Genomic DNA, 228291 nt, shown 5'->3' with positions numbered 1-228291 from the left:
CCCTGCTGGCCGTGCTGCCCTACGACGGGGCGGTCGACCCGGACGTGGTGCTGCGCTGGCTCATCCGGGCCGGCGCGGTGGTGCTCGCCTCCGCGGTGGCCGGGGTGCTGCTGACCCGGGCGGGGCAACTCGGCCCGGATGACGGTTTCCAGCTCGCCACAGTGGTGGGACTGCTGGTGGCGGTGGGTCTGAGCGGGTTGCTGGGCTGGCTGCTGCGCCGTCGGTGAGGCGACGTCGCGCAGGTCACAGGTGTTGTGCTCCGTCACAGATGGGGGTCTCGAAGGGTATTTCCGCAGCCGCCCGGGGAAAGATGGATGGCGTGAATCCGAAGCGGATCCTTGTCGTGGGTGCCGGGCACGTGGGCCTGTACGCCGCTCTGCGCCTGTCCAAGAAGCTGAGCTCCCGTGAGGCCGAGGTCGTCGTGGTCGACCCGCAGCCGCACATGACGTACCAGCCGTTCCTGCCCGAGGCGGCGGCCGGCAACATCTCCCCCCGGCACTCCGTGGTGCCGCTGCGACGCGAGCTGCGCAAGTGCAAGGTCGTCGCGGGTGCGGTGACCCGGATCGACCACAGCCGCAAGACCGCCGTGGTGCAGCCGATCTCCGGCCCGACCCGGGAGATCGCCTACGACCATGTGATCGTGGCCCCCGGCTCGGTGTCCCGCACCCTGCCGATCCCCGGCCTGCACGAGCACGGGATCGGGTTCAAGACCATCGGTGAGGCCATCTACCTACGCAACCACGTGCTGGACCGGCTCGACGTGGCCGCCGCCACGCCGGACCCCGACGTCCGCCGCTCCGCGTTGACGTTCACCTTCGTCGGCGGCGGCTACGCCGGCATCGAGGCGTTGGCCGAGATGGAGGACATGGCCCGGGACGCGCTGCGCTACTACCCGGAGCTGAAGCCTGACGACATGCGCTGGGTGCTGGTCGAGGCGACCCAGCGGGTGCTGCCCGAGGTCGACCGGGACATGGGCGCGTACACGGTGCAGCAGTTGCTCAAGCGGAACATGGACATCCGGTTGGACACCCGGCTGGAGTCCTGCGTCGACGGTGTGGTGAAGCTCTCCGACGGCGACAGCTTCCGCTCCGACACCATCGTCTGGACGGCCGGCGTGAAGCCGTCGCCGATGCTGGACCGCACCGACTTCCCCCGCGACGAGCGGCGGCGGGTCACCTGCCTGCCCACCCTCCAGGTCGTCGACGGCGACCGGGTGGTCGAGGGGGCGTGGAGCGCCGGTGACTGTGCCGCCGTCCCGGACCTCACCAAGGAACCGGGCAACTACTGCTCGCCGAGCGCCCAGCACGCGGTGCGGCAGGCCGCCCGGATGGCCGACAACATCGCGCTGGTGGTGCGGGGCCGGCCGCCTGTCGACTACAAGCACAAGCACGCCGGCAGCGTGGCCAGCCTCGGCCTGCACAAGGGCGTGGCCCAGGTGTACGGCATCAAGATGAAGGGCTGGCCGGCCTGGTTCATGCACCGGACGTACCACATGAGCCGGATCCCGTCGTTCAACCGCAAGGTCCGGGTCGTGGTGGACTGGTCGCTGGCCTTCTTCCTCAAGCGTGAGGTGGTCGCGCTCGGTCAGCTGCACGACCCGCGTGAGGAGTTCGCGGAGGCGTCGCAGCCGATCCCGATCACCAGCAGGGCGGCCTGACCGTCCGGTCCGACGTCGAACGCCCCTTTCCGCCTCGCGGGAAGGGGCGTTCGACGTCGGCGGGGTACGTCGGGGCGACGCGGACCGGTTACCGTGTGACTGCACCGCAGCGCATCGACGTGACGCGCTCCCGCCCGGGTGGTGGAACGGCAGACACGGCCGCCTTAAAAGCGGCTGCCGCAAGGCGTGCGGGTTCGAGACCCGCCCCGGGCACCACACTCTCAGCTTTCCCACAGCCTCCCGACCGGCGGCGGTAGGGCCCCGCCGTCTACCCTGGGAGTGCACGTTTGCGTGCGACTGACCCCCTGAGGGAGGCCTGAGACAGTGAAGACCTCGAACCCGGTGCTCGCCCGGCTCGGCCAGGCGGCCGAGCGGGAGCGTTCCGCCGGGTACGCCCAGCCCGGGCCGTACGGTTACGGACAGCCCGGCATTCCGCAGCAGTACCCGGGCCAGCCGGGCTCCCCGGTCGCCCCGACGGTGTCCGGCACGATGACCGTCGACGACGTCGTCGTCAAGACCGTCGCGCTCCTGGCCATCCTCGGCGTCTCCGCCGCCGCCGCCTGGATCCTGGTGCCGGATTCGGTGCTCGGCGTCGCGTGGATCGGCGCGGCGATGGTCGGCCTGGTCCTCGGCCTGATCATCTCGTTCTCCCGGGTCGCCAACCCGGCCCTGGTCGTCGTGTACGCGATCGTCGAGGGCGCGTTCGTCGGCCTGGTCAGCAAGGTCTACGAGACGGCCTACCAGGGCATCGTGCTCCAGGCCGTGGTCGCCACCTTCGGCGTCTTCTTCGTGATGACCATGCTCTACAAGGCGCGCGTCATCCGGGCCACCCCCAAGTTCGTCAAGGGCATGATCGCTGTGATGGCGGGCCTGTTCGCCGTCATGCTGATCAACCTGGTGCTCGCGCTGTTCGGCGTGAACACCGGCCTGCGCGACAGCAGCCCGCTGGCCATCGGGTTCAGCCTGGTCTGCATCGTGGTCGCCTCGCTGAGCTTCGTGCTCAGCTTCAAGGAGGTCGAGGACGGCGTCCGGATGGGGCTGCCGGCCCGCTACTCCTGGACGGCCGCGTTCGGCATCGTGGTCAGCCTGGTCTGGCTCTACCTGGAGATGCTCCGCCTGATCAGCTACTTCCAGGGCGACGACTGACGGTTTCGCACCCGACGCCCGCCACCGCGCACCCTGCGGCGGCGGGCGTCGTCGTCTGCGCACCTCCGGCCGGTGGTGCGTAGACTCGCCGACGATGAGCGCAGCGGAGTTGGGTCGGGCGGTGGACCTGCTGGTCCGTCAGGTGGGCCACTGGCAGCAGCCGCGCTGGGCGGCGGTCGCCGCGGGCGGCAACGTGTCCCGGGCCGACCTGGTGCACAAGCTGGTGCAGGAGGTCGCCGACCTGGCGGCCGACGCCGAGGGCGAACCCCGGCGGGACGTGCCCCGGTTGGCGCACCCGATGGCGCTGCCCGACCAGCTCCGGGTGGTCGCGGCGGACCTGGTGGCCGCCGGCCCGCCGGAGGCGGTGCTGGCCGGGGCCGCCGCCCTGGTGACGGCGACCCGCGGCGCGCTGTAGGGCTCAGCTGAGCCGTTCGAGCACCATCGCCATGCCCTGACCGCCACCGACGCACATGGTCTCCAGGCCGATGGTCGCGTCGTGCCACTGCAGGGCGTTGAGCAGGGTGCCGGTGATCCGGGCACCGGTCATCCCGAACGGGTGGCCGACGGCGATCGCCCCGCCCATCACGTTGACCTTCTCCTCCGGGACGCCGAGCTGCCGGTACGACGGGATCACCTGGGCGGCGAACGCCTCGTTGATCTCGACCAGGTCGACGTCGTCCACGGTCATCCCGGCCCGGCGCAGCGCCTGCCGGGACGCCTCGACCGGGCCGAGGCCCATGATCTCCGGCGACAGGGCGGTGACGCCGGTGGAGACGATCCGGGCCAGCGGGGTCAGCCCCAGCTCGTCGGCCCGCTGGGCGCTCATCACCACCACGGCGGCGGCACCGTCGTTGAGCGGGCAGCAGTTGCCGGCGGTGATCCGGCCGTCCGGGCGGAACACCGGCTTCAGCCCGGCCACCGCCTCCGGCGTGACCCCGGCGCGCGGCCCGTCGTCGGTGTCGACCACGCTGCCGTCGGGGGTGGTGACCGGGGTGATCTCGCGGGCCCAGAAGCCGTCGGCGATGGCCTTCTCGGCGAGGTTCTGGCTGCGTACGCCGAACGCGTCCATCTCCTCGCGGGTGATGTCGTACACCTGGGCCAGGTTCTCCGCGGTCTGACCCATGGCCAGGTAGATGTCGGGGAGCTGACCGGCCTCACGTGGGTCGGTCCACACCTCGGCGTCGCCCTGCGCGCGGGCCGCCGACCGCTGCCGGGCCGCGTCGAACCGTGGATTCTCCCAGCCGCCGCCGACCAGCGTCTGCGCCTCGGGCGGGAGCGTGTCGGAGTTGCCCCGGGCGTACCGGGAGACCATCTCGACCCCGGCGGAGACGAAGACGTCGCCCTCGCCGGCCCGGATCGCGTGCATCGCCATCCGGGTGGTCTGCAACGACGACGCGCAGTAGCGGGTCAGGGTGGCCCCGGGCAGCCCGTCCAGGCCCATCAGGGTGGCGACCACCCGGGCCAGGTTGAAGCCCTGCTCGCCGCCGGGCAGCCCGCAGCCGACGTAGAGGTCGTCGATGGTGGTGGGGTCGAGGCCGGGGACCTTGTCCAGCGCGGCCTGGACGATGGTGGCGGCGAGGTCGTCCGGGCGGACCTCGCGCAGGGAACCCTTGAACGCGCGGCCGATGGGGGACCGGGCGGTGGCGACGATGACGGCGTCGCGGGACGACTCAATCGGCATGAACCAACGTTAACTTGACGGTAACTTGGCGCGGAAGGACGCCGGCCAGCGGGAAATGTCACCCGTGCCGGCCCGGCCGGTCCGCCCGCCGGCCGCGACTCCTCGCAGCCGGCGGAACGGATCGAGACCGCTCAGTGCCGGGAGGCGACGTTCGCGGCGGCGACGACCGCCGGCAGCAGGGCGTGCGCCCAGACCCGGTAACCGTCGGCGGACGGGTGGAAACCGTCGTGGCAGAGCGTCCCGGCGTCGGCCCGGAACACCGGCCCGGTCTCCGTGCCCAGGTCGACGACCGTGCCACCGGCCTCCAGCACGGCGGCGGTCTGTGCCCGCGCGACCCGCCGGCCCGACCAGCCGATCACCTGCCGCAGCGGCGGGGCCACCGCGCGTACCGCCCCCAGGTCCGGGCAGGTGCCGACGACGACCTCGACCCGGGCCTCCCGCAGCCGACGCACCGCCGAGGCGAGGTACGCCGCCGCCTCCGCCGGCCGCCGCATGGCCGTGGCGTCGTTCGCTCCGATCAGCACCACCGCGACGTCCGGCCGGTCACCCAGCAGCGCCCGCGCCACCTGGGTCGCCAGGTCGGTGGAGCGGGAACCGGACACCCCCACGCTGGACAGGTGCACCCGCCGGCCGGTCGGCCCCTCGGTCAGCAGGTGGGCGAGCTGACCGCCGACCGTCTCGTCGAAGCGGGCCACCCCGACGCCGAGCGCCGAGGAGTCACCGAGCAGCACCAGCCGCAGCAGCGGGGCACCGGCCCGGCCGACCGTGGCCCGCAGCGCCAGCCCCAGCTCCGGCTGGGCGTAGTCGCGGTTGCGGGCCGCCACCGCCTGACCGGCGAGCACCGCCGCGCCACCGATCGTCCCGGCGACCAGGGAGACCGCTGCGGCCTTGCCGAGCCGTACGGCCAGCTCGCCGCCGAGTGAGCGGCCCGTCACGGGGTCACCGCCCGAAGGTCCACGGCGGCGGGGACCGGCCCGGCGGGGCGTCTGCGGCACCAGGTGGTTCGCTCGCTGTGCTCGCTCATGCCAGTCCCTCCAGTTGGGGTGAGTCGGCGCCGGTGCCGGGTTGCGGCACCGGGGCGACGCCGAAGAAGGCCCGCCGCCGCAGCTGCGCCCAGCGGCCGGCCGGGCCGTGGTCCCGGCCCCTGACCTGGGTGCCGCTGACCTCCGTGCCGGCGTTGCGGGCCGCCTCGTGGGCGGCCCGGGGCAGCGACCGTACGCCCTCGCCCGGGGCCAGCGTCGGCCGGCGCTCCCCGCTGCCGAGCGCCGACAGCACCGTCGGCAGGAGCGCGGCGGCGGCCATCGCGTAGCCCTCGGCGGAGGGGTGGAACCGGTCCCAGGCGAACATCCGGGTCGGCTCGGCGGAGAACCGGGGGCCGAGCAGGTCACCGAGGGAGACCGTCCAGCCGCCCGCCTCGACCACCGCGACCGTCTGGGCGGCGGCGAGCTGCCGGCTCCACCGCCTGGCCAACCAGCGCAGCGGGGGCTGGATCGGCCGGATCGCCCCCAGGTCGGGGCAGGTCCCGACGACCACCTCGCAGCCGGCGGCGCGTAGCGTGCGGACCGCGTCGACCAGGTGCCGGACCGCCACGGAGTAGGGCGACCGGTTGGTGATGTCGTTGCCGCCGATCAGGATCACCGCGACGTCAGGCGCGCACTCCAGGGCGGCCTCGACCTGCGGGCGCAGCCCGGCGGAGAGCGCACCGACGACGGCGAAGCGGTGCACCCGTACGGCCCGGTGCAGCCGCCGGGACAGCCCGGTGGCCAGCAGCGCGCCGAGGGTCTCGCGGCGTCGCGCCACCCCGTAGCTGGCGGCGGAGGAGTCACCGAGGATCACCATGGTCAGCGGCGAGCCGGGGATCTTGGCACCGTAGACGCCGTCGCAGCGCGGGGGCGGGGCCTGCGCCATCGGAATGGTGCGCCGGGCCTGCCGGGCCTGCCCGAGCAGCACGCCGCCGGTCGCGGCGACGGCCGCCGCGGTGGCACCCGTGCCGATCGCCGCCAGCCGGGCCACCTGCCGGGCGCGGTGCCAGCGCGGACCGAGCGGTACGACGGAACCTGCCACCCCCATACAGCGACATTATCGCGCCGCAGCGTCACCCCGCCTCCGTCGGGACGGCCGGTTTTCGGGCTGGGCGGCGACGGTTCTGGGTACCTGGTCGGGTGGCGGGATCACCGGTGGGTGTCCCGCCGCAGGTGGCGACGGCTTGCACGGGCCAGTCACGCTGGTCGGTGGAGAGGGGCTGGATGAGATGGGTAGGACATTGAAGCGCACCGCGGCGTTCACGGCGTTGGCCCGGTCGCTGGCGGCCGGCGCCCGGGGTGGTCCGTCGCTGGGCGCCCGGCTGGCGGCGCTGCCCCGGATGATCCGGGCCACCGCCCGGGGCGAGTACGACGGCGGGCTCCGGCTGGCGATGATGACGGCCGCGACGGTCTACGTGGTGTCGCCGGTCGACCTGGTCCCGGAGCTGTTCCTGACCGTGCTCGGTCTGGTGGACGACGCGGTCATGGTCACCTGGTTGGCCGGCAGCGTGCTGTCGGAGACCGAGCGCTTCCTGGAGTGGGAGGCCCGTCGGGCCTCCGTCATCCCCGGTCATGTGATGCCCTGAGGGCACGTACGCTGGGCGGCGAAGGACCGTCTGCCAGGCCGCCGTCGTCGGCGCCGCAACGAAGGGCACAACGAGGTGCAGTACTACGACAACGTCGTCGACCTGATCGGTAACACCCCGCTGGTGCGGCTGCGCAACGTCACCGCGGGCATCCGGGCGACCGTGCTGGCCAAGGTGGAGTACCTCAACCCGGGCGGCTCGGTGAAGGACCGGATCGCGCTGCGGATGGTGGAGGACGCCGAGGCCGCCGGGATCCTCCGCCCCGGTGGCACCATCGTCGAGCCGACCAGCGGCAACACCGGTGTCGGGCTGGCCCTGGTGGCGCAGCTCAAGGGCTACCACTGCGTCTTCGTCTGCCCCGACAAGGTCAGCCAGGACAAGCAGGACGTGCTGCGGGCGTACGGGGCCGAGGTGGTGGTCTGCCCGACCGCCGTCGCCCCGGAGGACCCGCGCTCCTACTACAACGTCTCCGACCGGCTGGCCCGGGAGATCCCCGGCGCGTGGAAGCCCGACCAGTACAGCAACCCGGCGAACCCGCGTTCGCACTACGAGACCACCGGCCCGGAGCTGTGGAAGCAGACCGGGGGCGGGCTCACCCACTTCGTGGCCGGGGTCGGCACCGGCGGCACCATCTCCGGCATCGGGCGCTACCTCAAGGAGGCGTCCGAGGGGCGGGTCCGGGTGATCGGGGCGGACCCGGAGGGTTCGGTCTACTCCGGCGGCACCGGCCGGCCGTACCTGGTCGAGGGGGTCGGTGAGGACTTCTGGCCCGAGACGTACGACCGGGGCATCGCCGACGAGATCGTCGAGGTCTCCGACAAGGCGTCCTTCGAGATGACCCGGCGGCTGGCCCGCGAGGAGGGCCTGCTGGTCGGCGGCTCCTGCGGGATGGCCGTGGTGGCGGCGCTGGAGGTGGCCCGCGCCGCCGACCCGGACGACGTGGTCGTGGTGCTGCTGCCGGACAGCGGCAAGGGCTACCTGTCCAAGATCTTCAACGACCGGTGGATGGCCCGGTACGGCTTCCTCGACCACTCGGGCACCGAGCCGACGGTCGCCGACGCGCTGGCGAGCAAGCCGGGTGGCCTGCCCGAACTGGTGCACGTGCACCCCACCGAGACGGTCCGCGACGCCATCGACTACATGCGCGAGTACGGCGTCTCCCAGCTCCCGGTGCTCAAGGCCGAGCCGCCGGTGGTGACCGGCGAGGTGGCCGGCTCGATCGCCGAGCGGGATCTGCTGGACGCCCTGTTCACCGGCCAGGCGCACCTGCACGACACCATCGAACGGCACATGGCCGACCCGCTGCCGATGATCGGCGGCGGTCAGCCGGTGAGCGAGGCGGTGGGCATGCTGGAGAAGTCCGACGCGGCGCTGGTGTTGGTCGACGGCAAGCCCAAGGGCGTGCTGACCCGGCAGGACCTGCTCGCCCACCTCGGCGCGCACTGATCCGACCTGCTGGCGGGGCCCCTTCCGACGGGAGGGGCCCCGCACCGTGTCCGGGGTCGTGTCGGGGGCGGCCATTCACAGCGATGGCACAGGAGCAGCACAGAGGGCGTCCGTGCAGCCTGCCTACCGTCGGGACCAGCCGCGAGGCACCGACCCACGGGAGGAACGACATGCGCCACGACCTCGACCACCACGAGGGGCAGCGGGTCAGCCGCCGCCGGTTGATCGCCGGAGTCGGCTCGATCGGCCTGGCCGGTCTGCTCGCCGCCTGCGGCCGGGACGGCGGCACGGTCACCACGTCGACCGGCGAGACCGTGTCCCCGCAGGCGACCGCCAGCACGTCGACGGACCTGGCCGCGCTGTTCGGCACGGCGAACACCTGCACGTTGACCGCGAGCACCACGCAGGGCCCGTACTACTTCGACGCCGACAAGATCCGCCGCGACATCCGGGAGGACCGGGCGGGCACCCGGCTGCGGGTGGCGATCCGGGTGCAGGACAGCGAGCAGTGCGGGCCGCTGGCCAACGCGGTCGTGGAGATCTGGCACTGTGACGCGGCCGGCCTCTACTCGGGGGCGGAGGCCCAGTCGTCCGGCGCGTCCGGCGGCGGCACGTCGTCCGGCGGCACCCCGCCCAGCGGCGCGCCCGGTGGCAACCCGCCCACCGGCAACCCGCCCACCGGCAACCCGCCCGGCGGTGGGGCGGCCCCGGGTGGCGGTGCCGAGGGATCGGCGGCGGACCTGACGCCGACCGACGACAAGCGCTACCTGCGCGGCGCGCAGGTCACCAACGCCGACGGGATCGTCGAGTTCACCACCATCTGGCCGGGCTGGTACCGGGGCCGCACCACGCACATCCACGCGATGGTGCACGTGGGCGACAACCGGGTGCTCACCACCCAGATGATGTTCGACGAGGCCCTCAACAGCAAGGTGTACGCCGCCGCGCCGTACGCCGCGCACACCGGGCGGGACACCTTCAACGACAACGACAACATCTTTGCCGAGACGATGCTGATGAAGGTCGTCGAGGACGGCGACGGCTACCTCTCGGTGATCAACTTTTCGGTCGACGCGGACCGGGACGGCACCTGAGGTCAGCAGCCCGGTAGCTGCCGGGCGTAGCGGAGCTGTGTGGTGGGGGCGCGCCCGATCCGCTCCTCCCGGCGTTCGCCGGTGGCCTGCCAGCCGCCGCGCTCATAGAAGTGCCGGGCGGCGAGGTTGCGTTCCAGCACCCACAGCACCCCGCGACGCCAGCCCCGGGTGCGCATGGTGTCCAACGCGTCGACCATCAGCGCCCGGCCGGTGCCCCGGCCCCGTTCGGTCGGGTCGAGGTGGATGGCGTTGAGCAGCCCGGTCGCCGGGTCGCCCGCGTCGTCCGGGCCGAGATAGCTGAACCCGACCAGCCGGCCGTCCCGCTCGGCCACGGTCATCAGGTGCTCGTCGCGTTCCCACGTCCACCGCTCGACCCAGTACGCCCCCATCGCCTCGGGCGTCGGTTCGGCCAACGCCGCAGGCGGCAGGAACGACGAGTACGCCGCGACCCGGGACCGCTGGTGCAGGGCACCCACCGGCACCAGGTCGTCGGCGACGGCGGGACGGAGCGTGACGGTCACCCGGCCGAGGCTACCCGCCGGGGCGGGACCGGCACGGTGGTCAGGTCCTCGGCGATCACCAGTTCCCCGGCGAAGTGTTCGCGGGCCTCGTCGTGGAAGCGGCGCGGGTCGGCGTACCGCTGGGAGAAGTGGGTGAGCACCAGCGTGCGTACCCCCGACTCGGTGGCGACCCGGGCGGCCTGGCCGGCGGTCAGGTGGCCGACCTCGGCGGCGAGCGCGGCCTCCGAGGCGAGGAACGTCGACTCGATGACCAGCAGGTCGGCGTGTTCGGCGAGGGCGTACACCCCGTCGCAGAGGCCGGTGTCCATCACGAAGGCGAACCGCTGCCCCGGCCGGACGACGCTCACCTCGTCCCGGGTGACGCGGCGTCCGCCGGCGTCCAGGTGCCCGACGCGCAGCAGCTCGCCGACGGCCGGCCCACCGATGCCGTACGCGGACAGCCGCTCCGGCAGCATCCGGCAGCCGTCCGGCTCGACCAGCCGGTAGCCGTACGTCTCGATCGGGTGCCGCAGCCGGCGGGCCTCCAGCGTGCCGACGCCCAGGGTGATCCGCTGCCCGTCGGCGGTGACCGGCTCGACGGCCAGTTCGGCGGTCTCATGGAAGCTGCTGGCGTGCCGCAGCCTGGCGAAGTATTCCGCGCCGCCGGCGGGGAAGTGCACCGCCACCGGGTGCGGCACCCGGTCCAGGGAGAGCCGTTGGATGGTCCCGGGCAGGCCGAGGCAGTGGTCGCCGTGGAAGTGGGTGACGCAGATCCGGGTGAGGTCGGTGGCGGTGATCCCGGTGTGCAGGAGTTGGCGCTGGCTGCCCTCGCCCGGGTCGAAGAGGATCACCTCGTCGTCCCAGCGCAGCACGTAACCGTTGTGGTTGCGCAGCCGGGTGGGGGTCTGGCTGGCCGTGCCGAGCACGGTCAGCTCCCGCATGGACACCGCCGGCCTCCCCCGGAGACGAAGCGACCCCCGGGGCTTCCGTGCTCGCGCACGGGCCGACTGGACTGGGTCGGCACCCCGGGGGTCGGGTGGCTGTCGTGGATTCGCCGCACCGCTGCCACACGGTCTCGACGATCATGCTGGTCGTTCACTGTCGAGGACAGCGGCTAGCGGACAGCCACCTCACGAGTCCGATTGCTATACAAGTCTGGACCACCTCCTTTCCCGTGTACCGCCACGCTACCCACTGCACCCCGGGTGCCGGTAGTGATTTTTCGCGCGGTCCTGCGGCCGGGGGCCCGCCTGCCGACCCGACGGACTTTTGTCGAGCCGCGCGAAAGTTCGTGCCCATCTGGCCTATCTTTCGCCTGAAGTGAGCATTACTGTCTGCTCCACAGCGGCCACCTCCCGCCGCTGCCCGGCCGAGTCGTCCCCTCGGTCGCTCCCCCGTGAGGTGAACCGTGCCCGTTTCGTCCACCACCCGCAGGAACACCCGACGATCCCTGACCCTCGGCCTGGTCGGCGCGCTGGCCGTCGCCGCCGGCCCGGTCCCCCCGGCAGGTGCCGCCGCGCCGGCCACCACCCGGCCGTCCACCGCCACCGGCGCGACCGTGGCGAACCCGGTGGTCGCCGGGCCGATCGCCCGGACCACCCCGGTCGGCGACCCCGGTCACGGCTACCCGTTCCTCGCCACCGACGTCAACCTGGCCGCCGCCGGCTACGTCGAGGAGGAGTTCTTCCTCTTCGGCACCGCCACCCGGTACGCCGTACAGGGCACCCAGAACGCGACCACCATCGCCACCGACCAGCCGTACGGCACCCGGCTGGTGGTCCGTCGGCCCGCCAACACCAAGAAGTTCAACGGCGTCGTCATCGCCGAGTGGAACAACGTCAGCAACCAGTGGGACCAGGAGGTCGACTGGTTCCAGTCACACGAGCACCTGATCCGCTCGGGCTACGCCTGGGTCGGGGTTTCCGCCCAGCGGGCCGGGCTGCACTCCGCCACCGGGCTCAAGGCGTGGAGCCCCACCCGGTACGGCCCGCTGGACGTCACCGTCGGCGGCACCGTCACCGACGACAGCCTCTCGTACGACATCTTCAGCCAGGCGGTGAAGGCGGTCCGCAACCCGACCGGCGTCGACCCGCTGGGCAAGCTGCCCGCCCCGCAGTACGTGATCGCCACCGGCCACTCGCAGTCGGCCGGCCGGCTCGCGAACTACTACAACGGCGTCCAGCAGTCGGCGAACGTGCTCGACGCGGTCGTCCTGCACGGCGGTGGCGGGGTGCTGCGCACCGACCTGGCGACGCCGGTGTTCCGAATCAACTCCGAGGGGGACGTGGCCAGCGGCATCCTGCCGGCGGCGGCCCGCGCTCAGGCCGACTCGGCCGTCCTGCGGTCCTGGGAGGTCGCCGGCGCCTCGCACGGCGACTGGAAGCTGATCACCGACTACGGGCCGCTGCGCAAGCGGGACATCGGCAGCTACCCGGGTGGCTACCCGGGCGAGCCGCAGACCTGCACGCTGCCCTCGCTGTCGCGGATCCCGCAGCACATGGTGCAGAACGCCGGCTACGACCACACCGTCGCCTGGGTCGCCCAGGGGGTCGCCCCGCCGAGCGCCCCGCCGATCCGGACGACCACCACGACCCCGCCGGCCGTCGACCGCGACGACCTGGGGCTCGCCCTCGGCGGCATCCGGCTCGCCCAGCACCAGGTGCCGCTGCGGGTCAACAGCGGCAGCAACACCGGGCCCGGCTTCTGCTTCCTCGACGGCAGTTCGGTGCCGTTGACCGACGCGCAGCTCGCCGCCCGCTACCCGACCGTCGGGGCGTACGTGGACGCCAGCGTCGCGGCCACCCTCGCCGCCGCCGACGCCGGCTACCTGCCCGCGTCGTTCACCCGCGACCCCGCCTGGTACTCCGACCTGCGTGACCTGATCACCGAGTACGTCGCCGCCGGCCGGATCACCGAGTACGTGGCGGCCCGGCTGACCGACCGGCTCCAGCGCGCCGAGCAGGCCGGCACCGCCGGCAACGCGGCCCGCGCCGCGGAACTGCTGGCACAGCTGGCCGACCGGGCGCGGCAGCGGATCACCGGCGACCCGGCCGCCCGGGACGCGGTGCTGCGGGTGACCGAGGCGCTGATCACCCTGCTCGACGCGGCGGACCGCCGCAACCGGTGACCCGACGGTGAGGACCGATGCCACGGTGAGGGGCCGGGGCGTCGGATGGGCGGCGGGCACGACGGAGGACGTCGGGCCCGCCGCCCACCGGTGACACCGGCACGACGGCTGTGCTCCCGGCCGGTGAGACCGCGCCAGCCGGTGGGCGGCGACGGCGGTCAGTCGATGCCGATCGGGCCCTCCCGGGGGCCGTCTTCGTTGGCCGGCTGCACCGCCAGCGACGGGAAGTCGGCCAGGTCGCCCTCCGGCTCGGCGTCCCACTCGGGGAAGACCAGGTCGCTCTGGAGATAGAGGCAGAGCAGCTGGGTCAGGTGGCGCAGCCCGTCCAGGTGGGTGCGCTCGTGACCGTGGGTGGCGTCCACCCCGAAACCGAGCAGCGCCACCCGGGCGTGCGCGCCCGCCTCGACCGCCGCCGCCACGTCCGAACGGTAGTAGTCGAAGACGTCGCGGACCAGGTCCACCCCGTGTTCCCGGGCGATCGTGGCCAGGTTGCGGGTCAGGTGGTAGTCGAACGGGCCGACCCCGTCGCCCATCGCCAGGGTCGCCGCGTTCTCCCGGGACTGCTGGCCCGGCGCGACCACCGCCGCGTCCACCGAGACGATCTCGGCGACGTCCGGGTCGAGGCCGTGGCTCGCCCCGTGGCCGATCTCCTCGGTGACGGTGACCAGCAGGTGGGCGGTGACGGTGGGGGTGATACCGGCGTCCACCACCGCCTTGAACGCGGTCAGCACCGCCGCCACCCCGGCCTTGTCGTCCAGGTGCCGGGACTTGACATACCCGGACGGGGTGACCATCGGGTTCGGCAGGAACGCCACGAAGTCGCCCGCGTCGATGCCGAGCGCCCGTAGGCCGGCGATGTCCTCGACCGGCTCGTCGACCCGGACCTCGACGTGTTCCCAGCCGACGCCCTGCAGGTCGACGTCGTCGTTGTAGCGGTGCCCGCTGGCCTTCAACGGCAGCACCTGCCCGGTGACCACCCGGTCCAGGTCGTCGGTGAAGATCCGCACGTGCGCGCCCTCGGCGAACCGGGCCGAGTGGGTGCCGATGGTCTTCAGCTCCAGCCGGCCGTTCTCCTTGAGCCGCTTGACCATCCCGCCGATGGTGTCGGTGTGCACCACGATCGCCCGGTCGGCGCCGGTCTGCCGGGGGCCGGGCAGGCAGGCGCTGAGTGCCCCCCGCCGGGTCAGCGTGGACGGGATGCCCAGCGCGGACAGGCGTTCCCCCACGTACTGCTGCACGTGGTCGGTACGCCCCGACGGGCTGGGGATGTCCAGCAGTTCCACCAGCACCTGACGGAGGTAGTCCAGATCGATCTCCAGGGGCTTGAGGCTCACGCTACCCCTCCGGGCCCGGCCGGGCTCCAGAGGCGCTGCGGTGCCCGGGTGCCCGGGAAGAGCAGGTCCACGAAGCGTTCGGCGGTCGGCTGGGGCTCGTGGTTGGCCAGCCCCGGCCGCTCGTTCGCCTCGATGAACACGTGCTCGGGCTGGTCGGGGGCGGGGACCAGCAGGTCCAGCCCAGTCACCGGAATGTCCAGGGCCCGGCTCGCCGCCACGCAGGCAGTGGCGATCGCCGGGTGCAGTTCGGCCGTCACGTCGTGGATTGTGCCACCGGTGTGGAGGTTCGCCGTCCGACGCACCGCCAACACCCGCCCCTCGGGCAGCACGTCGTGCATCCGGTGCCCCGCCTCGGCCACCACCTCGCGGGTCATGTCGTCGATCGGGATGCGGGACTCCCCGCCGGTGGCGGCGGCCCGCCGTCGGCTCTGCCGTTCGATCAGCTCGGTGACGTCATGCACCCCGTCGCCGGTGATCTGCGCCGGTCGGCGGACGGCGGCGGCCACCACCTCGTGGTCGATCACGATCACCCGGAGGTCCTCGCCCGCGCGCAGCTCCTCGATCAGCACGTCCGGGCAGAACCGGCGGGCCAGCTCGACGGCGGTGGCCAGCGCCTCGGCGGTGCGTACCCCGACGGTGATGCCGTTGCCCTGCTCACCCCGGGCCGGCTTGACCACCACCGGGCCGACGTCGGTGAGGAAGGCCAGGTCGTCGGCGTCGCCGGTGGCGGTCCGGCCACGCGGCACCGACAGTCCCGCCTCGGTGAGGATGCGCCGGGTGACCCGCTTGTCGTCGCAGCGGCTCATCGCCACCGCCGAGGTCAGCTCGGACAGCGACTCGCGGGTGACGATCGTCCGGCCGCCGTTGGTCAGCCGCAGCTCACCCCAGTGCGCGTCGGTGACCTCCACCCGGATGCCGCGCCGCATCGCCTCGTCGGCGACGATCTTCGCGTACGGGTTCAGCTCGTCGTAGCCCGCCGGGGCGGACGGCAGGAACAGCCGCTCGTTGATCGGGTTCTTCCGCTTGACGCAGAGCGTGCCGGTGCGGTGGAAGCCCAACCGCTCGTAGAGCCGGATCGCGCCGGAGTTCTCGGCCAGCACCGACAGGTCGACGAACGCGCGACCCCGCTCGTCGAGCCGGTCGGCCAGCTCGGTGAGTAGGGCCTGACCGGTGCCGGGCGGGGCGGTGTTGAAGTCCACCGTCAGGCACCACAGGCTCGCGCCGTTCTCCCGGTCGCCGAAGACCGCCACGTGGTCGACGCCGGTGATGGTGCCGACGACCTCCCCGGTGCTCGCCTCGGCCACCAGGTGCAGGAACCGGTCGGTGCCGGCGTTGTCGACGAGCACGTCCACCGGCGCGGTGACCATGCCGTTGCGGGCGTAGATCCGGTTCACCGCGTCGGCGTCGTCGGCGTCGCGCAGCGGCCGGACGACCAGCCCCGGGATCTCCATCCGCTCGGTGGCCTCCGGGCGGCGCTCACCCAGCGGCAGCCGGTAGGTCAGCGACGGGTCGATGAACAGCTCGTCGGGCAGCCGGGACACCAGCACGTGCGGGTCGCGCAGGTAGATGCAGATGTCCCGGGAGCCGGCCGCCTCGGAGCGCAGCACGTGGGCCACCGCGACCTGCTCGTGGAAGGTCTGGCCGAACACCAGCCGCCCCCAGCCGCAGTCCAGGACCACGTCGGACGGCCCGACCTGTTCCCGGCGCGGCTCCGGGGCGACGCCCGGCGCGACCGGGTCGCCGCCGGGACCGGTCCGTTCCCGGCGGCGGCCGAGCACCCGCTCCCGGTCGGTACGGGCCGTGCCGGTCGCGAGGGTCTCGTTCACGGTCAGTCGATTCCGTGGCTCTGGAGCCACATTTCCAGAAGTCCCAGTTGCCACAGTTTGTTTCCGTTCAACGGGGTCAGTTCGGCGTTCGGGTCGGCGAGCAGCGCATTGACGTAGTCGGCACGGAACAGGTCGCGGCGGCGGGCCTGCGGCGCGGTGAGCGCGTCGCGGACCCGGTCGAGGAGCTTGCCCTCCAGGTGGGTCAGGCCGGGCACCGGGAAGTAGCCCTTGGGGCGGTCGATCACCTCGTGCGGCAGGACCCGGCGGCCGATCTCCTTGAGCACGCCCTTGCCGCCCTGGGCCAGTTTCAGCTCGGGCGGGCAGCTCGCCGCCAGCTCCACGAACTCGTGGTCGAGGAACGGCACCCGGGCCTCCAGGCCGTGCGCCATGGTCATGTTGTCGACCCGCTTCACCGGGTCGTCGGTGAGCATGATCTGGGTGTCGATCCGTAGGCCGGCGTCGACGGCGGTCTGCGCCCCGGCCCGGCCCAGGTGGGCGGCGACGAACTCGCGCGCCGGGTCGCCGTCGGCCAGCCAGGCCGGGTTGAGCACCCGGGCCAGCCCGGCCGCGTCCCGGTCGAAGAACGCCTTCGCGTACGAGTCGAGGGCCTGCTCCCGGTCGATGCCGGCCAGTGGTGGGTACCAGTGGTAGCCGCCGAGGATCTCGTCCGCGCCCTGCCCGGACTGGACCACCTTGACGTGCTTGGAGACCTCCTGGCTGAGCAGGTAGAACGCGACGCAGTCGTGGCTGACCATCGGCTCGCTCATCGCGGCCACCGCCGCCTCCAACGGCGGCACCAGGTCACCGGCGGCGACCTTGAGCTGGTGGTGGTCGGTGCCGAACGTCTTGGCCACCAGGTCGGAGTAGACGAACTCGTCGCCCTCCCGCCCGCCGACCGCGTCGAAGCCGATGGAGAAGGTGGACAGCCCGGAGCGGGTCTGCCCCTCGCCGGCCAGCAGCGCCACCACCAGGCTGGAGTCCAGTCCGCCGGAGAGCAGCACACCCACCGGCACGTCGGCGACCATCCGCCGGCGTACCGCGGTGGTCAGCGACTCCAGCAGGGCGTCCTCCCAGTCGCGGGCCGACCAGTCGGCGTGCGACGCGTCCCGGGTGAACGACGGGTCCCAGTAGACCCGCTCGTGGGTGCGGCCGTCAGGCTCGTAGACCCGGACGGTGGCCGGGGGAAGCTTGGCGACCCCGCGCAGGATGGTGCGCGGCGGCGGCACGATGCTGTGGAAGCTGAGGTAGTGCGACAGCGCCACCGGGTCGATGGTGGTGTCGATCCCGCCGCCGGCCAGCAGGGCGGGCAGGGTGCTGGCGAACCGCACCACGCCCGGCGTCTCGGCCAGGTAGAGCGGCTTGATGCCGAGCCGGTCCCGGGCCAGCACCAGCCGGCCGGTGTCCCGCTCGGTGATCGCGACGGCGAACATGCCGATCAGGTGGTCGACGAAGTCGAGCCCCCACTGCGCGTACGCCTTGACCACCACCTCGCTGTCCCCGGAGGAGAAGAAGCGGTGCCCCAGGGCCTGCAACTCCTCGCGCAGCTCGCGGTAGTTGTAGATGCAGCCGTTGAAGACACCGGTGAGGCCGGCGGCCGGGTCGACGATCGGTTGCCCGCTGGCGGCGGAGAGGTCGATGATCTTGAGGCGGCGGTGCCCCAGGGCGGTGGGCCCCTGCGACCACACTCCGCTGTCGTCGGGCCCCCGGTCACTCATCGTGGCCGCCATGCGTTCCACCGCCGACACGTCGGCCCGGGAACCGTCACGACGGAACTCTCCCGCAAGTCCGCACATGCCAGCCAATGCTGCCAGAGGTTGTTGCGCTTCGCCTGTTGAGCTGATGTCGGCCGTGTTACGGGATTGCTAGCATGTGCGCCACTCACCGTGACGGCCCCGCGTGGGCCGACGTTCCTGCCCGGTGCCCGGCCGGTGCCCGATTCGCCCCGGGCCCACGATGTGACAAACACCGCAGATCCAGCCGTGGGCTCCAGCGTTGGTCGGTGTTACTGGCCACCCCGACCGGCCTAATGCTAGGGGGCAATAGGGCGGAGCCGCTTGGTCTGTTTTATGCAATATTGTCTCGATGAAGATGATATGAAACTTTGTAAGTATTCCATCATCATATAGCAGCATTCTTCGGCCTGTTCGGCTACGACGGCACCCGAGCGGATGATCGCTGGCTGGACTGTGGAAGACGCCGACGACGTCGGTGCGGCGGCGGATCTCTTTGTTCAGTCAATCCCGTGGGTTTGTTCGAACAGGTCCGGCGCCGGCCTAGTCCAGGAGACGTCGAAACCGAGGACTTCGTGCTTACCGTCGGCGCTGACCCGGCGACGATCAGCGCGCGAACGATCACCGTCCGGACGCTTATCGTAAACGCGTCCATCCACACGAATGTGAAGTGCCTTAATTCCGGGGGCGATTGTGAAACGCCTTGATTTGGAAATCCAGGTAAGAGGCAATCTCCGAGACCTGCGACTTCGACAACTGCCGGATACCGAGTTGCTCGACCAACTCATCTCCCCTCGCCAGGTCGAGACTCTGAGCAGCTGCGACGTCGCGGCCGCCGACACAAGCGCCTGCTCGGCCCGTGGACGGTGCGTCGGCAGCAGTCCGGGGCCGATGCTTCAGAATCGCCCGATCGATCGTCGCACCCCGGGTGTCCCACTCCAGGGCCCGGTCGCCGTTGCGGGAGTCGATCCGCTCGTCTCCACGCTGCCTGTTGGCGCATCCGCAGATCGCCCCACGTCGGTGGACAGCACGCCTACGCTAACGTCTTGACCATCGCCTGCGACGCGTCCGACGACGTGGCTGCGGTCTGCTCGCACAGCAGTTCAACACGATCCGCACTCCCATGTGCGGCCATCGCCCATTACTCTCCTTGGTTGGACTTGGTCGCCTTCGTAGGATCGCATAGTGGCCATCTTAAATCTGCACGAAACACCCATCAAGGACATCTCTCATACCACTTCCTGTGGGCGCCACCCCTGGCCGGGCAACTCGCCCCTGCGGGAAGGCGTCAACCTGATGCGCTAAGTCCCTCCCGTGACCGATCCTCGCCCTTGAGCTCTGGCGGGCTGCGCTGAAGCATCCACCAGGCGCGGAGGCTTCCTCCTGGCCACCAAAGCATGACACTCTTTCAAGCCCGAGCCGACTTCAGCTGTCGAGGATCCGGGCTGACGGTATCGATCATGTACTAGAGTAGGAATCGTCGATGGGTGAAAGGCGTGACCGGACAGGGCAGCGGGTCGTGCATCGGTCCTTGATGTTCGTGGCGCTCCCAGCAGCTCTCCTGTTTATTTTGGCGCTGAACTTTGTATGGGAGGTGGTCCGCGCTAACGTGAGCCTGCCCGAAAGGGAGGCGTGGCCATTCAGGTTCGTTCTTCTCGATCGGTCTGCAACTGCCGCCCTGCTCGGAGTCTTCGCGAGCCTATTCATTGCTCGTTCTCAATGGGCAAAAGCGCATCGACCCTCTATAGGCTATGCGATTGTCGACCCGGATGGTGGATTTGATGCCAGGAAGGATCGATGGTGTGTTTGGATCTCTAACGGTGGACCCGGAATGGCTATTGTCGATAGTTTTAAGTATATCGTCAAGTTCACCAACCAGCCAAGGTCGGTGCCAGTTTCCCTGGCGGAGTTGGACCAGTATCTGGAGCACCTCGGGCTTAGCTCCGGAAAGCACTACTTTATTCGAGAGTTGGGAGCTGGGGCCCTGCTTCCGGCTGTGGTAAAACACGCCGACGGTTCGCTTGTTTGTTGGTTCACCACGGAGGCGCTGGCGGCCCTTGACGAGTTCGACATCGATGTGCGCCTGAGTGATGCCTTGGGTGATGTGCACGAAAGAACACTCACAATTATGGATAAGCTGCCCAGGCCGGCTCTGATCGCGAAACGCGATTTCATCGCGAAGACCCAACCCGGACCTCCGGCGGGCGCCCCGTAAATCAGATGCTGGTGAGTCTTAATGGATCGGCCGCGAGGCTTCTCGATTACGGAAAGTGTCTTATGTCTGACTTTGAGGTGAAACTCAGCCCCCCGGTGATGCAAGACTTCTGGATTTTCGAAAGGCAGGCCACTGACCCGGACGCGGCCGGGACATTCAATTGGTCTGGCTATCGCGACATCGCTAAGTTGAAGCGACGCCTCGAGGATAATGGTCTGATTGATGCAAATGGGGGGTGCCTATTTGTTGCGGTTGGTGAAGAGTTGGCGGGGACCGTTGTTTGGACGAAGGTAACCTACGGTAAGCCGGATTGGTGGTGTTGGAATATCGGAATATCGCTTCTGCCGGAGTTTCGCGGGAGAGGTTTCGGAACCACGGCGCAATGGCTTCTCGTCTCCTATCTGTTCGACACTTTGCCTGTTGAGCGAATTGAGGCGTATACGGACGTCGACAATGTGGCGGAACAGCGTTCGCTCGCAAAAGTGGGATTTGTCAGGGAGGGGGAAATTCGTGCAGCGCAGTTCCGCGAGGGGCGATGGAGGGCGATGGCCCTGTACAGTATGCTGCGAGACGAATATTGTAATCTACTGGAAGTGAGGCGACGTTAGCTGCGTGCCGATTTCTTCTTTTTGGTCTGATGTGGTTGCCATATTTGAATCGAGCTCCTCTGTGTGACTCTCGAGGGAATCAGGTCTGCGGAACTCAGTTTACCTGGGCTAGCCTTTGGCATGCGATCGGCGCATGCTGCACCTCGCTGTCGGGTCAGCCGGGAGTTCGGGTGGCTGGTCAGGGCAATCTGCTGCCCCGACCGTACGGTCGGGGCAGCAGATTGCCCTGACGCGTTCGATCGGGGTATGTGGTAAGCCCGTTAGGTCCATGGCTGCAAGCCATTGCTCCATGGTGCCAGTAGCAGAAGTCCCACCCGGCGTCCGGCCCCATGCAGGATATCCCCAGCCTTGCCAAGCGCGACATCACCGCCTGCGGCCGCGGCCGTACACAAGACTGCCGCGAACGGTGTAGTGCTTTCGCTAGCTCACTCGGTGAACTTCGGGTCCGCATAGCCCACCTGGCGCATCCTCACGGTCCTGAAGACGACCACGATCTCGTCGCCGGGGATGAACACGTTCTCAGTGCTCAGGAACTGCGGCATGCCGGCCACGAACCACACCGGGCGGCCGTCGAAGTCCAGTCGTAGGGCCGTAGGGACATCGAGGTCATGGGGCCGATTACCTAACCGTCAGGCCGCATGCTTGGTCCGATCGCGAAACGATCCTACGACACCCGAGCATCACGCGCCGGTTGCCCCAGCATCGCCGTCCAGCGCGAATCGGCACTCGGCCCGACCCGCTGAGTCCCGGCCTAGTCGGCATGACGGGCAATCGGCTCCAGGGACACTTCGACGCCGTATGGGTAGAAGGTCGCTGTCCAGGTGACCGTCACCGGACCTGCATCGGTGGTCAACTGCACAGCCATCACGGCGTGGTGCCAGTCGCCGAAGTCCCACCCAAACTCCGGCCCCATGCTGCGCAGGTCCCAACATCCGACGGAGAGCACGCGACGGCCCCGTAATGAGCCGACCCGACGGTCGAAATCGGCGTGCACCTCGGCATCTTGGATGGTCATCGCCCACAGGGATCCCCCGGTTGTGCCGAGAGCGACAACACCTTTCTGGCAAGCAGCCGGCCGTACCGCCGCCGACGACACGAGGGCGCCGGCGGGGAAGCCGGCGCCCTGCGATGGGTGGGATGGAAGGGATCAGGCGGTCTTGGCCACGCCAACCGGGCAGGTCATGCCGTTGGGGCCGTGGTTGCAGTAGCCGTTCGGGTTCTTCGTCGGGGCCAGGTACTGCTGGTGATAGTCCTCGGCGAAGAAGTAGTCGCCCAGCGGGGCGATCTCGGTGGTGATCTCACCCTTGCCGGCCCGCGCCACGATCGGGGCGAACGCGTCCCGGGACGCCTGCGCGGTGGCCAACTGCTCGTCGGTGGTGGTGTAGATCGTCGAGCGGTACTGGCTGCCGACGTCGTTGCCCTGGCGCATGCCCTGGGTCGGGTCGTGGTTCTCCCAGAACACCTTGAGCAGGTCCTCGTAGCCGATCACGGCGGGGTCGTAGACCACCTGGACCACCTCGGCGTGCCCGGTCATCCCCGAACACACCTCCTCGTACGTGGGGTTGGCGGTGTAGCCGCCCGCGTAACCGGCCGAGGTGGTCAGCACCCCCGGTAGGGTCCAGAACAGCCGCTCGGCGCCCCAGAAGCACCCCATGCCGAACACGGCGACCCGGGCGCCCTGCGGGAACGGGCCCTTCAGCGACGACGGCAGCACCTCGTGCCGGTCCCCGATCGGCATCGCGATCGGGCGGCCGGGCAGGGCCTGGTCGGGGCTGATCATCTCGGCCTTCATGCGGCGAAGGAACACGGTGGAACTCCTCTCGTACCTCTCCCCGCATGCAACACCGGCGGGCCCGCCTTCCTTACCCGCTGCGTCCCGGCTCTCGCTCCCGGGCCTCGCCGAATGTCGGCGGGCCTCAGGCCAGGGCGGCGGCGACCCGCCCGGCGTAGGAGGCGGCCTCGGTGTCGTCGTTGTAGCGGGTACGCGGCCAGAAGAAGCCGCGCAGGCCGTCGCCCTTGGTCCTCGGCACCACGTGGGTATGCAGGTGCGGCACCGACTGGGACACCCGGTTGTTCATCGCCACGAACGTCCCACCGGCCCCCAGACCGGATTCCACGGCCGCCGCCAGGCGCTGGACCAGGCCGAAGTAGCCGGGCAGGTCGGCCGCCGGCAGGTCGGTCAGGGTGACCAGGTGGGTGCGGGGCACCACCAGGACGTGCCCCTTGAACACCGGCCGGGTGTCCAGGAACGCCACGCCCCCCGGCTCGTCGGCCACCCGGAACGCCGGCACCTCACCGGCCACGATTCCGCAGAACACACACCCGCTCACCCGCGCAGCCTAGAGCCCCACGCGCCCACCCACCACGCGCCGGGGCGCAGGCGCGGGTGAGCCGGGACGGGTTCCGGCCGACCGGCGGGCGCGGCGGACTAACGTCTGCGGGATGAGTCACGGCTTCGAGACGCTCGCCATCCACGCCGGCCAGGACCCGGAGGCCCGCACCGGCGCGGTGATCCCCCCGATCTACCAGACCAGCACGTACGCCCAGGACGCCGTCGGCGCGCCCCGGCAGGGCTACGAGTACAGCCGCTCCGGCAACCCCACCCGCGACGCCCTCCAGGAGTGCCTGGCCGCGCTGGAGGGGGGTCGGGTCGGGCTTGCCTTCGCCAGCGGCCTGGCGGCCGAGGACACCCTGCTGCGGACGGTCTGCTTGCCCGGCGACCACGTGGTGATCCCCGACGACGCGTACGGCGGCACGTACCGGCTGTTCGCCAGGGTCGCCGAACGGTGGGGGCTGACGTACACCCCGGCGAAGGTCTCCGACGTCGACGCGGTCCGGGCGGCGATCCGCCCCGAGACGAAGATCGTCTGGGTGGAGACGCCGACCAACCCGTTGCTCGGCATCGCCGACATCGCCACCCTGGCCGGGGTGGCGCGCGAGGCCGGGGCGCTGCTGGTGGTCGACAACACCTTCGCCTCGCCGTACCTGCAACAGCCGCTCGCGTACGGCGCGGACGTGGTGGTGCACTCCACCACCAAGTACGTCGGCGGGCACTCCGACGTGGTCGGTGGCGCGTTGGTCGTCGCCGACCCGACCCTCGGCGACGAGCTGCGCTACCACCAGAACGCGATGGGCGCGATCAACGGCCCGTTCGACGCCTGGCTCACCCTGCGCGGCATCAAGACCCTCGGGGTACGGATGGACCGGCACTGCGACAACGCCGAACGGATCGCCGCCTTCCTCGACGGGCACGCCAAGGTCGCCCAGGTCATCTACCCCGGCCTGCCGTCGCACCCCGGGCACGAGGTGGCCGCCAAGCAGATGCGCCGGTTCGGCGGAATGATCTCCTTCCGGGCCGCCGGCGGCGAGGAACACGCCGTGCAGATCTGCAACCGGGCCCGGCTGTTCGTCCTCGCCGAGTCGCTCGGCGGGGTGGAATCCCTGATCGAGCACCCGGGCCGGATGACACACGCAAGTGCTGCCGGCTCGCCGCTTGAAGTTCCCGGCGATCTCGTGCGACTGTCTGTCGGCATCGAGACGGTCGACGACCTGCTCGCCGATCTGGAGCAGGCGCTGGGCTGACCGCGGGCTGGGAAGAGGTGGCCGTGCAGGACATCATGCCGACCTGGGTGGGGGCGACCGCCAAGCAGATCGCCCGGGGTGTACGCCGGGGTGACGTCTCCGCCACCCAGGTCGTCGCCGACCACCTGGACCACGTCGGCCGGGTCGACGGCGCCCTCTCCGCGTTCCGGGTGGTCCGTGGCGGCGAGGCGATCACCGAGGCGGAGAAGGTCGACGAGCAGGAGGAGTTGGCGAACCTCCCGCTCGCCGGGGTGCCGGTGGCGGTCAAGGAGAACACCCCGGTCGCCGGGCTGCCCACCTGGAACGGGTCGGCCGCCGCGCGTACCGCGGTGGCGGAGGCCGACCACGAGGTGGTCCGCCGGCTGCGCGGCGCGGGCGCGGTGATCCTCGGGGTGACCCGGATGCCGGAGCTGGGGCTCTGGGCGATCACCGACGACGCGTCCGCCGTCACCCGCAACCCGTGGGACGTGCGGCGTACGCCCGGCGGGTCCTCGGGTGGGGCCGCCGCCGCGGTGGCGGCCGGCCTGGTGCCGATCGCCCACGGCAACGACGGGCTCGGGTCGATCCGCATCCCGGCCGCCTGCTGCGGCCTGGTCGGGCTCAAGCCCGGCCGGGGCGTGGTCCCGTGCCAGCTCGGCGCGGAGGACTGGTTCGGGCTGACCGAGCACGGCATGCTCACCACCACGGTCGCCGACGCCGTAGTCGGCTTCCAGGTGCTCGCCGGGCGTCGCCCAGACAAGCTGGTCCCGCCGTCCCGGCTGCGGGTCGGTGTATCGCTGCGCTCGCCGGTGCGTGGCGTCGCACCTGACGCCCCCAACCGGGACGCGGTGGCCGCCGCCGGCCGCCTGCTCGCCGCGGCCGGCCACGACACCGTGCCCGCCGACCCGGTCTACCCGACCTCGCTCGGCCTCCAGGGCATCGCCACCTGGCTCGCCGCCGCCGCGGCCGACGTGCGGGCCGCCGGCATCGACCGGCGCAGCCTGCAACGGCGCAGCCGCCGGCACGTCGCGCTGGGGGAGTGGGCGCAACGCCGGGGGTACGTGCGGGAGGCCGACCGGGCCGCCTGGCGGGACCGTTCGGTCGGCTTCTTCACCGACCACGGGGTCGACCTGCTGCTCACCCCGGCGCTGGCCGGACCGCCGCCGGAGGCCACCACCTGGTCCGGCCGCTCCTGGCTGGCGAACATGCGGACCAACATCCGGTACGCCCCGTTCGCCGCCCCGTGGAACGTCGCCGGCCTGCCGTCGATCGTGGTGCCGGTGGGTCGTCGGCCGGACGGCCTGCCCGTCGCCGCGCAGCTGGTCGGCCCGCCCGGCTCGGAGCTGCTGCTGCTCGGCGTCGCCGGGCAGTTCGAGATGCAGGCCCCGTGGACCCGGCACGCCCCCGGCTACCCCCGGGTCGACACGGGCTCCCCTGCCGTCACCTGACCACCCGGTGAGCGCCTCGTCGCCGCTGGTGGTGGGCGGTGTCGCCGCCGGTCGTTGCCGGGGCGGGTGGCACGATCGGGGCATGACGGAACTGGTCGACCTCGCCGACGTACGGGCCGCCCGGGAGCTGCTCGCCGGGGTCACCCGGACCACTCCGCTGGAGCCGTCCCGACCGTTGAGCGCGGCGCTGGCCGGGCCGGTGTGGCTCAAGTGCGAGAACCTGCAACGTGCCGGCTCGTACAAGGTGCGCGGCGCGTACGTGCGGATCTCCCGGTTGTCGGCACGGGAACGGCAGCTGGGCGTGGTCGCGGCCAGCGCGGGCAACCACGCCCAGGGGGTGGCGCTCGCCGCCGGCCTGGTCGGCACCCACGCCACCGTCTTCATGCCGGTCAACGCGCCGCTGCCGAAGGTGGCCGCCACCAAGGGGTACGGCGCGCGGATCGAGCTGATCGGCAACACCGTCGACGAGTCGCTGGTGGCCGCGCAGACCTTCGCGGAGCGTACCGGCGCGGTGTTCATCCACCCGTTCGACCATCCGGACGTGATCGCCGGGCAGGGCACCGTCGCACTGGAGATCCTCGAACAGTGCCCCGAGGTCGAGACGATCATCACGGGGGTCGGTGGTGGTGGCCTGATCTCCGGGATGGCGGTGGCCGCGAAGGCGTTGCGGCCCGACGTGCGGATCATCGGCGTCCAGGCGGAGAGCGCCGCCGCGTTCCCACCCTCCCTGGCCGCCGGGGAACCGGTCCGGCTGCCGGCGTTCGCCACGATCGCCGACGGCATCGCGGTGGGCCGGCCCGGGGAGATCACCTTCAACCACGTCCGCAAGCTGGTCGACGAGATGGTCACCGTCGCCGAGGAGGACATCTCCCGGGCGTTGCTGATGCTGTTGGAACGGGGCAAGCAGGTGGTCGAGCCGGCCGGTGCGGTCGGGGTGGCCGCGCTGCTCGCCGGTGCGGTGCAGGTACGGACCCCGACGGTGGCGGTGCTCTCCGGCGGCAACATCGACCCGCTGCTGATGATGCGGGTGATCGAGCACGGTCTCGCCGCCGCCGGCCGCTACCTGCGGGTCACCGTCCGCTGCTCGGACCGGCCCGGTCAGCTCGCCTCGCTGCTCACCGAGATCGCCGAGCACCGCGCCAACGTGGTCGACGTGGAGCACCAGCGGGCCAACCCGCACCTGCGGCTCGGCGAGGTGGAGGTGGCCCTGTCGGTGGAGACCCGGGGCGTCGAACACTCCGACACGCTGATCAGCGCCCTGCGGGCCAGCGGCTACGAGGTGGTGCTCAGCGCCGAGGCGTGAGCCCCACGCCGCCGGGCCCGGTGGACCCGGCGGCGGTGCGGCTCAGCCGGAGAACGGCTCGAAGCTGACGATGGTCACCTTGATGTCCGCCCCGCTGGGCGCGGTGTAGGTGCACGCCTGGCCGGGACGACCGCCCAGGATGGCCTTGCCGAGCGCCGACTCGGGGCTGTAGACCGTCAGCTCGGTGGTGGCGGCGATCTCCCGCGATCCGAGCAGGAACGTCTCGGTGTCACCCTCGTCGTCGTCGAAGTAGATCGTCACGACCATGCCGGGCGACACCACGTCGGCCGTCGGGGCCTCGCCGACCTGGGCGGTGCGCAGCAGCTCCTTGAGGTAGAGGATCCGGCCCTCGGCCTTGCCCTGCTCCTCGCGGGCGGCGTGGTAGCCACCGTTCTCCCGCAGGTCGCCCTCTTCCCGCCGGGCGTTGATCTCGGCGGCGATGACCGGCCGGTTGGCGATCAGCTCGTCGAGCTCGGCCTGGAGGCGGTCGTGCGCGTCCTGGGACAGCCAGGTGGCGGGCGCCTTGTGGTCATTGGTGGACACAGGCGTACTCCTCGGATGTGCGTGCTGGCTGACAGGTGACTTACCAACCTACCAGTGGCCCGCACTGCCGGGCGTCGTCGATCACTCGGTCGGGGGACGGCCGTTGGCCCGCCGCGACGCCGGGTCGGTCCCGTCGTCGCTCAGCCGGCGGGACGGCAGCGGACTACCTCGCCGATGAACGGGCGTTCGGTGGTGGCGACCCGGTGCCGGGTGGTGACGTGCCGCTGGCCGGGGGCCGCGGTCACGGTGACCTCCTCGTGGCCCACCTCGGCCCCGGCGTGCGAGCGGGCCCGGACCAGGCATACCGCCGAGCCGCCCGCGGGCACGGTCACCCGGAAGTCGACCTGGACGCCGGTGTCGCTGATGTCGGTGTAGGTGATCACCTCGGGCTGGTATTCCGGGTCACCGTAGCGCTGGTAGAGCTGCGTCGCGGCCAGGACCAACCCGGCGATCAGCACGGCCACCAGTGCCCAGCTCAGCGCCGGGTGTCGACGCCTGGGCTCCCGCCTGCGGCCGTACCGGCCGGGCGGGAACACCGGCGCGGCCGAGGGAACTGTGGCGTGCGTCTCGGTCACCGGCGGGTATCTCCTGGCGTTGTTGTCGGGGGTATCGGCAAGAATGACAGGGTCCATCTTCCCAGCCCGGGGCCGCGCCCGGACCGGCAGGTCGGCAACCGCGCCGGCAGGTCACCGCGGCAGGTCGGGCGAGCGACCCGGAGCGGGCCGCCGCCGGGCACAGACGAGGAGCGCCCACGTTGGCAGAGAAGCTGCGTCTCATGGCCGTGCACGCACACCCGGACGACGAGTCCAGCAAGGGTGCCGCCACCATGGCGAAGTACGTCGCCGAGGGGGTGGACGTGCTGGTCGTGACCTGCACCGGGGGTGAGCGGGGCAGCGTGCTCAACCCCAAGCTGGACCGCCCCGAGGTGTGGGCCAACATCGGCGAGATCCGGCGGGCCGAGATGGACGCCGCGCGGGCCATCCTCGGCGTCGAGCAGGCCTGGCTGGGTTTCGTCGACTCGGGCCTGCCCGAGGGCGACCCGCTGCCGCCGTTGCCCGAGGGGTGCTTCGCCCTCCAGGACGTCGAGGTGGCGGCCGGGCCGCTGGTGAAGCTGATGCGGGAGTTCCGCCCGCACGTCGTCACCACGTACGACGAGGAGGGCGGCTACCCGCACCCCGACCACATCATGTGCCACAAGATCAGCGTGGCCGCGTTCGAGGCGGCCGGCGACCCGACCCGTTACCCGGAGCTGGGCACCCCCTGGCAACCGTCGAAGCTCTACTACGACATCGGCTTCTCCAAGGGCAAGCTCCTGGCCCTGCACGAGGGCACGCTGGCCGCGGGCCTCCCCTCGCCGTACGAGGACTGGCTCAAGCGCTGGGACGAGCGGCCGGACAAGGGTTCGCGGATCACCACCCGGGTGGAGTGCGCGGAGTACTTCCCGGTCCGCGACGACGCGCTGCGCGCCCACGCCACCCAGGTCGACCCGGACGGCTTCTGGTTCCACGTGCCGATGGAGATCCAGCAGCACGCCTGGCCGACTGAGGACTTCCAACTCGCCCGCTCGACGGTCGAGTCCCCACTGCCCGAGTCCGACCTGTTCGCGGGGGTTCGGGAAGCGGCCCATGCCGGGTGACCGGCGGCCGGGGCTACGCTGACACTCCACCGCACATCGGAGAAACACCATGCTGAACGCTGTCCAGGTGCTCGCGGAGAACAACTTCGGTGACACCCGCACGGGCGGCCTGGCCGGGCCGATGGGCCTCTTCCTCATCGTGCTGCTCGGCACCGCCACCGTCCTGCTCATCCGCAACATGAACTCCCGGCTGCGCCGGCTGCCCGACCGGTTCCCCCACCAGGGTGGTCCGGTCGGGACCGATTCGTCTGCCACCGGCCCGTCGGACGCCACGACGGGGCAGGAATCACGTACGAACCCGCCCAGCGGCCACCAGCAGCCCTGAGTGGGGTGACCGCAGCATGAATCACGTCGATCCGGGTCGTCGCCCCCTGTTGCGGCCACCCGGATTGGCTTAGCCTTCCGCCGGGGGACGAAAGTCCCTGAGCCGTGCGCGGGAGGGGGTGCCATGACCGTCGTAGCCGCGTTCGTCCGTCGCGCCGTCGACGGCCCCGCGGACGGAGCCGGGCGGTGACCTCCGGCAGGGCCGGCGCGTCCGACGACGGGTCGACGCCGATGGAGACTCCGCTGCGGGTGCGCGTCCTCACCCTCGCGGTGACGGTGACCGCCCTGGTGGCGGTGCTGGTCGGCCTGCGCCTGCCCACCGCCCTGCCGGCCGACGATCCGCTCCCGGCCGTCGCCCGGTTCGGCATCGTCGCCGCCGTGTTCGCCCTGGCCCAGCTCGCCCGGCTGCGCTTCCGCACCGCCACCGGCATGGTGAGCATCACCTGGGGCGAGGCCGCCCTGATCGGCTGCCTCTACCTGGCGCCGGCCGGCTGGCTGCCGGCTGCCGCGCTGCTCGGCACCGGCGCGGCCTGGACGGCGATGTCGCTGGCCGCCGACCGTCGTCCTCCGGTGGAGTTGGTCCGGATCGCCGCCTCGTTGACCGCGGCCACCGCGCTCGCCGTCACCGTCGCCACCGCGTTGGGTGAGCCGTTCCTGGCCGGCCCCACCCCGACGCTCGTGCCCGCCCTCGTCGCCGGTGCGGTCACCTACCTGTTCACCACCGCCGGGCTGGGCGCGGCCACCCTGGCGCTGCGGCACGGCGTCGCGGTCGGCCCGGCGCTGCTCGTCGCGCTGCGCGGCAAGGTGCTGATGTTCGTCGGCAACGTGATGGTCGGGTTGGTCGTGGTGGCGTTGCTTGAGGTCGACCCGCGTTGGTTGCTGCTGCTCCCGCCGCTGCTCTGGCTGCTCCAGCAGACCTACCGGCACCGGCTGCGCGCCGACCAGGAACAGCGCACCTGGCGCGCGTTCGCCGAGGCCACCGCCGCCCTCAACCAGCTCGACGAGCGGGGGGTGGCCACCGCCGCGGTGACCGGGGCGCTGGCCCTGTTCGGGGCGGAACTGGTCGACGTCGACGTGGCCCGGGCCGACGGCCGGTGGCGGCGTTACCGGGGGGATTCCTCCGGCCGCCTCCGCGACCGGGAGGCCGGGCCGCCGGCCGGCGCGGCCCCGGACGCCCACGAACTCGTCCGACCGCTGGCCGTCGGGGACGTCCGGGTCGGGCAGATCCGGGTCCGGTTCCCCGTCTCCGGGCCGCCCGACGACCGGGAACGGGACGCGTTGGCGGCCTACTCCGACGCCCTGGCCGCCGCCCTGCACGACGCGGCCACCCACCGGGAGCTGCGCCTGGTCAGCGCCCGCTCGTCGTACGACGCGGTGCACGACGCGTTGACCGGGCTGGCCAACCGCACGGCCATGTTGAGCAAGGGCGACCAGGCGCTGCGGCAGCTCGCCCACGATCACCCGGTGGCCCTGCTGCTGCTTGACATCAACCAGTTCAAAGAGGTCAACGACACCCTCGGGCATGCCGCCGGTGACCAGTTGCTGCGGCTCACCGGCAACCGGCTGGGCACCCTGGCCCGCCCCGGTGACCTGCTCGCCCGGCTCGGCGGCGACGAGTTCGCGCTGCTGCTGACGTCGGTCCCGGTGATCGGCGACCGGGCCGCCCCGATGGCGTACGCGCTGCGGCAGGCCCGGGAGATCGCCGAGCGGCTGGCCGCGCCGACCGAGGTGGCCGGGGTGCGGATGTCGGTGGAGGTCGCGGTGGGGGTGGTGGTGGCCGGGGCGGGCACCGCCGACCTGACCGAGCTGCTGCGCCGGGCCGACATCGCCATGTACCAGGCGAAGGAGGGCGGCGGCAGCGTCGCCGCGTACGACAGCACCCGGGACGCGGCCAGCACCGACCAGTTGGCCCTGCTGGCCGAGCTGCGGGAGGCGTTGCAGGCTGACGACCAGCTGGTGTTGGCCCTGCAACCGGCGGTCGACCTGGCCACCGGAGCGCCGACCGGGGTGGAGGCACTGATCCGCTGGCAGCACCCCCGGCGAGGCTGGCTCGGCCCGTCCGACTTCATCCGCCCGGTGGAGAACAGCGAGCAGCTCGGCACGTTCACCCGGTACGTGCTGGACAAGGCGCTCTCGGTGGCCGCCGACTGGGCCCGGGACGGGCTGGACGTACCGATCTCGGTGAACCTCTCGGCGCGCAGCCTGCTCGACCCGCGGCTGCCCTCGGAGATCGCCGACGCGTTGCGCCGGCACCAGGTGCCGGCGCACAAGCTGGTCCTGGAGATCACCGAGACGGTGGTGATGAGCGAGCTGGAAGTTATCGACGAGGTGCTGGCGAACCTGCGCAGGATGGGCGTCCAGCTTGCCGTCGACGACTTCGGCACCGGCTTCTCGTCGCTGTCGTTCGTGACCCGGATCGCGGTGGACGAGCTGAAGGTGGACCGGTCCTTCGTGATCCGGATGGCCGACTCGCCCGAGGCGGCGGCGATCGTCCGGGCCACCGTCGGACTCGCCCACGAGCTGGGGTTGCGGGTGGTCGCCGAGGGGGTGGAGACCGCCGAGCAGCGGGCCGCGCTGGTGGCGCTGGGCTGCACCGCCGCCCAGGGCTACCACTTCTTCAAGCCGATGCCCGCCGACAAGATCGGCGCGGTGCTCGGCTCGCTGCGCGACTCCGCCGAGTCGAACGTCTTCCCCCTACGCGCCGACGGCGCCTCCTAACCCACCCCACCCCCCCACCCCCCACCCCCCACCCCGTCGATCATGGAGTTGTGGTGCCCTGGAAGCGCCCAAATCTACACAGAGCGACCACCGAAACTCCATGATCGACGGGGTGGGGGAGTGGGTGGGGGTGGGTCAGCCTCGGGAGACCACCTCGGCGACCACCGTCGGCAGCGCGGCCCAGTCGGCGGAGGCGACGCTGGCGTGGGCGGCGGCGAGTTGGGCGAGACGGGCACGGGCGGCCGTCGGGTCGGTGTTGCCGACCGCCGGGGGGACGTTCTGCGCGTCGGTCATCACCAGCAGGTAGTGGTTGGTGTCGTACCAGGAGGTGTCGATGCCGCCGGTGACGTACGCGCTGGCGTCGCCGTCGAACAGCACGAACCACGGGCGCAGGGCGGTATCGGCGTACCTGGTGCGCGGGTCGCCGGACTGGGCCCGGTGCACCGCCGGGAACGCCTGGGCCTGGCCGAGGGTGCCGGCCGCCGCCAGGCCGACGAGGTGCTGGGCGTACTCGATGTCGGTCCACAGGGTGTCGGTCGGGTTGCCCTCCTCGACGGTGCCGGGGATCAGCTCCACGATCACCTTCCCGGCGAGCTGCGCCCGGGTGGGCCAGGCGTTCGCGCGGGCGGCGGCGTCCAGGGTGGCATACCCGCCGCGCAGGTCGGCGGGGCGGAACACCCGGCTGCCGAGCCGGGCGGCGAGCACCGCGTCGAGCTGGACCGGTCCCTGCCCGGTACGGCTGCTGAAGCCGGTCTTCAACTCCAGCTTGAGCTGGAGCGGCCCGGCGTCGGGGTGGGCGTCGAACCAGAGTCGGATGTCGTCCAGGCAGTTCTCCAGGTTCTTGTTGCGGGTGCCGGTGTAGAGCTGCGCGGGGGTGGTGGCGGCGACACAGTTGTTGTCGTTGCCCAGCGGGTTGGAGTGGCTGACCCGCCACTGCTTGGTGATGATGTCCGGCCAGACGTCCAGCTCGATCAGGCCGGGGCGGGCGTCGAGCGCCTGCGCCAGATAGGTGTACGTGCCGCGTTCGTACGCGTTGTGCGTACCGACCACGGTGGTCGCCGAGACCCGGGTGCCGGGGTCCACGGCGGCCGAGGCGGGCGCGGCGGTGGTGAACACCGCCGCGACGACCGCGACCGAGGTGAGCGCCGACAGGAGACGGGAACCGCGCATGGGGACCTCCTCGCGGCCCGGTGCCGATCACCGGACCCGAACAGATCAAAGTCGATGAATGTGAACGGGGGAAGACCCGATATCGGCGCAACGGTTGCCCCGGCGGGTGCGCCCGGGGGTGGATAGGGTCGTCGGGTGAACCGACTCGCCCAGGCCACCTCGCCGTACCTGCTCCAGCACGCCGACAACCCGGTCGACTGGTGGCCGTGGTGCGACGAGGCGAAACGGCGGGACGTCCCCGTGCTCATCTCGGTTGGCTAAGCCGCGTGCCACGGGGGCCAGTGAGCCCGGCAAACCGGTGGTGCGTCAGCCGGCACGACAGCGAAGTGCGTCGCACGTCAAGGCCGCCGCCCGTCCTTGACGCCCCGTTGGTCAATCCGTCATGCCGCGTGAGTCATCTGGGTCGATGGCCATCGGTGGCCGGGCGGTGAGAACGGTGGTCACCCGGCTGCCCTCATCGACCCAGCGCCGACTCGTGGGAGAAATCCAGCCGGCAACCTGCAGCGCACTCTGGTAAAGGCCGACCAGGGGTCGATTGAACATCGGTTCGTGGTGGGCCATCCGGTTTCGTGCCTCGTGTAGCGAGCCGACCGCATCGAAGACCGTTGCGCGCCGCTGGCGAGGGAAAGCCCTGTGCAGGCAGGGATGCCACAGGCCGCGATCGTACCGACGAGCTAGAAGAAACCGCCAGAAACCAAGGTTCAGTTCTGCGATGACGCGTCCAGGGGTTTCGGGACGCCCGTTACGTACGGCACGAGCCCTCGCCTTGGCGATGTCTCCGACGGCCTCGGGGGCCAGGAAGCCATTCGGCAGCGCCGAAGATCGGGGATTGAGGTACCAGCATGGCTCCCCGAAGGCGCGGGTAGACCAGGCTTCGAGTTCGCGGTGTAGGGCGTTTCGCAACAGCACTTCGACGTGGCCCAAGGTTGCCGAGAGTGCTGCCGTGACCTCGACGTTCCACTGATACAGCGAGAGCGCTGCCCGCAGGTCGCCGCCGCACGCCAACTTGTACGGACCAAGGCGCTCAGGTGAAAGGCGCTGTTCGAGCTCCATCAGCTCTTCCACCTGCATGTCCGTCTCCCGCTCCTGGTCAAAGTGCGCTACAATTCAGCACGAAGACCCCGGTCCGCCTCTGCCCGTAAGGGCATGCCGCCGGGGTTTTGTATGCGCAGGTTCTGATCAGATGGCCCTACGGCTGCTCCTGAGAGCGACTGTCGGGCTAACTCTCTAAATCGTAGAGATTGGCGATTGGGAGCGCAAGTCTAGTTGTGCTCTACCTGGCTGCGAAGTACATGAAGCGGCTTACCGCTTGGCACGTGGACATAGATCCAGCCGTTGATCGTTGTGCCGGTCTGCTCCGCGAGCGCCCGTGACGGAGTTGAGAACGACCTTCCGTTCGCAAGCTTGAGCCAGCCTCGCGGCGTGACGGTCGCCTCGTGAACCATGCGCCGTCGCGGCTGCTCGTGCCGTAGAACGTCCCCGGGCGCGAGAACGCCGGCTTTGATCAATGGCAACAGGGCTCCTGGTCGTCGAGGCAGGTGCCGTATGGTTGGTGCGGATTTCTCCTGCGGCTCCTTGGGGTCTCCGCTGAGGAGCAGGCGGCGCAGCACATCGTTCGGTGTGTCGACCAGTGGCTCGCAGTGCTGCTGCAGGAAGGCGAACACGTCTTCGTCGACCTCGATGGTGCGTCTGGCCATTGCGGTCTCCAGCCTTCCGATCGTCACTGCTTTGACAGCGTACCCGACGATTTGGAGATTCGCCTGGTTCACCGACTACTCAGGTCGAGGGGAAGCCATGCAGCAGCGTGAAGCCTTGGCGTGAAAGGGTGGGGTCGTGAACCGACTCGCCCAGGCCACCTCGCCGTACCTGCTCCAGCACGCCGACAACCCGGTCGACTGGTGGCCGTGGTGCGACGAGGCTTTCGCCGAGGCGAAACGGCGCGACGTCCCGGTGCTCATCTCGGTCGGCTACGCCGCCTGCCACTGGTGCCACGTGATGGCCCACGAGTCGTTCGAGGACGAGACGGTCGGCGCGCTGGTCAACGCCGGTTTCGTGGCGGTCAAGGTGGACCGTGAGGAACGGCCCGACGTCGACGCCGTCTACATGACCGCCACCCAGGCGATGACCGGCCAGGGCGGCTGGCCGATGACGGTCTTCGCCACCCCCGACGGCACTCCGTTCTTCTGCGGCACCTACTTCCCGAAGCCCAACTTCGTCCGGCTGCTGGAGTCGGTGGGCACCGCCTGGCGGGAGCAGCGGGAGGCCGTACTGCGGCAGGGCGCCGCGGTGGTCGAGGCGATCGGCGGCGCCCAGGCCGTCGGCGGCCCCACCGCCCCGCTCACCGCCGGACTGCTCGACGCCGCGGCCGACCAGCTCGCCACCGAGTACGACGAGACCAACGGCGGCTTCGGCGGCGCACCGAAGTTCCCCCCGCACATGAACCTGCTGTTCCTGCTCCGGCACCACCAACGGACCCGTTCGGCGCGCAGCCTGGAGATCGTCAGGCACACCGCCGAGGCGATGGCCCGGGGTGGCCTGCACGACCAGCTCGCCGGCGGGTTCGCCCGCTACTCGGTGGACGCCCACTGGACGGTGCCGCACTTCGAGAAGATGCTCTACGACAACGCCCTGCTGCTGCGGGTCTACACCCAGCTGTGGCGGCTCACCGGCGACCCGCTGGCCCGCCGGGTGGCCCGGGACACCGCCCGGTTCCTCGCCGACGAACTGCACCGCCCCGGCGGGGGTTTCGCCTCCGCGCTCGACGCCGACACCGACGGGGTGGAGGGCCTCACCTACGTCTGGACCCCGGCGCAGCTCGTCGAGGCGCTCGGCGAGGGCGACGGCCGCTTCGCCGCCGACCTGTTCGACGTCACCGAGGTCGGCACCTTCGAACCCCGCCCGGCCGCCGGGTCGGACACCGCTACGGACGCGGCCGGGCACGGCACCGCCGGCACCAGCGTGCTGCGGCTGGCCCGGGACGTCGACGACGCCGACCCGGAGATCCGGGACCGCTGGCGCAGCGTGGTGGGCCGGCTGCTGGCCGCCCGGGACACCCGCCCCCAACCGGCCCGCGACGACAAGGTGGTGGCCGCCTGGAACGGCCTGGCGATCACCGCGCTCGTCGAGTTCCTCCAGGTCGTCGCGATCCGGGTGACCTCCGACGACGAGGACGCCAACCTGATGGACGGGATCGCCATCGTCGCCGACGGGGCGCTGCGGGAGACCGCTGAGCATCTGGCCCGCGTGCACCTGGTCGACGGCCGGCTGCGGCGGGCCTCCCGCGACGGCGTCGTCGGCGAACCGGCCGGCGTGCTGGAGGACTACGGCTGCGTCGCCGAGGCGTTCTGCGCGCTGCACCAGCTCACCGGCGAGGGACGCTGGCTGGAACTGGCCGGCGGCCTGCTCGACGTGGCGCTGGCCCGGTTCGCCGCTTCCGACGGCGGCTTCTACGACACCGCCGACGACGCCGAACGGCTGGTCGCCCGGCCGGCCGACCCGACCGACAACGCCACCCCGTCGGGCCGGTCGGCGATCGCGGCGGCGTTGACCGCGTACGCGGCGTTGAGCGGGGAGACCCGCTACCGGGAGGCAGCGGAGGCGGCCCTGTCCACGGTCGCGCCGATCGTCGGCCGGCACGCCCGGTTCACCGGGTACGCGGCCACCACCGGTGAGGCGCTGCTGTCCGGGCCGTACGAGATCGCGGTGGTCACCGACGACCCGGCCGGGGACCCGCTGGTCGCCGCCGCGCACCGGCACGCCCCACCCGGTGCGGTGGTGGTCGCCGGCCGGACCGACCAGCCCGGCGTGCCGCTGCTCGCCGACCGGCCGCTGCTCGACGGGCGGCCCACCGCGTACGTCTGCCGGGGGTTCGTCTGCCAGCGGCCGGTGACCTCGGTCGACGACCTGGTCGCCCAGCTCACCTGAGCCGGCCCGGCGGCCCCGGCTTCCGGCGGGCTCCGGCGTCGGCGGTCCTCGGCTTCCGGCGGTCCTCGGCCGGCTGGGCGGGTCCCCGGCTGGCGGGGGTCGCGTGGGCCGGTCCGACCGCCGGGGGTGGCCCTCGGGTCGGCCGGCGGCCCGGCCCGGTTAGGCTGGCGGCGCTATGGACTCCCGTACCGGTCTGCCCGTCGTCGGCATGGTGGGTGGCGGCCAACTGGCCCGGATGACCCACCAGGCCGCCATCGCCCTCGGCCAGTCACTGCGCGTGCTGGCGCTCACCCCCGACGACGGTGCCGCGCTCGTCGCCGCCGACGTGCAGTACGGCGACCATACCGACCTCGCCGCGCTGCGTACCTTCGCCAAGGGCTGCGACGTGGTCACGTTCGACCACGAGCACGTCCCGACCGGGCACATCCGCACCCTCGCCGCCGAGGGGGTGAAGCTGTTCCCGCCCGCCGACGCGTTGCTGCACGCCCAGGACAAGCGGGTGATGCGGGAACGGCTCGGCGCGCTCGGTGCCCCCAACCCGGCGTGGCGGCCGGTGGAGGACCCGGCGGACCTGCTCGCCTTCGGCGCGGAGCACGGCTGGCCGGTGGTGCTCAAGGCGGCCCGGGGCGGCTACGACGGGCGCGGCGTGTGGCTGGTCGCCGACGCCGAACAGGCGGCCGAACTGGCCGCGACCCTGCTCGCCGGCGGCACCTCGCTGCTCGTCGAAGAACGGGTGCCGCTGCGCCGGGAACTGGCCGTGCAGGTGGCCCGCTCGCCGTTCGGGCAGGTCGCCGTCTATCCGGTGGTGGAGACCGTGCAGCGGGACGGGATCTGCGTCGAGGTGCTCGCCCCCGCGCCCGGCCTGGCGGAGGAACTGGCCGTCGCCGCCCAGCAGCTCGCCATCGACCTGGCCACCGCGCTGGGCGTGGTCGGCCTGCTGGCGGTGGAGCTGTTCCAGACCGACGCCGGCCTGGTCGTCAACGAGCTGGCGATGCGCCCGCACAACTCCGGGCACTGGACCATCGAGGGGGCCCGGACCTCCCAGTTCGAGCAGCACCTACGGGCGGTGCTCGACTACCCGATGGGGGACACCTCGCTGGCCGCCCCGGTGGTGGTGATGGCGAACGTGCTCGGCGGTGAGCCGGGCGGGATCTCCCTCGACGAGCGGCTGCACCACCTCTTCGCTGCCGAACCGGGCGCCCGGGTCCACCTGTACGGCAAGCAGGTCCGGCCCGGCCGCAAGATCGGGCACGTCACGGTGCTCGGCGACGATCTGGACGACGTACGGGCGCGGGCGGCGCGGGCCGCCCGCTGGCTGCGGGAGGGGCACGGGTGAGCACCGTCGGGCTGATCATGGGCAGCGACTCGGACTGGCCGGTGATGAAGGCCGCCGCCGCCACCCTGGACGAGTTCGACGTCCCGTACGAGGTGGCGGTGATCTCCGCGCACCGCACCCCGGTCAAGATGATCGAGTACGGCCGGGACGCCGCCGACCGGGGCCTCAAGGTGATCATCGCCGGGGCGGGCGGGGCCGCCGCGCTGCCCGGCATGGTCGCCTCGGTCACCCCGCTGCCGGTGATCGGGGTGCCGGTGCCGCTGAAGCACCTGGACGGGATGGACTCGCTGCTGTCCATCGTGCAGATGCCGGCGGGGATTCCGGTGGCCACCGTGTCGATCGGCAACGCCCGCAACGCCGGCCTGCTCGCGGTCCGCATCCTGGCCGCGACCGACCCGGCCCTGCGCGCCCGGATGACCGCCTTCCAGGCCGACCTGGAGGACCTGGTGGCCGAGAAGGACGCCGCCCTCCGCGCCTCCCTGACCTGACCTTGCGGCGGGGCCGCCCGTCGGGCGGGCTGCCCGCGCAATGGGGTCGATGTTGCGGTATCCGACCACGTCCGACCCCGCCGTGACCCTCCGATTCACCTCATGGAGCGCAGGGCGGTCTGCAGCCTGTCCTGGGCGCGGCGACGACGTTCGTTGCTCGCCCCGAGCACCAGCAGGACCAGGCCGACCGGGATGAGCACCAGCCACGGGCCGAGGCTGAACAGGGCGTGCACCGCCGCGATCGCGGTCACCGCCGCGCCGACGATGACCGGGGCCTGCTGCCGGCTGGTCGAGCCGTACACCAGCACCGCCACCGCGCCGAGCAGCAGCAGCACCTGGCGCATCATGCTGGAGTCGGTGGCGAGCACGATCGCCAGCGTCGGCACGAACGCCGCGATCAACGCCGGGCCGTACGCCACCCAGCTCGACAGGTCGGGGCGGTCGCGTAGTTCGAGGATGCCGACCAGCAGGGCGAGCGCCGCGAACGGCAACGTGTACGCCTCGGGCAGCGCCACGTCGGCGACCCGCATCATGATCCACCAGGCGACGATCTCGCAGGCGACCACCGCCCAGAACAGGATCCGCCGCTCCACCGGTCGCCGCCCCGGTCGGACGGCGGCCACGCCCAGCACGGCTCCCCAGGCGGCGAGCAGGGCGGCGATGTGCCGGGGCGAGTCGAACGCCAACGCCAGGGCGATGAGTGCGGCGGCGTACCCGCTCCACTCGACCGTGGCGGCCTCCCGTTGTGCCTCGGGTCGCCGCAGCCGGGGCAGCGTGGCGGCGAAGACCTGCAACGCCGCGCCCACCGCGAGCACCCCGAACGCCGACCAGACGGCGGGGAAGCCGGCCACCAGACCGGCGGTGAGCACGAACAGCTGCGCCATCAACGAGGCGAACAGCCAGCCGAGGATGCGGGCCCGCCCGGTGGTGCCGAAGAGCGCGGCGACCACCCCGACGCCGACCGCGCCACCCAGCGTGAACAGGGTCATTCCCCGGCTGGCCAGGCTGCCGGCGAGCCCCGCGCCGCCACCGGCCAGCCCGATGACGAAGACCAGTACCCGGGCCAGCCGCAGCGACCGGGCCCGCTCCGCCAGCGGAGGCGGCGGGGTCAACGCGAGCCCCAGCATCGAGATGGTGAACACGGCGAGCGCGGCCAGGGCGTTCTGTGGCCAGGCCAGGCCCAACGCGATCGGGGTGATCAGCAGTGTCACCGCGAGACCGGGCAGCACCACCGGCACCGCCCGGGACCGGCGGCCACCGGCCAGACCGGTGGCGGCCAGCGCGGCGGTGCCGGTGAGCAGCAGAGCGGTGAGCACGTGCGTCGGGTCCACCAGTTCCGGTGGCGGGGTCCGCAACTGCGGCGGTGGCCCCTGCCAGACGTGGGCGAGCATCCGGTGCGGCTCGACCAGCGCCACGACCAGCAGCGGCGCGAGGGACACCAGGGCCAGCACGGTGGGCACGGCCGCGGCGGCCAGCGCCCCGGCGGCGGGGTCGATCCGCCAGCGTCGCTGCGTACCGTCGTCGGGCAGCCGGCGCAGCGCACCGTCCAGCAGGACCGCCCAGCGCCGCACCGGCTGGGCGGACCCGACCGGTGGCACGGTCGACGCCCGCACCAGTTCGGCGAGGACCCCGAGCAACGCCGCCGCGGCGGCGAACACCCCGGACGGCAGGTCGACGAAGATGGCGGCGACGGCACTGACGGTCGCCCCGCCGGCGACCGCCGCGCTCGCGTACGGCAGATACTGCGGGACCTGCCGGCGGACGGCGGCCACCGCGGCGAGCCCGAAGCTGGACGCGGCCAGCGCGGCGGTCAGCACCACCTGCGCACCGTGGCCGAACTCGGCGGCCAGCGCGGCGACCGCGCCGGGGAGCGCGAGCAGCGCGGCGGCGGTCGCCAGGCCGCCGATCTGCACCAGGTGCGGCGGCATCCCCTCGGTCTCGACGTCCTCGACCAGCGAGGGGGCCAGGGAACGGGCCATCGCCGCCACGGTCAGGCCGATCAGCGCGATGCCGCCCAAGGCGAGCGCGGTGGTCCACGGGCGCACCAGCCCGGCCCCGGCGGCGTGCAGCGCGACCACCCCGGCCACGGTGGCCCGGGACAACCCGGCGCGCGGGTCGGCGGAGGCCACCGCGGCGGTGCCGAAGACGGTGGCGACGGCCAGCCCCACCAGTACGGGGGACCACCAGGGCAGGTCGAAGGCGGCCGGGACACCGACGGTGGCCAGTACCACGCCGACCCCGGCCACGTCGTACTTCCAGGGGGTGGGGAGCAGGATCGCGGCGGCCAGCGCGAGCAGCGCCAGCGCGACGGGGGCCTGCCAGGTCGAACCGCCGGTCGGCGCGGCCGGCCAGCCGGTGAGGTCACCGGCCCAGATCGGACCCGGGGTGGCCAGCACGCCCACCCCGCCGCGCAGCGCCGACCAGCCGGCCAGCACCCCGATCAGGGCAGCGCCGACGGCGATGCCGAGCACCGGCCCGCGCCGCCACTCCTCGGGCATCGCCCGCGCGGCGACGGCGACCACCAGCACCAGCACGGCGGCGACCGCGAGCTGCCCGCCCGGCGAGATGACCGCCGTGATCCGGGCCAGGGTGGCGATCAGCGCCGTGGTGACGGCGGCGGCGGCCAGGTCGGCGCCGTCGAACGCCAGGTCCGAAGGGCGGCGTGCGTCGATCCGGCCGGCGAAGAGCAGTAGCAGGGTGGCGATCAGGACCAGCCCGCCGAGCCAGGCGTCGGCGGCCGTGCGGCCCGGGGCGAAGAAGGCGGCCCCGATCACCGCCAGCGCGCCCAGTCCGGTGCCGACGGCGTGCGGCAGGCTCAGGTGCCGCTGCGACACCTGCATCACCGCCGCGTAGCCGAGGGTGACGCAGACGGCGAGGAATCCCGCCGCCAGGATCGGCACCGTCAACTCCCGCAGCACCGCCGGGGTGAGCACCGGCCCGGACGGCTCGGTGGCCGCGACGAACGCGGCGACCGCGCCGGGCAGCGCGAACGCCGCGCCGCCGGCCGCCCAGCCGGAGAGGACGTCGGCGGCGGCCGGGGCGATCCGTACCCTCGGCGCGAGCGCCACCAGTACGCCCGCCAGCATCAGCACCGCCAGGGCGGCGGCGGTCAGCGCCGGCCGGCTCAGCGCGGCACCGGCCCCGAGGAACCCGACCACGGTGGCGGCCCCGGCGTGCACCACGGCCGCCCGGGTGGTGGCCGCCCAGAGCCCGGCGACGCCGATCGCGACCGCCGCCAGCACCATCGGCCAGGGTGCCGCCGCCCAGCCCAGGCTCAGCGAGGCGGGCACCGCCAGCGCGGTCAACCCCGCGCCGACCACCGCGAACTCGCGGCGGATCTCCGGCGGCAGGGCGAGCACCGCCGCGATGGTGAGCAGCAGGGCGCTGGCGGCGAGCTGCCCGGCGGCCGGGCCGGCCGCCGCGGCCACCTCGCCGGGGAACGCGGCCAGGTCGGCCCGCCAGGCGGGCAGCGCCGCCTCGACCGGTGCCAGCCCGGCCCGCAGCGCGCCGCCGGCCACCACCAGGCCGCTGACGGTCAGCGCCGCGGCGGAGGCGAGCTGCGGCCCCCGCCGGGCGGCTTCCGGTACGGCCCGTACGGCCAGCCCGGTCAGCGTGATCACCGCGGCGATCAGCAGCAGCGCCCGGCCCGGGAAGGCCACCGAGGCGATCCGGCCCAGCGCGCCGATCACCGCCAGGGTGAGGATGCCGGCACCCAGGTCGGGCAACGGCGGTCGGCGCAGCAGCAGGGTGCCGGCCAGACCCACCGCCGCGGCCAGCAGCAGCGCCGCGCCGGCAGCGGTGGCCGCCGGTACGGTCTGCGCCCGCAGCAGCGCGGTGACCGCGTACGCCAGGGCGAGGGCCACCGCCACCCCGTGCAGCAGCCAGGTCATCTGGGGCAGCCACGGCACCGGCCGGGGGGCACCGCCCGGGGTGGCCGCCGTGCCGTCGAGCACCTCGCCCGACTCCTCGGGTGCCCCCTCCGGCCGTCCGTCCGGGGCGACCCGCTGCCGGGGCGGCCCCGAGGGCCGGTCGGCGGTGGACTCCGGCGGAGCCTGCCGTTCCCGCATGATGCCGGAGCGGACCAGCGCGAGGTCGAGCACGGCCACCACGGTGAGCACCACCGCCCAGCCGGTCGGGCCGCTGATCCACCCGTAGACGAGCAACGGCACCACGGGTTGGGCGGCCAGCACCGCCGCGAACCGGGGTGCCCGCAGGCCGGTGCCCACCGCGTAGGCGAGGGCGACGCCCGTGGTCAGCGCGAAGATCACGCCGGAGAAGACGGCCCCGGACGCGCCGATCCGGTCCACCGCCCACAGCGCGTACCCGGCCAGCGGCACCAGCAGCAGGCCGACCGTCGAGATCGTCTCGGCGGTGGAGGTCAGCCCCCGGCGGGCCAGCACCGGCGGGGCGAGCAGCAGCAGGACGGTGGCGACCAGCAGGATGCCGAGCCGGGCGAGGGCGTCCATCGAGCTGGTCGCGACGGCGGCGAAGACCACCGCGGCGACGGCCAGCACCAGCGCACCCAGCCCGAGCGGGATGTTCTGCACCTCCCGGGAGGACGCCTCGGCCGGGTGTTCCGGGTTGTCCGCGCCCAGCCAGGTGGCGGTCCGGTACGGCGGTGGGAGCGGTGGCTCGTCGGGGCCGTCCGGCCCGGCGGGGGCACCCTGCCGGGGCACCCGGGGCGGCGCACCGGTGGCGGCGGTGGGTGGCCGCCGGTCCGCCTTGCGGCGTAGCACCCGGCGCGGCCGGGTGGCCTGCTTGATGCGTTCCTCACCGGCGTGGGCGAGGATGTCCCGCTGGAAGAGGGCGGCCTGCATCTTGGCGGCGATCTGCCGCTGCTCCCGGGCGATCTCGGCGTCGCGGGCCTTCATCTCGGCGATGGAACGTTCGATCTCGGCGAGGTGTTCGCGCCACTGCGGTTGCTCGGCCCCGCAGTTGGGGCAGCGGGCCGCCGGCTTGATCTGCCGCCCGCACGAGGAGCACTGGAAGCTCTCCACGACATCCCTCCACCCGGCCGGACGCACTGTGGACGCCGCCCCCACGCAGCATGCCCTGAGCGGGCGTGGATTTCGACACCTGCCGCTCCGTTAGGGGTACAAAAAAGCGCCGGCGCGGGGAGGATCACCTCCCGCGCCGGCGCGTCGCGGTGTCGTCAGGGGCGGCCCATACCCCGGTACTCCCAGCCGGCCTGTGTCCACAGTGCCGCGTCGAGGCAGTTGCGGCCGTCGACGACCTTGCGCCCGGCGGCCAGCTCGCCGAGGGCGACCGGGTCGGCGTTGCGGAAGTCGGCCCACTCGGTGAGTACGCAGACCAGGTCGGCCCCGGAGACGGCGTCGTTCATGCTGGACTCGTAGACCAGCTCGGGGGTGACCCGGCGGGCGTTCCCGGTGCCCTGGGGGTCGTACACGTGCACGTCGGCGCCGGCCTTGGCGAGCAGCGCGGCGACGGCGAGGGCCGGGGCGTCGCGGACGTCGTCGGTGTTGGGTTTGAAGGTCGCGCCGAGCACCGCGATCCGGGTGCCGGAGAAGTCCGGGCCGGCCGGACCGGAGCGGCGGCCGAGCAGGTCGGCGGCGAGCTGGAGCACCCGGGTACGGCGACGCAGGTTGATCAGGTCGACCTCGTGCAGGAAGCGCAGCGCCTCACCCGCGCCCAGCTCCTGGGCGCGGGCCTGGAAAGCGCGGATGTCCTTGGGCAGGCACGCGCCGCCGAAGCCGAGTCCGGCCTGGAGGAACCGGTTGCCGATCCGGGGGTCGTAGCCGATGGCGCGGGCGAGCTGGGTGACGTCGCCGCCGCTGGCCTCGCAGACCTCGGCCATCGCGTTGATGAAGGAGATCTTGGTGGCCAGGAAGGCGTTCGCGGCGACCTTGACCAGTTCGGCGGTGGCGAAGTCGGTGACCACCAGCGGGACCTCCCGGTCCTCGGTGGCGGCCAGGTCGAAGACGCCCTTGTGGGCGGCGTAGAGCATGGCGTTGGCCCACTCGGTCTTGACGCCGACCACGATCCGGTTGGGGCGCAGCACGTCGTCGACGGCGAAGCCCTCCTGGAGGAACTCGGGGCTCCAGGCCACCTCGACGCCCAGGTCGTCCGGGGTGTGCTTGCCGACGAGCTGCTCCACCCACTCGGCGGTGCCGACCGGCACGGTGGACTTGCCGACGATCAGCGCCTTGCGGGTCAGCCGCTGGGCCAGGGCGGTCACCGAGGCTTCGACGTACGACAGGTCGGCGCCCATGCCGTCGGCCCGCTGCGGGGTGCCCACGCAGATGAAGTGCACGTCGCCGAACTCGGCGGTCTCGGCGATGTCGGTCGAGAACCGCAGCCGACCGGCGGCCAGGTTGCGCCGCAGCAGCTCGTCGAGGCCCGGCTCGTGGATCGGCACCTCGCCCGCGTTCAGCTTGGCGATCTTGTCGGTGTCGACGTCGAAGCCGAGCACCTCGTAGCCCAACTCGGCGTAGCAGATGGCGTACGTCGCGCCGAGGTAGCCGGTGCCCAGGAAGGTCACCCGGGGACGCGGCGCACCCGAGGGGGGCGTCACCGGGGAGATGGTCGGCGCCGGCTGGATGTTCGGGTACGGGATCGTCACGCCTGTCTTCTCCGCTCGCACTGGCGGCGCTTCACTGCGTCGCAATCGGCTGCGGCGCCTGGCCGGGCACCGATGGAAAACCTGTCGTTCGGTCAGCGTAGTTGTGCGCTGTCGACGCCTGCCCGGCACGATCCTACCGGCCGGTAACGTGGTGGGGAACCACGATGGCTATCCTTCAGTCTGCGGCAGTCGGCGGCCTGGAGACGGCACACAGACTGCGCATGATAGCGGTGAAAGGGGAGGGCCGACATGGCCGCAGAACAGACGTTCGACGTCTACCGGTTGCCCGAGGAGCACGAGGCGGTCCGCGAGGCGGTCCGCGAGGTCTGTGCCGCCAAGGTGGCCCCGTACGCCGCCGAGGCCGACGAGACGGGGGAGTTCCCCACGTCGTCGTACGACGCGCTGCGCGCCGCCGACTTCCACGCCCCGCACATCCCCGTCGAGTACGGCGGGGCCGGTGCGGACGCCCTGGCCACCGCGATCGTCATCGAGGAGGTGGCCCGTGCCTGCGCCTCGTCGTCGTTGATCCCGGCGGTGAACAAGCTGGGCACGATGCCGCTGCTGCTGGCGGGGTCGGAGGAGTTGAAGCGGCGTTATCTGACGCCGGTGGCGGCGGGTGAGGCGATGTTCTCGTACTGCCTGTCGGAGCCCGAGGCCGGCAGCGACGCGGCATCGATGACCACCAAAGCGGTCCGCGACGGCGACCACTGGATCCTCAACGGCGTCAAACGATGGATCACCAACGCCGGCGTCTCCGAGTTCTACACCGTGTTCGCCGTCACCGACCCGGCGGCCCGCTCCCGCGGCATCTCCGCGTTCGTCGTCGAGAAGTCCGACCCCGGCGTCAGCTTCGGCGCACCCGAGAAGAAACTCGGCATCAAAGGCTCCCCCACCCGCGAGGTCTACCTCGACAACGTCCGCATCCCCGCCGACCGCATCATCGGCGACCCCGGCACCGGCTTCACCACCGCCATGCGCACCCTCGACCACACCCGGGTCACCATCGCCGCCCAAGCCGTCGGCATCGCCCAGGGCGCCCTGGACTACGCCAAGGGCTACATCCGCGAACGCAAACAGTTCGGCAAACCGGTCGCCGAGTTCCAAGGCATCCAGTTCATGCTCGCCGACATGGGCATGAAGCTGGAGGCGGCACGGCAGCTGACCTACACGGCGGCCGGGAAGTCCGAGCGTGGCGACGCGGACCTGACCTATTTCGGGGCGGCCGCGAAGTGTTTCGCCTCGGACGCGGCGATGGAGATCACCACCGACGCGGTGCAGTTGCTCGGTGGGTACGGCTACACCCGCGACTACCCGGTCGAGCGGATGATGCGCGACGCCAAGATCACCCAGATCTACGAGGGCACCAACCAGGTGCAGCGGATCGTCATGGCCCGCCAACTCCTCAAGGACTGACCGCCCTGACGGTCAGCGGGTGAGGCCGACGGTGGTGGCGAGGCGGGCTACGTCGGCGGCCGGCGGGCCGCTGCGGGCGATCTCGGCGACGAGGGTACGCGCGGCGGGGCGGTAGCGGACCTCGGCGGGCGCGACGGTGTCGGCCTCGACCAGCGTACGACCGGCGGCGGCGAGGTCACCGGCGTCGAGGTAGGCGCGGGCGGCGTCGACGAGGTGCGCCGCCCGATACTCGACGGGGAGCCGACGCCAGTCCTCGCGCCCGAGCGCCTTCTCGTGGTGGTAGACCGCCTCGGCCGGGTCGCCGAGGCGCAGGGCGGTCAGGAACCGGGCCAGCAGCACGGCGACGGGGCCGAACGCGGTGTGGTGCGGATCGTCGTCGCTCGTACACCTGTCGGCGAGGACGCTGGCGTGGCCGATCAGGTCGTCGGCGCGGCGGCCGTCACCGCAGCCGGCGGCGGCCAGCGCGGCCTGGAGGAAGAGCGTCCCCCGTACCGCGTCGTCGGCGGCGGTGCCGATGGCGGCGACGGCGGCGGTGAGGGCGAGCCGGTCGCGGCCGAGCGCGCGCAGCGCCTGGGCGACCGCGATGGTGGCGGTGCCGGCACGGACCGGGTCGCCCACGGCGGCGGCGACGGCCCGGTCGGCGGCGAGCCAACCGAGGTCGGCCTCGCCGAGCTTGACCAGCACCGAGGCGGTGATCCGGTACGCGGACACCAGCGGTCCCGGGCTGGCATGGGCGGCGTCGAGCAGGCTGGGCAGGGCCCGGAGCAGTTGCGTGTAGTGGGCGTGCTGGTAGCTGAGCCAGGCGTGCGCGATGTGCCGTTGCACCTCGGCGGGCGACACCGTTCGGGCCGGCCGCTGGTGGTAGCGGGCCAGGGCGGCGCGGACCGCGTCGACACCGTCGAGGTCGGCGGTCACGGCCGGTAGCGGCCGGCGGGGGTCGAGCAGGACGGCCGGGTCGAGGCGCAGCACCTCGGCGATCTCCTGGACGGTCGAGTACCGGTCCAGGCTGCGTACGCCGCGTTCGACCTTGTCCACCCAGCTCTTCGACTTGCCGAGCCGGTCGGCGAGCATCTGTTGGGTCATCCGGCGGCGTACCCGCCAGCGGGCCACCCGCCGGCCGATCGGCAGCTCGTCGACGTCGGGCCGGGTCGGCCGGGTCACCGGTCCCGCTCCACCGGCGGGGATACGGCCGTGGTGGTGGACTCGCCGCAGCGCGGACACCACCTCGACTTGACCCGGAACGCCAGCAACCCGACCAGGAAACCCGGCACCAGGCCACCGAACACTATCGATACCACTTCAGATTTCATGATCACTCTTACCTTCGGGCAAGTGGGGCTGCGAGCTGCGCAGATAGCCCTGAGTGAGCGTTTCCGCACAGAACCGAAGTTAGCGCACTAACTTTGAGTCAGTAAAGGATCTAATTGTTCTAACTTTCGGATCATGAACCTTCGACATTGTTTGCTGCGCCTGCGGAGACGTGGTCGACTTGACCGTGAGCAGGTGCGTCCACGTGGAGGGGTCATCCATGACCGGCAGGGAGCCGCCCAACTATCAGCGCGTCGTTGATGACCTGCGACAGCGGATCCTTGGCGGTGAACTGTCCTCTGGGGACAAGCTGCCCACCGAGAGGGAACTCCAGCAGCGCTGGGGCTTCTCCAGCACCGTCATCAAGCACGCCCTCACCATGCTCCGCAGCGAAGGGCTCATCGAAGGCCGACGGGGATCGGGCAACTACGTCCGCAACCGCACACCGCTCGTGCGTCGCGCCCACTCCCGGGACCTGCGCAACCGTATCGGCAGCACGTCACCGTTCGCCCGGGACAGCGAAGCCGCAGGCAAGCAACCGAGCTGGGATTCCGAGAGCGGGAAGATTCCCGCGACGCCCCGCATCGCCGAACGGCTCGGCATTCAGCCCGGCGACACCGTCATGCACACCAGGTACCGCTACCTGGCCGACGGAGTCCCGATACAACTTGCCGACTCGTACGAGCCGCTGGCCCTCACCGGCGGTACGCCGATCGAGTACCCCGAGCGAGGTCCGATCATCGGCGTGGTCGCCCGGATGGATTCCATCGGCGTGACGATCGACCGGTTCGTGGAAGAGGTGGCGACCAGGCAGGCGATGCCCGAGGAAGCTGCCGCCCTCGAACTCGACCGGCGCGGCGGCAGGTGGGTGATCGAAGTCGAGCGCACCTACTTCGCCGGGCAGGCCGCAGTGGAAACCGCCGACATCGTGTTTCCTGGTGACCGCTACCGACTCGTCTACGAGTTGCCCGTCGATCCCTGGTCGCCGTCCGACTGAGCCAGAACCGGCCTGACCGTGGCCCGGTTGTGGAAGGGCCGGGTGCGGGTGGGCCGGTCGTGCCGGCCCACCCGGCGGCGTCAACGGTTGTCGGTGCTGTTCTCCGGCTTCGCGCCGTAGCGCGGCGGCGCGGACCACGGCGACTCGCTGCTGGTCCGTCGGGGCAGCGGCTCGGTGGGGGTGTCCAGATCGGGGTAGCCCAGGGTCAGCGGGGCGGTGTCCGGCTCGCTGCGGGCCGGTGGGGGTGGCGGCCAGTCGCTCGTGGCGAAGCTGGGCGGTGGCGGAGTGTCGTCGTCCGCCGGGGCCGGTTCCAGACCGGTCGCCGGCTGCGGCCAGCGCCGCCACCGCTGGGCGCTGAACACGGCCACCAGCAGCAGCAGACCGACCAGGAACAGAGTGCCGTCCTGCACCGGCTGGCGCAGCGGCAGCGGATCGCCGAGCACCTTCCAGTCGTCGGGAATCCGGTCGAGCACGGTGAACGGAGCGATGAACATCCCGACGTACGGGGTGACCAGCAGCAGCCCGGCGACGAGCGGGCCGACCGGCGAGGTGCGCAGCGTGCCGACCAGGCCCAGCAGGATGCCGGCGACGCCGAGGTAGACGGCCGGCTCGATCAGGTTGGCCGTGTTGTACGTGCCGATCTCCACCCAGCGGTCCACGGTCCGGCCCGACCCGTCCTGCCCGAGAGTGATCAACACCCACGTGACGGGCGCCACCACCAACCCGGCGAGGAAGCTCCAGAGATGTCGCATTGGCGCACCGTACCGTTTCTGCCATGACCGAGCACCCCACCACCCCTGCCGGCAAGCCGACGTCGTACTCCCGGGTCACGCTGAGTCGCATCATGACCGCTGTCGATGTCAATCTGTACGGAACCGTGCACGGTGGGGTGTTGATGAAGTTCGTTGACGACGTGGCCGGCGCGGCGGCGGCCCGGCACAGCGGCGGTACGGCGGTGACCGCCTCCATCGACGAGATCGTCTTCTCCGAGCCCGTCCGGGTAGGTGACCTGGTGCACGCCCACGCCCAGGTCAACTGGACCGGCAACACCTCGATGGAGGTGGGCGTGAAGGTGATCGCCGAGCGGTGGGACTCGGCCGAGGACGAACCGGTCCGGGTGGCCACCGCGTACCTCGTGTTCGTCGGCGTGGACGTGGGCGGCGCGCCCCGGATGGTCCGCCCGGTGCTCCCGGAGACCGCCGAGGACGAGCGCCGTTACAAGGAGGCCGAAATCCGCCGCGCCCACCGCCTCGCCAAACGCCGCGCCATCCAAGCCCACCGCGCCTCCTGACCCCCCCGCTCCCGTCCAGTCACCGGCCCTCTCGCTCTGCCCCGCTCTCCTCCCCGCCCCCCGCCCTGCTTCCCCCCGCCTCGCCGCCCGCCCGCCCCTGCCCCCGCCCGGTGATCAAGAGGTTTGCGTCAATCTCAGCCCGGAGACTGACGCAAACCTCTTGATCGCCGGGGCGGGGGCTGTTGATCAAGAGGTTTGCGTCAACTTTGGGCTGAAGGCTGACTCGAATCTCTTGATCACCGAGCCCAGCCCCGGCCCCAGCCGAGTCCGGGCCGAGTCCGGCCCGAGTCCGGCCCGAGTCCGGCCCGAGTCCGGCCCGAGTCCGGGAGGGGGCTGTGTGTGCAGGTGGGGACGGATTGTGTGCGCGGGGCACGTTTCCGTGTCGGGCCCCGGTGTGGATGATGGTGCTGCGAGGTAGGCAAGATGGCGGCATGGCCGGGCACAGTGCCGTGTGGGGCCTCAGGGAGGGTGGAGCGGTGGGTGACGTGCTGTGGACGCCGCCGGCGGACGTACGCGAACGGTCCCGGATCGGTGGCTACCTGCGGTGGCTACGGGAGCACCGGGGGCTGGACTTCGCCGACTACGACGCGCTGTGGCAGTGGTCGGTCACCGACCTGGATGCCTTCTGGCGCTCGATCTGGGACCACTTCGAGGTGGTGTCGCACACCCCGCCGACGGCGACACTGGGCGACGCGACCATGCCCGGTGCCAGATGGTTCCCCGGCGCGACGCTCAACTACGCCGAGAACGTGCTGCGGATGCCCGGCCGCGCCGATGACGACCCGGTGGTGGTCGCCCACTCCCAGACCCGTCCGCCGGTCACCCTGACCGTTGCCGAACTGCGCGAGCAGGTCCGTCGGGTGGCGGCCGGGCTGCGTCGGCTCGGCGTCGTGGCCGGGGACCGGGTGGCGGCGTACGCGCCGAACGTCCCCGAGACGTACGTGCTTCTGCTGGCGACCAGCAGCCTGGGGGCGATCTTCTCGTCCTGCGCCCCGGAGTTCGGCACCCGCAGTGTCGTCGACCGCTGGCAGCAGATCGCCCCGAAGGTCCTGGTGGCCGTGGACGGCTACCGGTACGGCGACAAGCCGGTCGACCGGCGGGCCGAGGTGGCCGCCATCCGGGCTGCCCTGCCGTCGCTGACCCACACCGTCACCATTGCCTACCTGCACCCGACCGCCTCCGGCGGTTCCGCCCCGACCGCCTCCGGCGGTTCCGCCCCGGTCGGCCCCGGCGGCTCGGCCCCGGTCGGCCCCGACGGTTCCGCCCCGGTAGGTTCCGCCGGCCCTGCTCCCACCGCCCCCGACGGTGCTGCCCCGGCAGCCGTGCTGCCCGGCGGACCAGCCGACGGGCAGCCGGTCGCCCCGGGCGGCGTACCGCAGAGCAGCCTGAGCTGGGCCGAGCTGGCGGCGGAGACGACCGAGGGGTTGACCTTCACTCCGGTCCCGTTCGACCACCCGCTCTACGTGCTCTACTCCTCGGGCACCACCGGCCTGCCGAAGCCGATCGTGCACGGCCACGGCGGCATCCTGTTGGAACACCTCAAGATGCTGGCCCTGCACCATGATCTCGGCCCGGCCGACCGGTTCTTCTGGTTCACCACCACCGGCTGGATGATGTGGAACTTCCTGGTCTCCGGGCCGGCCGTCGGGGCGACGATCGTGCTGTTCGACGGCAACCCCGGCCACCCCGACCTGGGTGCGCTGTGGCGGCTGGCCGAGGAGACCGGCACCACGTACTTCGGGACGTCCGCGCCGTTCCTGCTGGCCTGCCGCAAGTCCGGCCTGGTGCCGAAGGACGTCGCCGACCTGTCCGCGCTGCGCGGGGTCGGCTCCACCGGCGCGCCGCTGCCCGCCGAGGGCTTCACCTGGGTGTACGACACGGTCGGCACCGACCTCCAGCTCCAGTCGCTGTCCGGTGGGACGGACGTCTGCACGGGCTTCGTCGGCGGGGTGCCGCTGCTGCCGGTGTACGCCGGTGAGATCACCTGCCGGGCGCTCGGTGCGAAGGTGGAGGCCCGCTCGTCCGACGGCACCCCGGTCCTCGGCGAACTGGGCGAGTTGGTGATCACCGCGCCGATGCCGAGCATGCCTGTGGGGTTCTGGAACGACCCGGACGGCAGCCGTTACGCCGAGGCGTACTTCGACGTCTATCCCGGGGTGTGGCGGCACGGTGACTGGATCACCATCAACGAGCGGGGCGGCTGCGTGATCACCGGCCGCTCCGACGCCACCCTCAACCGGGGCGGCGTACGGCTCGGCACGGCCGAGTTCTACTCGGTGGTGGAGGGCCTCGACGAGGTGGTCGACTCGGTCGTGGTGCACCTGGAGGACGACGAGGGCGGTGCGGGGGAGCTGCTGCTGTTCGTGGTGCTCGCCGAGGGCCTGGAACTCGACGACACGCTCCGCCGCAAGATCGCCCGCGAGCTGCGTACGGCCCTGTCGCCCCGGCACATTCCCGACGAGATCCACCAGGTCAGGGCGGTACCGCGCACCCTGTCGTCCAAGAAGCTGGAGGTGCCGGTCAAGAAGATCCTCACCGGCACCCCGGTGGAGTCGGCCGCCGCGAAGGGTGCCCTGGCCAACCCGGAGTCGCTGACCGCCTTCGCCGCCTTCGCCCAGACCCGCCCCACCCCGTAACCCCACCCTGTCTCCCGTCCCCACCGGCCCCGCCCGACCCCCGGCCGCCTCGGTGATCAAGAGCTTCGCGTCACCCCACTGCCAATTCCTGACGCAAACCTCTTGATCACCGCACCGCAGCCTGCCCCCACCCCGTGATCAAGAGCTTCGCGTCACCCCACCCGCCATCCTTGACGCATACCTCTTGATCAACCCTCCCCAGCGCTGTCAAAGCCTGGCGATCAAGAGGTTTGCGTCAACCGACCGCGAACAGATGACGCAAACCTCTTGATCACCGGGGCTGTGCCGGTCGGGGCAGGGCAGGGCCGGCGGGGGCGACAGGGCGGGGGCGCGCGACTGGGGTCAGGTCAGGGTTTGGGTGGTGCGTTCGGTGTCGGCGCGGGTGGCGAGGCGGGACCGGTCGGCGTTGCCGGTCAGCACGATCGTGGCCCGGCGGAGCAGGGGAGCGAGCAGCCAGTCGCGCGGGTCGGGGTGGACCGCCGCGTCGACGAGCAGCCGGGCACCGGGGGAGATGCCGAGGGCCGTGGCGCGGGCGTCCGCCTCGGCCAGCAGGTCCGCGTCGGCCGGACCACCCTGGGCGGACGGCGTGAAGTGGTCACCCTGGGTGCGTACCTCGACCACGTAGTCGGCGAACCCGGCGGGGACCTCCCGCAGCGGGGCGGCGAACGGGGCGAGCGCCAGCGCGTAGCGGTCGCCGGCCGGCCAGGCGTCCACCTCGGCCACCCGGTCGGCGGCGGCGAAGAGCACGTCCACCGCACCCGGTTCGTCACGCACCGTCAACCCGGCGGACCAGCAGCCGAGCAGCACCGCGGCGGTCTGCCAGTGCGGCGGCAGCAGCACCCCGGCCGGATCGCCGGGGCTGCGGGCCAGCTCGTCGACGAGCAGGTTGGCGGTCTTGGCCACCCAGTTCGCCAGGGTCGCGCCGGAGAGTTCGGTGCGTTCCCCGGTGGCGTCGTCGTACCAGGTCAGCAGGGGGCGGGCGGGGTCGGCCGCGATCGCGGCGGCGAACACCCGGGCAATGTTGTCGGCCATCGGCGCGAACGATACGCCCCTGCCGTCCGTATCCGATGGCGATGACAAGTCGGCGTACGGTCGGGTCGGAGTCAGCGTCCGCGCCGGGCTCCGGCGTAGGCTTGCCCGGAGTGTTGTTCCCCACAGACCCGCCACTGCAAGGAGTCGCCCCGTGACCGCCGGTCGCCCGCCCCGCGTGCTCATCGACGCCACGAGTGTCCCCGCCGACCGAGGCGGCGTCGGTAGATACGTCGATGGTCTGCTCGGCGCCCTCGGCACAGTGTGCGGGGAGACGGTCGACCTGGTCGTGGTGAGCCTGCGCACCGACCTGGAGCGTTACACCCGGATGCTGCCCGGGGCCGAGGTGATCCCCGCTCCGGCCGCGGTTGCCCACCGTCCGGCCCGGCTCGCCTGGGAGCAGACCGGCCTGCCGCTGCTCGCCCAGCAGGTCGGCGCCGAGGTGCTGCACTCGCCGTTCTACACCTGCCCGCTGCGGGCCGGCTGCCCGGTCACGGTGACCGTGCACGATGCGACGTTCTTCACCGAGCCGGAGCACTACGACAAGTCTCGCCGGACGTTCTTCCGCAGCGCGATCAAGACGTCGCTGCGCCGGGCCAGCCGGGTGATCGTGCCGAGCAAGGCCACCCGCGACGAGTTGATCCGGCTGCTCGACGCCGACCCGACCCGGATCGACGTGGCCTACCACGGGGTCGACCAGCAGGCCTTCCACGCCCCGGGCGAGGAGGAGAAGGCCCGGGTGCGGGCCCGGCTCGGGCTCGGCGGCAGCAGCTACGTCGCCTTCCTCGGCGCCAAGGAGCCGCGCAAGAACGTACCCAATCTGATCCGGGGCTGGGCGCGGGCGGTGACCGACCGGGAGGACCCGCCGGCCCTGGTGGTCGCCGGCGGCCAGGGGCACGACGACGACATCGACCGCGCGGTGGCCGAGGTCCCTTCGCACCTGCGGCTGCTGCGACCCGGCTACCTGCGCTACGCCGACCTGCCCGGTTTCCTCGGCGGTGCGTTGGTCGCCGCCTACCCGTCGTACGGTGAGGGGTTCGGCCTGCCGATCCTGGAGGCGATGGCCTGCGCCGCGCCGGTGCTCACCACGCCCCGGCTGTCGCTGCCCGAGGTGGGCGGTGACGCGGTCGCCTACACCAGCGAGGACCCGGACCAGATCGCCACCGACCTGGCCGCCCTGCTCGACGACGAGCAGCGCCGGTTGTCCCTGGCCAAGGCCGGTTTCGACCGGGCCAAGGAGTTCACCTGGGCGTCCAGCGCCGAGGTGCACATCGCCGCGTGGAGCCGGGCCCGTTCCTGAGTGGTCGCTGACGGTACGGCCGAGCCGCCATCCGACCTGGGACGGTTCGGGCATGATGTGCTGATGCTCTACGCCGTCATCCCGGCGGGTGGCAGCGGCACGAGGTTGTGGCCGCTGTCCCGCGCGGGGCACCCCAAGTTCCTCCACCCGCTCACCGGCACCGACGCGTCGCTGCTCCAGGCGACCGTCGACCGGCTGACGCCGCTGACCACACCGGAGCGTGTCCTGGTGGTCACCGGCGTCGCCCACGCGGCGGCGGTGGCCCGGCAACTGCGCGGGGTGCCCGAGGAGAACATCCTGGTGGAGCCGTCCCCCCGGGACTCCTGCGCGGCGATCGCGCTGGCGGCGGCGGTGATCGCCAGGCGCGACGGGTCGGCGGTGATGGGTTCGTTCGCCGCCGACCACCTGATCCGGGACCCGGCCGCCTGGGTGCGGACCGTCCGGGCGGCGGTGCAGGGGGCCGAGCAGGGTCTGCTGATGACGGTGGGGATCACCCCGACCCGGGCCGAGACCGGCTACGGCTACCTGGAGACCGGGGAGCCGACCGGGGACGGCCCGCTACGCCCGGTGACCGAGTTCAAGGAGAAGCCGGCCGCGCCGGTCGCCGAGGCGTACCTGCGTTCGGGCCGGCACCTCTGGAACGCCAGCATGTTCGTCTGGCGGGTGGACGTCTTCCTCGCCGAGCTGGCCCGCCAGCAGCCGGACCTGCACGCCGGGGTGACCGCGATCGCCGCGGCCTGGGGCGGCCCCGAGCAGGACGACGTCCTCGGCACGGTCTGGCCGACCCTGCCGAAGATCTCCGTCGACTACGCGGTGATGGAGGGCGCGGCCACCGCCGGCCGGGTCGCCACCGTGCCTGGCGACTTCGGCTGGAACGACGTCGGTGACTTCCACACCCTCGGCGAGGTGCTGCCGGCCGACCCGGACGGCAACGTGGTGCTGGGGGCCGACGCCAAGCCGGGGGTGCTGCTGCACGACGCCCACGACCTGGTGGTGGTGCCGCAGTCGGGTCGGCTGGTGGCCGCCGTCGGGGTCCGTGACCTGATCGTGGTGGACACCCCCGACGCGGTGCTGGTGTGCCCGCGTGACCGGGCGCAGGACGTCAAGGCCCTGGTCGACGAGCTGAAGGCCCGGGGCGAGGACGGGCTGGTCTGAACCACCGCATGTCCTGACCCCGCCCGGCGGCACCCGCCGACCGCCGGGCGGGTTGGCCCCGGGCGGGGGCGGAGCGCGGTCAGCGGCGCGACCCCTGAACGCTGCCACGGGGCCGGTGGACGCGGTCAGCGGAGCCGGGCGGCGGCGCGGTCACCGGCTCCGGCGGGCGTGGGCGGCCAGGGCCGGCGCAACCAGCTGGGCGGTCCCTCCGGCCAGCGGCTCCGGCAGCCGACCGGTCGGGAACCAGCCGAGCGCCTCCGACTCGTCGCTGACCTGCCCGACCGCACCCGGTGGGGCGAAGACCGCGAACCGGACGTCGTGGTGCAGCGAGCCGCCCTGGCAGCGCACCGGGTGGATGTCCACGTCGATCGGTACCGGGTCGATGACCAGCCCGGGGATGCCCGACTCCTCGGTGGCCTCGCGTAACGCCGCCCCGGCCAGCGTCTCGTCGCCCGGTTCGCAGTGCCCGCCCAACTGCACCCAGCGGTGCAGCTTCCCGTGCAGGCAGAGCAGCACCCGCTCACCGGCGGCGTCGAGGATCAGCGCGCTCGCGGTGAGGTGACCCGGCAGGTGGTGGCGGGTCAGCGCGGCCGGACCGTCGGCGAGCAGGTCGAGGGTGCGGTCGCGGGCCCCGGCGGCGGCCGGCCCGGTCGGCGTCCACCCGGTCAGCACCGCCACCGCGTCGGCGTGCAGCGCCCCGTTCCCGCCGGCACCGTCCGGCCCGCCGGGGTGGGGCGGGGTGGTCGTGGCGGCCGGGGGACGGGCGGGGAAGGCGTCGGGCATTCCGACACTCTACGAGCGCGCGATCCGTACCCTGGCGCGGTGAACCTGAGACTTCTGGAGTTCGTGGTCGCCGGTAACGAGGCCAGCGACCTGTTGCCGGTCCGCTCCCGGTCCCTGCTGCGGGCGCACGACGCGGTACGTGGCTTCTGGACGGTGCTCGACGAGGGACCTGTGGAACACTGCCTGGCCCTGCTGCTGGAACGTACCGACGGCGAGTGGGTCGCCCACCACGTGCCGGCCGACGCCGGGGTCGAGAACGGCCGCACCGAGGACGGCGAGGCGCTCGCCGCACACGACGGCTGGGTGTACGTCTTCGGGTCGCACTTCGGTTCCAAGGCCGGCCCGCTGCGCCCCCGCCGGGCGTTCGTGGCCCGCTTCCGCGAGGACGACGCGGCGACCGGGACGCTGCCGGTGCAGGTGGTCCGGAACCGGTTCCGGGTGCACCGGGCGGTCAACGACGCGCTGGTGAAGGCGGCGTTCACCCCGTTGCCGCCGGGTGACCGGGTGCGCCAGCGGTTCATCGGGGAGACCGTCGCCCGGGGCACCGCGCGGGCCAAGTCCTGGGTACGCCGGCTGGCCGACGACGACCTGCCGCTGAACGTGGAGGCGGCGGCGTTCACCGCGCAGGGAACGGTGCTGCTCGGGCTGCGTTTCCCGGTGACCGCGGACGGGGAACCGGTCCTGGTCGAGCTGGCCGGGGTGCCGGAGATGTTCACCCCGGGCGGCGGCTGGCCGCGCGCCGGCCGGGCGTACGTGCTGACCGGGGTGACGCCGCCCGGCGCGCTGGTCGGTTTCCGCGCGGTCACCCCGACGGCCGACGGCGGGTACGCGGCGGTGGTCGGCTCGATCGATGCGCTGGGCAAGGGATCGGTGCTGCTGGACGACCACCCCACGGGCGGTGAGGTCACCTCGCGGCACGTCCGGTTCCGGTGGGAGCCGACCGACGACGGCCGGATCGCCGGCGAGGTGGCGGCCGAGCTGACGCCGTTCCGGAACGTCGAGGGGGTGGCCGAGATGGACGGACGCAGCTTCTACGTCACCGACGAGGACCACCGGGTGGCGCTCTGGATCGGCTGACCCCGCCCACCGGAGGGGGACGGTGGGGCCCGGGTGACACCTCTGCGGAACCAGGGCCGCAGACCCTCGTGGTGCCTCCCGGGCACCACCGTGGTGGGCCCCGGCCCGCCCGACCGGCAGCGGGAAGAACCCCGCGTGTGGTACCGGGCAGTAGGAGCATGCCAACCGGCGGGACGGGCGTCGAGGTCTTTCAGTCCACGCTTAAAAGTGGAGATAAGTGCCGCCCGGTACAGTTCAGTGGGTCGGCGGGCCTCCCCCTGCCCCGCCCCAGGAGTGCCCCATGCTGACCATCCACTTCTCCCGGGAGGACATCCTCCGGACCCGGGTGGCCCCCGCCGCCGACCCGGTCTGGGAGTTGGTCCTCAGCCTGCACCTGCTCCAGGGGCGGACCCGCGACCCGCTGATGGCGCACTGGCGTCGGGGGGTCGCCGCCGGGCTGCGCCGGGACACCGCCGCCGACCAGTTCCGGCTGCTGTTCGCGCTGAACCCGCCCCGGGGCTACTTTCCCGACTTCCTCACCCCCTACCAGAGCCTCGACGGTTTCGAGGCGGGCCTGGACGCCGTCCGGTCCACCCCGACCGAGCTGTTGCGTCGCGATCTGAACCTGCTGGCCGAGGCGAACCTGCTGCCGTCCTCGGCCGCCGCGCTCGCCCGGGGTGAGCCGGAGGTGCTACGCCACCTGACCGAGTCGATGACGCAGTACCGGTCGGTGGCGATCGACCCGTACTGGCAGCGGATCCGGGCCGCCGTGGAGGCCGACCGCGCGGTCCGGGCCCGGGCGTTGCTCGACGGTGGCGCGGAGGGGCTGCTGGCCAGCCTGCGGCCGGGCATGCGCTGGGACTCCGGTGTGCTCCAGGTGGTGGACTATCCGAGCCGGCGGGAGTTGCACCTGGACGGTCGGGGGCTGCTGCTGGTGCCGTCGTTCTTCTGCGCCCGTACCCCGGTCGCGCTGCTCGACCCGGCGCTGCCGCCGGTGCTGGTCTACCCGGCCGACCGGCTCGGCGGACTGGACCCGGCACCGGGGGAGGGCGGCCGGCCCGCCGGGGGCGGCGGCCGGGAGGCGCTGGCGGCGTTACTCGGCCGCACCCGGGCGGCGGTGCTCGAAGCCAGCGACGACGGCGCGACCACCGGCGAGGTGGCCCGCCGGCTGCACATCTCGGCCGCCGCGGCCAGTCAGCACACCGCCGTGCTGCGCAACGCCGGGCTGCTGGTCAGCCGCCGGGACCGCAACACGGTCCTGCACACCCTGACCCCCCTCGGCCGGGCCATGCTCGACGCCTGACCGGCCCGTCGGGCGGCGCAACGGGGCGGAAGTTGCGGCATCCCGTGCGGGGGATACCGCAACGTCGACGACCACGTGTCGATCGCCCCCGGCCCGGCCGGCGACGACGGCGGGAGCCGGCCGGTCAGAGGGCCAGGCAGGCGCTGGCGATGCTGCCCGTCGGCGGGGGCAGCAGGGTGGACGGGACCCCCTCGGCGGCCAGCGCGATCCGCAGCCGGTGCAGGTCGGCGCCGAAGCGCACCAGGTCGGGCTGGTCGACCGGGGTGGGTGCCGCGCCGAGCACCAGTCCGGTGGCCCCGGCCGGCCATCCGTCGACGCTCGCGGCGAGGCCGGAACGTACCTCGTCGTCGGTGACGTGGGTGAACGTGGTGCCGGGGGCGACCACCTCGGCCACCGCGGCGATCGCCCGGTCGATGGCCGCCGGGTCGGCCGGTGCCTCGCCGCGACCGTCGGCCAGCGTCGCGGCGGCGTGCAACCCGGCCGCCGTCGCCTCGGCGGTGCCGAGGGAGAACAGGTCCAGCGCGCTCTCCCGCACCAGGGCGGCGGCCCCGACCCCGTCGTCGACCAGCCGGACCGCCGGCCGGTCGTCCCGACCGCCGCCGTCGGCCGGCGACGACGACGGCAGGTAGCCACGGACCACCGCCACCGGCACCTGGTCGCACTTGCCCTTGATCAACTCGCCCGCGCCGGCCAGTTCGTCGACCACCGCCATCTGGGTCAGTTGCAGCTCGTTGCCGTACGGGTCGACCTCACCCCGGTGGTCCCGGATCGCGGGCATCCCGGCGACCCCGAGCGCGACGTCGGTCAGCCCGTTGCGCCACGGCCGTCCCATCGTGTCGCTGATGATCACCGCTACGTCGATCCGGTAGCGGTCCCGCAGGGCGGCGCGCAGCGCCCGCGCCGAGGCGTCCGGGTCGACCGGGAGGAGCACCAGCCGGGTCTTGTCGACGTTCGACGCGTCGATCCCGGCGGAGGCCATCACGAAACCGTGGTGGGTCTGCACGATCCGGGTCGCCCCCCGGGTCGCCACCACCCGGGCGGTCTCGGCGGCCAGCACCTCGTCCCGGGCGGCGAGCCGTTCCGGCCCGTCGGCCGGCACGTCCACCAGCCGCCCCTCGGCCTTCGACACGATCTTGCTGGTGACCACCAGCACGTCGCCGTCGCGCAGCCACGGCGCGGCCGTGCCGATCAACACCGCCAGATCGTCACCCTCGGTCACGTCGCCGATGCCGGGCACCGGCAGGATCTCCAGTCTCACACCAGCTCCATCGCGGCCCGGACCATCGCCGTGGTCGCCGCCTCGTCGGTCATCCGCAGCGGGACCGCGCGGACGGTCACCCCGGGCACCGCCACCCCGTCGTCCTCCGGCGCGACCAGCCAGCCGTCGAGCAGGCCACCCTCGCTGCGCCCACCGTAGAGCCGGCCCACCCCTGCCGCGCTGCACTCGACGTCGAGCACCTCCAGGCAGCGGTCGGCCATCCCGCGTACCGGTGCGCCGCCGATGATCGGGGACACCCCGACGACCGGGGCGGGGCCGCTGGCGACCGCGTCGCGCAGCCCGGGGACCGCCAGCACCGGCGCGATGCTCACCACCGGGTTGCTCGGCGCGACCAGCACCACGTCGGCGGCGGCCAGCGCCTCGGTCACCCCGGGGGCCGGCTTGGCGCTGTCCGCGCCGACGAAGACGAACCGGTCGGTGGGCACGCCCGCCCGGTACCGGACCCACCACTCCTGGAAGTGGATGGCCCGCCGCTCGCCGTCCAGGTCGACCACCGCGTGCGTCTCCAGCCGGTCGTCGGTGGCCGGCAGCAGCCGTACGCCGGGCTGCCAGCGCGCGGTCAGCGCCTCGGTGACCTGCGACAGCGGATAACCTGCATTGATCATGGTGGTGCGCACCAGATGGGTGGCGACGTCCTTGTCACCGAGGGAGAACCAGCCCGGCTCGGCCCCGTACGCCGCCAGCTCCTGCTTGATCGTCCAGCTCTCGCCGACCCGCCCCCACCCGCGTTCCGGGTCGGCGCCCCCGCCGAGGGTGTAGAGGACGCTGTCCAGGTCGGGGCAGACCTTGAGGCCGTGCAGGTAGAGGTCGTCGCCGACGTTGACCACGGCGGTCACCTCGGCGCCCACCTCGCGGGCGTACGCCCGGACGCCGAGCAGGAATCGGGCACCCCCGATCCCGCCGGTCAGAACCACGATGCGCATGCCGTCCATCCTCCCGTACGGGACGTGTCCCGCCGTCGGGCGGCCCGGGAGACTAGGCTCACGTCGGCCTCTGTCCGTTTCGCCCCGAGGGAGAGTTCGTGACCAGCCCCGCCGAGCCCGCGTCGCACGACGCGTCGCGGGCCCGCCAGATCACCGCACCCCTGCGCGAACTCGCCGCGCTCGTCCTGCTCGGCGCGAACGCCGTGCTGCTCTTCGTCGGGTTCGTCCGGCTGCTCGTACCGACATCGGACTACAGCACCTTCTCGGGGCGGGCGGGCAGCGAGTTCTTCGCCTTCGTCGGCGTCGAGTCGACGGTGCTGCCGCTGCTGGCCGTGCTGCTGGTCACCCACCTCGCGCCGGTGTCCGGCCGGGCCCGGCAGTTCACCCAGGTCGCCATCGGCGAGTACGCCTTCGCCGCCCTGTTCGGCGTGTTGACCTTCCTGATCTGGCTGGTCGGCCGGCTGGCCGAGGCGGAGGTGCTGGACGCCCTGCTCGGCATGCTGACCCGGGCCGCCTGGTTCGCGCTGTTCGGGGTGGCCGCCTTCGTGGTCTACCGGATCTGGCGCACCCTCTACCACGTGCCGAAGCCGAAGCCGCAGCCCGGCGTCTACGGGCAGCCCCAGCCCGGCTGGGGACAGCCGCAGGGCGGTTACCCGGCCGCCGGCTACCCGGGTCAGCCCGGCACCGGGCAGTACGGCCACCCCGGCTTCGCCCCGCCCCCGCAGTCGGCTCCGCCGTTCGGCACCCCCCAGTCGGCCCCGCCGTTCGGTGCGCCCCAGTCGGCCCCGCCAGCCGGTGCCGCGCCGCAGTCGGCTCCGCCGTTCGGCACGCCGCAGTCCGCCCCGCCGTTCGGTGCCCCGCAGTCCGGCCAGCCGGTGGCCCCGCCGTTCGGGCAGCCCCCGTCGGCCGACCCGACTCAGGCGATCCCGCGGCAGCCGGGCGAGCCGACCACCGGTCCGGCGGACACCGACGGCGACCGTACCCGGACCTTCCGCCCCGACGACCCGAACGCCCCGCACTGAGCCGTCCCGGCCGGGTCTGCCGGTGCGCTGCGGCGCGCGGTGCCGACCCGGCCGGTGTACCACCCGACGGGGAGATGTCACACCCGGCTCGCGTGCCTGCCGGATAACCGCCGCGAGCGCCTAGGCTGGTCGGATGGTTGACCGCACCGATTCCGGCCCGACCCCGGCGGCTGTGCGTCGGGCGCTGCGCCGGGCCGCCACCGGGCGGGCGCTCGACGTCGACGAGGCCACCGCGCTGCTGACCGCCCGGGGTCCTGAGCTGGACGAGCTGCTCCGGATCGCCGGGGAGGTCCGGGACGCCGGGTTGCGCGACGCCGGCCGGCCGGGCGTGGTGACGTACTCGAAGAAGGTCTTCATTCCGTTGACCCGGCTGTGCCGGGACCGGTGCCACTACTGCACCTTCGCGACCGTGCCGCACCGGCTGCCGGCGGCCTTCCTGGAGACCGACGAGGTGCTGGAGATCGCCCGGCAGGGCGCGGCGCTGGGCTGCAAGGAAGCCCTGTTCACCCTCGGTGACCGGCCGGAGGAACGGTGGCCGGCGGCCCGCGCCTGGCTGGACGAGCGGGGCTACGACTCCACCCTGGACTACCTGCGCGCCTGCGCGGTCGCGGTGCTGGAGGAGACCGGCCTGCTGCCGCACCTCAACCCGGGGGTGCTCTCCTGGTCGGAGCTGCAACGGCTCAAGCCGGTCGCGCCGAGCATGGGGATGATGCTGGAGACCACCGCCACCCGGCTCTGGTCCGAGCCGGGCGGCCCGCACTTCGGCTCCCCGGACAAGGAGCCGGCGGTCCGGCTGCGGGTGCTCGACGACGCCGGCCGGGTCGGGGTGCCGTTCACCACCGGCATCCTGATCGGCATCGGCGAGACCCCGGCCGAACGGGTCGACGCGATCTTCGCGATCCGCCGGTCGCACCGGGAGTACGGCCACCTCCAGGAGGTGATCGTGCAGAACTTCCGGGCCAAGCCGGACACGGCGATGGGCGGCCTGCCCGACGCCGAGCTGCACGACCTGGCGGCCACCGTGGCGGTGGCCCGGCTGCTGCTCGGCCCCAAGGCCCGGATCCAGGCCCCGCCCAACCTGATCGAGGACGAGTACGACCTGCTGCTGCGGGCCGGCATCGACGACTGGGGCGGGGTCTCTCCGCTCACCCCGGACCACGTCAACCCGGAACGGCCGTGGCCGCAGCTCGACGAGCTGGCCCGGCAGACCGAGAAGTCCGGCTTCACCCTGCGCGAGCGGCTGACCATCTACCCGGAGTACGTCCGGGCGGGCGACCCGTGGCTCGATCCGCGGCTGCTGCCGCACGTCAGCGCGCTCGCCGACCCGGCGACCGGGCTGGCCGTCGAGGCGGCCCGGCCGGTGGGCCGCCCCTGGCAGGAGCCGGAGGAGGTCTTCGGCGGCCGGACCGACCTGCACGCCACCATCGACACCACCGGCCGTACCGACGACCGGCGGGGCGACTTCGACAGCGTCTACGGTGACTGGGCGGAGGTCGCCGGCAAGGTGAGCCCCGCCGCGTCCGGCGGACCGGCGTCGGGCACCGACGGTGACCTGCGGGCGGGGCTGCGGCTGGCCGCCGACGACCCGGCGGCGCTGCTGGAGCCCCGGCACGAGGCGTCGGCGCTGGCGCTGTTCGGCGCGGACGGCCCGGTCCTGGACGCGCTGTGCCGACTCGCCGACGACGTGCGGCGGGACACCGTCGGCGACGACGTCACCTACGTGGTCAACCGCAACATCAACTTCAGCAACGTCTGCTACGTGGGCTGCCGGTTCTGCGCGTTCGCCCAGCGGGAGCGGGACGCCGACGCGTTCCGGCTGTCGGTGGAGCAGGTGGCCGACCGGGCCGAGGAGGCGTGGGCGGCCGGTGCCGGCGAGGTCTGCCTCCAGGGCGGCATCGACCCGAAGCTGCCGGTGACCGGCTACGCCGACATCGTCCGGGCGATCAAGGCCCGGGTGCCCGGCATGCACGTGCACGCGTTCTCCCCGATGGAGATCGTCACCGCCGCCGCCAAGGCCGGCGTGCCGGTGCGGGACTGGCTGTCGATGCTGCGCGAGGCCGGCCTGGACACCATCCCCGGCACCGCCGCCGAGATCCTCGACGACGACGTGCGCTGGGTGCTCACCAAGGGCAAACTGCCGGCCGCCGCCTGGGTCGAGGTGGTCTCCACCGCCCACGAGCTGGGCATCCGCTCCAGTTCCACGATGATGTACGGCCACGTCGACCACCCCGGGCAGTGGCTGGCCCACTTCCGGGTCCTCGCCGGGGTGCAGGACCGTACCGGCGGGTTCACCGAGTTCGTGGCCCTGCCGTTCGTGCACACCAACGCGCCGATCTACCTGGCGGGCATCGCCCGGCCCGGCCCGACCTGGCGGGAGAACCGGGTGGTGCACGCGATGTCCCGGCTGCTGCTGCACGGGCGGATCGACAACATTCAGTGCTCCTGGGTGAAGCTCGGCGACGAGGGCACCGTGGCGATGTTGCGGGGCGGCTGCAACGACCTGGGCGGCACCCTGATGGAGGAGACCATCTCCCGGATGGCCGGTTCGGGCAACGGGTCGGCGCGTACCGAGGAGCAGTTGCGGGCGATCGCCGCCGCCGCCGGACGCCCGGCGCGCAAACGGACGACCGCCTACGGTCATCCGTCGCGATGACATCGAACCTTTCGCGCGTGCGGGCCGTACCAGTGTTCGCCGGCGGCGGTTGAGGCGAGGGCCGCCGCCGGCGACCTCGCGCTCCACACCGCGCGCGCTCACGCGCCGCCGGAGGAAAGGTTCCCCATGACGAGCGAAGTGCGGAAGCGTTCCTGGCCGCGACTGACCCGCCGGCAGACACTGACCGCCGCGGCGAGCGCCACCCTGGGTGCGGCGGCGCTGACGGTGACCGGCGTGTCGGCCGCGCAGAACTCCCCGTCGGCGAGCAGCGCGGACGGCCCGATCGTGGTCCACCTGCGCGACGCCAGGTCCGGGACGATGGACGTGTTCGTCGGTTCGTCCCGGATCGAGGTACGTGACCGGGGGCTGGCCGACCGGTTGCGTCGCGCCGCCGGGCGCGGCTGACCTGTCCGTCGGGCCGGACTGACCTGTCCGTCGTCCGGGCGGGCCGCCCGGAGAACCGTCAGCGGGCGGTCTGACCCGTCCGCCCCTGCCGTGCGGCGCTGACCTGCCGCGTTCCTTCCCCTTCACCGCCAGGCGCAGGCTCCCGCGCCCGGTTCGTCATGCCCTGATTCCTCATGATCCCGCAAAGGTTGGTCCGCCATGTCGTCCCACCGCGAAGCACCGGAAATAAGCAAGGACCCGGTCGCCGACAGTTCCGACCTCTACGCCTTCGTCAGCCCCGACCGGCCCGACTCGGTGACGTTGATCGCCAACTACGTGCCGTTGCAGCTCCCCTCGGGCGGCCCGAACTTCTTCGAGTTCGGCGACGACGTGCGGTACGAGATCCATATCGACAACGACGGTGACGGCCATCCCGACGTGACCTACCGGTTCGAATTCCGTACCGAGATCACGAACCAGAACAGTTTTCTCTACAACACCGGCCCGATCGACTCGCTGGACAGCAAGAACTGGAACCGGCGGCAGTTCTACAAGCTGACCCGGGTGACCGACGGCAAGGAGCACGTGCTCGCGCACAAGCTGCCCTGCCCGCCGTGCAACGTCGGGCCGCTGTCCATCCCCAAGTACAACGACCTGGTCCGGCAGGCGACGTTCAAGCTGTCGACGGGGGAGAAGGTGTTCGCCGGGCAGCGCGCGGACGGCTTCTTCGTCGACCTGGGCGCGATCTTCGACCTGGGTACGCTGCGCCCGTTCCAGCAGTTGCACGTGGCCGGCAAGAAGCTGTTCAAGACCGAGGGCGAGCCGGTCAACGCGGTGGACCGGATGAACGTGCACAGCATCGCGGTGCAGGTGCCGCTGAGCAAGGTGCGCCGCCGGGCCAACCGGTACGGCGTGGACGACCGGGCCTCGACGATCGGGGTGTGGACGACCGCCTCCCGGCAGCAGGTGCGGGTGCTCGGCGACCGGGTCGCGGCGGACGCGGCGGTCGGCCCGTGGACCCAGGTGTCCCGGCTGGGCAACCCGCTGTTCAACGAGGTCATTGTGCCGATGTCCAAGAAGGACCTGTGGAACACCCTGCCGCCGACCGAGGACAAACGGTTCGCCCGGTTCGTCGAGCAGCCGGAGCTGGCGGCGCTGCTGCCGGTGCTCTACCCGGGGGTGTTCCCCAACCTGGACGCGTTGAACAAGTCCAAGAAGCCCCGGGCCGACCTGCTCGCCATCCTGCTGACCGGCATCCCGTCCGGGCTGATCGACGGCTTCACCAACCTCACCGGTGACGTGCAGGCCGACATGCTGCGGTTGAACACGGCGATCAAGCCGAGCAGCAAGCCGAACCAGTTCGGTCTGCTCGGTGGGGACCTGGCCGGGTTCCCCAACGGCCGCCGGGTCGTCGACGACGTGGTGAGCATCGCGTTGCGGGCGGTGGCCGGGGTGACCGTGCCGCTGGTGGACAAGAAGTTCAAGCCGGACGCGGCGGCCGGCGCGGTGACCCCCGGGTTGAGCGCCGCCGACGTGACCGCGCCGTTCCTGCGGGACTTCCCCTTCCTCGGTACGCCGTACGACGGGTTCAACAACCCGCCCGCGGTGAACTCCTGACCGGACGGAGCGCGGTGTGAACGGACACCACCACCACCACCATCATCACCAGTACGGGCCGACGGAGAGCGGCACGGTGATGCTCGACGTCGGCGGGGAGATGGGTGCCCTGATCATCTACACCGGACGTGACCTGCACGGTCGGGAGATCGAGATCAGCCGGGTCGACCAGGACGGTACGGTGCGGACGCACTCGGCCGTCCGGGAGCGGATCGTCCGGGACGGGGTGTTCCACAGTGCCGTCTACCCGGATCTGACCGCGGGTCTCTATACCGTCTGGTGGGACGAGGAGACACCCGCCGGAACGATCTCCGTGAACGGTGGGGCGATCGCCGAATTCGTCTGGCCGAGCAGCCCAACCCGGTCGGCCTGAGGGCCGCGACAGCCGTACCGACCCGAGCGCCCCGTCCACATCGTGGACGGGGCGCTGTCGGCATTTCCGGCCGGACGGGCGGTCCGGGGCCATCCGCGTTAACCTGTCCCCCACCATGCTCATGATCTTGGCGAGACGGTCGGACGGGGCGTCCGTCGGCGTTCCCGGGTGTCGTCCGTCGGCGGCGACGCCACGGCAGAAATCTGGGGCAACTCGCCGGAGAGGGCGTTACTCGCCCGGGGTCTGAATCGATAGGGCAGGTTGCGAGGGCCGGGTGGTCCGGGTGACCGTCCGGTGGCGTGTCGGGAGGGCGACTCCATTATCAAGTTCGGCTTGACGGCGCACGCATTACACGCGTGTAATTTCGATGGGGTTGTTCGCGCGGAACGCACAAATAGGACCGGACGGACAAGCACGCCTTTCGCGTGGGGGGTTGCAGCGGCGGTGACGTCGGTGCGCGACAAGGAGGCATCTGATGGACGGCCAGCTTGAGGTGGCCGACCTGCTCGGAAACGCACCGGAGTGGCAGGAGCGGGCACTGTGCTCGCAGACCGACCCGGAAGCGTTCTTCCCCGAGAAGGGCGGCTCGACCCGCGAGGCGAAGCGGATCTGTTCGCGGTGCGAGGTCAAGACGGAATGCCTCGAATACGCTCTCGGGCACGACGAGCGGTTCGGGATCTGGGGTGGGCTCTCCGAGCGGGAGCGGCGCAAGCTCAAGCGGCGGGCCGCCTGAGTCGACGGGTCGAGCCGGGGCGGTGGGGGCCGCCCGGCTCACGCCCGACGGGGGTCGCGGGGGTGACCGACGTCGGGCCGGTGGTCGGCCACCGGGGAGTGGCCGGCCACGTCCACGGACGGGAGACAGGCCGGCGAGCAGGGCATCTGCCCCCACCGCGCCGGTCGGCCGGTGCGATGGGGGCGGGGTCGGTGCGGCCGGGTCGGTGCGGCCGGGTCGGTCCGGGTCGCCGCCGTCAGGCCAGTTCGTCCGGGTCGACCCCGAGCAGGTTCGCCACCTGCTCGATGATCACGTCGTGGACGAGGTCGGCCAGGTCCTCGCGGTCCATCGCGCGGAACTCCAGCGGCCGGCGGTAGAGCACGATCCGGGGCGGCACCTCCTGCCGACCGGGTCGGCCGGGCAGCAGCCGGGCCAGCGGCACCTCGCCGTCCTCCAGCACGTCGGAGTCGTAGACGTTGAGGTCAGGGGGGACGTCCTCGACGGCGAACTCGACGCCTGCCAACTCCGTGGCGAACCGGCGCTCCAGCGTCTCCACCGTGTCCAGCACCAGGTCGTCGAAGATCTCGGCCTTGGTCCGGGCCAGCGGCACGGTCGCCGGCACCAGCCGCCCGCGCAGGCCACGTCCGTGGCGGTCGCGGTGGTTGCGCCGGCCGGAGCCGGGGCGGCGGTGTTCCGGGCTCGTCATGAGCAAAAGGGTAGCCCTCGGCCCGCCCCGGCCGGTGGTGGCGCGCGTCGACGGGCGCGGCGGGAGCACCAGGTGCGAATTGTGATCACGGTGACGGGCGTGTCGCAAAGCGAACCGGTGCGCCGGACCCGGTAATGGGGATACCCTGCCGCACGTGAGGTCACCACGGCGCTGCTCCCGTAACGGCTGCCCCCGGCAAGCGGTCGCCACATTGACCTATGTCTACAACGAGTCGACGGCGGTGGTGGGCCCGCTGGCGGCATTCGCCGAGCCGCACACGTACGACCTGTGTGAGCAGCACGCGCGGAGCCTGACCGCCCCCCGGGGTTGGGACGTCGTCCGGCACGAGGGCGAGTTCGAGCCGCCGCCGCCCACCACCGACGACCTGGTCGCCCTGGCCGAAGCCGTCCGTGAGGCGGCCCGCCCGGTCGCCCCCCGCCCGCCCCAGGACGACCACGACCCCCACCACCCCAACCCCCAGACGCCTCCCACCGGCCGCCGAGGCCACCTCCGCGTAATCCCCCCCAACCACTGACCGCTCCCGCCTCCCCGCCTCGCCGCCTCCCCGCCAGGATCTCCCCGGTGATCAAGAGGTTTGCGTCATGGTCGATCTTCAGACTGACGCAAACCTCTTGATCACCGGGGCGTCGGCGGGGCGTCACCGGGGCGTCGGCGGGGCGTCGGCGGCGGGTGAGCGGGCGGGTGGGTGGGGAAAGGTGCGGGGGGTCAGTGGCCCAGGAGGGGGGAGAGGGCGGTGGCGCGGCGGGCGGGGCGGCCGGTGCGGCGTTCGACCTCGTCGGCCGAGGACATCACGCGCAGACCGGCGTTGATCGCCAGCCAGCGCAGTGGTTCCGGCTCCCAGCGGGGGGAGCGGTGGCCCACCCACGGCAGCGCCGTCAGCTCCGACTCCACGCCCCGGACCAGGTCGGCGAGGGTACGACCGGCCAGGTTGCTCGTCCCCACCCCGTCGCCGACGTAGCCGCCGGCCCAGGCCAGCCCGGTCGACCGGTCCAGCCCGACCGAGGCGGACCAGTCCCGGGCCACCCCGAGCGGGCCGCCCCAGGCGTCGTCGACCGGCACGTCCGGCCCGAGCACCGGGAAGAGTTCCCCCAGCGTCCGGCGCAGCGCGGCGAAGACCCGGGGCTCCCGGTCGTAGCCGGGGGAGACCCGGGAGCCGAAATGGTACGGGGCACCCCGCCCGCCGAAGGCGAGCCGCCCGTCGGCCGTGCGCTGGCCGTACACGATCAGGTGCCGGTAGTCGGAGAAGGTCTCCCGGCCGGTGAGTCCGATCCGCTCCCACGTGCGCCCGGGTAGCGGCGCGGTCACCACCATCAGCGAGTACACCGGGGCGACGGTACGGCGGTGGCCGGGCAGCGCCGGGGTGTACGCCTCGGTGGCCCGCACCACCACCTCCGCCCGTACCGTGCCGTGCGGGGTGACCACCGCGCCGGGCCGGATCGCGGTCACCGGGGAGCGCTCGTGCAGCCGCACCCCGAGCCGGCACACCACGCGGGCCAGCCCCCGGACCAGCTTCGCCGGGTGCACGGCCGCGCAGTGCGGGGTGTACGTGCCGCCGCGTACCCCCTCGGCGGCGCACCTGGCGGCGGCCCCGGCGGCGTCGAGCAGCACCAGGTCGTCGGGGTCGAGGCCGTGCTCCCGGGCCTCGGCGACGGCGGCACGGGCCCGACCGAGCTGCACGTCGGTGCGGGCCAGCAGCACCGTCCCGCCGTGCCGCCAGTCGCAGTCGATCCCCTCGGCGGCGACCACCCGACCGACCTCGGCGACGGTGTCCCGCATGGCCCGCTGCATCGCCAGCGCCGCCGCCGTGCCGTGCCGACGGGCCAACGCCGGCAGCGCGGTGGGGAACAGCGCCGAGCACCAGCCGCCGTTACGCCCAGACGCGCCGTACCCGGCGATCTCCGCCTCCAGCACGACGATCCGGAGCGTCGGATCGGCGCGGGCGAGGTAGTACGCCGTCCACAGTCCGGTGTAGCCGGCGCCGACGACCACCACGTCGGCGTCGGTGTCGGCGGGCAACGCCGGCCGTGGGGTCAACGGTTCGTCCACCGTGGACATCCAGTGGGACAGCTGCTGGTAGCGCATGTGCGGCTCCGGGGGAGAGCGCCGGTGGTCTACAGGCGGGCCCACGCCTCGGTGAGGACGGCGCGCAGGATCTGCTCCATCTCGTCGAACTGCTCCTGCCCGACGATCAGCGGCGGGGCGAGCTGGACCACCGGGTCACCCCGGTCGTCGGCCCGGCAGTAGAGCCCGGCGGAGAACAGCGCCGAGGACAGGAACCCGCGCAGCAGCCGCTCCGACTCGGCCTCGTCGAAGGTGGCCTTCGTCGTCTTGTCCTTGACCAACTCGATGCCGTAGAAGTAGCCGTCGCCCCGGACGTCGCCGACGATCGGCAGGTCGGTGAGCTTCTCCAGGGTGGCCCGGAAGGCACCCTCGTTGGCCCGGACGTGGCCGATCAGGTCCTCCCGGGCGAACACCTCCAGGTTGGCCAGGGCCACCGCGCAGGACACCGGATGCCCACCGAAGGTCACCCCGTGGGCGAACATGCCGGTCTCGGTGAGGAACGGCTCCATCAGCCGGTCGCTGGCGATCATCGCGCCGAGCGGGGCGTAGCCGGAGGTGATGCCCTTGGCGGTGGTGATGATGTCGGGCTGGTAGCCGTACCGGACGGCACCGAAGTACTCGCCGAGCCGGCCCCACGAGCAGATCACCTCGTCGGAGACGAGCAGCACGTCGTACGCGTCGCAGATCTCGCGTACCCGCTGGAAGTAGCCGGGCGGCGGCGGGAAGCAGCCGCCGGAGTTCTGCAACGGCTCCAGGAACACCGCCGCCACGGTGTCCGGCCCCTCCCGTTCGATGGCCCGGCGGATCTCGTCGGCGGCCCAGACGCCGAACGCCTCGGGCGAGTCGCCGTGCTCGGGCGCCCGGTAGAAGTTGGTGTTCGGCACCTTGATCCCGCCGGGCACCAACGGCTCGAAGTCGCTCTTGATGCCGGGCAGGCCGGTGATCGACAGCGCACCCATCGAGGTGCCGTGGTAGGCGAGGTACCGGCTGACCACCTTGTGCTTGGTGGGCCGGCCGGTGCGCTTGAAGTAGGCGCGGGCCAGCTTCCACGCCGACTCGACGGCCTCCGATCCGCCGGTGGTGAAGAAGACCCGGTTGAGGTCGCCGGGCGTCAGCGAGGCGATCTTCTCGGCCAGTTCGACGGCCTTCGGGTGGGCGTAGGACCACAGCGGGAAGTACGCCAGCTCGCCGGCCTGCTTAGCGGCGGCCTCGGCCAGCTCGGTGCGCCCGTGTCCGGCGTTGACGACGAACAGCCCGGCGAGCCCGTCCAGGTAGCGACGGCCCTGCGCGTCCCAGACGTACGCGCCGTCGCCGCGCACGATGGTGGGCACCTCCCCGGCGGCGTAGCTGGCCATCCGGGTGAAGTGCATCCAGAGGTGGTCGGTGGCGTCGGCAGCCATTGTCAGCCCCATCGGGTCTCGGGCCGGTCAGGAGGGGAAACCGGCCGCTCTGCCCTCGGTTATCCCACAGCCCGACCGCGAAATGCAAGCCCACTTCGCCTTCGAGGCGACGGATTCAGCGTGACTCCGGGTAGTTGGCAACGGAATCCGCACACCCTCTGCGACGGTGCGCCCGACTCGACCTCCGCCGGCTCCATGATCGACTCAACATCGGCCAAGGTGCGGTATCCGGGTCACCGCAACCTCGGCCCACAGGAGTGGATCAAGCGATCCTGCGGGCCGCGCATGGGGCGTCCGGGGCGCGGGATGCCGCTACTCCGGCCCGCGGGGGTGGATGAAGCGAGCCTGCGGGGTGGACGGTGGCGTCCGGGCGTGGGGCAGCGCTACTCCGGCATCCCGAAGTGATTGAGGTGGGAGGGGTGGACCGGGGTGGGGCATTTCCGGTGCACTTCCGGTGCACCTCGGGGGCTTTCGGAGAGGTCCCGGGCCAACACGCCGATGCCGGGCGGACATCGACACGCACTGTCGCTAGGGTGCGCCGGAGCGTGTCGATCGGGCGGGAGGAACTGCCGGTGAACGAGGTGCTTCGGGTGGCGATGGCGGAACGCGGGGAGACGGTGGAATCCCTCGCGCACCAGGTCGGTGTCGATCCGAAGACGGCCGGCCGGTGGCTCAGCGCCGGGCGGGTGCCGCATCCCCGAACCCGGGTCGCGGTGGCCGGCATCCTCGGTCGGGAACCCGCCGAACTCTGGCCCGAGCCCTACCGTCGCCGCGACCTGCCCTGGTTCCGCCCGTGGGCGGAACTGGAACAGGACGCCGTCTCGATTCGCTCGTACCAGTCATTGCTCGTGCCGGGCCTGCTCCAGACCGAGGAGTACGCCCGAGCGGTGTTGGGGACCGGCGGCCTGCTCCCGCCCGACGAGGTTGCGCAACTGGTGAGCGGACGGTTAAAGCGACAGGTTCTGCTCGATCGTGACCCGCCGGCCCAGGTGGTGTTCATGATCGACGAGCTGGTGCTTCATCGAATGGTGGGCAGCCGCGTGATCATGGCCCGACAAGTGGCTCATCTGGTGGCCGTCGCCGGGCGGGAGCACGTGCAGCTACGAGTGATCCCGCTCGACGGACCCTGGCACACCGGTCTGGCCGGGCCGTTCATGCTGGCGCGGCTGCCCGACGGAGCCGAGGTGGCCTATCTGGACAATCAGCTCCGTGGCGAGGTGGTGACTGAGAGCGCCGAAATTGCTAGCCTGGGCAGGAGATGGGAGAGCGTGGCTGGCGAGGCGCTGCCCGCTCGCCGATCGATTGAGCTGACCCGGGAAGCGGTGCAGAGATGGACCTGATCGAGCCCCGTTGGCGCACGGCCACTCGGAGCAGCAGTAACGGCGGTGACTGTGTCGAGGTGGCGGACAATCTGCCGGGTCGGGTGCTGGTGCGGGACAGCAAGGACCGGGCTGGCGGCACGTTGAGCTTCACCCCTGAGGTCTGGCGTACCTTCGTTGCCGCCCAGAAGTAAGCGGTGGAGGGCATGGACGTGATCGGGCCCCGCTGGCGGACCGCGAGCCGCAGCAGCAACAACGGCGGTGACTGTGTCGAGGTGGCGGACAATCTGCCGGGTCGGGTGCTGGTGCGGGACAGCAAGGACCGGGCCGGCGGCACGTTGACCTTCACCCTCGACGCCTGGCGTGCCTTCGTCGCCTCCCGCTGAGTCCGGGGGAGTGGACCATGGTGGGCGGGCTCAGGCCGTACCCCAGGTGTAGGTCTGTTTGCGGAGCTTGAGGTAGACGAACGCCTCGGTGGCGAGCACCCCGGGCACCGACCGCAGCCGTTGCAGGATCTCCAGCAGGTGGGCGTCGTTGCGGCAGACCACCTCGGCGAGCAGGTCGAACGAGCCGGCGGTGATCACCACGTAGTCGATCTCGTCGAACTCGGCCAGCCGGTCGGCGACGGCCTCCAGGTCGCCGTCGGTACGCAGGCCGATCATGGCCTGGCGGGGGAAGCCGAGCTGGAGCGGGTCGGTCACCGCGACGATCTGCATCACCCCGGCGTCGAGTAGCCGTTGCACCCGCTGGCGGACCGCCGCCTCGGAGAGCCCGACCGCCTTGCCGATCGTCGCGTACGGCCGGCGGCCGTCCTCCTGCAACTGTTCGATGATCTGTTTCGCCACGTCGTCCAACAGCGCGTGGCTGGCACCCTCACGCACCGCGACGCGTCGCCCGCCGGTGCCATGCTCCTGCTGCCGGATCGTCATTGTTCGCTCCCCATGTCCGTTTCCCCGGCCGAGCTTAGTCCCACCCGCACAGGCTGGCGTAATTCGTCGTCACAGCCTATTCCAGCAACGGAATCCCTTGTGGGGGCGGTGACCTCATGCCAGGATCATTCGTCTCAGGCCCCCGACCTTCCCGCCGGCGCCGCACCCCCGTCCCCGCCGCCGTCGGACGACCCTTAGGAGTCGTCACATGCGTACTCCCCTCCGGCCCCTCACCCGGCGTGGACTGCTCACCGGCACCCTCGGATCGGCCGCCCTGCTCGCCACGGGCGGCAGCCTCACCGGCTGCGGCACCAAGGCGGCCACCCAGACCGAGGTGGGCTGCACGAGCGACGACCTGTCCGCCACGGAGAAGACCCTCGCCTTCTCCAACTGGCCGCAGTACATGGACGTGGACGACAAGGACGCCGCCAAGCGGCCCAGCCTCGACGCGTTCGTCGCCGCCAGCGGCATCAAGGTGACCTACACCGAGGACATCAACGACAACAACGAGTTCTTCGGCAAGGTGCAGAACCAGTTGGCCGGCTGTCAGAGCACCGGGCGGGACATCATCGTCCTGACCGACTGGATGGCCGCCCGGATGATCCGGCTCGGCTGGATCCAGAAACTCGACCCGGCCAAGCTGCCGAACGTGGCGGCCAACCTGTTGCCATCGCTGCGTGGACGCTCCTTCGACCAGGAGAACCGGGTCGCCATCCCGTGGCAGTCCGGCCTCGCCGGGTTGGCCTACAACGGCAGCGTCACCGGGGAGATCCGCACCGTCGACGAGCTGCTCACCCGCTCCGACCTCAAGGGCAAGGTGACCGCCCTGTCGGAGATGCGGGACACCATGGGCCTGCTGCTCCAGTCCAACGGGCACGACCCGTCGAACTTCACCGCCGCCCAGTTCGACGACGCCCTCGCCAAGCTGCGTAGGGCCGTCGAGTCGAAGCACATCCGCCGGTTCACCGGCAACGACTACGCCCCCGACCTGGCCAAGGGTGACATCGCCGCGTGTGTCGGCTGGTCCGGTGACGTGATCCAGTTGGCCGGCGACAACCCCAAGATCAAGTTCGTCGCGCCGGACTCGGGGGTGATGCTGTTCAGCGACAATATGCTGGTGCCCAACAAGGCCACCCACCGGGCCAACGCCGAAGCGCTGATCGACTACTACTACCAGCCGGCGGTGGCGGCGAAGCTCGCCGCTTACGTCAACTACATCTGCCCGGTCAAGGGCGCCCAGGCCGAGATGGAGAAGATCGACCCGGAGTTGGCCGCCAACCCGCTGATCTTCCCGGACGACGCCCTGCTGGCGAAGTCCAAGGTCTTCATGGCGCTGGACGAGAAACAGGAAAAGGAATACGAGTCGAAGTTCCAGCAGGTCATCGGGGCGTGAGCGGGATGGCGAACGAGGCACCCACCGGTGACCTGCGGCTGGTCCAGCTGACCAAACGGTTCGGCATCTTCACCGCCGTCGACGAGCTCAACCTGACCGTCCCGCAGGGGTCCTTCTTCGCGCTGCTCGGGGCGTCCGGCTGCGGCAAGACGACCACCCTGCGGATGATCGCCGGGCTGGAGGAGCCCACCGCCGGCCAGGTGCTGCTGGGCGACCGGGACATCGCCCGGCTGCGGCCGTACAAGCGGCCGGTCAACACGGTCTTCCAGAGCTACGCGCTCTTCCCGCACCTGGACATCGCCGAGAACGTCGCCTTCGGGCTGCGGCGGCGGGGCATCCGCAAGGTCGGCGACCAGGTCCGGCAGATGCTGTCGCTGGTCCAGCTCGACGGCTACGAACGGCGTCGCCCCGCGCAGCTCTCCGGCGGCCAGCAGCAACGCGTCGCGCTGGCCCGCGCCCTGATCAACCACCCGCAGGTGCTGCTGCTCGACGAGCCGCTCGGCGCGCTCGACCTGAAGCTGCGCCGGCAGATGCAGATCGAGCTGAAACGCATCCAGACCGAGGTCGGCATCACCTTCGTGCACGTCACCCACGACCAGGAGGAGGCCATGACGATGGCCGACACGGTCGCGGTGATGAACGCCGGGCGGATCGAGCAGCTCGGTGCGCCCGCCGAACTCTACGAGTACCCGGCGACCGCGTTCGTGGCGAACTTCCTCGGCCAGTCCAACCTGCTCGCCGCCGACGCCACCGGCCCGGCCGGGTCCGAGGTGCCGGTCACCGCGCACGGCACGCGCTTCTCGGTGCCCGTCGACCGCGCCCGCGTCGACCGGGGCGCGGTCTACCTGGGGGTACGCCCCGAGAAGCTGCACCTGGCCGAGACCGCCGACGAGGTGCCCGCCGGCCACCAGCAGGTCGAGGGGGTGATCACCGACGCGTCGTACGTGGGGGTGAGCACGCAGTACCTGGTGCGCACCGGGTGGGGCAGTGAACTGTCCGCGTTCGCGGCGAACAGCGGCGTCGGCCGGCAACACCTGGTCGGCGCGTCGGTGGTGGCGCACTGGGACCCCCGGCACGCCTTCCTGCTGCCCCGCGAGCCGGGCCAGGACGACCGCACCACCCCGCTGCTCGACGAGCCGGTCAAGGTGCCGTCGTGACCGCCCTGGCACAGCTCGGCGGCGGGGTGCCCGCCTCGGGGGCGGCACCACCGGCCCGGCCGGGCCGGCACCGGCTGCTGCCGTACCTGCTGCTGTTGCCGGGGGCGGCCTGGCTGGTGCTGTTCTTCGTCGTACCGCTGGTGCAGCTCGCCGCCGCCAGCCTCTACGACCCGACCGGCTCGCTGTCCGCCGGGTACGTGCTGACCTGGGCGTTCGGCAACTATCCGGAGGCGTTGCAGGCGTACGCGCCGCAGTTCGCCAGGTCGTTCGGCTACGCCGGGGCGGCGCTGGTGCTGGCCCTGCTGCTGGGCTACCCGCTGGCGTACGCGATCGCGCAGAAGGCCGGCCGGTGGAAGAACCTGCTGCTGGTCTGCGTGGTCGCCCCGATGTTCACCAGTTTCCTGGTGCGTACCCTGGCCTGGAAGACCATCCTGTCGGACAACGGGGCGCTGGTCGGGCTGCTGCGCGACGTACACCTGCTCGGCCCGGACGGGCGGCTGCTCGCCACCCCGGTCGCGGTGGTGCTCGGGTTGACGTACAACTTCCTGCCGTTCCTGGTCCTGCCGTTGTACGCGAGCCTGGAGCGGCTCGACCACCGGCTGCTGGAGGCGGCCGGTGACCTGTACGCGGGCCCGCTGCACGCCTTCCGCACGGTCACCCTGCCGCTGTCGATGCCCGGCCTGATCGCCGGCACCCTGCTCTTCTTCATCCCGGCCACCGGCGACTACATCAACGCCGAGCTGCTCGGCACCCCCAACGAGTACATGATCGGCAACGTCATCGACTCGGCGTTCCTGGTCCGGCTGGACTACCCGCAGGGCGCCGCCCTGTCGTTCCTGCTGATGGCGGCGATCCTCGCGGTCGTCTTCGTCTACCTGCGCAAGGCCGGCACGGAGGAAGTTCTATGAGGGTGTCGCGGTGGTTGGCCGACCGGTGGGTGATGATCGTCGCCCTGCTGGTGCTCGGCTACCTGTTCCTGCCGATCGCCGTGGTCGCCGGCCTCTCCCTCAACCGCCCGTCCAGCCGGCTGTCGTACGACTTCAACGAGTTCACCCTGGACAACTGGCGGCAGCCCTGCGCCACCCCCGAGATGTGCGACGCGGTGGTGCGCAGCGTACAGATCGGGTTCCTCGCCACCGTCGGATCCACGGTGATCGGCACGCTGATGGCGTTCGCCCTGGTCCGGCACCGCTTCCGGGGGCGCGGCGGAATCAACCTGCTGATCTTCCTGCCGATGGCGACGCCGGAGCTGGTGCTGGGTACCTCGCTGCTCGCCCTGTTCGTCTCCGCCGGGGTGCCGCAGGGCTTCTGGACCGTCGTCATCGCGCACGTGATGTTCTGCGTGTCGTTCGTGGTGGTGACGGTCAAGGCTCGGCTCGCCGGGATGGACCGGCGGCTGGAGGAGGCCGCGATGGACCTCTACGCCAGCGAGTGGCAGACGTTCCGGCGGATCACCCTGCCGCTGGTGCTGCCCGGTATCGTCGCCGCCGCCCTGCTCGCCTTCTCGCTCAGCTTCGACGACTTCATCGTGACGAACTTCAACGCCGGCACCACCGTCACCTTCCCCATGTACGTCTGGGGTGCCGCCCAGCGGGGCATCCCACCGCAGGTCAACGTGATCGGCACGGCGATGTTCGGCATCGCCGTGCTGCTCGTCGGGCTGAGCACGCTGCGCGGTCGACGGGCCCGGCGGGCCGCGCTCCCGGTCGCCGACCCGACCGGCCGACGGGCGACAGGCCCGGCGCTCCCGGTCGCCGACGTGGCCGGCCGACGGGCGACAGGCCCGTCATGACCCTCCCGCATACCGGCCGGGCGCTCGCCGAGGCGACGTCCGGCCGGTATGCGCACCACCGCCCCGACCTGCCCCGTCCGGCCGCCGACATCCACCTCACCCGCTGGTCGCCGGACCGCGCCGATGCGTACGCGCACGACGACCGGCGTCAGCACTGGTTCCGTACGCTCGATCGTCTTGGTTTGGGGTTCGATTCCTGATGCGTATCCTGCTCGTCGGTGCCGGCGGGGTCGGCTCCGCCGCCGTCGCCATCGCCGCCCGCCGTTCCTTCTTCGACACCATGGTCGTCGCCGACTACGACCCGATCCGGGCCGAGCGGGCCGTCGCCGGGCACGGCGACCGGTTCGTCGCCGCCCGGGTCGACGCCTCCTCGGCGGACGCGGTCGCCGCGCTCTGCCGGGAACACCGGATCACCCACGTACTCAACGCCGTCGACCCGCGTTTCGTCATGCCGATCTTCGACGGGGCGTTCGCCGCCGGGGCGGACTACCTGGACATGGCCATGTCGCTGTCCCACCCGCACCCGGCCCGGCCCTACACCCAGACCGGGGTGAAGCTCGGTGACGAGCAGTTCGCCGCCGCCGCCACCTGGGCCGACGCCGGCCGGCTGGCGCTGTGCGGGATCGGCATCGAACCGGGCCTGTCCGACGTGTTCGCCAGGTACGCCGCCGACGAACTGTTCAGCGAGATCGACGAGATCGGCATCCGCGACGGCGCGAACCTCACCGTCGACGGCTACGACTTCGCCCCGTCGTTCTCCATCTGGACCACCATCGAGGAGTGCCTCAACCCGCCGGTGATCTGGGAGCGGGACCGGGGCTGGTTCACCACCGAACCGTTCAGCGAACCGGAGGTCTTCGACTTCCCGGCCGGCATCGGCCCGGTCGAGTGCGTCAACGTCGAACACGAGGAGGTGCTGCTGATCCCGCGCTGGGTCCGGGCCCGGCGGGTCACCTTCAAGTACGGCCTCGGCGACGAGTTCATCGAGGTGCTGAGGGCCCTGCACAAGGTCGGCCTCGACTCGACCACCCCGGTGTCGGTGCGCGGCGTGCAGGTCTCACCCCGCGACGTGGTCGCCGCCAGCCTGCCCGACCCGGCCACCCTCGGCGACCGGATGCGCGGCAAGACCTGCGCCGGCACGTACGTCACCGGCACCGGCGTCGACGGCCGGCCCCGGAAGGTCTACCTGTACCACGTCGTCGACAACGAGTGGTCCATGCGCGAGTACGGCCACCAGGCGGTGGTCTGGCAGACCGCGGTCAACCCGGTGGTGGCGTTGGAACTGCTCGCCACCGGTAGCTGGTCCGGAATCGGCGTGCTCGGCCCGGAGGCGCTGCCCCCGCGCCCCTTCCTCGACCTGCTCACCACCTACGGCTCCCCCTGGGCACTCGAAGAACGCTGACCCCCCAACCCCCTCCCCCTCCCCTCCCCGCCCCGGCCCCTCCCCTCCTCCCGCCCCTGCCTTCCCTCCTCCCGCCCTCCGTCCCGCCCCCGCCCTCCTCCCGTCGATCATGGAGTTGTGGCACCTCGCAAAAGTCGTGAAAGCCAACCAATCACCCGCCACAACTCCATGATCGACGGGGAGGAGGGGCGGCGGGGAGGGTGGACGGGAGGGGTGGACGGGAGGGGGTTGTCCACAGGGGGTGGCGTGGGGCGGGTGGGGGGGTTGTCCACAGGGGGTGGTGGAGGGGTGGGGTGGTGGGCAGGGTGGTGACTGTGGCGGGGCGGCTGTTTCGGTACTCGGAGTTGTTGTCTGCGGGATGGAGTCGGGAGGGGGTTCGGCGGGCGGTCGTCAAGGGGGAACTGCGCCGGTGGTCGCGGGGTGTCTACGGGCTGGGGGAGGTCGGTGAGCCGGGGAGAGCCCGGTCGCCGGGGAGTAGTCGGCCGGCCGGGAGCAGCCGGCCGCTGGGGAATGTGCGGCCGCTGGGGAGTGTGCGGTCGTCTTGGAGTGGCCGGCGGCCGGGGGATGTCGGTGGGGGTGTGGAGAGTGGTCGATGGCAGGCGCTCCTGCATCGGCTTCCGGAGGGCGCGGTCGTCGGCTTCCATTCCGGTGCTCAACTGCACGGATTCGGTGCCGTAGCCAGCAAGGATCTCCACGTGATCGTGCCGGCCGGTGGAAGGGTGCCGCAGATCCGGGGTGTCGTGGTCCATCAGGCGGTCCTTGCCGTACCCGAGCCGGTGCTGCTGGCCGGCCTGCCATGCGCACCTGCGGAGCGGTGCGCGGTGGACCTGGCCCGGACGGTCACCCGGCTGGACGCACTGCCACTTCTCGACCTGTGCCTGCGGGTGGGAGCCTGTCTCCCCGGGGATCTGGCTGCCGAGCTCGCCCTGCACGCGCGGTTGCGGGGTGTCGACCAGGCGCGGCAACTGGTGCGGCTCGCCGATCCCAGGTCGGAGTGCCGGCAGGAGAGCCAACTCCGGCTCGTCCTGATCGACGGTGGGCTGCCGGCCCCGGAACCGCAGGTCTGGGTGTCGGATGACGAGGGCTTCCGGCGCTACCGACTGGACCTCGGATACCGACGGTCACGGGTCGGCATCGAGTACGACGGGCTGTCCCATCTCGACCCCGACCGTCTGCACCACGACCGTGCCCGGATGAACTGGCTGGCGGCGCACGGCTGGCGCATGCGCCACTTCACCGCCCGGGACCTCTACCAACGCCCCTCCCTCATCACCACCCAGATAGCCGACCTCCTCCGAACCTGACTAGTCGATCATGGAGTTGAGGGGAGGGGAAAGGGTCATTAAAGGGCTGAAAGGTGCACCGCAACTCCTTGATCGACAGCGGGACCACGGCATGCCGGCAGGCTGGTTTGAACGGGAGGGGCTCCTGGGCCGTACCAGGCGGTGCAGGCAACGGCGACGACGGGAGACGTGGTGAAGGTGCAGCGCAAGCACGTACTGGCGGCGGGGGTGGCGGTGGTCGCCACGGCGGTGGTCGCGGTGGGGACCGGGTTCGGGTTCGCCGACACCACGTCCGCCCGGCCGAGCCTCTGCTCCGGCTCGGTCACCTTCTCCGCCGAGGGCGGCGAGCCTGCCGCGACAAGTGACCGGTTCCCGGTGGGGACACGGTTGCGGGTGACGAACCTGGACAACGGGAAGGTGGCGACGGTGTCGGTGAGCGGTCCGTCGGGCAGTTGCGTGCTGCTCAACGCCGCCGCGATGGAGCTGGTCCGGGAACCCGGCAAGAACGTGATCCGGCGCAACGTGGTCGAGCGGGTCGGTGCCGACGTACCTGCCGCCCCGGATCCCGGGGAGACCAGGCCCGGTGCCGCCCAGCCCCCGGCAGCCCAGCCCTCGGCGACCGGCTTGACGGCCCTGCCCGCCGCGTGCACCGGCTCGGTCACCTTCTCCGCCGAGACCGGCGCACCCGCAGCGACGAGCGACCGGTTCCCGGTGGGGACACGGTTGCGGGTGACGAACCTGGACAACGGGAAGGTGGCGACGGTGTCGGTGAGCGGTCCGTCGGGCAGTTGCGTGCTGCTCAACGCCGCCGCGATGGAGCTGCTGCGCGAGCCCGGCAAGAACGTGATCCGGCGCAACCTCGTCGAGCTGGTGCGCTGACCGCACCGGGCAGGCCGGCACCCTGGGCAGCTCCGCACGGCCGGCACCCTGGGCAGCTCCGCACGGCCGGCACCCTGGGCAGCTCCGCACGGCCGGCACCCTGGGCAGCTCCGCACGGCCGGCACCCTGGGCAGCTCCGCACCGGCCGTCACCCCCGGCAGCCCCGCATCGGCCGTCACCCCGGGCAGGCCCGCACCGGCCGGGGCCCCAGGGCAGGCCCCGGCCCTGGCAGCCCTGGCCGCAGGCCCCGGCCGACGGTGCCCAGGGGTCGTGCCACGGTCGGGGGGTGGGCGGTCAGCCGAAGGCAGCGTCCAGGATGTCCAGCCCACGGGCCAGTTCGTCGTCGGAGATCACCAGCGGCGGCAGGAACCGCAGCACGTTGCCGTAGGTGCCGCAGGTCAGGGTGAGCAGGCCGGCGGCGTGGCAGGCCGCCGAGACGGCGCTGGCGGCGGCCGGGTCCGGAACCAGGCCGCCCGGCCGGACCAGTTCCACCGCCAGCATCGCGCCCCGGCCGCGTACCTCGGCGATCCGGAGGTCGCGGGCGGCGACGGCGCGCAACCGGTCGGCGAGCACCGACCCGATCCGTCGCGCGGCGGCGGCCAGGTCCAGCTCCCGCATGGTGGCGACGCTGGCCAGGGCCGCCGCGCAGGCGATCGGATTGCCACCGTAGGTGCCGCCGAGACCACCGACGTGCACCGCGTCCATCAGCTCCGCCCGGCCGGTCACCGCCGCCAACGGCAACCCGCCGGCGATGCCCTTGGCCAGGGTGACCAGATCCGGCACCACGCCCTCGTGGTCACAGGCGAACCAGTCGCCGGTACGGCAGAAACCGGTCTGGATCTCGTCGGCGACGAACACCGCCCCGGCCGCCGTCGCCCACTCCCGCAGCGCCGGCAGGAAACCCTGGGCCGGTACGACGAAACCGCCCTCGCCCTGGATCGGCTCGATCAGCAGCGCGGCCACGTTCTCCGCCCCGACCTGCTTGTCCACCAGCTCCAGCGCCCGCGCCGCCGCCTGTGCCCCGGACAACCCGCCGTCGCGCAGCGGGTACGACATCGGCACCCGGTGGATCTCCCCGGCGAACGGCCCGAACCGGTGCTTGTATGGCATGTTCTTCGCGGTCAACGCCATGGTCAGGTTGGTCCGGCCGTGGTAGGCGTGCTCGAAGACCACCACCGCCTGTCGTCCGGTGGCGTGCCTGGCGATCTTCACCGCGTTCTCCACCGCCTCGGCACCCGAGTTGAACAGCGCCGACCGCTTCTCGAAGGTGCCCGGGGTCAGCCCGTTGAGCTGCTCGCAGACCGCCACGTACGACTCGTACGGCGCAACCATGAAGCAGGTGTGGGTGAACCGTTCGACCTGGGCGCGTACCGCCTCGACGACGCGCGGGGCGGCGTTGCCGACGCTGGTGACCGCGATGCCGGCGGCGAAGTCGATCCACTCCCGCCCCTCGACGTCGGTGATCGTGCCGCCGCTGGCGGTGTCGACGTAGGAGTCGATGACGCTGCCGACACCCCGGGCCACGGCGGCACCCCGCCGCCGGTGCAGCTCCGCGCTGGAGGCCGGTGGGCCGTCTTCTGTTCGCGACTGCGGGGCTCGCAACCCCGGCTCGCTCCTCGCGCTCACGGGGTCAGCCCTCGATGTGGTGCATGACGTGCTTGATCCGGGTGTAGTCCTCCAGGCTGTAGACCGACAGGTCCTTGCCGTGGCCGGAGTGCTTGAAACCGCCGTGCGGCATCTCCGAGACGAACGGGATGTGCGTGTTCACCCAGACGCAGCCGAAGTCGAGCCGCCTGGTCATCCGCATCGCCCGTCCGTGGTCACGGGTCCACACCGAGGCGGAAAGGCCGTAGTCGACGCCGTTGGCCCAGCGCACCGCCTCGTCCTCGTCGGTGAACCGCTGCACGGTGATCACCGGGCCGAACACCTCCTGCTGAATGATCTCGTCGGCCTGGCGTACCCCGGAGACCACGGTGGGGGCGTAGAAGTAGCCGCGCCCGCCCACCCGCGCGCCACCGGTGTGCAGGTCGGCGTGGTCGGGCAGCCGGTCGACGAAGCCGCTGACCCGGGCGAGCTGGTTGGCGTTGTTCAGCGGGCCGTAGAGCACGTCGGCGTCGTCCGGGCCGCCGGTCTTCGTGTTGCGGGCCTGCTCAGCCAGCGCTGCCACGAAGTCGTCGTGCACGCCGGGGCCGGCCAGCACCCGGGTCGCGGCGGTGCAGTCCTGGCCGGCGTTGAAGTAGCCACCCGTCGCGATCGCCTCGGCCGCCGCCGCCACATCGGCGTCGTCGAAGACCACCACCGGGGCCTTGCCGCCCAGTTCCAGGTGCGTCCGCTTGAGGTCCGGCGCGGCGGCCGAGGCGACCTCCATGCCCGCCCGGGTCGAGCCGGTGATCGACACCAGCTGCGGGGTCGGGTGCGCCACCAGGGTACGACCGGTGTCCCGGTCACCGCAGACCACGTTGAACACCCCCGGCGGGAAGAACTCGGCGGCGATCTCGGCCAGCAGCAACGTCGACACCGGTGTGGTGTCCGACGGTTTCAACACCACCGTGTTGCCGGCCGCCAGCGCCGGGGCGATCTTCCACACCGCCATCATCAGCGGGTAGTTCCAGGGGGTGACCTGCGCGCAGACGCCGATCGGCTCCCGCCGCACGTAGGAGGTGTGCCCCGCGAGGTACTCCCCGGCCGAGCGGCCCTCCAGCAGCCGGGCCGCCCCGGCGAAGAACCGGAACTGGTCCACCGCCGGGGGCAGCTCCTCCTCGGCGGTGAGCTGCCGGGGCTTGCCGGTGTTGCGTACCTCCGCGTCGACCAGTTCGGCGGCCCGCGACTCCACCGCGTCGGCGAGCTTCAGCATCGCCCGCTGCCGTTCGGCCGGGGTGGTGTCCCGCCAGGTCTCGAAGGCGGTCGCGGCGGCCCGCATCGCGGCGTCCACGTCGGCCGGGCCGGAGACGGGCGCCCGGGCGAAGACGTCACCGGTGCAGGGGTCGATCAGGTCGGCGTGACCGCCGTCCACCGGGTCGACGTACGCGCCGTCGACGAAGTTGCGGAGCTGCTGCTGGTCGCTCATGGTGAGGTCTCTCCAGGGGTGGCTGGGAGTGAAGTCAGCGGACGTAATCGCAGTCTGACTGCCATCTTCGCTACTGAATTCGCGGCAGACAAGGGTTTGAGCGACTGTTTCCGTGTGGCTGCCTGTCGTCTACGCTGCCGAGGTGGAGCCGAGAGCGTTCTGGGTCGCCGGTCGGGCCGTGCACGGCGACGACGAGGTGACCGTCACCCACCCGTACGACGGTCGGGCGGTGGGGCGTACCAGTTGGGCCACGCCCGACCAGGTCGAGGAGGCCGTCGCCGCGGCGGCCCGGGTGGCGGCGGAGGCCGCGGCCCTGCCCGCGCACGTCCGGGCGGCGGCCCTGGACCACGTGTCCCGGGAACTCGCCGCCCGGACTGTCGAGGTGGCCGACCTGATCACCGCCGAGAACGGCAAACCGATCACCTGGGCGCGGGCCGAGGTGGGCCGGGCGGTGTCCACGTTCCGCTGGGCGGCCGAGGAGGCCCGACGGTTCTCCGGCGAGTTGCAGCGGCTCGACACCGACCCCGCCGCCACCGGTCGGATCGCCCTGGTCCGGCGGGTCCCCCGGGGGCCGGTGCTGGGCATCACCCCGTTCAACTTCCCGCTCAACCTGGTGGCCCACAAGCTCGCCCCGGCCCTCGCGGTCGGTGCGCCGATCATCGTGAAACCGGCCCCGGCGACGCCGCTGTCCGCGCTGCTGCTCGGTGAGATCCTCGCCGGCACGGACCTGCCGGACGGCATGGTGTCGGTGCTGCCGCTGCCCAACGACCGCACCGCCGCCCTGGTCGACGACCCCCGGCTGCCGGTGGTGTCGTTCACCGGCTCCGGGCCGGTCGGCGCGCAGATCCGCAGCCGGGTGCCGGCCAAGCACGTCACCCTGGAACTCGGCGGCAACGCGGCGGCGGTGATCTGCGCCGACTGGGCGTCCGACGAGGACCTGGAATTCGCCGCCCGACGGATCGCGACCTTCGGCAACTACCAGGCCGGGCAGTCCTGTATCGCGGTGCAGCGGGTCCTCGTGCACGAGCGACGCTACGCCGACTTCCTGCCCCGGCTGGTCGCCGCCGTGCGGGCGCTGCGCACCGGCGACCCGACCGCCGAGTCGACCGACGTCGGGCCGCTGGTCTCCGTCGAGGCGGCCCGCCGGGTCGAGACGTGGGTCGACGAGGCCGTCGCCGCCGGGGCCACCGTCGAGGTCGGGGGCCGCCGCGACGGTGCCGGCTACCCGCCCACCGTGCTGACCGGGGTGCCACCCTCGGCGAAGGTCAGCGCCGAGGAGGTCTTCGGGCCGGTGCTGGTGGTGGCCCCGGTGGAGAGCGACGACGCCGCGTTCGCCGCCGTCAACGACTCGGCGTACGGGTTGCAGGCCGGCGTGTTCACCCACCGGCTCGACGTGGCGTTCACCGCCGCCCGGGTGCTGGAGGTGGGCGGAGTGATCATCGGTGACGTGCCGTCGTACCGGGCCGATCAGATGCCGTACGGGGGCGTCAAGGGCAGCGGGGTCGGCCGGGAGGGCGTGCGGTCGGCAATGGACGACTACACCGAGCCCAGGGTGCTGGTGCTGACCGGGATGCCGCTGTAACCCCGGCACCTCCCTCGTCACCAGGTGCCGTCGTCCCGGACCCGGGGCGGGGCGAGGCCGAGCAGCAGGGTGGTCAGCGCGGCGTCGACGTCGCCGCCGAGGAACCACTCGCCCGCCTGGTCGAGCGCGAAGACCCGGCCGTGGTCGTCCACGGCCAGGATCGCGTCCGGATGATCCGCGCCGATCGGGAAGAGCCGTACGCCGAGCACGGCACCGAAGTCCGCCAGGGTGTCGGCGGTGTACGCGGCGTGCACCGGGTCGACGGAGAACCGGGAGATCCACACCTCCTGTCCCGGCCCACGCCGCCCGGAAACGAGACCCGGGAAGCTGGTGAGAGCCTCCAGCGCGGAGACGAGGGCGGGATGGTGGGGGGAAATCTCCCTCGCTTCCGCGATCGCCTCCTCGGCAAGCCCCTGATCGCCGATCCCGGGACGCCAGCCGGCGCTGACCAGGGAGTCGGCGACCTCCGGCGGGAATCGCCCTGGTTCCGGCGCAGATTGCCGCTCCGGCCGCCACTGCCTGGTGAACGCCAGTTCCGACCAGCCGACGACTGCGAAGTGCACCAGGAAGTTCAGGCAGGAGTCGCAGGGACGTTCCGCCGGGCCGGCGTCCGGATCGCCCGGCTCGCGGACCAGGAACACGTCGATTCCGGTCGCCGTCAACAGCGACTCCGCCTCGCGCATGGTCAACGCGGGTAGGCCGGCGGCGGCGCGTCGATGGTCGTACTCGTGCAGGACGTCGGAGACGACGACCAGTTCGGCGTGCCGGTCGCCCCCACGGACCAGGTGCCCCACGGGTAGTTCGTCCAGGTAGGCCCGGACCAGGGGGTGGTGCCGCAGCGGCACGTCCCCCTTGACGCCGTGCCCGACGTAGGTGCGACCCTCGACGGTCAGGTGGGCCACGACGGCAGGCGTCGGCAGCCGCCGGATCTCGCGCAGCAGCAGGCTGGCCGGGTCGACGGTGCGCGGCGCGGGGGTGCCGGTGGGGCGGCTGCGCCGGTACATCTGCTGCACCACGGCCGCCGGCACCCGGGGCCAGGTGGTGACCTCGCCGGTCTGCTTGTCGACGACGGTGGTCGGCAGGTCGCCGGGGTTCGTGTCGACGGCGCGGTCGACGCTCGACCGGATCACGTAGCCCAGGTCGAACTCGTCGAGCGTTGGCTGGCACTCGTAGCCGAGGCGCTGCGAGTCCCGCCGCGCCCACACGTCGGCGAGCTGCTCGGCCTGTTGACGATCGATCACGGCCCGAAACTACCGGACCCCACGGGATCGTGGCGCCCGGTATGGTTCGCCTGACTGACGGTGACGGGGGAGGGTGGCGTTGGCCGAAAGGGTGGACCGGGACGCGAACCAGGCGCTCCGGGCGCGGTTCGACGAGGTGTACGGCCAGTACCAGCGGTTGCGGTCCGGTGTGGACGACCTGCGCGCCGAACTGGCGGAGTTGCGGGTCACGGAACGCTCGGACGACGGCCAGGTCACCGCGACGGTGGGGGCGCGCGGCGAGCTGATCTCGGTGGAGCTGACCCCGGCCGTCTACCACGACCGCGATCATCACGCGCTGAGTCGGAAGATCACCACAACCGTGCACCGGGCCTGCACCCGCGCTGCCACGGCGACCCAGGAACTGGTCACCGCGTACCTGCCGGCCGGCTCGGGGTCGGTGGAGTTCCTGCGTACCGGCGATTTCGGCGCGCTGCTCGGCCGCGCCGACGCGGTGCTCCGCCGGGAGGCGGAACGGCATGAGTGAGGGAAACCTGTGGCTGGACCCCGACCGGGCCCGACGGGGTGGGGCAGACCTGCGCCTGGCCGGCACTTCGGTGTCGGCACGTCGTGCCACCCTCGGTGGGGAGATCGCGGCGGCCAGCGCCACCCGTCCGTGGGGCCGGGACGACATCGGCGCGGCCTTCGAGAAGAGCTACCGGGCCTACGAGGAGACCCTGTTGCGTGCCTGGTCGGGGCTGGGTCGCACCATCGAAGGGCTCGGGTCCGACGTGGTGACCTCGGTGGACGCCAACGTCCGGACGGATGCGGCGAGCGGTCGGCGGCTCGACGGGGTGGTCGACCGGCGCGACCACCGGCGCTGACCCGGGAGAAGCCTTGAGCGTGCTGCCGAGCCCGATCCCGCATCCCCTCGACTACAGCCCCTGGGACCTGCCGGGTTGGGCCTACGAGGCGCTCGACTGGGTGGTCGGGGTGCAGTGGCCGGAGGGAAACGAACGCACCGTCTGGGATCTCGCCGACCAGTGGTACGCGGTCGCGGGGGCCCTGGCCGGGCCACGGGCCGATGCGGTCGCCGCCGCCGCTGAGGTCCGCAGCGGCTACGGCGGGACCGGGGCGGTGCCGGAGGCGTTCGAGGCGGCGTGGCGGCGGCTGGCCGAGGGCGACGAGGCCCCGTTGCCGGTGCTGCTGGCGGTCAGCACCGACCTGGGGCGGCTGGTCGAGGAGTGCGGCAGCGACATCGAGGCCGCCAAGCTCGAAGTGTGGATCGAACTCGGCATCCTGGTCGCGGAACTGCTCGCGCTCGCCGTCGCCGCCGCGCTCACCGCTGGTGCCGCCTCACCGGCGGCCGGCGCGGCGATCACCGCCAGCCGGCTGGTCATCCAGCAGATCTTCCGTCGGTTACTTGCCCAACTGGCCAAGAAGGCGCTCCGGCAGGGCCTCAAGGAGGCAGGCGAGCGGGCCGCCAAGGAAGTGGCCAGGCAGGGCGTGCGCGGGCTCGGCAGGCGGGCGGTCAAGGGGGGCCTGTTCGAGGCCGGGCAGGAAGCCGGGGTGAGCCTGGCGACGCAGGCGTACCAGAACTCCACAGGTCGCCGGCACGGCCTGGATCTTGCCGATCTCGGTGCGTCGGCGCTCGGCGGGCTGGCCGGTGGGGCGGTCGCGCCGCTCGCGGGCCTGGGGCGGCAGGCTACCGGGCGTGCAGCCCGGGTCGGTGAGCACGTCGGCCGCGAGATGACAGGCGAGGTGCTGGCGGAGGGCGCGGCCGGTCTGGCCACCGGCCAGGGGATGCCGTCGCTGGAGGACGCCAGCCGGGCCGCCGTGTCCGGGGTCGCCGGCTCGGCGACCGGGCAGGCGGACACCGCGCTACGGGCCCGGCTCGACGCGCGGTTGCATTCGCTGGCCGACGTCTCCCAGCCGCCCGGGGCTTTCCCGATCCCGCCACCCGTGCCCGCCGGTGACCAGGTGCCGCCGGCCGTCGATGCCCTCATGCGGTCGCCCGGGGACGCTCCGGCACCGAAGCCGACGATGCCTGTCGACCCGGCCGTCATGACCGGCAGCGGCGCGGGCGTGGGTGTCGAGACGTCGCCACCCCGGGACCCGCAGGCACCGGTCGACTCGGGGCGGACGGCTGTCACAGGTCAGGTCGACCGGCCGGCCGAGCCGAACCCGACCGCACCGCTTCGGTCCGGACCTGAGGCACAGCACCACGTCGGTGCTGCGGCACCCCCGGTCGCCGCCGGTCCGGTGCCCGACAGCCCCACCCTGTCATCGATCGCGGTGGACCGGGAGAGTTCCCTGGCGATGGCGGGCCGCACCGCCGACCCGGTGACGACGGCCCCGGTCGCGGCACCCCAGGGTGCCGACGCCGGGCAGGTCAACCCGACCGCGAGCGTGACGACAGCGGGACCGCCCGCAGGAACGGCCGCGACGCCCACGCCCGTGATGGGTACGGCCCTGACCGGCGTTCCGTCCGGGCCGCCTATGGGCCCTCCGGTAGGCGCGGCGCCGGCGGCGGGGCCACCGAACAGCAGCGCCCCGGTCACGGCGCCGCCCCCGGCCGACCGGGACCGATCGCCGGGCGGCGGCGACCCGGGGCGGCAGCGGGGTGGGCGGTTGCCACTCCTGACAACACTGGCACCTGCGCCCGTGGCCTCCCCCGCCACCGGGAGATCCGTCTCCGGGCCGTCGGCGAACGACCAGCCACCTTCCCCCAGGACCCCCGGGTGGTACGCGGTCAGGTGGGCGGCGGAGCGGGAGGCGCTGGAACGGCGTCGCTATCAGGGCTACTTCGAGTCGCAGCGGCACTGGTTCGAGGACCGGCGACGAAGCGACGATGCCGATCTCCGACGGCAGGTCGCCCGCGAGCACGCGGCAAGGGCACACCGTGCTGCGCGACGCGCCGACCATGCGCACCGAGACGGTCGCACTGAACTTGCGAACTGGTACCGGCAGATCGCCATCCGTGCGCACGAGGACAGCTACCGCGAACTGGATCTGGCGTCGGCGGTCCTCAATGGCAGCATCTATCCCGCCGACGTCGCGGTGGAGGATCCGGACGACTTCCGCCGCATCAACGACGATGTGGCGGAGTTGGCCGGTGGTGGGGTCGAGACGGGTGACAGGTCGGCGTTGACCAACGACGACGATCCACCGCCCATCGACCGTTCCCGCCGGTACGGGGAGTTCGGCGGGCTGCGCCCTCCCCTCGCGCTGCACCAGACCGACCTCGAACGGCAGATGCCCCGCACTCCGGACGGCGGCGTCGTGCGTACCGCCGATCCCCGGCAGGGCGGCTGGTTCGTGCTGGCCAACGACGGGGGGCCGCAGGCCGATCCGACCCGGGGCATCAACTGCCTGGACTGCACCCTGTCCCTCTACGAGACGTGGCTGCACGGCCGGCCCAGGGTGGCCGCACCCCGTACGTTCGACGGCTACCTGCAGGGCGACGTCCGGCGTCCCGTCAACGGTGAGACCGGTGGACCCGGCCGGGTGGAGGAGGTCACCGGCGGGCGGTTCCAGAAGCTGTTCGCGGTCGACGAGGGCCGCTCGCCAGGGCCGGCGGCGCTACGCACGTCCGTCGAGCGGGGATACCGCAACCTGCGTGACCAACTCGTCCTCGGTGGCCACGGCAGTTACGCCTTCCTGATCACGGAGTGGGAGAACGGTGGTTCGCACGCCTGGGTGGCGCTCAACCAGAACGGCACCGTGCTCTATCTCGACCCGCAGGCGGGCACGGTGCACGACCGCCCGCTCTACGGGCACGCGGGCCGGCGGCGACCTGACAACGTCGTCGGCATCGACGCGCTGATCCTCGGCGGCGACGGCCGGCCGATGCCGTTGGGCGGGCTGGCGCGGGGCCGGTTCAGCGCCCGTCCCGATCTGCCCGAACACCCTGCGGTGCCGGACGACGAGCAAGGATACGGCGACCCGTATCTCAACCGCATGCACCTGCTCGACGGGCCGGGATCCGCCGACCAGGTGGGGCCGGCCGTCGGAGACTTCGATCGACCAACGGACCCGGCCGGCCTTCCCCCGGGCGAGGGACCGCAGCGGCCGACCGGTCATCCGATGCCTGAACGCCCGGACGACCCGGTGCGGGGGTTGCTGCCCGCCGGTGCCGGTCTCGACGGACTCCTCGATGCCGGTCTGTCACCTGCGGAGATCTGTGCGCGTGTCGACGCCCGGACGATCCGGCGACTCGTCCCCCAGCTCGACGATTCCGGCGCGGCGGACGTGGCGGGGTTGCTCCGCGACCAGCGGATCGTGCGGATGTTCGATGACGCCTGGCGTGACCCTTCCGGCGGGCAGCGGGAACTCGCCCGCACCCTCGTACGGCAGCTGGCGCGGCAGCCGGACCTTGCCCGCATGATTTTGGCGACGCCCGAGTTGGCCACCTCGCTGACCGCCCGCCCGGTGACACTGCACCACTTGGCCACCCACCCGGAAGCGGTCGATGCCCTCGGATCCCTGCTTGGCGAGATGGCCACACAGGATGCGGACGACACCCTCACCACACAGCCGCCGGTGCCGATGCCGACGCCGCTCTCTGCGGAACAGGTGCGTGTCAGTGAACGTGCAGTGACGACTGGCGAGGATGTGCGGCAACCAGGGTTCGATCGTCGACGAGCAACCGACCCCGACTACCGCACCGCATACCTTGATTCCCTCTACGCTGCCGCTGCCGTGGCGCAGGTGGAGTTGAACGGACTCGCCGTCGACCTGGCACGTGACCGTGGCGCGGTCGTCGGCTCAGCCGGCTGGCGGCAAAGCCCCAAGGACCGCCGACGTGCCGAGGACAAGGTCCGCAAATATCGGGGCGATGCTTCCCGCCTGCGGGACCTCGCTGGTGCGAAGGTCGAGTTCCAGTCTCTGGACGATCTCTATCGAGCACTCGACCGCCTGTGCCACCACCCCGGAATCCGGATCGTGCGGTGCGAGGACAGGTTCGTCGTCCCGCAGGAGAGCGGCTACCGGGACGTGCAACTCATTCTTGAAATGTCGAACGGTCATCTCGCCGAGTTCCGGCTGCATCTGGCGGCGCTCGATGAGGTGGCGGTCTGGGAGCACGCGCTGTACGAGGTTCGTCGTGATCTGGATAGCCTTGCTCGGCAGGACGGCCGGGCCATGACCCGGGTGGAATGGTCCCTCGTGACCGGCATCCTGCGTGAGCAACAACGATTGTTCTGGCGCGCGTTGATGTCGACACTCAGGGAGACGTGATGGCGGCCACGGGTGTGGGTATGGACTTGCCGGCCTATTACTCCTATTACGACTCTCCCGTCAAGGTCGTCGCCACGGAGGACGGGGTGCCGCAGGTGTGGCGCATCGTGATGGATACCGGTGGCTGGATGAGGGACGACAGCATCCTCGGCGAATTGCTCTTCGCCGCCGCAGGCGAGGTTTCAAGGCGTTCGGCCGAGGAGTTCGTGCAGGACGTGGAGAGGTACCGGTCGGACTACCTGTCCGGCGATGGGCCGGTGTTCGCCCTGTACGAGACGGCAGCGGCGATTATCGATTCAGCTGTCCGCGAGCGACGCAACCCCAGCCCCAGGGAACGGGCGATGGTGCGCGGTATCAGACGGAAGACGTTCGTCATGTTCGAGGAGGCGCTACGCGCCGCCGGAGATCCCGCCGCTGATCCCAATGTCGAGGGCTGAGGGTCCGCCGTACCGGCGGACGAGGAGCAGGCGGCCGTGGGGGACGCCGATTAGGGTGGGGCGATGACGGACCCTGCTGCCAAGAAGCGTCAGACGGCCGCCTGGGTGTCGGGCCTGGCCATCGGCATCGTCATCGGGCTGATCATGTTCCGGGACGCCGTCGGTGTGGCGTTCGGGATCTCCATCGGCATCGCCTTCGCGATCGCCTTCGGTGCCTTCGACAAGAAGAAGGAGGACGGACGCGACGGTGAGCCCGGCTGAGACCGAGGGACGGCCGGAGCACGGGGACACCGGGTCGCCCGGGTTGACCGTCGCCGAGGCGGTGGCCGTACAGGACCGGTTGCGGCCCCGGGTGGACCTGGTCGGTCCGGGTCCCCGCCGGCCCGCGACGGTGGCCGGCCTCGACGTGGCGTACGCGCCGGACGGCGACCTGCTCGCCGCGGCCGTGACCGTGCTCGACACCGCGACCCTGACGGTGGTGGACCACGCGGTCAGCGTGGGCCGGCCCGCGTTCGGGTACGTGCCGGGGCTGTTCGCCTTCCGTGAGCTGCCCGCCCTGCTGGCCGCCATGGACCGGCTGACCACCCGCCCCGAACTGCTGGTCTGCGACGGACACGGGGTGGCCCACCCGCGCCGGTTCGGGTTGGCCTGCCACCTGGGCGTGGTGACCGGGCTCCCCGCGATCGGGGTGGGCAAGACCCCGCTGGTCGGCACGTGGACCGGGCCGGGCCCGCGCCGGGGGACACCGCCGAGCTGGTCGACGCCGGTGAGGTGGTCGGCCGGGTGCTGCGTACCCGAGACGGGGTGAAGCCGGTGTTCGTCAGCGTCGGGCACCGGATGGGCCTGGACAACGCCGTCGCGCAGGTGCTCGCGTCGACGCCGCGGTACCGGCTGCCGGAGACCACCCGTACCGCCGACCGGCTCTGCCGCGAGACCCTCGCCGCCGCCACCGGCCCGGCCCGCGCCACCGGCTGAGGGGCGGGACGGCCGGAGCTGGGCGGTCGGGTCGAGGGGGTAACGCGGCCCACATGCGGGGCGCTCTGTCACCGGGTGCCCTGTCGCGCTGGTAGTAACCTGGCCGGCGGCCCCCGCCGGGGCGGAGGGGGTGGGAGATGTCCGTGCGTCGGCAGGTGGGCCGGGTGGTGACCGTCGGCGCGCTGCTCGCCGGCCTGGTGGCCGTCGGCGCGCTCCCCGCCCACGCGGACGAGGACCGGGTGCGGGTTCGGGCCTCGGGCGGCTTCTCCGCCGGGGGCTCCCCGGGCGGGGTCGCGATCGAGGTGCGCAAACGTACCGACGGGTGTGTGCTGCTGCGGACCGCACTGGGGCTGAGCCTGGCCGGGGTTGGCGCGGACCAGGTGCGGGTAGAGGTGAATGTCGGGGGGCGGTGGTCCACTGTTCCCGTCACCGGTGGCGGTGGCGTGCTCCAGGTCTCCCGTACCTCGTCGGCGGGTCCACCGTTGTGCAAGGGGAAGAGCAGCACCGTCCGCTACCGGGTGGCGTTCCTCGCCGGGGCGCCGGCGGGTCGGCTGGACGTGGTCGGTGAGGCCACGACCGCGGCCGGCCGGCTGATCGGCCGGGGTGCCGACACGTCCCGGGTCGGCGGGCGGGCCGCCGGTTCCCCCACGCCGAGTCCCACTCCGACCAGGAAGCCCACGCCCACCCCCGACGCGACCACGCCCGCGCCCGCGCCGACGACGGTGACCGCCGGGGCCGCGCTCGCCGCCCCGGCGGCCGGCCCCACCACCGCCGCCGCAGAGACCTCCGGAGGATCCATGACCATGTTTGCCGGCATCGCCCTGGTGATCCTGGGTGCCGGGCTCATCGCCCTGCTGATCTTCCGGTCCCGCGCCGACCGGGCCGCCGTCGACCCGGGCCGGGCCGTCGACCCGGTCGACCTTCCGGCCCTGCCGCAACCCCGTAACCCGGTAACCCCGACCACCTACCGCTCCGGGGGTGTGGCGGCGGGTCCGGCCCCGGCCCCCTCCGGGCAGGTGTACGGGCAGCCGCAGCCGCCCGCGCCGGCCCGCCCCGGCAGCCTGTACGGGGCACCGGCCGCCTACCCGACGGTGACGCCCGCGCCCCGCCCGGCCGGCGGGGTGTACGGCAGCCGTCCGGCCGCCGCCCCGCCCGCCCAGGGCGGTCCGGTCTCCGCGCCGCCCGCCCCGGCTGCCGTCCCGCCCGCCCCGAACCCGCCGGTTTCCGCGCCGCCCGCCCCGGACCGGCCGGCGTCACCGCCCGCCACCGGCGGCGAAGCGACGACGATCATGCCCGAGCTCCCCGGCTAGGAGGGGACGGACGCCACCGCTCCGATACGCTCAGGGTCGTTGACGACCCCTGTCGAGGAGCTGAAACCGGTGTCTGACCTGTCCCAGATCGTGAAGGCGTACGACGTCCGTGGGACGGTGCCCGACCAGTGGGACGAACGGGTCGCCGAAGCCCTCGGCGCGGCCCTCACCCGGGTGCTCGACGAGGCCGGCGAGCCGGACGGGGCCGTGCTGATCGCGCACGACATGCGGGCCACCGGCCCGGGGCTGGCCGCCGCCTTCGCCGACGGCGTGCGGGCCGAGGGGCGGGCCGTGATCGAGTTGGGGCTCGCCTCCACCGACATGCTCTACTACGCCTCCGGTGCGCTCGGCCTGCCCGGGGCGATGTTCACCGCCAGTCACAACCCGGCGCAGTACAACGGCATCAAGATGTGCCGTTCCGGGGCCCGCCCGATCGGCCAGGACAGCGGCCTGGCCGACATCCGGGTCCGGGCCCAGGCGCTGCTGGACGCCGGCACCCGGCCGGCCGCCGCCTCGCCGGCCCCGGTCGACCGGCGTGACCTGCTCCCCGACTACGCGGCCCACCTGCGCAAACTGGTCGACCTGTCGACCATCCGCCCGCTCAAGGTGGTGGTGGACGCCGGTAACGGGATGGGCGGTTACACGGTGCCGAGCGTGCTCGGCGACGCGGCGTTGCCGGCCCTGCCGCTGGAGATCGTGCCGCTCTACTTCGAGCTGGACGGCACCTTCCCCAACCACGAGGCCAACCCGCTCGACCCGAGGAACCTGGTCGATCTCCAGCGGGCGGTGGTGGCCCACTCCGCCGACCTCGGCCTGGCCTTCGACGGCGACGCCGACCGGTGCTTCGTGATCGACGAGCGGGGCGAGCCGGTCTCCCCGTCGGCGATCACCGCCCTGGTCGCCGCCCGCGAGCTGGCCAAGCACCCGGGGTCCACGGTGATCCACAATCTGATCACCTCCCGGGCCGTGCCGGAGATCATCCGTGAGCACGGGGGCGTGCCGGTGGTGGCCCGGGTGGGGCACTCCTTCATCAAGGCCGAGATGGCCCGGACCAACGCGATCTTCGGCGGGGAGCACTCCGCGCACTACTACTTCCGGGACTTCTGGTTCGCCGACACCGGCATGCTCGCCGCCATGCACACCCTGGCCGCCCTCGGTGAGCAGTCCCAGCCGCTGTCCCTGCTGGCCAGCGGCTACGAGCGGTACGTCGCCTCCGGCGAGATCAACTCCACGGTCACCGACCAGGCCGCCCGGGTCGCGGCGGTGCGGGCGGCGTACCCGCAGGCGGAAGCGGACGAACTGGACGGGCTCACCCTGCGGTTCCCCGACGGTGCGTGGTTCAACCTGCGCGCCTCCAATACCGAACCGCTGCTGCGGCTCAACGTCGAGGGCCCGACCGCGGAGCGGATGACCTCGCTGCGCGACGAGGTGCTGGAGCGGGTTCGCCGATAGGATCCCCTCCGCCGGTCGGCACCGCCGACCGGCACAGACCACACACGTGGAAGGAGCCGCGCCGTGGCCCTGGACCCGCAGTTGCTCGAAATCCTCGCCTGCCCGGACACACACCACGCACCGCTGGACTACGACGCTCAGGCCCAGACCCTCACCTGCACGCAGTGCGGTCGCATCTTCGAGGTGCGCGACGACGTGCCGGTGCTGCTGCTGGACGAGGCTCGTGGCGGGCCGGAGGCGCAGCGGTGATGGAGGGAACGGCCGGCGTCAGCGGCCGGCGGGTGGCCGACGAGTCGATCCTGGACGACCCGGAGGCGGTCGCCGCCCACGATCCGGGCGGCATGCTGCGTTTCACCGCCTCGGCCGGGGCCCAGGTGCGGGAGTCCGCCGCGCTGGCCGCCGAGGCCAACCTGGCGCTGCTGGAGGACGAGGGCCGCCCGCGTGCGGTCGTCATCGCCGGCATCGGCACCGCCGGGCGGACCGGGGACGTGCTGGCCACGGTCGCCGGGCCGCGCTGCCCGGTGCCGGTGATCCCGCACCGCAGCGCCGGGGTGCCCGGTTGGGTCGGCGCGGCCGACGTGGTGATCGCGGTCAGCGCGTCCGGCCGTAGCCCGGAGGCGTTGGGTGCCGCCGAGGCCGCGCACCGCCGGGGTGCCCGGCTGGTCGCGGTCGGTGCGCCCGACTCGCAGTTGCAGTCGGTGGCCGAGCGGGCCCGCGCGCCGTTCATCCCGGTGCCCCGCCGCGCCCCGGCCCGGGCCAGTCTCTGGGCGCTCACCGTGCCGGTTCTGCTCGCCGCCCGTACGCTCGGCCTGGTGAAGGTCAACGAGGCGGATCTGGCCGAGACGGCGGCCCGGCTGGACGCCGACGCCGACCGGTGCCGGTCGACCGCCGAGTCCTTCGTCAACCCGGCGAAGTCGCTGGCCCTCGGGCTGGCCGGGTCGATTCCGATCGTCTGGGGTTCGTCCCCGCTGGCCACCGTGGCGGCCCGCCGCTTCGGTGACACGCTGTCGGCCAACGCCCGTTACCCGGTGGTCGCCGGGGCGCTGGGTGAGGCCGGTCGGGGCCGGGTCGGCCTGCTCGACGGTGTCTTCGGCGGCCTGGTGGAGTCGACCCGGGACATCTTCGCCGATCCGGGGGAGGCCGAGCCCGATCCGACCCGGCTGCGGCTGGTGCTGCTGCGTGACGGTGGCCTCAACGCCGACGACGACACCGACGAGCCGCTGGCCGTCGAGGAGCGTCGCGCCGACGCGGTGCAGACCCTCGCCGAGCGGCGCGGGGTGCGTTGCGACGTGGTCACCGCCGAGGGCGGCTCCGCGCTGGAACGGCTCGCCTCCCTCGTCGCGGTGCCCGACTTCGCGTCGGTCTATCTTGCCCTGGCCCATGGGCTGGACCCGATGGCCGTTCCGGCCGTCACCGAGATGAAGGAGCTGTCGAACCAGTGAGCGCGAACGGCGGTACCAAGGCGATCATCGCCGCCCTGCTGGCGAACGTCGGTATCGCCATCACCAAGTTCATCGCGTTCCTGCTGACCAGCTCGTCGTCGATGCTGGCCGAGTCGATCCACTCGGTGGCCGACTCGGGCAACCAGGCGCTGCTGCTGCTCGGCGGTAAGCGGGCCAAGCGGGCGGCCACCCCGGAGCATCCCTTCGGGTACGGCCGGGAGCGCTACATCTACGCGTTCATCGTGTCGATCGTGCTGTTCAGCCTCGGTGGTCTGTTCGCGCTCTACGAGGCGTGGCACAAGGCGGCCGACCCGCACCCGATCACCTCGTGGCAGTGGGTGCCGGTGGCGGTGCTGCTGGCCGCGATCGTGATGGAGGGCTTCTCCTTCCGCACCGCGATCAAGGAGTCGAACCACACCCGGGGCAGCCAGTCCTGGGTGAACTTCATCCGTCGGGCCAAGGCGCCGGAGCTGCCGGTGGTGCTGCTGGAGGACTTCGGCGCGCTGGTCGGCCTGGTGCTCGCGCTGTTCGGTGTGGGGATGACGCTGATCACCGGCAACGGCATGTGGGACGCCGCGGGCACCGCGATGATCGGCGTCCTGCTGGTGATCATCGCGATCGTGCTGGCGATCGAGACGAAGAGCCTGCTGCTCGGCGAGGGTGCCGACCCGGGCGACCTGGCGACCATCGAGCGGGCCGTCACCGACGGTCCCGAGGTCGAGCGGATCATCCACATGAAGACGCTCTACCTCGGCCCGGAGGAGCTGATGGTGGCCGCGAAGATCGGCGTGCCGGCCTGGGAGAGCGCGGAGGAACTGGCCCGGGGCATCAACGCGGTCGAGGCGCGGATCCGGGCGGCCGTGCCGATCGCCCGGGTGATCTATCTGGAGCCGGACATCTACAGCGTCGCCGCCGAGCGGGCGGGCACCGGCACGGCCGCGCCGACCGCCGCGGCACCGGCGTCGGCTGGGTCGAGTGAGGTGGCCGGGCGGGCCGGAGGCTGACCGTGGAACTGCTGCACGGGTCGATCCGCGACTACGCCTGGGGGTCCCGCTCGGCGCTGGCCGAGTTGCAGGGGCGACCGGCGCCGACCGACGGCCCGGAGGCGGAGCTGTGGCTGGGTGCCCATCCGGGTGGCCCGGCCACGGTCGACCGGGACGGCGAGCGGGTCAGTCTGACCGACCTGCTGGTGGCCGAGCCGGACCACTGGCTCGGCGAGCAGCAGGTCGGCCGGTTCGGCACCCGGCTGCCGTTCCTGTTGAAGGTGCTCGCCGCGGAGGCCCCGTTGAGTCTCCAGGCCCACCCCGACGCCGAGCAGGCCCGCGCCGGCTACGCCGCCGAGCAGGCTGGCGTCCAGCCGGCCGGTGCCGGGCGGGCCGGTGACGGGTGGGTCGACGGGATGGCGGGGCCGGGGCAGGGGCCGCGCAACTACGTCGACCCGTACCACAAGCCGGAGTTGCTCGTCGCGTTGACGCCGTTCGACGCGCTCTGCGGGTTCCGGGATCCGCAGCTGTCGGCGACGGCGTTGGCCGGGTTCGGCGTACCGGAGCTGTCGCCTGTGGTGGCCGCGCTGCGGGCCGGGCCGGCGGGGCTGCGGGAGGCCGTACGTGTGCTGCTGACCTGGCCGGACGCCGAGCGTGCCGGGCTGATCGGGGCGGTGCGCTCGGCGGACGCCGCCGGGCCGGACGCGGAGCTGGCCCGGGACCTGGCGATCCGCTATCCGGCCGATCCGGGGGTGCTGGTGGCGCTGCTGCTGCACCATGTGCGGCTGACGCCGGGGGAGGCGATCTGGATGCCGGCCGGCAACCTGCACGCCTACCTGAGCGGCACCGGTGTGGAGATCATGGCGGCCAGTGACAACGTGCTGCGCGGCGGGCTCACCCCGAAGCACGTGGACGTCGACGAGTTGCTGCGGGTGCTGCGGTTCGAGGTGCTGGACGATCCGGTGCTCGTCGCCCGGCCGGTGACGCCCGGGGTGGTCTGCTGGCCGGTTCCGGTGGACGACTTCGCGCTGCACCGGGTGACGGTGGACGCGGCCGGGCCGGAGGTCCGGCTGGCGCGGCCCGGCCCCCGGGTGGTGTTCTGCCACCAGGGCAAGGTCGGGGTGGACGACGGGGAGGGCGCGGTGATGCTCGGCCCGGGGCAGGCCGCCGTGGGCACGGCCGCGGGTGCGGCGCTGGTGCTGTCCGGTACGGGCACGGCGTTCGTCGCGACCTGCGGCGGTTGACGGTACCGCGGGACCACCTGCGCCACGCCACAAGTCCGACTTTCCCGAATTGCTTGACCGATCCGTGTCTCACGGTAATCTCATGAGTACGCAGCGTTGTCGCGACGAAGGTCCGGCGGCGCGCGGGGGTAACCAAACCGGGGGGATGCACGGGGCGGCCGGCAGGTGGACGGAGGTTTCGTCCCACGCCGACCGCCCCGTGCGCTGTCTCCGGACGGCCCACCGTGCGCCGCGAGGAGGCGGGCGTAAGGTTGATGGTCGCGCAGCCATCGTTCGACAGGAGCCTTCATGACCAGCACCCTCCCGGCGTCATCCAGCGACGCCCGGCCGGCCACCCTCGCCGAGGGCGACTACAAGGTGGCGGATCTGTCGCTCGCCGAGTTCGGGCGCAAGGAGATCCGCCTCGCCGAGCACGAGATGCCCGGCCTGATGGCGATCCGCCGCGAATTCGCCGACGCCCAGCCGCTCGCCGGCGCCCGGATCACCGGTTCGCTGCACATGACCATCCAGACCGCCGTCCTGATCGAGACGCTGGTCGCCCTCGGCGCGCAGGTCCGCTGGGCGTCCTGCAACATCTTCTCCACCCAGGACCACGCCGCCGCGGCGATCGTGGTCGGCCCCGAGGGCACCCCCGACGCGCCGTCCGGCGTCCCGGTCTACGCCTGGAAGGGTGAGAGCCTCCAGGAATACTGGTGGTGCACCGAGCAGGTGCTCGCCTGGCCGGACGGGCAGGGCCCGAACATGATCCTCGACGACGGCGGTGACGCCACCCTGCTGGTGCACAAGGGCGTCGAGTTCGAGAAGGCCGGGGCCGTCCCGGCGGTCGAGACCGCCGACTCCGAGGAGTACGCGGTCATCCTTGAGGTGCTGCACCGCAGCCTCGCCGAGGACAACCAGCGCTGGACCCGGATCGCCGCCGGCATCAAGGGCGTCACCGAGGAGACCACCACCGGCGTGCACCGGCTCTACGAGATGCACCGGGCCGGCACCCTGCTCTTCCCGGCCATCAACGTCAACGACTCGGTGACCAAGAGCAAGTTCGACAACAAGTACGGCTGCCGGCACTCGCTGATCGACGGCATCAACCGGGCCACCGACGTGCTGATCGGCGGCAAGATGGCCGTCGTGCTCGGCTACGGCGACGTGGGCAAGGGCTGCGCCGAGTCGCTGCGCGGCCAGGGCGCCCGGGTCGTGGTGACCGAGGTCGACCCGATCTGCGCGCTGCAGGCGGCGATGGACGGCTACCAGGTCGCCACCCTGGAGGACGTGGTCGAGCAGGCCGACATCTTCATCACCGCGACCGGCTGCTTCGACGTCATCACCAACGAGCACATGGCCCGGATGAAGCACCAGGCCATCGTCGGCAACATCGGCCACTTCGACAACGAGATCGACATGGCCGGCCTGATGAAGCGCTCGGACGTCACCCGGGAGAACATCAAGCCGCAGGTCGACGTGTGGCGCTTCGACGACGGCCACGCCATCATCGTGCTGTCCGAGGGCCGCCTGCTGAACCTGGGCAACGCCACCGGCCACCCGAGCTTCGTGATGTCGAACTCGTTCGCCAACCAGACGATCGCCCAGATCGAGCTGTTCACCAAGACCGACGAGTACCCGGTCGGCGTCTACGTGCTGCCCAAGCACCTGGACGAGAAGGTCGCCCGGCTGCACCTGGACGCGCTCGGCGCCCGGCTGACCGAGCTGACCAAGGAGCAGGCCGCCTACCTGGGCGTCTCTCCCGAGGGCCCGTTCAAGCCGGAGCACTACCGCTACTGAGCGACGCGGACACAGGAGGGGGTCGGCCACGACGTGTGGCCGGCCCCCTCGCCCGTAGGCGGGTCGGACCGCAACCGGGGCGTCCGGGTCGGGGCGTGCCGGGGCCGGTCGGGTCAGGACGGGCCGGGGCCGCGGCGGGTCGGGCGGACCCAGGTCCACACGCACCAGGCGAGCCAGGCCACGGAGACGGCCAGGGCCAACGGGCGCAACCGCAGGGCGCTGAGGACGGTCACCAGCGCGAGGACGGCCAGCCACGGGCCGAAGCCCCTCACCGGTGCCGTCCCGGCCGACGGTGGCGTGGCCCACACCGGCCTGGTGCGGGGGCGTGTGCGGGACGGCGGGCGGGGATGCGGGGCGCGTCGTTCACGGGGCGTCCTGTCCTGGGGGTATGCCGCATCCTGCCACGTCGGGCGGCGGGGCGGCACCCCCGGCCGACGGGTCCGGGCCGACCGTCCCGACCAGGGTGAAGCTGTCAAGAACGACTTGACTGAACCCCCGATCGGGAGGAAGGTATGGCTGCCCTAAGTTGCCTGAGGCAAGCCTGACCACGACACGGAGCACCGATGTTCGCCACGTACCTGATCGGCCTGCGGGAGGGCCTGGAGGCCACGCTGGTCGTCAGCATCCTGGTCGCCTTCCTGGTCAAGTCGCAGCGCCGGGACCGGCTGCCGCAGGTGTGGGCCGGTGTCGGGCTCGCCGTGGCGCTCTCGGTGCTGTTCGGCTGGCTGATCGAGTACACGTCGACCTCGCTGCTGGCCCGGTCGGAGGACCGGGAGCTGTTCGAGGCCGTCACCTCGGTCGCCGCCGTGGTCTTCGTGACCTGGATGATCTTCTGGATGCGACGGGCCGCCCGGACGATCGCCGGTGAGCTGCGCGGCAAGCTGACCGAGGCGCTCGCGGTCGGCTCGCTCGCGGTCGCCGGGATGGCCTTCCTCGCGGTGGTCCGGGAGGGCCTGGAGACCGCGCTGATCTTCTACTCGGCGGCGCAGAGCGCGACCGGTGGCACCGGCTCCGGGCCGCTGCTGGCCCTGATCGGCGGCATCGCCACCGCCGTCGGGATCGGCTTCCTGCTCTACCGCAGCGCCCTGCGGATCAACCTGTCCACGTTCTTCACCTGGACCGGCGCGCTGCTGATCCTGGTCGCCGCCGGCATCCTCAAATACGGCGTGCACGACTTCCAGGAGGCCGGGGTGCTGCCGGGCCTCAACGACCTGGCCTTCGACATCACCGGCGTGCTCGACCCCAACACCTGGTACGCCGCCCTGCTCGCCGGGATGTTCAACGTCACCGCCGCGCCGAGCGTGCTGGAGACGGTCGCCTGGGTCGCGTACGCCGTACCGGTGCTGGTGCTGTTCCTGCGCCGGCCGGCCGCGCCGGCGAAGCCCACCCCGACCCCCACCGTCGCGCCGGACGGCCCCGCCACCGCGCAGCCGGCCGGGTCGCGCCGCGCCTGATCCACCGCCCTCTCCAAGGAGACAAGCAAACGATGCGTACCACCCGTTTCCTGGTGCTCGCCGCCGTCGGCGCGCTGGCCGTCACCGGTGTCACCGCCTGTGGCAAGGACGAGCGGCAGGACGCCGGAGCCGCCAACACGGTCAAGGTCAAGGCCACCGACAGCGTGTGCGAGGTCGACGTCACCGAGTTGGACGCCGGCCAGGCCACCTTCACCGTGACCAACTCCGGCAGCAAGGTCAACGAGTTCTACGTCTACGCCGCCGGTGACCGGGTGATGGGCGAGGTGGAGAACATCGCCCCGGGGCTCAGCCGGGAACTGCGGGTGGAGCTGCCGGCGGGGACGTACGAGACGGCCTGCAAGCCCGGGATGAGCGGCCGGGGCATCCGGGGTGCGCTGAAGGTCAGCGGCACCGCCGCGACGGTGGCCCCGGACGCCGCGCTGACCGAGGCCACCGCCAGCTACCAGCGGTACGTGACCAGCCAGACCGCCGCCCTGCTGACCAAGACCGAGGAGTTCGTCACCGCCGTCAAGGCCGGCGACGTGCCGAAGGCCAAGGCCCTCTACCCGGTGGCCCGCACCTACTGGGAGCGGATCGAGCCGGTCGCGGAGAGCTTCGGCGACCTCGACCCGAAGATCGACGGGCGGGAGGAGGTCATCGAGGAGGGCATGGAGTTCACCGGCTTCCACCGGATCGAGAAGGACCTCTGGACCACCGGGGACATCAGTAAGGACGGTCCGATCGCCGACCGGCTGCTGGTCGACGTCAAGGAGATCGTGAGCCGGGCCAACGCCGAGAAGCTCACCCCGCTCCAGCTCGCCAACGGGGCGAAGGCCCTGCTCGACGAGGTGGCCAGCGGCAAGATCACCGGCGAGGAGGAGCGGTACTCGCACACCGACCTCTGGGACTTCAACGCCAACCTGGAGGGCTCCAAGGCGGCCGTCGCCGCGCTGCGGCCGGCGCTGGAGCAGCGCGCCCCGGAACTGGTCGCCCAGCTCGACAAGGAGTTCGCCAACGTGGAGGCGGCGCTCGGCAAGCACCGCGACGGCGACGGCTGGAAGCTGCACACCCAGCTGAGCAAGGCCGACCTCAAGGAGCTGTCGGACAGCATCAACGCCCTCGCCGAGCCGGTCAGCAAGGTCGCCGCCGCCGTCGCCCGATGACGACGGGTCCGCACGGCCGTCGTACCGGCCGGTCCCTCCCAGGAGAGTCGATGAGCGAGCAGAGCAGCACCGCCGGCCGGGGACGCCGCCGGCTGTCCCGCCGGCGGGCGATCACCCTCGTCGGGGTCGGTGCCGCCGGGGTGGCCGGGGTGGCTGCCGGAGCGGGCGCGCTGGCCCGCGACGGTGACCGGGCCGCCGCGTACGACGGGGCCGCCGGTGCGGTGCCGTTCCACGGTGAGCACCAGGCCGGGATCACCACCCCGGCCCAGGACCGGCTGCACTTCGTCGCCTTCGACGTGATCACCAAGGACCGGGACCGGCTGGTCGCGATGCTCCAGGAGTGGACGGCCGCCGCCGCCCGGATGACCGGCGGGAAGGACGCCGGGGTGATCGGTGCGGTCGGCGGTATGCCGGAGGCCCCGCCGGACGACACCGGCGAGGCGCTGGGCCTGCCCCCGTCGCAGCTCACCCTGACTGTCGGCTTCGGCGCGACGCTGTTCCGCGACGCGCAGGGCCGGGACCGGTTCGGCATCGCCGGCCGGCGGCCCGCCGCGCTGGCCGACCTGCCGCACTTCGCCGGGGACGCGCTGCGCCCGGAGATCTCCGGCGGTGACCTGTGCGTGCAGGCGTGCGCCAACGACCCGCAGGTGGCCGTGCACGCCATCCGCAACCTGGCCCGGATCGGGATGGGCGTGGTCAGCGTCCGCTGGTCGCAGCTCGGCTTCGGGCGTACCTCGTCGACGTCGCGGGACCAGGCGACCCCGCGTAACCTCTTCGGTTTCAAGGACGGCACCGCCAACCTCAAGGCCGAGGACGCCGGGCTGCTGCGCGAGCAGCTCTGGGCCCAGCCCGACGACGGCGCGGACTGGATGACCGGCGGGTCCTACCTGGTCACCCGCAAGATCCGGATGCAGATCGAGACCTGGGACCGTAGTTCGCTGGCCGAGCAGGAGCAGATCGTCGGCCGGACCAAGGGCGGCGGCGCACCGCTGGGCCGCCGCGACGAGTTCGACGAGCCGGACTTCGCCGCGAAGGGCGACGACGGCCAGCCGGTGATCGCCGTCGACTCGCACGTGCGCCTCGCCCACCCCACCCTCAACGACGGTGCCCGGTTGCTGCGCCGGGGCTACAACTACGTCGACGGCTCGGACGGGTTGGGCCGGCTCGACGCCGGGCTGTTCTTCATGGCCTACCAGCGGGACCCGCGCCGACAGTTCGTGCCGATCCAGACCCGGCTGGCCCGCAACGACGCGATGAACGAGTACCTGCGGCACGTCTCCAGCGGCCTGTTCGCCTGCCCACCCGGGGTCCGCGACGCCGCCGACTGGTGGGGTCGGACCCTGTTCGGCTGACCGGCGTACCGGTCAGGCCGGATGGTCCGGCGACGCCGACCGGAGCGCCGGCGCGGCCGGTCGTACCCCGGCCGGGGCGGGTCGGTCGGCGGCAGCCGGCGCGACGACGGCGGGGGTGGCCGGGTCGGGCCAGAGGGCGGCGGTGAGCGCCCGCTGGTGGCGCAGCCGCAGCGAGCCGCGCCTGTTGCGTTCGGCGAGCACCGCCGCCAACAGCAACGGCTCCGGTACGCCCGGCGGCGGCGTCGGGGCGGTCACCGCCGCCACCTCGCGCCACAACTCCCGGGCCAGCCGGCTGCGGTGCGGCTCGACGATCTGCTGCCCCCGGGTCAGGTACTGCCGCACCGCCAGGGCCAGCGCGTCGTCCAGCCGGGTCAGGTCCAGGGTGGCGGCCCAGCCGGCCAGCGGCGCGACGATCGCCGGGGCCGGCCGCCAGGGGTACGTGGTGCGGGTGTGCACCACCATCGTGCCGGCCACCAGGTCACCCAGCCGTCGGCCCCGCGGGTCGGTCAGCATCACCGTCGCCCCGGCCACCCAGCTCAGCAGCGGCAGCACCAGCCCCGGCCACTCCACGGCCGCCCCGACCAGCGCCCGGGTCAGCGACTGACGCCACTGCACCGGGCCGCCGTCGGCGCTGACCACCCGCAGCCCCACGGCGAGCTTGCCGGGCGTCCGGCCGTGGTTGAGGCGTTCCCACAGCACCGGGTAGCCGACCACCACCAGCACCAGGCCGAGGGTCTCCAACGCGCCGGTCAGCGCCCGGTCCACCACCTGGTCGGGGAGCACGATCAGCACCAGCGGGGTCAGCGTCAGGGCCAGCAACGCCGCGCAGAACAGTTGCCCGACGACGTCGATCAGCAGTGCCAACACCCGGGAGCCGAGCCGTGCCGCCCGCACGTCCAGCGCGACGGCCTCGCCGCTGACCAGCCCCGCGTCCGCCCAGCGTCCCGCCGGGTCGACGCCGGCCGGGACGGTGCCGGCCGGCACCGGTGGTTGCGCGCTCACCCGGACAGTGAACACTATGGTCGCCGGACGGGGGAGGACCAGTGGATCTCGACGCGTACGTCGCCGAGCACAGCCACGAGTGGCGACGGCTGGAGCTGTTCTGCGACCGTCGCCGGCTCGACGTCGACGAGATCGACGAGATGATCGTCCTCTACCAGCGCACCGCCACCCACCTGTCGGCGCTGCGCAGCCGGGCACCCGACCCGGCCCTGGTCAGCCGGCTCTCCCAGCTCGTGCTGCGGGCGCGGGCCCGGATCACCGGCCGGCAGCGGGCCTCCTGGTCGGCCGTCGGGCGGTTCCTCACCGTCGGCTTCCCCGGCGCGGTCTACCGGGCCTGGCCGTGGTGGTGCGCGGTGGCGACCGGGTTCAGCCTGCTCAGCGGCTTCCTCATCTGGTACGTGGCGGGCAACCCGGACACCGCCGCCGCATTCATCGGCCCGGATGCCGCCGCCGACCTGGTCGACTCCGGCTTCGCCGGCTACTACACCGAGTTCGCCGCGCCGACCTTCGCCTTCCACCTGTGGACCCACAACGCCTGGATCGCCGCCCAGTGCCTCGCCGCGGGGGTGCTCGTGGTGCCGGTGCTCTACCTGCTGTGGCAGAACGCGCTGAACATCGGGGTGGTGGGCGGCGTGATGGTCTCCTACGGCCGCTCCGACGTCTTCTTCGGACTGATCACCCCGCACGGGCTGCTGGAGCTGACCGGGGTCTTCGTGGCCGCCGGGGTGGGGCTGCGGACCGCCTGGGCGTGGATCTCGCCGCCGGAGCACCTGGGCCGGGGCCGGGCGGTCGCCGAGGCGGGCCGGTCGGCGATCCTGGTGGCGGTGGGCCTGGTCGGGCTGTTCGCGGTCTCCGCGCTGCTGGAGGCGTTCGTCACCCCGGCCCCGGTGCCGGTGGCGCTGCGGGTCGCCGTCGGCGCGGCGGTCTGGCTGGGCTTCTTCGCCTACGTGGTGCTGCTCGGCCGCCGGGCGGTCGCCGCCGAGCGGGCACCGGCCGAGCGGACCGACCCGTGGCTGGCCGAACTCTGGCCGTCGACCGATCCCGCCCGCGCCTGGCACCCCACCTCCCGCCCGCCCCGGTGACCCGCCCGGGTCAGAGCTGACCGAGGGCCTTGAGCCGCAGGTAGGTGTCGGCCAGGGCCGGGGCGAGCCGGTCCGCCGGGGCGTCCACCACGGTCACTCCGTACCGGCCGAGGACGGCGCGGACCCGGTCCCGCTCGGCGAGCGCCCGCCAACCGGCCGCGGCGGCGTAGGCGTCCTCGGGGCGTACCGGCGGGGCGGTGGTCAGCGCGGTGAGCACCGGGTCGTGCACGGCCGCCACCACCACCCGGTGCCGGGCGGCCAGCCGGGGCAGCACCGGCAGCAGCCCCTCGGCGAGCGCGCCCGGCTCCAACGCGGTCAGCAGCACCACCAGGCTGCGCCGCCGGTGCCGGCGCAGGATCTCCGCGACGATCAGGTCGAAGTCGGTCTCCACCAGCGCCGGGTGCACCGGCGCGAGCGCGTCCACCAGCCGGTGCAGCAGGTCCCGCCGGCCGGTGCCGGTGACGGTGGCCCGGATCGTGGCGTCGGCGGCCAGCAGGTCGACCCGGTCGCCGGCGCGGGCGGCCAGGGCGGTCAGCAGCAACGCCGCGTCGATGGCGGCGTCCAGCCGGGGTACGTCGCCGACGCGTACCGCCGAGGTGCGGCCGGTGTCCAGCACGCACACCAACCGCCTGTCGCGCTCCGGCCGCCAGGTGCGGACCAGCACGTCGGAGCGGCGGGCGCTGGCCCGCCAGTCGATCGAGCGGACGTCGTCGCCGACCACGTACTCGCGCAGGGTGTCGAACTCGGTGCCCTGGCCCCGACCCCGGGTGACCTGGGTGCCGTCGATGACCCGCAGCCGGGACAGCTTCTCCGGCAGGTGCCGCCGGGAGTCGAACCGGGGCAGCACGCGCAGCGTCCAGCCGGGGGTGGCGGGTCGCCCCGCCCGCTGCCGGAACGCCAACCCGAGCGGCCCGAACGACCGCACCGTCACCGTCACCGCCGGCCGGTCGCCGCGCCGGGTGGGGGTGAGCCGGTTGGGCAGCACCAGCACCCCGCCCGGCCCGACCCGGGACACCCGGTCCGGCGGTACGTCCGGCCGGGCCCCCGCCGACGGCACCCACCCGTCGCGCACCTGGGCGCGCAGCGTACGGCCGGAGGTGTTGGCCAGGCGCAGCGTGACGGTCGCGCGGTGGCCGAGCCGGATGGCCCGGTCGCCCTCCCGGTCGACGGTGAGCCCGTGCAGCGGGGCGGCGAGCGTCCAGTCCACGGCGGTGAGCAGCAGCACGACGGCGGTCATCACGGCGACGGCGGGCACCGGGTCCGGCCAGAACGGCAGGGTGGGTACGCCCGCCAGCAGCAGGACTGCCGCCCGCCAGGTCATCGCGGGGTCGGCACGGTGGCCAGCACCGTGTCCAGCACCGCGTCGACCCCGACCCCCTCCAGCTCCACCTCGGGGCGCAGCCGCAGCCGGTGCCGCAGCGTCGGCCGGGCGGTGGCCTTCACGTCGTCGGGGGTGACGTGGTCGCGGCCGGCCAGCCAGGCCCACGCCTTCGCCGTGCTGAGCAGCCCGGTGGCCCCCCGGGGCGACGCGCCCAGCTCCAGCGCCGGGGTGGCCCGGGTGGCCCGGCACAGGTCCACGATGTAGCCGAGCACCGGCTCGGCCACGTGCACCCGGCCGACGGCCTCCCGGGCGGCGGCCAGGTCGGCGGCGTCGGCCACCGGGCGTACGCCGGCCGCGCCGAGGTCACGCGGGTCGAACCCGGCGTGGTGGGCGCGCAGCACCCCCAGTTCCTCGTCCCGGTTGGGCAGCGGCACGGTCAGCTTGAGCAGGAACCGGTCCAGCTGCGCCTCGGGCAGCGGGTAGGTGCCCTCGTACTCGACGGGGTTCTGGGTGGCGGCCACGATGAACGGGTCCGGCAGCGGCCGGCGGGCGCCCTCGACCGACACCTGGCGCTCCTCCATCACCTCCAGCAGCGCCGACTGGGTCTTCGGTGGCGTCCGGTTGATCTCGTCGGCGAGCAGCAGGTTGGTGAAGACCGGCCCCTCCCGGAAGGTGAACGCGGCGGTACGCGGGTCGAAGATCAACGATCCGGTGACGTCGCCGGGCATCAGGTCGGGGGTGAACTGGACCCGCTTGGAGTCCAGATCCAGGGCGGTGGCGACGGTACGGATCAGCAGCGTCTTCGCGACCCCGGGCACCCCCTCCAGCAGGACGTGGCCCCGGCAGAGCAGTGCGATCACCAGGCCGGTGACCACCGAGTCCTGACCGACGACCGCCTTGGCCACCTCGGTGCGCAGCCGGTGCAGGGCGGCCCGGGCGTCGTCCGGGCCGGCCGTGGGCTCGGCGGTGGTGGCGGGTCGGGTCACCGGGGGTCTCCTTCGGTCGGGCGGCCGGGCGCTGCCGCCACGGTACGGGTCAGCCGGTCCAGCGACCGGGCCAGCTCCAGCAGTTCGGCGTCGGTCTGCGGGGCCGCGCCGAACAGCAGCTCGTGGATCTGCTCCGGGGTACCGCCGGCGGGCCCGGCCACCCGGGCCGTCACCTCCGTCGGCCCGAGCGTCGCGGGTAGGTCGAGCCGGCCGCGCAACCGCCCCAACGCGGCGGTCCGCAGGGTCGCGGCGGCCGGGCCCCGGGCACGGGCCCGCTGGTAGAGCCGGGCCCGCCCGAGCACGGTCTCGGCGGAGTGGACCTCGACGGGCAGCGGCTCGGTCACCGGCGGGCCGAGCCGGCGGGCCCGCCAGAGCACGATCAGCAGGGCGACCAGGGCGAGCTGGAGCAGCAGCGCCCAGAACCAGGGCGGGAACGCGTCCAGCAGCGGATGGTCGTCGGGCGGTGGGGGACCGGCCGAGTCGGGGGCGTCCCCCGAACCGTCGCCGTCGCCGGTGGCGGGGCCGGGGCCGCCCGGACCGCCCTCGCCGGTGCCGTCGCCGTCGTACCCGGTGGACCCGCCGGGGGTGGGTGACCAGGCCGGCTCGCCGGTGCCGCCGGGACGGCCGAACGTGGGGGCCGGTGCCGGGCCGTCCAGGTCCAGCCAGACCACCCGGCCGTGGACGCCGAGCAGGCCGGTGCCGAGCGCCTCGTTGCCGTGTTCGGCGATCCGGTCGTTGCGGAACGGGTCGCTGGCACCGATCACCACCACCTCGGCCCGACCGGGCAGCCGGACCAGGCCGTCGGCGTAGCAACGGTCGACGGCGGCCGCCGTGCCGGGCGCGGCGGCGTACCGCTGGAGCACGGCGGCGGCCACCCCGGCCCGGTCCGCCTCGGGCAGCGCGCAGGGCCGGCCGTCGGCCGTCGGCCGGACCGCCCTGGTGGCCCAGCGGCGGTCGGTCGGCACCAGCGGCAGGCCGGCGGATTCGAGCACCCGGCGGGACGGGTCGACGAGGACCAGTCGCCGACCGGCCGGCAGTTCGCCGAGCGCGCCGAGGGTGTCGGGGTGCAGCAGCTCCGCCGCCGGGACGAACAGGGTGGCCGGGCCACGGTCGAGGCCGAGCAGGGCGGGCAGCAGGTCGGTCTCCCGGGTGACGGTGACGCCCCGGGCGCGCAGCGCGTCGGCGAGGCGGGCGCCCCCGTCGTCGTCGGTGGCGACCGGGGAGAGGAAACCGGGTTCGGTCGGGTCCGGCTGGTCCAGCGCGTGGGCGCCGATCGTGCCGGCGATCAGGGCGGCGGCCAGCGCCAACGGCACGATCACCCGGTGCCGGCGTCGACGCCGACGCACCGCCGGTGCCGGGCCGCCGGGACCCGTCGGGGCCGGTGCCGGGCCGGCGGTCGTCGGGGTGGCCGGGCCGGTCACGGTGTGCCCCCGTCAGGTGGTGGGGCGGCCAGCGCCCGGTCCAGGTCGTCGGCGAGTTCCCGCATCCGCCGGTCGTGGTCGGCGGCGGCCGGGCGCTGGGCGTACCACAGCTCGGTGAAGATGGCCCCGGCGGCGCGCATCGGCGGGTCGACCGGGGGCCGGGCGCGGGCCGCCGCGTCGGTCAGCTCGGTGACGGTCATCCCGGCCCGGGGGGCCACCGCGCCGACCGCGACCAGCCGGCGGATCATGGCACGCAGCCGCTCCCGGACGGCTTCGGCGTACCGGCCCTCGGCCGCCAGCCGGTCGGCCAGGGAACGCGCGGCGTCGGCCGGGAGGTCGTCGTCGGCGGTACGGGGGCGGGGCAGCGTCACCGCGACCGGCCCGTCGGCCGTGCGGCGTCGTCGCCGGGGCAGCCGCCACCGGGGCCACCGGAGGCGGGGCAGGCGTAGCCGGGGCAACCGTCGGGGCACCCAGGCCGGGAAGTGGTACCAGGCGAGCGCGACCACCCCGGCCAGCAGCACCACCAGCAGCGCCAGCAACGGCAGCGGCAGCACGTCGCCGAGCGCGGCGACGGCCTCCGTCCACCACCGGCTCACCGCTCGACCGCCGGCAGGCCGGCCGCGACGAGCCCGGCGGGGGTACGGGCGAGCTGGATGTCCAGCCCCTCGGTGCGCATCCGGGTGTCGAGGTGGATCACCGCGTCCAGGCAGGCCAGGGCGGGGTAGGCGACGCTGTTCACCGTGCCGAAGGCGAGCATGGCGGCGGCGACCCGCAGGTCCGGGTCGGCCAGGTCGACCAGGTGCAGCGACTCGACACCGAAGAAGAGGCCCAGGGCCAGCCCGACCCGCAGCACCCACCAGCCGAGGTAGCCCAGCAGCCGGACGGCGGCGGCCCGGCCGCGTACCGCGACGCGGGCCGCCCGGGGCACCGCCGACACGCCTGGCACCCGGTCCAGCACCACCGCTGCGGCGACCGAGCCGAGCAGCCCGTAGCCGACCAGCCAGGCCGGGCCGAGCAGCGCCGCGGTCAGCATCAGCAGGCCCACCGCCGGGGCGAGCAGCAGGGTGACGCCCCAGCGGGCACCGGCCGGGCGGAGCAGTTCCGCCACCGTGGCCCGGCGGCCGAGCAGTGCCGCGCCGGCCGCCCGCGCGGCCGGGTTGCCGAGCAGCAGGACGAGCACCGCCTCGGTGGCGGCGCCCACCGCGAGCAGTTGCCACCACAGCGGGAACACCCCGTTGTCGCTCCACCACACCGGGGGCAGCGCGTCGGCGAGCCGGCGCAGCGGGTACAGCAGCAGTTGTTCACCGGCGGCGAGCAGGACGCCCAGCGGGATCAGCACCCGGCCCTGGGCGCGTAGCAGCAGGACGGCGGAGTCGAGCAGTTCGCCGACGGTGAGCGGACGCCGGGGGAGCACGGTGGTCGGGCCGACGTCGGGCACGCGTACTCCTGCGGATGGTGGCTGGCGGGCGGCGACCTGCCCGGGGATCATGGTGACACGGCACGACCGGCCGGGTGGACCCGCCGTGCGGCCCAACGCGATGCGGTCATCGGGGCAGATATCGCGCGTGGGACGTGCGGTGGCACCTCTCCCGGCAGTACCGTGCCATCCAGACGCCGATCCCACCAACTGAACGGGGATGGAAACATAAACCCCATGAGAGCCCGGGTACTGGTGGTCGACGACGACCCCGCGCTCGCCGAGATGCTCGGCATCGTCCTGCGCAGCGAGGGCTTCCTGCCCTCCTTCGTCGCCGACGGGGAACGGGCGCTGGCCGCGTTCCGGGACAGTCGCCCCGACATCGTACTACTCGACCTGATGCTGCCCGGAATGAGCGGTATCGACGTGGCACGGGCGATCCGTGGCGAATCGGGCGTGCCGATCGTGATGCTCACCGCCAAGAGCGACACCGTCGACGTGGTGCTCGGCCTGGAGTCCGGCGCCGACGACTACGTGGTCAAGCCGTTCAAGCCCAAGGAGCTGGTGGCCCGGATGCGGGCCCGGCTGCGTCGGGGTGAGGACGTGGCGCCGGAGATGCTGACCATCGGCCCGCCCGGCAACCAGATCACCATCGACGTGCCGGCGCACACCGTCAGCCGCGACGGTGAGGAGGTGAAGCTGACACCGCTGGAGTTCGACCTGCTGGTCGCGCTCGCCCGCAAGCCGCGTCAGGTCTTCACCCGGGAGGTCCTGCTGGAGCAGGTCTGGGGCTACCGGCACGCGGCGGACACCCGGCTGGTCAACGTGCACGTGCAGCGCCTCCGCGCCAAGATCGAGCCGGACCCGGAGCGGCCGGAAATCATCCTGACCGTGCGGGGCGTGGGCTACAAGGCGGGCACCGGATAGCCTGGGTCGCACCGTGACCAGTGCACCCGCCCCCACCCCCGAGCACACCGCCGGCTGGCGTCCCGCCGCGCGGACGCTGCGGCGCGTGCTGGTGGGCCGCGCGCTGCGGGTGACCGCCGGTGTGCGCCAGACCTGGCGACGGTCGTTGCAGGTCCGGGTGGTGACCATCACGCTCGTGGTGTCCAGCCTGCTGGTCGGCGGCTTCGCCTACCTCATCGCTGACAAGATCACCAACATCCTGCTCGACAACGCCGAGACCGACGTCCTGCTGCGGCTGCGCAACGGCAGCGACTACTCGGCCAAGCAGTTCTTCCTCTACAGCCAGCCCCAGGAGGCGCAGCTCCAGGACACCATCGAGGGCACGGTCAACTACCTGGCCGGGGGCGACCCACAGCAGACCAGCGGGGTGGTGGTCGCGATCACCGCCGACAACTACGCCGGCATCATCGAGACCCGCACCTCACCGGCGATGGACGTCCGCCCGCTGGTCAGCCGGGAGTTGCGGGCCGCCGTCGCCGACGGCAAGGTGGCCCACCAGATCCGCACCGGACGACTCGCCGGCGAACGGACGAAATACCTGGTCTACGGCTCCCCGGTGCCGACCCGCTTCGGCCAGCTGGAGCTCTACTATCTCGTCCCGCTCAACCGGCAGGACGCCACCGCCGCCGACGCACGGGCCACCGTGCTGGCCACCGGGGTGGCCCTGGTGCTGCTGCTGGGCCTGCTCGCCGCCCTGGTCACCCGGCTGGTGGTGACCCCGGTCCGGGTCGCCGCGCGCACCGCCCAACGGCTCTCCGCCGGCCTGCTCGACCAGCGGATGGTGGTCGACGGCGAGGACGACCTCGCCCTGCTCGCCGCCTCGTTCAACCAGATGGCGACCAACCTGCAACGGCAGATCCTCCGGCTGGAGGAGATGTCCCGCCTGCAACGCCGGTTCACCTCCGACGTGTCGCACGAACTGCGGACCCCGCTGACCACCGTCCGGATGGCCGCCGACCTGATCTTCGCCGAGCGCGACGAGTTCGACCCGGCGGTGGCGCGCAGCGCCGAACTGCTCCAGGCGGAGCTGGACCGGTTCGAGGAACTGCTCACCGACCTGCTGGAGATCAGCCGCTTCGACGCCGGCTTCGCCATGCTCGACTCCGAGCCGACCGACCTGGTGCCGGTGGTGCACCGGGTCGCCGACCGCCTCGCCGGGCTGGCCGAACGGGTCGGCGTCACCATCGAGCTGGCCGTGCCGACCACCCCGGTGATCGCCGAGGTGGACCCGCGCCGGGTCGAGCGGGTGCTGCGCAACCTGGTCGGCAACGCGGTGGAGCACGGCGAGGCGAAGCCGGTGGTGATCACCCTCGGCGTCGACCAGACCGCCGTCGCGGTCACCGTCCGCGACCACGGTGTCGGGCTCAAACCGGGCGAGGAGAAACTGGTCTTCAACCGGTTCTGGCGGGCCGACCCGTCCCGGGCCCGGCAGACCGGCGGCACCGGGCTGGGCCTGTCGATCAGCCTGGAGGACGCCCGACTGCACGGCGGCTGGCTGGAGGCGTGGGGCGCTCCCGGGCAGGGCGCCCAGTTCCGGCTCACCCTGCCGGTGCGCTCCGGGGACCGGCTCACCACCTCGCCGCTGCGGCTGGTGCCCGCCGACGCCACCCTGCCCTTCGGCGGCCCCCGCGACGGCGACCTGCTGGCCATCGGCCCGGCCGGCGGAGGTGCGCTGGCCATCGGCCCGGGCCCGACCGCCGGCACCGACGAGCGCGCCCGGGCCCGGTCGTGAGCCGGCTGCGTGCCCTGGCCGGGCTGCTCTGCGCCGCACTGCTGGCCACTGCCGCCGGCTGCGGCATCCCCGACCACACCGACGTCCAGGTCGACGGCTCCGGACCGGCCGTCTCGGCGGGCGCGTCCAGCTTCGGTCGGGGCGAACCCCCCACCCGGACGGCCAGCGGCACCGACCGGGAGACCTTCGTCCGCAACTTCCTGTCCGCCGCGGCCGGCGAGCCCGAGCGGGCGTACGCCCGGGTCAAGCAGTTCATCGCCCGGGAGGACCGCAACCGGCTCGCCGAGAAGCAGGGCAGCGAGGTCGCGATCAACGTGGTCCGGCTGACCGAGGACCCGGTGATCACCGAGAACGCCAGTGGGCTGCTCACCGTGCGGGTGCCGGTGCAGCAGGTCGGGGTGCTGCGGGCCAACGGCGTGCTCGGCCCGCCGGTGGTGACCGACACCGAGTACCAGTTCTCGCTGCGGGGCTCCGCCGAGCCGGGGGAGGGTACGGAGGCCGGCGGCTACTACGTCACCGACCCGCCCTCCGTGCTGCTGCTGGACGCGCTCGCCCTACAGCTGTACTTCCAGCCCCACACGGTCTACTTCTGGAACTCCGACGCCACCCGGCTGGTCGCCGACCAGCGCTACCTGCCGCTGGCCGTGCCGACCGAACGGCTGGTCAGCGAGGCGGTCAAGTGGCTGATCGCCGGGCCGTCGGAGTGGCTGCGGCAGGGGGTGAGCGGCCTGCCTGACCGCACCGCCCTGATCAACAACGCGGTCAAGACCGACGGCCGGTGGGAGGTCAACCTCGACCTGCCCGGCGACGACCGGCGCAAGCTGGAGAAGCTCGGCATCCAGCTGGCCTGGTCGCTGTCCGACCTGAACGGGCCGCTCCAGCTCACCACCCGCAACCAGTCCCGGGTGACCATCGACGACCTGGCCGCGCACCGCCTCGCCAACCCGGTCTACCCGCTCACCGAGGGGCCGCAGCGGTTCGCCGTCTACGCCGGGGCGATCCACCCGCTCGTCTTCGAGGCCGAGGCGATCGGCACCGTGCCGATCCGCACCGAGGACAACCACGACATCGTCTCGGCCGCGGTGCGACGGGCGGCCGGCGAGAAGACCCTCGCCGCCCTGGTCACCGCCGCCCCGGGCGGCCGGCAGCGGCTGGTCACCGGGTCGGGGGCGGCACCGGTGCCGGTGATGACCCCGGCGACGCAGACCTTCACGGCGATCGGCCGGCCGGTCTGGCTGCGTCCGCTCGGCACGGCCCAGCCGTACGGGCTGGTGGTGGCCGACGGGCGGCTCTACCGGTTCGACGACCGGGCCCGGATGGTGCCGGTGCCGGTGGGTGTGGCGGGCCAGGTCACGGCGGTGGCCGCCTCGCTGGACGGGCACCGGATCGCGCTGGTCGTCGGTGGCCGGCTCTGTCTCAGCGCGGCGAGCCTCGACGGCGGGGTGGTCTCGCTCGGCCCGGTACGCCAGGTCGCCACCACGCTGACCGACCTGTCGGCGGTGGACTGGGCGCAGGAGAACACCCTGGCCGTGGCCGGTTCCACCAACCGTTCCGCCGTGTACGAGGTGGGCGTGGACGGGGCGCTGCAGACCGCCCTGGTCACCGACGTGGGCGCCCGGGTGACCCACCTGTCGGTGTACCCGGCCAACCCGACGTACGTGCTGCCGACGGTGATGATGATGTACGAGGCCAACGGGGTCGCCTACCGCTACCGCTCGTCGTCGGCCGAGACGATCCGCAGCGAGCAGGTGCTGGATGCGCCACCCCCGCCCGCCGGTGGCCGGGCGGGCAGCCCGACCGCGCCGTTCTTCCTGTTCTGAGCCGGCCGTGCCGGACGTGGGCGGGCTCTGGGCCGACCTGACCGATCTGGTCTTCCCGACCGGGTGCGCGGGGTGCGGCCGGCGGGACGCGCGGCTGCGGCAGGGCTGCTGCCCGCAGTGCGTACGCCGGCTCGCCGCGCTGCGCCCGGTGCCGGCGCGGCCCACCCCGGCCCCGCCCGACCTGCCGCCGTGCCACGCCCTCGGCCCGTACGCGGGACCGCTGCGGGAGGCGCTGCTGGCGTACAAGGAACGGGGTCGGCACGGGCTGGCCCGGCCGTTGGGCGGGTTGCTGGCGGAGGTGGTGGCGGTCTCGGTGGGCCAGGCCCGGCCGGTGCTGCTGGTGCCGGTGCCGGACCGGGCGGCGGCGGCCCGGGAACGCTATGGCGACCACCTGACCCGGTTGGCCCGGCACGCGGCGGCCCGGTTGCGGCGGGCCGGCTGGGACGTGCGGACGGCGGTGCCGGTGCGGGCGTTGCCCCGGCCGGATTCGGTGGCGCTGGACCGGGCGGGTCGGGCCGAGGCGGCGGCGTCGGCGTTCCGGCTTCGGCCGGGGTGGACCGGGCGCGGCGCGGGTGGCCGGACGGTGGTGGTGCTGGACGACATCCTCACTACCGGGGCCACCCTGGCGGCGTTGAGTCGGACCTTGCGCGCGGCGGGAATGACGCCATACGGCGCGGCCGTGTTGGGTGCAACGCAAAAGCGGCGGCACCGGTGACGCTTCGTGTTTCTGTTTCACCCCATGGTGTTGGTTGCTGTTAATTCTCTGAGGGTTTCCCGCAACCGGGGGTGACTGTCAGCCGTACAGGAGTTAGCGTTTTCGTGTCGGGGGTAGGAAGGTTTCCCACCAGCCCCCGACGGTGGAAGGAGGCGTAGCCGTACCTGACCGGTCGACGCTCCCAGGGGCCCTCCCGAGGTCGCGCGACCGGATTCGAAGATCAGCCGGCCATCCGGAAAAGGGAGGTCACGTGGACATCGTGGTCAAGGGTCGAAACGTCGAAGTGCCGGACCATTACCGGGTACACGTAGCGGAGAAACTCGCAAAAATCGAACGCTACGATCACAAGCTCATCCGGGTCGATGTGGAGCTGTTCCACGAACGCAATCCCCGGCAGTCCGACACCTGCCAGCGAGTGGAGATCACCTGCGTCTCCCGGGGCCCGGTGATGCGGGCCGAGGCATGCACGAACGACTTCTACAGCGCGCTGGACGCCGCGATCGCCAAGCTGGACACCCGACTGCGCCGGGCGGCCGACCGCCGCCGCGTACACCGGGGTCGGCACGCGCCGATCTCGGTCGCCGCCGCCACCGCCGGTCTGCCGGTGGCCGGCCTGAACGACGCGGGCGTGTCCGCCGGTGGCACGGCCACCGCCGTCGAGGAGCGCCCGGAGGAGCACGACGACCAGCCCTGGCACATCGCGCGGGCGAAGGTGCACCCGGCCGACCCGATGACCGTCGATGACGCCCTGTTCCAGATGGAACTCGTCGGCCACGACTTCTACCTGTTCCACGACAAGGAGTCCGGCCGCCCCAGCGTCGTCTACCGTCGCCACGCCTACGACTACGGCATCATCTCCCTCGACACCTGACCCACCCGCACCACCTCCCGCCGCCCTCCGGCCCGCCGCCCTCCGGCCCCGCCGCCCTGCGGCGGTGATCAAGAGGTTTGCGTCAGAGTTGAAGATCCAATTGACGCAAACCTCTTGATCACCCGGGAAGTGGGCGGGGGGCGGTGGGGTCGGTGGGGAGGAAGGACCAGAGGACGGTGTCGGGGCGGGGGGTGTCCGGCGTCGGAGCGGGGAGGCGGGCGCGCATGACGCCCTCGCGGTGGAAACCCGCCCGGTCCAGCACCCGCTGGGAGGCGGTGTTCCAGGGGGCCGTGCCGGCCCAGAGGCGGGCCAGGCCGACCTGGTCGAACGCCCAGCCGGCCAGCAGCCGGACCGCGCGGGTGGCCAGCCCCCGGCCGCGCGCCTCGGGCAGCAGGCTGTAGCCGATCATCGCCTGGCCGGTGGCCGGCTCGTCGTGGATCAGGGCGCAACCGCCGACCATCGTGCCGGTCACCGCGTCACACAGCGCGAAGTCGGCCGCCCGGCCGGTCAGCCAGTCGCTCTCGGCGACGGCGCAGCGCCGGTCGATGTCCGCCCTGGTAGGTGGGCCCGGACGGACCCGGGTCGCCACCACCTCGGGTCGGGTGTGCAACCGGTGCAGCACCTCGGCGTCGGGAGGCGCGAGTCGGCGCAGGGTCACCACCGTGTCGGTGAGCCGCCCGTCGGGCAGGTCCGGCAGCAGGCGCGGGACCGGGCCGGGCGGGTCGCCGGCGAGGCGTACCCAGGCGAGCAGGTCGTACCGGTCGCCGTCACGGCCCGGGCCGGCAGCCCGGCGTACCCCTTCAAGGCGGAAGCCGGCGGCCAGCGCGACCCGCTGGCTGGCCGGGTTCTCGGCCCTGACCAGCAGCTCCAGCCGGGCCAGGCCGGCCTGGAAGGCGGCGGTCGCCAGGGCCCGGGTGGTGGCGGTGGCGATCCCGCGCCGCCGGGCCCGCGGTGCCACCCAGTAGCCCAGCTCCGCCTGCCCCCGGCCCGGCACCACCCGGCTGAGCCCGGCCCCGCCGACCAGCCGGTCGGTCCCGGCATCGACGATCGCGTACGCGGCCCCGCCGCTGCGCCACGCCGCCGGGGCGCCCTCGGCGATCCACCAGTGCGCGTCGGCGACCGTGTAGGGATGCGGCATCCCCACCGGGTTGAACCGCAGGTTCACCGGATCGTCGCGGCCGGCGGCGAGGTCCTCGGCGTCGTCCGGCCGGAACGGTCGCAGCCGCACCGGGCCGGCCTCGACGACCTCCGGGGTCACGTCAGGTCCTCGGCGAGCAGTGCGCCGATCCAGGCGTCGACCCGCTGACCCCGCTGCGACACCCCGCCCCGCAGGGTGCCCTCGACGGTGAAGCCGGCCTTCTCGGCGGCCCGCCGGGAGGCGGTGTTGCCGACGTGGGCCCGCCACTCGACCCGGGTCAGGTCGAGGCCGGTGACACCCCAGGCGGCGAGCGCGCCCAGCGCGGCCGGCATCCAGCCCCGGCCCCGGGCGTGCGGTGCGGTCATGAAGCCGACTTCGGCCCGCAGCGGGTCGACGGGGTCCAACCGCAGGTCGACGGTGCCCGCGAAGGCGTCGTCCGGGTCGGCCAGCACGAAGCAGGCGCTGCCGCCCCGGGCCCAGGCCAGCCCGCCGTAGGCCAGGTACCGCTCGGCGTCGGTGCGCTGGTAGGGGTGCGGCACGCCGGTCCACCTGACGGTGTCCGGGTCCCGGCAGGTGGCGGCGACAGCGTCCAGGTCGCGTTCCTCCATCGGCCGCAGCCGCAGCTCGGTGTCCCCGGCGGTGGCGAACAGGACGGGCTGCGGTCGGCCGAACACGGCGGCCCGCCGGGCGTCCAGGGTGCCCGGCCCGGCCGGACCGTCCGCGCCGGCCGCCGGCACCTCGCCGGGCAGCAGCGAGCCGACCCAGCCCTCGACCCGGCCGTCCCCGGCGGGTCGGGCGAGCCGCAGCTCACCGGAGATCTGGAAGCCGGCCCGCAGGGCGACCAGCCGGGAGAAGTGGTTGCCGACCTCGGCCTGCCAGATCAGCCGACGCAGCGCCAGGGCGTCGAAGGCCCAGCGGGCGACCGCCCGGGTGGCCCGTACGGTGACCCCCCGGCCCCGGGCCCAGGGGGCGGTCCAGTAGCCGATCTCGCCGGTCTCGACGTCCCGGTCGACCGCGACCAGCCCACAGGAGCCGAGCAGTTCGCCGGTGCCGGCGTCGCAGACCGCGAACGGTGCCCCGCTGCCGTCGGCCCAGGCGCGGGGGCTCACCTCGGTGACGAAGCCGTGGGCGTGTTCAGGCCGGTACGGACGCGGTACGGTGGTCCAGCGCTGGATGTCCGGGTCCTGGCAAGCCCGGTGCACGTCGTCCGCGTCCGAGGCGAGCCACGGACGCAGCAGCAGGCCGTCCTCGATGATCTCCACAGGCTCCATCTGAGTCATCGTGCCGGATCGTTCGCGGTGGGCGTAACCGGATAACCGCCGGGCGGCGGGTTGAGCCGAGCGTTATGTCGGTTTGGTCGGGTCGGACCGCCGCCACCAGTGACCATCGCGCCGACTGAGCGCCTACGATGGTTCGAGACTGTCTAGGGGAGCGTTGATCCGTGTCGATTCTGGAAAGGGTCCTCCGCGCGGGCGAGGGCCGTATGGTGCGCCGGCTGAAGGCCATCGCCGCCGCCGTCAACTCGATCGAGGACGACTACGTCAACCTCACCGACGACGAGCTGCGGTCACTGACCGACCAGTACCGGGAGCGGCTCGCCGACGGTGAGACCCTCGACGACCTGCTGCCCGAGGCGTTCGCCACGGTGCGCGAGGCGGCCGCCCGGGTGCTCGGCCAGCGGCCGTACGACGTCCAGGTGATGGGTGGCGCGGCCCTGCACTTCGGCAACATCGCCGAGATGAAGACCGGTGAGGGCAAGACGCTGACCTCGGTCATGGCCGTCTATCTCAACGCGCTGTCCGGCAAGGGCGTGCACGTGGTCACGGTCAACGACTACCTGGCCCAGCGTGACGCCGCCTGGATGGGCCAGGTGCACGAGTTCCTCGGCCTGACCGTCGGCGTGGTGCTGCCCAACCGGCCGGCCGCCGAGCACCGCGCCGCCTACGAGTGCGACATCACCTACGGCACCAACAACGAGTTCGGCTTCGACTACCTGCGCGACAACATGGCCTGGTCCCGCGACGAGCTGGTCCAGCGCGGGCACAACTTCGCCGTGGTCGACGAGGTCGACTCGATCCTGATCGACGAGGCCCGCACCCCGCTGATCATCTCCGGTCCCGCCGAGCACTCCGCCCGCTGGTACGGCGAGTTCGCCGCCGTGGTGGGCCGGCTCCAGGCCGGCAAGGACGGCGAGGGCGACTACGAGGTCGACTACGCCAAGCGCACCATCGCGGTCACCGAGCGCGGCGTGGCCAAGGTGGAGGACCGGCTCGGCATCGACAACCTCTACGAGTCGGTGAACACCCCGCTGGTCGGCTACCTCAACAACGCGATCAAGGCCAAGGAGCTCTACAAGCGCGACAAGGACTACATCGTCAGCGACGGCGAGGTCCTGATCGTCGACGAGTTCACCGGGCGCATCCTGCACGGCCGCCGCTACAACGAGGGCATGCACCAGGCGATCGAGGCCAAGGAGGGGGTGGAGATCAAGCAGGAGAACCAGACCCTTGCCACCATCACCCTCCAGAACTACTTCCGCCTCTACGAGAAGCTCTCCGGCATGACCGGTACGGCCCAGACCGAGGCGGGCGAGTTCAACAAGGTCTACAAGGTCGGCGTGGTGACCATCCCGACCCACCGGCCGATGGTCCGCGAGGACCGCGCCGACGTCATCTACAAGACCGAGAAGGCCAAGTTCAACGCGGTCATCGAGGACATCGCCGAGCGGCACCAGGCCGGCCAGCCGGTGCTGGTCGGCACGGTCTCGGTGGAGAACTCCGAGATCCTGTCCACGCTGCTGCGCCGCCGGGGCATCCCGCACTCCGTGCTGAACGCGAAGTTCCACGCCCGCGAGGCCGAGATCGTCGCCCAGGCCGGCCGCAAGGGCGCGGTCACCGTCGCCACCAACATGGCCGGCCGGGGCACCGACATCCTGCTCGGCGGCAACGCCGAGTTCCTCGCCGCCAGCGAGCTGCGCCAGCGCGGCCTCGACCCGGCCGAGCAGGAGGACGAGTACGCCAAGGCGATGGAGGAGGTCCTGCCCACCTGGAAGCAGGCGTGCGAGGCGGAGGCCGAGGAGGTCGCCGCCGCCGGTGGGCTCTACGTGCTCGGCACCGAGCGGCATGAGTCCCGCCGGATCGACAACCAGCTGCGCGGTCGGGCCGGCCGGCAGGGTGACCCGGGCGAGTCCCGGTTCTATCTCTCGCTCCAGGACGAGCTGATGAAGCGGTTCCGGGCCGGTGCGGTCGAGGCGGTGATGGAGCGGTTCAACATCCCGGAGGACGTGCCCATCGAGTCGAAGATGGTCACCCGGCAGATCAAGAACGCCCAGGCCCAGATCGAGGGCCAGAACGCCGAGATCCGCAAGAACGTCCTCAAGTACGACGAGGTGCTCAACAAGCAGCGCCAGGTGATCTACGCCGAGCGGCTGCGGGTGCTCAACGGCGAGGACCTCTCCGACCAGGTCCGCAACATGATCGACGACACCGTCGGCGCGTACGTGGTGGGTGCCACCAGCGACGGTTACGCCGAGGACTGGGATCTCGACCAGCTCTGGGCCAGCCTCAAGCAGCTCTACCCGGTGGGTGTCACCGTCGAGGAGCTGGAGGAGGAGGTCGGTTCCCGGGCCGGCCTCGACCAGGACTTCCTGCTCGCCCGCCTCCGGGAGGACGCGAACGCCGCGTACGACCGGCGCGAGGAGAGCCTCGGCGAGGAGGCCACCCGCCAGTTGGAGCGGATGGTGCTGCTCCAGGTCATCGACCGCAAGTGGCGTGAGCACCTCTACGAGATGGATTACCTCCAGGAGGGCATCAGCCTGCGGGCGTACGCCCAGCGCGACCCGGTCATCGAGTACCAGCGCGAGGGCTTCGACATGTTCGCCACCATGATGGAGGGCATCAAGGAGGAGACGGTCGGCTTCCTCTACAACCTGGACGTGCAGGTCCAGGAGCCGGAGCCGGAGGCCGAAGAGGTCCAGCTCCTGGAGAAGCCGGTCGAGATCCGCGCCAAGGGCCTCAACCGTGCGCCGCAGCAGCAGGGGCTGCAATACTCCGCCCCCACGATCGACGGTGAGGCGGGTGCCGGTGCGGTGGCCGTGGAGCGGCCCGAGCCCGAGCCGTCCGCGCCGGCGCTCGGCATCGGGGGTGGGCAGCCGCAGGCTCCGTCGCAGGCCCGACCGGCCGCCGGCGGGTCGCGTCGGCCGGCTGCCGCCGGGGCGAGCGGTCAGGCCGCCGCAGCCAGCACCGCCAGGCGGAACACCGGCCCGGTCGACCGGGCCGCCGAGGGTGGCCCGTCGCGCAACGCCCCCTGCCCGTGTGGTTCCGGCCGTAAGTACAAGCGCTGCCACGGCGCCCCCAACGGCGGCGCCTGACACCCGCCGCAACCTGTGCCGGGGACGCCCTCCCGCTCGACAGAGCGGGAGGGCGTCCCCGTCTCTCTCCCCGGCTGCCCCCACCCGCTTCTGCCCGGTGATCAAGAGGTTTGCGCCAGTTCGATCGTCAAAGCTGACGCAAATCTCTTGATCAACACGGCTGGGTAGCCCCACCCGAGGCCGGGTCGGGTGGGTCAGATGACCTGGAGGGCGGTGCAGAGCCAGGTGCCGCGACGGTGTTCGAGGCGCAGGGCCATCGCCCAGCTCCGGCCGCCGCCGGTGAGCACGGCGGCCACCTCGACCGCTGCCGGGCGCGGCTGACACACCCGCAGCCGGAGCAGGTGGACGGCGGGCCGGGTGGAGCGTCGCCGGACCGGCGGGGTACGGGCGGCGGCACGGGCGATCTGCTCGGTCACCTCGACGGTGCGCCCCGGCTCGACCAGGGCCCGGATCTGGCCGGGTGGCCGGTAGCCGTTGAGGATCTCCAGGCAGGTGCCGACGAACCGGTGGGCGGCCCGGTTCGCCTCGGGGGTGCTGGTGGCGGGCGGCGGCAGGGGTGGGGCGGCCGGGTGCCCGGGGCGGGGCCGTGGATCGGGTCGGCGGCCGGCGGGTCGGCCGGCGGCGGGCCGACCGGTGCCGAACAGGTCGAGGGCGAGCTGGCCGGGTGGCCGGGGCCAGAGATCCGGCGCCTCGTCGACGTAGGGCGGGTCGGCGACGGGGGCCGGGCGTAACCGGATCGGCGGCCGGGTCGGCCCCGGACGTCGGGAGTCGGCCATCGTTGCCCCCTCGTTCTCTGCGTTTGCCTACGTTTGCTTCCGACAACGTCGATTGTCGGACACGGCAACGCCCAGGGTCAATGGCTCAGCGGGATGGTCCGGTCACTCCGGGTCGCGGTCGGTGAGCGGGTTGCCGCGTACCCACTCGGCGGTTTCGGCGTACTTGAGCTGGATGTACTCCTCCAGCCGGGCCCGCTCCACCCGCCACTGCCCCCGTCCACCGATCTTGATGGCGGGCAGCTCGCCGCTGCGTACCATGTGGTAGACCTGCGAGTCCGACACGTTCAGCTCGGCGGCCACGTCGGAGAGCAGGAGAAACCTCGGCTCCACGGAAACCCCTCGGCTTGGCGTCGTTCGGCCCAGTTTGCCACCGACAGCCTTCCCCGCCCAGCACCGCATGTCCGACCGGTGCGGCGGCTTCCCCCGGGGCGGTGCGCGGTGTATGACGGTCGGGACGTACGGCATGATCGACGTTCGGGGCGGCCACCCGCCGTCCCGGTGGGCGGAGACGACCAGGGGAGACGACGGTGGGCGACGAGCTGGTCCGGGTGTACGTGCCGGCGACCGTGCCGATGCTGGCCCTGCTGCGGGAGCGGGGGCTGCCGGCCAGCGGCGGCCACGCGGTCACCCCCGCCCTGCGCGAGTGGTACGCCGAGGGCGACGAGGAGGAACTGGAGTACGTCGCCTTCACCCGGGCCGCCCAGGACGCCCTGCAACTGCTGCGGGAGGACGCCGACGCGCCCCGCCGCCGGGTCGTGGTGTCGGTGGACCTGCCCGCCGGGGCCGTCGGCCGGGGTGACGGTGAACTGGGCTCCAGCGGGGTGGACCTCGACGGGCCGCTGCCGGCGTCGGCGGTGGCCGCGCTGCACGTGGACGGGGCCGAGGCGGTCGGGGACGTGGCCGCCGCCGTGGACGTGGTGGTCGAGGCGCTCGCCGGTGACCCGGATGCCCAGTTCACGGTCGACGGGGTCGAGGACCACGAGCTGGAGTGGTACGACCCCTCCGAGTGGGAGCTGCTGCTGCGAACCGCGTCCTGACCGGGGCGGGGCCGGGTCAGGACGCGGCAGGGTCCTGCGGGTCGTCGTCGCGCGGGGCCGGGCCGAGGGTGCGGCCGAAGAGGACGACCGTGGTCAACGCGCCCACGAAGAGCACCCAGATGCCGTTGTCGATCCGCGAGGTGCCCATGCTGGTCTGGGCCACCGCGTCCGCCTCGCTCAGCGCGCCCGCCAGATCCAGCAGGGTCCGCCCGCCGATCCGGATGATCACCTCGGTGAGCAGCAGGAACAGGCCGGGCCCGGCCCCGGCGAGCAGATAGGCGGGCCAGCGCGGGGCCGTGGCGTCGGGGGCGTGCCGGACGGCCCGGCGGCGGGCCCAGGTCAGATAGCCGAAGGCGAGCAGCCCGGCCACCAGCCCGCCGAGCAGCGACTCGGTGCGGGAGACCCATTTCGCCGCGCCGACCAGCGATGCCTGGGAGTCCCCCGCGCCGAACAGATCGAACAGCGGGTCCCGGGCCTGGCTGAACAGCACCACGAACAGCAGCGTGCCGAGGGCGGCGGTGACCACCGCGCCGACCGGGCCCGGGGTACGCGCGCCCGCGAGCGCGCCACCGATGACGGCCGCCGCCGCGCTGGTGCCGGCGATGGTGTTGGTGGTGGCGTTGTCGGCGTACGTCAGGTTGATCGCCAGCGCGGTGCCCAGCCCGACCAGCATGCCGGCCCCGATCGCCGCGGCGAAGCGCAGCGCGGCCCGGTCGCCGAGCCGGCGGGCGGCCAACTCGCTCGCGGCCAGCGCGACGGCAGCCCCGGCGACCAGGGCGGCGGAGATCACCCCGGGCAGGGCGAACGCGGACAGCGTGATCGCGGTGAGGCCGACCGCCGCCGAGTGGATCGCCTCCCGGGTGGACCAGAGCATCGCCGCCAGCCAGCTGAGGGCCAGCACCGCCAGCACGGGCGTGCCCGGGGCGTACCCGGTGCGCCCGGCCGGCTCCTGCGGCGACCGGTCGATGGACTCGGCCGTCGGGCTGCCGGGCTGGTTGCTCATCGTCTCCCCTTCGACACGGCGCCATCCCGGCACCGGGACGGGCCCCTCGCGCGAACCAGCGTACGCGGGCGGGCCGGACCGCCCCGGGCTGGGCGTGGAGGGCCCTGGCCGGCCCGGGGCGCGGCACCGCCTGCACCGACGCCCGGGCGTGCCGGGGCGGCCGACCGGATCGGTCTCCCTACTTTTCTTCGTCCGGATCGCGCTTTCGGTGGGGAATCGTCGCCGCACGGGGGGTGTCTGCCTCGTGATCCACGGTGCGGAGCGGGCGGGGCGTGAGGCCCGCGAGCCGGGCGTGGGAGAATCGCCGGAGGTCCCGCCGCCGCGAACAGCTACCCGCGCGGTGTCCGGCGTCCGGCCGTCCGGTCGGTGCCTGCGGGTCCGATTTCGCCGCCGCTGTCGAGATCGCCCAGGAGCCTGTGATGGACGCCGTGTTCTCCGTACCCGAGCCGCGCAACGAGCCGGTACGCACCTACGAGCCGGGCAGCGCCGACCGGGAGCGGCTGGAGCGGCGGCTGACCGAGCTGGCCGCCGACCGGATCGACCTGCCGATGACCATCGCCGGTGAGCAGCGGATGGCCGGTGGTGACCCGATCGACGTGGTCCAGCCGCACCGACACGCGCACGTGCTCGGGGTCACCGGTCACGCCACCCACGACGACGCCCGCGCCGCCGTACGGGCCGCCAAGGACGCCGCGCCGATGTGGCGGGCGTTGCCGTTCGAGGAGCGGGCCGCGGTCTTCCTGCGCGCCGCCGAGCTGCTGGCCGGCCCGTGGCGCGACACCCTCAACGCGGCCACCATGCTGGGCCAGTCCAAGACCGCCGTCCAGGCCGAGATCGACGCGGCCTGCGAGTTCATCGACTTCCTGCGGTTCAACGTGCACTTCGCCAGGGAGTTGCTGGCGGCCCAGCCGAACTCGTCGCCGGGGGTGTGGAACCGGTTCGACCACCGCCCGCTGGAGGGCTTCGTCTACGCGGTGACCCCGTTCAACTTCACCGCGATCGCCGGCAACCTGCCGTCCGCGCCGGCCCTGCTCGGCAACACCGTGGTCTGGAAGCCGGGCCCCACCCAGCAGTTCGCGGCGCACTTCACCATGCGGCTGTTCGAGGCGGCCGGCCTGCCCCCCGGCGTGATCAACATGGTCACCGGGCGGGGCGAGGAGGTCTCCGACGTGGTGCTCGCCGACCCCGACCTGGCCGGCATCCACTTCACCGGCTCCACCAAGGTCTTCCAGCAGCTGTGGCGCACGGTCGGCGAGAACATCGCCTCCTACCGGGGCTACCCCCGGCTGGTCGGCGAGACCGGCGGCAAGGACTTCGTCGTCGCGCACCCCAGCGCCGACGTCGACGCCCTGCACACCGCGTTGATCCGGGGCGCCTACGAATACCAGGGTCAGAAGTGCTCGGCCGCGTCGCGGGCGTACGTGCCCCGGTCGCTGTGGTCAGGCGGGCTGCGCGACCGGCTGGCCGCCACCGCCGACGCGTTGACCTACGGCGACGTGACCGATTTCGCCAACTTCGGTGGCGCGGTGATCGACGCCCGCGCGTTCGACAGGCACACCGCCGCGCTGGAGCTGATCGCCGGGGACGACAGCTGCCGGGTGCTGGCCGGGGGCACCGCCGACGACACGGTCGGGTGGTTCGTCAGGCCGACCCTGTTCGAGTGCTCCGACCTCGCCCACGAGACGTTCACCACGGAGTACTTCGGGCCGATCCTGGGCGTGCACGTCTTCGACGACGCCCGCTTCGACGATGTGGTCGCCCAGGCCGAGTCGATCGCGCCGTACGCGCTGACCGGGTCGGTCTTCGCCACCGACCGCCAGGTGATCGACGCGGTGGCCGAGAAGATGCGGTACGCGGCAGGCAACTTCTACATCAACGACAAGCCGACCGGGGCGGTGGTCGGGCAGCAGCCGTTCGGGGGCGCTCGGGCCAGCGGCACCAACGACAAGGCCGGTTCGTGGCACAACCTGGTCCGCTGGATGTCCCCCCGGACCATCAAGGAGACGTTCGTGCCGCCGACCGACCACACGTACCCGCACATGGGCTGAACCGGCGACGGCCGGCGGTGGCGTGCGACGACGTCCCCGCCGGCCGGGCCCGCCCGACCCCGGCGGCGGGCCGGCACGCCCTGCGCGGTCGGCGGGGGCGGCGGTCGGGGGTGGTCCTGGGAGCACTGTCGTCGGCCGACAGTGCACATTGGAAATCCTCCCGGGTGGCAAATCCGGAAATCCTGGACGCCGGGACGGCAAAGTGGCAGCTTAGACGGCATGGCGGATTCCGGAGTCAACCCCACCGCGGCGGCCCTGCTGGGTCTGTTGCACGAGGGGCCGATGACAGGTGGCCAACTGATGGCCGCCGCTGAGCGCCGACTGGCGCCGTACTGGTCGATGACACGCAGCCAGGTCTACCGTGAGTTGCCGGTGCTGGCTGAGCGTGGTTTCGTGCGGCTGGGCAAGCCCGGGCCGCGGATGAGTCAACCCTACGCGATAACTGCGGCCGGCAAGCGGACCTTCTCCCGCTGGCTGGCGGAGAATCCCGGTCGGGACACCATCCGCAACCCGATCGCCCTGCGGATCGCGTTCGGCAACCTGCACTCGGCCAGCCAGCTCAAGAACCTCTACGCCTCGGCCAACGAATACCACACCGAGGCCCTCGCGTACGTCCGCGAACAGGTCAAGACCGCCAAGAAGGAGGGCGACGAGTACGACGCCAGCGCGCTGGAGTTCGCCGTCGCCTACCACAAGGCCGCGCTGTCCTGGCTCAAGACCGCCCCGGTCGGCTGATCATCGGCCCTGGTAGGTGGTGTGACGTGAGCGGACCGCCGCACGCACAGTACCCTTGTCTGTCGTGACCGCTGCCGATTACGCCGAACAGCTCAAGGAACTCGACGCGACCCTGCGCAACATCGAGGCGGTGCTCGACCTCGACCGTCTGCGGGAGGAGAAGGCCCGGCTGGAGGAGCAGGCGTCCGCGCCGGACCTCTGGGACGACCAGGCCAAGGCACAGCAGGTGACCTCGCAGTTGTCGTACGTCAACGGCGAGATCAGCAAGCTGGGCAGCCTGCGGTCCGGGCTCGACGACGCCCGGGTGCTGCTGGAGTTGGCCGAGGACGAGGCCGACTCCGGGGCGCTGGGGGAGGTCGAGTCCGAGATCGCCACGCTGACCAAGGCCATCCAGGAGATGGAGGTCCGCACCCTGCTCTCCGGCGAGTACGACTCCCGGGAGGCGCTGGTCGCCATCCGGGCGGGTGCCGGTGGGGTCGACGCGGCCGACTTCGCCGAGATGCTGCTGCGGATGTACCTGCGCTGGGCGGAACGGCACGGCTACCCGACGGAGGTCTACGAGACCTCGTACGCCGAGGAGGCCGGCCTCAAGTCGGCCACCTTCACCGTCAAGGTGCCGTACGCCTACGGCACGCTCAGCGTCGAGTCGGGCACCCACCGGCTGGTCCGGATCAGCCCGTTCGACAACCAGGGTCGCCGGCAGACCAGCTTCGCCGGGGTGGAGGTGCTGCCGGTCACCGAGCAGACCGACCACATCGACATCCCGGAGAACGAGGTCCGGGTGGACGTCTACCGGTCCTCCGGGCCGGGTGGGCAGAGCGTCAACACCACCGACTCGGCGGTGCGGCTCACCCACATCCCCACCGGCATCGTGGTGACCTGCCAGAACGAGAAGTCCCAGCTGCAGAACAAGGCCTCCGCGATGCGGGTGCTCCAGTCCCGGCTGCTGGAGCGCAAGCGGCATGAGGAAGAGGCGAAGCTGGCCGGCCTGAAGACCGGCAGCACCAGCTCCTGGGGCGACCAGATGCGCTCGTACGTCCTGCATCCTTATCAGATGGTGAAGGATCTGCGAACCGAGCAGGAGACCGGCAATCCGTCCTCGGTCTTCGACGGCGAGCTGGACAGCTTCATCGAAGCCGGCATCCGCTGGCGCAAGCAGCAGCAGCTCGCCAACGACGCTGCGTGATCGAGCGTGAACGGGGCGCGTCGTCGATCCCGGGTTGACCGGGTGAATCGATGACGCGCCCCGCATCGGCGGGGCGTGCCACTTGGCTCTGCGGTTACACCGCGTAGACTCACGACCCGTGATTCAGCTTGAGCAAGTGACGAAGACGTACCCGAAGGCGTCCCGGCCTTCGCTCGACAACGTGTCCGTCTCGATCGAGAAGGGCGAGTTCGTCTTCTTCATCGGGCCATCCGGCTCCGGCAAGTCCACGATCATCAAGATGCTGCTGCACGAGGTCGCCCCCAACAAGGGCCGGGTCATCGTCAACGGCAAGGACGTCACGTCGATGCGCTCCTGGAAGCGACCCCACTTCCGGCGCTCCATCGGCTGCGTCTTCCAGGACTTCCGGCTGCTGCCGAACCGCACCGCCTACGAGAACGTGGCGTTCGCCCTGGAGGTGATCGGCAAGACCAAGGCGGTGGCCCGCCGGGTCGTGCCCGAGGTGTTGGAGCTGGTCGGCCTCGGTGGCAAGGAGCACCGGTACCCGCACGAGCTGTCCGGTGGCGAGCAGCAGCGGGTCGCGGTGGCGCGGGCGTTCGTGAACCGCCCGCTGATCCTGCTGGCGGACGAGCCGACCGGAAACCTGGACCCGGACACCTCGATCGAGATCATGCGTTTGCTGGACCGGATCAACCGCACCGGCACGACCGTCGTGATGGTCACACACGACTCCAACATCGTGAACCAGATGCGCCGTCGCGTCGTCGAGATCGAAAGCGGCCGCATCGTGCGCGACCAGGCCCGCGGCGTCTACGGGTGAGCCGGCGCTCCACCCCTGCCGTACGACCTGACGACGAACACCTCACGCCGGAGAGCCGGAGGAACACCCGATGCGGATGAAGTATGTCCTGTCCGAGGTACTGGTCGGACTGTGGCGCAACGTCACCATGACCGTCGCGATGATCATCACGATGGCGGTCTCGCTGACCATGCTCGGCGCCAGTGGCCTGATGTACAAACAGGTCGGCGACATGAAGGACCTCTACTACAAGAACGTGGAAGTCTCGATCTTCCTGAAGACCGACGTCACCGAGCAGCAGCGCACCGACCTCGACGCCAAGCTGAAGAGCGATCCCCTGGTCAAGGAGGTCCTCTACGTCAACAAGGATGAGGCGTACAAGACCTTCAAGGAGATGTACCAGGACGCGCCCGACCTGGTGAACGCCGTGAAGCCGGACCTGCTGCCCGAGTCGTTCCGGCTGAAGCTGGTCAACCCGGAGCAGTACAAGAACATCTACGACCAGTACCAGGGCACCGAGGGGGTCGACGTGATCGTCGACCAGAGCCGGCTGCTGGACAAGATCTTCAACGTGCTCACCGCGATCCAGAACATCGCGCTGGCCGCCGCGGTGGTGATGGCGATCGCCGCGCTGCTGCTGGTCGCGAACACCATCCAGGTGGCCGCGTACAGCAAGCGGCGTGAGGTCGCGGTCATGAAGCTGGTCGGCGCGTCGAACTGGTTCATCCAGGCGCCGTTCGTGCTGGAGGCGGTGGTCGCCGGCCTGATCGGCTCGTTGCTGGGCCTGATCGCGCTGATCGGGGCGAAGCAACTGCTGTTCAGTGGCTCGTTGAAGGCGTTGGAGGGGCTGCTCTCGCCGGTCCAGTGGTCGGACATCTTCCTGATGTTCCCGCTGATGGCCGGCGTCGGTGGCCTGATCAGCGCTGCCACCGCCTGGGTCACGCTCCGCTTCTACCTGCGGGTCTAGTCACGCTTGCGCCTGCGGCTCTGGTCACCGCAGGGCTCTCCGACAAGGACCCTCCCGGGCCGGGAAGAAACGGCGCGGGAGGGTCCTTGTCGTTCGGGTAGCATGATCCCCGCTCACCGGCCGGGTGGTCGGTGCGCGTAGTGGAAGGGAGGTGGCGCCGGATGCCACGGGAAAAGGGTCGCAAGGTGGTCGCCTCCAACCGGAAGGCCCGCCACGACTACGCCATCCTCGACACGTACGAGGCGGGCATGGCGTTGACCGGCACCGAGGTCAAGTCGCTGCGCGCCGGGCGGGCCTCGCTGGTCGACGCGTTCGCCCAGGAACGTGACGGTGAGCTGTTCCTGCACGGCATGCACATCCCGGAGTACACCCAGGGCACCTGGACCAACCACGAGCCCCGGCGTACCCGCAAGCTGCTGCTGAAGCGGATGGAGATCGACAAGTTGATCGGCAAGACCCGCGAGGGGGGCCTGACCATGGTCCCGTTGCAGGTCTACTTCTCCGACGGCTGGGCCAAGGTCGAGATCGCCCTGGCCAAGGGCAAGAAGTCGTACGACAAGCGGCAGGACCTCGCCAAGCGGGACGCCGACCGGGAGATCGCCCGGGTGTCGGGTCGGCGTGGCAAGGGAATGGACGACTGATTCATCCCCTTTGTCCGGCTCGACGGGCCGGACCGGGGCTCGGGATGAAACCCGTTGCGGCAGGCGTTAGTCTGGTCAGTGCCGCCACAACCGGCGGCCCGTCGAGGGGGTGACTGGTTTCGACTTCGTACGCAGCGACAGGGGAAGCGAGCCGAGGAAGCCGACGTCGTCTCGAGAATCGGTCGTCGGAAACCAATAAGCGCCAAGCAAAATCGCGCTGACTTCGCTCTCGCCGCCTGAGGCGAGTAGTGAGTCTGTCGGCCTGGGAACGCCTTCGTCCCAGTTAGCCGGCATCAGCTAGAAGGCTGGCCAATCGGACCCGGTCGCGGGGTCCGTGCGGCGAGATCAATCAGCGACTGGGCCCGTCACACCAACTTGCTCGCGTGAGCGGTGGGGCCGAGTAGAGGCATAGCGAGCTGCGCTCGGAGAAGCCCTGACAAACCGGCGAAGGACCCGGGTTCGATTCCCGGCACCTCCACCACCTCGATGATGCGCCCCGGTCCCCCAAGGACCGGGGCGCATCACTGTTCCCCTCCCGCCCCGCCTTGCCCCGCCCCGCCTTGCTCCGCCCGCCTTGCCTTGCCCCGCCTTGCCTCGTTGATCAAGAGGTTTGCGTCAGACCCGGCGCGGCGGGTGACGCAAACCTCTTGATCACCCGGCCTTGACGGGTGGCGCGTGGTGATCAAGAGGTTTGCGTCAGAGTCGGAGATCAACTTGACGCAGACCTCTTGATCACCGGGGCGGGCCCGGGGAGATGGTCTCGATCAACGAGGCGGGCGCGGTGGGTGGGCGGGGTGTGGTGCTGGGAGGGGAGGGAACCGGGAGGGGTGGGTGGGCGTCTCAGGGGGATGCGGCGACTCGTAGGGCTGGCGTGGGGGTTGGGGCTCGTGGTGGCGGTGGGTGGGTGTGCGGCAGCCGGGTCGGTGCCCGGTGGCGCGGTGCCCGGTGGTGTGGTGTCCGGTGGTGCGGTGGATGGTGAGCCGGGGAAGCAGCGGAAGGTGTTCGACGGGCGGGCCGTCGAGGTCGCCGGGGCCTGGCGGCCCGGTCCCGGGTGGTCGAGCGGATACCTGCCGTTGCAGGACGCCACGGTGCTCATGGGTCAGCCCGGCTTCGACGCCGGCACCGAGGCGGCCTTTCGTGCCGGCTGGTACCGGGACCAGATCGTGCTGCCGACCGACGTGCCCGCCGACGGAGCGATCCGGTTCCCCGACGGTGCCCTGACCGTCCCGCTGATCAGCGCCGCCGAGGCGTACCGGCAGCTCGACCAGGGGGACCCGCCGCCGTGCGAGGGGCGACCCCGGGGACCACGACCCTCCGAACCGACAGCCGGCACGCGGCCGGACGATCCCGTCGCGACCCAGGCTGCCTGCATTCCGCTCACGGTCACCGGGGTCACCCTGGGCACCGCCGAGGTACGTACCAGTCGGGGGGTCGCCGCCGTACCGGCCTGGATCTTCACTGTGGCGGAGCTGACCAGCCCGGTGGCCCGCCTGGCGGTGGCGCCCCGGGCGGTAACCGCCGCACCCGGTCCGGCGGCCCCGGACCGGCCCCTGCCGGACGGGGTGGCCGGTGCCGACCAGCTCCGCCGGGTCGACGGCGCCCGGCTGACGTACACGGTCGGCCTGGGCGCCTGCGACAGCGGACCCACCGCCCTGGTGTGGGAGAGCGACGACGTGGTGGTGGTCGGCGGCGGGGTGGTCCGGGGCACCGGCGAGTGCATCGACCTGGCGGTGTTCAAACCGGTCACCGTGACGTTGGCGGCCCCGCTCGGGAAACGGCCGGTGCTCGACGTCGCCACCGGCCGGGTGCTCACCCTGACCGCCCACTGACCCGCTCCGGGCTTCCCGTCCGAACGTCGCACGCTCGCGTTGATCAAGAGGTTTGCGTCACGTCGGTCGATCAGGATGACGCAAACCTCTTGATCAACGCGGACAAGCGAGCCGGGCGGACAAGTGAGCGGGGTGCGGCCAGCCTCACTGTCAGAGGAGGGTGGGGATGGCGGTGCTGATCGGTGTGGGGAGCACCGTGGGGCCGTCGGCACGTAGCGCCCCGGTGAGCGCGTCGGCCAGGTCGGGCAGCGCGTCGACGACGCGGGTGGCGCAGCCGTAGCCCCGGGCGATGGCGGTGAGGTCCAGGCCCGGCAGGTCCAGTCCGGGCACGCCCGGGGTGGACTTCAGCTCGGCGAACGCCTTGAGGATGGCGTACTGCTGGTTCACCGGGACCAGCACGACCACCGGCAGCCGCAGCTGCGCGGCGGTCCACAACGCCTGCACCGAGTAGTGGAAGGAACCGTCCCCGATCACCGCGACCACCGGCCGACCCCGCCCGGTGTCCCGCTCGGCGAGGGCGATACCGACGGCGGCGGGCAGCCCGTAGCCGAGCCCTCCGCTGGCCATGGTGAAGTACGACGCCGGGCGGGTCACCGGGAGTCGACGCCGCAACGCCGCGAGGTTCGACGGTGACTCCTGCACCAGCACCCCGTCGGCGGGCCAGCAGGCGGCCAGCGCGGCGAAGAGCGCGTCCGCGTCGGGCGGGTTGTCGGTGCCCGGCGGTTCCGGCGTCGGGCGGGGCGGCGGCGTCGGCCGGTCGGCCGCCGGCAGCAGGTCCAGCAGCGCGGCCAGGGTCAACCCGGCGTCACCGAGCAGGCTGTCGCCCACCGGGGCCCGTGCCGCCTCGTCCGGGTCGTCGGTGACGTGCAGCAGCCGAGCCCCGGGCGGCAGGTGGTCGCCGGGCACGTGCGGGTAGTAGCGGAACACCGGCGCGCCGACCACCAGCACCACGTCGTGCCCGGTGAGTTTCTCGGCCAGCGGGGCGATCGCGTACGGCAGCACCCCCCGGTAGTGCGGGTGGTGCTCCGGGAACGCGGCCCGCTCCGGTGCCGGCGCTGACCAGACCGGCGCGGCGAGCCGCTCGGCCACCGCCGCCGCCACCGGCCAGGCGGTGGCCCGGTCCACCGCAGCACCGAGCACCAGCACCGGGTTGCGGCTGGCGGCCAGCAACGCGGCGAACTCCCGCAGCCGACGCGGGTCGGGGGCGAACCGGGTGGCCACCGTCCGCACCTGCGGTGGTGGGTCCGCCGGCTGGTGCCAGTCGTCCAACGGCAGGGAGAGGTAGACCGGGCCGCTCGGTGGTTGCGCCGCCGTGGCGTACGCCCGCATGAACGCCGCCGGGACGTCCTGCGCCCGCACCGGCTCGTGGCTCCACTTCACGTACGGCTGGGGCAGCTCGGTGGGGTGCCGGTTGGCCAGCCGGGGCTCCATCAGCAGCATCTCCCGGCTCTGCTGCCCGGCGGAGACGATCAGCGGTGTCCGGTTGTGCCAGGCGGTGACCAGGTTGCCCATGCCGTTGCCGGTGCCCGGGGCGGTGTGCAGGTTGACGTGCGCCGGCCGGCCGGTGGCCTGGGCGTAGCCGTCGGCCATGGCGACCGCCGACGCCTCGTGCAGGGCGTGCACGTAGTGGAAGTCGGCCGGGAAGTCCTGGAGGAACGGCTCCTCGGTCGAGCCGGGGTTGCCGAAGACCGTGGTCAGGCCGAGGGCGCGGAGCAGGTCGTAGGTGGTCTCCCGGACGGTCGCCATCGCCCTCCACCTCCGCGTCCCCGACCCGCCGGTGTCCGCCGGGACCGGGTCCCTGACCTGCCGAATCTATCGGGTGGCAGGCGGCGCTCCGTGCGCTTTGCCGGCTATTGCCCTGTCCGGGGGCTGCCGGGAGCACGTCCGGGCCGTGCGGCGACGGTCAGGGGAGGGGGAACGGGGTCCGGATGCCGTCCAGCGCGTGCCCGCAGGGGCAGTCGCGGTCGGTGGGCAGGGCGGCCACCGCGTCCAGCAGTACGCCCCGCAGCCGGTCGGTGTTCTCGCCGAAGACCCGGAACACCTCCTCCTGGGTGACCGAGTCGCCCGCCTCCACCCCGGCGTCCAGGTCGGTGACCAGCGCGATGGAGGTGTAGCAGAGGGCCAGCTCGCGGGCGAGCACCGCCTCCGGGTGGCCGGTCATGTTGACCACCGTGCCGCCCATCGCGGCGTACCAGCGGGATTCCGCACGGGTGGAGAAGCGCGGCCCCTCGACCACCACCACCGTGCCGCCGTCGACCGCCGGCACGTCGCGCCCGGCCGCCGCGTCGAGCAGGGTACGCCGCCCCACCGGGCAGTACGGGTCACCGAACGTCACGTGCACCGCGCCCTGGTCGTAGTAGGTCTGCACCCGGCCGCTGGTGCGGTCGATGAGCTGGTCGGGCACCACGAACGTGCCGGGGCCCAACTCGGGGCGCAGCCCGCCGACGGCGCAGGGGGCGAGCACCTGGCGTACTCCCAACGTGCGCAGTGCCCACAGGTTCGCCCGGTACGGAATCAGGTGCGGGGGGTGGCGGTGATCACGCCCGTGCCGGGGCAGAAACGCCACCGAACGGCCGCCCACGGTGGCGATGGTGAGCACGTCAGAGGGGGTGCCGTACGGGGTCTCGACCTGGTGTTCCGTGGCGTCGTCGAGGAGCGCGTACAGCCCCGAACCGCCGATCACCGCGATGTCCGCCGTCGGACCCATCGATCCTCCCTCGACCGCCCTCGATCACCTGTCGGTCAGACCTTAGCCACCGCACCGGGTGCAGGCTATGGTGCCAGGCATGGCGGTGACAGCACAGTTGGTCGGTGGTGCCCGGTTGTCGGACCCGGTGCGCGGCTGACGATGTCCGAGACGCAGGGGGAGGGACCGGCGATCAGCGGTCGTGCCGTGGAGTCGATGACCGGGCGGCTGCTGGTCGCGACACCGGCCCTCAAGGACCCGAACTTCGATCGTACGGTGGTGCTGCTGGTCGCCCACGAGGCCAACGGTGCGCTCGGGGTGGTGCTCAACCGGGCCACCGAGGTGGCCGTCGCGGACGTCCTCGGCGAGTGGAGCGATCTCGCCCGCCACCCGGCGGTGCTCTTCGAGGGCGGCCCGGTGCAGCCGGAGTCGGCGATCTGTCTGGCCCGGATGCGTCATCCGATGCGCCGGTTGAAGGGTTTCCAGCCGATCTCCGGCGCGGTGGGCACGATCGACCTGTCCTCCGATCCGGAGCGGATGCGTGACAGCATCGGCGGCATCCGGGTCTTCGCCGGCTACTCCGGCTGGGGGTCCGGGCAACTGGAGCAGGAGATCGAGGACGGCTCCTGGTTCGTGCTCGACGCGCTGCCCGGTGACGCCTTCGTCGACCGCCCGGACGACCTCTGGCCGATGGTGCTGCGCCGGCAGGGTGGCATGATGGCGGCGGTCGCGCATTTCCCGCCGGACGTCGCGTTGAACTGATCGGCAGGGGACCCCCGCGAGATGACCATGCTCGGCCGCGTGTGTATAGTTCTCTCCGTGCCCGGGCGACCGGGACGACCGCAAGGGGCCGTGGCGCAGCTGGTAGCGCACCACACTGGCAGTGTGGGGGTCAGGGGTTCGAGTCCCCTCGGCTCCACCCTTGAGGCAACAGGTCAGCGGCCTGGTCGAGTATCGACCGGGCCGCTTTTCCGTGTCCGGCCCCGGTTGACGACGCCACCCGGGGCACGGGCAGCCTGAGTCGACGGTGGGTTGACGTCGTCGGCCACCCGGGCACCGGGTCGGTGACGCGGGGTGGCCGGTCGTCGTGACTGCGCCCGTACCGGGCCGGCCACCCGCGTACTGGGGTGTGGGACCGGCCCACCTGCCCGGCTGGGGTTGCGGGGGTGGGCGGGTCTCCTGCGCCGGGGCCGGCCGCGACGACGCCGGTGGGGCCGTCGGGGGTACGGGCGGGGAACTGCCGCAGTTTCCGGGGTGCTGGGGTCACCGACTACGGGCGGCCCGGCCACCCGGTGGGCGGCAGCGGCCGGTGCGGTAGGTGTTTCCGGATCCGGGCAGGGTGCGCCTGGGCGCGGAGCTGCCGATCAGAACGGGACGAGTGCCTTGCCCGCGCCGGTGCCGGGGCGGATGGCGGGGAACTCCGGTCCCTTCCAGTGGCCGATCGGCGCGCGGGTGATGGCGGGAACGGCCGCGACGGGCTCTTCCACGCTCATGTCCACTCCCGGGGGCCGACGGCATCTGGTGGAGAAGCTAGCCGCCACTGCCGGCCCGGTCAACCACGGAGGATGGATCGTTACCTGCCCGCCGACCTGCGCGTTCGCCGGGTTGCGAGGACGCCGGTACACACCGGCTTGGCGTAATGCGAGATATCGTTTCGCATCTTGACAGGGGTTTTCGTGCCCCGTACCTTCGCTGCAAGTCGGCGAGGCGTCAGGGTGCTGCTGGGGTGCAGCCCGACCGCCCGAACCGGCCGTGACCAGCGTTGCCCGGCCATGCCGTGACGCCGTCTGCGGTTCTCGCGGCCCTGATTGATCCCTCCCAATCTGGCAGTTCAGGCATTCCGCACCATCACCGAGTCGATGCAGTTCGCGTCGGACCCGCGCCGCAGCAGCCAGGCGGCCGTATCCGTCGCGGCGGAGCCGTCCCTTCGTACCCACCGAGCCCTCATCCCCGCCGCCGACGTCGGCGGCGGGAGACGTCGGGCCACGCGCGAAGCACATAGGAGCATCACGATGAACACACGACGTACCGGTGCGATGGTCGCCCTTGCCGCACTGCTCTTCACGAGCGCCTGCGGGGGCGCCGAAGGCGCTGCAGACAGCGCGGACGGCACCACGAAGGTTTCCGTCACGACGTTCGGCTGCGAAATCTGGAACACCTGGGCGATCGGGAAGGGCGTCTACGGCAAGCACCGCCTCGACGTCGAGCTGGTCCGCTCCGGAGGTGGCTCGGCGGCGGTCGCCGCAGTCCTGTCCGGCGCGGCCGACTTCGGCTACGTCAACGGCTACACCGCGATCAACGCCTACAACACCGGTTTCCCGATCCAGATGGTGTCCGGGGTGAACGTCAACGCGTTGCCGCCGGCGAAGCCCGCGCAGGGCGTCTTCGTCGGCAAGGACTCCCCGATCAAGGCGGCCACCGACCTCGCCGGCAAGAAGATCGCGGTCAACGAGATCAACGGCATCAACCAGATCGTGACCGCGAGCTGGCTGAAGGCCAACGGGGTCGAGCCGGACAGCGTCAGCTTCGTGGCACTGCCCTTCGCCGAGCAGGTACCCGCCGTGCTCAGCGGACGGGTCGACGCCGCGCAGCTGGGCTACTCGCTGCTGGGCAACAACAACGACAACGTCCGCAGCCTGGCCGACCCCTTCGCCAGCAGCGACAAGATCTACATCGCGACCTACGTCGCCGCCAAGAGCTTCGTCGGCAAGGGCGACGCCGCCAAGCGCTTCCACGAGGCGATCACCGAGACCGCGCAGCAGCTCAGCGACCCGGCCAACACCGCCGAGGCGTTCCGGTTGCTCTCCGAGTGCCAGAAGGTGCCGGCGGAGACCCTCGCCGCCCAACCGCAGAACGCCCTCGAAGCGGACGTCGACGTCGCCGCGCTGGACCGGATGGCCCAGCAGATGGTCGACCTGAAGATGCTCCAGAAGAAGCCCGACCTGGGGCCCTTCGTCACCGACTTCGCGCGGTCCTGACCTGTCCTGTCGTCGCGGAAGGCGGGCCACCATGAGGGGAGAGGACGTGACATGGCGTCGGACGTCCACGTGATTGACCAGGTCGAGGCGGACGCCCGACCCACCGGCGGGCCTGTCGCGGCCCGCCGGTGGGGCCCCACACCCGACTGGGTGCTGGGCGTGGCGGGCGTGGTGACCATGTTCGTGCTGTGGGACCTGGTGGTCCGGGCCGGGGCGGTCTCGGTGGACTCCCTGCCGTACCCGGTGGACACCCTGCAACGCGCTGGCGAACTGCTCGTCGACGCGACGTTCCTGACCGAGGTGGCGCAGACCCTGTGGGCGTGGCTGTTGGCCATGCTCGTCGCCAGCGCCGTCGGCATTCCGCTGGGGCTGACCCTGGGCTACTTCTCCGCCCTCTACCGGCCGTCGTCCTCGGTGGTGCACGCCGGACGGTCGATCCCCTCCTCGGCGTTCCTGCCGATCGCCATCCTGATGTTCGGCCTCGGCACCCAGATGAAGGTGTCCCTGGCGATCTACGCGATCTTCTGGCCGATTCTGCTCAACGCGATGTACGGCGTCCGCGACACCGAACCGCTGATGCTGGCCACGGGGCGGAGCATGGGCTGGACGCGTATCCGGCTACTGACCCGGGTGGTGCTGCCGTCGGCGGCCCCGTCCATCGCCACCGGGCTGCGGGTGGCCAGCTCGACGGCGCTCATCGTGGTGCTCTCCGCCGAACTGCTCGGGGCCACCAACGGGGTGGGAACGGTGATCACCACGTACCAGCAGGCGCAGCGACCCGACTTCGTCTACGCGGGCATCCTGCTCGTCGGCCTGCTCGGAATGGGCCTCTACTACGGCTTCAACCTGGTCGAACGCCTGGTGGTGCCGTGGGGCCAGGCACAGCGGGAGGGTGGACGATGAGCGGGCAGGGACTGAGCCGGCCGGTGGTCACGTCGGCGCTGGCGGTGGGACGCGGGGTGCGGTCGCTGTGGCTGCTCGCCCTGCTGCTGGTGGTGTGGGAGGTCGCCGCCCGGAGGGTGGGCTCCCTGTTCGTGCCGCCGGTGTCGCAGATCTTCGGCGCGTTCGTCGACACCTGGCTGTCCGCGTCGCCGTCGTCGCTGTTCCTCAGCTCCCAGTTCCGGGTCGACGTCCTGCCGAGCCTCGTCCGGCTCGGCCTGGGCTACGGCGCGGCGACGGTGCTCGGCGTCGGCCTCGGCATCCTGATCGGGGTGTGGCGGCCGGCCGGCGCGTTCTTCAACCCGCTGATCCGGCTGGGCATGTCGGTGCCGGTCACCGCTCTGCTGCCCATCGCCATCGTGCTGTTCGGCATCACCAGTGGGATGAACGTCTTCCTCATCGCGCTGGGCTGCCTCTGGCCGATCCTGATCAACACCTACGACGGCGTCCGGGGCATCGACCGTACGGTGGTCACCGCCGCCCGGAGCCTGCGACTGACCCGGCGGCGCTACTTCCTGCGGGTCCTGCTGCCCGGCGCCAGCCCCGCGATCTTCGCGGGCATGCGGATCAGCATCGGGATCGCGCTGGTCCTGATGGTGATCTCCGAGCTGTACGCCGCCACCGCCGGCCTCGGGTTCTACATCGTGAGCCAGCAGCGGCTGTTCCAGTTCCCGCAGCTGTGGTCGGCGATCGTCCTGCTGGCGCTGCTCGGCATCCTCTTCAACGCCATCTTCGCCCTGGTCGAGCGGGTGCTGCTGCGGTGGCACCGCAACGTGCGCCCCGACAGCGCCGAAAGCCACTGACCGACACCACGTAGGAGCCCCGGATGAACCCCGTGACGACCCGACCGCACCAGCCCGGTGCCGCCCTCGACACCGCCGTGCTCGACGTGCAGCAGCTGAGCAAGTCCTACCGGTCCCGCAAGGGCGACGTGCCCGCCGTACGCAGCATCGAGTTCGCCGTCCACGCCGGCCAGTTCGTGTCGGTGGTGGGGCCCTCCGGCTGCGGCAAGACCACCCTGATGATGTGCATCGCCGGGCTGCTGCCCATCTCCGGCGGTGCGGTGATGTTCCGGGGGGAACGCATGTCCGGCCCCCGCGACGGCGTGGCGGTCGTCTTCCAGGACTACAGCCGCTCGCTGTTCCCCTGGTTGACGGTCGAGAAGAACGTCGCCCTCCCGTTGCGCGACCGGGGCCTGCCCCGTGCCGAGATCCGGCAGCGGGTGCAGGAGTCGCTGGAGATGGTGGGCCTGGCCCACGCCGCCGGGTTGCACCCGTGGCAGCTCTCCGGCGGCATGCAGCAGCGGGTCGCCATCGCCCGGGGGCTCGCCGTACGGCCGGAAATGCTGATCATGGACGAGCCGTTCGCGTCGGTGGACGCCCAGACCCGGGCCAGCCTGGAGGACCTGTTGCTCAAGGTCTGGGCGGAGACCGGTACGACGGTGCTGTTCGTGACCCACGACATCGACGAGGCCGTGTACCTGTCCGACCGGGTGGTCGTGCTGTCCCAGGGCCCCTCAGTGGTCGTGGCGGACCTGCCGGTCACCCTCGACCGACCCCGCGACCAGATCGCGACCAAGCAGACCCCGCTCTTCGGTGAACTCCGCGAGCACGTCTACTCCCTGGTCATGGCCTCGCAGCGGCGGACCTCCCTGTCAGGGGAGCCGAGCTGACCGGGTGAACCGGGTCGCGCCGATGCGGCCCAGGGGCGGGAACCGATGACGTGGCGGTGGTGCTGGGCGTCGCGTTCCGGCGGCACCGGAGGGACCCGGGAGGGGTCCCTCCGGTGCCGGACCGTCAGGTCCTGGTCAGGGTCACCTGAACCGTCTCACCCGGGCTCTGGCCGGCCGTGTTGGTGAACCCGACGGTGAACGTCACGTCCAGCCGACCGGTCTTGACCAGCGTCTGCCGGTACGCGGGTGCCACCGTCACGGTCACCGTCACCGTGTTCGCCTTCGCCACCTCCCGGCTGACCGCGTTGACCTTCTCCCCGCTGAGGGTGAGGGTGCCGGCGGTGTTGACCGTCGCGGTGAGCGTCGCCGTACCCGAGGTGGGGTCGGCCTCCACCTTGTCGATCCGTACGGTCGGGGCCGGGGTCGCCGGGTCGACCGTGCCGATGACCGGCTTGGACAGCGTCGACTGCCCGGACGAGTCGACCATCATCGCCTGGAACTTGACCTGCCTACCGGCGTCCTTCGCCGCCGGGGTCCAGTCGAACAGGTAGGGGGCGGTGGTGGTCGTGCCGACCAGGGTGCCGTTGACGAACAGGCTCGCCGAGGCGATGGCGAAGTCGTCGGTGCCCCGGATCAGCGGGTGCACGGTCGACCCGACCTGGAACACCGCCCCGCGTCCCGGGTCGGCCAGTTCGGCCGAGGGCGCGGCGTCGGCGACCCGGCCCACCCCGGTCGGCACCGCCGGTGGTGGGGTCGGCCGGCGCTTGGTGACGCTGACCGTGGCGCTGCCGGTGCCGTCCACGCCGGAGATCGCCTCGATGCCGGTGGCCGGGACCGCCGGTCCGCCCGGGACCGGTTGCCCGCTGCCGAGGTAGCTGCCGGTCAGCGCGAACGGAGCGCCCTCGCGTACGGCGGTGTTGTCGGCGTTGGCGTTGTAGACGGCGAACCCGTTGCCGGTGAGCACGTTGCGGTAGCCGGTGAGCGCCCCGGCCGTCTCGGTGCCGGCGTCGGTGAGCAGGATGCCGTACGACCGTTGGGGTGCGGGCGGGTAGTAGTTCCCGGTGATCCGGCTGGTGTTCACGAAGCCGTCCGTTCCGCTGGCGTACTGGATGCCGGTCTGCGGGAACCGGCTGTTCGGCTCGCCGGTGACCACGGTGTCGGTCACGTACCCGTGTTGGCGGATGCCGGAGCGGACGGTGGTCTCGGGGGTGCCGTCGCGGCCCCGCGCGCCGTCGAAGAGGATGCCGCCGGACTGGTAGCCGCTGACCACGCTGCCGGTGACGGTCAGCTCGCTCTCGACGGTGCCGGTGCCGGCCCCCCGGATGATGCCGGTCTTGACGATGCCCCAGCCGTGCGGGTGGGCGGCGAGTTCCTCGTCGGTGGTCGCCACCCGCAGCGGGCCGACGACGCTGTCGGCGACCCGGCCGGCCGCGCCGAAGAACGCGATGCCCGCCTCGGCCCAGACGTCGCCGGAGGTCACCGTCACGCCGGAGAGGTCGAGGAACATCTCGTTGGTGTCGGTCGAGCCGAGCGACTGCCGGGACACGGTGATCACGTTGCCGCCGCCGTCGCGCAGGTACGGCTGGTCGCCGGCCAGGTTCCCCAGTGACGGATCGGGCTTGATGGTGACCTTGTCCGCGCCGGCCCCCTTGATCTTCAGGGGCTTGGTGATGGTCAGGCCGTTGCGGGCACCGGTCTGCACCGGGTTGGACGCATGGTTCACCGGCGTCGACGACTCCTGGTAGACGCCCGCGCACACCACGATGGTGTCCCACGGCGAGGCGAAGTCGACGGCCCGCTGGATCGAGGTGAAGTCGGCCGTCGGGCACTGCTTCCGGTCGTCGTCGACCGTCCACGTGGTGTTGCCCTGCGGGTTGGCCACCGGGTCGACGAGCGCGACGTTGCCCGGGGTGTTGTCGTAGCCCGCGAGGTAGGTCGCCGGGTCGGGGCCGCCGAGGGCGGACGGGCCGTGGCCCGCGCCGTCGGCCCGGTCGCCGTCGGACAGCAGTTGTGCCCCCGCGTCGGATTCCTGGAAACGTACGTCGGCCAGCTCGATCGAGCCGGACTTCGGCATGTCACCCACCCCGAACCGGAGTTCCAGCTTCGCCAGCGCACCGACGTCGACGCCCTGCGCCGCGAACTCGGCGAGCGGGACCCGGATCTGGTCCAGGACGATGTGGGTGTTCGGGGTGTTCGTGCCGGTCGACATGTGCAGGGCGTTGCCCCAGCGGGGGTCACCGGCGTCGACGGTCCCCTCGTGACCGGCGGCGTCGCGCAGCGCGATGACGAACCGCTGGGTGGTCGAGGCCGGGTCGTACGACGTGGGCTTCTCGTTGGGCCAGACCGGGTTGGTCGGGGTGCCGTTGACGGTGGTGTCCCGGGTGTTGTCGCCCCGGTTGTCGGCACCCGGGTTGCGGGTGTCGAAGAAGTTCACGGCGGCGCTGAGCGCCAGCGCCTTCAGGTGCCGTACGTCGGCGGACGCGGCCGGGATCGCGGCGGTCAGCGACGCGGTCGAGCCCGGTTCCCAGGCGAGGGTGAGCTGGCGACCGTAGGAGTGGTTGATGGGGCTGTTCTCCCGGGTGCCGTTCTGCCCGCCGAGCGCGCCGGCCGCCGGCAGTGGGCAGGGCTTGGCGGCGGTCGGCAGCCCGGTCTTACCGAGCTGCGCCGGGGCGAAGTCCTGCGGCTCCGGGTTGCACCAGTCGTACCCGCCGGGGGTGCTCGCCGGTTTCGGGGTGACCCCGGCGGCCTGCGCGTACGGGTCGGCGAAGCCGCTGCCGGTCAGGGTTCCGCCGAGGGCGTTACGGGTGAGCGGGTTGTTGACCTCGGGCCGGATCACGTCCACCCGTTCCTGCGGGGCGGCGAAGTAGCTGGTGTTGACCCGTTCGTCGCATCCGATCGCGGTGCCGGACGGGCTGGTCGGGCAGGCCGACGCGGGGACCTGGAGGCCACCCGGGGTGTTGGCCAGCTCACCTGTCAGATAGGGCTGGAACGCGCCCTCGCCGCCGACGTAGCGACGGAAGAACGCCGCCATCGTCGCCAGGCCCAGCTTCTCCTGGTCGCCCATCCGCGCCGCGTCGCCGGAGAACTTGGTGTTCACGGCGGGGTTCAGCGGGTCGGAGTTGTCGATGGCGTAGTTCAGCGCCGGGTCGGTGTAGCTGGCCGCGCCGCTGAGCCGCAGGTTGTGCGGATGGATGTTGTTGGTCGCGAACGGGGCCGAGTTGCCGCAGGCCGCGTCGTTGTTGGCCTGGCCGTCCGCGCCGCCGTCGGCGTACCAGACGGTGTTGTACCAGTTGTGGATCGCGCCGAGGTGCTCCACCTGGATGCGGGGGAACGGGTCGCCAGGGTTGACGTACTGGCTGCGTTCGAACAGCCGCGCGCCCTGGAGGTTGGAGACGTCGCCGTCGCACATCGGCAGGATCGACAGGTACGGCATCCCGTACGGGGCCTTGCGCTCGTAGTCCACCGGGGCGAGCGAGATGACCCCGCGCAGCGGGTAACGCGGGCCGTCGGTGCGGATGCGGTTGTAGTCGATGAAGCTGGACACCGCGTCACCGCCACGCGAGTGGCCCATCAGGCCGATCCGGGTCAGGTCGAGGCGGCCGGCGAGCGTGGTGCCGACGGTGGTGTGCTCGTCGACGGGCAGCCCACCGGGGCGGTTCGCCGCGCTCAGCGCGTCCAGGGTGGCGGCGATGAGCATCCGCCGGCTGTGCATGCCCTTGCCCTTGCTGCTGTCCTGCCGCATCATCAGCTGGTCCTGGGACACCGAGAAGGTGGTGTAACCCCAGGTGGCGAGGTTCTCCGCGAGGTAGGCGTAGCCGTTCTCGTTATGCTTGAACTGGGCGCAGGTGAGCTGGGCGGTGTCCTGGCCCGAGTCGCACGAGCCGTGGTTGCCGTGCACCAGCACGAGCACCGGCGACGGCGTGGTACGTCGGGTGAAGTCCGGTGTGTACAGCTGGCCCCGGATCTCGATCCGCTCCGCGGCCTGTGCCGTTCCGGCCGTCGGGTCGGCGCCTGAGGAGTTCGGTTCCTGAATGCTGGCGAGGCCGAGTTTGGCCTCCTGGACGGCCTGGTGTCCGAAGGGGCCACGGGCCGTCGGGTCGGGCAGGTCGGTCGTGGACGCCGCAGGCGGCGCGACCGCAGTGGGTGACGCCGCGGTGGCCGGCCCCGCCAGGGCCACCGGGGCGGTCACCGCGACGATCACCGAGAGGAGCACGCGCGTGCTCCTCGATGTTCGTACCTTCAAAGGTTTCTCCTCGGAGCGAGATTGAGCGTTCAACGGTCGCGAACGCTAACCAGCCCTCGTTTCTCCGAGGTTTCCGTCGACAGCGATTTTTCGGTTGATCGAATACTGGCCTACCAGGGGAAATGCGCCCTCGTCGGTAACTCGGCGGGTAATCGGACGGGTGCTGGAATTGCGGATGGTCACCGCTATTCCCGCAATCCGTTTATCCCGGTCATGTCGGGGCAGCGTGGGTGGAACCGTTCGTCGGTGGCGAGGGCGGTGCGGGGAGGTCAGCGCGGGGCGCGTCGGGTCTTCGGCAGGTCGAACTGGTCGGCGGCCTTGCAGTCCTTCTGCCCGCCGACCGCGCCCGGGCCCAGCCGCTTCAACTCCGCGCGGGCCCGGCTACGGCCCAGGTTCCAGGCGTACCACGGGTCGGGCTCGGCGAGGTCGTCGTCGATCCAGCTCAGCGTGCACCGGCGCACCCGGTCCGGCAGGTTGGCCAGGGCGGGGGTGGCGTCGGCGGAGAGCGCCCGCAGGTACCAGGCGTCGATCTTGCCGGATTGCTCGTACCTGGCGATGTTGCGGCGGGCCGCGTAGTCCTCCGGATTGAGCACGGCCAGGCTGAGCAGCATCACCACGGCCAGCCCGACGGTGACGCCGGGGATCCACCGGCCCCGCCACCGTACGCCCGCCGCCAGGATCATCAGGAAGACCGCGCCGAGCAGCAGCTCGAACGCCATCACGAAGATCCGTTCCCCGGTGAAGCTGTAGACCTTCTGGTAGGTGTACATCCGCGACAGCGCCGACACCACGATCACCACACTGAGCACGCTGATCAGCCCGAGCAGGGCCCGCAGCAGGACCCGTTCGGCCCGGGTCTCGCGTCGCGCCCAACGGCTGACCCCGCCCAGCACGGCCACGGTCAACAGGGTCACCACGGTGAGCTGCCAGAATCCGCTGCGCGCGTACTCGGCGTAGCTCAGCCCGGCGGTACGCAGGACGTGCCGCTGACCGCCGAAGAGCACCGTGAACTGCACCGCGACGAAACCGACGAAGAGCAGCGTCAGGGCGGCGATGGCCGGGGCCCACTCCAGCATGCCCAGCCGACGCCGACCCTCCCGGTCGACGGTCGACAGGTCCGGTGGCGCGGCCAGGGTGTACGTGGCGGCGACGGCGATCAACCCGCCGACGGCGGCCAGGAAGAGCCAGCGGAACACCGTGCCGACGTTGACCTCGGGCACGACCGCGCCGAGCACCTGGTCGAACGCGGCGTCGGCGGAGGACAGCAGCAGCCCGAACACGAGCAGCACCACGGCGGTGGCGGCGACCGAGCCGACGACCCGGCGCACCAGCTGGCCGCCGCCGGTGGCGGTCACGTGCCGGCGTACCCAGGGCAGCCCGCGCAGCGCCGCGAACGGGGCCGCGACCAGGCTGAACAGGATGGACCGGACCTGTCTGCCGCCCACGATCGCCAGGGTGGCGCAGCCCAGCGCCCCGAGGACGCAGAAGGTCACCAACCACCAGGCGTTACGGAAGGTCAGCACGGCCAGCAGCGCCAGCGCGGCCACCGCCCAGCCGCCCCGGATCATCATGTCGGCGCGGGTCAGCGCGTCGGCGTTGCGCCTGACGGCCGCGACCACCCCGACGGTGAGGACCAGCCAGCCGAGGAACCAACCGATGCCGGTGCGGCTCAGCGGGACGAAGAACGCCACGCCCAACGCCCCGGCCAGTACCGCCGCCGGCACCGCCCAGCCGGTGGCGGGCCGGGGACCGGGCCACCGGGCGCTCAGGAACGACGGCGGGGGCGGGACCGGGGCCCAGGATTCGGGCGCCCCACCCCACTGCGCCGGTCGGCCGCCGCCCGGCGGCGTGCCGAATGCGGCAGACCCCGGGCGGCCGAGGACGGCCTGCTGACCGGGGCCGGGCACGCCGGTCCCGGGTGGCGGTTGCTGGCCGGAGGGTACGGGTCGACCCGGGCCTTCCTGCGGGCCGGGCGTCACCGGGGCGGCGGCCGGGAGCGGGGCGGGCTGGGTCGGCGCGTCGTCCGCCGGGGCCGCCGCGGTGCGCGGTGCCGGCACGCTCACCGACCGGCCCGACCCATCTGCCGCTGCCTCGTCGGCCGCCGGGGCGGGCGTCGCCGGGGCCGGTGCCGTGGTTGCCGGTGAGCCGTCGGTGGCTGCTGCCGGGCCGGGCGGGGGCACCGGTGGCGCAGTGGCGACCGGGCCGGCCGGGCCGTCGCCAGCCGGGCCGGCCGCAAGGAGGGCCGGGGCTCCTCCGGCGGCCCCGGGCGCGGTGTCGCCGCTGGTCGGCACCAGGGGCAGGAAGAGCGCGTACCCGAGGGTGCCGTCCGGGACCTGGACCGGGATGGCCCAGCCGGGCTCACCCTCCCGACCGGGCCACCTGATCGCCGGCGGCAGCCCTTCCTGGGCGGGCACGGTCAACAGGTACGGCACTCCGGCCGGCGGGCTGCCCCCGGGGGAGTGTGAGGTCGGTTCCGGTTCGGACACGTACGCTCCTTGATACGGCACGTGCGGTCACTGTAGAGGCAACCGACCCCCGCCGCCGGCCCGCACGCCGTACCGTCGAACCTTTGCCCGCCCGCATCCGTACCAAGGGCGGGAGGTCGACCAGATGACCGTACGCGCAACGTTCGCCGCCCTCGCGGTCGTGGCGGTGACCGTGCTGCTCGATGCGGCTCCTGCCGCCGCGCACGGCGCACCGACCAGCCCGTTGAGCCGTTCGGCGGCCTGCGGCCCGGAGGGGCCGCACGTCTCGACGCCCGCCTGCCTGGCGGCGGTGTCGGCGGGCGCGGCGCTGCGCGAGTGGGACAACATCCGGGTGTACGGCGTCAACGGCCGCGACCGGGAGCGCATCCCGGACGGCGAGTTGTGCAGCGGCGGGCTCTCCGCCTACCGGGGGTTGGACCTGGCGCGGGCGGACTGGCCGGCGACCGAGTTGACCGCCGGGGCGCGGTACACGTTCCGTTACCGGGGCACCATCCCGCACAAGGGCACCTTCCGGCTCTACACCACCCGTCCCGGCTACGACCCGCGCACCCCGCTGCGCTGGGCGGATCTCGACAGGATCCCGTTCCTGTCGGTGACCGACCCGCCGCTGCGTGACGGGTCGTACCAGATTCCGGGGCGGCTGCCCGCCGGGTTGACCGGGCGGCACCTGATCTACACGGTGTGGCAGAACTCCGACACCCCGGACACCTACTACTCCTGCTCCGACGTGCTGTTCAGCCCGGCGGGCGGGGCCGACCCGGGCGACCCGACGCGGGTCGCCACCGATCCGACGCAGGCTGTCAGCGACCCGGCTCCCACCGACCCGGCCGGCGGCCCGACGGCAGGCGTCGGAGCGGACCAGGCCACCTCCGCCGGGGCGACCGCGGCCGGTGACGGGTCCGCCGGGGAGACCGGCGTGCCGGTAGCGTCGGTGACCCGGGTCGGCGGCGGCAACCTCCGGCTGACGGTGGGTGTGGCAGCGGTGGTGACCGTGCTGCTGGTGGCGCTGGTGGCGACCCGGCTGCGCCGCCCGGCACCCGTGCCGCCCGGCCGCCCCTGCGGCGTCCGCAACCATCGGGCCGGCCGTCGCCGCGTCTGGTGACCCGCGCCGGGTGGTCATGATCCACACCCGGCCCGGCCGTCAGGCGAGGAGGCGGTCGATCTCGGCCAGGTCGTCGGGGTTCAGGTCGAGGTGGGCCAGGGCGGCGATGTTGCCCTCCAACTGGGCCACGCTGCTCGCCCCGATGACCAGGCTGGTCATCCGGGGGTCGCGCAGCGCCCAGGCCAGGGCGAGCTGGGCCAGCGTCCGCCCCCGCCGCTCGGCGACCCCGGCGAGGCCCCGGACGGTGGCGAGCCGCTCGTCGGTCACGTCGCTCTCGCCGAGGAACACGCTGGTACGGACCCGGGAGTCGGCCGGGATGCCGTCGAGGTAACGGTCGGTGAGCACGCCCTGGGCCAGCGGACTGTACGCGATGCAGCCCGCGCCGACCTCGGCCAGCGTGTCGAGCAGCCCGTCGTCCTCGGTCCAGCGGTTGAGCATCGAGTACGACGGCTGGTTGATCAGCAGCGGGGTGCCCAGGTCACGCAGGATCGCGGCGGCCCGCCTGGTCTGCTCCGCGTCGTAGTTGGAGACGCCGACGTAGAGCGCCCGGCCGGACCGGACGATGGCGTCCAGCGCCCCCATCGTCTCCTCCAGCGGGGTGTCCGGGTCGAAGCGGTGGGAGTAGAAGATGTCGACGTGGTCCAGCCCCATCCGGCGCAGCGACTGGTCCAGCGACGAGATCAGGGACTTGCGCGAGCCCCACTCGCCGTATGGGCCGGGCCACATCAGGTAGCCGGCCTTGCTGGACACCACCAGTTCGTCCCGGTACGGCCTGAGGTCGGTGGCGAGCAGCCGGCCGAACGCCTCCTCCGCCGCGCCGGGCGGCGGGCCGTAGTTGTTGGCCAGGTCGAAGTGGGTGATGCCGAGGTCGAACGCGCGGCGGACGATGTCCCGTTGCCGCTCGAACGGGCGGTCCGGCCCGAAGTTGTGCCACAACCCGAGTGAGAGGGCGGGCAGTCGCAGGCCGCTGCGCCCGCTGCGGCGGTAGGTCATCCGGTCGTAGCGGTCGGCCGCGGCGAGGTAGGTCACGCCCCCGACCCTAACCCCGCCCCGACCTGCGGCGGCGACCACCGTCGGTGGTCCGGGCGGGAACCAGCCCGGTGGGACCGCCGCCGGGGTGGCTCCGAGCCATGCGCCACGTGCCCCTCGACACCCCTGCCCCTGGCCGGGCTGCCGACGCTGATCCGGGCCCGCGCCCGGCGGTGAGGCGTCGCGTCGGGGACCGGTGGGGGTCGATTCCGGTGCCGGGGGCACAGCGGCCCGGATCGCGCTAGCGTGGGTCGGGTGACTGCGCCCAACCAGGCTCTCCCGGTCCCGCCCGCCGACCTGCCGGGCACCCTCGGCGCGCTGCGCGCCGCCGGACACCGGTACCAGACCGTCAAGCAGGAACTCCGCCACAACCTCCTGGCCCGGATGCGTTCCGGCGAGGATCGTTTCCCCGGCATCGTCGGCTACGACGACAGCGTGCTGCCCGAGGTCGAGCGGGCGTTGCTCGCCGGCCACGACATGGTGCTGCTGGGCGAACGCGGCCAGGGCAAGACCCGACTGATCCGTTCGCTGGTGGCGCTGCTCGACGAGTGGACCCCGGTGCTGCCCGGGTCGGTGCTCAACGAGCACCCGCTGCACCCGCTCACCCCGTCCTCCCGCGCGCTGGTCGCCGAGGCCGGCGACGACCTGCCGGTCGGCTGGCTGCACCGCTCGATGCGCTACGGCGAGAAGTTGGCCACCCCGGACACCAGCGTCGGTGACCTGATCGGCGACGTGGATCCGATCCGGCTGGCCCAGGGGCGTACCCTCGGCGACCCGGAGACCATCCACTTCGGGCTGGTGCCCCGCACCAACCGGGGGATCTTCGCCGTCAACGAGCTGCCCGACCTGGCCGAACGCATCCAGGTGGCGCTGCTCAACGTGCTGGAGGAGCGGGACATCCAGGTCCGGGGCTACCAGCTCCGCCTGCCGCTCGACCTGTTCCTGGTGGCCAGCGCCAACCCGGAGGACTACACCAACCGGGGCCGGATCATCACCCCGCTCAAGGACCGGTTCGGCGCGGAGGTCCGCACCCACTACCCGGTCGACCTGGAGCTGGAGCTGGCGTTGATCCGGCAGGAGGCCGACCTGGTCGCCGAGGTGCCGGAGCACGTGTTGGAGGTGCTGGCCCGGTTCGCCCGCGCGGTGCGCGAGTCGTCGTCGGTGGACCCGCGCTCCGGGGTCTCCGCCCGGTTCGCCATCGCCGCCGCCGAGACCGTCGCCGCCGCCGCGTTGCGCCGCTCCGGCCTGCTCGCCGGCCCCGCGTCGGCCGCCGACGACGCCACGGTACGGCCGGAGGCACCGGTCGCCCGGGTCGGTGACGCGGTGTCGGTGACCTCGACGTTGCGCGGCAAGGTGGAGTTCGAGAGTGGCGAGGAGGGGCGGGAGACCGAGATCCTGGGCCACCTGCTGCGCACCGCGACCGCCGAGACGTTCCGGGCCCGGCTGGCCGGACTGGACCTCTCCGGGTTCACCGCGCTGGTCGCCGAGGGGGCGGTGATCGAGACCGGTGAGCTGGTCGCCTCGGCGGAACTGCTGCGCCAGGTCGGCACCGTGCCGGGGCTGGCCAAGGCGCTGGACCGGTTGGGGCTGGGCGACGCGCCCACCCCGGAGCAGGCCGCCGCAGGGGTCGAGTTCGTGCTGGAGGGACTGCACCTGACCCGCCGGCTCGGCAAGGACGTCACCGAGTCCGGTCGTACCGTCTACGGCGGTCGGAGCTGAGGATGGCCGGCAACCGGTTCCGGTACGGCCAGTGGCAGGGCGGCCCCGACCCGCTCGCCCCGCCGTACGACGTGCGCGCCGCGGTGGACTCCGTCGGCGCGGAGGTGCTGGCCGGCGGCAGCCTGCGGGAGGCGCTGCGCGACCTGTTGCGTCGGGGCCCGCAGGGCCGGGGCGGCCTGGACGACCTGGCCGCCCGGGCCCGCCGGCTGCGCCGGGAGGCGTTGCGCCGGGGCGACCTGGACGGCGCGGTGACCCGGTCCCGGGCGCTGCTCGACCAGGCGCTCGCGGCGGAACGGGACGCGTTGCGTGCGCGTACCGACGACGACGCCCGGTTCGCCGAGACGGTGCTGGACAACCTGCCCCGCTCCACCGCCCGCGCGGTGCAGGAGCTGTCCGGGTACCGGTGGACCAGCGACGAGGCCCGGCAGACCTACCAGCGGATTCTCGACGGGCTGCGCGGGGAGGTGCTGGAGCAGCGGTTCGCCGGGCTGCGGGACGCGGCGCGGGCCGCCGGTGACCCGGCGGTGCAGGCGCAGCTCGCCGAGATGATGCGGGACCTCAACGACCTGCTGGCCCGGCACGCCCGCGCGGAGGACACCACCGACGCGTTCGCCGAGTTCATGCGCCGGCACGGCGAGTTCTTCCCGGAGCAGCCGGGCAGCGTCGACGAACTGGTCGACGTGCTGGCCCGGCGGGCGGCGGCGGGGGAGCGGCTGATGCGGTCGCTGTCCGACCGGCAGCGCGAGGAGCTGGCCGGGCTGATGCGGCAGTCGCTCGGTGACCGGCTCTCCGGTGAGCTGTCCGCGCTCGACGCCCACCTGCGTGCGCTGCGTCCCGACCTGAACTGGCAGCGTGGTGAGCGGGTCCGGGGTGACCAGCCACTCGGCTACGGCGAGGCGACCGGGGCGTTGGACGAGATCGCCGAGCTGGACGAGTTGCTGGAGTCCCTGGACCAGCAGCAGCCGGGGGCCACCCTGGACGACGTGGACGTCGAGTCGGTCGCCCGGACGCTGGGCCGTGACGCCGCCGACGACGTACGCCGGTTGCGGGAGCTGGAGCGGGAGCTGCGCCGGCAGGGCTGGGTGAGCCGGGACGCCGACGGGTTGACGCTCAGCCCGAAGGCGCTGCGCCGGCTGGCCGGCACCGCGCTGCGCCGGGTCTTCGCCGACCTCACCGCCGGCCCGCGCGGCCAGCACGACCTGCGTACGGCCGGGGCGGCCGGCGAGGTCAGCGGCGCGTCCCGGCAGTGGGAGTACGGCGACGAGCAGCCCTTGGACGTGGTGCGCACCCTCACCCGGGCGGTGCGTCGGGCCGGCCCCACGGTGCCGTTGCCGCTCGCCGTCGAGGATTTCGAGGTGGTGGAGACGGAGCGGCGGGCGTCGGCGGCGGTGGCGCTCTGCGTCGACCTGTCGTACTCGATGGTGTCGCAGGGGCGGTGGGGGCCGATGAAGCAGACGGCGCTGGCCCTGTCGCACCTGATGGCGACCCGGTTCCCGCAGGACGCGTTGCAGATCGTCGGGTTCGGTCGGGAGGCGGTCACGCTCACCCAGCGGGAGCTGGCGGCGGTGGAGCCGGACATGGAGCAGGGCACCAACCTCCAGCACGCCCTGCGGCTGGCCGGCCGGCACCTGCGCCGGCATCCGGGGGCCGAGCCGGTGGTGCTGGTGGTCACCGACGGTGAGCCGACCGCCCACCTCGATCCGGACGACGGTGAGGCGTACTTCCACTGGCCGCCGCTGCCGGAGACGGTCCAGGCCACCGTCCGCGAGGTGGACCGGCTGGCCCGGGCCGGGGTCACGCTCAACCTGTTCCTGCTCGGTGAGGACCCGGGACTGCGTCGGTTCATGGACGCGGTGGCCCGCCGCTCCCGGGGTCGCCTGTTCACCCCGGACCTGGGTGACCTGGGCGAGTACGTGGTCTCGGACTACCTGCGTTCCCGGCGCGCCTCCGCCCGCTGACCGGGCCGCCCGTCCGGGTGATCCGGGTGGCACAACCGTCCACCCGACCCGGTGGCACGGGGTTGACTGGGGGTGTGGAGCTGCGCGGGGCGTACCGGATCCTGCTCGCCGAGGTCGAGGCGGGCGGGTTCCGGCCGGCTCCGCCCGGCGGGTGGGGCGCGGAGCGGATCGTGGCGCACCTGGTCGCCAACGACGAGCTGATGAGTGAGGCGACCGAGGCGGTGCTGGCCGGGGCGCCGTTCGCCTACTACGACCTGACCGGTGTGCACCGGCCCGAATTGGACGCCCTGGTCGCCGGGTGCGGCGGGCTGCCCGGCCTGGCCACTCTGCTGCGGGCCACCAGCGGCCGGCTCTGCGGGCTGGTGGACCGGCTCGGCCCGGCCGCCGACACCCCGGTCGAGACGCACCTGCGGGAGGGTTTCGACCTGGTCGTCGACGAGCCGCTGCCCTGGTCGCGCACCCTCGACCTGCACGCCCGGGTGCACCTGCCCCGGCACCTGGCGCAGCTACGGATGCTCCGCGACCAGCCGCAGCCCGCCTGACTCCACCCCGGACGGCCCGGCGGCGGGGGTGCGGCGGAAGGTGCGCCGGTAGGCCGAGGGGGAGACGCCGATCCGGGTGTTCAGGTGTTGACGCAGGGCGGCGGTGGTGCCGAAGCCCGCCCGCCGGGCCACCTGGTCGATGGCCAGGTCGGTGGTCTCCAGGAGCAGCCGGGCGTGGTCGGTGCGCTGCTGGAGCAGCCACTGCGCCGGGCTCAGCCCGGTCTCCGAGCGGAAGTGCCGGGTGAAGGTGCGCACGCTCATCCGGGCGTGGGCGGCCAGCTCCCGCAGGGCGACAGGTTCGTGCAGCCGCTGCCGGGCCCATTCCCGGGTGGCCGCGATGCCGCTGGCCGGGGTGCGCGGCACCGGCCGTTCGATGTACTGGGCCTGGCCGCCGTCGCGCCAGGGTGGCACCACGCACCGACGGGCCGCCCGGTTGGCCACCTCGCTGCCGTGGTCGCTGCGGACGACGTGCAGGCACAGGTCGATCCCGGCGGCCACCCCGGCCGAGGTGAGCACCCGGCCGGAGTCGATGAACAGCACGTCCGGGTCGAGGGCCACCTGCGGGTAGAGCCGGCGGAACCGGTCGGCGTGCGCCCAGTGGGTGGTGGCCCGCTGGCCGTCGAGCAGCCCGGCGGCGGCCAGCGCGAACGCGCCCGTGCAGATCGACATGATGCGTGCGCCCCGGTGCCGGGCGTCCCGCAGCGCGCCGGCCACCGCCGGGTCGATCGTGCCGTCGGTCATCGGTGGGCCGCCGTGCAGGCCGGGCACCACCACCGTGTCGACGGTGGCCAGCAGGTCGAGCCCGTGGTCGGGGAGGACCCGGAAACCGGCGGAGCTGCGGACCGGGCGACCGCCGGGGGTGCAGGTGTCGACGGCGTAGAGCGGGAGTCGGTCGGGGGTGCGGGCGGCCCCGAAGACCTGGGCCGGGGTGCCCAGGTCGAGGCCGACCACGCCGTCGAGGGCGAGCACGCCGATCCGGTGCGGCCTGATGGTCATGGCCCGATTATTGCGCACCATGGCTTTCCGGCCACTCGTCGCCCGCCGGGTCGTGGCCGAGACTTGGAGCGTGACCCGAGCCCGTCGTCTCCACCCGGCCTGGACCGTAGCCGCCGTCGCCTTCGTCGCGCTGGTCGGTGCGGCCGGCTTCCGCGCCACCCCGTCGGTGCTGCTGCACCCGCTGCACGCCGAGTTCCGCTGGCCGCTGGCCACCATCTCCGCCGCCGTCTCGGTCAATCTGCTGCTCTACGGCCTGACCGCACCGTTCGCCGCCGCCCTGATGGACCGGTTCGGCATCCGCCGGGTGGTGACCTGTGCGCTGGCGCTGGTGGCGCTCGGCAGCGGCCTGACCGTCTTCATGACGGCGAGTTGGCAGCTCATTCTCTGTTGGGGCGTCCTGGTCGGGCTGGGCACCGGCTCGATGGCGCTGGCCTTCGTCGCCACCGTCACCGGGCGCTGGTTCGTCCACCGCCGGGGGCTGGTCACCGGGGTGCTCACCGCCGGTGGGACCGCCGGCCAGCTGGTCTTCCTGCCGCTGCTCGCGGTGCTGGTCCGGGACCACGGCTGGCGTACGGCCGCGCTGGTGGTGGCCGGGGCGGCGCTCGCGGTCGTCCCGCTGGTGGCCCGGTGGCTGCGGGAACACCCGGCGGATCTCGGCCTGCCCGCCTACGGCGCGACCGGGGTGACGCCCCGGCCGCCGTCGGCCGGCGGGGCCGCCGCGCGGGCGGTGGCCGCGTTGACCGCCGCCGCCCGGACCCGCCCGTTCTGGCTGCTCGCCGGCGGCTTCGCGATCTGCGGTGCGACCACCAACGGCCTGGTCGGCACCCACTTCGTGCCGGCCGCGCACGACCACGGCATGCCGCAGACCACGGCGGCGGGCCTGCTCGCGCTGGTCGGGCTCTTCGACATCGTCGGGGTCGTCGCTTCGGGCTGGCTCACCGACCGGATGGACAGCCGGCTGCTGCTGGCCGGCTACTACGGGCTGCGCGGGCTGTCGCTGCTGCTGCTGCCCGCCCTGTTCACCGGCGGCACCGGACCGAGCATGCTGGTCTTCGTCGTCTTCTACGGCCTGGACTGGGTGGCGACCGTGCCGCCGACGGTGGCCCTGTGCCGGGAGTACTTCGGCGACTCGGCGGCGGTGGTCTTCGGCTGGGTCTTCGCCGCGCACCAGTTCGGGGCGGCGTTCGCGGCGACCGGCGCCGGCCTGGTCCGCGACCGGCTCGGTGACTACGCGCCGGCCTGGTACGCGGCCGGGGCGCTCTCCATCGGCGCCGGGCTGTTGTCGCTGCTGCTGCGCCGCCGCCGCGCGGCACCGGTGCCGGTGCCGACGCCGGTCCGGCCCGCCGGGGCCTGGAGCTACCGGGGCTGACCGGGGCGGGAACGGCCGTCGTTCAGCCGAGGGTCCACTGTTGGCCGGCGGCGGCGGTGCAGGTGGCCTGCACCAGGTCGTCGCCGGCCGCCGTGCCGTCGTTGCGGACCTGCGCGCACTTGCCCGAGCCGACGCCGACCAGCAGGACCGGCCCGGTGCCGACAGGGGTCAGCCGCCACTGCTGGTTGGCCTGGCCGTGGCAGCCGAACTGCTGGAGCCGCGCGCCGTCGTCGCCGCTGCCGCCGTCGACGTCGAGGCACTGGCCGTGCCCGGCGTTGGTGAGCGTCACCAGGTCGGGCGCGACCGGGTTGGCGACCCACTGCTGCTCCGCGCCGCCGGTGCAGCCGGCCAGTTCGGCGGTGGCCGTCTCGCCCGCGCCGTCGGTGCCGACGCAGAGGCCGGAGGTGACCGCCCGCAACACGACAGGGCCGGTGACCGTGGCCGGGGTGGTGGGCGGCGGGGTCGGGCTGGGCGGCGGTGTGGTCGCGGCCGGCGGGCTGGTCGACTCGGCGGCCGGGGTGGGGGCAGCCGGGGTGGGGGCGGCGGCCGGCACCACCGGGGCCCGGTCGTCGCCGCCGCCGAGCACGCCGGTGGCGAAGAAGACCCCCAGCAGTACGCCGGCCAGGCCGACGGCCAGCGCGGACCGCATCAGCGGATCGGCGGGCAGCCCGGGGCGGGCGGCCCGTCGGACGCCGTACACGGTGCCGGACGGATCGTGGTGCGGGTCGGGGTCGGCCATGGCTGCATGGTGACCCACCGGGCGGGCCGACGACCAGTCGGCCCGCCCGGTGGGATCAGTCGACGACCCGGACGTCCTTCCAGAACGCCACCCGGTCGCGGATGTGCTCCGCCTCGGGCTTCGGGTCGGGGTAGTACCAGACGGCGTCGGCGCTCGTGCGCTCTCCGTCGGTGAGGGAGTAGTAGGAGGCGTCGCCCTTCCAGGGGCAGACCGTCTGCGTCGCCGACTCGGTGATCAGGTCGTCGCGCAGGGTGCTTCGGGGGAAGTAGTGGTTGCCCTCCACCAGGACGGTGTCGTCGCTCTCGGCCACGACCTGGTCGTTCCACACGGCTTTCGGCATGTCACCACGCTACGCCCCCGGCGGGCCCCGGTCGCGGGCCCCTCGGCGACCGTACGTCGCGTCGGTGTCGGGCGGGGACGGACGACCATGCCGATGTCGAGGTTGCCTACTGATCAGAAACGGTCAGCGATGCGGTTCCCCGGAGCGGCGCTTCGCGCGTAAGGTGATCTCATGCGCGCGCTGCGTGATCATGAGCTGGCGGTGGACACGTTGCGACGGTCGTACGCCGCCGTGCCCCCCGGGGACCCCGTACGGCTGGCCAAACGCACCTCCAACCTGTTCCGACCCCGGTCGGCCACCGGCACACCCGGCCTCGACGTCAGTGGCCTCGACGGCGTCCTGTCGGTCGACCCGGTGGCCCGCACCGCCGACGTGCAGGGCATGTGCACCTATGAGGACCTGGTCGAGGCGACCCTCCCGCACGGGCTGATGCCGCTGGTCGTGCCGCAGCTGCGCACGATCACCCTGGGCGGCGCGGTCACCGGGCTGGGCATCGAGTCGACGGCGTTCCGCAACGGGCTGCCGCACGAGTCGGTCATCGAGATGGACGTCCTGACCGGCGCGGGGGAGATCGTCACCACCCGCCCGGACGGCCCGGACGCCGAGCTGTTCGCCGCCTTCCCCAACTCGCTGGGCAGCCTGGGGTACGCCACCCGGCTGCGCATCGAACTCCAGCCCCTGGGGCGGGTGGTGGCCCTGCGCAACATCCGGTTCACCCGGCTGGAGGAGCTGACCGCAGCCGTCGCCGAGGTGATCGCCAAGGGCGAGTGGGAGGGCCGGCCGGTCGACGCGATGGACGGCGTCATGTTCAGCCCCGGCGAGTCCTACCTGGTGCTCGGCTCGTTCACCGACGAGCCCGAGCGGACCAGCGACTACACCGGCCAGGACATCTACTACCGTTCGTTGCGCCGCCGGGTGCGGGACACCCTCAGCGGCCGCGACTACCTGTGGCGGTGGGACACCGACTGGTTCTGGTGCTCGGCCGCGTTCGGAGCGCAGCACCCGGTGGTACGCCGGCTCTGGCCGGCCCGCTGGCGACGCAGCGACGTCTACCACCGGCTGGTCCGGCTGGAACACCGCTACCACGTGGCCGCCCGGGTGGACCGGTGGCGTGGCCGGCCGGACCGGGAACGGGTCGTGCAGGACGTCGAGATCCCGCTGGACGCCACGGCCGACTTCCTGCGCTGGTTCGACCGGAACGTGGGGATGACGCCGGTGTGGCTGTGCCCGTTGCGGTTGCGTGAGCCCGACGGCCCCGGCTCCGCCCGCGCCTGGCCGCTGTATCCGCTACGCCCCGGCCAGACGTACGTCAACATCGGCTTCTGGGGCACCCTGCCGATCGCGGAGGGTGCCGCGGACGGCGAGGCGAACCGCTCCATCGAGCGGATGGTGTCGGAGTTCGGCGGCCACAAATCGCTCTACTCCGACGCGTACTACGACCGGGCGGCCTTCGACCGGCTCTACGGCGGGGAGACCTGGCGTGCCGTGAAGGACCGCTACGACCCGGACCATCGGCTCACCGGACTCTACGAGAAGGCGGTTGCACGGAAATGAGCCTGACCGACCGAGAACAGGGGGCGGCGAGCGCCCCGGCCAGTCCGCCGGCAGGGACCCGGCGGGCACCGACAGTCGCCGACGTCGTCCGCGCGGTCACCACGCGGGACCTGCCGGTCCGCATCACCGGCTACGACGGCAGCGCGATCGGCCCGGCCGACGCCGGGATCACGCTCGACATCCGCTCCGAGCGCGGGCTGTCCTACCTGCTCACCGCCCCCGGTGACCTGGGCATGGCACGGGCCTACGTCAGCGGCGACCTCGGGCTCGGCGGGGTGCACCCCGGCGACCCGTACGAGGCCCTGCGGGTGTTGCAGGACCTGCGGCTGCGCGTCCCCTCGCTGGCCGAGGGGCTGGCCCTGGTGCGTGGGCTCGGCTGGGAGCGGCTGCGTCCGCCGCCGGCCCCGCCGCAGGAGGCGCTGCCCCGCTGGCGGCGGGTGATGGGTGGGCTGCGGCACTCCCGCAGCCGGGACAGCACCGCCATCTCGCACCACTACGACGTGTCGAACGCCTTCTACGAGAAGGTGCTCGGCGACTCGATGACGTACACCTGCGCGGTCTACCGCAGCCCGACCGACACCCTGGAGCAGGCCCAGTCGGCCAAGTACGACCTGGTCGCCGGCAAGCTGGCGCTCCAGCCGGGGATGCGCCTGCTCGACGTGGGCTGCGGCTGGGGCGGGATGGTCCGGCACGCGGCCCGCGAGTACGGCGTCAGGGCGATCGGGGTGACCCTGTCCCGGGCGCAGGCGCAGTGGGCGCAGGAGGCGATCGCCCGGGAGGGGCTGACCGGGCTGGCCGAGGTGCGTCACCTCGACTACCGCGACGCCCCCCGCGAGCAGTTCGACGCGATCTCCTCGATCGGGCTGACCGAGCACATCGGGGTGCGCAACTATCCGGCCTACTTCCGGGCGCTGCGGGACCGGCTGCGGCCCGGCGGCCGGCTGCTCAACCACTGCATCACCCGGGCCGACAACCGGGCCCCGCACCGCTCGGGCGCGTTCATCGACAGGTACGTCTTCCCCGACGGCGAGCTGGCCGGGCCGGGCCGCCTGATCAGCGAGGTGCACGACGCCGGGTTCGAGGTGCACCATGAGGAGAACCTGCGGCAGCACTACGCGTCGACGCTTGCCGCCTGGTGCCGCAACCTCGTGGCGAACTGGGACTTCTGCGTCGACGAGGTGGGCCTGGGCACCGCCCGGGTCTGGGGCCTCTACATGGCCGGCTCGCGGTTGGCCTTCGAACGCAACGGCATCCAACTGCACCAGGTGCTGGCCACCCGCAACGGCCCGGACGGCGTGAACGGCTACCCGCTGCGCCCGAACTGGACGCCCTGACCGCACCGCCCGTACCGGTCCGACGGGAGCCACGCCACCGTGGCGCGGCTCCCGTCGGCTGCCGACACGTCGACGTCATCAGCTCGACAGGACGTCGGGTGGCGGGCGTCGTCCGGGCGGACACCCACATGGCGGACGCACAGGTACGGCACACGGGGACCTCAGCCCGACGCGGCACGGTTGCTGCATCGCCGCACCGAGGAGGCCCCATGCCACACCCCGACACCATGCCGCGCCCGACGCCCACCAGCCCGGCCGCCGCGCCACCGCCCCGGTCGTCGACTCCGCCGTGGTCGCCCCCGCCACCATCGACGCCCCCGCCCGCGCTGACGTCCCCGCCCCCGCCGTCACCGTCGCGTTGGCGTCGACGGCTGATGGCCGCCGGCACGGCGATGGTGCTGATGGTCGCGGGCGGTGGCACCGGAGCGCTGGTCGTGGACCGGGTCGTCGACCGGGGTCAGGTCGTCGCCGGTACGACGGCCGTCACCCCGGTCGCCGCCACCATCGACTCCCTCGCCAGGGTGGTCGCCGTCGTGTCGCCGAGCATCGTCACCGTCGAGGTGACCGGGGCGCGGGAGTCCAGCCTCGGGTCCGGCGTCGTCCTCGACACCGACGGTCTCGTCCTGACCAACCAGCACGTGGTGGACTCCGACGGCAGGGTCACCGTGACCCTCGCCGACGGCCGTACCGCCCCGGCGACCGTGGTCGCCCAGGACGCCACCGCGGACGTGGCACTGCTGCGGGCGACCGGGTTGACCGGGCTCACCCCGGCGACGCTGGGCAGCGACGCCACCCTGACCGTCGGGGACACCGTCCTGGCGTTCGGCAGTCCGCTCGGGCTGGCCGGGACGGTCACCTCCGGGATCGTGTCGGCCCTGGACCGGTCGGTGGACGGCCTGACCGGGCTGGTGCAGACCGACGCGGCGATCAACCACGGCAACTCCGGCGGGGCGCTGGTCGACACCGCCGGGCGGGTGGTGGGCATCAACGTCGCCATCGCCACCACCGGGGAGGACGAGGGCAGCGTGGGACTCGGGTTCGCCATTGCGGTGGACACCGTCCGCGAGGTGGTGGCCCGGCTGGACGCGCGCTGACTGTCACCACCAGGGTGACGAACGGCAGGCCCGGTTCCGGACAGCGGCGGGGCGGAATTCTCCGCCCGGGGTTCCCGGGGCGTCGGGCTGGGTACTGCGGGGCGATGTTCCTCATCTTCGGACTCCGCACCCGGGTCACCCGGTCGGGGGTGGTGACCGCCGTCTGCCGGCACTGCGGCAACCAGGCCGCACAGGTGATCAGCCGCCGGTCGACGAAGTTCACCGTGTTCTTCGTCCCGCTGATCCCGATCCGGACGAAGTACGTGCAGCAGTGCTCGTTCTGCGGCGTCGAGTACGCCGTCGACGCCGACGAGGCCCGTCGCCTCCCGGTCGGCTGACCGTGGCCCGCTTCCTCTGCTGGCTGATCGGCCGCCCACCGGGCTCGTCGACCGCGCCGTTGCACACCGCCTCCCGCCCGCCCTGCACCCCCGGTCGTCGCCCGTCGCGCCGCCGCCGGCCGTCGGCCGGCACCCGGTCGCCCCGGTCACCCTGGAACCGGTCCGCCGGCCGCTGACCCGCCCGCGCCGGAGGCTGTCGACCCGCCCGCGCCGGCGGCTGCCGGCCGGGGTCGGTCGGGGCGGCTATCGTGGCCTGTCGTGACGAGCACCGCACAACGCTTGGCCGCGATCCGGGGCGACGTGCCCCCGAAACGCCACAACGCCCGGACGATCGCCGCGCTCACCGGCAACCCCGGCTGTGCCCGGCGGGCCGTGCTGGACGGGGCCGGGGTGGACAAGACGGCGCTCGCCCAGCGGGTCGGCTTCCCGGCCCGGTTCGGCCAGTCCCGGTTCGCGATCACCCGGGGCAACGCGTTCGAGGCGCAGGTCAAAGCGGACGGCGGGATGGAGCTGCTGCGGCTGGTCGCGCAGCGGTTGGGCGTACCGGTGCCACAGCGGGCGAGCTGGACGGACCTGGGCGGCGCGGACGACCTGCCGGACCGCCGGGAACGCTCGCGGGCCGCGCTGACCGCCGCCGGGCCGGACGCGGCGCTGTTCGACCATCCGCTGCTCGGCCTGGACGTCGCCGGCCACCGGGTGCACCTGGAACCGGACCTGGTCGCCGCCCGGCTCGGCGGCCGGTTCCACGTGGTGGAGATCAAGTCGTTCCCGGTGATCGACGGCCAGGCCGACCCGGCGAAGGTGTCCGCCGCCGCCGTCCAGTCGGCCGTCTACGTGCTGGCGCTGCGCGACCTGCTCGCCGCCGCCGGGCGGGACCCGGAGTCGGTGTCGCACGAGGTGGTGCTGGTCTGCCCGCGTGACTTCGCCAACCAGCCGGTGGCCAGCCTGATCGACGTCCGCAAGCAACTGCTGGTGCTGCGTCGCCAACTGGACCGGATGGCCCGGCTGGACGACCTGCTCACCACCGTGCCGGCCGGGTTCACCGTCGACCCGGGCGTCGACCCGGTGACGCTGACCGCCGCGTTGCGTACCGTGCCGGCGCGCTATGCGCCGGACTGCCTGGCCGGCTGCGAGCTGGCGTACTTCTGCCGGGACGAGGCGCGCGGGCAGACCGGGGCGTTGGGCCGGCCGGTGCGCGAGGCCCTCGGCGGCATCGCCGAGGTGTCCGAGGTGCTGGCCCTGGCGACCGGCGAGCGGGCCGCCGACCCGGAGCGGGAGGAGGCCGCCGCGCTGCTGCGGGCCGCCGCCCGGTTGCGCGCCGACGCCCTCGCCGGCCACCCGGCATGAGTACGCTGCGCGCGTTGGCGAAGGCGCAGGCGCTCGCCGCCGGGGTGGCCCAGCCGGTCGCCACCGTCCGGCACCTGCACCTGGCGCAGCGCCCGCTGGTGCTGGTGCCGCTGGCGATGGCCGGTGAGGCGCACGCCCCGCTCGCCGTGCTGGTCGGCACCGCCCCCGACGACGTCAGGCTGCTGATCGTGCCGCAGCCCCGCAACCGGGACCAGCGGTTCCGCTTCGTCACCGAGCTGGCCGCGACCGTGCTGCCCTGGCTGGACGGCTTCCGGGGCGTCTCGGAGGCGGTGGCCGTGGACCGGGGCCGCGACGTGCGCTACCGGTACGTCGACGCCCCGCAGCTGTGGGTGCCGAACCCGGCCGGGATCACCTTCCTGCGGCTGCTCGGCCGCTCGACCCGGTTCCGTCGCCCGGACGGCGAACACCCGGTGCACCCGGCTGTGCCGCTGCTCGGCCGCTGGCTGACCTTCTTCGCCGAACGGGCCGAGCAGCCCGGCTCGTCGGCGCTGCTGGCGATGACCGACGCGCTCACCCTGCACTGGGCGACCGGGCAGAGCGCGGTGGAGGACCAGCACCTGCCGGCGCTGCTCGGCTGGATCGACCCACCGGCCGGCTCGACGGGTGTCGTGGCCGCTGCGCGGGCCGAGGACCCGACGGTGTGCCCGCCGGCCGGCCCGGCCACCGACCCGGAGTTCGACAACACGGCGCTCGCCCCGGCGATGGCCGCGTGGGCGGCTGCCGACGACGACCCGGTCGCGCGCGACGAGGCGTACGCGGAGCTGGTGCGGTTGCTGCGCGGGCAGCTTGCGCCCACCTGGGAGCTGATGTGGCGCGGCCTGGGGTTGCTCGACGGGCTGCCACCCGGGGCGCGGGTGGCGGGCCGCTGGGCGGGCGACCGGGACGCCTTCACGTCGTACGCCGAGCACCTCGACGCCGACGGCGGGCCGCAGCCCCGGCACGACGGCGCGGTCGCGGCGGCGGTCCGGCTGAACCGGCTGGAACGCGCCGCCACCAGCTACGCCGTGCAGCGCGCCTACGACGACCCGCTGGTGATGGCCGAGCACCGGCTGGCCGGGGAGGCGTTCGTCGCCGACGTCACCCTGGCCGACCCGGGGCGGGTGGACGACAGCGGCAAGCGGCCGGTGCTGCGGCCGAGGATCCAGGTGGTGACCACCGAGCCGGTGCGGATGCCGGTCGGGGCGACGCTGTGGTCGACGGCGCGGCCCGCCCAGAAGGCCAAGGTGGTCTTCGTGACCCCGGCGGCGGACGGCCGGACCGAGGTGGTGTTGGAGCTGTCGGGCGGGATGGGCCGGGGGCTGACCGCGCCGCCGGGCAGCGTGCCGCAGGTGGGGGAGCGGCTGTGTCTGACCACCCTGTCGGAGGCGTACCTGCCCGCCGGGACGTTCCCCACGGCCGAGGAGACGCCGTGGACGCACGGGGGGCCACCCAGCTACGACCCACCCGAGGTGGTGTCCTCAGTGGTCGGATAGCCGACCCGGTGAGTGTGGCGGTGACCCGTCCGGCTGGCTAGGCTTCGATGGTTCGCCGTCCGTGGCCCGTCCGCACGGTCGAGGTGCGCGTTGGAGAGAGAGCCGGAGCGATCACCGTGCTACCCCAGGACGCCGTCTCCGGCGCGCCGACCCGACCGCTGACCCTTCCCCGGGTGGGTGCGGTCGTCGCCGCGGTGGCCGTCGTGCTGGAGTTGATCTGGCTGCTCGCCGCGTTGCCCGAGGCGGCCCTGGTCAGTGACGTCACCGCCACCGCCGTGGCGGGCTGGGCCAGCTACGCCTGCGTCCGTACGATGCGCCGGCATCCCGCCCCGCTACGCCGGTTCTGGGCACTGCTCGCGCTCACCATGGGGCTGGCCGCCGCCGGCCGGCTGCTGTGGACGGTGGACCGGCTGCGTGCCGACGAGTTGCCGCACACCCCGCTGATCGGGGCGGTCTTCACCGCCGGCATCGTCACCGGCACGGCCGCGCTGCTGGCCGCGCTGACCGCGCCGCGCAGCGCGGTGGGTCGGGCCCGCACCGTGCTGGACGGGGTGATCGTCGGGCTGGCCCTGATCCCGATCGGGTGGGTGGTGGTGTTCCGCGACGTCGCCGCCGCCGACCTCGACGATCCGCTGCGGACCCTCGGCCTGCTCTACCCGATGATCGACCTGATGCAGCTGACCATCCTGGTGGCGGTGGCCGGCCCGGCCCGTTCGGTGTGGCCGCCGCTGACCCTGATCGGGGCGGGCCTGGTCACCCGGGCCGGCGCGGACGCGGTCTACGTCTCGCTGGTCGCGCACGGCAGCTACACCCCCGGGCACCCGATCGACGTGTGCTGGCCGTTGAGCTACCTGCTGATCGGCATCGCCACCACCCGGCCACCGCCGCCGACCTGCGACGGGGCCGAGGAGATCGGCGAGTCCCCGCTGCCGTCCTGGTGGCGGGTGGCGCTGCCGTACCTGCCGGTCGGCGGGGCGATCATCGCGGTGGTGCTGGCCCGACGCCCCACCGGGCAGACCCCGCCGCTGGTCTTCGTGGGCATGATGGCGCTGCTCGGGGTGCTCGCCCTGCGGCAGGGGCTGGCCGCCAACGAGAACCTGCGGCTGGTGGCCCGGCTGCGTCGGCTCGCCTACGCCGACCAGCTCACCGGTCTGCCGAACCGGCTGATGTTCAACCGGCAGCTGCGCCAGGCGCTGCGCGGGGGGCCGCCGGTGGCCGTGCTGCTCCTCGACCTGGACGGCTTCAAGCAGGTCAATGACCGGTTCGGGCACGCCACCGGGGACACCCTGCTGACCAGCATCGCGCTGCGGATGCGTGCGGCCGTCGGCGGCGACGGCACGGTGGCCCGGCTCGGCGGGGACGAGTTCGCGGTGCTTGTCGACGGGGACCGGACGGTCGTGCCGGAACGGCTCGCCGAGCGGCTGCTCGCCGCCCTGCAACCGTCCCCGGGCGAGGAGGACGGCGGCGTCCATCCGTCGGCCAGCATCGGCATCGCCGAGTTCGGCCCGCAGCACGCCTCCCACACCGACCTGCTGCGCGACGCCGACATCGCGATGTACGCGGCGAAGGCGGCCGGGAAGTCCGCGTACCGCACCTGCACACCCGCGCTGCGGGAGTCGGCGGTGAGCCGGGCCGAGCTGATCGCCGACCTGCGACGGGCCGTCGACGAGCGGCAACTGCACCTGGAGTACCAACCCATCGTCGACCTCGCCACCGGCGCGGTCCGCAGCGCCGAGGCGCTGGTGCGCTGGCGGCACCCCCGGCTCGGCCTGCTCGCCCCGGCGGCGTTCCTGCCGCTGGCCGAGGAGACCGGGCTGATCGTGCCGATCGACAGGTGGGTGATCCACGAGGCGTGCCGGGCCGCCGCGACCTGGCGGGCCCGGGTGCCCGAGGCGACCGTGGCGGTCAACATCGCCGCCGCGCACCTGCGCCGCCCCGACCTGATCGCCACCGTCACGGCGGCCACCGCCTCGGCCGGCCTGGCCCCCCGCGCGCTCACCCTGGAGCTGACCGAGTCGGCGCTCATCGACGGCAGCGAGGCGGTGCTGGAACGGCTCGCCCAGCTTCGTGAGCTGGGCATCCGCATCGCCATCGACGACTTCGGCACCGGCTACTCGTCGTTGAGCTACCTGCACCGCATCCCCGCCACCGAACTCAAGATCGACAGGTCGTTCGTGGCCCGGCTGGACACCGACGCGCGGGCGTACGCCACGGTGGAGATGGTCACCCGGCTGGCCGGAGCGTTCGACCTGGCGGTGGTGGCCGAGGGGGTGGAGACCGAGGGGCAGCACGCGGCGGTCACCGCGATCGGCTGCGTCCACGGCCAGGGCTACCGGTACGGCCGGCCGGGCGGCCTGTCCGCCCTGCACGCCCTCGCCGCCCCCCGCTGACGCCCGCTGACGCCCGCTGACGCCCCGCCCGGCCGCCGATCCGCCAGGCGTGCCGGCCCGGCCCGGTCCACCGGCGCAGAATCGGGCTTGACCCTCACGTCGCGGCAGGCCGGAGCCTTGGTGCCGGAAGGGAGGAAACCATGGCGTACACGGTGGGTCAGGTGGCGAAGGCGGCCCGGGTGACGGTCCGGACGCTGCACCACTACGACGATATCGGGCTGCTCTCGCCGAGCGGCCGGACGCCGGCCGGCTACCGCCGCTACGACGACGCGGACCTGGAGCGGTTGCAGCACATCCGCTTCTACCGGGAGCTGGGGTTTCCGCTGGAGGAGATCGCGGTGATCCTCGACGACCCGGATGCCGACCCGGCGGCGCACCTGCGCCGGCAGCACGAGCTGTTGAGCGGGCGGATCGGGAAGCTCCAGGAGATGGTCGCCGCGATCGAGATCGCGATGGAGGCGAGACGGGTGGAGATCAACCTGACCCCGGAGGAACGGTTCGAGGTCTTCGGCGACGTCGATCCGGAGGAGCACGCCGAGGAGGCGCGGCAGCGCTGGGGCGACACCGAGGCGTACCGGGTGTCGACCCAGCGGGCGGCGAACTACTCGAAGGAGGACTGGCTGCGCATCAAGGCGGAGCAGGAGGACTGGGGCCGGCAGATCGTGGCGGCGCTGACCGCCGGGACGCCCGCCGACTCGGCGGAGGTGATGGCGCTGGCCGAGGAGCACCGGCAGCTCATCGTCCGCTGGTTCTACGACTGCTCGTACGAGGTGCACACCGGGCTGGCCGACATGTACCTGGCCGATCCCCGGTTCACCGCCTTCTACGAGGCGATCGCCCCGGGGTTGGCGGAGTACCTGGCGGAGGCGATCCACGCCAACGCGATCAGCCGGGCCTGAGCGGTGCCTCCTGTGGTGGGTGAGGATGGGGGTTCGTCCCGCCCACCCACCGGAGGTCGTCCGTGTTCATCGTCGCCGGAAGTCTCTACGTCGACCCCGCCGAGCGGGACACCTACCTGGCCTCCTGCGTGGAGGTGGTCCGGCAGGCCCGCTCGGCGCCCGGCTGCGTCGACTTCGCCATCGGCGCCGACCTGGTCGAGCCGGGCCGGATCAACGTCTACGAACGCTGGGAGTCCGACGACGAGCTGTTGGCGTTCCGGGGGTCCGGCCCGGAGCAGGAGCAGGTCGCGGCGATCCGTGGCGCGGAGGTGCACCGCTACCGCATCTCCGCAGTCGAGGCCCCCTGACCGGCCCCTGATCGGGGGTGCCCGGTCGGTGGCCGGGTGCCGGGCTAGGCTGGCGCGACCGCTCTGTCACCAGCGTCGATCGGCTCGGCCGGCGGGCGCGCCACCCCGGGGAGACCGCCGTGAAGCACCCGAAGCTGGCCGCCGCCACGGCCGCCCTCGTCGCGCTGGTGACGGCGGCCGGCTGCACCTCGGACGACAGCGGTGCGGGACCGACACCGACCGCCGGGTCCACGACCGCAGCGGCCCCGACCGAGCCGGCCGCCGTACTGGCCACCGCCGCGCAGCGGATCGACCAGCAGTCCTACCGGTTGACCCTGGGCGACGGCGCGAGCGGCGGGGACACCACCACCCTGGTCTGGGACCCGAGGGGGCGGCGCGGGCGGGAGACGACGACGTTGGCCGTGGCCAACGGCAAGGTGGTCATCGAGCGGCTCGTCACCGGCACCGACGTCTACGTGAAGGTGACCGCCCCGGACCGGCGGGTGCCGGTCTGGGACGGGCGTACCTGGTGGCACCTGGGCACCGTCGAGGCGGCCGCCGGGAAGCGGACCGGGCTGGACAACACCCGGCTGGCCAGCACGCTCGGCGCGGCCACCGAGGTACGCGCCACCGGCGAACGGGCCTACGCCGGGACCCTGGACCTGCGGCGCAGCACCGAGGTGCTCGGCGAGGGGGTGGGTGGGGTGCTCGGCGAGCGCGCCGCCAGGGTGCCGTTCACCGCGACGGTGGACGCGCAGGGGCGGCTGGTCCGCTACCGGATCGAGTTGTCCGGCGAGCCGGGCAAGACCTCAGCGCTCGACCTGACCTACGCGGACTTCGGCCTGCCCGTGTCGGCGGACCAGCCGGAGGCCGGCCTGATCGGCGAGGACCCGCCCCGCAACATCCCCGGCGCCTGACCCCTGCCCGACCCCGGCCGGCACTGGCGCGGGGACCTACAGGACCAGGTCGAGGAGGAGTACGCCGGCGAAGCCGACCACCGAGATGATCGTCTCCAGTACCGACCAGCTCTTGATCGTCTGCCCCACGGTCAGCCCGAAATACTCCTTGACCAGCCAGAAGCCGGCATCGTTGACGTGCGAGAAGAACAGCGAACCGCAGCCGACGGCCAGGGCCAGCAGCGCCACCTCGGGACGGTCCAGGGTGGCCGCCAACGGGGCGACGATGCCGGCAGCGGTGATCGTGGCGACCGTCGCCGAGCCGGTGGCGACCCGGATGCCCACGGCGACCAGCCAGCCCAGCAGCAGCGGGGAGAGGTTGGCGTCCTTGGCCGCGTCGGCGACCAGGTCGCCCACCCCGGCGTCCACCAGCACCTGCTTGAAGCCGCCGCCGGCGGCGACGATGAGCAGGATGCCGGCGATCGGCGGCAGCGAGCCGCCGAGCACCGAGGAGACCTGGCTGCGGCTGAACCCGGCCTGGTAGCCGAGGGTGAACATGGCGACGATCACCCCGGCCAGCAGCGCCACGATCGGCGCCCCGGCGATGTCGAGGGCCTGCCGGGCGACGGTGCCCTCGGTCAGGGTCAGTTCGCCGACCGCGCGCAGCAGCATCAGCACCACCGGCAGCAACACGGTGAGCACCGCCGGCCAGAACCTGGGGGTACGCCGGGCCGTCTCGGTGCCGCTGTCGTCGACCGGTGCGCCCGGCCGGCCGGAGCCCGGGTTGACCAGGTCGTCGTCGGTGAGCAGGTCGTCGTCGCCGGCCGGTCCCCGCCCGGTGTCCCGGCCGTCCGACCCGCGGCCGACGGCGGGGCTGCCCGGCCCGCGCCGGCCACCGCCGGTGGTGGCCGGTTGCCGGGTGGGCAGCAGCGCGGCCGGGGCGGTGGCCGGCACGTAGCGCGCAATGAAGTTGCCGAACACCGGGCCGGCGACGATCACGGTGGGGATGGCGATGATCAGGCCCAGCCCGAGGGTGAGCCCCAGGTCGGCGTCGAGGGAGGAGATCGCCACCAGCGGGCCGGGGTGTGGCGGGACGAGGCCGTGCAGCACCGACAGGCCGGCCAGCGCCGGGATGCCGATCTTCATCAGCGGTACGTCGGTGCGCAGCGAGACCAGCAGCACGATCGGCACCAGCAGCACCACGCCGACCTCGAAGAACAGCGGTAGGCCGATCAGTGCGGCGACCCCGGCCATGGCCCAGGGCAGGGCGGTGCCGGAGACCCGCCCGACGACCCGGTTGACGATGCCGTCCGCCCCGCCCGACTCGGCGAGCAGCCCGCCGATCATCGCGCCGAGGGCGATCAGCAGACCCACCCCGCCGACCGTGGAGCCGACCCCGGCGCTGAACGACTCGATCATCGTGTCGGGGGCCATGGCGGCGACCACGCCGAGCACCGCCGCGCCGAGGATCAACGCCAGGAAGGGGTGCACCTTGCCCCAGGCGATGAGCAGGACGACCGCGGCGATGCCCAGCAGGGCGGCCACGACGAGCTGGGCGTCACCGGCGCTGGTGGCCGGTTCCGCAGGTGCGGCGAGGAGGGTGAGCACGGCGATCACGACCTTCGGACGGGGTCCGGCCCGACGTGGGGCGGGCGGTCACATGGGTGCGGGGGTGGGTGGTGGCTCTGCCGGCAGGCTGGGGGCCAGCCGGCGCAGCGACGCGAAGGTGGGCACCAGCGCGTCGTACAGCTCGGCGTGCAGGGGGAGCAGGGCGGCGTAGGTGGCGGCGGAGGCCGGCTCGGGGCGTACCGTCTCGTCGATGCGGACCAGGTCGGCGGCGACGTCGACGGAGTCGATCAGCCCGAGCGCCTGCATGCCGAGCAGCGCCGCGCCGAAGCTGGAGCCCTCGTGGCCGGCGGGGAACCGCACCGGCATGTCGAGCGCGTCGGCGAGCATCTGCCGCCACAGTGGGCTACGGGCGAAGCCGCCGCTGGCGCGTACCTCACGGACCTCGTTGCCGGCCGCCCGGACCGACGCCAGGACCAGGGCGAGCTGCTGGCAGACCCCCTCCAGTGCGGCCCGGACGAGATGCTCGCGGCGGTGCCCGTGGGTCAGCCCGACGTACGCCCCGCGCGGCAGCGCGCTCCAGTGCGGGGCCCGCTCGCTGAGCAGGTACGGCAGCATGATCAGCCCGCCGGAGCCGACCGGTGCGGTGGCGGCCAGCGCGAGCAGTTCCTCCTCCCCGTGCTCGCCGAACTCGGGGGCGAGGGTGTCACCGGCCCACTGGAGCACGATCCCGCCGTTGTTGATCGCCCCGCCGACGACCCACCGGTCCTCGGTGAGGGCATAGCAGAACACCCCGCCGAGCGGGTCGACGGCGGGACGTTCGACGGCCACCCGCATCGCCCCGGAGGTGCCGATGGAGCAGGCGACGACGCCGGGGCGTACCGCGCCGAGGCCCAGGTTGGCCAGCGGGCCGTCGCCCGCGCCGACCACGACCGGGGTGTCGGCCGGCAGGCCGGTGGCGATGGCGGCGCGGGCGGTCAGCCCCGGCAGGACGGTGGTGGTGGGGACGAGCCGGGGAAGCTGCTCCCCGGTGATCTGGGCGACGCGGAGCGCCTGGGGGTCCCAGGCGAGCTGGTGGATGTCCATCAGGCCGGTGGCCGAGGCGACCGAGTGGTCGGTGACCAGCGTGTCGGTCAGCCGCAGCAGCACGTAGTCCTTGATGCCGACCCAGTGGGCGACCCGCTCGTGCAGCGTCGGTTCCTGCTCGGCGTACCAGAGGAGTTTCGGCAGTGGGGCCATCGGGTGCACGGGGGTGCCGGTGCGTCGGTGCAGGGCCAGCCCCCAGGGCGCGGCGCGCAGCCGTTCGGCCTGGCTGCTGGCCCGGGAGTCGGCCCAGGTCACCGACGGGGTGAGCGGCTCGCCGTCCGGGTCGAGGCCGATCAGGCTGTGCATCGCGGTGCTGAACGACAGGCCGGCGATGCCGTCGCCCAGTTCGGTGACGACGGTGCGGATGGTCTCCACCACCGCGTCGAAGATGAGCCGGGGGTCCTGCTCGGCGTAGCCGGGGTGCGGCTCGTCGAGCGGGTAGCCGACGGAGTGGCTGGCGAGCTGGTGGCCGTCGGTGTCGTACGCCACGGTCTTGGTGCTGGTGGTGCCGATGTCGACGCCGAGCACCACCCGGCGGCGGTGGTCCGGACCGGTCACGGGTCCCCCCTCGCATCGGCGGTGCGGGCGTCGCGGCCCGGCTGCGGCTGACGTTACCGACGTTGGCAGCGCCCCGCACGGCGGAGAACCGGAAGGTGAGCCGGCGTGCGGTTCGTCGTGGTCCGACAGATTTCCATCCCCCGATCGGGTGGTAAATCCCTAATGCCGGGTCCGCCGGTCTTGTTCCTGCCGTTGAGCCGGGTGAACACCCCGGTTGGTGGCTCGCACGGCGGAGGGGTCGGCGTGGCGATGACTGATTCGACGGGTTCCACCTGGCGCTACACCTGGGCACGGCAGCAGAACGAACGACGGCGGCGGGTCTACCGCACCGTCGAGCGGGCCTGGCGACGTCGCGACGACGAACTGCGTCGGCTGCGTGCCCTCGCCGTCGGTCTGCGGGGCACCGCGGCTGCCGGGGCCGGCCTGCCGTTGGCGTTGAGCCCCGGCGAGGCGGTGCTCTGGACGATGCCCGGCGTGCAGCTGGTCGAGGTCCGGCACACCGCCGTGCTGCCCGCCCCCGACCTGGTCGTCGAGGCGGCGTCGGGGCCGTTGCGCCACCGGCTGCCCGACGGGGTCCGGGCCACCGACGCCGGAATCGCGGTGGTCACCAACCGTCGGCTGGTCCTGGTCGGCGGGCGGGGCCGGCGCGAGTGGGCGTACGGGAGGATGACCGGGCTGCTGCACGACCCGGCGGCCCCGGTCACCCTGATCCAGGTCCTGGACCGGCGGCAGACCTCCGGCGTGCTGTTGCCGCCGGGCGCGGCGGCCGAGTTCCGGTTCGTGCTGACCCTGGCTTTCGCCGACGCCATCGAGCAGCGGCCGGCCGTCCTCGCCCAGCTCGACGAGTTGATCGCCACCCATGCCGAGAGCGCGCCGTTCCGACCGGCGATCGCCACTCCCGCGCAGGCCCGGTTCAGCGCCCGGGTCCCCGGCGGTCGGCGGACCGTCGCGGTGGCCGCCGCGCTGACCCTGGTGGTGCCGGTGGTGCTGGCCGGGTCCGATCCGCCGGTCACCCCGGAGGTGGCGTCGGCGGCCACCGCCGCGCCCGCTCCGGTCGTGACCCGGCCGCGCACCGGCCCGCCGCAGCCGTCGCCGTCCGTGGTGCGGGAGCGGCGCTGCGGGGCCCCGGCCAACCCGATGGGGTACGACTACTGCGGCGGCGAACCCGTCCGGAAACCCGACCACCGGGTCTGCGACTGGTTCGACTGCGTGCCGCAGTTCTGGGCCGGGCGTGGCTACCTGGTGCTGTGCCGCGACGGCGCGGTCAGCCTGACCGGTGGCCAGCCGAAGCCCTGCGCCGGCCACGACGGCGTCCGCCGCACCGTGCACCGCTGAGCCCTGGGCTCGCTGGTGGGGGGCCGGTACCGCTACCTCGGCCTTCCGGCCCCGACAGCGGGGCTGGCGGGGCCGTCGCATCATGTACGGCGTGATCCATTTCAAGCGTAAGCAGCACAAGAAGAAGCGCGACTGGTGCGACGCCGACTGCGACGGCTGCGACGGCTGTGACGGGCTGCCTTGCTGTGACTTCGGCCTGTTCTCCTTCCTGTTGACCCTCGGCGCGACCACTGCCCGGGTGAGCCGGGCGTCGGTGGTGGACCGGGCGGGCCGGGCGGCGATCCTCGGCTACCGGCGGTGGTTGTCGCACCGCTGGCCGGGCCAGTGCCGCTACACCCCGACGTGCAGCGCGTACGGGCTGGCCGCCGTCGAGCGGCACGGCCTGGCCGTGGGTGGCCGGATGGCGGCGCAGCGGCTGCGCCGGTGTCGGCCGGGCGTCCCGCGGGGCACCCACGACCCGGTCCGCTGACGCTGCTGGCGGGCCCGGACGAACGCGACGCGGTGTCCGGCCGCGGCTCCGGCGGGGCCTACGCGACGACGTCCCGGTAGACCTCGATGTCGTAGATGAGGCGGACGGGCTCGCCGTTGGTGGTGCCGACGAAGACGGGTTCCGCGGCGGGGGTGCGCCCCCGCCGCCACACCTCGTCGCGGGCGGCGTCCCGGGATTCGCGGTGCACCTTCCCGGCCCGGTGCAGTTCCACCACCCGGCGCGCGGTGTGTCTGTCGCTGTCGAGTTGTATGCGCATCAGCGGCACGGTCGCCACCGCCCTTCCGCGAGTAACCACCGTCCACCGGGGACGGTACCGGCGAACCTTAATCTAACAGCGTTAAATTAACTGTGCACGGTACTAGGCTGCTGCGGGTGGACGCGACCGAATTCACTGGACGACCGGATGGCCGGGCCGCCCCGATCTGGCTACGGCCGGAGCCGGCCCGCAACCGCCGGGCCACCCCGCTGACCCGGGACCGGATCGTGACGGCGGCCGTCGACCTGCTCGACCGCACCGGTGTCGACGGGCTGACCATGCGCCGGCTGGCCGAACGCCTCGCCGTCACCCCCACCGCCCTCTACTGGCACGTCGCGACCCGGGACGACGTCCTCGACCTGGCCGTCGACCACATCTTCGGCGAGGTGCCGCTGCCGGCCGCCGGCCCCGACTGGCGCGCCGACGTCCGCACGCTGACCTGCGGATGGCGGGCGGCCATGCTCCGCCATCCCTGGGCGCCGAGCCTGATCGGCCGCCCCATGCTCGGCCCGCATGTCCTCGCCCGCACGGAGTTCCTCCAGGCCGCGCTGGTCCGCGCCGGGCTCACCGGCCGGCACTTGGCCGTGGTGACCCGGTTGGTGGCCAACTACGTGATCGGCGCGGCCCTCACCGAAGCCACCTGGCGGCAGACCGACGACCCCGAGGCACGCGCCGAAGCCCGCCGGCACCTTGAGGCCAACGCCGCCGCCTACCCCACCCTCACCGCCTCCGGTCACCTCGACGACGGCCGGTGGAGCGATGACGACCTCTTCGTCCGGGGTCTCGACGCCATCCTCGCCACCGCGCAGCTGAGCTGACCGCCGCCGGTATTCGGCTCGCGCGCCCGCCGGGCGGCTCGTTACCGTCCGGCCATGGTCCGTACCGTCCGCCTCGTCCTGGTCGACGCCACCGGCCGCCCGCTCGGCGCGCTACCCGACTTCGACGTGCCGGTGCCCTGGTGGCAGGACGCGGCGGCGGTCGTCGCCGGGGCCCGCGCCGCGTACGGCGTCGAGGTGACCGTGCTGCGGCTGCTCGTCGGGCGGCGCGGCCGGCCACCCGGGGGCCACGTCAGCTACCTGGCGGAGGTGTCCGGCCCGGTCCGCGTACCGCTGCTGCCGGCGCAGGTGGCGCAGCCGGCGGCGCATCCGCTGCGCGCGCCCTACGCGCAGCCGGGCGGGCCGGCGGCGAGCCTGGCGTGGGCCGCCACGCAGCTCGACCGGCTGGGCCGGCCGGCCACCGTGTCGACCCAGGAGCGCACCTGGAACCTGTCGGCGGTCTGGCGGCTCGACGGGCCGCACGGCACCGCCTGGCTCAAACAGGTTCCGGTGTTCTTCCGGCACGAGGCGGCGGTGCTGCGGCTGCTGGCCGACGATCCGGACACCCCGGGGCTGCTCGCCGCCGACGACGAGGGGCGGATGCTGCTCGACCACGTGCCGGGGGAGGACCGCTACGGCGCCGACCCCGCCGAACGCGCCGCGATCGCCGCCCGGCACCACGCCCTCCAGGTCCGCACGCTGCCCGCCGCCGACCGGCTCGCTGCCGCCGGGGTGCCGGACCTGCGCGGCGCAGCCCTGGCCCGGTGGCTGCGCGCGACCCTCGCCCCGCACCGGGCGCACGAGCAGCTCGCCGACGTCGAGACGCGGCTCGACGAGGTGACCCGGTGCGGGCTGCCCGACACCCTCGTGCACGGCGACCTGCACCCCGGCAACGTCCGCGCCGACGGGCACCGACACACCATCATCGACTGGGGCGACGCGTTCGTCGGCCACCCGGCCTTCGACATCCTCCGGCTGACCGAGCAACTGCCCGCCGGGCCGGCCGCCACCCTCGTCGCCGACTGGTGCGCACGCTGGCGGGCCGACGTGCCGGGCTGCCTGCCGGAACGGGCGGTGGCGCTGCTGCGGCCGGTGGCGTGGCTGCGGATGGCGGCGGTGTACGCGATGTTCCTCGCCGGCATCGAGCCGTCCGAACGGGTCTACCACGCCGAGGACCTGCCGGAGAACCTGGCGAGGGCGGACGCCGAGACCGGCTGACCGCCGCCGTGGGTGAAGAATGCCGACCGGAGGTCCCGTCCGGGAGGAATTCGCCGGTAGGGTGCCGGAGACCCCCACAGCCAGCAAAGGTGCCGCATGCTCTCCCGCGCCACGTCCGACCTCGAATCACCCGCGCTGATCCTGGAGCGCACCACCGCGCTGGTCGACTACCTGATGGCCGTGCGCGCCCAGCTGGAGAAGCCGGCCCGCACGGTGCCCACAGCGGACGTGTTCTGGCAGCACGACCTGCCCGAGCACCCGGACTGCCAGGTGGGCGTCTCGGCCGACGGGGTGAGCTGGCTCCAGGTCGGCCTGCCGGCGACCCCCCGACGGCTGAAGACCCCCGTCGAGTTCGTCGCGCACCTCGCCGACACCCCGCCCTACCCGGCCGAGCCGAGGCTGACCGGCGACGAGGAGACCATCGCGCGGCTGCGGCCCCGCTTCGAGCAGTGGCGGGAGCAGGACTGGCGGCCCTGGGCCGAGCAGGCCGCCCGCACCGAGCGGGTACGCCGACTGCACCGCGCCCTGTTCGACCTGATGCACCGGGTCGACATGACCGCCGCCAGTTACGAACTCGTCTGGGGTCACGGCGTCATCCACACCGAGGTCGCCGGTAACCGGGTGCGGTATCCGCTGGTGGTGACCCCGGTCGCCGTCGAGTACGACCCCGACCGGTCGGTCGTGCGGGTGGTGCCGCAGGGGCCGGCCCGGTTGCAGACCGACCCGCTGACCGGCCTCGACGAACGGTACCTGCGGCAACTGCTGGCCCTGGCCGGGTCCGGCGGGCAGCTCGACCTCGACGTCTGGGCGGAGTTCGACAGGCGGGAGTTCTTCGAACGGGCGTTGCGTCGCCTCGGCCACGACCCGGTGCTGCGCGACGCCGACGCCCCCGCCCCCACCGGCGGGTACGTGCACGACACCGGGGTGCTGTTCGTCCGGCCCCGGCAGCGGATGCTGCGCCGTTTCCTGGAGGAACTGCGGGCCCGGCTGCTGGCCGGTGACACCACCGGCATCGGCGCGCTCGCCGCGATCCTCGCCCACGAGCCGAGCCGGCTGGAGATGCCGCACGACGAGCCGCAGCGGTGGCAGCCGCTGGGGGAGCGGCTGCTCATGCCGCTGCCCACCAACGAGGCACAGGAGTCCATCGCCCGCCGGCTCGCCCAGCACCGCAACGTCGCCGTGCAGGGGCCACCCGGCACCGGCAAGACGCACACCATCCGCAACCTGATCTGCCACCTGATGGCGCACGGCAAACGGGTGCTCGTGGTCGCGCAGAAGGAGGACCCACTGCGGGTGCTGCGCGACGGCCTGCCGCCGGAGATCCAACCGCTCTGCCTGGCCGTGCTCGGCCGCTCCGCCGACCAGCTGGTGCAGCTCCAGCTCGCCGCCCGGGAACTCTCCGACCGGGGCGCCACCCTGGACCGTCGCGCCGAACAGCAGCGGGTCGATCGGCTGCGCCGGCAACTGGAGGAGGCCGAACGGGACCTCGGGCTCGCCCTGGCCGGCCTGCGCGCGCTCGCCGAACACGAATCCGCCAGGTACGAGATCGACGGCATCCGGCTGTCCCCCGGCGACGTCGGCGCGTGGCTGCGCGAGCGGGCCGACCGCTACGGCGACATCCCCGACCCGCTCGCCCCCGACCTGGCCGCCCCGCTGACCGGGGAGGAGTTCAGCGACCTGCTCGACATCGCCAGGCGTACCCGGCGAGCCGACCGCGCGCAGGCGTTGCGGGAGCTGCCGACGGTGGCCGACCTGCCGACCGCCGAGGCGATCCGGGACGACCGCCGGGAGCTGGCCGCGACCCGGCACGAACTGGACCGGCTCGCCGACGCCGGGATGCTGATCGCCGAGGTACGCGCCGTCGGGCAGCCCGCCCTGGAGGAGCTGGGCGGGCAGCTCCGGGAGGCGGCGACCCTGCTCACCGAGCGGGAGGGCGCGTGGACCGACCGGCTCGGCGCGCTGTTGCAGGCCGACGCGAACTGGCGGATCCGGTGGGAGGACCACGTGGCCGCCAGCCAGCAGGCGCTGGCCGACCTGGCCGCCGCCGCCCGGGTCGTCGCCGGGCACGAGGTCGCCGTCGCCGAGCTCCACCTGACCGAGCCGCGCCGACTGCTGGCGCTGCTCGACGAGCTGCGGCAACGCTTCGCCGCCGGCAAGGGCGTCAACAAGCTCTTCCAGGGCACCCTGGCCCGGATCGCCACCGACTGCCGGATCGACGGCGAGGTGCTGCGCAGCGCCGAGGACGTCGACGTCGTCGTCGCGTACGTGACCCGGCGTCGGCTGCGGCAGGCGCTGGCCACCCGGTGGGCGCAGTGGCGCGCGCCGCTCGGCCTGCCCGCCGAGATCGGCGACGAGCCGGAATACTGGACCGGCCAGCTGCTCACCGCCGCCGCCACCGCGCTGGACTGGGACCGGCGGCGCTGGCCGACGCTGCTGCGCACCGTCCGCCGGGTGCTGCCGCGCGCCGAACACACCGTCGACGTACGCCGGCTGACGGCGCTGATCGCCCTGCTCGGCCGGGCCACTGCGGTGTTCGTCCACGACGAGTTGGTAGCCGAGGAGCACCGGCTCGACGCGCTGCTCCAACGCGGCATGTCCGGGGTGGAGGCCAGCGACCTGTGGCGGCTGCTCGACCACGCCTACCAGGGCGACCTCGACGGCTGGGACGCCCTGCTCGACGAGGTGCGCCGGCTCGCCGCCCTGCGCCCCGAGGCGCAACGCTTCGCCACGCTCACCGGCCGGCTGCGGCCCGTCGCCCCGGACTGGACCACCCAGCTTGAGGACGGCACCGCCGTCGCCCTGCACGGCACCGGCGCGGACTGCCTCGACCGGTGGCGGTGGCGGCGCGCGCAGACCTGGTTCGACCAGGTCGTCGGCAGCGTCGACCCGGTGGCTCTGGGCCGGCGCGCCGACCGCACCCGGGAACGCATCCGCCAGCTCACCCGGGAACTCGTGGTCGCGTCCGCCTGGCTGGAGGTGTCGCTGGCGCTGGACGACCGGCGGCGGGCCGCCCTCGCCGACTGGACCACCGCCCTGCGCAAGATCGGCAAGGGCACGGGGAAGAACGCCGCCCAGTGGCAGGGCCACGCCCAGAAGGCGATGACCGCAGCCGTGGACGCCGTGCCGGTGTGGGTGATGTCCGTCGACCGGGCCATCGAACAGTTCGCCGGGGGTGCGCGCTTCGACGTGGTCATCGTCGACGAGGCGTCGCAGGCCGACCTGTTCGCCCTGCCCGTCCTCACCCTCGCCGAACGGGCCGTCGTGGTCGGCGACGACCAGCAGATCGGGCCGCAGCTCTCCTTCGTCGGCAGCGTCACCGGCCTGATCAACTCACATCTGGTGGACGTGCCGTCGGCCGAGCACTTCGACCCGGAGAGCAGCCTCTACGACCACGCGGTCCGCCGCTCGCCCGAGCGCATCCTGCTCACCGAGCACTTCCGGTCGGTGCCGGCGATCATCGGGTTCTCCAGCGACACCTACTACGGCGGCGAGATCGAACCGTTGCGCACCGACCGGCCCGCCGGCATCGGTGACCCGGTCGTCGCCGTGCACGTGCCCGAGGGCGTCCGCCAGGACCTGCCCGGCTACGGCAACGTCAACGTCGCCGAGGCCGAAGCCCTCGTCGGCCGGGTCGCCGCGATCGTCGCCGATCCGGCGTACGCGGGCCGCAGCGTCGGCGTGGTCAGCCTGCTCAGCACCAGCGGGCAGGCCCTCTACCTGCTGGCCCGGCTGCGCGAGGAGATCGGCGCGGAGGAGATGGAACGCCGTCGGCTGCGCGTCGGCGACTCCTACACCTTCCAGGGCGACGAACGCGACGTGGTGCTGGTGTCGACTGTCGTCTCCCCGCACCAGGGGCCGGTCGCCGCGTTCACCAAACGCGACCACCACCGTCGGGTCAACGTCGCCGCCTCCCGGGCCCGCGACCAGCTCTGGGTGTTCCACTCCGTGCAGCCCGACGACCTGCGCCCCGACGACGCCCGGGGCCTGCTGCTGCGCTACTGCCAGAACGTCACCACCGCCGAGGAGTCCTACGTCGACCTGGAGCGACGCTGCGACAGCGACTTCGAACGCGAGGTGCTGCGGCGGATGCTGCGCCGGGGCTTGCGGCCGTTGCCGCAGTTCCGGGTCGGCTCGTACCGGATCGACTTCGTGCTGCCCGCGCCGGACGGGCGGCGGCTGGCGATCGAGTGCGACGGGGACGCCTATCACGGGCCGGAGCAGTGGGAGAGCGACATGCGCCGGCAGGCGGTGCTGGAACGGGTCGGCAACTGCGTGTTCGTCCGGATCCGGGGCAGCGTGTTCAGCCGGGACCCGGAGGCGGCGCTGACGCCGCTGTGGCAGCTCATCGAGGAGTTGGGCATCGGAGGGAGCCGGACCGGGGAATCCACTACGTCCGGGTAACACGCGGCGTGGAGCTGGTGCGCAGCACCGAGACCTACGACCCGCTGATGCATACCGTGTTATCGGTCGGTGGCTGAGGCGGCATCGGGCGTGGGCTGCTTATCGTCCGAGCAGTGGTCCGGGCACACACGACAGTGTCATGAATGTGACTGCCCGACCGAAAGCTGGCCCGGCCGTCGATGTGCGTCTGCGCAGTTTCAACATCTCCGATTAAGGGCGACGGGCAACAGGCAGGGTGTCTGGGTGGACGGAACCCTGAGTTGGCAGACGGGTACGGGTCCGTTAATCATCGGAGCTTTCTACGCTTCGTGACTGTGGAGTCCGGGCCTGGACGGTCTTCCTCGTCGATCGAGTTTCGGTCCAGATGGCCGCGCTGACTCCGAAGCATCCGTCGGGCTGCCGCCGACTGCGGTCGTGGACCGAGGCTGGTCTCGACGAACAGCTCCGCGAACTGGCCCTGAACTGCTGTGACCTCCTGGTTGCCCCGGACCTGGCGGACGCCGACGCCGACGGCGCGATCATCACCGGCACCCGGTACAACCCCAGGAAAACCCTGTCGATCGCATCTGGGCCGTCATCAGAACACGGCGTCGCCAACGTCGCCGTAACCACCCTCGGCGACCGATTCTGATAACCCCGCGCCGTCGTCCGGCACCGCACATCCGACCAGAACCTGCTAGCCCTCGCGCCCCGGACCAATCGACCTGGTCACCCCGCAATTGCCGATATAGATCTGGTCAGGTCATTAACACGGTGGAGACAATCGGTCAAGCCGCGAAACCTCGCGACTTCCGCCGCCGTGGCCACTTCGGAGAGCATTACCTCATGCAGAAAACGACGACCAGAAGGAGAGTCATGAACATCAAGCGGGGAATGATCGCACTGGTGGCAATCGCGACCGCAGGTGTCGCGGCGCTGAGCCTCGGCGCACCGGCCCAGGCAACCGGCAAGAACGGCGTGCTGGAAAGCGGGGAGTTCGGTCTCTACTACTCCCCGAACCAGCAGGGGCCCGTCTTCGACCTGTACGTCTCGGACAGCAACTTCGCCGACGACTCCTTCCCGGGCACGGGAATCCCGGTGAACGACAACACGGCGTCCTACCACAACCGGGACACGTTCTACTGGTGGGTCTACACCGCTGCGAACTACGGCGGCAACAGCGGCTGCCTGTCGCCGGGCTATCGCGGGAACGCGTCGACGGAATTCAGGAACAAGATCTCCTCGGCGCGCTACTTGCCCTACTCCTGCTGAGCCGGGCCGCTGCTCCGCCCACTGACAGTGGGCGGAGCAGCGGCATTCGTACCCCACTGCCGACTGACACTAACGAGGATATGATGAACATCAATCGCGTGGCGGCCGGGCTGGTCGCGATCGTCGCTGTCGTCGCCCTCGCGGCGTGCACCAGCACTCCCAGCGGCACACCAGCGCACGCCGGGGAGCCCTCCACCGCACCGCCGCCGCACCTGCTGCGCAGCGTCGAGCTGCGACTTCCGATCGAGGACTACCTGCCCACGGCCGAGCAACGTGACCGCCTGGGCACGGCTCGACTGCGCCTGATCCAGAAATGCCTGGCCCGGTTCGACGTCCGCTATCCGGTCAAGGCGGTTCCGGGCAGCGCCTACGGCCCACGCAGCGAGACCGACCGTCGGTACGGCATCACCGACCTGGCGCTGGCCAGGACCGACGGCTATGGCCTCGGCACCCGCGATCCGGCCCGGGCCGGCAGGCCCGCCAATCCGGTCCTCGACGCGGACGGAATCACCGCGCTGCACGGGACGGGACGGTCGACGGTTCGCGGCCAGCTGGTGCCGGCCGGTGGCTGCGTGGGTGAGGCCGACGACGAACTGGCCCGACAGGTTCCCGCAGGCGTCGACGTGGCCAAGGCCAGTCGGCTCCAGATGTGGTCGTTCGAGGAGTCCAAGCGTGACAGCCGGGTGACCGCAGCGTTTCGAGCCTGGTCCGACTGCATGCAGCAGGCCGGTTTCTCCTACGCTGACCCGCTGTCGGTGATGGGCGATCCGGCGTTCGAGGCGGATGCCGCCTCCTCCCAGGAGATCGCAGTGGCCACCAGGGACATCCACTGCAAAGGCGAGGCGAACGTGGTGGGCATCTGGTTCACGGTGGAATCGGCGTACCAGCGGCGGGAGATCGACTCGCACCGCGCCGCCTACGACGCCATCCGCCAGGCCGTCATGGCCCGAGATCAGTTCGCCGGCCAGGTGTCCTGAACGACGGTTCCCGCAGCTGTGGCTGCGGGAACCGCATCCGGCTGGAGATCACTTGCCGTGGGCCTTGCCGACCGCCATTCCGAGGCGCACGAGATCAGCACCTATCTTGATGCCGGTCTTCTCTCTGATCCGCCGGAGATAGGTGTCCACGGTTCTGGTGGATATGCTCATCCGTCGACCGATCTGCACATACGTCAGGCCGTCCGAAAAGTGGACGAGCACCTCCTTCTCGCGGGGTGACAGACTCTGCTCGTTAATGTTCCTCACCCTCCCCCGAGGCAATGATCTACATTCTTCAGCGTTGATTCATCAATCTCCATGCCCCAACGCCAGTCTGCCACTCTGCTGCGCAGATCGCATACGATTATTTTCCATGAGCTGAACGCGTTTGCACTGTCGCAGATCTATCTTTCGATCGGATTTATTGATCGGTGTGACGCAGATCACTAGATATTGTTGGGACGTGGGTAGGTCGAGCCCGTACCCCACCGCAGGCCAGTCGTGGAATTCCCGAAAACTGCATAAGCCGCCGTAATGCTCACGGGTTTCCTGACGGTGAACCGCGACGCAACGCCGCGTCCGGGAGCGGATCTGACTGTGAAACCGAAATTCGGCACCTGCTGACCGCGCGGATTGCCCTCTTGAGCGCTGTTGCGTTGGCGGATCGGCGGGCACGCACCGACATGACGCCACGGAACTTCCTGTCGGGCGACCGGTGACGGCGTGTCGGCGATGGTGATCGGTCACCACCGGCCGTGCCCCGGCATCGCCATCCTGCGGACCCTGCGCCCCTGGTTGCGGTTGCCGCACCGCCCGGGCCAGGCAGGTCCCGTCGAGACCCCACGGAACCCCGGTCGCTGGCGTTGGTACTGCCCGGCCAACGCACCCCGCCCCGACGGCACCGTCGAGCTGCATGTCCGGCGCGTGGCCGCCGGCACCGTCTCGGGCAACCTCGTTCACGAGGTAGGCCCCGGCTAGATGCTGCCCCTCGGCCCGTCCCGCGACACCGGCCTACACCTGCGCGACGGTGACCTGCTGCTGGTGGCCGGTGGCACCGGGCTGGCCCCGCTGCGCGCCCCGGTCGAGCAGGTCGCCGCCGCCCCCTCGGTCGCCGGTGTGCCCGCCGACCGTATCCACCTTCCGGAGCGGATCCGGCGTCAGACCCCGGAGCGGAAGGGGCATCTCCACAAACGTCTTTCTGACAATCCGGCCGTACGTTCCCCGTCATGACATCGAAGCCAACCCCCGGCCTGCGTCGTCGCGTCGGCGTCGCCGGAGCGGTCACCGCGCTCGTGACGACGACTCTGACCGGGCTCGCTCAGCAGCCCGCCACCGCCGCTCCCGGAACGGTCGCCACCCACGCCGTCGCCGTCACCGCCGCCGAGCGGCAGGCGGTGCTGGCGTACTGGACGCCGCAGCGGATAGCGGCTCTGAAGACCCCGTCGGCGCAGGTGCCGCCCGTGGCGAAGCCGGACGGCGCGCCATGGACCCGGGCGGACGCCGTGTCGCGTACCGTCGGCAGGCTCTTCTTCACCGACCACGGCGAGGACGCCAGCTGCACGGCGACGGTGCTGGACAGCGCCAACCGCAGCACGGTGGTGACCGCCGCGCACTGCGTCAACAACACCGACCTCATCGGTGAGGACAACCAGTGGTCGGCCAACGTGCTGTTCGTCCCCGGCTACACCGACGGCCGGGCGCCGTACGGCAGGTTCGTCGCCCGGCTGTCGGTGGCCCCGTCGACGTGGCTGCTCAACGACCAGATCGAAAGCCTGTACGACTCGTACGACCAGGCGTTCGTGGTGCTCCACCCGAACAGCGACGGACGCCGGGTGCAGGACGCCGTCGGCGTCGCCCAGCGGATCGGCTACGACGTGCCGGGCGCGCGGGTGGTGCACCAGTTCGGCTACCCCCGGGCCAGTTCCGACGAGGCCCGCGAGGGGCTGCCGGAATACACCGGTGAGCGACTCGCCTACTGCGCCGGCCGGGCGGTGGAGCAGCAGTCGACCGAGGACTGGCCGGAGCCGCCCGGCCAGTGGGGCACCGCATGCGTGATGGGCGGCGGCTCCAGCGGCGGCCCGCGACTCACGAACTTCGACCGGCACACCGGGCTCGGCACCGTCGTCGGCGACAACTCCCACGGCTACATTCCGGGGAAGCGTTACCTGGTGGGGCCGCAGTTCAGCACGGCGATCACCCGCCCACTCTTCGAGCGGGCGCAACACAGCTGATTCGGGCTGGGTACCGGGCAGCCCACCTCGCCACGGGTGTGGGCGCCCGGTGCCGACGACGCTCCCTCAGCCGTACGAGGCAGACCATCCATGGGTCCTCCGCCACCAGAATTGCTGTCATCGCCCCTCAGGCGGCGATGGTGCGGGCCGCCGCGTACAGGTCGGCGGGCAGCGGGGTCGCCAACTCCCAGACGACCCGCATCGGCCGTTCCCCGCTGTGCTGCCGGTAGGTCATCGGGCCGGCGTACAGGTAGGCCGGTGCGCCGAGGTCCCGATCCGGCACCCGGGTCTCCCGCACGAACAGGTGCACCGTCGAACCCCGTGCCGCGTGGTGGACGTACCGCTGACCGGTAGGGGACGACTCCGAGGTGGTGCTCTGCGACTCCCACTGGAACAGCCGCTCGGTGATCGCCCGGTCGGCGTACATCGTGGTGGGGGAGTAGTGCTGCTCCGACTTGACCAGGGTGACGAAGAACAGGTCCGCCTGCTCAGCCTCCAACCACTTCACCCCTTCCCGCAACGATCCGGGGTTGGTCATGCCGAACGCCGCGCACGCCTCGTTGCGGCTGTACCGGGCGTGCACCCGCAGCACGCCGACCGGCGCGGTGACCCGGTGGATGCGCTCCCGCAGCACCTCGGCGACCTGACGCAACTCGGCGCAGCGGGCCGGCTCCGCCCACAGCCACTTGAGCCGTTCCTCCCGGGCGGTCAGCGGCACCTGCGGCCCCCACAGGTCGAAGTGCAGCATGTTCCACAGCCGCCCGTCCGGCGGCGGTGAACCGGCGGCGACCCGGGCCAGCAGGTCGAGCCGGTCGACGTCGTCCAGGTGCAGCATCCGGCCGATGGCCCGGCCCAACTCGCGGTCGGCCGGGCCGGGTGCGGAGGTGTCGAGGCCGGCGAGCCGCCGCAGCCCGGTCCATCCGCCGGCCGACGCCGACCGGTAGACGTCCTCGATCTCCAGGCCGGTCTCCCGCAGGAATTCGGCGAGGCTCACGTCACCGAGCTGCCGCAGCTCGGCCACCAGGCCCTTCTTGGACGTGGGCAGCGCGGTGCGCAGGTTGTCGAGCACGATCTCCTTGGCGACCCGGTCGAGCTGCACGTGGCAGCCGCTGGGTAGCGACGGGAAGTCCTGCTCGACGGCGGCTCTGACGGCTCGGCGGCTGACCCCGGTCAGCGCCCGCCACCGCAGGTCGAACCGGAAGTTGGCGTGCTGCCCGCCGATGAAGTCGAGCACGGTCAGGCACGGCTTGTCGTCGTCGAGGCGCAGCCCACGGCCCAACTGCTGGAGGAAGATGGTGGCGCTCTCGGTGGGCCGCAGCATCAGAATCGTGTCGACCATCGGCAGGTCGACACCCTCGTTGAACAGGTCGACGGTGAACAGCACCCGCAGCGTCCCGGCCCGGAACTCCCGCAGCAGCCGGTCGCGCTCCGCCCGGTCGACCCGCGAGGTCACCGCCGCCGACGGTACGCCGTGTCTGGTGAACCAGTCCGCCATGAACTCGGCGTGCCCGATGCCCACGCAGAACCCGAGCGCCCGCATCCGATCGGTGTCCACGGTGTCCCGTACGGCCCGGAGGATGATTCGCGCCCGTGCGTCGTCACCGGTGTAGACGTCGTCGAGATCCGCCAGGTCGTACCCCTGGCCGCGCCGCCAGCGCAGGTGCGACAGATCCGTGTCGTCGTGCACCCCGAAGTATTGGAACGGCGCGAGCAGTTGCCGCTCCAACGCGTCCCACAGGTGCAGCTCCACGGCCGCGCGGCCGTCGAACCACCGCCGCACGTCGCCGCCGTCGGCCCGGTCGGGCGTCGCGGTGAGCCCCAGCAGTACGCGCGGCGCGAGCCGCTCCAACAACCGGGCGTACGTCGGCGCTTCCGCGTGGTGGAACTCGTCGACGATCACCATGTCGTACGCCTGCGGGTCGATCTCCCGCCGGTGCAGCGACTGGACGGAGGCGAAGACGTGCGTCCAGTGCGTCGGCACCTGGCCGGCCACCAGGGTCTCGCCGAAGCTGCCGTTCCCCATGACCTGCCGGAACGTCGACAGGCTCTGCCGCAGGATCTGCTCCTGGTGGGCGACGAACAGCAACGAGTCGACGGTTTTGTTTCTGTGTAGCCGCCGGTAGTCCAGCGCCGCCACCACCGTCTTGCCGGTGCCGGTCGCCATCACCACCAGGTTGCGGTGCCGGCCGTGCACCTGCCGTTCGGCGTCCAGGTCGGCCAGGATCTCCGCCTGGTACGGGTACGGCCGCACGTCCAGGTTGGCGATCTGCGTCGGTTCGTCGGTGCGGCGTTCCCCGGTCAACGCCCGCCGCAACCGGTCGGCGTCCCTACCCGGGTCGTAGGTCTCGAACGCCGGGTCGTTCCAGTAGTCCTCGAACGTGGCGGTGAACGTGTCGATGACGTGCGGCTGCTCGACGTTCGAGATCCGGACGTTCCACTCCACCCCGTCGACCAGCGCGGTCTTCGACAGGTTGCTCGACCCGACGTACGCGGTGGTCAGCCCGTGGCGGCGGCGGAACAGCCACGCCTTGGCGTGTAGTCGGGTGGTCCTGGTCTCATAGGAGACCTTGATGTCGGCCCCGAGCTCGGCGAGCCGGTCGAGGGCGCGTTGGTCGGTCGCGCCCAGGTAGGTGGTGGTGATGACGCGGAGTTTGCCGCCGCGCTGGATCAGCTCCCGAATCGCCGGTTCGACGATGCGCAGGCCGTACCACTTGATGAACGCGCAGAGCAGGTCGACGCGCTGCGCCGAGGCCATCTCGTGGTTGACCTCGTGGCCGATGCGCGGCTGGTGCTTGCCGTTGACCAGCAGTGCGCCGGTGGAGAGCGGGGTGGTGGGGCGCTGCGGGAAGGTCGGCTGCGCCGGGGGCGTGGGTGGGGCGGCGATGGCGTGCAGGAGGTTTCTGGCGTCGGCGATCTGGTCGTGCTGGTCGGTCGCGGCGGGGCTGAGGGTGGCGATGGCCTCGGCGATCCGGTTGGTCAGCTCGACCTGGTGGCGGAGCTTGTCGTCGCCGTTGGGAACGGCTTGCAGAGCACGGCTGATCAGGGCGGCGAGGTGGCGGGTGAGGGGGTGGTGGGCGTCGGCGGGGTCCAGGGGATGGTGCTGGACGTGAGCCGGGTCGAGATGGTGGAGTTGGGTGGCGAGTTGGCCTGTGATCAGGTGGTCGTAGATGCCCGACTCAGGCTCTTTCATGAGGGTGGAGGTTAGCGTGCCCAGGCTCGATACGCGACATGACGAGTTGGATGCACTCGATCATGCTTCGATCGTCGGTAACTTCGGGGTCTTGTGGAGCAAGTAACGCGACTAGATTTGTTGGTAGAAGGTCTGCGTGCGAATGGTTCAATCGACTCGTCCTGTACTTGATTATGAGATAGCGCGAGCATCATTCTGTTTGTGATTATGGATGGTTGAGTTGACGGTCACATTTCATGCCGCTCTGCTGTTGGGTAGTGACGATACGTTCGGTGATCGGCCGGACGTGATCTTCGATCAAGAAGGTTCAGTTGATGGGTGGAACTATCGAGTAACTGTCGGTGCTATTTCGGCGCGAGTTCGAGAACACGTGACGTCAACCCCAGCGCTTTTTGATGCGCTCTTGTCTGGGGTGTTTGCCACTGGGCCTCGCCCTTGGGTGAATGCGCAAGACCCATTCGCGGCAAGAGACCAGCTCATTGCTGACGCGGCTGCCAATCATGCGCTTGCAGCTCCGTGGGATGACAACGAAAGAGCTTTTACCTCCATTGAGGTATGGAGGTCAGTTGAAGTTGATTTAGATCCGTTGCGGAGCGCCTATCGCTATTGCTGGTACGATCTGAACTCGGCTGAACGGGTGCTATCTGATCATTATTCAGGCGGCGTCGAGGTGGCCCAATTTTTGCTTGGGGCGCTTTTGGCTGAGATGGGTGGTGACTTGCTGTTTCATCGTTGGAAGGGTAGTTTGCGGTGGCTGGAGTATGACCGTGATCGACCATGCGCTGTTCCAACGTTCGGCATGGGGGCAGTGGCTGTTGTGCGTAGGTCTGACTCGACTTCGCTCGTTGAAAGGATGCAGGGACTGCTGCTGCCGTCTTCAGTTTCCAGGGATATCAGAGATAAGCTTGCCACTGTTGGTCGGTGGCATTCGTTGGCTGCAGCGGAAGAAGATTCGTTTCGAAGGTTTCTGTGGCAATTTGCAGGTATTGAAGTTATTTCTAAAGCGATTGCCAAGGCTGGTCGACCAGACCTGCTTCGAGCGTTGTCTATTGTGGGGGCGCCAGGCGATCAAGAAATTCCTGTCCATGAGCTTATTTGGCCATCGAGGGATGACGGGCGCGACCCGGATCGAAATTTGGTTTTCAGCTTCTGTGCGATGGTGATAGTGCTGGCACCCCATCGCGCTGCTCAGGACGTGGCTTCGTTCAGAAAGATCGTACGCTATCGCAATCAAATACACGGAGGAGTGTTAGACCCGAACGATCCTCCTTCGCGCGGCATTAGCGCGCTTTGGGAATACTATAGCCCACTTGCGGCGCAGTTCCTTTCAGTTCGGGCAAGGTAGTTCGGGTGGCTGGATGTGGGCGGTTCTGGCGCTTTTGCCGCTGGCGACTACCGTAGCCTTCGAGCTGCTTTTAGTCGTGATTTGTCAGTAGGGTATCGCTGGCGAAAAGGAGCTGATCTTCGTTTGCCCGGCGGCGGACGTCACTTTTGCCGTCGTGCAAACGTGACGGCGTTCCCGGGTGACGGGACCGACGACCAGTCACCCGGACAGGCTGCACCAACCAGCGTCAGCATATGTTCGGCTAAACTGGGAGTGAGGCCGAGGGTTACCGAGGATCGAGGGCAGTGATTGCTTCCGTCGCGGTCGACGACGATGGCACCCGCTTCCCGGGCGATCGCTGTTCCGCCCGTCATGTCCCACGGATGGTTGGACAGGGTAAGTGCCGCGTCGATCCGGCCTTCGGCCAGCCAGGCCAGGTCCAGCGCGGCGGTCCCGGTCATCCGCACCCGCTGCACCGCCTCGGCCAGCCGTGCCGTCAAAGCGAGACGCGCCTGGTTCTTGACGGCTGCGTCCGACCCCACGGCATAGTCACCGATTGCCACCACTGCGTCGCTCAGCCTGCTGGTGTCGCTTACCCGGATGGCTTTCCCGTCGACTGTCGCGCCGTCGCCACGGGCGGCGACGTACCGGTTCCTCAGAAACGGCACCTCTATGACGCCGAGGACTGCGTCATCCCCGTGCAACAGCCCCAGCGACACCGCGCACAGCGGAATGCCGCGTACGAAGTTGGCCGTCCCGTCGATCGGGTCGAGCACCCACTGCATCTCGCCGGTGCCCTGGACCCCGTCTTCCTCGCCGAGGAAGCCGATTTCCGGAGTGGCGGCCTGGAGGAAGGCACGAACTTCCCGCTCGATCTCGTAGTCGAGCTGCGACGCGAAGTCCCTCTCACCTTTGGCGGTGAGGGCGCCGGGGGAGCGGTGCCGCATCATCTCGGCTGCCCGTGCCACTGCCTCCTCCGCCACCGGAAGCAGGTGTCGGTAGTCGCTCACAACCGCCGCCCGCGCTGCCACTGCGCCTCGAAGAACTGCTCGAAGATCGGATACAGGCAGGCCCGGTCCTCCTGGCGTCTGACGACGAACGTCGGGGAATCGACCCCTCGACTCACCGGCAAATACGGCTGCGCGACACAGAGGTCATCTGCCAGGACCACGTTGAAACGGAGCGTGTCGTCGTAGACGGCCAACTCCAGGCGGTCACGTAGCCCTTCCGGCAGCCGCTCCCGGACCCGCATCAACGTCTCGATGTTCAGCTTGGTCAGGCCGGAGAGCTGACCTGGCGAGAAGCCTTCCTCTGCCTCGCGTGCCTGGACGGCCGACCCTGCGGGGTCGAGGAACAGGCAGCGGGCCCGTCCACCTGAGTCGAGAAGGTTACGCCACTGGCTGTCGGCGAAGCCCTGAGCAAGCAGGTTGAGCGAGAGTCCGACAGCGCGAACCGCCTTCGCGCCGCCCAAAAGATGGTCGGGTGAGATCCGGGCGGAGAACTCTGATCGGCTGGAAAAGACGGCGACGAGGTCACCGAGTTGTGTCGCGTCGCTGACCGGCACGTCAGGCGTGTCGGTGGGGAATGGTGTTTCGGCTCGCAGTGCGGCCGTGAAGCGGTCCCGCGCCTCCGCCGGAGCTTTGCCCAGCGTGGTGTCGAGGGCAGATTGCATCTCAGGGCGTGGAGTGACGCCAGCTCCGCCGGCTTCCCACTTGGACACCGTCCGCTCGGCCACGCCGAGGTGTGACGCGAAGTCGCGGATGCTCATACGGAGGGCATGGCGGAGGGTCCTACTCTCCTGACCGCTCCATCGCTGCACGGTCGCCATGGTGCCGCCTCAGCTCATGTCGAGTTAGGTCAACGTGCACTGTATCGGCAGTTGGTGCAGCGCGGTGACCGCGCAGGTGCAGTCCGTGGTCATGTCGTCGGCGGAACCGTCTGACCAGGGTTGATGCATGGCCCGGGGCGGGTGCCGGGCTCCGGGGACGTGTCGATCCGAACGACGCGCCCTCGTCCCCGCCCGCCCCGGCGCCCGTCACCCTCCCGCCGACGTACAGGGGTCGCAGACACCATGAACGCCGCCGCAACAGACCTCCCCGTCCCCGCCACTCACGAACAGGGGAGAGAGCACACTCCGCACCCGCGTGCGCAGGTCACAACCGGGGTCGTGACGCCGGAGGAGATCGTCCACCGGTGGTTGCGGCTGGTGACGGCGGACGCGGAGCTGTCGCCGTACCTCGTCGGGGTGGATCGGGTCCGGCTGGCCGCGCACCTCACGGCGAGCGTGACCGCCGCGCTCGCCGGGGAGCCGGCGGACGCCTGGGGTGGGCTCGGCCTGTCCGAGGAGCAGCATCGGCGCATCGGTGACTACCTGGTCGGGGTGTGCTGGGCGGCCGACCTGCCCGAAGGGCGGATCGCCCGGGTGCGGCGGGCGGTGGCCCGGTGAGGGAGGCCGACGAGTTGCGGTCGGCGCTGCCGGATCGGCTCGCCGCCCACGATGCCGAGCTGCTGATCGCCACGCTCCGCCGGCTCGCCACCGACCCGGAGCCGGCGGCGCAGGCGGTGACGCTGACCGTGCTGGGCCATGCCTTCCGCCGGTTCGCGTTGCTGCCGCATGCCGCGCTGATCAGCGCGCTGGCCGGTGCTGACGTGCCGGTGGAGTTGCTGCGGCAGGCGGCGGGGCGGGCCGACGACGATCCGCCGTGGCGGCCCGCCCAGGTGCTCGCCCGCGACATCCCCGGCGACCACATCGCCGTCCTGACGGTACGGCCGTGGCGGCGGCTGCGCTACCGGCCAGGCCAGGCCGTCGCCGTCAGCACGGCGCGCAATCCCGGTCGGTGGCGCTGGTATTCCCCCGCCAACGCGCCCCGCCCCGAGGGCACCGTCGAGCTGCACGTTCGTGCCATCCCCGCAGGCAGCGTCTCGGTCAGCCTCGCCCACGAGATGAACCCCGGTGACGTGGTCTGGCTCGGGCCGCCCCGCGACACCGGCCAGCACCTACGCGACGGTGACCTGCTGCTGGTGGCCGGCGGCACCGGTCTGGCTCCGCTGCGCGCCCTGGTCGAGCAGGTCGCCGCCGCCCCCGACGGCCGCCGGGTCACCCTGGTCGTCGGTGCCCGCACCTTCTTCGACCTCTACGACCCGATCGTCCTCGACAAGCTCCAGTGCGCCCACGACTGGCTGACCATCGTGCCCGTCTTCTCCGACGACCCCGAGGCGCACCCGACCGAGCAGGGCGACGCGCTCACCACCGCGCTGCGCCACCACCAACCCCACCAGCAGGTGTACGTCTGCGGCCCGCCCGCGATGCTCGACGACGCACGCCGCTGGCTGCCCCTGGCCGGGGTGCCTGTGGATCGTCTCCACCTGCCCGATCCGGCAGCCCCGCAGGCTCCGTGGTGAGGCAGGAGAGCAGGTCCGCCGGGCGTAGGCTCAGGACCGGGCAACAGCGCCGGCCGGGGGGAACAGCAGCACCCGCACGTCGGGCAGGTCGGCGAACGCCTGTGTGATCATCGGCTCGACCACGGTCCAGTCGAGGCCGCCGGCGCCGCAGCCGAGCGCGGGCACCGCCACCGAACGGATCTGCCGCTCCCGGACGACCCGGGCGAGGTCGGTCAGGCCCGACCGGATGTCGGGCAGCTTCGAACTGGCCCGCCAGTGCCCCTTGGTGGGGAAGTTGATGACATAGCGGTGCCTGCCGGACCGGCCGGAGTCGACCACGAACATCCTGCCCAGCCGCACCTCGCCCGCCACGCAGGCGGCCCGGTAGGCGGCGTAGTTGGCGGGGTGGGCGTGCTTGAACTGGAGGGCGATCCCCTTGCCCATCACCCCCACCGTGTTGACGGCGTTGACGAGCGCTTCGGCATCGGCGGTGAGCAGGTCACCGTCGCTCAAGATGATCATTTGGCGTCCTTTCCTGGTAGCGCTGTCGTACCAGGAAGGTGTGACTACGACGTCCTGTCGGCGCGGGCCGGTAGGGTGCCGGGAACGCTGGGGAGGAGAGGCCGATGCTCGGGCTTGAGGTGCCGCCCGCCGTCGAGGCGGAACGGGTCGTCGCGGCCGTCCTTGCCGACCTGCGCTCGGGCGACCATCGGGGCGTGGTGGTCGACTCCCCGCCCGGGGCCGGCAAGTCGACCCTGGTGGTGCGGGCCGCCGCCGAGCTGGCCGCCGCCGGTGAGCCGCTGATGATCGTGGCGCAGACCAACGAGCAGGTCGACGACCTGATCGACCGGCTCGCCACTAAGGCCCCCGAGCTGCGCATCGGCCGGTTGTCGGCGACCGACTACCGGCCGTCGGAGCGGGTCCGGGGGCACGACACGGTCCGGGTCGCGTCGAAGGTCGCCGACCTGGGCGATCCGGCCGTCACCATCGGTACGGCGGCGAAGTGGGCCACGGTCACCGACGGCCGGTGGCCGTGGGCGATCGTCGACGAGGCGTACCAGATGCGCTCGGACGCCCTGCTGCGGGTGGCCGGGCGGTTCGAGCGGGCGCTGTTCGTGGGTGATCCCGGGCAGCTCGACCCGTTCTCCACCGTCGAGACGCTGCGCTGGACGGGCCTGAGCTGGGATCCGATGCAGGCGGCGGTGGCGGTGCTGCTGCGGCACAACCCGGACCTGCCGGTGCACCGGCTGCCGGTGTCCTGGCGGTTGCCGGCGTCGGCGGCCCCGGTGGTCGCGGCGGCGTTCTACCCGTTCACCGGGTTCCGCGCCGGCACCGGCCCGGCCGACCGGGCGTTGACGCTGACCCGGCCGGGGCCGGGCGACGCGCTCGACGCGGCGGTGGAGTTGGCCGCCGGCGTCGGCTGGGCGTTGCACGAGCTGCCGGCCCGGCACACCCTGCGTACCGATGCGGAGGCCGCCGCGGCGTGCGCCGCGCTCGCCCTGCGGGTGCTGACCCGGGGCGCGGTCGCGGTCTCCGAGCACGCCCCGGCGGGCGTGCCGGTGACCGCCGATCGGATCGCCGTCGGCGCGGCGCACCGCGACCAGGTCGCCGCGATCCGCGCCCACCTCGGCCCGGCCGGGGCGGACGTCACGGTGGACACCGCCAACCGGCTCCAGGGCCGGGAGTACGACGTGACGATCGTGCTGCACCCGCTGTCCGGCCGGCGGGACGCGACGAACTTCCACCTGGAGTCGGGCCGGCTCTGTGTGCTGACCTCCCGGCACCGGCACGCCTGCATCGTGGTGGCCCGCGCCGGCATCGGTGAGCTGCTGGACGCCCATCCGTCGACGGAGTCGGTGCACCTGGACGTGCCGGTGAAGTTCCCCGACGGCTGGGCCGCCAACCAGACCACCATGACGTTCCTGGCCGGGCACCGTCTGACGACGGGACGGTGAACTGCGGGTACGCGACGATCCGTACTGAGGGGTGTGCGGACGACGGAACTGGTCACCTGCCCCCGGAGCGCGTTCGACTGGCTCGGGCCGGCCGGGGTGCGCGCGGTGGTGATCCGCTGGCTGCGCCTGGTCGCGGCGGACGCCGAGCTGGCGCCGTACCTGATCGGGCTGGACCGGCCCCGGCTGGCCGGCCGGCTGACCGCCCAACTGGCCTCGGCCCTGGGCGGCCCGGCCTCCGGCGGTGGCGGTGGGCGGGCGGCCGCAGGGGCGTGGCGGCGGCTCGGGCTGACCGACGAGCAGCACTGGCGGGTGCTGGACTACCTGGCGGCCGTGCTCTGCGGCCTGGGCCTGCCGGTCGCCACGATCGTCGCGGCCCAGCGCGCCGTCGCCGGGGAGGCCCACGCCTGACGGCGGTCAGCCCCAGTTGTCGCCGTACTCGCGGACCCCGTCGACGTCGAGGGTGATCCGGCTGTTGGCGGTCCACGCGCCGGTGGCCGCCTGCCAGCTCGGGTCGTCGCGTTCGTCGATCGTGGTCCAGTTGGGCCGGTGCAGCCGGAGCTGGATCGGCCCGGAGGACGCGCCGGGGGCCAGCACGCCGGTGTCGAAGGTCAGCTCCACCCAGCCGGGGAAGGGGGTGCCGGGCACCGGGTAGACGGTCGGCGTCGGGCTGGGGCCGGGCGGCGGCGCGGGCGGCGGGAAGTACTGGAGGGTACGCCGGATGTGGTCGCAGCCGAGCGTCGCCCAGTCGCACTCGGTGGTCAGGGAGGCGTTGCCGTTCTCGAAACGCAGGTGGTAGCGGACCCGCACGGTGGTCAGGTCCAGCGGTCGGCCGCCGGTGTTGGTGATGTTGATCCGGAACTGGGCCTGGTTGTCGGTGGGTGCCCAGTCGAGGTTGAGGTAGTCGACCTTCGCCCGCCCGTACGCGGTGCGCACGGTGGTGACCGCCGAGGTGTCGGAGTAGCCGCCGAGGGCGTACGCCTGCAGCGCGATCCGGTAGTCGGTGCCGGGGGCCAGGTCGGTCAGGGTGACGGCGTTGGTCTGCGTGCTGCCCAGGCCCCGGTAGGCGTTCGGCCCGATCGGCGAACGTACGTCGTAGGTGATCGGGCCGCCCGGCTCGCCCTTCCACGTCGACGGGGTCCAGGTCAGGCTGAGCCGGTGCGGGTCGTTGGCGACCACCACGGGTGCGCCGGGGGTGGTCAGCGCCGGGGTATCGTCGGCGCGGGCGACGCCTACCGCGAGCAGGCTCACCAGCGCGGCGAGGGTGGCGGTGGCGGTGAGGGGGCGGGCACGCATGCCCCGGATGCTACGGACATGTATGCACGTTCATCAATGACTGGACTGATGATTCGGTTGCGTCATCAGCTCGACAGCGTCCACCCCACCCACACCGGCCCCGGTCCTGCGGAACCGGTCGGCACCGCCGAGAAGCGGAGCCGCCGGGGCGGGGACCCGTGCAGTCGGGTCCCGCCCCGGTGGGTCGCGCCGCGCGGCGGCCGGTGCCGCTCAGGCGGGGATGTAGTCGAACTCGTCCGGGTTCGGGCCGGTCCGTCCGGCCTCGCCCTTGTCCAGCCCGCTGATCCGCTCCATCGCCGTGTCGTCCAGGGTGAAGTCGAAGATCTGGAAGTTCTCCTCGATCCGCTTCGGGGTGGTCGACTTCGGGAAGACGATGTCGCCGCGCTGCACGTGCCAGCGCAGCACCACCTGGGCGGGGGTACGGCCCACCTGCTCGGCGACGTCCACGATCGTCGGATCGTCGAGCACCCTGCCCTGGGCGATCGGGGACCACGCCTCGGTGAGGATGTTGTGCTTGCTGCCGTACGCGCGCACCTGCTCGTTGGTGAGGTAGGGGTGCACCTCGATCTGGTTGACCGCCGGCACCACGTCGGCCTCGGCGGCCAGCCGCTCCAGGTGCGGCACCTGGAAGTTCGACACCCCGATCGAGCGGGCCCGGCCGTCGCGCTGGAACTCCTCAAGCGTCTTCCAGGTGGAGACGAAGTCGCCGTCGTAGCGGGTGGGCAGCGGCCAGTGGATGAGGAACAGGTCGACGTAGTCCGTCTTCAGCGCGGACAGCGTCGACTCGAACGCCCTGCGGGCCTCCTCGGGGCGGTGGAAGCCGTTGTTGAGCTTGCTGGTCACGAAGACCTCGCCCCGGTCCAGCCCGGAGGCGCGGACGGCCTCGCCGACCCCGGCCTCGTTGCCGTACATCTGGGCGGTGTCGATGTGCCGGTAGCCGATCTCCAGCGCCCGGCCGACGGCCTCGGCGGTGTCCTTCGGCTCGATCTGGTAGACCCCGAAGCCGAGCTGCGGGATGGTGTTGCCGTCGTTGAGACTGATGTCGGGAACGGTATTCGCCATACCGGGTGTCTACCCGGTCGGGCCGCGTCCTCACGGCCCGACCGGGGTGATCTGTGACAACCGGCCCGTTCAGCCCCAGATCGCGGTGGCCCACTCCGGGTGGTCGACGAACGGGTTGCGGTTGCCCTGCCAGCGCTCGTAGATGCGCTGGTTGCGGCGCTGCTCGAAGGCATCGGGCGGGTCCTGGCGGTGCCACTGGAGCAGCACCGACAGCCGGCCCAGGTAGGGCGCGGAACCGTTGGTGACCGAGTTGTTCATCTCCAGGTTCGGCCAGCCGTCGTCACCCTCGTACCGGATCGCCATATACATGATCATGCGGGCGACGTCGCCCTTGACCGCGTTGCGGGGCTCGAACGAGTCGGCGTCGCTGTAGCTGCCCGGGGCCTCGGCGACCGCGCTGCCGCCGGTGTCGAAGTCCTTGTTGCCCCGGGTGGAGTTGACCGTCACGTCCTCGGGGCGCAGGTGGTGCACGTCGGTGCCCGGCCCGGTGGCGGTGCCGAAGTCGCCGTGCGACTTGGCCCAGACGTGCTCCCGGTTCCAGTCGTTGGCCCCGCCGCCGTTGCTGCTCTTGCTCTGCGAGCGTCCGCTGTAGAGCAGGATCACGTTGTTGGCGTTCGCCGGGTCCTGGTCGGTGTCCTTCAACGCCTCCCACGCCTGGTCGTAGCTGAGTTTGGTCTGGGTCTTGATGATCGTGTGCAGGGACGCGCGCAGCGCGCTGCCGGTCTTGCCCATCGCGTTCGCGTAGTACGTCGAGTCGTACGGCCCGGTGGAGCCGGTCGGCCCGGGGGTGGGGGAGGCGGTGGCGGTGGGCGTCGGCGTGCTGCTGCCGCCGCCGAGGCTCATCGCGGTCGGGCTCTTCAACCCGCCGTGGCTGAAGTACGCGGTCAGCGTCCCGGTGGCGGTGACCTGCCGGCCGCGCAGCGACGGGTTGGTCAGCAGCCCGAACGTGCTGCGGTAGTCGGCGGTGACCTGGACGTAGAGCATCCGGCTGGTGCCGGTCTCGGTGGCGGTGTCGGCCAGGGCGATGGCGGTGTCGGCGGTGTAGCCGGAGGTGAGCACCGTGTTGGTGGCGGTCGGCTGGCCGATGACGTACCCGGTGACGGTGGCGGTCCGGCCGTCCTGGGTGGCGAGGGCCTGCGCCACGGTCGACGTGGCCGCCGCCGACGCCGACGTCGCGGCCACCGCCACCGGGACCGCCAGGGTGACGGCGGCGGTGAGCACGGTGACCAGCCGCCCGGTTCGCGGGCGGATGCTGCTCTTCATATCCATGCCCGGCGATGTTATCGGCCGCAACCCGCCCGGCGGGAGGTCGCCGAGGTGAATTCCCGCCGCTTCACTTGATCAGCGGCTGGCCCTGCTTGTCGCGGAACGCGCCGACCAGGATCAGGATCAGATCGATGAACGCCCAGATACCGAACCCGCCGATGGTGATCAACTGGAGCACGCCGGTGCCGACCTTGCCGGTGTAGAACCGGTGCGCGCCGAGCACGCCGATGAAGAAGCAGAGCAGCAGGGTGACGACCCAGGACTTCTGAGTGGTGACAGGAGCGGTCACTGCGGTCCTTTCTCGGGTGGAGACAGCCGCGGGAGCGTATCCACCGACCAGGTGCCGCACAAGATTGAGACCAGCGGCCCTGTCCGGACGGACGAGCCTCCCCGCAGGGGAACCGTGGCCGCCCGGACGGCGTCTGAGCATCCATGATGCCCCTCCCGGCCGGTCACGCTCCGCGATCGGGCCGCCGGCTCGCCGCCGCCGGCGTCGGGCTCGCCGCCCTGGCCGTGCCGCTCTGGGCGGTCGGCATGACCGTATGGCAACCACTCACCGAACCGGTCGGCCCGTGGTCGGAGCGGCTCCCCGAGGCGTCCACCTACTGGGCCCGTGACCTGCGTTTCCTGGCGCTGCTGGCGGCCGTTTGCGGGTTGGTGTTGGCCGGTGCGGGCCGACGCTCCTGGCTGACGCCGGCCGTGCTGCTCGGCGGCGGCGCACTGGCCGCCGACGTCGCCGTCGACCGGGCCGACCCCACCGGCCCCGGCGCGACGGTGGCACTCGTCGTCGCCGGCTGGCTGGCCGTCGGCATCACCGTCGCGTCCGCCGTACGCCGGGACGGCGCGACCGGTGTGGACGGTCCCCGCCGGGCGGGCGGGACCGGCCCGTCAGACGCGCCCGGCGGAGCGGGCCTGGCCGGCGCGGCAGCAGTTGCCCGGCCGGACCGGACCGTCGGTCCGGCAGACCCGCACCGGCCGGTCGGCGTGGCCGGCCGGGACCGGGCCGTCCTGGCCGGGGTGGCCGCCGTCGCGGCGGTGCTGGCGCTGACCGCCGTGCTGACCCGGTCACCGACCGGCCGGGAACCGGCATTCGATCCGGCAGCCCTGGTCACTGCCCTGCTGTTGCTGGCGGTGACCGTCACCGGGGCGGCGGCCGCCGCCCCCGCCCGGGGTCGACGTCGGCTCACGGCGGCGACGGGTGTGGCCGTGACCGGGGGGATCGGCCTGCCGCTGGTCCGGCTCGTCGGACCGGCCGACCGGCTGGTGCCGGCGGCGCTGCTCGGCGCGGCACTGCTGCTGGGGGTGACGCTGCTGACCCGGCCCGCCCTGCCGGCACGACGCTATCCGCTGCTCGTGCCGGTGGCCCTGCTCGCCCCGCTCGCGCTGTGGCACGTCGCGTCGCTGGTCAGCGCGGCCCTCTCACCCGGTGCGCCGTTGACCGCGCTGGCCGGCAACAGCCCGGTCGGCGGCGGCGACCCGGACGTGCTCCCCGCGCTGGCCGGCCTGGTCGCCGGTCTCGGCACCGCGCTGGTGCTGGCCCGGACGGCAGGCGTCCCGGGGCGGCCCGGTCACCGCCCGGCACCACCGGCCGGTGGGTCGGCACGGCCGGCCAACGCGGAGCGCCGGTACCCGTAGCAGGCGTAGATCAGCCCGCCGAGCAGGAACCAGACGGCGAACCGCAGCCACGTGACGTGGTCGAGGAAGCTGATCAGCCAGACCGAGAAGACCACCCCGAGCGCCGGCACCACCGGCATCCCGGGCAACCGGAACGTCCGCGGGGCGTCCGGGCTGCGGTAGCGCAGCACGATCACCGCGACGCAGACCACCACGAAGGCGAGCAGGATACCGATGTTGGTCAGCTCGGCGGCCTGCCGGATCGGCAGGAAGCCGGCGATCACCGCCGAGGCCACGCCGACGATCCAGGTGACCCGGGTGGGTACCCGGCGCACCGGGTGCACCTTGGCGAACCAGGCCGGCAGCAGACCGTCGCGGCTCATCGAGAACCACACCCGGGTCACCCCGAGCATGAAGGTGAACATCACCGTCAGGATGCCGATGATCGCCCCGACGGCGATGACGCTGGCCAGGCCCGAGAGCCCCACCGAGGCGAACGCGGAGGAGAAGCCGCTCTCCGGGTCGATGTCCCGGTAGTTCTGCATCCCGGTGAGCACCAGCGTGGCCAGCACGTACAGCACCATCGAGATGACCAGCGACCAGACGATCGCCTTCGGCATGTGCCGGCGGGCGTCGCGGGACTCCTCGGCGGCGGTGCTCATCGCGTCGTAGCCGAAGACGGCGAAGAAGACCGTGGCCGCGCCGGTGAACGCCCCGCCCAGCCCGAACGGGAAGAACGGCGAGTAGTTGGCGGTGCGGACGTGGAAGAAGCCGACCACGATGACCAGCAGCACCACGGCCACCTTCACCCCGACCACTACCGTCTCGAACCGGGCGGCGGTCCGGATGCCCAACGTCAGCAGGAAGGCGATCAGCAGGCAGAGCAGCACGGCGAACAGGTCCACCACGTGCCCGTCGCCGGTGCCCGGGGCGCCCAGCATCCAGGCCGGCAGGTCGACGCCGAGCTGCCCGACGAGGAAGCCGAAGTAGCCGGAGATGCCGATCGCCACCACCGCCACGATCGCGGTGTACTCCAGCAGCAGGTCCCAGCCGATGAACCAGCCGACCGCCTCGCCGAGCACCGCGTAGCCGTAGGTGTAGGCCGAGCCGGCCTTGGGGATCATGCCGGCGAACTCGGCGTACGACAGCGCCGCCGCCGCGCTGGCCAGCCCCGCGATCAGGAACGACACCAGCACGGCCGGCCCGGCGGTCTCGTTGGCGACCGCCCCGGCCAGGGCGAAGATGCCGGCGCCGATGATGCCGCCGACGCCGATCGCGGTGAGCTGCCACAGCCCCAGCGAGCGGGACAACCCCTGGTCGGAGTCGTCGGCGATCTCCTCGACCGGCTTACGGCGGAAGATCCCACCGCGGTCGACCGTGGCGGCCATCGTCGTCCCCTTCCGCCGGGAATGCATCCACCTAGGTTGATACTCCCTGTGCGGCGGATGCACAATCGGCGACACTTTGGTCACGCTCGAACGAGGTGCCGGGCGGTCGGACCGGGGACGCCGGGCTACGGCTGCGGCGGGGCCTGCCCATCCGGGTGCGCAGCCGCCCGCCAGTACTGCCGTCCACCCTCGTCCCGGACGACCACCCCGATCCGGGCCAGTTCCGCGCGCAGTTCCCGGACGTCGCGCGCCCGGTGGGCGTCGACGGCCCGCTGGCGGGCGCGCAGCAGCGGGTCCGCCCCCGGTGGCAGGTCCGGCAGCCCCGACACCCACCGCCGGTACGCGTCCCGGTGCGGGTCGGTGTCCCGCCACGGCCACCCGTGCCCGTCGAACGCGTCCCGCAGCTGCCGCCGGCTCAGGTCGGAGCGTTCCCGGGCCAGCTCCGCGCCGGCCGGGCCGAGCAGCACCAGCTCCCGGCCGTCGACGAAGACGGCGGTGACGGTGCGCCGGGCCAGTTCGCGGTCGACGCCGTCGCGGCGTAGCCGGACACCGCCCCGGTCCACCGTGACGATCAACCGTTCCCGGGTGCCGACGTAGGCCAGGAGCAGCCCGGCCAGCATCCCGAGCAGCAGGCCCCCGGCCAGCGCCCGCCGGTACGGCAACCCGGCGACCAGCTCGAACCAGCCCTGCACCGGAGCCCAGGGCAGCCCCGCCACCCAGTCGGCGACCATGGGCAGCCGCCCACCCAGGGCACCGCCCAGCAGCGGGAAGCCGACCCACATCACCAGCAGCTCCCCGACGTCGCCACCGACCCTGGTCGCGCCGCCCGGCTCCTGCGCCCGCATCGTCAGTGCACCTCGCGCCGCAGCGTGCGCACCGTCCCGACGGCGATCGGCGCGACCACCCAGACCAGCAGGGACACCCCGAGTCGACCCCACTGTCCGGCCGTCATGTCCGGGCCGAGCAGCGGCTCCATGGTGATCGAGGTGTCCAGCCAGCGGGCTGGGCCGTGCAGCGCCGTGATCATCGCGGACAGGATGCCCCACACGGTCGGCAGCAGCAGCGAGGTGACGATCGCCAGCGGGGTGTTGAGCAGCAGCAACCCGAACCCCGCGCCGATCAGCACGTTGATGGCCTGGAACACGGCGGCGTGCCCGGCCGCCGTCCAGTCGAGGTCCCAGCTGCCCGCCCCGCCGGTGATCCCGGCCAGCAGGGTGCCGACGGCGGCGACGGCCAGGCTCACCAGCACCGACGCCAACGCGGCGAGCAGCACGGCGGCGAGCTTGGCGACGATCACCCGTTCCCGGCGCGGCACCAGGGCGAACGTGGTCAGCGCGGTGCGTTGGGACCACTCGGCGGTGATCGACAGGATGCCCAGCACCGGCAGCAGCAGCGCCACCGGCGCGAGCGACGCGGTGAAGAAGTTGCTGAAGGTCTGCGCGGCGTCGTCGACGAAGCGCAGTTGCAGCGCGACGATCGCGGCGGCGATCAACCCGATCGAGGCCAGCAGCCAGCGGCCGGCCCGGGTGTCGCCGAGCTTGCGCAGCTCCACCCCGACCAGCCGGGCCAGGGACGGCCCGGTCACGACCGGCCGGACGGTGGTGGGGGGAGTGGTCGTCATGGTGGTCACTGCACGGCCTCCTTGGTGCTCGCGCCGGCGGTCAGGGTGAGGAAGAGCTGTTCCAGGCCACCGCCGCCGGCTGGCCGCAGCTCGGTCAGGACCAGCCCGGCGTCGGCGGCGGCCTGCCCGACGACGCCGGGTTCGGCGTGCACCACACACCCGCCGTCGGCGCTGCCGGTGGCGTCCAGCCCCGCCCGGTCGAGGGTGAGTCGCAGGGCGCGGGGGTCGCGGGCCCGGACCAGGGTGCCGGCCCCGGCCAGCAGTTCGTCCTTGCCACCCTGGGCGACCACCCGGCCGCCGCCGATCACCACCAGCCGGTCGGCGACCGCCTCCACCTCCCGCAGCAGGTGGGAGGAGAGCAGCACGGTGCCGCCCCGGTCGGCGAAGTCGCGCAGCAGGCCGCGCATCCAGAAGATCCCCTCCGGGTCCAGGCCGTTGGCCGGCTCGTCGAGGACCAGCACCCGGGGTTCGCCCAGCAGCGCCAGCGCCAGGCCGAGCCGCTGCCGCATGCCCAGCGAGTACGCCCCGACCCGCCGCTTCGCCGCCACCGGGTTCAGGCCCACCCGGTCGAGCACGGCGGGCACCCGGTCGGCGTCCACGCCCATGGTGCGGGCGGCCAGGAACAGGGTCTCCCGCCCGCTGCGCCCGACGTGCTGCGCCGAGGCGTCCAGCAGCACGCCCACCTCGCGGCCCGGGTTGGGCAGCTCCCGGTAGGGCTGACCGGCGACGGTGGCGGTGCCGGAGCTCGGGCGGGTCAGCCCGCAGAGCATCCGCATGGTGGTGGATTTGCCCGCCCCGTTCGGGCCGAGGAAACCGGTCACCGTGCCCGCTTCGCAGCGGAACGAGACGTCGTCGACGGCGGGGTGCGGGCCGTACCGTTTGGTGAGGTGCTCGACTGCGATCATGCCGTCGAGCCTGTCCCAGCCACCCGGCCGGGCGCTGCGGCCGACCGTCGAGAGCCGCCCCTACCTCGGTCTACCCGCAGACCTCGACTTTGGTTGGTGTCCGGGGCGCCGTCCGGCTTTCTAGCATGGGTGGGTGAGTGCTGCCGTCGTACCCGATCATCCCTGGCTGCTGCCGGGGGCGCTGACGCCCGAGGCGAGGGCGCCCCGACGGACGCCGCGGGACTGGCTGGTCGACACGGTGGCCTTCCTGCTGGCCGTCGGCTGGGCGCTGCTGGCGTTCGGCGACGCGACGTCGCCCGACCCGCAGTTCGCCCACAACGCCGGGCCGTCCTGGCTGGTCGGGGTGGACCTGGCGGCGGGCCTGGGCTACTGCGCGGCGCTGTGGCTGCGTCGGCGCTGGCCGGTCGGGCTGGCCGTGGCCGGCCTGCCGCTGGCGCTGTTCTCGGTGACCGCCGGGGTGGCGATGCTGGTGGTGGTCTTCACCGTGCTGGTCCACCGGCCGCTGCCGATCGGCGCGGCGCTGGTCGGCTTCCACCTGGCGGTCATCCCGCTCTACACGGTCGTGCGCCCCGACCCGACGCTGCCCTACTGGGCGACGGTGGCCTGGACGGTGATGTTCGTCGGGATCGTGGTGGCCTGGGCGTTGTTCGTCCGGGCCCGCCGGCAGCTGGTGCTGTCGCTGCGGGACCGGGCCCACCGGGCCGAGGCCGAGCAGCAGCTCCGCGTCGAACAGGCCCGCCAGCTCGAACGCACCCGGATCGCCCGGGAGATGCACGACGTGCTGGCGCACCGGATCTCGCTGCTCAGCCTGCACGCCGGGGCGTTGGAGTTCCGCCCGGACGCGCCGCCGCAGGAGGTGGCGCGGGCGGCCGGGGTGATCCGGGGCAGCGCCCACGCCGCCCTTCAGGACCTGCGCGAGGTGATCGGGGTGCTCCGGGCCGACACCTCCGGCGGCGACGCCGCACCGGAACGCCCCCAGCCCACCCTCGCCGACGTGCCCGCGTTGATCGCCGAGTCCCGGGCCGCCGGGGTCCGGGTCACCCTGGTCGACGAGGTCGCCGACCCGACGCGGGTGCCGACGGCGGTGGGGCGCAGCGCGTACCGGATCGTGCAGGAGGGGCTGACCAACGCGCGTAAGCACGCCCCCGACACGACGGTCGGCGTCCGGCTGGCCGGCGGGCCGGGGCGGGAGTTGGCGGTGGAGATCCGCAACCCCTGGCCGGTGGGCAGCTCCGCACCGGCCCTGCCGGGTGCCGGGACCGGGCTGGTCGGCATCGCCGAGCGGGTCACCCTGGCCGGCGGCCGGTTGACCCACGGCCGGGACGGGGCGACCGGCGACTTCCGGCTGGCGGCCCGGCTGCCGTGGCCGGCATGAGCAACCCGGCTGCCGTGGCCGGCGTACGCAGCCCGGCCGACCGGCTGCCCGGCGGTGCCCGGTGACGACCGACGGCGACGCCGTCCCGGTGCGGGTGTTGATCGTCGACGACGACCCGCTGGTCCGCGCCGGGCTGTCGATGATCCTCGGCGGCGTGCCGGACGTCCGGGTGGTGGGCGAGGCCGCCGACGGCGACGAGGTGCCTGCCGCCGTCGCCAGGTGCACGCCGGACGTGGTGCTGATGGACATCCGGATGCCCCGGGTCGACGGGCTGGCCGCCACCGAGACGCTGCGGGCGTCGCCGGACCCGCCGGAGGTGCTGGTGCTGACCACCTTCGACGCCGACGAGCAGGTGCTGCGGGCGTTGCGGGCCGGGGCCGGCGGTTTCCTGCTCAAGGACACCCCGCCCGCCGAGATCGTCCGGGCGGTGCTGCGGGTGGCCGCCGGTGAGGCCACCCTGTCGCCGACGGTGACCAGGCAGTTGATCAGCCACCTGACCGTGGGGCCCACGCCGGGTCCGGACCGGCGTCGGGACCGGGCGCTGCGACTGCTGGCCGGGCTCACCGAGCGGGAACACGAGGTCGCGGTGGCGCTCGGTCACGGCCGGACCAACGCGGAGATCTCGGCGGAGCTGTTCATGAGCGTGGCGACGGTGAAGGCGTACGTGTCCCGGTTGCTGACCAAGCTGGAGCTGAACAACCGGGTGCAGGTGGCGCTGCTGGTCCACGACGCCGGCCTGGTCTGAGGATCTGTAGCACTCAGCCTTGATACCCTCATTTTTGGTAGTATCAACTGTGAGTGCGTGGGAGCAGGGTATGCGCGGCTTCGTGGGCCGGGACCGGGAACTCGCCCTGCTCGACGGCATGCTGGCCAAGGTCATCCGGGGAGGGCGGGCGGGCCGCCCCGGGCGGGCACTGCTGATGCGGGGGCGGCGTCGGGTCGGCAAGTCCCGCCTGGTCGAGGAGTTCGTCGACCGGGCCGGGGTGCCACACGTGTTCTTCACCGCGTCCGCCCAGCCCACCGTGGCTGCCGATCTTGCGCTGTTCGTCGAGGCGGTGGTCGGGTCCAGCCTGCCCGGCGCGCACCTCTTCGCCGCTCAGCGTCCGGGCACCTGGGACGCCGCGCTCACCCTGCTGGTCGCCGCCCTGCCGACGGACCGGCCGGCCGTGGTGGTGCTCGACGAGCTGCCCTACTTGATCGCCACGGACCCCGGGCTGGAGGGCACCCTGCAGAAGGTGTTCGACCGGGAGCTGTCCCGGTTACCGGTGCTGGTGATCGGCATCGGCTCCGACCTGGCCATGATGGAGGCGTTGAACGATTACGGCCGGCCGTTCCACCAGCGGGCGACGGAGTTGGTGATGCCGCCGCTGAGTCCCGCCGACGTCCGGGAGATGCTCGGGGCGGCACCGGCTGACGCCTTCGACGCCTATCTCGTCTCCGGCGGCCTGCCGCTGATCCTCGACGAGTGGCCCAGCGGGGCCGGCCTCGCCGACTACCTCGCCGACGCGGTGACCGATCCGACCTCTGCCCTGCTGGTCAGTGCGGAACGGGCGCTGGCGGCCGAGTTCCCCACCCAGTCGCAGGCCGGACTGGTGCTGCGGGCGATCGGCTCCGGGGAGCGGACGTTCTCACTGATCGCACGGGCCGCCGGTGACCTGCCCCAGGCTTCGCTCAGCCGTGCGCTGCGACTGCTGGTCGACAAGCGCATCGTCGAGGTGACCACCCCGCTGTCCACCCGCCCCTCGCGGGAAACCCGTTACACCGTGGCCGACCCGTACCTGCGTTTCTGGCTGACCTTTCTCGGTCCGTACCTGCCCGAGATCGAGCGCGGGCGGGGCGATCTCACCCTGGCCCGGCTGCGTACCTCCTGGACGTCCTGGCGGGGGCGGGCGATCGAGCCGGTGATACGGGAGTCGTTGCGTCGGCTGCCCGCCGGCCACCTGCCGGAGGGCACCGGCGTGGTGGGCGGCTACTGGACCCGGACCAACGATCCGGAGATCGACCTGGTCGGGGCGGACCGGGGACCGGTCGCCCGACGGATCACCGTCGTCGGCTCGGTGAAGTGGCTGGAGAAGCGGCCCTTCGACGGGCACGACCTGGGACGGCTCACCCTGCACCGGTCCCGGCTGCCCGGTGCTGACGAACGGGTGCCGCTGTTGGCGGTGACCCGGGCCGGCGCGGTGGTGGACGGGGTGCGGGTGGTGACGCCGGAGGATCTGCTCACCGCCTGGGGGGATTGAACCGCCGCCGGTCACCGCCCGTACCACTGCGCGAGGATGCGTTGTGGCGATTCAGCCGCAGCCGCTGCCGAGTTGCGGGAGGCCTGCCGTGCGAGTTGGTGAGCAGTCGACGGACCCCATCGATCAGGTTCTGGGCGAGGTGCCGGTGCCCGCCTCGTTGACACCCGAGGACGTCCGGCTCGCGGTGCGGGCGGTCGTGGTGCACGCCGCCGAGGAATGGCCCAACGGGCCGCTGTGCCGCAACGACGGCGCGTCGTACCCGTGCCGGCTGCACCGTTGGGGGCGGCGGGTGCTGGAGAACCACGGGTTGAACGAGCGTCAGATCGACGCGTTGATCCGGCACGGCAACCCGTTCGTGCACGTGCCCTTCCCGTTCACCTACACCACGCCCCGGCCCGGCGCGGCCCCGGCGCGGACCGCCCCGGCGGCCGGCTACCCGGCCCGCGGCCAGGTCGGTCGGCCGGTCGTGCCCGGGGCGCGGCCCGCCGCGGCGGGGATGCGGCCGGGCGTGCGCCCCGGCGTTCCCGGCCGGCCGGTGACGCCCCCCGCCGCCGCGCCACGCTGGCCCCGGGCGAGCTGAGCCCCGACGCCGGCCCGGCCCTGGTGATCCCGTGGGGCCGGGCCGGCGTCGGCCGTCGCGTCGGTCAGTTGCCGACGCCGCAGTCCGGAGCGGCCCAACTGGTGCCGTTCGTCAGGTTGTCCCGGTTGTTCTCCCGCCGGGAGTCCACGTGGACGTGGTCGTCGTGCCCGGCGGAGCCGGGGCCGTAGATGCCGCTGAACCCGTGGTCGCGGGAGGCCCGGGCGACCTCGCACAGCGACCTGTTCTGCGAGGTCACGTCGGCGGCGTTGCCGTAGAGGTGCTGGCTGTTCGAGGCCCCGCCGACCTGCTTGTTGCAGGTCTTGTCGCGGAACCCGCTGGTGACGTAGAGCGGCTTGTCGCCCAGGTCGCGCCGCAGCGCCTCCAGCTTCCACATGGTGCGCACCGCGTTGGCCTTGGTGTCGGTGGCGGAGAGCGGACCGCCGCTCCAGCCGCCCTTGCCGCAGCCGTCGTCCAGCTCCCGGTAGCTGAAGTGGGCCGGCGTGCAGTCGTTGTCCTGCAACTGGTAGAGCTTGCTGAAGGTCTGCTTGCCGGCGATGCCGTCGCTGCGCAGCCCGTACGCGCTCTGGAAGCGCTTGACCGCGGCGGCGGTCTCGGGTCCGAAGTCGCCGTCGATCCGGACAATTCCCCCTCGGGCCGCCCATCCGGCCACCCGGATCTGCAACTGGCGGACGTCGTCGCCGGAGCGCCCCTGGTAGAGGTCGCGTTTCCAGGTGTAGCAGCCGTCGGCGTGGGCCGCTGGCGCGGCGGCCACCGTGGCGATCGCGGCTCCCGGCAGAGCCAGGGCGAACGCGACGAGTGCCCGCCGCACAGTGTTCTGGCGCACAGAAGTCCTCCCGATTGGAAGTGAATGGGGTGGTGAACAGGTCATCGCGCGGGACGTCCTGCAACTTCCACCCTGACAGCTACCTGGCCGATACGCGGCAATAAAGGGGAATCATCCTCGTAGTCGGCGATAGCTGGGTATTGCCTGTGAATGGCGATGAATGGTAATTCGGGCAGGTGGGGTCAGCCGGTGACGGGAGGGACGGGAATTCCGACACCGGTGAACTGCCCCGAAACGGATCAGCCGGGCACCGATGGCGGTGTGGGTCCGTGACCCTGACCCGGTAACGTCGTCCCGGCGGGGACGGGGAGGTGGGCCGGTGGCGCGGGGCGGGGTCTTCTGTGTCGAGGGGCAGTGGCACCGCGACCTCAACGAGCGCGGATCCGTGCTGCCCACCCTCGAACTGCTCGAACGGCTCGGCCGCATCCGCTACATCCACAAGGACGCCGCCACCCGTGACGAGCTGTTCTACTTCCTCGACCGGTGGCTGCTCAAGCAGTACGCCGACCACCGGGTCGGCTTCTTCGCCATGCACGGTGAACCCAGCCGGCTCTGCCTCACCGACTGGGACTCCGTCGAGCTGGCCGACGTCGCCGAGCGGATGGCCGGCCGGGGCGAGGGCCGGCGGCTCTACTTCGGCAGCTGCTCGGTGCTGCGCGCCTCCGACGCCACCCTGCGGGACTTCCTCGACGTCACCGGCGCGGCCCTGATCTGCGGCTTCACCCGCGAGGTCGACTGGGTCGAGTCGGCCGCCTTCGAGACCGTGCTGCTCGACGTGCTCGCCAACGGCCAGCGGCACAACGCCGCCGAGCTGCGGATGGGTTCGGCGCACTGGGCGCCGCTCGCGGCGTACCTCGGCTTCCGGGTGATCTACGCCAACGGCCGTGCCTGGCGGCCCGCCGCCCGACCCCGGGTCCCCGCCCAACCGGGCCGGGTCGGCGGCCGGTCCGGCTGACGCCCGTCGGGCCTGGTAGAACCGGGGGATGGCACGCAGCGTCGCAACCAACACCCGGGTCGACCGGGACGCCCTGCTCGACTTCGTCCGGCCCCGGCACCGGGTCCTGCTGATGACCACCCGCGCCGACGGCCGGCCACAGTCCTCCCCGGTCGCCTGCGGCGTGGACGCCGCCGGACGCCTGGTGATCTCCACCTACCCGGAACGGGCCAAGGTCGCCAACATCCGTCGTGACCCCCGGGTCTCCGCCTGCGTGCTCTCCGACGACTGGGACGGCCCGTGGGTGCAGGTCGACGGCATGGCCGAGGTGCTCGACCTGCCCGAGGCGCTGGACCCGCTGGTGGAGTACTTCCGCAGCATCGCCGGCGAGCACCCGGACTGGGACGAGTACCGGGCGGCCATGGTGGCGCAGGGCAAGTCGCTGATCCGGATCACCGTCGAGGGCTGGGGCCCGATCGCCACCGGCGGCTTCCCGCCCCGCCTCGCGGACTGACCTTCCGGTACGACGCCGGCCGTCGTCGTGCCGGCCGGCGTCGTCAGCCGTCACCCGGTGGCGGCCCGCCGGCTCAGCCGACCAGGGCGGCGTAGACGAGCTGGCGGAGCTGGGAACGCAACGGGTAGGTGCTCGACGGCATCAGCTGGGTGAACAGCAGGGCGGTGATCTCCTCGGCCGGGTCGACCCAGAACGCGGTGCTGGCCAGCCCGCCCCAGTAGTACTCGCCGACGCTGCTCGGCACCTTGGCCGGCACCGGATCCTGCACCACGGCGAAGCCGAGCCCGAAGCCGATGCCGTCCAGCACCGTCTCGGCGAACCCCTCCGGCTGAAGCGACGCCAGGTCGCCGCCGCCGGGCAGGTGGTTGCGGGTCATGTAGCGCACCGTCCGGGGCCCGAGCAGGCGTACGCCGTCCAGCTCGCCGCCGCGTAGCAGCAGTTGGGTGAACCGGTGGTAGTCGGCGGCGGTGGAGACCAGCCCGCTCCCGCCGGAGAAGCACTGCGGGCGGGTCAGCGCGGCGACGCCGAGCTGGTCGGCGCGGACCGCCTGGCCGGTGCCCGGGTGCGGCGTGTACAGCGCGGCGAGCCGTTTGGCGTCGGCCGGGTCGACCCAGAACCGGGTGTCGGTCATGCCCAGCGGGGTGAGGACCCGTTCGGTGAGGAGGTCGGCCAGGCTCTGCCCGGAGACCACCTCGATCAGCCGGCCCAGCACGTCGGTGGAGACCCCGTAGTTCCACCCGGTGCCGGGCTGGAACAGCAGCGGCAGCTTCGCCATCCCGGCGCTGGCCCCGGCCAGGTCCAGCCCCGGCGGCACGCCGAGGTCGTAGCCGGCGGCCCGGTAGAGCGCGTCGACCACCGAGGTCTGCGCGAACCCGTAGGTCAGCCCGGCGGTGTGGGTGAGCAGGTGCCACACCCGGATCGGCTCGACCGCCGGCACCGTGTACGGCTTGAGCGCCGAACCCTTGTCGAAGACCCGGACGTCGGCGAACTCCGGCAGCCAGCGGCTGATCGGGTCGGTCAGCTCGAACCGACCCTCCTCCCACAGCATCATCGCCGCGACCGAGGTGATCGGCTTGGTCATCGAGTAGATCCGCCAGATGGTGTCCGGCTCGACCGGGGTGCCCGCCTCCACGTCGCGCAGCCCGTACACCGAGGAGTGCGCGACCTCACCGCGGCGGGTGACCACGACCTGCCAGCCGGCCAGCCGGCCGTCGTCGACGTACCTGCCGAAGTGTTCGTCGATGCGGGCCAGCCGGGCCGGGTCGAAGCCGGTGCGGGCCGGGTCGCTGCTGGGTGCCACGCTCACCCGCCGAACCTACTAGCCGGTACGCGCCGGACGGAAGGTGCGGCGGTGGTGTCGGTGCTCGCACCTAGGGTGGAGCGGTGCCGCAGACCATCGAGGACGAGACGTTCCGCCACACCGACTGGTACGCCGAGGAGCTGACCGACAGGCACTTCGTGCGCTGCGTCTTCATCGACGTCGACCTGACCGAGGCGGTCAGCCGGGGCGCCTCGTTCACCGGGTGCGACTTCGGCGGGGTGTCGTTCAACGCCTCCCGGCACACCGACTCGGCCTTCGTCCGCTGCGGGTTCCGCCGGTGCAACCTGTTCGAGGCCGAGTTCACCGGGTGCAAGCTGGTCGGCAGCACGTTCGAGGGGTGCGCGCTGCGTCCGCTGCGGGTCTCGGGCGGGGACTGGTCGTTCGTCGGGTTGCCCGACGCCGACCTGCGGGGCGCTCAGTTCAGCGACGTGCGGATGCGTGAGGCCGACCTGTCCGGGGCCGACCTGAGCGGCGCGACCCTGGCCCGGGTGGACCTCTCGGCCGCCCAGCTGCGCGCGACCCGGTTCACCGGGGCCGACCTGCGGGGCAGCGACCTCGCCGGGCTCGACCCGACGGCTGTCGAACGGGCCGGCGCGGTGATCGACCCGCAGCAGGCGCTGATCCTGGCGCAGGCGTTGGGTTTCCAGATCCGCTGACCGTCCCGCCTGTTGTCGATCTCCCTGCCATTCTGGCCCTGAGCTGCGGTTTTCTGCCGGGCAGGAAACTTTCCATCGGGATCACTTGGTAACAAACTGGAAACGCCCTCCCGCTGGCATATGGCGCATCCCGGCCTTGAAATGAAAACGTGAGAACGCTCACGCCGCGACCGCACCCCCTCCCCGAGCGGTCCCGGGCGTCGGGCCGGGGAGTGGGACACACGTGAACGACCAAGAGACCTGGCGGATCGGGCCGGGCCCGACGACGCGCAGCGCGCAGCGGCGGGAGGCCCGTCGTCGGCAACGCCGCCGTTGGGCGATCGGTTCGGTGACGGCCCTGGCCTGCCTCGCGGTGCTGGTGACCTATCTGGGCCCGGATTCGGACCCGGCGGAGCCCGACCTGGTGCTGCCGGCCGGCGCGCCGACCCCGGCCGGCTATCCGACAGGTGCGGCGGGGGTGGGCGAGTCGGCCGAGGCCGGGATCGCCACCCCCGGCCTGCAGCCCCGGGAACGTACCCCGCCGCCGAGTGAACCGCCGACGCCGACAGCCACCCCGGTGGCGGCCCCGTCGCCGGCCGTGCCGACGCTGAGCGTCTCCCGGGCCGACGTGCCCGCCGAGGTGGACCTGACCGCGCTGGGCACCCGGGACTGGGTGCACTGGGGGCTCAATCGGCCGGAGACCGTGGTCCGCAAGGGCGGTGGCACCGGTGAGATCCGGGACGAGGGCGGCCGGGGCGCACGCGACCGGTACGACACCAATCCCGAGCTGTTCGGGTGGCGCGACGGAACCCCGGTGCCGGCCGTCTCCGCCACCGGTGTCGGCGTGTTCGTCTGCGGGACGGGCAACGGGTTCACGCTGTCCGTGGCCGGCGACGGCGAACCGCGTACGGTGCACCTGTTCGCCGGGGTCTGGATGGCCCAGGGGCGGTTGGACGTGCGGCTGTCCACCGGCGGGGCGACCCGCACGCTGCGGCTGGAGGACCCGCACACCACGCACACCGCCCAGTTCGTGATCAAGTTCCGGGTGCCGAGGGGTGAGCGGCTGTCGATCAGCTGGACCGTCGAGGAAACCTTCCGCAGCAGCTGCGGCAACGTGAACCTGCAGGCGGCGGCGGTGCGTTGAGCTGTTCGCCCGTTTCTGGGGTTTATGTCGGGATAACGTGTCCGGGTCGATGCCCACGAGCAACCCGGAGACGCCGATGCCGACCGACGAGCAGGTGCTGGACAGCCCCGAGGGCTGGGTCGCCGACCACATCCGCCGGTACGTCGCCACCGGCGGGGCGGAGGGGCACGAATGGCAGCCGGGCGTGTTCACCCTGCTGTTGACCACCAGAGGCCGGCGCAGCGGCAAACTGCGCCGCACCGCCCTGATCTACGGCCGGGACGGCGACGACCACCTGGTCGTCGCCTCCCAGGGCGGCGCGCCCCAGCACCCCTCCTGGTATCTCAACCTGCTCGCCGACCCCGACGCGCAGGTGCAGGTGGGCTCCGAGACGTTCGGCGTGCGGGCGCGCACCGCCGAGCCGGCCGAACGGGCCCGGATGTGGCCGACGATGACCGCCATCTGGCCCGCCTACGACGAATACCAGAGCAAGACCGACCGGGAGATACCGGTGGTGGTGCTGCACCGGCGCTGACCGGGCGACGGGCTCAGCAGACGATCGGCTTGACCCAGGAACACTCCCGGCCCTCGGGCACCCGGGGCACCTCCGGGGCCACCGGCGGGGTGGCCCGCGCCGACCCGCCGTCCCCCTCGCGGTAGCCGGCCAGCGCGATCGCGATCTGGTCCTCCAGCCCCTTCACCGACGAGGTCAGGAAGTTGTTGAGCACCACCGAGAAGGCGAGCAGCCGGCCGTCGCCGTCGGTGACGTAACCGGAGAGGCCGGACACCCCGGTCAGACTGCCGGTCTTGGCGTGCACGTTGTCCGCCGCCGGGGTGCCGCGCATCCGGCTGCGCAGGGTGCCGCCGACGAGGCGGTCCGGGTTGCCGGCGATCGGCAGGGCCGCGTACCAGGTGTCGAACCAGGGTTCCCGACGGACGGCGGCGAGCAGCGCGACGAACTCGCCGGCCGGGATCAGGTTGCGCCGGGACAGCCCCGAGCCGTCGAGCTGACGCAGCACGCCGGTGTCCACTCCGGTGTCGGCGACGTACTCGCTGATCGCGGCGAGCCCGGCCGGCCAGCCGCCCGACCCGGAGATGACCCGGCCGATCTCCTTGGTCAACACCTCGGCGTGCCCGTTGTTGGACAGTTTGAGGAAGGGCACCAGCAACTCGGCGAGAGGCATCGAGTCGTGCCGGGCCACCGGGACGGCGTCCGTCGGGGTGGCCCGGCCGGGCACCGTCCGCCCGAGCACCCGCACCCCGTGGCGGCGCAGCGCGTCCCGGAAGACGGCGGCGGCGTAACCGGTGGGCTCCCAGACGGTCATCCAGTCGCTGACCGCTGCCGCACCGGCCGCGATCCGGCCGGTGACCACGATGGTGTTGCCGCCGTGCGTCCGCTCGAACGACAACGTCGTCCCGCCCTCGGCCACCGTCTCGGCCCGGTTGTCGATCCGCAGGTAGCCGTTGGGTGGGGTCATGGTGACCACCGGCGGCGCACCGGCCCTGTCCGCCGGGGCGGCCCGCACGATCACCGTGCCCGCGTCGTAGTCGGTGTCCGGGGCGAGGCTCAATGCGGAGACCTGCGCCGCGTAGTAGTACGACTCGTCGTCCCAGGCCCACTCCGGGCCGAGCCGGGTGGCGTCGTAGCGGGTGTCGTCGGCGACCAGGTTGCCGGTCACCACCCGTACCCCGCTGTCAGCGACCTGGGCGGCCAGCGCGTCGTAGTCGGCGGCCAGCATCGTCGGGTCGCCGCCGCCGCGCAGGTAGAGGTTGCCGGAGACCAGGCCGGCCCGGCGGCGGCCGTCGGTGAGCACGTCGGTGCCGAACCGGTGGCCGGGGCCGAGCAGCGCCAGGGCCGCCGTCGAGGTCAACAGCTTGGTGCTGGAGGCGGGCACCAGGCGGCGGTCGCCGTCGCGGTCGTAGAGGGTCCGGCCGGTGGCGGTGTCCACCACGACCACGCCGGCCTGTGCGCCGGCGAGCAGGGGATCGGCCAGGACGGCGTCGATGGTGGCGTGCAGCCGGGTGGCCGCCGGGGCGGGGGACTCGGCGGTCGCCGGCAGCGCACCGGCGGCGGCCACGGTGGCGACCAGCGCCACCAGCGCGAGCGTCCGGGGGAAGAGACGACGATGCATGCGACGACGCTGCCACGAAGGTTTCCGTCGGGCAAGCCCCGGTGCCGGAGGTTTTCTTCCAGGGCTGGCGGCCCCGGGTGGGCGGTCCGTCGGTGGGTCAGGTGGGATCCGGCGCGGCCGGGTCGGGTGCGTCGGGTTCGGCGCGGAAGTGCCGGCTCGGCTTCACCAGCAGCGGCGCGGCCAGTGCGGCCAGCGCCCCGCCGAGCAGCGGGAAGACGATGAACACCCACAGCTGGCGCAGCGCCGCGCCCCCCTCGAACACGGCCGGGCCGAACGACCGGGCCGGGTTGATCGAGGTGCCGTCCAGGGTGATCCCCACCAGCAGCACCGCCACCAGCGCCAGGCCGATCGCCAGCCCGGCGAAACCGGCGTGCTCGACCCGGCTCGTCACCACCAGCACCACCAGCACGAACAGGAACGTCAGGATGACCTCCAGCACCGCCGTACCGCCCTGGTTGATGTGCACCCCGTAACCGTTGGTGCCCAACACGCCGGTCTGGTCCGCCACGCCGCCCCAGCGGACCAGCCCCCAGATGGCGAAGCCGGCCACCGTGGCCCCCACGAACTGCGCCAGCCAGTACGCCACCGCGCCGACCGCGGAGATCTTGCCGGAGAGCAGCACCCCCAACGTCACCGCGGGATTGAGGTGCGCGCCGGAGAGCGGTCCGATCGCGTACACCAGCCCCACCAGGACGAACCCGAAGGCCAACGCCACGACCACCACGCCGCCCTGGAGTTGGGCGAACACGGCGGTGCCCACCCCCACGAAGACCAGCAGCAGGGTGCCGATCAACTCGGCGGCGTACCGTCGGGCAGCGTCCATGCGCTCAGCGTAGAAAGCCGCCGGGTCGCCGGGAGCAGAAACGGGGATCTCCGACAGACCCTGCTCTATTTGACGAACCCCTGGCCAGGGGGCACGGTGGGGGAGAGGGCCGCGCGGCGACGCCCCCGGAACCGTCCGGCGGGCACCGGCCGCCGCAGGGGGCGCGCAGTTGTCGCCGCGCCACGTTCCGCCCGACAACTCCCGAGGAGTCCCATCATGCTCACCATGACCGACAACGCCGTGCTCGTGATCCGTGACCTCGCGGCCCAGCAGGACGTCGCCCAGGACGGTGGGCTGCGGATCGCCGCCGACACCGAGGCCGGCGCGCTCACCATCGAACTGGTGCCGGTGCCGGCGCAGGGCGACCAGGTGGTCGACACCGAAGGGGCGCGCATCTTCCTCGACGCCGAGGCCGCCGAACTGCTCAACGACAGCTCGGTGGACGCCTCCGTCGACGACGAGGGCGTGGTGCAGTTCGGGTTCACCGAGCAGGAGTGACCCGGTCACCGGCCCCGCCGGTGCTCACCGCCCCGGTGTGGGCGGGTGAACCCGGTGCGGTCGTCGGTGGGCGTCGGCGGGCTGCGACGCCGCCCGTCGGCCGGGCCGGTCAGCGCCGCCAGCACGTGCGCCAGGTGGTGCGACGTGCTCCACGCCGTCCAGTTCGCCGGTGAGCCCGCGCCGGTGACCCGGCGGGCCCGGCGCAGCAGTTCGTGGTCGCCCCAGGAGAAGCCCGCCCCGGCGGGCGGCCAGTGCCCGGAGGTGACCAGCGTGCGGCACAGGTCGGCGAACCGATCGTCGCCCCGGCCGCCCCGCCGCGACCAGCGGTAGATCCACCAGCCGTCCTCGGTGGTGTACCGCACCGTGGGCAGCCGGTCGCCCGGCTCCACCCCGCCTGACTCCACCCCGCCCGGTGGCGCGGGCGACACCCCGTAGTCGCCGTAGCCGACGCCCAGGTCGGCCAGCCGACGCCAGAACAGCCAGTCCCAGCGGTCGACCCGGACCGGCTCGTCGGTGGGCAGCCGGGACAGCGACGGCGGCATCCCGCCGGCCGCCACGGTCACCGTGCGCCAGGCGTGCCGGCGGGCCCAGTCCACCACCCGGCGTACCCGGGGCTCGGCGACGCGCAGGTCCGCCAGGCAGCAGACGTCACCGGCGTCGACCAGCAGGTCACACTGCTCCGGGACCAGTCCGGTGCGCCGCCACACCCGCTCCACCGCCGCCGTCGTGGCGTCCGGGCCGGTGCGGTCCCGGCCGGGCCGCAGCCGGACCACCACCCCCCGGGCGTACGCCCGGCACGCCGCGCCGTGCGCGGCCAGCCGCCGGTCACCGCAGGCCAGCCCGACCACCGGCTGCACCGGTACGCCCCACCGGGCCAGCTCGCCGCCCGGCCCGTCGGGTAGCGCGCACACGTCGACGGCCGGCACCAGCCCGGCGGGTAGCCGGCGCAGCATCTCGGGCAGGCCGGTGTCGGCCGGGGACACGTCGAGGACCGGGACGACCAGGGGAGCGTGGGCGCTGTCCAGATGACCCAGCGCCTCCAGCTCACCGCGTCTGCTGGTGAGGATGGGGCGGTAGACCGGCTCCGCCACCCGACCCCCGGGGGCGGGCACCATACCTCAATCTACCGGGCCGGACGCCCCCACCACAGGGGTTACGACGGTCGCGTCACCGACCATCCGGTCCCGTCGACGGTCACGACCCCGGTCCCGTCCACCTTGGACATTGACAGTGGTCGGCGCCGGTGGTGGCATGGGTGGGCGGTACGCCGGGCGTGGAAGGGCATCCGAAGACCCATGTCCCCGCTTTTTGCTGCCCGGAAGGCGTACCCCCTCATGACCTCCTCGCGTCACCGTGCCGGTCTGCTCGCGGCGCTGACCGCCGCCGCCGTACTGCTGCTGGTCCTGCCGCTGCCCGCCGGGGCGCTCGCGGTACCCGAGCCGACCACCCCGGTCACCGGCAACGCCACCCACTTCGACGCCCTCGGCGCACCGTACGGCGGCTGCGGCCTGCCCCAGGCGGAGCTGGACGCGCCGGACTTCGTCGCGCTCAACGCCTACGACCTGCCCGGCGACTACTCGTCGTATCCGATGCGGCCGATCCCGGCCAGCCAGGCGGCGAAGATCGGGCTGTGGAACAACGGCCTCAACTGTGGCCGGTTCGTCCGGGTCACCGTCGGCGACTACTGCACCGGCGTCAACGACGGCGTGCCCGGCCAGCCGTTCTGCCGAAACGGCTCGTGGACCGCCGACGCGTACAGCGGGGCGACCCTGACCATGGTGGTGGCGGACAGTTGCGGCGACGGCAACGCCTGGTGCCGCGACGACCCCTACCACCTGGACCTCTCCACCGCCTCGCTCAACCGCTTCGTGCGCAACGGCACGCCGGTGGGGGACATGAACCCCACCCACTGGAACAACCGGCACGTCTCCTGGTCGTTCGTGCCCGCCCCGGACTACTCCGGCGACATCCGGATCGGCTTCATGAAGGGCGCCCAGCGGTACTGGCCGGCGATCGCCGTCTCGCACCTGGCCAACGGCATCCACGGGGTGGAGTACCTGGCCGGCGGGGTGTGGACGGCCGCCACGATGAACAGCGACATGGGACAGTCGTACGTGATCGGGGCGACCGCTGCCGGGGGCACCGACTTCCAGATCCGGGTCCGCGACGCGGCCGGCACGCTGATCAACAACGGTCGGGTCTACCGGTTCGCCCTGCCCGCCTCCTGCGGCGGGACGTGCTCGGCGGCGTACACCCGGGTCGACTACACCACCTCCGACGGGCCGACCCCGACCCCGACCGGCACCCCCACGGTCACCCCCACCGCGACGCCGCCGGTCACCCCCACCGCGACCCCCACCCCCACCGGCACCCCGGCCCCGGTGACCGGTTGCTCGGCCGCCTACCGGGTGACCGGCTCGTGGTCGGGTGGCTTCCAGGCGGAGGTCACCGTGCGCAACCTCGGCGTCAGCGCCATCACCGGCTGGGCCACCGCGCTGACCTTCGCCGGAACCCAGCAGATCGCCTCGTCGTGGAGTGCCACGGTCAGCCAGTCCGGCCGGCAGGTCACCGCGACGAACGCCCCCTACAACGGGAGCCTGAGCCCCGGCGCGACCACCAGTTGGGGCATGGTCGTCACCGGCGACAACCAGCCCCCGACGGTGGCGACCTGCGCCGTGCGGTGAACCACCGGTGACCGGTCCGCCCGTGGCGGCGGGCCGGTCGACCGGCCCCGGGGCACCACGATCCCGGGCACCGTGAGCCGGGCGCTACGTCCCGGGCGCGGCGAGCCGTACCCCGACCCCGCGTACGGTGTGCAGGTAGCGGGGCTGCTGGGCGCTCTCTCCGAGCTTGCGGCGCAGCCAGGACAGGTGCACGTCGACGGTCTTGTCCGCCCCGCCGTAGGGGATCTGCCAGACCTCGGTGAGCAGTTCCCGCTTGGTCACCACCGTGCCGGGGCGGCCGGCGAGATGGTGCAGCAGGTCGAACTCGCGCGGGGTCAGCTCGACCGGCGTGCCGTCCAGGGTTACCTGACGGGCGCGCGGGTCGATCCGCAGCCCGCCGACGACCAGCACGGGCTCGCCGTCGGGCCGCTCGGCCCCGCCCCGGCGCAGCACCGCCCGGACCCGGGCGTCGAGCTGGGCGGCGGTGAACGGCTTGACCAGGTAGTCGTCGGCCCCGGCGTCGAGCAGCCGGACGATCTCCCGCTCGTCGTCGCGGGCGGTGGCCACGATGACCGGCACGGCGCTGACCGCGCGCAGCATCCGCAGCAGCTCACCGCCGTCGAGGTCGGGCAGGCCGAGGTCGAGCACGACCAGGTCGGGCCGGTCGTCGAGGGTGAGCCGCAGCCCTTCCATCGCGGTCGACGCGGCGGCCACCGCGTGCCCCCGGTCGCGCAGCGCCCGGACCAGCGGGGTGCGGATGGTCAGGTCGTCCTCGACGAGCAGCAGGCGGGCCACCCCAGCAGGCTAGCCCCGGGCGGCGGCCCCGACCGTCGACCGGGCAGGGCCGGCCGGTCCCGGTGTCCGCCCGGTCGACGGGCCGGCGCTGCCGCCGCCGTCGGCGGGCGACGGCTCGTGCCGGGGGTGTTTTCGCAGCTCATAGTGGTTGCGTGTCAGGTAACGGACAGTTGGGTGAGTGGTCGCAAAAGGTGTAACCGACATATTTTCGAGGTACGGATCCGCTCGGTCGGCGCGGGTCACCATCCCCCCAACGCTCCCGGCCCGAGCAGGTGGCCGGCAGGCAGGAGCACCACGATGTCCAGCACCGGTTCCCGGCGTCGCCCGGTCAACCAGCCCGTCCCCTGCCGCACCGACCTGGCCCTGGCCGATGCCCAACTGGCCGGCGACCGGCGGGTGGGGCTGCCCGCCTCGGCCCGGATGCTCTACGCCGTGGTGCACGCCAACGGCACCCTGGCCCGCGGGCTCGGCGCGGCGTCGGCCACCCGGCTCGCCCCCGGCATGTACCAGGTGGTCTTCGACCAGGACGTGAGCACCGGCGGCTACGTGGGCACGATCGGGCTGGCCGGCAGCGCCGGGCTCGCGCCGCCCGGCGGGATCAGCGTGGTCGGTCGGACGGGAATCCCGAACGGGGTGTTCGTCAGGACGTTCGCCACCGACGGCAGTGTCTCGGACCGTCCGTTCCACCTCGCGGTCCTGGCCTGAGGAAGGCGGAGACGGGCGCACGGCGCCGTACGGCACACCGGCCGTCCGTCGCCGCGCTCCGACCGTCTCCCACCACCGCAGCCATTCGGCGGTACGCCAGCGGGGACCTGGTGCGACCGGTGCGGTGCCCGCGCCGGTCTGGGGTGCTCGATGCCCGATCCGTCGGCGCGCAAACCTGCCCGGGGCCGGGAATTGCCTCATCTGCACGACACGGCGTGATCCGTTGCCGTTGCGGGTATGACCGGAACATGGAGCATTTCACGATCGCGACGGTCGCCGAGAAGAGCCCGGACTTCCGCCGGGTGCTGTGGACCGGGGAGAAGACCCAGTTGGTGATCATGACCATTCCGCCGGGCGGGGAGATCGGCGAGGAGGTGCACGACGGGATCGACCAGATCCTGACCTTCGTCAGCGGCACCGGGGAGGCCCGGGTCGGCGGGGAGACCCGGGACGTCGCCCAGGGCGACCTGGTGGTGGTGCCGGCCGGGACGAAGCACAACTTCGTCAACACCGGGCCGAACCCGCTGGTCCTCTACACGGTCTACGGCCCGCCGGAGCACGCCGACCAGGTGGTGCACCACACCAAGGAGGAGGCCGACGCGGCCGAGGCGGCCGGCGAGGACGAACCGCCGACGTCCTGACCCGCAGCCGCCGTGCCGGCGTCCCGCCCACCGGGGGACGCCGGCACGGCGGTCAGCCCACGGGTACGGCGGAGACGTCCACCGTCTCCGGGTACTTCAGCCCCGACCCCGTGTTCAGCACCACCACCCGCTCGTCGGGGCGGATCCAGCCGCCGGCCCGCAGGTGCCGGGCGGCGGTGAGGCAGGCCGCCCCCTCCGGGCAGAGCAGCAACCCCTCCCGGGTGGCGAACTCCCGCAGGTCGGTGAGGATCTCCGCGTCGTCGACGGCGACCGCCGTCCCGCCGCTCTCCCTCAGCGCGGTCAGGATCAGCTCGTCGCCCAGCGGGGCCGGCACGGTGATCCCGAACGCCACGGTGTGCGCGTCGGCCCAGGGGCGGGCCCGCTCCTCACCGGCGGCGAACGCCCGCACGATCGGCGCGCAGCCGGTCGACTGCACCGCCACCAGCCGGGGCAGCCGGTCGCTCACCCAGCCGAGTTCCCGCAGCTCGTGCAGGGCCTTGTGGATGCCGATCAGGCCCACCCCGCCACCGGTGGGATAGATGATCACGTCGGGCACCTGCCAGCCGAGCTGCTCGACGATCTCGTACCCCATCGTCTTCTTGCCCTCCAGCCGGTAGGGCTCGCGCAGCGTCCCGGCGTCGAAGACCGCCCCGTCGGCGTCGGCGACCAGCTCGGCCACCAGGCGTCCGGCGTCGCTGATCAACCCGTCCACCAGGCGCAGGT

At 72.5% G+C, this 228291-nt stretch carries 203 protein-coding genes, 2 tRNA genes, 1 other RNA gene and 4 pseudogenes (2 of these 210 cut by a window edge); 133 read left to right on the top strand and 77 right to left on the bottom strand.

Annotated features, from left to right (window positions below; genetic code table 11):
- From ACWCHM_RS23105 to ACWCHM_RS23085, 5 genes are all read left to right on the top strand, one after another.
- Positions 1-227, top strand: partial view of a hypothetical protein gene (locus ACWCHM_RS23105; RefSeq protein ID WP_454219781.1) — the end only. It extends 343 nt beyond the left edge of the window; only the last 227 of its 570 coding nucleotides appear in the window; its start codon lies beyond the left edge, outside the window; its stop codon occupies positions 225-227.
- Positions 228-319: 92 nt separating this feature from the next.
- Positions 320-1657: an NAD(P)/FAD-dependent oxidoreductase gene (locus ACWCHM_RS23100; protein WP_454219780.1), complete on the top strand. Its 1338-nt coding sequence runs from the start codon at positions 320-322 to the stop codon at positions 1655-1657.
- Positions 1658-1789: 132 nt separating this feature from the next.
- Positions 1790-1873, top strand: a tRNA-Leu gene (locus ACWCHM_RS23095).
- A 108-nt stretch (positions 1874-1981) separates the two neighbouring features.
- A complete protein-coding gene (locus ACWCHM_RS23090) occupies positions 1982-2803 on the top strand; it encodes a Bax inhibitor-1/YccA family protein (protein ID WP_204956483.1) in 822 nt (273 codons plus the stop codon).
- Positions 2804-2897: 94 nt separating this feature from the next.
- Entirely contained in the window at positions 2898-3218 is a 321-nt protein-coding gene (locus ACWCHM_RS23085; protein ID WP_204956484.1) for a hypothetical protein, read from the top strand.
- 3 nt (positions 3219-3221) lie between these two features.
- On the opposite strand, the gene ACWCHM_RS23080 is transcribed toward ACWCHM_RS23085, so the two are convergent.
- The 3 genes from ACWCHM_RS23080 to ACWCHM_RS23070 all read right to left on the bottom strand — a co-directional run bounded on the left by ACWCHM_RS23080 (position 3222) and on the right by ACWCHM_RS23070 (position 6554).
- On the bottom strand, positions 3222-4484 hold the full coding sequence (locus tag ACWCHM_RS23080) for an acetyl-CoA C-acetyltransferase (RefSeq protein WP_281900461.1): 1263 nt from the start codon (positions 4482-4484) through the stop codon (positions 3222-3224).
- 131 nt (positions 4485-4615) lie between these two features.
- Complete coding sequence (locus ACWCHM_RS23075; protein WP_204956486.1) at positions 4616-5419, bottom strand: SGNH/GDSL hydrolase family protein; 804 nt, start codon at positions 5417-5419, stop codon at positions 4616-4618.
- Between the two features lie 85 nt (positions 5420-5504).
- Positions 5505-6554 (bottom strand): SGNH/GDSL hydrolase family protein, encoded by a 1050-nt coding sequence (locus ACWCHM_RS23070; RefSeq protein WP_454219778.1) that lies wholly within the window; start codon positions 6552-6554, stop codon positions 5505-5507.
- 181 nt (positions 6555-6735) lie between these two features.
- Here ACWCHM_RS23070 and ACWCHM_RS23065 point away from each other — a divergent pair, with 181 nt between their 5' ends.
- The 3 genes from ACWCHM_RS23065 to ACWCHM_RS23055 all read left to right on the top strand — a co-directional run bounded on the left by ACWCHM_RS23065 (position 6736) and on the right by ACWCHM_RS23055 (position 9632).
- The gene (locus ACWCHM_RS23065) at positions 6736-7092 is read left to right on the top strand and encodes a YkvA family protein (protein ID WP_421489327.1); all 357 of its coding nucleotides are present in this window, start codon (positions 6736-6738) and stop codon (positions 7090-7092) included.
- A 75-nt stretch (positions 7093-7167) separates the two neighbouring features.
- On the top strand, positions 7168-8538 hold the full coding sequence (locus ACWCHM_RS23060) for a cystathionine beta-synthase (RefSeq protein ID WP_204956489.1): 1371 nt from the start codon (positions 7168-7170) through the stop codon (positions 8536-8538).
- 170 nt (positions 8539-8708) lie between these two features.
- Complete coding sequence (locus ACWCHM_RS23055; RefSeq protein WP_454219777.1) at positions 8709-9632, top strand: dioxygenase family protein; 924 nt, start codon at positions 8709-8711, stop codon at positions 9630-9632.
- A gap of 2 nt (positions 9633-9634) precedes the next feature.
- Here ACWCHM_RS23055 and ACWCHM_RS23050 read toward each other — a convergent pair whose 3' ends face one another.
- Together ACWCHM_RS23050 and ACWCHM_RS23045 are read right to left on the bottom strand one after the other, a co-directional pair.
- Entirely contained in the window at positions 9635-10153 is a 519-nt protein-coding gene (locus tag ACWCHM_RS23050; protein ID WP_454219776.1) for an N-acetyltransferase family protein, read from the bottom strand.
- Positions 10150-11079 (bottom strand): ribonuclease Z, encoded by a 930-nt coding sequence (locus ACWCHM_RS23045; RefSeq protein ID WP_454219774.1) that lies wholly within the window; start codon positions 11077-11079, stop codon positions 10150-10152. Before ACWCHM_RS23045 ends, ACWCHM_RS23050 begins: the two co-directional genes overlap by 4 nt.
- A gap of 461 nt (positions 11080-11540) precedes the next feature.
- Here ACWCHM_RS23045 and ACWCHM_RS23040 point away from each other — a divergent pair, with 461 nt between their 5' ends.
- Positions 11541-13259 carry an alpha/beta hydrolase domain-containing protein gene (locus tag ACWCHM_RS23040; protein WP_454219773.1) on the top strand — a complete coding sequence of 573 codons (1719 nt, stop codon included), beginning with the start codon at positions 11541-11543 and terminating at the stop codon, positions 13257-13259.
- 158 nt (positions 13260-13417) lie between these two features.
- Here ACWCHM_RS23040 and ACWCHM_RS23035 read toward each other — a convergent pair whose 3' ends face one another.
- Genes ACWCHM_RS23035 through ACWCHM_RS23025 form a run of 3 tightly spaced genes read right to left on the bottom strand, consistent with a single transcriptional unit; the run spans position 13418 to position 18212 of the window.
- Complete coding sequence (locus ACWCHM_RS23035) at positions 13418-14593, bottom strand: osmoprotectant NAGGN system M42 family peptidase (protein ID WP_204956494.1); 1176 nt, start codon at positions 14591-14593, stop codon at positions 13418-13420.
- Entirely contained in the window at positions 14590-16419 is a 1830-nt protein-coding gene (gene ngg / locus ACWCHM_RS23030; RefSeq protein ID WP_454219771.1) for an N-acetylglutaminylglutamine synthetase, read from the bottom strand. The genes ACWCHM_RS23035 and ngg overlap by 4 nt, the downstream gene beginning before the upstream one ends.
- 2 nt (positions 16420-16421) lie before the next feature.
- Positions 16422-18212, bottom strand: a complete 1791-nt coding sequence (locus ACWCHM_RS23025; protein WP_454219770.1) for an N-acetylglutaminylglutamine amidotransferase — start codon at positions 18210-18212, stop codon at positions 16422-16424.
- A gap of 1471 nt (positions 18213-19683) precedes the next feature.
- Here ACWCHM_RS23025 and ACWCHM_RS23020 point away from each other — a divergent pair.
- Both ACWCHM_RS23020 and ACWCHM_RS23015 read left to right on the top strand, forming a co-directional pair.
- The gene (locus ACWCHM_RS23020; protein ID WP_454219769.1) at positions 19684-20364 is read left to right on the top strand and encodes a hypothetical protein; all 681 of its coding nucleotides are present in this window, start codon (positions 19684-19686) and stop codon (positions 20362-20364) included.
- Positions 20365-20426: 62 nt separating this feature from the next.
- Entirely contained in the window at positions 20427-20972 is a 546-nt protein-coding gene (locus ACWCHM_RS23015) for a GNAT family N-acetyltransferase (RefSeq protein ID WP_454219768.1), read from the top strand.
- 425 nt (positions 20973-21397) lie between these two features.
- Here ACWCHM_RS23015 and ACWCHM_RS23010 read toward each other — a convergent pair whose 3' ends face one another.
- The 4 genes from ACWCHM_RS23010 to ACWCHM_RS22995 all read right to left on the bottom strand — a co-directional run bounded on the left by ACWCHM_RS23010 (position 21398) and on the right by ACWCHM_RS22995 (position 23302).
- A complete protein-coding gene (locus ACWCHM_RS23010; RefSeq protein ID WP_454219767.1) occupies positions 21398-21523 on the bottom strand; it encodes a hypothetical protein in 126 nt (41 codons plus the stop codon).
- A 200-nt stretch (positions 21524-21723) separates the two neighbouring features.
- Positions 21724-21987 carry a hypothetical protein gene (locus ACWCHM_RS23005; RefSeq protein WP_454219766.1) on the bottom strand — a complete coding sequence of 88 codons (264 nt, stop codon included), beginning with the start codon at positions 21985-21987 and terminating at the stop codon, positions 21724-21726.
- A 132-nt stretch (positions 21988-22119) separates the two neighbouring features.
- Entirely contained in the window at positions 22120-22779 is a 660-nt protein-coding gene (msrA, locus tag ACWCHM_RS23000) for a peptide-methionine (S)-S-oxide reductase MsrA (protein ID WP_454219764.1), read from the bottom strand.
- Positions 22780-22888: 109 nt separating this feature from the next.
- Positions 22889-23302, bottom strand: a complete 414-nt coding sequence (locus ACWCHM_RS22995; RefSeq protein WP_454219762.1) for an HIT family protein — start codon at positions 23300-23302, stop codon at positions 22889-22891.
- Between the two features lie 112 nt (positions 23303-23414).
- On the opposite strand from ACWCHM_RS22995, the gene ACWCHM_RS22990 reads away from it, so the two are divergent.
- The 3 genes from ACWCHM_RS22990 (at position 23415) to ilvA (ending at position 27284) form a co-directional block, all read left to right on the top strand.
- A complete protein-coding gene (locus ACWCHM_RS22990; RefSeq protein WP_454219761.1) occupies positions 23415-24554 on the top strand; it encodes a cystathionine gamma-synthase in 1140 nt (379 codons plus the stop codon).
- A gap of 17 nt (positions 24555-24571) precedes the next feature.
- On the top strand, positions 24572-25981 hold the full coding sequence (locus ACWCHM_RS22985; RefSeq protein ID WP_204956500.1) for an amidase: 1410 nt from the start codon (positions 24572-24574) through the stop codon (positions 25979-25981).
- An 82-nt stretch (positions 25982-26063) separates the two neighbouring features.
- Entirely contained in the window at positions 26064-27284 is a 1221-nt protein-coding gene (gene ilvA, locus ACWCHM_RS22980; RefSeq protein WP_204956501.1) for a threonine ammonia-lyase, read from the top strand.
- A gap of 42 nt (positions 27285-27326) precedes the next feature.
- On the opposite strand, the gene greA is transcribed toward ilvA, so the two are convergent.
- A complete protein-coding gene (gene greA / locus ACWCHM_RS22975; protein ID WP_204928278.1) occupies positions 27327-27827 on the bottom strand; it encodes a transcription elongation factor GreA in 501 nt (166 codons plus the stop codon).
- Positions 27828-27967: 140 nt separating this feature from the next.
- On the bottom strand, positions 27968-28402 hold the full coding sequence (locus ACWCHM_RS22970; protein ID WP_454219760.1) for a DUF4307 domain-containing protein: 435 nt from the start codon (positions 28400-28402) through the stop codon (positions 27968-27970).
- Between the two features lie 179 nt (positions 28403-28581).
- Here ACWCHM_RS22970 and mca point away from each other — a divergent pair, with 179 nt between their 5' ends.
- The 3 genes from mca to ACWCHM_RS22955 all read left to right on the top strand — a co-directional run bounded on the left by mca (position 28582) and on the right by ACWCHM_RS22955 (position 32505).
- Positions 28582-29463 (top strand): mycothiol conjugate amidase Mca, encoded by an 882-nt coding sequence (mca, locus tag ACWCHM_RS22965; RefSeq protein WP_204956503.1) that lies wholly within the window; start codon positions 28582-28584, stop codon positions 29461-29463.
- 49 nt (positions 29464-29512) lie between these two features.
- A complete protein-coding gene (locus tag ACWCHM_RS22960; protein ID WP_204956504.1) occupies positions 29513-29788 on the top strand; it encodes a hypothetical protein in 276 nt (91 codons plus the stop codon).
- A gap of 230 nt (positions 29789-30018) precedes the next feature.
- Positions 30019-32505, top strand: a complete 2487-nt coding sequence (locus ACWCHM_RS22955) for a putative bifunctional diguanylate cyclase/phosphodiesterase (RefSeq protein WP_454223152.1) — start codon at positions 30019-30021, stop codon at positions 32503-32505.
- Between the two features lie 135 nt (positions 32506-32640).
- On the opposite strand, the gene ACWCHM_RS22950 is transcribed toward ACWCHM_RS22955, so the two are convergent.
- Positions 32641-33675, bottom strand: coding sequence for a phosphatidylinositol-specific phospholipase C domain-containing protein (locus ACWCHM_RS22950; protein WP_454219759.1), 1035 nt, complete (start codon positions 33673-33675; stop codon positions 32641-32643).
- Between the two features lie 135 nt (positions 33676-33810).
- On the opposite strand from ACWCHM_RS22950, the pseudogene ACWCHM_RS22945 reads away from it, so the two are divergent.
- A pseudogene (locus ACWCHM_RS22945) lies at positions 33811-33933 on the top strand (DUF255 domain-containing protein); the annotation flags it as partial.
- A gap of 114 nt (positions 33934-34047) precedes the next feature.
- Here ACWCHM_RS22945 and ACWCHM_RS22940 read toward each other — a convergent pair.
- Together ACWCHM_RS22940 and ACWCHM_RS22935 are read right to left on the bottom strand one after the other, a co-directional pair.
- On the bottom strand, positions 34048-34746 hold the full coding sequence (locus ACWCHM_RS22940; protein WP_454219757.1) for a hypothetical protein: 699 nt from the start codon (positions 34744-34746) through the stop codon (positions 34048-34050).
- Positions 34747-34937: 191 nt separating this feature from the next.
- The gene (locus ACWCHM_RS22935) at positions 34938-35372 is read right to left on the bottom strand and encodes a restriction system modified-DNA reader domain-containing protein (RefSeq protein ID WP_454219756.1); all 435 of its coding nucleotides are present in this window, start codon (positions 35370-35372) and stop codon (positions 34938-34940) included.
- 136 nt (positions 35373-35508) lie between these two features.
- Here ACWCHM_RS22935 and ACWCHM_RS22930 point away from each other — a divergent pair, with 136 nt between their 5' ends.
- The 3 genes from ACWCHM_RS22930 (at position 35509) to purE (ending at position 39423) form a co-directional block, all read left to right on the top strand.
- Positions 35509-37599 carry a thioredoxin domain-containing protein gene (locus ACWCHM_RS22930; protein ID WP_454219754.1) on the top strand — a complete coding sequence of 697 codons (2091 nt, stop codon included), beginning with the start codon at positions 35509-35511 and terminating at the stop codon, positions 37597-37599.
- Between the two features lie 175 nt (positions 37600-37774).
- Entirely contained in the window at positions 37775-38935 is a 1161-nt protein-coding gene (locus tag ACWCHM_RS22925) for a 5-(carboxyamino)imidazole ribonucleotide synthase (RefSeq protein ID WP_454219753.1), read from the top strand.
- Entirely contained in the window at positions 38932-39423 is a 492-nt protein-coding gene (gene purE, locus ACWCHM_RS22920) for a 5-(carboxyamino)imidazole ribonucleotide mutase (protein WP_204956508.1), read from the top strand. Before ACWCHM_RS22925 ends, purE begins: the two co-directional genes overlap by 4 nt.
- Before the next feature lie 95 nt (positions 39424-39518).
- Here purE and ACWCHM_RS22915 read toward each other — a convergent pair whose 3' ends face one another.
- Both ACWCHM_RS22915 and ACWCHM_RS22910 read right to left on the bottom strand, forming a co-directional pair.
- On the bottom strand, positions 39519-44420 hold the full coding sequence (locus ACWCHM_RS22915) for an SCO7613 C-terminal domain-containing membrane protein (RefSeq protein WP_454219752.1): 4902 nt from the start codon (positions 44418-44420) through the stop codon (positions 39519-39521).
- A gap of 155 nt (positions 44421-44575) precedes the next feature.
- Positions 44576-46003, bottom strand: a complete 1428-nt coding sequence (locus ACWCHM_RS22910) for a UDP-glucose dehydrogenase family protein (RefSeq protein ID WP_454219750.1) — start codon at positions 46001-46003, stop codon at positions 44576-44578.
- A gap of 249 nt (positions 46004-46252) precedes the next feature.
- Between ACWCHM_RS22910 and ACWCHM_RS22905 the strand changes: the two genes are divergently transcribed.
- Positions 46253-47416: an acyl-CoA dehydrogenase family protein gene (locus ACWCHM_RS22905; protein ID WP_454219749.1), complete on the top strand. Its 1164-nt coding sequence runs from the start codon at positions 46253-46255 to the stop codon at positions 47414-47416.
- A gap of 12 nt (positions 47417-47428) precedes the next feature.
- On the opposite strand, the gene ACWCHM_RS22900 is transcribed toward ACWCHM_RS22905, so the two are convergent.
- Entirely contained in the window at positions 47429-48577 is a 1149-nt protein-coding gene (locus ACWCHM_RS22900) for a helix-turn-helix domain-containing protein (RefSeq protein ID WP_454219748.1), read from the bottom strand.
- Positions 48574-48726: a hypothetical protein gene (locus ACWCHM_RS22895; protein WP_454219747.1), complete on the bottom strand. Its 153-nt coding sequence runs from the start codon at positions 48724-48726 to the stop codon at positions 48574-48576. The genes ACWCHM_RS22900 and ACWCHM_RS22895 overlap by 4 nt, the downstream gene beginning before the upstream one ends.
- A gap of 218 nt (positions 48727-48944) precedes the next feature.
- On the opposite strand from ACWCHM_RS22895, the gene ACWCHM_RS22890 reads away from it, so the two are divergent.
- Entirely contained in the window at positions 48945-49721 is a 777-nt protein-coding gene (locus ACWCHM_RS22890) for a GntR family transcriptional regulator (RefSeq protein ID WP_454219746.1), read from the top strand.
- A gap of 80 nt (positions 49722-49801) precedes the next feature.
- Here ACWCHM_RS22890 and ACWCHM_RS22885 read toward each other — a convergent pair whose 3' ends face one another.
- Positions 49802-50473 (bottom strand): hypothetical protein, encoded by a 672-nt coding sequence (locus ACWCHM_RS22885; protein WP_204956512.1) that lies wholly within the window; start codon positions 50471-50473, stop codon positions 49802-49804.
- Between the two features lie 23 nt (positions 50474-50496).
- Between ACWCHM_RS22885 and ACWCHM_RS22880 the strand changes: the two genes are divergently transcribed.
- The 3 genes and pseudogenes from ACWCHM_RS22880 (at position 50497) to ACWCHM_RS22870 (ending at position 53648) form a co-directional block, all read left to right on the top strand.
- Complete coding sequence (locus ACWCHM_RS22880) at positions 50497-51012, top strand: acyl-CoA thioesterase (RefSeq protein ID WP_204956513.1); 516 nt, start codon at positions 50497-50499, stop codon at positions 51010-51012.
- Between the two features lie 398 nt (positions 51013-51410).
- A pseudogene (locus ACWCHM_RS22875) lies at positions 51411-51752 on the top strand (acetyl-coenzyme A synthetase N-terminal domain-containing protein); the annotation flags it as partial.
- An 18-nt stretch (positions 51753-51770) separates the two neighbouring features.
- Positions 51771-53648: an acetoacetate--CoA ligase gene (locus ACWCHM_RS22870; RefSeq protein ID WP_454223151.1), complete on the top strand. Its 1878-nt coding sequence runs from the start codon at positions 51771-51773 to the stop codon at positions 53646-53648.
- Positions 53649-53990: 342 nt separating this feature from the next.
- Here the strand turns inward: ACWCHM_RS22870 and ACWCHM_RS22865 are convergent, their stop codons facing one another.
- Positions 53991-54680: a TIGR03089 family protein gene (locus tag ACWCHM_RS22865; protein WP_454219745.1), complete on the bottom strand. Its 690-nt coding sequence runs from the start codon at positions 54678-54680 to the stop codon at positions 53991-53993.
- 151 nt (positions 54681-54831) lie between these two features.
- On the opposite strand from ACWCHM_RS22865, the gene ACWCHM_RS22860 reads away from it, so the two are divergent.
- Positions 54832-55977, top strand: coding sequence for a glycosyltransferase family 4 protein (locus tag ACWCHM_RS22860; RefSeq protein ID WP_204956516.1), 1146 nt, complete (start codon positions 54832-54834; stop codon positions 55975-55977).
- A 63-nt stretch (positions 55978-56040) separates the two neighbouring features.
- Complete coding sequence (locus ACWCHM_RS22855; RefSeq protein WP_204956517.1) at positions 56041-57132, top strand: mannose-1-phosphate guanylyltransferase; 1092 nt, start codon at positions 56041-56043, stop codon at positions 57130-57132.
- Between the two features lie 150 nt (positions 57133-57282).
- On the opposite strand, the gene ACWCHM_RS22850 is transcribed toward ACWCHM_RS22855, so the two are convergent.
- On the bottom strand, positions 57283-57915 hold the full coding sequence (locus ACWCHM_RS22850) for an NUDIX hydrolase (protein ID WP_454219743.1): 633 nt from the start codon (positions 57913-57915) through the stop codon (positions 57283-57285).
- A gap of 39 nt (positions 57916-57954) precedes the next feature.
- Between ACWCHM_RS22850 and ACWCHM_RS22845 the strand changes: the two genes are divergently transcribed.
- Positions 57955-58992, top strand: a complete 1038-nt coding sequence (locus ACWCHM_RS22845) for a hypothetical protein (protein ID WP_454219742.1) — start codon at positions 57955-57957, stop codon at positions 58990-58992.
- A gap of 280 nt (positions 58993-59272) precedes the next feature.
- Positions 59273-60274 (top strand): ArsR/SmtB family transcription factor, encoded by a 1002-nt coding sequence (locus tag ACWCHM_RS22840; protein ID WP_204956520.1) that lies wholly within the window; start codon positions 59273-59275, stop codon positions 60272-60274.
- 124 nt (positions 60275-60398) lie between these two features.
- On the opposite strand, the gene ACWCHM_RS22835 is transcribed toward ACWCHM_RS22840, so the two are convergent.
- Positions 60399-61532: a coenzyme F420-0:L-glutamate ligase gene (locus tag ACWCHM_RS22835; RefSeq protein WP_454219740.1), complete on the bottom strand. Its 1134-nt coding sequence runs from the start codon at positions 61530-61532 to the stop codon at positions 60399-60401.
- Entirely contained in the window at positions 61529-62476 is a 948-nt protein-coding gene (gene cofD / locus ACWCHM_RS22830) for a 2-phospho-L-lactate transferase (protein WP_204956522.1), read from the bottom strand. Before cofD ends, ACWCHM_RS22835 begins: the two co-directional genes overlap by 4 nt.
- Before the next feature lie 98 nt (positions 62477-62574).
- Between cofD and ACWCHM_RS22825 the strand changes: the two genes are divergently transcribed.
- From ACWCHM_RS22825 to ACWCHM_RS22800, 6 genes are all read left to right on the top strand, one after another.
- Positions 62575-63498 carry a hypothetical protein gene (locus ACWCHM_RS22825; RefSeq protein WP_281900409.1) on the top strand — a complete coding sequence of 308 codons (924 nt, stop codon included), beginning with the start codon at positions 62575-62577 and terminating at the stop codon, positions 63496-63498.
- A 133-nt stretch (positions 63499-63631) separates the two neighbouring features.
- Positions 63632-66151, top strand: coding sequence for a bifunctional FO biosynthesis protein CofGH (locus ACWCHM_RS22820; RefSeq protein WP_454219739.1), 2520 nt, complete (start codon positions 63632-63634; stop codon positions 66149-66151).
- Positions 66152-66277: 126 nt separating this feature from the next.
- A complete protein-coding gene (locus tag ACWCHM_RS22815) occupies positions 66278-66556 on the top strand; it encodes a hypothetical protein (RefSeq protein ID WP_204956525.1) in 279 nt (92 codons plus the stop codon).
- Positions 66557-66754: 198 nt separating this feature from the next.
- Positions 66755-68152 carry a DUF4331 domain-containing protein gene (locus ACWCHM_RS22810; RefSeq protein ID WP_454219738.1) on the top strand — a complete coding sequence of 466 codons (1398 nt, stop codon included), beginning with the start codon at positions 66755-66757 and terminating at the stop codon, positions 68150-68152.
- Between the two features lie 79 nt (positions 68153-68231).
- On the top strand, positions 68232-68525 hold the full coding sequence (locus ACWCHM_RS22805) for a phospholipase (protein ID WP_204957260.1): 294 nt from the start codon (positions 68232-68234) through the stop codon (positions 68523-68525).
- A 475-nt stretch (positions 68526-69000) separates the two neighbouring features.
- The gene (locus tag ACWCHM_RS22800) at positions 69001-69258 is read left to right on the top strand and encodes a WhiB family transcriptional regulator (protein WP_007455784.1); all 258 of its coding nucleotides are present in this window, start codon (positions 69001-69003) and stop codon (positions 69256-69258) included.
- Positions 69259-69493: 235 nt separating this feature from the next.
- Here ACWCHM_RS22800 and ACWCHM_RS22795 read toward each other — a convergent pair whose 3' ends face one another.
- Positions 69494-69943 (bottom strand): metallopeptidase family protein, encoded by a 450-nt coding sequence (locus ACWCHM_RS22795; RefSeq protein WP_088642935.1) that lies wholly within the window; start codon positions 69941-69943, stop codon positions 69494-69496.
- A gap of 154 nt (positions 69944-70097) precedes the next feature.
- Here ACWCHM_RS22795 and ACWCHM_RS22790 point away from each other — a divergent pair, with 154 nt between their 5' ends.
- On the top strand, positions 70098-70478 hold the full coding sequence (locus ACWCHM_RS22790; protein WP_194822950.1) for a DUF3499 domain-containing protein: 381 nt from the start codon (positions 70098-70100) through the stop codon (positions 70476-70478).
- Between the two features lie 191 nt (positions 70479-70669).
- Here the strand turns inward: ACWCHM_RS22790 and ACWCHM_RS22785 are convergent, their stop codons facing one another.
- Together ACWCHM_RS22785 and ACWCHM_RS22780 are read right to left on the bottom strand one after the other, a co-directional pair.
- A complete protein-coding gene (locus tag ACWCHM_RS22785; protein ID WP_454219736.1) occupies positions 70670-72046 on the bottom strand; it encodes an NAD(P)/FAD-dependent oxidoreductase in 1377 nt (458 codons plus the stop codon).
- Between the two features lie 29 nt (positions 72047-72075).
- Positions 72076-73425 carry an aspartate aminotransferase family protein gene (locus ACWCHM_RS22780; protein ID WP_204956528.1) on the bottom strand — a complete coding sequence of 450 codons (1350 nt, stop codon included), beginning with the start codon at positions 73423-73425 and terminating at the stop codon, positions 72076-72078.
- Between the two features lie 572 nt (positions 73426-73997).
- On the opposite strand from ACWCHM_RS22780, the gene ACWCHM_RS22775 reads away from it, so the two are divergent.
- From ACWCHM_RS22775 to ACWCHM_RS22765, 3 genes are read left to right on the top strand one after another with little or no spacing between them, the layout of a single operon-like run.
- Complete coding sequence (locus ACWCHM_RS22775) at positions 73998-74765, top strand: Scr1 family TA system antitoxin-like transcriptional regulator (RefSeq protein WP_454219734.1); 768 nt, start codon at positions 73998-74000, stop codon at positions 74763-74765.
- A complete protein-coding gene (locus tag ACWCHM_RS22770; RefSeq protein ID WP_281900397.1) occupies positions 74756-74938 on the top strand; it encodes a DUF397 domain-containing protein in 183 nt (60 codons plus the stop codon). Before ACWCHM_RS22775 ends, ACWCHM_RS22770 begins: the two co-directional genes overlap by 10 nt.
- Before the next feature lie 12 nt (positions 74939-74950).
- Entirely contained in the window at positions 74951-75130 is a 180-nt protein-coding gene (locus ACWCHM_RS22765) for a DUF397 domain-containing protein (RefSeq protein ID WP_454219732.1), read from the top strand.
- A gap of 30 nt (positions 75131-75160) precedes the next feature.
- Here ACWCHM_RS22765 and ACWCHM_RS22760 read toward each other — a convergent pair whose 3' ends face one another.
- Positions 75161-75673 (bottom strand): Lrp/AsnC family transcriptional regulator, encoded by a 513-nt coding sequence (locus ACWCHM_RS22760; protein WP_204956531.1) that lies wholly within the window; start codon positions 75671-75673, stop codon positions 75161-75163.
- A 208-nt stretch (positions 75674-75881) separates the two neighbouring features.
- Between ACWCHM_RS22760 and ACWCHM_RS22755 the strand changes: the two genes are divergently transcribed.
- The 9 genes and pseudogenes from ACWCHM_RS22755 to ACWCHM_RS22715 all read left to right on the top strand — a co-directional run bounded on the left by ACWCHM_RS22755 (position 75882) and on the right by ACWCHM_RS22715 (position 83579).
- Complete coding sequence (locus ACWCHM_RS22755) at positions 75882-77066, top strand: polyamine ABC transporter substrate-binding protein (RefSeq protein ID WP_454219731.1); 1185 nt, start codon at positions 75882-75884, stop codon at positions 77064-77066.
- 5 nt (positions 77067-77071) lie between these two features.
- The gene (locus ACWCHM_RS22750) at positions 77072-78223 is read left to right on the top strand and encodes an ABC transporter ATP-binding protein (protein WP_454223149.1); all 1152 of its coding nucleotides are present in this window, start codon (positions 77072-77074) and stop codon (positions 78221-78223) included.
- A gap of 5 nt (positions 78224-78228) precedes the next feature.
- The gene (locus ACWCHM_RS22745) at positions 78229-79131 is read left to right on the top strand and encodes an ABC transporter permease (RefSeq protein WP_454223147.1); all 903 of its coding nucleotides are present in this window, start codon (positions 78229-78231) and stop codon (positions 79129-79131) included.
- The gene (locus ACWCHM_RS22740) at positions 79128-80015 is read left to right on the top strand and encodes an ABC transporter permease (protein ID WP_454219730.1); all 888 of its coding nucleotides are present in this window, start codon (positions 79128-79130) and stop codon (positions 80013-80015) included. Before ACWCHM_RS22745 ends, ACWCHM_RS22740 begins: the two co-directional genes overlap by 4 nt.
- Positions 80012-80215 (top strand): hypothetical protein, encoded by a 204-nt coding sequence (locus ACWCHM_RS22735; protein WP_204957354.1) that lies wholly within the window; start codon positions 80012-80014, stop codon positions 80213-80215. The genes ACWCHM_RS22740 and ACWCHM_RS22735 overlap by 4 nt, the downstream gene beginning before the upstream one ends.
- Positions 80215-81417: a saccharopine dehydrogenase family protein gene (locus tag ACWCHM_RS22730; protein ID WP_454219727.1), complete on the top strand. Its 1203-nt coding sequence runs from the start codon at positions 80215-80217 to the stop codon at positions 81415-81417. The genes ACWCHM_RS22735 and ACWCHM_RS22730 overlap by 1 nt, the downstream gene beginning before the upstream one ends.
- A gap of 200 nt (positions 81418-81617) precedes the next feature.
- Positions 81618-81839, top strand: a pseudogene (locus ACWCHM_RS22725) (type IV toxin-antitoxin system AbiEi family antitoxin domain-containing protein); the annotation flags it as partial.
- Between the two features lie 273 nt (positions 81840-82112).
- Positions 82113-82721: an endonuclease domain-containing protein gene (locus tag ACWCHM_RS22720; RefSeq protein ID WP_421490451.1), complete on the top strand. Its 609-nt coding sequence runs from the start codon at positions 82113-82115 to the stop codon at positions 82719-82721.
- 171 nt (positions 82722-82892) lie between these two features.
- Positions 82893-83579, top strand: a complete 687-nt coding sequence (locus ACWCHM_RS22715) for an RlpA-like double-psi beta-barrel domain-containing protein (RefSeq protein WP_204957265.1) — start codon at positions 82893-82895, stop codon at positions 83577-83579.
- A gap of 294 nt (positions 83580-83873) precedes the next feature.
- Here the strand turns inward: ACWCHM_RS22715 and gabT are convergent, their stop codons facing one another.
- Complete coding sequence (gene gabT / locus ACWCHM_RS22710; protein ID WP_454223146.1) at positions 83874-85181, bottom strand: 4-aminobutyrate--2-oxoglutarate transaminase; 1308 nt, start codon at positions 85179-85181, stop codon at positions 83874-83876.
- Positions 85182-85209: 28 nt separating this feature from the next.
- Positions 85210-86646, bottom strand: coding sequence for a gamma-aminobutyraldehyde dehydrogenase (locus ACWCHM_RS22705; RefSeq protein ID WP_454219726.1), 1437 nt, complete (start codon positions 86644-86646; stop codon positions 85210-85212).
- 142 nt (positions 86647-86788) lie between these two features.
- Between ACWCHM_RS22705 and ACWCHM_RS22700 the strand changes: the two genes are divergently transcribed.
- A complete protein-coding gene (locus ACWCHM_RS22700; protein ID WP_454219725.1) occupies positions 86789-88228 on the top strand; it encodes an aldehyde dehydrogenase family protein in 1440 nt (479 codons plus the stop codon).
- Positions 88229-88245: 17 nt separating this feature from the next.
- Here the strand turns inward: ACWCHM_RS22700 and ACWCHM_RS22695 are convergent, their stop codons facing one another.
- Positions 88246-89469: an SUKH-3 domain-containing protein gene (locus ACWCHM_RS22695; protein WP_454219724.1), complete on the bottom strand. Its 1224-nt coding sequence runs from the start codon at positions 89467-89469 to the stop codon at positions 88246-88248.
- A gap of 73 nt (positions 89470-89542) precedes the next feature.
- Here ACWCHM_RS22695 and ACWCHM_RS22690 point away from each other — a divergent pair, with 73 nt between their 5' ends.
- The 13 genes and pseudogenes from ACWCHM_RS22690 (at position 89543) to ahcY (ending at position 104284) form a co-directional block, all read left to right on the top strand.
- Entirely contained in the window at positions 89543-89974 is a 432-nt protein-coding gene (locus ACWCHM_RS22690) for a YbaB/EbfC family nucleoid-associated protein (RefSeq protein WP_281900376.1), read from the top strand.
- Positions 89967-90311 carry a hypothetical protein gene (locus ACWCHM_RS22685; protein WP_204956540.1) on the top strand — a complete coding sequence of 115 codons (345 nt, stop codon included), beginning with the start codon at positions 89967-89969 and terminating at the stop codon, positions 90309-90311. Before ACWCHM_RS22690 ends, ACWCHM_RS22685 begins: the two co-directional genes overlap by 8 nt.
- Before the next feature lie 19 nt (positions 90312-90330).
- On the top strand, positions 90331-94665 hold the full coding sequence (locus ACWCHM_RS22680; RefSeq protein ID WP_454223145.1) for a toxin glutamine deamidase domain-containing protein: 4335 nt from the start codon (positions 90331-90333) through the stop codon (positions 94663-94665).
- Positions 94665-95102: a hypothetical protein gene (locus ACWCHM_RS22675; protein WP_204956542.1), complete on the top strand. Its 438-nt coding sequence runs from the start codon at positions 94665-94667 to the stop codon at positions 95100-95102. Before ACWCHM_RS22680 ends, ACWCHM_RS22675 begins: the two co-directional genes overlap by 1 nt.
- Before the next feature lie 63 nt (positions 95103-95165).
- Positions 95166-95363 (top strand): hypothetical protein, encoded by a 198-nt coding sequence (locus ACWCHM_RS22670; RefSeq protein ID WP_204956543.1) that lies wholly within the window; start codon positions 95166-95168, stop codon positions 95361-95363.
- A 79-nt stretch (positions 95364-95442) separates the two neighbouring features.
- Positions 95443-96077: pseudogene (locus ACWCHM_RS22665) on the top strand (endonuclease V).
- 137 nt (positions 96078-96214) lie between these two features.
- Positions 96215-97387, top strand: coding sequence for a hypothetical protein (locus ACWCHM_RS22660; RefSeq protein WP_454219723.1), 1173 nt, complete (start codon positions 96215-96217; stop codon positions 97385-97387).
- A 69-nt stretch (positions 97388-97456) separates the two neighbouring features.
- Positions 97457-98839 (top strand): phosphomannomutase/phosphoglucomutase, encoded by a 1383-nt coding sequence (locus tag ACWCHM_RS22655; protein ID WP_454219722.1) that lies wholly within the window; start codon positions 97457-97459, stop codon positions 98837-98839.
- A 63-nt stretch (positions 98840-98902) separates the two neighbouring features.
- On the top strand, positions 98903-99088 hold the full coding sequence (locus ACWCHM_RS22650; RefSeq protein ID WP_088642951.1) for a Trm112 family protein: 186 nt from the start codon (positions 98903-98905) through the stop codon (positions 99086-99088).
- Positions 99085-100281, top strand: a complete 1197-nt coding sequence (locus ACWCHM_RS22645) for an SIS domain-containing protein (protein ID WP_204956547.1) — start codon at positions 99085-99087, stop codon at positions 100279-100281. Before ACWCHM_RS22650 ends, ACWCHM_RS22645 begins: the two co-directional genes overlap by 4 nt.
- Positions 100278-101285, top strand: coding sequence for a cation diffusion facilitator family transporter (locus ACWCHM_RS22640; protein WP_204956548.1), 1008 nt, complete (start codon positions 100278-100280; stop codon positions 101283-101285). The genes ACWCHM_RS22645 and ACWCHM_RS22640 overlap by 4 nt, the downstream gene beginning before the upstream one ends.
- A 2-nt stretch (positions 101286-101287) precedes the next feature.
- Complete coding sequence (gene manA, locus ACWCHM_RS22635; RefSeq protein ID WP_454219721.1) at positions 101288-102508, top strand: mannose-6-phosphate isomerase, class I; 1221 nt, start codon at positions 101288-101290, stop codon at positions 102506-102508.
- Between the two features lie 288 nt (positions 102509-102796).
- Positions 102797-104284: an adenosylhomocysteinase gene (gene ahcY / locus ACWCHM_RS22630; RefSeq protein WP_204956550.1), complete on the top strand. Its 1488-nt coding sequence runs from the start codon at positions 102797-102799 to the stop codon at positions 104282-104284.
- A 113-nt stretch (positions 104285-104397) separates the two neighbouring features.
- Here ahcY and ACWCHM_RS22625 read toward each other — a convergent pair whose 3' ends face one another.
- Positions 104398-104556, bottom strand: a complete 159-nt coding sequence (locus ACWCHM_RS22625; RefSeq protein ID WP_204956551.1) for a hypothetical protein — start codon at positions 104554-104556, stop codon at positions 104398-104400.
- Positions 104557-104847: 291 nt separating this feature from the next.
- Here ACWCHM_RS22625 and efeU point away from each other — a divergent pair, with 291 nt between their 5' ends.
- From efeU to efeB, 3 genes are read left to right on the top strand one after another with little or no spacing between them, the layout of a single operon-like run.
- Entirely contained in the window at positions 104848-105738 is an 891-nt protein-coding gene (gene efeU, locus ACWCHM_RS22620) for an iron uptake transporter permease EfeU (RefSeq protein ID WP_204956552.1), read from the top strand.
- Positions 105739-105770: 32 nt separating this feature from the next.
- Positions 105771-106901, top strand: a complete 1131-nt coding sequence (efeO, locus tag ACWCHM_RS22615; RefSeq protein ID WP_204956553.1) for an iron uptake system protein EfeO — start codon at positions 105771-105773, stop codon at positions 106899-106901.
- Positions 106902-106951: 50 nt separating this feature from the next.
- Positions 106952-108253 (top strand): iron uptake transporter deferrochelatase/peroxidase subunit, encoded by a 1302-nt coding sequence (gene efeB, locus ACWCHM_RS22610; protein WP_454219720.1) that lies wholly within the window; start codon positions 106952-106954, stop codon positions 108251-108253.
- Between the two features lie 12 nt (positions 108254-108265).
- Here efeB and ACWCHM_RS22605 read toward each other — a convergent pair whose 3' ends face one another.
- Positions 108266-109255: an RDD family protein gene (locus tag ACWCHM_RS22605; protein ID WP_307820938.1), complete on the bottom strand. Its 990-nt coding sequence runs from the start codon at positions 109253-109255 to the stop codon at positions 108266-108268.
- A 41-nt stretch (positions 109256-109296) separates the two neighbouring features.
- Here ACWCHM_RS22605 and ACWCHM_RS22600 point away from each other — a divergent pair, with 41 nt between their 5' ends.
- Entirely contained in the window at positions 109297-110337 is a 1041-nt protein-coding gene (locus ACWCHM_RS22600; RefSeq protein WP_281900354.1) for a stage II sporulation protein M, read from the top strand.
- Between the two features lie 10 nt (positions 110338-110347).
- Here the strand turns inward: ACWCHM_RS22600 and ACWCHM_RS22595 are convergent, their stop codons facing one another.
- The 5 genes from ACWCHM_RS22595 to ACWCHM_RS22575 are packed head-to-tail and all read right to left on the bottom strand — an operon-like array spanning position 110348 to position 115503.
- Positions 110348-111658: a DUF58 domain-containing protein gene (locus ACWCHM_RS22595; RefSeq protein ID WP_454219718.1), complete on the bottom strand. Its 1311-nt coding sequence runs from the start codon at positions 111656-111658 to the stop codon at positions 110348-110350.
- On the bottom strand, positions 111655-112644 hold the full coding sequence (locus tag ACWCHM_RS22590; RefSeq protein WP_145918022.1) for an AAA family ATPase: 990 nt from the start codon (positions 112642-112644) through the stop codon (positions 111655-111657). Before ACWCHM_RS22590 ends, ACWCHM_RS22595 begins: the two co-directional genes overlap by 4 nt.
- Entirely contained in the window at positions 112641-114065 is a 1425-nt protein-coding gene (locus tag ACWCHM_RS22585; RefSeq protein WP_454219716.1) for a DUF4350 domain-containing protein, read from the bottom strand. Before ACWCHM_RS22585 ends, ACWCHM_RS22590 begins: the two co-directional genes overlap by 4 nt.
- The gene (locus tag ACWCHM_RS22580; protein WP_454219714.1) at positions 114062-114661 is read right to left on the bottom strand and encodes a DUF4129 domain-containing protein; all 600 of its coding nucleotides are present in this window, start codon (positions 114659-114661) and stop codon (positions 114062-114064) included. Before ACWCHM_RS22580 ends, ACWCHM_RS22585 begins: the two co-directional genes overlap by 4 nt.
- Positions 114658-115503 (bottom strand): hypothetical protein, encoded by an 846-nt coding sequence (locus ACWCHM_RS22575; RefSeq protein WP_204956558.1) that lies wholly within the window; start codon positions 115501-115503, stop codon positions 114658-114660. Before ACWCHM_RS22575 ends, ACWCHM_RS22580 begins: the two co-directional genes overlap by 4 nt.
- Before the next feature lie 216 nt (positions 115504-115719).
- Between ACWCHM_RS22575 and mtrA the strand changes: the two genes are divergently transcribed.
- The 5 genes from mtrA to hpf all read left to right on the top strand — a co-directional run bounded on the left by mtrA (position 115720) and on the right by hpf (position 121586).
- A complete protein-coding gene (gene mtrA / locus ACWCHM_RS22570) occupies positions 115720-116409 on the top strand; it encodes an MtrAB system response regulator MtrA (protein WP_067306208.1) in 690 nt (229 codons plus the stop codon).
- A gap of 76 nt (positions 116410-116485) precedes the next feature.
- Entirely contained in the window at positions 116486-118180 is a 1695-nt protein-coding gene (mtrB, locus tag ACWCHM_RS22565; RefSeq protein ID WP_454223143.1) for an MtrAB system histidine kinase MtrB, read from the top strand.
- Entirely contained in the window at positions 118177-120000 is a 1824-nt protein-coding gene (locus tag ACWCHM_RS22560; protein ID WP_454219713.1) for an LpqB family beta-propeller domain-containing protein, read from the top strand. Before mtrB ends, ACWCHM_RS22560 begins: the two co-directional genes overlap by 4 nt.
- Before the next feature lie 7 nt (positions 120001-120007).
- Positions 120008-120715, top strand: coding sequence for a ComF family protein (locus tag ACWCHM_RS22555; RefSeq protein WP_454219712.1), 708 nt, complete (start codon positions 120008-120010; stop codon positions 120713-120715).
- A gap of 250 nt (positions 120716-120965) precedes the next feature.
- The gene (hpf, locus tag ACWCHM_RS22550; RefSeq protein ID WP_204956561.1) at positions 120966-121586 is read left to right on the top strand and encodes a ribosome hibernation-promoting factor, HPF/YfiA family; all 621 of its coding nucleotides are present in this window, start codon (positions 120966-120968) and stop codon (positions 121584-121586) included.
- A gap of 118 nt (positions 121587-121704) precedes the next feature.
- Here hpf and ACWCHM_RS22545 read toward each other — a convergent pair whose 3' ends face one another.
- The gene (locus tag ACWCHM_RS22545) at positions 121705-122844 is read right to left on the bottom strand and encodes a GNAT family N-acetyltransferase (protein WP_454219710.1); all 1140 of its coding nucleotides are present in this window, start codon (positions 122842-122844) and stop codon (positions 121705-121707) included.
- Positions 122841-123995 carry a GNAT family N-acetyltransferase gene (locus tag ACWCHM_RS22540; protein ID WP_204956563.1) on the bottom strand — a complete coding sequence of 385 codons (1155 nt, stop codon included), beginning with the start codon at positions 123993-123995 and terminating at the stop codon, positions 122841-122843. Before ACWCHM_RS22540 ends, ACWCHM_RS22545 begins: the two co-directional genes overlap by 4 nt.
- Before the next feature lie 170 nt (positions 123996-124165).
- On the opposite strand from ACWCHM_RS22540, the gene secA reads away from it, so the two are divergent.
- Positions 124166-127093 carry a preprotein translocase subunit SecA gene (gene secA / locus ACWCHM_RS22535; protein WP_281900333.1) on the top strand — a complete coding sequence of 976 codons (2928 nt, stop codon included), beginning with the start codon at positions 124166-124168 and terminating at the stop codon, positions 127091-127093.
- Positions 127094-127287: 194 nt separating this feature from the next.
- Here secA and ACWCHM_RS22530 read toward each other — a convergent pair whose 3' ends face one another.
- A complete protein-coding gene (locus tag ACWCHM_RS22530) occupies positions 127288-127869 on the bottom strand; it encodes an Rv3235 family protein (protein ID WP_454219708.1) in 582 nt (193 codons plus the stop codon).
- A gap of 102 nt (positions 127870-127971) precedes the next feature.
- Complete coding sequence (locus ACWCHM_RS22525) at positions 127972-128199, bottom strand: helix-turn-helix domain-containing protein (RefSeq protein WP_067306191.1); 228 nt, start codon at positions 128197-128199, stop codon at positions 127972-127974.
- Positions 128200-128396: 197 nt separating this feature from the next.
- Here ACWCHM_RS22525 and ACWCHM_RS22520 point away from each other — a divergent pair, with 197 nt between their 5' ends.
- Entirely contained in the window at positions 128397-128906 is a 510-nt protein-coding gene (locus ACWCHM_RS22520; RefSeq protein WP_204956566.1) for a DUF6912 family protein, read from the top strand.
- Positions 128907-128922: 16 nt separating this feature from the next.
- On the opposite strand, the gene ACWCHM_RS22515 is transcribed toward ACWCHM_RS22520, so the two are convergent.
- The gene (locus tag ACWCHM_RS22515; RefSeq protein WP_454219706.1) at positions 128923-129909 is read right to left on the bottom strand and encodes a hypothetical protein; all 987 of its coding nucleotides are present in this window, start codon (positions 129907-129909) and stop codon (positions 128923-128925) included.
- A 419-nt stretch (positions 129910-130328) separates the two neighbouring features.
- Here ACWCHM_RS22515 and pruA point away from each other — a divergent pair, with 419 nt between their 5' ends.
- The 8 genes from pruA to ACWCHM_RS22475 all read left to right on the top strand — a co-directional run bounded on the left by pruA (position 130329) and on the right by ACWCHM_RS22475 (position 138093).
- The gene (gene pruA, locus ACWCHM_RS22510; protein WP_281900327.1) at positions 130329-131957 is read left to right on the top strand and encodes an L-glutamate gamma-semialdehyde dehydrogenase; all 1629 of its coding nucleotides are present in this window, start codon (positions 130329-130331) and stop codon (positions 131955-131957) included.
- 219 nt (positions 131958-132176) lie between these two features.
- Complete coding sequence (locus ACWCHM_RS22505; RefSeq protein ID WP_067306179.1) at positions 132177-132692, top strand: PadR family transcriptional regulator; 516 nt, start codon at positions 132177-132179, stop codon at positions 132690-132692.
- 64 nt (positions 132693-132756) lie between these two features.
- A complete protein-coding gene (gene prfB / locus ACWCHM_RS22500) occupies positions 132757-133878 on the top strand; it encodes a peptide chain release factor 2 (RefSeq protein ID WP_454219705.1) in 1122 nt (373 codons plus the stop codon).
- A 118-nt stretch (positions 133879-133996) separates the two neighbouring features.
- Complete coding sequence (gene ftsE / locus ACWCHM_RS22495; RefSeq protein ID WP_088642977.1) at positions 133997-134677, top strand: cell division ATP-binding protein FtsE; 681 nt, start codon at positions 133997-133999, stop codon at positions 134675-134677.
- Between the two features lie 70 nt (positions 134678-134747).
- Positions 134748-135623, top strand: a complete 876-nt coding sequence (gene ftsX, locus ACWCHM_RS22490) for a permease-like cell division protein FtsX (protein ID WP_204956570.1) — start codon at positions 134748-134750, stop codon at positions 135621-135623.
- 161 nt (positions 135624-135784) lie between these two features.
- Positions 135785-136264, top strand: coding sequence for an SsrA-binding protein SmpB (gene smpB, locus ACWCHM_RS22485; RefSeq protein ID WP_204927317.1), 480 nt, complete (start codon positions 135785-135787; stop codon positions 136262-136264).
- 105 nt (positions 136265-136369) lie between these two features.
- Positions 136370-136745, top strand: a transfer-messenger RNA (tmRNA) gene (ssrA, locus tag ACWCHM_RS22480).
- A gap of 367 nt (positions 136746-137112) precedes the next feature.
- Positions 137113-138093: a hypothetical protein gene (locus tag ACWCHM_RS22475; protein WP_454219703.1), complete on the top strand. Its 981-nt coding sequence runs from the start codon at positions 137113-137115 to the stop codon at positions 138091-138093.
- Positions 138094-138243: 150 nt separating this feature from the next.
- On the opposite strand, the gene mdlC is transcribed toward ACWCHM_RS22475, so the two are convergent.
- On the bottom strand, positions 138244-139839 hold the full coding sequence (gene mdlC / locus ACWCHM_RS22470; RefSeq protein WP_454219702.1) for a benzoylformate decarboxylase: 1596 nt from the start codon (positions 139837-139839) through the stop codon (positions 138244-138246).
- A 157-nt stretch (positions 139840-139996) separates the two neighbouring features.
- Positions 139997-140800, bottom strand: coding sequence for an S-methyl-5'-thioadenosine phosphorylase (locus ACWCHM_RS22465; RefSeq protein WP_421489288.1), 804 nt, complete (start codon positions 140798-140800; stop codon positions 139997-139999).
- Positions 140801-140941: 141 nt separating this feature from the next.
- Between ACWCHM_RS22465 and ACWCHM_RS22460 the strand changes: the two genes are divergently transcribed.
- Together ACWCHM_RS22460 and ACWCHM_RS22455 are read left to right on the top strand one after the other, a co-directional pair.
- Positions 140942-141541, top strand: coding sequence for a YqgE/AlgH family protein (locus tag ACWCHM_RS22460; protein ID WP_204956574.1), 600 nt, complete (start codon positions 140942-140944; stop codon positions 141539-141541).
- Positions 141542-141625: 84 nt separating this feature from the next.
- Positions 141626-141698: transfer RNA gene (locus tag ACWCHM_RS22455), tRNA-Ala, on the top strand.
- A 445-nt stretch (positions 141699-142143) separates the two neighbouring features.
- On the opposite strand, the gene ACWCHM_RS22450 is transcribed toward ACWCHM_RS22455, so the two are convergent.
- Entirely contained in the window at positions 142144-142272 is a 129-nt protein-coding gene (locus ACWCHM_RS22450) for a hypothetical protein (protein ID WP_255553766.1), read from the bottom strand.
- Positions 142273-142791: 519 nt separating this feature from the next.
- Here ACWCHM_RS22450 and ACWCHM_RS22445 point away from each other — a divergent pair.
- From ACWCHM_RS22445 to ACWCHM_RS22430, 4 genes are read left to right on the top strand one after another with little or no spacing between them, the layout of a single operon-like run.
- A complete protein-coding gene (locus tag ACWCHM_RS22445; protein WP_454219700.1) occupies positions 142792-143757 on the top strand; it encodes an ABC transporter substrate-binding protein in 966 nt (321 codons plus the stop codon).
- 51 nt (positions 143758-143808) lie between these two features.
- On the top strand, positions 143809-144660 hold the full coding sequence (locus ACWCHM_RS22440; RefSeq protein ID WP_204956576.1) for an ABC transporter permease: 852 nt from the start codon (positions 143809-143811) through the stop codon (positions 144658-144660).
- Positions 144657-145499, top strand: a complete 843-nt coding sequence (locus ACWCHM_RS22435) for an ABC transporter permease (RefSeq protein ID WP_454219699.1) — start codon at positions 144657-144659, stop codon at positions 145497-145499. The genes ACWCHM_RS22440 and ACWCHM_RS22435 overlap by 4 nt, the downstream gene beginning before the upstream one ends.
- Positions 145500-145522: 23 nt before the next feature.
- Complete coding sequence (locus ACWCHM_RS22430; protein WP_454219698.1) at positions 145523-146368, top strand: ABC transporter ATP-binding protein; 846 nt, start codon at positions 145523-145525, stop codon at positions 146366-146368.
- 124 nt (positions 146369-146492) lie between these two features.
- Here ACWCHM_RS22430 and ACWCHM_RS22425 read toward each other — a convergent pair whose 3' ends face one another.
- Both ACWCHM_RS22425 and ACWCHM_RS22420 read right to left on the bottom strand, forming a co-directional pair.
- On the bottom strand, positions 146493-150581 hold the full coding sequence (locus ACWCHM_RS22425; RefSeq protein ID WP_454219696.1) for an Ig-like domain-containing protein: 4089 nt from the start codon (positions 150579-150581) through the stop codon (positions 146493-146495).
- 299 nt (positions 150582-150880) lie between these two features.
- Positions 150881-153097, bottom strand: a complete 2217-nt coding sequence (locus ACWCHM_RS22420; RefSeq protein ID WP_454219695.1) for a DUF4153 domain-containing protein — start codon at positions 153095-153097, stop codon at positions 150881-150883.
- 124 nt (positions 153098-153221) lie between these two features.
- Here ACWCHM_RS22420 and ACWCHM_RS22415 point away from each other — a divergent pair, with 124 nt between their 5' ends.
- Positions 153222-154199: a lytic polysaccharide monooxygenase auxiliary activity family 9 protein gene (locus ACWCHM_RS22415; protein WP_281900298.1), complete on the top strand. Its 978-nt coding sequence runs from the start codon at positions 153222-153224 to the stop codon at positions 154197-154199.
- Between the two features lie 39 nt (positions 154200-154238).
- On the opposite strand, the gene mgrA is transcribed toward ACWCHM_RS22415, so the two are convergent.
- Positions 154239-155228, bottom strand: a complete 990-nt coding sequence (gene mgrA / locus ACWCHM_RS22410; protein WP_454219694.1) for an L-glyceraldehyde 3-phosphate reductase — start codon at positions 155226-155228, stop codon at positions 154239-154241.
- Positions 155229-155474: 246 nt separating this feature from the next.
- Here mgrA and ACWCHM_RS22405 point away from each other — a divergent pair, with 246 nt between their 5' ends.
- The 3 genes from ACWCHM_RS22405 (at position 155475) to ACWCHM_RS22395 (ending at position 159447) form a co-directional block, all read left to right on the top strand.
- Entirely contained in the window at positions 155475-156947 is a 1473-nt protein-coding gene (locus tag ACWCHM_RS22405) for a magnesium chelatase (RefSeq protein ID WP_454219692.1), read from the top strand.
- 2 nt (positions 156948-156949) lie between these two features.
- Positions 156950-158905: a vWA domain-containing protein gene (locus tag ACWCHM_RS22400; protein WP_281900293.1), complete on the top strand. Its 1956-nt coding sequence runs from the start codon at positions 156950-156952 to the stop codon at positions 158903-158905.
- Positions 158906-158979: 74 nt separating this feature from the next.
- Positions 158980-159447 carry a hypothetical protein gene (locus tag ACWCHM_RS22395; RefSeq protein ID WP_421489267.1) on the top strand — a complete coding sequence of 156 codons (468 nt, stop codon included), beginning with the start codon at positions 158980-158982 and terminating at the stop codon, positions 159445-159447.
- Here the strand turns inward: ACWCHM_RS22395 and ACWCHM_RS22390 are convergent.
- The gene (locus ACWCHM_RS22390) at positions 159412-160443 is read right to left on the bottom strand and encodes a GlxA family transcriptional regulator (protein ID WP_454219690.1); all 1032 of its coding nucleotides are present in this window, start codon (positions 160441-160443) and stop codon (positions 159412-159414) included. The two genes, ACWCHM_RS22395 and ACWCHM_RS22390, sit on opposite strands and share 36 nt — an antisense overlap.
- Before the next feature lie 70 nt (positions 160444-160513).
- Here ACWCHM_RS22390 and ACWCHM_RS22385 point away from each other — a divergent pair, with 70 nt between their 5' ends.
- The gene (locus tag ACWCHM_RS22385; RefSeq protein WP_281900287.1) at positions 160514-161812 is read left to right on the top strand and encodes an MFS transporter; all 1299 of its coding nucleotides are present in this window, start codon (positions 160514-160516) and stop codon (positions 161810-161812) included.
- Between the two features lie 22 nt (positions 161813-161834).
- Here the strand turns inward: ACWCHM_RS22385 and ACWCHM_RS22380 are convergent, their stop codons facing one another.
- Together ACWCHM_RS22380 and ACWCHM_RS22375 are read right to left on the bottom strand one after the other, a co-directional pair.
- Positions 161835-162551, bottom strand: coding sequence for an RICIN domain-containing protein (locus ACWCHM_RS22380; protein WP_454219689.1), 717 nt, complete (start codon positions 162549-162551; stop codon positions 161835-161837).
- 55 nt (positions 162552-162606) lie between these two features.
- Entirely contained in the window at positions 162607-162891 is a 285-nt protein-coding gene (locus ACWCHM_RS22375; RefSeq protein WP_281900284.1) for a DUF427 domain-containing protein, read from the bottom strand.
- 171 nt (positions 162892-163062) lie between these two features.
- Between ACWCHM_RS22375 and ACWCHM_RS22370 the strand changes: the two genes are divergently transcribed.
- The 10 genes from ACWCHM_RS22370 (at position 163063) to ACWCHM_RS22325 (ending at position 174583) form a co-directional block, all read left to right on the top strand.
- Positions 163063-164445: an FAD-binding oxidoreductase gene (locus ACWCHM_RS22370; protein WP_454219688.1), complete on the top strand. Its 1383-nt coding sequence runs from the start codon at positions 163063-163065 to the stop codon at positions 164443-164445.
- Positions 164442-165779, top strand: coding sequence for a class I SAM-dependent methyltransferase (locus ACWCHM_RS22365; RefSeq protein WP_204956591.1), 1338 nt, complete (start codon positions 164442-164444; stop codon positions 165777-165779). The genes ACWCHM_RS22370 and ACWCHM_RS22365 overlap by 4 nt, the downstream gene beginning before the upstream one ends.
- A 209-nt stretch (positions 165780-165988) precedes the next feature.
- Positions 165989-166873 (top strand): S1C family serine protease, encoded by an 885-nt coding sequence (locus tag ACWCHM_RS22360; RefSeq protein WP_454219687.1) that lies wholly within the window; start codon positions 165989-165991, stop codon positions 166871-166873.
- Between the two features lie 104 nt (positions 166874-166977).
- Positions 166978-167211 carry a zinc-ribbon domain-containing protein gene (locus ACWCHM_RS22355; protein ID WP_204956592.1) on the top strand — a complete coding sequence of 78 codons (234 nt, stop codon included), beginning with the start codon at positions 166978-166980 and terminating at the stop codon, positions 167209-167211.
- A gap of 258 nt (positions 167212-167469) precedes the next feature.
- Positions 167470-168558, top strand: a complete 1089-nt coding sequence (locus ACWCHM_RS22350; RefSeq protein WP_204956593.1) for a hypothetical protein — start codon at positions 167470-167472, stop codon at positions 168556-168558.
- Positions 168555-170051 (top strand): hypothetical protein, encoded by a 1497-nt coding sequence (locus ACWCHM_RS22345; protein ID WP_454219686.1) that lies wholly within the window; start codon positions 168555-168557, stop codon positions 170049-170051. Before ACWCHM_RS22350 ends, ACWCHM_RS22345 begins: the two co-directional genes overlap by 4 nt.
- A gap of 83 nt (positions 170052-170134) precedes the next feature.
- Positions 170135-172441, top strand: a complete 2307-nt coding sequence (locus ACWCHM_RS22340) for a putative bifunctional diguanylate cyclase/phosphodiesterase (RefSeq protein ID WP_281900272.1) — start codon at positions 170135-170137, stop codon at positions 172439-172441.
- A 140-nt stretch (positions 172442-172581) separates the two neighbouring features.
- Entirely contained in the window at positions 172582-173340 is a 759-nt protein-coding gene (locus ACWCHM_RS22335) for a MerR family transcriptional regulator (RefSeq protein WP_454219685.1), read from the top strand.
- 62 nt (positions 173341-173402) lie between these two features.
- Positions 173403-173687, top strand: a complete 285-nt coding sequence (locus ACWCHM_RS22330) for a putative quinol monooxygenase (RefSeq protein ID WP_204956596.1) — start codon at positions 173403-173405, stop codon at positions 173685-173687.
- A gap of 119 nt (positions 173688-173806) precedes the next feature.
- On the top strand, positions 173807-174583 hold the full coding sequence (locus tag ACWCHM_RS22325; protein ID WP_454219684.1) for a hypothetical protein: 777 nt from the start codon (positions 173807-173809) through the stop codon (positions 174581-174583).
- A 36-nt stretch (positions 174584-174619) separates the two neighbouring features.
- Here ACWCHM_RS22325 and ACWCHM_RS22320 read toward each other — a convergent pair whose 3' ends face one another.
- On the bottom strand, positions 174620-176170 hold the full coding sequence (locus tag ACWCHM_RS22320; protein ID WP_454223142.1) for a GntT/GntP/DsdX family permease: 1551 nt from the start codon (positions 176168-176170) through the stop codon (positions 174620-174622).
- Between the two features lie 48 nt (positions 176171-176218).
- Entirely contained in the window at positions 176219-177772 is a 1554-nt protein-coding gene (locus tag ACWCHM_RS22315) for a gluconokinase (RefSeq protein ID WP_454219682.1), read from the bottom strand.
- A 243-nt stretch (positions 177773-178015) separates the two neighbouring features.
- Between ACWCHM_RS22315 and ACWCHM_RS22310 the strand changes: the two genes are divergently transcribed.
- Positions 178016-179107: a hypothetical protein gene (locus ACWCHM_RS22310; RefSeq protein WP_454219680.1), complete on the top strand. Its 1092-nt coding sequence runs from the start codon at positions 178016-178018 to the stop codon at positions 179105-179107.
- 82 nt (positions 179108-179189) lie between these two features.
- Entirely contained in the window at positions 179190-179576 is a 387-nt protein-coding gene (gene yidD, locus ACWCHM_RS22305; protein ID WP_281900235.1) for a membrane protein insertion efficiency factor YidD, read from the top strand.
- 58 nt (positions 179577-179634) lie between these two features.
- Here the strand turns inward: yidD and ACWCHM_RS22300 are convergent, their stop codons facing one another.
- Positions 179635-179853 (bottom strand): hypothetical protein, encoded by a 219-nt coding sequence (locus ACWCHM_RS22300; RefSeq protein WP_454219679.1) that lies wholly within the window; start codon positions 179851-179853, stop codon positions 179635-179637.
- A 116-nt stretch (positions 179854-179969) separates the two neighbouring features.
- On the opposite strand from ACWCHM_RS22300, the gene ACWCHM_RS22295 reads away from it, so the two are divergent.
- The 6 genes from ACWCHM_RS22295 (at position 179970) to ACWCHM_RS22270 (ending at position 188515) form a co-directional block, all read left to right on the top strand.
- On the top strand, positions 179970-180671 hold the full coding sequence (locus ACWCHM_RS22295; RefSeq protein ID WP_421489257.1) for a TetR/AcrR family transcriptional regulator C-terminal domain-containing protein: 702 nt from the start codon (positions 179970-179972) through the stop codon (positions 180669-180671).
- Between the two features lie 54 nt (positions 180672-180725).
- Positions 180726-181886, top strand: a complete 1161-nt coding sequence (locus ACWCHM_RS22290) for a phosphotransferase family protein (protein WP_454219678.1) — start codon at positions 180726-180728, stop codon at positions 181884-181886.
- A gap of 96 nt (positions 181887-181982) precedes the next feature.
- Complete coding sequence (locus ACWCHM_RS22285; RefSeq protein ID WP_454219677.1) at positions 181983-186287, top strand: AAA domain-containing protein; 4305 nt, start codon at positions 181983-181985, stop codon at positions 186285-186287.
- A 364-nt stretch (positions 186288-186651) separates the two neighbouring features.
- Entirely contained in the window at positions 186652-186918 is a 267-nt protein-coding gene (locus ACWCHM_RS22280) for a hypothetical protein (protein ID WP_421489254.1), read from the top strand.
- 224 nt (positions 186919-187142) lie between these two features.
- On the top strand, positions 187143-187538 hold the full coding sequence (locus tag ACWCHM_RS22275) for a peptidase inhibitor family I36 protein (RefSeq protein WP_421489253.1): 396 nt from the start codon (positions 187143-187145) through the stop codon (positions 187536-187538).
- 83 nt (positions 187539-187621) lie between these two features.
- The gene (locus ACWCHM_RS22270) at positions 187622-188515 is read left to right on the top strand and encodes a hypothetical protein (protein ID WP_421489252.1); all 894 of its coding nucleotides are present in this window, start codon (positions 187622-187624) and stop codon (positions 188513-188515) included.
- A 48-nt stretch (positions 188516-188563) separates the two neighbouring features.
- On the opposite strand, the gene ACWCHM_RS22265 is transcribed toward ACWCHM_RS22270, so the two are convergent.
- Complete coding sequence (locus ACWCHM_RS22265; protein ID WP_421489251.1) at positions 188564-188782, bottom strand: response regulator transcription factor; 219 nt, start codon at positions 188780-188782, stop codon at positions 188564-188566.
- 465 nt (positions 188783-189247) lie between these two features.
- On the opposite strand from ACWCHM_RS22265, the gene ACWCHM_RS22260 reads away from it, so the two are divergent.
- Genes ACWCHM_RS22260 through ACWCHM_RS22250 form a run of 3 tightly spaced genes read left to right on the top strand, consistent with a single transcriptional unit; the run spans position 189248 to position 190746 of the window.
- Positions 189248-189493, top strand: coding sequence for an FAD-binding oxidoreductase (locus ACWCHM_RS22260; RefSeq protein ID WP_421490447.1), 246 nt, complete (start codon positions 189248-189250; stop codon positions 189491-189493).
- Positions 189494-189745 carry a hypothetical protein gene (locus ACWCHM_RS22255; RefSeq protein ID WP_454219675.1) on the top strand — a complete coding sequence of 84 codons (252 nt, stop codon included), beginning with the start codon at positions 189494-189496 and terminating at the stop codon, positions 189743-189745.
- Positions 189742-190746: a trypsin-like serine peptidase gene (locus tag ACWCHM_RS22250; protein WP_204956603.1), complete on the top strand. Its 1005-nt coding sequence runs from the start codon at positions 189742-189744 to the stop codon at positions 190744-190746. The genes ACWCHM_RS22255 and ACWCHM_RS22250 overlap by 4 nt, the downstream gene beginning before the upstream one ends.
- Positions 190747-190873: 127 nt before the next feature.
- Here ACWCHM_RS22250 and ACWCHM_RS22245 read toward each other — a convergent pair whose 3' ends face one another.
- A complete protein-coding gene (locus ACWCHM_RS22245) occupies positions 190874-193936 on the bottom strand; it encodes a DUF3427 domain-containing protein (protein WP_454219674.1) in 3063 nt (1020 codons plus the stop codon).
- 211 nt (positions 193937-194147) lie between these two features.
- Between ACWCHM_RS22245 and ACWCHM_RS22240 the strand changes: the two genes are divergently transcribed.
- Positions 194148-195281, top strand: coding sequence for a hypothetical protein (locus tag ACWCHM_RS22240; RefSeq protein WP_454219673.1), 1134 nt, complete (start codon positions 194148-194150; stop codon positions 195279-195281).
- Between the two features lie 140 nt (positions 195282-195421).
- Here the strand turns inward: ACWCHM_RS22240 and ACWCHM_RS22235 are convergent, their stop codons facing one another.
- Both ACWCHM_RS22235 and ACWCHM_RS22230 read right to left on the bottom strand, forming a co-directional pair.
- The gene (locus tag ACWCHM_RS22235) at positions 195422-196270 is read right to left on the bottom strand and encodes an inositol monophosphatase family protein (protein ID WP_422753184.1); all 849 of its coding nucleotides are present in this window, start codon (positions 196268-196270) and stop codon (positions 195422-195424) included.
- Positions 196267-197088 carry a DUF5919 domain-containing protein gene (locus ACWCHM_RS22230; RefSeq protein ID WP_454219672.1) on the bottom strand — a complete coding sequence of 274 codons (822 nt, stop codon included), beginning with the start codon at positions 197086-197088 and terminating at the stop codon, positions 196267-196269. The genes ACWCHM_RS22235 and ACWCHM_RS22230 overlap by 4 nt, the downstream gene beginning before the upstream one ends.
- 339 nt (positions 197089-197427) lie before the next feature.
- On the opposite strand from ACWCHM_RS22230, the gene ACWCHM_RS22225 reads away from it, so the two are divergent.
- Positions 197428-197706: a hypothetical protein gene (locus ACWCHM_RS22225; RefSeq protein WP_454219671.1), complete on the top strand. Its 279-nt coding sequence runs from the start codon at positions 197428-197430 to the stop codon at positions 197704-197706.
- Positions 197703-198662, top strand: a complete 960-nt coding sequence (locus tag ACWCHM_RS22220; protein ID WP_454219669.1) for an FAD-binding oxidoreductase — start codon at positions 197703-197705, stop codon at positions 198660-198662. The genes ACWCHM_RS22225 and ACWCHM_RS22220 overlap by 4 nt, the downstream gene beginning before the upstream one ends.
- Positions 198663-198692: 30 nt before the next feature.
- Here ACWCHM_RS22220 and ACWCHM_RS22215 read toward each other — a convergent pair whose 3' ends face one another.
- Positions 198693-199163: a macro domain-containing protein gene (locus tag ACWCHM_RS22215; RefSeq protein ID WP_281900209.1), complete on the bottom strand. Its 471-nt coding sequence runs from the start codon at positions 199161-199163 to the stop codon at positions 198693-198695.
- Between the two features lie 104 nt (positions 199164-199267).
- Here ACWCHM_RS22215 and ACWCHM_RS22210 point away from each other — a divergent pair, with 104 nt between their 5' ends.
- Both ACWCHM_RS22210 and ACWCHM_RS22205 read left to right on the top strand, forming a co-directional pair.
- Complete coding sequence (locus ACWCHM_RS22210) at positions 199268-200596, top strand: AAA family ATPase (protein WP_454219667.1); 1329 nt, start codon at positions 199268-199270, stop codon at positions 200594-200596.
- Positions 200597-200629: 33 nt separating this feature from the next.
- Complete coding sequence (locus ACWCHM_RS22205) at positions 200630-201004, top strand: globin (protein WP_454219665.1); 375 nt, start codon at positions 200630-200632, stop codon at positions 201002-201004.
- 6 nt (positions 201005-201010) lie between these two features.
- Here ACWCHM_RS22205 and ACWCHM_RS22200 read toward each other — a convergent pair whose 3' ends face one another.
- From ACWCHM_RS22200 to ACWCHM_RS22185, 4 genes are all read right to left on the bottom strand, one after another.
- Positions 201011-201889, bottom strand: coding sequence for a cellulose binding domain-containing protein (locus ACWCHM_RS22200; RefSeq protein ID WP_281900205.1), 879 nt, complete (start codon positions 201887-201889; stop codon positions 201011-201013).
- A gap of 210 nt (positions 201890-202099) precedes the next feature.
- Positions 202100-202951 (bottom strand): aldo/keto reductase, encoded by an 852-nt coding sequence (locus ACWCHM_RS22195; RefSeq protein WP_204956613.1) that lies wholly within the window; start codon positions 202949-202951, stop codon positions 202100-202102.
- 69 nt (positions 202952-203020) lie between these two features.
- A complete protein-coding gene (locus tag ACWCHM_RS22190) occupies positions 203021-204220 on the bottom strand; it encodes an endonuclease (RefSeq protein ID WP_204956614.1) in 1200 nt (399 codons plus the stop codon).
- A 64-nt stretch (positions 204221-204284) separates the two neighbouring features.
- Positions 204285-204506, bottom strand: coding sequence for a TM2 domain-containing protein (locus tag ACWCHM_RS22185; RefSeq protein WP_454219664.1), 222 nt, complete (start codon positions 204504-204506; stop codon positions 204285-204287).
- A gap of 146 nt (positions 204507-204652) precedes the next feature.
- On the opposite strand from ACWCHM_RS22185, the gene ACWCHM_RS22180 reads away from it, so the two are divergent.
- Positions 204653-205852, top strand: coding sequence for a hypothetical protein (locus ACWCHM_RS22180; protein ID WP_204956616.1), 1200 nt, complete (start codon positions 204653-204655; stop codon positions 205850-205852).
- Here the strand turns inward: ACWCHM_RS22180 and ACWCHM_RS22175 are convergent.
- The 4 genes from ACWCHM_RS22175 to ACWCHM_RS22160 form a co-directional block, all read right to left on the bottom strand.
- Positions 205786-207219, bottom strand: a complete 1434-nt coding sequence (locus ACWCHM_RS22175; protein WP_421489236.1) for an amino acid permease — start codon at positions 207217-207219, stop codon at positions 205786-205788. The two genes, ACWCHM_RS22180 and ACWCHM_RS22175, sit on opposite strands and share 67 nt — an antisense overlap.
- A 125-nt stretch (positions 207220-207344) precedes the next feature.
- The gene (locus ACWCHM_RS22170; RefSeq protein ID WP_454219662.1) at positions 207345-208064 is read right to left on the bottom strand and encodes a YqeB family protein; all 720 of its coding nucleotides are present in this window, start codon (positions 208062-208064) and stop codon (positions 207345-207347) included.
- Between the two features lie 2 nt (positions 208065-208066).
- Positions 208067-208840 carry an ABC transporter permease gene (locus ACWCHM_RS22165; protein ID WP_204957277.1) on the bottom strand — a complete coding sequence of 258 codons (774 nt, stop codon included), beginning with the start codon at positions 208838-208840 and terminating at the stop codon, positions 208067-208069.
- Positions 208841-208845: 5 nt separating this feature from the next.
- Positions 208846-209745 (bottom strand): ABC transporter ATP-binding protein, encoded by a 900-nt coding sequence (locus ACWCHM_RS22160; protein ID WP_204956619.1) that lies wholly within the window; start codon positions 209743-209745, stop codon positions 208846-208848.
- A 133-nt stretch (positions 209746-209878) separates the two neighbouring features.
- On the opposite strand from ACWCHM_RS22160, the gene ACWCHM_RS22155 reads away from it, so the two are divergent.
- The 4 genes from ACWCHM_RS22155 to ACWCHM_RS22140 all read left to right on the top strand — a co-directional run bounded on the left by ACWCHM_RS22155 (position 209879) and on the right by ACWCHM_RS22140 (position 213940).
- Positions 209879-211120, top strand: coding sequence for a sensor histidine kinase (locus tag ACWCHM_RS22155; protein WP_454219661.1), 1242 nt, complete (start codon positions 209879-209881; stop codon positions 211118-211120).
- A 139-nt stretch (positions 211121-211259) separates the two neighbouring features.
- Positions 211260-211865 (top strand): response regulator transcription factor, encoded by a 606-nt coding sequence (locus ACWCHM_RS22150; protein WP_204957278.1) that lies wholly within the window; start codon positions 211260-211262, stop codon positions 211863-211865.
- 70 nt (positions 211866-211935) lie between these two features.
- Positions 211936-213360 (top strand): ATP-binding protein, encoded by a 1425-nt coding sequence (locus ACWCHM_RS22145; protein WP_454219659.1) that lies wholly within the window; start codon positions 211936-211938, stop codon positions 213358-213360.
- 88 nt (positions 213361-213448) lie between these two features.
- The gene (locus tag ACWCHM_RS22140; protein ID WP_204956621.1) at positions 213449-213940 is read left to right on the top strand and encodes a hypothetical protein; all 492 of its coding nucleotides are present in this window, start codon (positions 213449-213451) and stop codon (positions 213938-213940) included.
- Between the two features lie 64 nt (positions 213941-214004).
- Here ACWCHM_RS22140 and ACWCHM_RS22135 read toward each other — a convergent pair whose 3' ends face one another.
- Entirely contained in the window at positions 214005-214784 is a 780-nt protein-coding gene (locus tag ACWCHM_RS22135) for a D-Ala-D-Ala carboxypeptidase family metallohydrolase (RefSeq protein ID WP_281900192.1), read from the bottom strand.
- A gap of 319 nt (positions 214785-215103) precedes the next feature.
- On the opposite strand from ACWCHM_RS22135, the gene ACWCHM_RS22130 reads away from it, so the two are divergent.
- Positions 215104-215739 (top strand): DUF6642 family protein, encoded by a 636-nt coding sequence (locus ACWCHM_RS22130; protein ID WP_204956623.1) that lies wholly within the window; start codon positions 215104-215106, stop codon positions 215737-215739.
- A gap of 28 nt (positions 215740-215767) precedes the next feature.
- A complete protein-coding gene (locus tag ACWCHM_RS22125) occupies positions 215768-216232 on the top strand; it encodes a PPOX class F420-dependent oxidoreductase (RefSeq protein WP_204956624.1) in 465 nt (154 codons plus the stop codon).
- 73 nt (positions 216233-216305) lie between these two features.
- Here the strand turns inward: ACWCHM_RS22125 and ACWCHM_RS22120 are convergent, their stop codons facing one another.
- Entirely contained in the window at positions 216306-217538 is a 1233-nt protein-coding gene (locus ACWCHM_RS22120; RefSeq protein WP_454219658.1) for a serine hydrolase domain-containing protein, read from the bottom strand.
- A gap of 77 nt (positions 217539-217615) precedes the next feature.
- On the opposite strand from ACWCHM_RS22120, the gene ACWCHM_RS22115 reads away from it, so the two are divergent.
- The 3 genes from ACWCHM_RS22115 to ACWCHM_RS22105 all read left to right on the top strand — a co-directional run bounded on the left by ACWCHM_RS22115 (position 217616) and on the right by ACWCHM_RS22105 (position 219846).
- On the top strand, positions 217616-218209 hold the full coding sequence (locus tag ACWCHM_RS22115; protein ID WP_454219657.1) for a pentapeptide repeat-containing protein: 594 nt from the start codon (positions 217616-217618) through the stop codon (positions 218207-218209).
- 223 nt (positions 218210-218432) lie between these two features.
- The gene (locus ACWCHM_RS22110) at positions 218433-219332 is read left to right on the top strand and encodes a hypothetical protein (RefSeq protein ID WP_454219655.1); all 900 of its coding nucleotides are present in this window, start codon (positions 218433-218435) and stop codon (positions 219330-219332) included.
- 76 nt (positions 219333-219408) lie between these two features.
- Positions 219409-219846, top strand: a complete 438-nt coding sequence (locus ACWCHM_RS22105) for a nitroreductase family deazaflavin-dependent oxidoreductase (protein ID WP_454223139.1) — start codon at positions 219409-219411, stop codon at positions 219844-219846.
- Positions 219847-219859: 13 nt separating this feature from the next.
- Here the strand turns inward: ACWCHM_RS22105 and dacB are convergent, their stop codons facing one another.
- Both dacB and ACWCHM_RS22095 read right to left on the bottom strand, forming a co-directional pair.
- On the bottom strand, positions 219860-221443 hold the full coding sequence (dacB, locus tag ACWCHM_RS22100) for a D-alanyl-D-alanine carboxypeptidase/D-alanyl-D-alanine endopeptidase (RefSeq protein ID WP_204956627.1): 1584 nt from the start codon (positions 221441-221443) through the stop codon (positions 219860-219862).
- Positions 221444-221540: 97 nt separating this feature from the next.
- Positions 221541-222266 (bottom strand): MIP/aquaporin family protein, encoded by a 726-nt coding sequence (locus tag ACWCHM_RS22095; RefSeq protein WP_204956628.1) that lies wholly within the window; start codon positions 222264-222266, stop codon positions 221541-221543.
- A 216-nt stretch (positions 222267-222482) separates the two neighbouring features.
- Between ACWCHM_RS22095 and ACWCHM_RS22090 the strand changes: the two genes are divergently transcribed.
- Entirely contained in the window at positions 222483-222764 is a 282-nt protein-coding gene (locus ACWCHM_RS22090; protein ID WP_088641796.1) for an adhesin, read from the top strand.
- A 5-nt stretch (positions 222765-222769) separates the two neighbouring features.
- On the opposite strand, the gene ACWCHM_RS22085 is transcribed toward ACWCHM_RS22090, so the two are convergent.
- Positions 222770-223879, bottom strand: a complete 1110-nt coding sequence (locus ACWCHM_RS22085; RefSeq protein ID WP_454219653.1) for a beta family protein — start codon at positions 223877-223879, stop codon at positions 222770-222772.
- Positions 223880-224098: 219 nt separating this feature from the next.
- Between ACWCHM_RS22085 and ACWCHM_RS22080 the strand changes: the two genes are divergently transcribed.
- Complete coding sequence (locus tag ACWCHM_RS22080) at positions 224099-225448, top strand: cellulose binding domain-containing protein (protein WP_454219652.1); 1350 nt, start codon at positions 224099-224101, stop codon at positions 225446-225448.
- Positions 225449-225532: 84 nt separating this feature from the next.
- Here the strand turns inward: ACWCHM_RS22080 and ACWCHM_RS22075 are convergent, their stop codons facing one another.
- Positions 225533-226222, bottom strand: coding sequence for a response regulator transcription factor (locus ACWCHM_RS22075; RefSeq protein ID WP_204956631.1), 690 nt, complete (start codon positions 226220-226222; stop codon positions 225533-225535).
- A gap of 297 nt (positions 226223-226519) precedes the next feature.
- On the opposite strand from ACWCHM_RS22075, the gene ACWCHM_RS22070 reads away from it, so the two are divergent.
- Both ACWCHM_RS22070 and ACWCHM_RS22065 read left to right on the top strand, forming a co-directional pair.
- Positions 226520-226927, top strand: a complete 408-nt coding sequence (locus ACWCHM_RS22070; RefSeq protein ID WP_281900178.1) for a hypothetical protein — start codon at positions 226520-226522, stop codon at positions 226925-226927.
- 248 nt (positions 226928-227175) lie between these two features.
- Positions 227176-227568: a cupin domain-containing protein gene (locus ACWCHM_RS22065; protein ID WP_204956633.1), complete on the top strand. Its 393-nt coding sequence runs from the start codon at positions 227176-227178 to the stop codon at positions 227566-227568.
- Positions 227569-227620: 52 nt separating this feature from the next.
- Here ACWCHM_RS22065 and ACWCHM_RS22060 read toward each other — a convergent pair whose 3' ends face one another.
- Positions 227621-228291 carry the 3' portion of a threonine synthase gene (locus ACWCHM_RS22060; protein WP_421489230.1) on the bottom strand. 517 nt of this gene lie beyond the right edge of the window, so 671 of the gene's 1188 nt are visible here — the last part of the coding sequence; the start codon falls outside the window, past its right edge; the stop codon is at positions 227621-227623.

The sequence above is a fragment of the Micromonospora sp. SCSIO 07396 genome, from assembly GCF_053667945.1.
This window is presented reverse-complemented; position numbering and strand designations above follow the sequence as displayed.

What these genes read in the sequence shown, in the direction of transcription:
- ACWCHM_RS22250 (WP_204956603.1), top strand. Translation starts at nt 189,742, where the DNA reads ATGACATCGAAGCCAACCCCCGGCCTGCGTCGTCGCGTCGGCGTCGCC.
- ACWCHM_RS22740 (WP_454219730.1), top strand. Translation starts at nt 79,128, where the DNA reads ATGAGGGTGTCGCGGTGGTTGGCCGACCGGTGGGTGATGATCGTCGCC.
- ACWCHM_RS22090 (WP_088641796.1), top strand. Translation starts at nt 222,483, where the DNA reads ATGCTCACCATGACCGACAACGCCGTGCTCGTGATCCGTGACCTCGCG.
- dacB (WP_204956627.1), bottom strand. Translation starts at nt 221,443, where the DNA reads ATGCATCGTCGTCTCTTCCCCCGGACGCTCGCGCTGGTGGCGCTGGTC.
- ACWCHM_RS22780 (WP_204956528.1), bottom strand. Translation starts at nt 73,425, where the DNA reads ATGGCTGCCGACGCCACCGACCACCTCTGGATGCACTTCACCCGGATG.
- ACWCHM_RS22240 (WP_454219673.1), top strand. Translation starts at nt 194,148, where the DNA reads ATGGTTGAGTTGACGGTCACATTTCATGCCGCTCTGCTGTTGGGTAGT.
- ftsX (WP_204956570.1), top strand. Translation starts at nt 134,748, where the DNA reads ATGCGGATGAAGTATGTCCTGTCCGAGGTACTGGTCGGACTGTGGCGC.
- pruA (WP_281900327.1), top strand. Translation starts at nt 130,329, where the DNA reads ATGGACGCCGTGTTCTCCGTACCCGAGCCGCGCAACGAGCCGGTACGC.
- ACWCHM_RS22925 (WP_454219753.1), top strand. Translation starts at nt 37,775, where the DNA reads ATGGACTCCCGTACCGGTCTGCCCGTCGTCGGCATGGTGGGTGGCGGC.
- ACWCHM_RS22885 (WP_204956512.1), bottom strand. Translation starts at nt 50,473, where the DNA reads ATGCGACATCTCTGGAGCTTCCTCGCCGGGTTGGTGGTGGCGCCCGTC.
- ACWCHM_RS22440 (WP_204956576.1), top strand. Translation starts at nt 143,809, where the DNA reads ATGGCGTCGGACGTCCACGTGATTGACCAGGTCGAGGCGGACGCCCGA.
- ACWCHM_RS22465 (WP_421489288.1), bottom strand. Translation starts at nt 140,800, where the DNA reads ATGGGTCCGACGGCGGACATCGCGGTGATCGGCGGTTCGGGGCTGTAC.
- ACWCHM_RS22595 (WP_454219718.1), bottom strand. Translation starts at nt 111,658, where the DNA reads ATGACCTGGCGGGCGGCAGTCCTGCTGCTGGCGGGCGTACCCACCCTG.
- ACWCHM_RS22065 (WP_204956633.1), top strand. Translation starts at nt 227,176, where the DNA reads ATGGAGCATTTCACGATCGCGACGGTCGCCGAGAAGAGCCCGGACTTC.
- ACWCHM_RS22390 (WP_454219690.1), bottom strand. Translation starts at nt 160,443, where the DNA reads ATGACCATCAGGCCGCACCGGATCGGCGTGCTCGCCCTCGACGGCGTG.
- ACWCHM_RS22180 (WP_204956616.1), top strand. Translation starts at nt 204,653, where the DNA reads ATGCCCCTCCCGGCCGGTCACGCTCCGCGATCGGGCCGCCGGCTCGCC.
- ACWCHM_RS22460 (WP_204956574.1), top strand. Translation starts at nt 140,942, where the DNA reads ATGTCCGAGACGCAGGGGGAGGGACCGGCGATCAGCGGTCGTGCCGTG.
- ACWCHM_RS23020 (WP_454219769.1), top strand. Translation starts at nt 19,684, where the DNA reads ATGTTCGTGGCGCTCCCAGCAGCTCTCCTGTTTATTTTGGCGCTGAAC.
- ACWCHM_RS22730 (WP_454219727.1), top strand. Translation starts at nt 80,215, where the DNA reads ATGCGTATCCTGCTCGTCGGTGCCGGCGGGGTCGGCTCCGCCGCCGTC.
- ACWCHM_RS22880 (WP_204956513.1), top strand. Translation starts at nt 50,497, where the DNA reads ATGACCGAGCACCCCACCACCCCTGCCGGCAAGCCGACGTCGTACTCC.
- ACWCHM_RS22950 (WP_454219759.1), bottom strand. Translation starts at nt 33,675, where the DNA reads ATGCGCGGTTCCCGTCTCCTGTCGGCGCTCACCTCGGTCGCGGTCGTC.
- ACWCHM_RS22260 (WP_421490447.1), top strand. Translation starts at nt 189,248, where the DNA reads ATGGTGATCGGTCACCACCGGCCGTGCCCCGGCATCGCCATCCTGCGG.
- ACWCHM_RS22415 (WP_281900298.1), top strand. Translation starts at nt 153,222, where the DNA reads ATGACCGTACGCGCAACGTTCGCCGCCCTCGCGGTCGTGGCGGTGACC.
- ACWCHM_RS23065 (WP_421489327.1), top strand. Translation starts at nt 6,736, where the DNA reads ATGGGTAGGACATTGAAGCGCACCGCGGCGTTCACGGCGTTGGCCCGG.
- ACWCHM_RS22230 (WP_454219672.1), bottom strand. Translation starts at nt 197,088, where the DNA reads ATGGCGACCGTGCAGCGATGGAGCGGTCAGGAGAGTAGGACCCTCCGC.
- ACWCHM_RS23055 (WP_454219777.1), top strand. Translation starts at nt 8,709, where the DNA reads ATGCGCCACGACCTCGACCACCACGAGGGGCAGCGGGTCAGCCGCCGC.
- ACWCHM_RS22165 (WP_204957277.1), bottom strand. Translation starts at nt 208,840, where the DNA reads ATGACGACCACTCCCCCCACCACCGTCCGGCCGGTCGTGACCGGGCCG.
- ACWCHM_RS23085 (WP_204956484.1), top strand. Translation starts at nt 2,898, where the DNA reads ATGAGCGCAGCGGAGTTGGGTCGGGCGGTGGACCTGCTGGTCCGTCAG.
- ACWCHM_RS22675 (WP_204956542.1), top strand. Translation starts at nt 94,665, where the DNA reads ATGGCGGCCACGGGTGTGGGTATGGACTTGCCGGCCTATTACTCCTAT.
- ACWCHM_RS22890 (WP_454219746.1), top strand. Translation starts at nt 48,945, where the DNA reads ATGACCGGCAGGGAGCCGCCCAACTATCAGCGCGTCGTTGATGACCTG.
- ACWCHM_RS22255 (WP_454219675.1), top strand. Translation starts at nt 189,494, where the DNA reads ATGCTGCCCCTCGGCCCGTCCCGCGACACCGGCCTACACCTGCGCGAC.
- ACWCHM_RS22375 (WP_281900284.1), bottom strand. Translation starts at nt 162,891, where the DNA reads ATGCCGAAAGCCGTGTGGAACGACCAGGTCGTGGCCGAGAGCGACGAC.
- ACWCHM_RS22080 (WP_454219652.1), top strand. Translation starts at nt 224,099, where the DNA reads ATGACCTCCTCGCGTCACCGTGCCGGTCTGCTCGCGGCGCTGACCGCC.
- ACWCHM_RS23005 (WP_454219766.1), bottom strand. Translation starts at nt 21,987, where the DNA reads ATGACCATCCAAGATGCCGAGGTGCACGCCGATTTCGACCGTCGGGTC.
- ACWCHM_RS22430 (WP_454219698.1), top strand. Translation starts at nt 145,523, where the DNA reads ATGAACCCCGTGACGACCCGACCGCACCAGCCCGGTGCCGCCCTCGAC.
- ACWCHM_RS22935 (WP_454219756.1), bottom strand. Translation starts at nt 35,372, where the DNA reads ATGGCCAGACGCACCATCGAGGTCGACGAAGACGTGTTCGCCTTCCTG.
- ACWCHM_RS22085 (WP_454219653.1), bottom strand. Translation starts at nt 223,879, where the DNA reads ATGGTGCCCGCCCCCGGGGGTCGGGTGGCGGAGCCGGTCTACCGCCCC.
- ACWCHM_RS22850 (WP_454219743.1), bottom strand. Translation starts at nt 57,915, where the DNA reads ATGCCCGACGCCTTCCCCGCCCGTCCCCCGGCCGCCACGACCACCCCG.
- ACWCHM_RS22150 (WP_204957278.1), top strand. Translation starts at nt 211,260, where the DNA reads ATGATCCTCGGCGGCGTGCCGGACGTCCGGGTGGTGGGCGAGGCCGCC.
- ACWCHM_RS22355 (WP_204956592.1), top strand. Translation starts at nt 166,978, where the DNA reads ATGTTCCTCATCTTCGGACTCCGCACCCGGGTCACCCGGTCGGGGGTG.
- ACWCHM_RS23070 (WP_454219778.1), bottom strand. Translation starts at nt 6,554, where the DNA reads ATGGGGGTGGCAGGTTCCGTCGTACCGCTCGGTCCGCGCTGGCACCGC.
- ACWCHM_RS22505 (WP_067306179.1), top strand. Translation starts at nt 132,177, where the DNA reads ATGGCGGATTCCGGAGTCAACCCCACCGCGGCGGCCCTGCTGGGTCTG.
- ACWCHM_RS22795 (WP_088642935.1), bottom strand. Translation starts at nt 69,943, where the DNA reads ATGACGAGCCCGGAACACCGCCGCCCCGGCTCCGGCCGGCGCAACCAC.
- ACWCHM_RS22335 (WP_454219685.1), top strand. Translation starts at nt 172,582, where the DNA reads ATGGCGTACACGGTGGGTCAGGTGGCGAAGGCGGCCCGGGTGACGGTC.
- ACWCHM_RS22160 (WP_204956619.1), bottom strand. Translation starts at nt 209,745, where the DNA reads ATGATCGCAGTCGAGCACCTCACCAAACGGTACGGCCCGCACCCCGCC.
- ACWCHM_RS22895 (WP_454219747.1), bottom strand. Translation starts at nt 48,726, where the DNA reads ATGAAATCTGAAGTGGTATCGATAGTGTTCGGTGGCCTGGTGCCGGGT.
- ACWCHM_RS22195 (WP_204956613.1), bottom strand. Translation starts at nt 202,951, where the DNA reads ATGGCGAATACCGTTCCCGACATCAGTCTCAACGACGGCAACACCATC.
- ACWCHM_RS22175 (WP_421489236.1), bottom strand. Translation starts at nt 207,219, where the DNA reads ATGGCCGCCACGGTCGACCGCGGTGGGATCTTCCGCCGTAAGCCGGTC.
- ahcY (WP_204956550.1), top strand. Translation starts at nt 102,797, where the DNA reads ATGACCAGCACCCTCCCGGCGTCATCCAGCGACGCCCGGCCGGCCACC.
- ACWCHM_RS22705 (WP_454219726.1), bottom strand. Translation starts at nt 86,646, where the DNA reads ATGAGCGACCAGCAGCAGCTCCGCAACTTCGTCGACGGCGCGTACGTC.
- ACWCHM_RS22435 (WP_454219699.1), top strand. Translation starts at nt 144,657, where the DNA reads ATGAGCGGGCAGGGACTGAGCCGGCCGGTGGTCACGTCGGCGCTGGCG.
- ACWCHM_RS22125 (WP_204956624.1), top strand. Translation starts at nt 215,768, where the DNA reads ATGGCACGCAGCGTCGCAACCAACACCCGGGTCGACCGGGACGCCCTG.
- ACWCHM_RS22765 (WP_454219732.1), top strand. Translation starts at nt 74,951, where the DNA reads ATGGACGTGATCGGGCCCCGCTGGCGGACCGCGAGCCGCAGCAGCAAC.
- ACWCHM_RS22770 (WP_281900397.1), top strand. Translation starts at nt 74,756, where the DNA reads ATGGACCTGATCGAGCCCCGTTGGCGCACGGCCACTCGGAGCAGCAGT.
- smpB (WP_204927317.1), top strand. Translation starts at nt 135,785, where the DNA reads ATGCCACGGGAAAAGGGTCGCAAGGTGGTCGCCTCCAACCGGAAGGCC.
- ACWCHM_RS22760 (WP_204956531.1), bottom strand. Translation starts at nt 75,673, where the DNA reads ATGACGATCCGGCAGCAGGAGCATGGCACCGGCGGGCGACGCGTCGCG.
- ACWCHM_RS22815 (WP_204956525.1), top strand. Translation starts at nt 66,278, where the DNA reads ATGACGAGCGAAGTGCGGAAGCGTTCCTGGCCGCGACTGACCCGCCGG.
- ACWCHM_RS22365 (WP_204956591.1), top strand. Translation starts at nt 164,442, where the DNA reads ATGAGCCTGACCGACCGAGAACAGGGGGCGGCGAGCGCCCCGGCCAGT.
- ACWCHM_RS22095 (WP_204956628.1), bottom strand. Translation starts at nt 222,266, where the DNA reads ATGGACGCTGCCCGACGGTACGCCGCCGAGTTGATCGGCACCCTGCTG.
- ACWCHM_RS22785 (WP_454219736.1), bottom strand. Translation starts at nt 72,046, where the DNA reads ATGCGCTACCAGCAGCTGTCCCACTGGATGTCCACGGTGGACGAACCG.
- ACWCHM_RS22145 (WP_454219659.1), top strand. Translation starts at nt 211,936, where the DNA reads ATGCGCGGCTTCGTGGGCCGGGACCGGGAACTCGCCCTGCTCGACGGC.
- ACWCHM_RS22800 (WP_007455784.1), top strand. Translation starts at nt 69,001, where the DNA reads ATGGACGGCCAGCTTGAGGTGGCCGACCTGCTCGGAAACGCACCGGAG.
- ACWCHM_RS22530 (WP_454219708.1), bottom strand. Translation starts at nt 127,869, where the DNA reads ATGGCCGACTCCCGACGTCCGGGGCCGACCCGGCCGCCGATCCGGTTA.
- ACWCHM_RS22445 (WP_454219700.1), top strand. Translation starts at nt 142,792, where the DNA reads ATGAACACACGACGTACCGGTGCGATGGTCGCCCTTGCCGCACTGCTC.
- ACWCHM_RS22755 (WP_454219731.1), top strand. Translation starts at nt 75,882, where the DNA reads ATGCGTACTCCCCTCCGGCCCCTCACCCGGCGTGGACTGCTCACCGGC.
- ACWCHM_RS23080 (WP_281900461.1), bottom strand. Translation starts at nt 4,484, where the DNA reads ATGCCGATTGAGTCGTCCCGCGACGCCGTCATCGTCGCCACCGCCCGG.
- ACWCHM_RS22805 (WP_204957260.1), top strand. Translation starts at nt 68,232, where the DNA reads ATGCTCGACGTCGGCGGGGAGATGGGTGCCCTGATCATCTACACCGGA.
- ACWCHM_RS22370 (WP_454219688.1), top strand. Translation starts at nt 163,063, where the DNA reads ATGCGCGCGCTGCGTGATCATGAGCTGGCGGTGGACACGTTGCGACGG.
- ACWCHM_RS22380 (WP_454219689.1), bottom strand. Translation starts at nt 162,551, where the DNA reads ATGGCCGACCCCGACCCGCACCACGATCCGTCCGGCACCGTGTACGGC.
- ACWCHM_RS22540 (WP_204956563.1), bottom strand. Translation starts at nt 123,995, where the DNA reads ATGGAGCCTGTGGAGATCATCGAGGACGGCCTGCTGCTGCGTCCGTGG.
- efeB (WP_454219720.1), top strand. Translation starts at nt 106,952, where the DNA reads ATGAGCGAGCAGAGCAGCACCGCCGGCCGGGGACGCCGCCGGCTGTCC.
- ACWCHM_RS22105 (WP_454223139.1), top strand. Translation starts at nt 219,409, where the DNA reads ATGCCGACCGACGAGCAGGTGCTGGACAGCCCCGAGGGCTGGGTCGCC.
- ACWCHM_RS22400 (WP_281900293.1), top strand. Translation starts at nt 156,950, where the DNA reads ATGGCCGGCAACCGGTTCCGGTACGGCCAGTGGCAGGGCGGCCCCGAC.
- ACWCHM_RS22855 (WP_204956517.1), top strand. Translation starts at nt 56,041, where the DNA reads ATGCTCTACGCCGTCATCCCGGCGGGTGGCAGCGGCACGAGGTTGTGG.
- ACWCHM_RS22290 (WP_454219678.1), top strand. Translation starts at nt 180,726, where the DNA reads ATGGTCCGTACCGTCCGCCTCGTCCTGGTCGACGCCACCGGCCGCCCG.
- ACWCHM_RS22820 (WP_454219739.1), top strand. Translation starts at nt 63,632, where the DNA reads ATGGTTGACCGCACCGATTCCGGCCCGACCCCGGCGGCTGTGCGTCGG.
- ACWCHM_RS22810 (WP_454219738.1), top strand. Translation starts at nt 66,755, where the DNA reads ATGTCGTCCCACCGCGAAGCACCGGAAATAAGCAAGGACCCGGTCGCC.
- ACWCHM_RS22270 (WP_421489252.1), top strand. Translation starts at nt 187,622, where the DNA reads ATGAACATCAATCGCGTGGCGGCCGGGCTGGTCGCGATCGTCGCTGTC.
- efeO (WP_204956553.1), top strand. Translation starts at nt 105,771, where the DNA reads ATGCGTACCACCCGTTTCCTGGTGCTCGCCGCCGTCGGCGCGCTGGCC.
- ACWCHM_RS22735 (WP_204957354.1), top strand. Translation starts at nt 80,012, where the DNA reads ATGACCCTCCCGCATACCGGCCGGGCGCTCGCCGAGGCGACGTCCGGC.
- ACWCHM_RS22940 (WP_454219757.1), bottom strand. Translation starts at nt 34,746, where the DNA reads ATGCAGGTGGAAGAGCTGATGGAGCTCGAACAGCGCCTTTCACCTGAG.
- ACWCHM_RS22685 (WP_204956540.1), top strand. Translation starts at nt 89,967, where the DNA reads ATGAGTGAGGGAAACCTGTGGCTGGACCCCGACCGGGCCCGACGGGGT.
- ACWCHM_RS22285 (WP_454219677.1), top strand. Translation starts at nt 181,983, where the DNA reads ATGCTCTCCCGCGCCACGTCCGACCTCGAATCACCCGCGCTGATCCTG.
- ACWCHM_RS22750 (WP_454223149.1), top strand. Translation starts at nt 77,072, where the DNA reads ATGGCGAACGAGGCACCCACCGGTGACCTGCGGCTGGTCCAGCTGACC.
- ACWCHM_RS22210 (WP_454219667.1), top strand. Translation starts at nt 199,268, where the DNA reads ATGCTCGGGCTTGAGGTGCCGCCCGCCGTCGAGGCGGAACGGGTCGTC.
- ACWCHM_RS22990 (WP_454219761.1), top strand. Translation starts at nt 23,415, where the DNA reads ATGAGTCACGGCTTCGAGACGCTCGCCATCCACGCCGGCCAGGACCCG.
- ACWCHM_RS22905 (WP_454219749.1), top strand. Translation starts at nt 46,253, where the DNA reads ATGGCCGCAGAACAGACGTTCGACGTCTACCGGTTGCCCGAGGAGCAC.
- ACWCHM_RS22245 (WP_454219674.1), bottom strand. Translation starts at nt 193,936, where the DNA reads ATGAAAGAGCCTGAGTCGGGCATCTACGACCACCTGATCACAGGCCAA.
- ACWCHM_RS22200 (WP_281900205.1), bottom strand. Translation starts at nt 201,889, where the DNA reads ATGCGTGCCCGCCCCCTCACCGCCACCGCCACCCTCGCCGCGCTGGTG.
- ACWCHM_RS22070 (WP_281900178.1), top strand. Translation starts at nt 226,520, where the DNA reads ATGTCCAGCACCGGTTCCCGGCGTCGCCCGGTCAACCAGCCCGTCCCC.
- ACWCHM_RS22515 (WP_454219706.1), bottom strand. Translation starts at nt 129,909, where the DNA reads ATGAGCAACCAGCCCGGCAGCCCGACGGCCGAGTCCATCGACCGGTCG.
- ilvA (WP_204956501.1), top strand. Translation starts at nt 26,064, where the DNA reads ATGACGGAACTGGTCGACCTCGCCGACGTACGGGCCGCCCGGGAGCTG.
- mtrA (WP_067306208.1), top strand. Translation starts at nt 115,720, where the DNA reads ATGAGAGCCCGGGTACTGGTGGTCGACGACGACCCCGCGCTCGCCGAG.
- ACWCHM_RS22360 (WP_454219687.1), top strand. Translation starts at nt 165,989, where the DNA reads ATGCCACACCCCGACACCATGCCGCGCCCGACGCCCACCAGCCCGGCC.
- ACWCHM_RS22215 (WP_281900209.1), bottom strand. Translation starts at nt 199,163, where the DNA reads ATGATCATCTTGAGCGACGGTGACCTGCTCACCGCCGATGCCGAAGCG.
- ACWCHM_RS22280 (WP_421489254.1), top strand. Translation starts at nt 186,652, where the DNA reads ATGGCCGCGCTGACTCCGAAGCATCCGTCGGGCTGCCGCCGACTGCGG.
- ACWCHM_RS22275 (WP_421489253.1), top strand. Translation starts at nt 187,143, where the DNA reads ATGAACATCAAGCGGGGAATGATCGCACTGGTGGCAATCGCGACCGCA.
- ACWCHM_RS23015 (WP_454219768.1), top strand. Translation starts at nt 20,427, where the DNA reads ATGTCTGACTTTGAGGTGAAACTCAGCCCCCCGGTGATGCAAGACTTC.
- ACWCHM_RS22190 (WP_204956614.1), bottom strand. Translation starts at nt 204,220, where the DNA reads ATGGATATGAAGAGCAGCATCCGCCCGCGAACCGGGCGGCTGGTCACC.
- ACWCHM_RS22345 (WP_454219686.1), top strand. Translation starts at nt 168,555, where the DNA reads ATGAGTACGCTGCGCGCGTTGGCGAAGGCGCAGGCGCTCGCCGCCGGG.
- ACWCHM_RS22870 (WP_454223151.1), top strand. Translation starts at nt 51,771, where the DNA reads ATGCCCGGCCGCGCCGATGACGACCCGGTGGTGGTCGCCCACTCCCAG.
- ACWCHM_RS22475 (WP_454219703.1), top strand. Translation starts at nt 137,113, where the DNA reads ATGCGGCGACTCGTAGGGCTGGCGTGGGGGTTGGGGCTCGTGGTGGCG.
- ACWCHM_RS22840 (WP_204956520.1), top strand. Translation starts at nt 59,273, where the DNA reads ATGCTGACCATCCACTTCTCCCGGGAGGACATCCTCCGGACCCGGGTG.
- ACWCHM_RS22660 (WP_454219723.1), top strand. Translation starts at nt 96,215, where the DNA reads ATGTCCGTGCGTCGGCAGGTGGGCCGGGTGGTGACCGTCGGCGCGCTG.
- efeU (WP_204956552.1), top strand. Translation starts at nt 104,848, where the DNA reads ATGTTCGCCACGTACCTGATCGGCCTGCGGGAGGGCCTGGAGGCCACG.
- yidD (WP_281900235.1), top strand. Translation starts at nt 179,190, where the DNA reads ATGTACGGCGTGATCCATTTCAAGCGTAAGCAGCACAAGAAGAAGCGC.
- ACWCHM_RS23025 (WP_454219770.1), bottom strand. Translation starts at nt 18,212, where the DNA reads ATGTGCGGACTTGCGGGAGAGTTCCGTCGTGACGGTTCCCGGGCCGAC.
- ACWCHM_RS22960 (WP_204956504.1), top strand. Translation starts at nt 29,513, where the DNA reads ATGCTGAACGCTGTCCAGGTGCTCGCGGAGAACAACTTCGGTGACACC.
- ACWCHM_RS22450 (WP_255553766.1), bottom strand. Translation starts at nt 142,272, where the DNA reads ATGAGCGTGGAAGAGCCCGTCGCGGCCGTTCCCGCCATCACCCGCGCG.
- mdlC (WP_454219702.1), bottom strand. Translation starts at nt 139,839, where the DNA reads ATGGCGACCGTCCGGGAGACCACCTACGACCTGCTCCGCGCCCTCGGC.
- ACWCHM_RS22300 (WP_454219679.1), bottom strand. Translation starts at nt 179,853, where the DNA reads ATGCGCATACAACTCGACAGCGACAGACACACCGCGCGCCGGGTGGTG.
- ACWCHM_RS22955 (WP_454223152.1), top strand. Translation starts at nt 30,019, where the DNA reads ATGGAGACTCCGCTGCGGGTGCGCGTCCTCACCCTCGCGGTGACGGTG.
- ACWCHM_RS22170 (WP_454219662.1), bottom strand. Translation starts at nt 208,064, where the DNA reads ATGCGGGCGCAGGAGCCGGGCGGCGCGACCAGGGTCGGTGGCGACGTC.
- ACWCHM_RS22865 (WP_454219745.1), bottom strand. Translation starts at nt 54,680, where the DNA reads ATGGCCGACAACATTGCCCGGGTGTTCGCCGCCGCGATCGCGGCCGAC.
- ACWCHM_RS22670 (WP_204956543.1), top strand. Translation starts at nt 95,166, where the DNA reads ATGACGGACCCTGCTGCCAAGAAGCGTCAGACGGCCGCCTGGGTGTCG.
- cofD (WP_204956522.1), bottom strand. Translation starts at nt 62,476, where the DNA reads ATGCGCATCGTGGTTCTGACCGGCGGGATCGGGGGTGCCCGATTCCTG.